The following is a 230,686-nucleotide window of genomic DNA, read 5'->3' as shown; positions in this document are numbered from 1 at the left end:
CTTGCCGTTTAAGCTCAGCTTGTAGCGCTGTCATATCATGACGCAACTGTCTGATTTGTTGGCTTATCCTGGCGTATAGTATGAACACCACGATCAATAAAGCCATAAAAGCCAGCCAGCCCAGCTGATTTATCAATAGATATAACATCCTCGTTACTCAATCCCACTTATAATAGAGTGATGATGACGTTATTTGCTCATAAGCACAAGATTGGTCATGGTAGTTATTGTGTATAATGACGAAAAATAGGGGTCGCTTTCTGAGAAAGTGACCCCTGTTTTTCGTCTTATACTTTGTATTAACACTCGTTATAGTGAGCGTTTATACAACTTGATTGATGATATTTTTAAAATTATTGACCGAGATTGGTTTTCATAAATTCAAGCATGTTGTCCCAGCTTTGCTTAGCAGCGGTTTCGTTGTAGCCAAGGTCAACATCGTTTTTGGCCGCGCGTTCATCGGCATGCGGATTGGTAAAGCCATGCTTAGCACCGTCATAGACATCAATCGTGTAGTCAACATCGGCAGCATCTAGCTCTGATTTTAGACCTTCGATTGCCTCCATTGACACCATCGAATCATCACGGCCGTGAGCGACCAATACTTTGGCTTTGAAGTTTTTATCGGCAGGCTGTTTTGCTGATGGATTACCGTGGAAAGTAGCAACCGCTTTTAATGGCATGCCTTCGCGTGCCATATCGAGCACCACTTTACCGCCAAAACAATAACCAATCGCCGCTAAGTTATCGCGATTAACCGCCAGTTGGTCACCAAAGTCATTGAGTATTAAGTGGCAACGTGCCATTAGCATGTCTTGATCAGCAAGTACTTGCTCCATCCACATATTGGCCATCGACGCGTCGCTGGTCAGCTTGCCTTCACCGTAAACGTCCATCGCCACCGCCGCATAGCCTGCTTTTGCTAAGCGCTCAACGACGGACTTTGGATGATCGACCACGCCCCACCATTCTGGCGCCACCAAAATACCTGCTACTGGATTGTCCTCTGAGGCAGATTCTGGCAGCGCCACATAGCTGATAAGCTCGACGTTGTTTTCGGTAGTGCTGATCAATTCAAAAGTCTTAATTGACATATTATTGTCCTTTTTTTATGTTATGAAGGGGATTTTATAAATGACTGTTTTATAAATAACTACTTTATAAATAACTACTTTATAAATGCTTGTTTTATAAGTGTTAACTGTCCGTATTTTGCTTCATTCTTTTATTTACTTCTCCTACCTTAACGCCCAAGTTCGCCAAAAACAGCTATAATACTGTAACGCTCTTTATCAAAATGCTACGGCGACTTTATGACACTCAATTTGTTCAATCAATCTGAATCTCAATTAGCATCCGCTCTAGATTCCAAAACAACAACTGATTCAGATTCAGCGACGCCATCTGCTGTGCGCTTATTTCCTCACAGCCAAAACAATGCTAATGATCTATTGCGTCCGCAGTTTTGGTCACGTTTTGCGCTGTCAGAGCTAAACCATAGCGAATGGGAAGCGCTATGCGATGGTTGCGGTAGCTGTTGCCTAATCAAGTATATCGACGATGACAATGTCAGCGATGACCATAGTCATGAAGCAGAAATGGTTGAATATACCGATGTCACCTGCCAGCTGATGGATTGCGCGACCGGTTACTGCAAGCATTACGCCACACGCCAAGAGCATGTGCCGGACTGTATTCAGCTAACTATGAAGAATTTGCCGCAGATGATGTGGCTGCCGTCACACTGTGCTTATAAGCGCTTGTATAAAGGACAAGATTTGCCAAGTTGGCATTTGTTATTGACGGGAGATGCGGTGGTAACTCAGCAGCAAATGCGTGCTGCCAATGTTGGCGTAGCAGGGCGCTGTATTTCTGAGATTGGCATGACAGATGAGGAGATGGAGGAGCGGGTGGTAAATTGGGTTCAGCCTTAACCTAAATTTTTTTATAAAGGGTTTAATCTATGTTTATGCTTAATGAACAATGGATTTAACGTCACAATACCGCTTTTGAGAGTAGATGCACCTCTTCGAAAACCTCAGCTATTCTTTAGAATCCTGCGCGGCGGATTTGGCACTTGCTTCCGCATCGGCTTGTGAATCTGCTAGTGGCGGGATAGGAATATCCTGCCGAATTTGCTTGGAGAACTCGCGACTATTGATAGCGCTAGTTCCTGCCAGATTATCAAAACCGCGAACCTTTGGATTGATATGGGTGCGCTCGTACCATGTATCCATTGACCAAGGCTGACCGTCCTTTTCAGGGTTGGCGTCGAGCATGCCAACGTCGTATAAGTAGTTTGGTAGCCAGCCCGATACCCAAATTCGGTAATCCCATGGCAGACGGTCGCCACTGACAATACGTGCCATATAAAAGATAATATTGGTACAGTTGCTAATCAACGTATTGTACCAAGTTGGTTTGGCGTTCAATTCATCGGCGGCAGTTAAGTAAGACTCAAATAACGACTTGACCTCGTGCTGTTGTAAATTGCTGACCGGAAACAGATAAACTTGCTCGCCGCGAGCATTACTGCGAGTATAAATAATATCGCGCTCTTCGGCAGCAATCAGGCTCAGCTCAAAACGCCTAAAAAATCCTGCCAATGCCGAAAACGACTCGCCTTCTTCCTTACGAATCTCAAATGAGAAGGCAAGCGGTCTATCATCTTCAAAGCGGAAACTGACCAAAGTATGCGCAATCAGCGGCCCCATCCAATAGGAGTTGGTCACATCGACGCCAGAGAGTTTTGACGTATCAATGGTGCGCGTGCCCCAGTGTTCGGCTGCTTCTTTATCGGTACGCCAATCAAAATTACGCACATTGGTGAGCGTGACTAAGTCAGGGCTGTTGGCATCGCGGCTATAAGTAACTCTTTCGCTGACTTCCGCCATCCAGTCGCGGTCTTGTTTGGGCTCAATAGAAAAAAACCAGCCCAAACCGATAAACCAAACTGCGCCATATAAACCAATGAGCCATTTAACGGCCACTTTTTTATCCGGCGCTGTTAAATTATTTGATGGCTGATTACCTCGATTTTTTGGAGTTTTTGACCAATGCCTTTTTGTTGCATAAGCGGCATTAGCCAGCGCCGCTAAAATGCCGATTATAACAAGGGTCGTAAGCCAAGTAATCGGTGAGCGTATGCCAAACTGATACCAAATTGCCATTAACAGCCAAATAGCAGATAGGAGCAACGTAGTAACGATTAAAACCTGCGCGAGGTAATAGCGCCAAGTTCGCTTTTGCTGGCGATCATGAGCTGCCCCATGCTCTAAGCGATTGCTGTTTGAAAGCGGCGAGAGCAGGCGAGAAAAAAATGCACGTAGCGACATAGGTTTGACTTTGAGGAATGAAGGCTTTGACCATAGCAAAGTTCACAACACACTGACAATACAATTTGAGTGAATTTGTCGTTGAATGTCCGTAAGCCTTGCGATAAAGTGAAACCTATTAGGCTAGTCTATTTTTATCTATACTTATATAGTTGTCATTTATCGCTATGATAGGATTTGTATGGATAATTTGATCTTTATTTAAATATTTTGACTACTGCCTAAATATAAAGTCGCTGTTTTATTTGCTATTTTAATCCCCATTTAGGTTTAAGATTTTAATTGCTATTCACTATTTTCTTTGATTACTGCTATTAACTAAAGAGGTTAAATCACATCATCATGTCCGAAGACGCTCCAAGCCCGAGTAGTTGGTCGATGCGCGGCTTAAAACGCTGGCTATCGACCGCCCCCGAAACCCGTGATGAACTGATACGTTTGGTGCAAGACTCGCGCCAGTTCTTAGAACCCGATACCGTGGACATGTTGGAAGGCGTCCTTGATTTGCCTGCCACCCAAGTTCGCGAAATTATGACCCCGCGCCCGCAAGTGATTGGGCTGCACGAAAGCGCTAGCTTAGCTGAAGTGATGGATATCATTCTTGAGACCACACACTCGCGCTATCCGGTCTTTGATAGCCAAGACGATGATGCCGTTATCGGTATTCTATTGGCAAAAGACTTGATTCCCATCCTCGTACACATGGTGCGCGATCAAGAAGATAAAATTGACAGTCAACGTTTACGAGACTTGGTGCGTCAGCCGCTTTATATCAGCGAAACGGCACGCTCTGATACTTTGCTACGCTCATTACAGCGCACCCAAGTGCATATGGCGATTGTCGTCGATGAGTTTGGTAACTTCGCTGGTGTGGTAACGATGGAAGATTTGCTCGAGGAAATCGTCGGCGATATCGTCGATGAGCATGATGACTTCGATGAAGACAGTGATATCAATAATATCGTCGCCGACCCTGAAAGACCAAATACGTGGCGCGTGCAAGCATCGACAGTGATTGAAGACTGTAACGATGAGCTTGGCGCCCACTTTGATGATACCGATGTTGATACTATGGGCGGTTTGGTGATGCAAGCGCTCGGTCATGTTGGCGATTTGGAAGGGGAGAGCGTGGTGATAGACGATTGGCAAATTACCATTACCGATGTTGAAGGGCGCTTTATTCAAAATCTTGAGCTGTCTAAAATCAATGCTGACCAGCAAATATTAATAGGTAGCCATTAATTTATTATTGATTGGGGCTCAAAGTCAACATTTAGCAGCCGAACATAAAAAAACACGATTGCGGTCGTGTTTTTTTTGCTTTTAAAATGGGCATTTTGCAACGCAATGTTACCTATTGAGTGATTTAGACTGGTATCATGGGCAGGTTTAATTTTTGAGCGCTGTATTGAGCAGCTAACGATTGGCTATCAATCCAGCGCTCACCGAATAAATCAAAGTTAATATTTAAGCTTTAAACGACTGAAAAATAAGGTTTTGGATAACTGCTATGCGTCTGTCTACTGTTGATTTGCAAAAACGTCTAAACCCCGATAAGCCCAAGGGCTTGCCGATGGTGTTGACCATATTGATTGCGTGGCTGGCAGGCGCAGTGTTTATCTTTGCTCTCGCGCCGTATGGTTTTTGGCCGGTGGCGTTGGTGTCGCCTGCTATTTTGTATGCCTTACTGATGCCTGATATGACGGGCAAGCGTGCTTTTGTTATCGGTCAAGCTTATGGTACTGGGCTTTGGTGCGTCGGGGCATTTTGGCTGTATACCTCAATCCATGTCTATGGCGATACGCCAGTGTGGCTAGCGCTAATTATGATTGCGCTAATGGGTCTTGGGATGGGCTTGTTTCATGGCTTTTTAGCGCTGATTTTTAATCGTGTCGTCGGTAAGCAGCCATTATCTTTTGCCGCGCTTTGGGTATTGCAAGAGTGGATGAAAACGTGGCTATTTACCGGTTTTCCGTGGTTATTTGTCGGTTATGCCTTTACCGAGCAGTATTGGCTATCATCATTAGCGCCCGTTGCTGGCGTATTTGCGGTGTCTTTCGTGGCAGTATTATTGGCGGCAAGTTTGGTTGAGCTATCGCGTCGCCGCGGCGGTTATATGATTCCTACTGCCGCGCTGCTTATTGTCAGCTGCGCATTATGGTTGCTAAATCCGCAATGGACAAAACCAAAGGGCACGCCTGACTTGTCGGTATCATTAATCCAAGGGAATATTCCGCAAGATTTAAAATGGCTGACCGAATATCAGGTAGAAACGCTAAAAATCTATGCCACCCTGTCCAGTACCGAATGGGGCAGCGACATGATCTTGTGGCCAGAGTCTTCCATTCCCATGTTTCAAGATGAAGCGCTAGGTTTTATCAGTGAAGTGGTCAAAGTGGCCAAAGAGACCGACACCACGTGGGTCACTGGTATCCCTTATAAGGATACCGCGGCTTTTGATACCAAAACCGATAAATACCCGCCGTTTTATAATAGTGTCATTGCTTTAGGTGCGGACGCTGAAGGGTTATATAAAAAGCAGCGATTAGTGCCTTTTGGCGAATATATCCCCTTTGAGGGCATGCTAGATATCTTGCCTAACCTTGCTGGCAGTCAAGATATCATGAGCTATAGTCGCGGCAGTGACGATCAATCACCGCTGCGCGTGCGTGGTCATAACTTGGGCGCAGCGGTTTGCTATGAAGTTGCTTATCCTGACACCACGCGCAAAAACGCCATCAATACTGACTTTTTATTGACCATTTCTAACGATGCGTGGTTTGGTAGCTCGGCAGGTCCGCTCCAGCATCTGCAAATGGTCCAGATGCGCGCGCTTGAAAACGGCCGCTGGTTTATGCGTGCGACCAATACTGGCGTTACGGCTATTATTGACCATAAAGGTCATATCGTGAAGCGGGCGCCGCAGTTTGAGCGCACCGTTTTACGCGGAAATGTGCAAGCACGCGTTGGCAATACGCCTTATATGCGCGCGGGTAATTATCCTATTTTAATCATTATTGCGCTTCTGCTATTATTAAGCTATCTTGGCAAGCGTGCGACCCCGCAGAGACGTTTGGTCAAATAAAAAAATACCCATAGGCTTTGGTTGTAAGTTTTTTCGCTAATAAACCCTTTAAATCGTTAAGGGTTTTCACAAATCGATATAAATTGCGATATAATAGGCCAATATTTTAAATATTTTGTGCAAGGTGGATAAGGTATGTCAGAACATATTGTCGAAAACAATCCCAAGAAAGAGTTCCTATTTGCTTTAGGCGGTGTTGCCTTATTTTTAGGTATCGTCTTATTAATCGGCATTTCTGGCTATTTGCGTCCAGCAGGCGAGCATATCACTGCTGAGAGCACCGAAGCGACTGCTGAAACAGAGGCAACTGCTACAGAAGCCGCGCCTGCTGCGACAGCGGAAGCTGCCGATACCAACGCAGCTGCTACTGCAACACCAGCGGATGCTACGGTAACGCCAACCGATACTGATGGTACGGTCGTTGCTGCTGAATCTGGCACCGCAACTGCTGAGGGTACTGTCAATCAAGCCGCAGTCCCTGATAACGCTAACTTGACAGCAGAAGAAGCCGATGCGGATTTGGATGGTGGTGAGGGTGCAGAGTTAACGCATACTTGGAAAACTGAAGAGTAAGCTTGTGACCTCAGTATTTTGTTATAAAAACAAATACTTGTATAAATATAGTTAGATACCCGTAATTAAATACAACTGTTGTGACGATACTTTATTCTAAGAGTGAAAATACTCTAGAAGCTAACATTAAAGACCTGTGCTTGGTTAACTGAGCACAGGTTTTTTTGTAGGTATTTGTGTAATTATTGAATAACTTTTTCTTTACTTGACCATAACCAAGTGAAACAATAATGCGCCTATGTGACCGCTTAGCAAAATAAACAGGAGTTTGGTCGTCATTACAGTGGTCTTTAAAGGAATAAAGTTATGAGCAGAGACTCAAAAGTAAATGTTAGTGAAGCTGAATTGTCAGCATTGGATAATGGGTTTATGGGGCACCCAAAGCCACTACGCCCGCTGTTTTTTACCGAAATGTGGGAACGCTTTTCTTATTATAGTATTCGTCCGTTATTAGTACTGTTTATGGTAGCGACCGTTGGCAGCGGCGGTTTTGGCTTCGATGAAGTCACTGCCTCTGCTATTTATGGTATTTTTGCCGGTTCATTATATCTGGCGGCGGTACCGGGCGGTTGGCTCGCTGATAACTGGCTTGGTCAAGAGCGGGCATTATGGTGGGGCAGCGTGATTATCGCCCTCGGTCATTTATGTATTGCGCTCTCCGCCATATTTGGCATGACGCTGTTTTTTGTTGGTTTGATATGTATTGTATTAGGGTCAGGTTTATTTAAAACCTGTATCTCCGTCATGGTAGGCGCTTTGTATAAAAAAGGCGATGTGCGCCGTGATGGCGGCTTTACCTTGTTTTATATGGGCATTAATATTGGCGCCCTTTTAGCAGCGCTCATCGTTGGGGTGTTTAAAGAAAAAGGTATGTGGCACGCAGGCTTTGGTGTCGGCGGACTTGGAATGCTGGTATCACTTCTGATTTACCGCTTTTCTGCGCAAAAAACCTTGACCCACTATGCCCAAGCCAAAAATATAAAACCTGAGTGGGAACACGCCAATGACCGCTATAAAAACATCGGTCGCTGGGTAATCGGCTTCTTGGTGTTATTGGCAACGGCTGTGGTTTTGGTGGCAAGTGGTATGTTACCGTTTAATCCTGAAATGGTCGCCGAATATATGACTTATATCATCGCAGCAGTGGTGATAGGCTATTTTGCGATTATGTTTGTCTCACCTCGTCTTGATAAAACTGATAAGTTGCGCCTACTGACTTGCTTTATTTTAATCATCGGTTCGACACTATTTTGGTCAAGCTTTGAGCAGCAACCAACCTCGTTTAACCTATTTGCCGATCGCTATACTGACTTGAACGTCTTAGGATTTGAGATACCGAGTATTTGGTTCCAATCATTAAACCCGTTGTTTATTTTATTGCTGGCGCCCATTGTTAGTATTGTTTGGATCAAGCTTGCCAATCGTGGCCTTGAGCCAAATAGTATGGTTAAGTTTGCACTGGGTATGTTGCTGACCGCGGCAGGCTTTTCGTTGATGATATTTGCCTCAAAAAGTATTTTGACCAGTGATGGTGCACTGGCCTCACCTTTATGGTTAGTGGGCAGCTTATTACTGCTAACACTTGGGGAATTGGCGCTCAGCCCTGTCGGGTTGTCTGCGATGACAAAGCTTGCGCCAAAAGGTATGCAGGGGCAAATGATGGGACTTTTCTTTGCTTCTGTCGCCATGGGCAACTTGGTCGCTGCGTTCTTTGGTGGTCATGTTTCTGCGGACAAAATTGAAGGCTTACCGACATTATTTACCACCATGACCGTCTTTTTGGTAGTGACCGCAGTGGTGTTATTGGTACTGGCAAAACCTATCAATAACATGCTGGTAAAAAGTGAGCAAGCCGATAAAGCGGCTCAGTAAATAAAGCGTTAAGTGGATGGTGAAGATTAATTAAGCCTATTTAGCTTATTTATAGTAGCAATCGTCCCTATAAACGCCCAAAGATAAGACGTGTTACCATAATCGGTAGCACGTTTTATTGTTTCAATCAGTGAGTTATTTCTCTGTCGCCGTTGAAAGCCTGCTGTCTGCCCAAACATCTAGAGATGCGCTGCTTTAATACTATTATTAAAATACTATTACTAAGCTGAAATTAATAATAGCTCGGCTAAACGCCTAAACACTCTTACTCATTTATATAACTATCATTCTAAAAATGGTAAACCCTTTATAGGCGAATAAAGGCTTCACGTAATACTGATAAATCTATTTGCCTCAATAAGACGGCTACTCATAGTCGCCTCACAAGCGTTTTTTTAACTCTCATTTTTAAAAGCAATAAGGACACCTTTCATGAATAAACAACACATCCACGAGCGTATTGATAGTCTACGCCAAACGATTGCCGCACAAGATTTAACGGCGATTATCGTACCGTCAGCAGATCCGCATTTGTCTGAGTACTTGCCAGAATATTGGCAAGCGCGTCTATGGTTATCAGGCTTTACAGGTTCGGTTGGTACACTGGTCGTTACCGCTGACTTTGCTGGCCTATGGACGGACAGCCGCTACTGGGTACACGCCGCGCATCAACTAGAAGGCACGGGTATTACTTTGGAAAAACTGGCTCCTGGTCAGCCAAATCATATCGATTGGCTAGCGCAAAACTTAGCGGAAGGCGATAGCGTGGCGGTTGATGGCAATGTATTGTCTATCGCTGAGCAAGACAGATTGCTTGATGCGTTTGATGCCAACGATATTACTTTAATCACTGAGCGCGATGTGTTGACAGACATATGGAGCGAGCGTCCAGCATTGCCATCAGCACAATTATATCAACACGATGCGCAATTTATCGATCAGCCCGCCAGCTCAAAACTTGCTGCCGTGCGCGCAGGTATGGCGAAGGCAGGCGCAAGCCATCACTTGCTATCAAGCTTAGATGATATCGCTTGGTTGACCAACTTACGCGGTGCAGACGTCGATTATAATCCGGTATTTTTAGCGCATATGCTCATTAGCGAAGATAAAGCGACCTTGTTTGTTGATAATAATAAAGTCAGTAGCGAGATTGAAAAAGCGCTAAAAGACAGCGGTATCGCGCTTGCGGATTATGATGCGGTGCAAGAGGCATTAGCTACCTTAACGTCAGAGGATTTATTATTGTTAGACCCAAGCAAAGTGGCGGTCGGTACGTTATCAAAAATGGCCGACGATGTGGGCTTTATCGAGCAGATGGCGCCAAGTACGTTACTCAAATCAGTGAAGTCTGCGGCGGATATCGAGCATGTGCGCGAAGCGATGCGTCAAGATGGCGCAGCGTTAAGTGAGTTTTTTGCGACATTTGAAAAACGCCTAGCAGATGGTGAGCGTTTGAGTGAGTTAGATGTCGATAGTATGCTCATCGAAGTTCGTAGTCAGCAGCCGCATTATGTGTCGCCAAGCTTTCCAACCATCGCAGGCTTTAACGAAAACGGCGCCTTGCCGCATTACCGTGCGACGCCAGAAAAATTCAGCTACCTTGATGTCGCTGAGGGCGAGGGCGGCTTATTGCTCATTGATTCAGGTGCGCAATATCAAAACGGTACCACCGATATCACCCGTGTGGTCGGTATTGGACAAGTAAGCAGCGAGCATAAACGCGACTTCACCACTGTGCTAAAAGCCCATATCGCCTTAGCAAAAGCACATTTCCCTGATGGTATTGCTTCACCGCTCATCGATGCGATTTGCCGTGCACCCTTGTGGCAAGCACAGATGGACTACGGTCATGGTACCGGTCATGGCGTTGGTTATTTCTTAAACGTCCATGAAGGCCCGCAGGTCATTGCTTATAGTGCCAGTACGCCAAAAGAACGTGCCATGAAAGAAGGCATGATTTCCAGTAATGAGCCGGGTTTATACCGCGAGGGTAAATGGGGTATTCGTATCGAAAACTTGGTGGTCAATACGCCGGTTGCGAATCCGACTGAGACTGAGTTTGGCCAATTCCTAAACTTTGAAACCATTACTTACTGCCCAATCGATACACGTTTGATTGAGCCTGCACTATTAACCCAAGTCGAGATTGATTGGCTCAATGATTATCATAGCCAAGTCTATGCCGAGCTAAAAGATCGCGTTAAAGGTGCGGCGCTTGAGTGGTTAACTGAGCGTACTAAAGCTATCTAAGGCAAAAGCTTATATTCTTGCATTGAAGATATTAAAAAGCCCCGTCAATATCGATGGGGCTTTTTAGTATTTACTTATTAGATGAATTTTTTAATTTAAATCAGGTTTTTTTATAGCTAATGAATGTTTTTCTTAGCGATATTCTCATTACTTTTAATAGTAGTGGCGGTATCAGGTTCGGTTAAATGCTGTGCCAATTCGGCCCGTAACCAAGATTTTAAATTCTCAGAAATTTGCATCATTTGCTCGCTTAAATAGTCATCGACATGCATCTCAAGCTCGCGGATTAATTCTGGGTGACTCGCGCCAAGTTTAGTATCTTTTAAAGACAAAGGAATAGCAGCGTCTGAAACGGCTTTATCGATAACGGTTTTCATATTATGATCGTTTGCGCCATTTGTCACATTTGCAATATTAGCAGGTTCTTGAATGGATTTTTTATCAGTGTCAGTAGCAATTTTCGTAGCATCCGTTTTAGTAGCTTCCAGTTTGTCTACTGCGTCAGTGTCATTTTTACTACTAGCATTGTCATCAACACTGGTAGCTTGTTTATGAGCTGGCTGCTCATTGTGCTGTTGCTCTTGTTTCGCCGCTTCTGCTGCCCTTAATGTTTCTTCTTTCTGCTTAGCGTCTACTGCTGCTTTTGCCTGTTTTTCTTTTTCTAAACGTTCTTTTTCTAAACGTTGTTCTTCTTCCAAACGCTCTTTTTCGGCAGCGGCGCGCTCTTTTGCTTGTTTTTCGGCAATGGCTTTGGCAATCGCTTGTTCGGCTTCATGATTTTCATAAAGAGTATCAAGATGGTCGTCTAAGTCATGAGTGCTAAAAACAAAGGTTTCAAATGGCGTGTCGTGTTGTAAGAGGGTAGTGATATCGGTAAGTTCTTGGATGATAGAGGCGCGTACAGGGTCTGGCGCACACGTCCAGCGCTGATAAAACTGATGGGAAAATGAGTAGCTTGACATGGTATCTTCCATAAATGTTGCATAAAATTACCCCTTATCATACGCAAGTACGATAAGGGGCTGCAAGTGGTCAAACGTAGCAAATCTGACACCAAGGTTACAACGGCTAAAATAATAGTTTTTTAACATTTATTTAGCGTTTTTAACGTTGTTTTAGGCGTTTTAGCTTGATGGTTGCACCGGCCAACGGGCAAATATCAATGAGCCGTTGGTGCCACCAAAACCAAAGCTATTGGAGACTGCATATTGCAGATTATCAACTTTACGTGATTGATTGGCCACGTAATCAAGGTTGCAGTTGTCTTCAACATTATCTAAGTTAATGGTCGGCGGTACCTGCTGATGTTGCAGGGCAAGCACAGTAAAGATAGCCTCGATGCCACCAGCGGCACCCAATAAATGACCAGTCATCGATTTGGTCGAGCTGACCAAAATGCTGTCTTTAACGGGCGCAAAAACGGTTTCGATAGCGATAGATTCGGCAACATCACCAGCAGGGGTACTGGTACCGTGGGCATTGACGTAGCCAACGACGGCAGGCTCAATACCGGCATCGTTTAGGGCGCTGCGCATGGCGCGCGCTGCACCGCTACCATCTTCTGGTGGCGCGGTAATGTGACTGGCATCGTCACTCATGCCAAAGCCAACCAGCTCAGCAAGTATCGTTGCGCCGCGCGCTTTGGCGTGGGCAAGGCTTTCAAGTACCACGACACCGGCACCATCACCGAGCACAAAGCCATCACGCTCTTTATCAAACGGACGCGAGGCTTTGGTTGGCTCATCATTACGAGTTGAGAGGGCATGCATCGCCCCAAAACCTGACATTCCAAGCGGGCTTGAGCCTTTTTCACTCCCACCTGCCAGCATCACATCGGCATCGCCATAGGCAATCAAACGCGCAGCAAGCCCGATAGCGTGGGTCGCGGTGGTACAGGCAGTCGAGGTCGCAAGGTTTGGACCTTGTAAAGTGTGTTTAATAGCGACCAAACCTGCAGCCATATTAACGATAGAACCTGGAATGATAAAAGGCGAAACCTTCATAGCGCCTTTGTCACGTAGGGTATCACGGCTGTTTTCAATGGTTTGGATACCGCCAATGCCTGACCCTAAAATCACGCCAAAGCGCTCTTGCTCGACATCTTGTACAGGTGCATCAGCTGCGCTAATTTCATCGATAAAACCCGCGTCTTTTAACGCCATAGCCGAAGCTGCAACGGCATAATGTATAAACTCATCATAGCGGCGCGCGTCTTTAGCATTCATATATTGCTTGGCGTCAAAATCCTTGACCACGCCCGCAATTTGCGCCCGATAGTCGGTTGCATCAAAATGAGTAATGGGCGCGATACCGCTCTCGCCATTAAGTAGACGCGTCCATGAGCTTGCGACATCTAATCCTAAAGGTGTCACCGCACCCATACCGGTGACCACCACACGCATCTCGTCTGGGCGCTCATAATGGGGCGGCTTTTGGCGCGGGTTTTGCTGGATAGGGGCAGCATTAGAGTCGGCGGCTTGCGCGTTTGGTGAACTGCTATGTTGGCTCATGCGATATATCCTGTACGTGCGATCCTAAAAAGAAGGTATTTTAACCGTCATTATAAAACACATTAGTGCACGTATGTAAACTAAAATTTAAACAATTAAAGGCTTATTAAGCAAAACAAACTTGACCCAATACCACGCCTTTACTTGCGCCAGTGACCGCTGGTAAGTTACCAGTTTCCCCCATTAAGGTTTGCCGTGCCAACCATGCAAAGGCGACGGCTTCGACCCAAGCGGGGTTTAGTCCCAAGCTGGCAGTAGTTTCTACTTTGCAGTGAGGTAAATGCGCCTGCAAGCGAGTCATCAAGTAATCATTTAAGGCACCGCCACCGCAGACATAAACCGAGCTATTTTCTTTGGCTTTAATAAACATATTGATTTGCATACTGGCACTCATCGCCGTCAGCTCGGTCAATGTTGCCTGTACATCGGCTGACGAATAGCGAATATGGGCAGAGGCTTGGTCAAATTTTTGCAGCTCGCTTTGTAGCCACGCTAAGTTAAAGTCTTCACGACCTGTGCTTTTCGGATAGGTTCGCGCAAAAAATGGATGTTCTATCAGTTGGTTAAGTAGCGGCTCAACGACTTGTCCTGACTGTGCCCATGCGCCGCCAGCGTCATAATCTTTATCCGTATGCAACGCCGTCCACGCATCGAGTAATAAATTGGCAGGACCGGTATCATAACCAATAACTGGACTATTATTAACAAGAGCATCATTAGCAGGATTAGCGTTAATAAGGTTAGCATTGGCTGGCAAAACGGTAATGTTGGCAATACCGCCCAAATTTAATAACACCCGTGTGCTATCAGGCGTGGCAAACAAGGCTTGATGAAAGGCAGGTACTAAAGGCGCGCCTTGACCACCAACGGCCATATCGCGGCGGCGGAAATCACTTACCACGCTAATACCAGTACGCTCAGCGATGATATTGGCATCGAGCAGTTGCAAACTAAAGCCCATTTGTGGACGATGACGCACGGTTTGACCGTGACAGCCAATTGCCAGCACCGACTCTACATCGGTATTGGACTGCTGCAATAAATTATTGACCACGTCGCTGGCAAATTCAGCGTATTCTTTACTTGCCCAGCCAAACCAATCTAACTCGCTGCTTGGTTCGCCCATTGTTGGCGTTAATTCTTGAACACCATTTGGCTGACAAAGTGCCAATAACACCTCACGCAGGCGTGGCGGAAAATCTTGGCTGATAGAGGCTAACAATCGCAGCGGTTGTTGGATGTTTTCTTCACCATCGAATTGACAAAGCACCGCATCCATACCATCCAAGCTGGTGCCAGACATCATGCCGATATATAAACCATCATCAAAGTTTTCAAACACCGTTTGCTCAAGCGCATCGGTCAAGGTGGCATAATTTAAATCGTCATCTAAAGTTTTGTCCAAAGTGTTATTTAAATTATCGTCATAATTGATAGTTGAATCAGTATTATCATTAGTATCAGCAATCGATGCAGGGTTGGTCATGGCAATTTACCTTAAAAAACGCTAGTATATCTGTCAAATTCTAACATCTTTTACGGGCTACGAAATTCTAATTGGCCCAAACGCGTTACCCTTTAAATAAAGACAATAAAGAGAGCATCATGACCACCCAAACTTACACCCTAGAAGAACAACTTGCCCTGATTCAGCGCGGTACACAAGAAATCCTATCGGAAGACGATTTGGTTAAAAAGTTAAAACTGAATCGCCCGCTGCGTATCAAGGCAGGCTTTGATCCCACAGCGCCTGACCTGCATTTGGGCCATACCGTGTTGATTAATAAGCTGAAGCATTTTCAAGATTTGGGTCATGAGATTTATTTTCTAATCGGCGATTATACCGCCAAGATTGGTGATCCATCTGGCAAAAACAGCACACGCCCGCCGTTGACCGATGAACAAATCAAAGTCAACGCACAGACTTATGCAGAACAAGTTTTTAAAATCTTGGATAAAGAAAAAACCAAGATCGTCTTTAATTCTGAATGGTTTAAAGACATGTCAGCGGGTGATATGATTCAGCTTTCTAGCCAATTGACCGTTTCACGCATGCTAGAGCGTGATGATTTTTCTAAACGCTACGCGGCGCAAACGCCCATTGCTATCCATGAGTTTTTATACCCATTGGTGCAAGGCTATGACTCTATCGCGCTAAAAGCTGACGTCGAGCTGGGCGGTACTGACCAAACCTTTAACATTTTGATGGGACGTACCTTACAAGGTCGTTATGGTCAAGAGCCGCAAGTTTGTATTACCGTGCCAATCTTAGAAGGGCTAGACGGCGTTAATAAAATGTCTAAGTCACTCGGCAATTACGTCGGTATTTACGATGCGCCGGGCACCATGTACCAAAAACTGCTGTCGATGCCAGATACTTTAATCCGTCGCTACTTTGAATTTTTAAGCTTTAAGCCGATGGAGGAAGTTGAGGCGTTAATGGCAGAGATGGAAAACGGTCGTAACCCACAAGAAATCAAACGCATTCTTGCTGAAGAATTAATCGAGCGTTTCCATGATGCGGACGCTGCTGCTAATGCGCACAAGTCAGCGGGTAACGTATTGGCTGATGGTGAACTGCCCGTTGATTTACCAGAAGTGACGTTAGAGTTAGAAGGGCAGGACGCATTATTTATCACGCAAATCCTAAACCAAGCAGAGCTTGCCAAAAACAGCTCATCGGCTAAAGACATGATTAAACGTGGCGCGGTAAAAGTAGATGGCGAAGTCGTCGATGCAGGCTTTAGTTTAACGTCTGGTCAGACAGTCGTTATCCAAGCAGGCAAAAAGGCGTATGCAAAAGTGACGGTAGCTTAAATTGACTAGTTTCAATAATACAGGTAATCATTAAAGATAAGGTCGACATTGATGGTCGACCTTATTTATTTTGCGTTATGAATTTACTGAGACAGTATTTAGCTCGTGTACTTAAGATATAAATGAGGATTCAATCATGACAGAAAAAACGGTCTGCCAAGGCATTTACCGCCATTATAAAGGCAATCTTTATCAGGTATTGCATACCGCGCAGCATTCAGAAACAGAAGAATTGCTAGTGGTTTATCGCTGTCTATATGGCGAGTATGACGTTTGGGTTCGACCATTAACCATGTTTACAGAAACCGTTGAAGTTGATGGTAAGGAAATACCGAGATTTGTGCTGATTAAAGCCTTAGCTGATCAAGGTTTTAAAAATACTTAAAACTCATTGCTCAAATAAAAAGCGTCTTTTAAGGTCGCTTTTTTTATATAAATAAAGCGGACAAATAAATCCAAGCACACAATCTGTGCTGCTATTCGATAGCAAATGACTGTAATAGGAAACGTATATAATAGATACTATATGTACTAAATAATAGTTTCACTGTTTAATAAGGATATTAGCGTATGGGCAAGTTAACTTTAGCATTGCTTGATAGCAGCTTATATCCACAAAGCTGGCAGCAGCAAATATTTACCAATCCGCGCGCGCTATTGCTAGCGATGCTCATGACAGAAAATATGCCAGATGCCGAAGCATTTACAAAGCAATTATTAGCCAATGGTGTTTATCAAGATTGGATAAATAGCAGCGTCTTTGGTCGCTATCTACATCGTAATTTTACGGCCTTTTATCGACAAACAGAAGACAGCTTTAATACCGATATGCCAGCGTTATTTCGCCGCGAGCTTATGCGCCACGCCCAGTGTTTACCAATAGAGCAAGTATTATTATTTGCAGGAGATTTAGCAAAAAGCGTGCGTCAGACAAGGGTGTTAATCACAACGCTCAATCCTGCCACCGCGATTATTGATGCTCAAAAGGTAAGTGCAAAATCTACTATGAATAATCCGACCATGATTATCAATCAGATAGTAATTAAAGGTAAGCAAGTTTTAGGATTTCCGATACGTCACAATAAACGTACCAGCGAGCGCACGCGTAATGAGGTATTGATTTTGGGTTTTCAGGAATTGCGCCTGATCAATGAAGAGAATGTCATAGCCAAAAAACGAAGCAACATAGAGGCGACTATATTGCTTCGATCTTATGAATTACGTTAATAAACCGAATGGTCGGCTAAACCTTTATGAATCTTGCTTAGCAATCGTTAGACCGTTGTAGGTTTGCGCAACCGGCATGACTTCTAAACGGTTGACGTTAATATGGGCAGGCGACTCAATCAGCCATAACAAGATATCGCCAATATCATCACCGGTCATGGTTTTAAAGCCGTCGTAAACTTGAGCGGCTTTATCGTCATCGCCATGATAGCGCACGTTTGAAAATTCGGTGCCCGCGACATTACCCGGTTCAAGATTGGTCACCCGTACTTGCGTACCGATTAAGTCAGCGCGCAGATTTAAGCTAAACTGTTTGACAAAGGCTTTGGTCGCACCATAAACGTTACCACCAAAATAAGGCCAACTGCCCGCAATTGAACCAACATTAATAATATAACCGCTATCGCGTGCGACCATGGCTGGCAAGACAGCATGAGTCAATGCCATCAAACCTTTAATATTGGTATCAATCATACGTATCCAATCATCAAGACTGGCGTTGTGCGCAGGCTCGGTGCCGAGTGCCAGTCCAGCGTTATTCACCAAGACATCGATTTGCTTAAAGTCAGCTGGCAAGTCAGCAATGATGTGCGGTATAGACGCGGTGTCACTGACATCCATGACCACAGGTAAAAATGCCTCGCCCAACGTATCTGCCAACGCATTCAATTTGTCTAAGCGTCTGGCACAGCCAATCACGCGATGACCATTGGCAACCAAACGCTCAGCTAATGCTTTACCGAAACCAGCGCTTGCGCCTGTAATCAATACGTTCATCTTATATCCTTATCATTGATGTTCTGTACATGTGTCATGATTTATAACGCCAGCTTGTCTTGGTTTAAAGGCGTTGTCTTACTTGTTAAATAACTGCTTACCAAAGATTTTATCGCCCGCATCACCTAAACCTGGAATAATATAACCATGCTCATCCAAATGGCTGTCGAGGGCAGCGGTATAGATAGTTACGTCAGGATGTGCTTCATTGACCACACGCACGCCTTCAGGTGCCGCAACCAATACCAAGGCTTTAATATTGGTACAGCCATTTTTCTTTAACATCTCGATGGTTGCAACCATTGAACCGCCAGTCGCCAACATGGGGTCAATAATAAGCGCTGGACGTTTGTCCATGTGGCTGACAAATTTTTCAAAAAACGGCACTGGCTGCAAGGTTTCTTCGTCACGCTGTAAACCGACGACAGAGATTTTCGCCGTTGGGATTAAATCGAGCACACCGTCGAGCATGCCAATACCAGCACGTAAAATCGGTACAATCGTTGCGGTCTTACCGATGATTTGCTCGCCTGTAATTTCGCCACACCAGCCCTGCATTGGGAAGGTTTCAATTTCAAAATCGCGGCTCGCTTCATACGCCATCAAGCGTGCAAGTTCTTTGGTTAATGTACGAAATTTATAGGTACTACAGTCTTTTTCACGCATAAGGCTGAGTTTATGACGGACTAGCGGGTGATCAATAACGGTGATTTTTAAGTCATTCATAAGGTCTCTCTTGATTTTTCGCTGATGCTTGCGCAGTTACTGCGGTTGCTATTAGTAATAAAGATACAAACACTTACTGCACTTCAACCCTATACCTAGACCATCAATAGTAAGCTTAATGCTTTAATAAAAAAGTAAGCCAAAGGCATTTATAACAAGGTTAGTTTTATTTAAGCAAACTATGTTCGACTATAATAACGCCCTAACAAATGAAGTAGTGTTCAGGCTTGCTATGATAACAAAAAAACCGCTTTTCTGATGAAGAATCTTATGACTACACAACCATCCCATACCCATGATAGTACTGATAAATTGGCTACCAACTCGTTATTGTTCGACACTGGCGCCGCAGAAGTAGAAACCCATCCGTTCGGTCCAGTGTTACCGCCGAATGCTACCGTGATGATGATGGGTACTTTTCCACCGACTGCTGATAAATGGGCAATGCGCTTTCACTACCCGAACTTTTATAATGATATGTGGCGTATCTATGGCAGTGTGTTTTTTGATGACGTTGATTATTTCAGAGTAGGCGATGAAAAGCGTTTTGACCCTGAGCGTATTCGTGCCTTTATGTTCGAGCGCGGCATTGCCTCTTGTCCTACCGTCACTCAAGCTATCCGCGAGACTGGTAATGCTTCTGATAAAAACCTCACCGTTGTCACCCCCGTTGATTTAGATATTATCTTGCCACAAGTACCAAAGGTTGAAACCTTATTTACCACGGGCGGCAAAGCCACTGAAGTGCTACTCAATTTATTAGCTGAGCCACCTGCCAAATCAAAATACCCTAAGACCAATCAAAGTATGGATTACCCTTATGAATGGCAAAGTAATAATAAGAAAGTTAATGTAAATAATCTTACCTTATATAGGTTACCTTCAACGTCGCGCGCCTACCCTTTAGCGTTAGATAAAAAAGTCGCTGCTTATAAGGATTTCTTTAAAAAGATAGGTAAACTATAGAAGTGTCATATCCTATATAGAAGATAATTATTAGATAGCCGTTATATAGGAGAGGTAAGCAATTTTAAGCAAAAAAGGTAGTCTATAATGAAGGTGAAATTATTTTTAACCCTAACTGACTGATAAATAAACAGTATTAATGGCAAGGTCAGATAATCGCTAAAATAGCGGATAAACCCCCTTGACCCCCTACTAAAAGCGCGTATAATGCCACCCAGTCGAAAGGGAAGGCGGATTGGAGAAGTGGTTTACCACTTATTATTAATAGCGAAGCTATTAACTAATCATCCAACCTACTAAATTACTTTTAAAATAAAATAATTTACTTCTTGACTAATTAAAATAAGCGTCTATAATACGCACCTCATTAGGGAGAACCGGAGTTACTTATATGTGGATTTACATATAACAAACCTGGCTAACCCATTGAAACAAATTATAAAAAAGCTTGACAAACCAAATCATTATGATATGATAGTCGGCTCGCTAGATAGGATAAGTTCTTAGCTTAAACTGACTAGCAAAGAGAAAAACCCTATATATCAGTTACTGGACGACAGTAACTTGACACTATTTAAAAGCATAACTAAAGAACAACTTGTGTGGATTTTTGCTGATTCAGAATGCTAAAAAATAAAGTTGGTTTTACTCTCTTTTCGGGAGTCATTCTAACTATAAAAATTATCATTTAAGACAGCAAGAAAACTCAAAGTTAATTCATTATATGAAACATACGAGAGCGTAATTGCCAGATTAAATGAGCCAAGTTTCGAAGTCTCTTTAAAGGACTTCATGCAAGATTAAACTGAAGAGTTTGATCATGGCTCAGATTGAACGCTGGCGGCAGGCTTAACACATGCAAGTCGAGCGGTAACAGGAGAAGCTTGCTTCTCGCTGACGAGCGGCGGACGGGTGAGTAATACTTAGGAATCTACCTAGTAGTGGGGGATAGCTCGGGGAAACTCGAATTAATACCGCATACGACCTACGGGAGAAAGGGGGCAACTTGTTGCTCTCGCTATTAGATGAGCCTAAGTCGGATTAGCTAGATGGTGGGGTAAAAGCCTACCATGGCGACGATCTGTAGCTGGTCTGAGAGGATGATCAGCCACACCGGGACTGAGACACGGCCCGGACTCCTACGGGAGGCAGCAGTGGGGAATATTGGACAATGGGGGCAACCCTGATCCAGCCATGCCGCGTGTGTGAAGAAGGCCTTTTGGTTGTAAAGCACTTTAAGCAGTGAAGAAGACTCCATGGTTAATACCCATGGACGATGACATTAGCTGCAGAATAAGCACCGGCTAACTCTGTGCCAGCAGCCGCGGTAATACAGAGGGTGCAAGCGTTAATCGGAATTACTGGGCGTAAAGCGAGCGTAGGTGGCTTGATAAGTCAGATGTGAAAGCCCCGGGCTTAACCTGGGAACGGCATCTGATACTGTTAGGCTAGAGTAGGTGAGAGGAAGGTAGAATTCCAGGTGTAGCGGTGAAATGCGTAGAGATCTGGAGGAATACCGATGGCGAAGGCAGCCTTCTGGCATCATACTGACACTGAGGTTCGAAAGCGTGGGTAGCAAACAGGATTAGATACCCTGGTAGTCCACGCCGTAAACGATGTCTACTAGTCGTTGGGTCCCTTGAGGACTTAGTGACGCAGCTAACGCAATAAGTAGACCGCCTGGGGAGTACGGCCGCAAGGTTAAAACTCAAATGAATTGACGGGGGCCCGCACAAGCGGTGGAGCATGTGGTTTAATTCGATGCAACGCGAAGAACCTTACCTGGTCTTGACATATCTAGAATCCTGCAGAGATGCGGGAGTGCCTTCGGGAATTAGAATACAGGTGCTGCATGGCTGTCGTCAGCTCGTGTCGTGAGATGTTGGGTTAAGTCCCGCAACGAGCGCAACCCTTGTCCTTAGTTACCAGCGGTTTGGCCGGGAACTCTAAGGATACTGCCAGTGACAAACTGGAGGAAGGCGGGGACGACGTCAAGTCATCATGGCCCTTACGACCAGGGCTACACACGTGCTACAATGGTAGGTACAGAGGGCAGCTACACAGCGATGTGATGCGAATCTCAAAAAGCCTATCGTAGTCCAGATTGGAGTCTGCAACTCGACTCCATGAAGTAGGAATCGCTAGTAATCGCGGATCAGAATGCCGCGGTGAATACGTTCCCGGGCCTTGTACACACCGCCCGTCACACCATGGGAGTTGATTGCACCAGAAGTGGTTAGCCTAACCTTTTAGGAAGGCGATCACCACGGTGTGGTTGATGACTGGGGTGAAGTCGTAACAAGGTAGCCGTAGGGGAACCTGCGGCTGGATCACCTCCTTATAGACAGCATTCGGTCAGCAAGAATTCACAACAAGTTGTTCTTTAGTTTAAGCTTACGTTTATACAAGCGTAATTTGGGTCTGTAGCTCAGCTGGTTAGAGCACCGTGTTGATAACGCGGGGGTCAGTGGTTCAAGTCCACTTAGACCCACCATTTATATATGGGGCCATAGCTCAGTTGGTAGAGCGCCTGCCTTGCACGCAGGAGGTCAACGGTTCGACTCCGTTTGGCTCCACCACTATAAACGCAGTAAGCTTTGAATGCTAATAAATGAATAGGTATCAAACAGAAACAAGTGATTCCAATATAGCGATATATTATCTGATTACTTCTTTCTGTTTTATACGGAAACTTACTACTCGACGAGAGAGTAAGAACTATTTAAAAACATAGATATGAGTCTGGGTTAGAGTGGCGTGTTCACGCGACACTCTAACCTTAAGAAATCCTCTTTTAACGACATTGTTTGTTATCCCAAAGAGGATTTCTTAAAAAAGTAAAGAGAACTGAATCAAGCGTAAACATAGGTGATATCGTTATCATAATTAGATTGTATGACACTTAGAAGTCGAAAGACTACTTGGGGTTGTATGGTCAAGTAATGAAGCGCACATGGTGGATGCCTTGGCAGTCAGAGGCGATGAAAGACGTGACAGCCTGCGATAAGCTTCGGGGAGGCGGCAATATCCTGTGATCCGGAGATTTCTGAATGGGGAAACCCACCTAGCATAAGCTAGGTATCTTATATTTATATAAGAGGCGAACGAGGGGAAGTGAAACATCTCAGTACCCTTAGGAATAGACATCAATTGAGATTCCCCTAGTAGCGGCGAGCGAACGGGGAGAAGCCGATTAGTACTAATGTAGAAGAACAGCGTGGGAAAGCTGACCGTAGTAGGTGATAGTCCTGTATTCGAAACATTAGCATTAACATATTAAGTAGAGCGGGGCACGAGAAATCCTGTTTGAAGATGGGGGGACCATCCTCCAAGGCTAAATACTCCTGACTGACCGATAGTGAACCAGTACCGTGAGGGAAAGGCGAAAAGAACCCCTGTGAGGGGAGTGAAATAGAACCTGAAACCGTGTGCGTACAAGCAGTGGGAGCCTTAATTTATTAGGGTGACCGCGTACCTTTTGTATAATGGGTCAGCGACTTATATTCTGTAGCAAGGTTAACCGTTTAGGGGAGCCGTAGGGAAACCGAGTCTTAATAGGGCGATTAGTTGCAGGGTATAGACCCGAAACCGAGTGATCTATCCATGAGCAGGTTGAAAGTGCCGTAACAGGCACCGGAGGACCGAACCCACTGTCGTTGAAAAGCCAGGGGATGACTTGTGGATAGGGGTGAAAGGCTAATCAAACTCGGTGATAGCTGGTTCTCCCCGAAAGCTATTTAGGTAGCGCCTCGGACGAACACCATTGGGGGTAGAGCACTGTTTCGGCTAGGGGGTCATACCGACTTACCAAACCGATGCAAACTCCGAATACCGATGAGTGATATCCGGGAGACACACAGTGGGTGCTAACGTCCATTGTGGAGAGGGAAACAACCCAGACCGCCAGCTAAGGCCCCAAATTCCTAGTTAAGTGGGAAACGAGGTGGGAAGGCATAGACAGCTAGGAGGTTGGCTTAGAAGCAGCCATCCTTTAAAGAAAGCGTAATAGCTCACTAGTCGAGTCGGCCCGCGCGGAAGATGTAACGGGGCTCAAACTAGGAGCCGAAGCTGCGGATTTGAATTTGTTTTCAAGTGGTAGGGGAGCGTTGTGTAAGCCTGTGAAGGTGTGTTGTAAAGCATGCTGGAGGTATCACAAGAGCGAATGCTGACGTGAGTAACGATAATGCGAGTGAAAAGCTCGCACGCCGGAAGATCAAGGGTTCCAGTCCAACGTTAATCGGGGCTGGGTGAGTCGACCCCTAAGGCGAGGCCGAAAGGCGTAGTCGATGGGAAATCGGTTAATATTCCGATACTTGTTTATAATGCGATGGAGGGACGGAGTAGGTTATGTCAGCCTGGCGTTGGTTGTCCAGGTGAAAGGATGTAGGCTTACAGTTTAGGCAAATCCGGACTGTAATACGGCTGAGATCTGATAGCAAGCGGTACTTGTACCGCGAAGTGGCAAATACCATGCTTCCAGGAAAAGCTTCTAAGCAATAGTTATAAACGAATCGTACCCTAAACCGACACAGGTGATCAGGTAGAGAATACCAAGGCGCTTGAGAGAACTCTGCTGAAGGAACTAGGCAAAATGGTACCGTAACTTCGGGAGAAGGTACGCTGCCGATGGTGATAGGACTTGCTCCTTGAGCTGTTGGCAGTCGCAGATACCAGGCTGCTGCAACTGTTTATTAAAAACACAGCACTCTGCAAACACGAAAGTGGACGTATAGGGTGTGATGTCTGCCCGGTGCTGGAAGGTTAATTGATGGGGTTAGCGTATGCGAAGCTCTTGATCGAAGCCCCAGTAAACGGCGGCCGTAACTATAACGGTCCTAAGGTAGCGAAATTCCTTGTCGGGTAAGTTCCGACCTGCACGAATGACATAATGATGGCAGCGCTGTCTCCAGCAGAGACTCAGTGAAATCGAAATCGCAGTGAAGATGCTGTGTACCCGCGGCTAGACGGAAAGACCCCGTGAACCTTTACTACAGCTTTACATTGAACTTTGACCTGACTTGTGCAGGATAGGTGGGAGGCTTTGAAGCCGAGACGCTAGTCTTGGTGGAGCCATCCTTGAAATACCACCCTGGTCATGTCGGGGTTCTAACTCAGGTATAACAATACCGAGGACAATGTATGGTGGGTAGTTTGACTGGGGCGGTCTCCTCCTAAAGAGTAACGGAGGAGTACGAAGGTGCGCTCAGAACGGTCGGAAATCGTTCATAGAGTATAAAGGCAAAAGCGCGCTTAACTGCGAGACCCACAAGTCGAGCAGGTACGAAAGTAGGTCTTAGTGATCCGGTGGTTCTGTATGGAAGGGCCATCGCTCAACGGATAAAAGGTACTCTGGGGATAACAGGCTGATACCGCCCAAGAGTTCATATCGACGGCGGTGTTTGGCACCTCGATGTCGGCTCATCTCATCCTAGGGCTGAAGCAGGTCCTAAGGGTATGGCTGTTCGCCATTTAAAGAGGTACGCGAGCTGGGTTTAGAACGTCGTGAGACAGTTCGGTCCCTATCTACCGTGGGCGTTGGAAATTTGAGAGGATCTGCTCCTAGTACGAGAGGACCAGAGTGGACGAACCACTGGTGTTCGGGTTGTCATGCCAATGGCATTGCCCGGTAGCTACGTTCGGATGGGATAACCGCTGAAAGCATCTAAGCGGGAAGCCCACCTCAAGATTAGATTTCCCTAAAGAGCCGTTCAAGACTAGGACGTTGATAGGCAGGGTGTGGAAGCACAGCGATGTGTGTAGCTAACCTGTACTAATTGCTCGTTTGGCTTGACCATACAACACCCAAGTGGTTTGTATCAAGTCTAATTATTTCGATATCACCTTAATCCTTGATTCAGTTGGATTAAGATGACACTAGTCATTAAACACACAGACTCATATCTAACCCCCTTTGCTGACGACAATAGCATGATGGCACCACCTGATCCCTTCCCGAACTCAGAAGTGAAACATCATCGCGCCAATGGTAGTGTGGCCCCGGCCATGTGAGAGTAGGTCATCGTCAGCTCTCTATTCCGATTACCCCCTTACGTGAATGCGTAAGGGGGTTTTCTTTGTCTAGCGGTTGAGGTTAGAAAACTATTTTACATATCCTAATACATAACTTAACAGCTATGTATTGTTGAGATGACTTATTAAAGCTATGATTATTACAGTTCATGTTATCGATGCAGGATTACTAGAGAAACATGGGCTTTTATAAATGAACTTAATATCATAAAAATTAATAATCACAAGGATGAGATGATTATGACTATTGCAAAGAATATTGAAGTAAGCAGCACCTCAGAAACAAGTTTTGAAGACGCTATTCAAAAAGGCGTGGCGCGTATCGCCAAAACCGTTAACAATGTTCAAGGTGCTTGGGTAAAAGAGCAGAAAGTTGGTATTACCGATGGTAAGATTAATAAGTATCATGTCATTATGATTGTGAGCTTTGTCATTAATGAAGATACTGACCTTAGTTAATCATTATTAATAATATAGAATTACTTATAGACCTGATTTATTAAAAAATAAAAAGCCTGTGTATGCAGGCTTTTTTTATGTCTTTTAATCCGTCATAAAACAAAGGTTTACTCATAGAAATTTCTTAACATTATAGATTGAGGTAGATGTAGTAAACTGGTCGTTTGATATTTTTAACATAATTTTTTTAACAAAGTTTTTATAAATAGAGAAAGCTATGGCAGTTGATTTTACCAATACCTTGATCGTTGCGATATCAGCAACCGCTTTATTTGATTTATCAGAGTCTGAAAATCATCTGATAGCGTTATTGCAACAGCGACCTCACGAAGCGATTAAAGAGTTCCGCGACTATATGGCTGAACGTGAAAACGATCCGCTCAGCATCGGTGCTGGCTATCCGCTTATTAAAGCGTTGCTAAATTTAAATAATTATTGCCATGATTGTGAAGGGCAGAGTTCAGGTATTGATACACCGCTGGTTGAAGTGGTGATTGTTTCAAAAAGTAGCCCTGATACAGGTATTCAAGTGCTCAATGCGATTCGTGAACATGGTTTAACCATTTCTCGCTCGGCGTTTATATCCGGAAGCCCTATAGCGCCTTATATTAAAGATTTTAATGTGGATTTGTTTTTGACCACCAATCGTGATGACGCTCAGCAGGTTGCCGATGCCAATATTTGTGCCTGTGCGATATTAGATGCCACACCAGTAAATACTTATGAGCTCGATACTAAGCAGCTGCGTATCGCATTTGATGGTGATGCGGTATTGTTTGATGACTCAGGTGAGCTGCTTTATAAACAAAAAGGGTTGCGGGCTTTTCATGAGCGTGAAGCCGAAATGCGGGATTTGCCGATAGAAAAAGGACCTTATGCAGAGCTGTTGATTAAGCTGTCAAAAATGCAAGAGCGATTGCCTGCAAGCTTGCATACTTCTCCCATGAAGATAGCGTTAGTCACTGCCCGTAATGCCCCTGCGGACTTACGGGCGATTAAAACGCTACGTGATTGGGGTGTTGATCTCGACATGGCATTTTTTTTGGGCGGACTTGAAAAGACGGCAGTATTAAAAACCTTTGCGCCACATATCTTCTTTGATGATTCGGTTAAACATATTGATGCCGCGCGTAATTTTATGCCAACGGCGTTGGTTCCTTATCATTCGACCTCTTTGCTGCATGCCAAGAGTGTATTAACGGCAGAAGAAGACACCTCATCATTGTCATTTAAGCCTGTAAAAAGCACATTGTCTTCTGTGAGCGAGCAATAGGGTTTTAATAACATTCAAAGGTTTAAAAGATAAGGTTTGTTATGAAGTGGCAGCAATTATTTAGCTTAATAACGCGCAGAATTAAGCAAGTTTTTGGCTTATATGCGTTTGTTCTTATACCGATGTGGGGCATGTTTTTTCTCAATGAAACACTGCTTTTCGGGCTATGGAATATCTTTGGGATTGTGCCACGGGCGTTAGATTTAGGTAGTATGATTGGGGTAGTTGCGTCATGGACGATGCATGGCAACTTTTCTCACTTACTTGGTAATACATTGACGTTATTACAAATTTTATTTCTGTTCGGACTCTTTGAAAATAATGCTTATCGTACGGTAATTAAATTGATCGTGGCGTCAGGATTGGTGACTTGGATTATCGGTTCGCCATTGTCGATTCATATCGGCGCGTCGGGGCTATGTTTTGCGATGCTGGGTTATATGATAGGCGGAGCAGTATTTGCGCGGCGCTGGGGTTATCTGCTTGCTTGTATTGTCATGGGAGCTGGTTACTGGTTGACCATCAAACAAGGTTTGATGCCGCAGCAAGGTATCTCATTTGCGGCGCATTTTGGCGGACTATGCGCCGGCTTATTATTGGGGGCAAACTCAAAACATGCTTATACCAGTATCAACACGCGTTATTAAATTTTATTGATACAAACGTTGATATATAACGGATCATTTTTTTCTAATGACCGCCACTTAGTGGTTTGCTTCACATGCTCATCAATGCTCAGCTTACTATCCTTTTCTTGCAATACGTAATCGGCGCGGGCAGGGGCAGCACAGTCAATAACCTGCAGTACTTGCTGCACACTTCGACGTCGCTCAAACAAATATAAATTCACCAAATAAATATTTGGCGAATCAGCGTTGGCGCGAGCGTGTCCGCTATCAGCGGCGATGAAGCGAAAAGTTTGTGGTTTGATATATGACCAAGGACGAAACCAAGTGCTCTGTTCAACTTTTTTAACCACATGCACGCCGTTAGGTAGTTGCGCAGTTTGCTGCTCGAACCAGCTATATTCTTGGCTGATTTGAAAGCCAAAGATGCCAATCGCACCAAACAATGGAATCAGCCATCTTGGGGCTTTTTTTCCTGCAAGTTTGCTGAGATGAGTTATGATTAGTGCTATCCCAGCCATACCAAATCCGGCAGCTATGGTGGCGATAAACTCAAAAAGCATAAGATTTTTCCTTAACGCCATCAGCGCATTTAAAACCAGTTCATAAAAAGATAAAAAAAACACTCACAAGCAGCTGCTGCCGGTGAGTGACTAGATTACAAATAATAGCACACAATATCGTCTAGATTAGTGATCGATTGCGCCGCCAGCTCCACGTGGAGAACGAACACTTTCAACCAATTCTTGGATATGTGCTGGTGGTGGCGCAGTCGCATAAGAAACGGCGAATGCCACGATAAAGTTCAGTAATGCACCAACCGCACCAAATGATAGTGGTGAGATACCGAACAACCAGTACTCTTCAGTATCAGGGAAGCTGGCTGTACCACTGATAAAGAACCAGCCTTTAAAGATAAAGATATAAACCAAGATACTAACCAAGCCCGTTAACATACCAGCAATAGCGCCAAGGTTGTTAATACGCTTAGAGAAAATACCCATCATCAGTGCAGGGAACAGTGAGGCACCTGCAATACCAAAGGCTAGTGCAACGACCTGTGCGGCAAATCCTGGCGGGTTAATACCAAGCCATGTCGCAACCACAATCGCAATCGCCATCGTGATACGGGCAACTTTTAGCTCGCCTGCATCGGTAATGTTTGGATTTAAGTTACGTTTAATCAAGTCATGACTGATTGCTGATGAGATAGCAAGTAGTAGACCCGCTGCCGTTGAAAGCGCTGCTGCCAAACCACCGGCGGCGATAAGACCAATAACCCAACCTGGTAGCTGTGCAATTTCCGGATTGGCCAATACTAAGATATCAGCGTTGACATCAAGCTCATTACCTTCCCAGCCTCTATCGACAAAGATACCATCACGCTCTAAAGCATGTTCAGCTTTTGCTTCTTCAACCGCCGCCGTCGTTGCCGCAACATCACCGCCGTCAGTAGTGGCAGCCGCTGCTGCGAGCTCAGCTGCACCAAGCCCGCTATCACTATAGAACTGGATACGACCATCGTTATTTAAATCGTTATATTTAATAAGACCCGTGTCTTCCCACGTTCTCATCCAGTCTGGGCGTTGATCGTACTCGATGGCAGGCTCTTCAACACCTTGTGGATAGATAGTATCGATTAGGTTTAGACGCGCCATTGCACCTACCGCAGGGGCAGTGAAGTATAGTAGCGAGATGAAAACCAATGTCCAACCAGCCGTCCAGCGCGCATCCGCAACTTTAGGAACGGTGAAAAAGCGAATGATAACGTGCGGTAAGCCTGCGGTACCAATCATCAGTGATAAAGTGAATAGCACCATGTTTAGCTTGTTTGGCACGTCAGCAGTATAAGCGGTAAAGCCCAAGTCGACGACGATTTGATCAAGCTTAGCTAAGATAGGAATACCGGCTTCCACATGGTTTGAGAACAAACCAAGACCCGGAATCGGATTGCCTGTCAGCTCAAGTGAGATAAATACGGCAGGAATGGTATAAGCAATCATCAGAACAATATACTGCGCAACCTGCGTGTAGGTAATCCCTTTCATACCACCAAGTACGGCGTAGAAGAAAACAACGACCGCGGCAATAATCAGACCGGTGGTATTATCCACTTCTAAGAAGCGTGAGAATGCTACCCCAGCGCCGGTCATCTGACCGATAACGTAAGTGGTTGAGGCAATAATCAAACAAACCACGGCAATCATCGCTGCGGTCTTAGAATAAAAACGGTCGCCAATAAAATCTGGAACCGTGAACTTACCAAATTTACGTAGGTAAGGCGCAAGCAGCATGGCCAGTAGAACGTAACCACCCGTCCAACCCATCAAATAAGTTGAGGCCGCATAGCCGCCAGTAGCAATAATACCTGCCATCGAGATAAATGATGCCGCACTCATCCAGTCAGCAGCCGTTGCCATACCGTTTACTACAGGATGGACGCCGCCGCCAGCGACATAAAACTCACTGGTTGAACCTGCACGTGCCCACCATGCAATACCGAAGTATAAAGCGAAAGATAGACCTACAAAAATAATATTAATCGTAAATTGACTCATAGGGCTATTCCTCGTCTACACCATATTGTTTATCTAACTTATTCATACGCCACGCGTAGAAGAAAATTAAAATGATAAATACGCCAATGGAACCTTGCTGAGCGAACCAAAATCCTAGGTCAGTACCGCCTATTCGAATCCCTGTTAATAATGGTCGAAATAAAATACCGAAACCGTATGAACAGAGGGCCCAAATAATGAGGCAACCTATAATGAGACGGATATTGGCACGCCAATAACCAGATGGATCGTTGTGGTTTTCCATAGGACAACTCCTTTTGTCTTGCCTAAAAACATAATATTTGATTTGAGCTTAATGAGTTATTCTTGTCTATCGCTTTAAGCGAAATTGTGTCTATAAAAAAACCATCCTATAGACGATTCATACAAAATGACTCAACAGCTTAGCTGAAAAAATGCGCACAAATGAAAAATAATAAAAACCAAATACTAAAACGTGAACCAGTCATAAAGCGATTTAATAGACATTTATTTAACATTAAGCTGACTTAATCAAATAAACGACATCATAAATGCTAGGGTTTTTAAGAGTCTCTTGCAGAAAAAAAGGGGATTTATCGAGGAAAAACGATGAAGGTCAACAATCCGCTGTCTTTTTACGATCCCGTCTTCCTGACAAGAGTCTTAAAGTTGTTAATACGTTAGTCATTCATACCAATAAATCAATATCAACCGAATGCTAATATCTATAAAATCCACTCTATCATAGTTAAAAAACGTGGTCGGTAATAAAGTAGACTTCTATAAGTGTTTAGAACATTTAATATTACTGAAATCGTACGATAAATGTCTAACCAATGCTACTGATTTGTTACATTCCCCATTCTATAGGACTTCAATAGTAAGTAACATTTATTTCAGAAATAGTCTTTTTAAATTAATAAAAAAATTTGATAGTAGTAGGCGTCTTAATCTCTATAGAATGCAAACGGCATCTTATTAGTAGAGATGTTTAGCAGAATTATGAGCGGTATAATCAGTTAAATGTGTTTCTATATAAAAATAAGTAACATTTATAAACGTAAGTGAGGAGTAGGTATGAGTGACGGCATAGCAGGCTGGTTTAATAACATCGTGAATTACGGCGTTAGTATTATCTGGGGTAATAACGATTGGTTAATCGCCAGCAATCCTTGGTATGGATTGTTGATGTTTGTGTTGATTGGGGCTGGTCTATATTTCACCGTTGCTACGCGTTTTATTCAGTTTCGTCACTTTGGTCATATGTGGCAGTTATTACGGGTGTCAAACCAAGGCCGTAAAGATGGAGGTATCAGCTCGTTTGAGGCGCTGATGACGTCTTTAGCGGCGCGTGTCGGTACCGGTAATCTGGCAGGGGTAGCGATCGCTATCTATCTTGGTGGACCGGGCGCAGTATTTTGGATGTGGATGACGGCGCTCGTCGGTATGTCGACCAGTTTTATCGAGTCAACCTTAGCCCAAGCCTATAAAGTGCCGCATAATGACAATGTTTACCGCGGTGGACCGGCTTACTATATCGAAAAAGGTTTGGGCAAGCGCTGGCTGGCGATATTTTTCTCGCTTTGTTTGCTGGTTGCGTTTGGTTTGGCGTTTAATGGCGTGCAGTCGAATACGATTGCGCAGGCGACCAATGAAGCGTTTGGTGTTCCAACGTGGATGACAGGGTTAATACTGGTCGCGCTCGTCGCCCCAGTGGTATTTGGCGGACTACGCTCGGTTGCGCGTATCGCAGGTAAAATCGTGCCAGTCATGGCGATTCTTTATATCTTGTTGGCGCTTTATATTATTATCACCAACTTTAGCGAATTCCCAGCAGCCGTTGCCTTGATTGTAAAATCAGCCTTTGGTTTTGAGCAAGCGGCGGGCGGTGTGATTGGTTATGGTATTGCGCAGGCGATGATTAACGGTATCAAGCGTGGTTTGTTTTCGAACGAAGCGGGTATGGGTTCAGCGCCCAATGCCGCAGCGACGGCAAAAAGCCATCCTGACCATCCAGCGGTGCAAGGCTTTATGCAAATGCTCGGTGTCTTTATGGATACGCTGGTTATCTGTACGGCAACCGCGGCGATTATTATACTTTCAGGTGTCGTCGATCCAAATGTCGAACAAGAAGGTATTCAATTAACCCAGTTGGCACTGTCGCAGTATGTGGGCGATATGGGCGTAGTTTTTGTCGCGATTGCAATTTTCTTCTTTTCGTTTACCTCTATCATTGCCAACTACAGCTATGGCGAGTCCAATCTTGAATTTATCTCTGGTGAAAAAAATGCCAAAGTCATGATTATGATTTTCCGTTTTATGGTTTTAGGCATGGTATTTGTTGGTGCTATTGCTAGCTTACCTGCTATTTGGAACTTCGCTGACTTATCAATGGGTCTCATGGCACTCGTCAACTTGATAGCGATTTTAATCTTGTCGCCAGTGGCGCTTAGAATTTTGCGTGATTATGAAAGACAAATCAAAGAAGGCAAAACCGGCGAGCAAATCAAATTTGACCCTGATGATTTTGTGAAACTAAAAGATGAAGCCAACCGTGATGCGTGGACTGATTAGATCTTTTTGGTAAGCTAAAAAGTTATGCTGTCGAAGCTATAAATATAAAAAAACCGCCCTTATATTAAGAGCGGTTTTTTATTAAGCCATAATTATCTCAAACATGATTTACATGTTTGGATAGTTAGGACCGCCGCCGCCTTCTGGCGTTACCCAAGTAATGTTCTGTGACGGGTCTTTGATATCACAGGTCTTACAATGCACACAGTTTTGCGCATTGATAACAAACTTAGCACCTTCGGCATCTTTCACCACCTCGTAAACGCCAGCTGGGCAGTACAGACGCGCAGGCTCAGCATACAGCGGTAAGTTAATTGAAACAGGCACCGTAGGATCGGTGAGTTTCAGATGCGTCGGTTGGTCTTCAGCGTGGTTGGTGTTGGAGATAAAGACTGATGACAGCTTATCAAATATCAGCTTACCATCTGGCTTAGGATAGGTTGGCTGATAAGCATGCGCCGCACGCTCTAGCTGATCATAATCTCTCTTATTATCATGAATGGTCAAAGGCATTTTACCGCCAAGCAAATTTTGCTCGATAAAGGTAAAGGCGCCGCCCATCCATTGACCCATACGGTGCATGGCTGGGGCAAAGTTACGCGCTTCGTAGTTGTCTTGATACAGCCATGATTCTTTATACATGGTGCTATAGGCAACCACGTCGTCATATTCACGGCCTGCTTGTAACGCTTCAAAAATCGCTTCAGCCGCCAACATACCTGACTTCATTGAGGTGTGCGTACCTTTGATTTTGGCAGGGTTTAAGAAGCCTGCATCATCACCGACCAACACGCCACCTGGGAAGGTGAATTTTGGTAAGGAGTTTAAGCCGCCTTTGGTCAACGCACGCGCGCCGTATGACAGGCGTTTGCCGCCTTCTAAGACGTTGCGAATGACTGGATGAAGTTTTAGGCGCTGCATCTCATCAAACGGTGACATATAAGGGTTTGAGTACGATAGGTCGATGACCATACCAAAGCTGACTTGGTTGTTTTCATCGAAGTACAACCACCAACCGCCAGATGAGCCGGTATCCGTTAATGGCCAACCTGAACCATGCATGACCACGCCTTGCTCGTGCTTCTCTGGGCTGACTTCCCATAGCTCTTTTAGACCGATACCATAATGCTGAGGGTCTGAGTCTTTATCAAGCGCGAAACGGCTGATGAGGCGCTTGCCCAAATGTCCGCGGCAACCTTCGGCAAAAATGGTATATTTACCTAGCAGCTCGTAACCTGGCTCAAAGCTTGGCTTGGCTTCACCATTGGCAGCCACGCCCATGTCGCCGGTCAAAACCCCTCTTACCGAACCGTCATCGTTATATAAGATGTCGTCGGCTGCAAAGCCTGGGAACATCATGACTTCAAGCTCTTCTGCTTGCTCAGCCAACCAACGAACGACGTTGCCCAATGAGACAATGTAGTTGCCTTCATTGTGCATGCTGGCAGGCACGATAGAATCAGGAAGCTTGGTTGCTTTGGTCGCAGAACCGAGCATATAAACGCGGTCTTCAATGGCAGGTACGTTTAGTGGCGCGCCTTTTTCTTTCCAATCTGGTATCAGCTCGTCTAAAGCACGCGGCTCAATGACCGCACCAGATAAGGTATGGGCACCAAACTCTGAGCCTTTTTCGACCACACAAACCATAAACTCATCATTGCCCGCTGCAATAGCAAGCTGACGCAGACGAATGGCTGCTGATAAACCCGCAGGGCCGCCGCCAACGATGATGACATCAAATTCCATTGATTCACGTTCGATTTCAGGCTCAGTAGTTTCTGGTTCTACGGCTGGCTCGGGCGTTGCTTCTGTTGCAGTAGTGGCTTCTACTGGCTCAGCGGCAACTTCTGTCGCCTCAGTTGCAGCGCTTTCTTCAGTAGTGGCGACTTCTTCTACGGCTACATCAGTATGTGCGATGTCGCTATTTACAGTGTCGTTACTGACAATGTCATTATTAACAACGTCGTTGCTAACAGTGTCATTATCAACAACAGGCTTTTGATTGTCTTGCTCTTGCATACCTACTCCTAAACTTTTAGTGGCTTATCTCAGGGCATCATTAGCTTAACAATTGAATAATAAAGCTTGCGGCGCTAACGTTACTCAGACATATGGCTGCCCGATAAGAACTGTCTTTGCGGCATCAATTGACGACGTTAAGCGTACAAAGATTGACGTAAAATCTAGCACCCATAACGTAAAATGTGTTGTTAATTCAACACCCACTGAACCATTGCAAATAAATAATCGTTACTCATTATAAAAGAAAAGTCCTACAAACACGATACGCATTTCTGAGTATCAATGTTAAGGTAAGAGGGAAATAATGGGGGTACAATGACGATAGGCTTTCATCATACCCGAAACAAAAATTTATAGTAATAATAGATGCGCCAAACTTTGATTACTACATAAAGGATTTTATGATGAATGACGATAATAAAAACGACAATTCTAATGATAAAGATAGCCTCAAAGTCACGAATGACAAGGTATCTGCGCCAAATGGTATGGATGCTTTGAGTCAGTATTTTAAGTCAGCGCCAAGTATACGCGAAGGGCGCGCTATACCGCCGCTTGAGAACTGGCATCCTGAGCAAGTAACGGACATGGATCTAACCATCAAAGCCAACGGCGAGTGGTGGCACGAAGGCGGGCACATGACCCGTCAGTCATTAGTCAGTTTGTTTGCCACTATTTTGTGGAAAGAAGAAAATAATGGCGCGGTTGAGTATTTTTTAAAGACACCGGTACAAAAACTGCGTATCCACGTAGAAGATGCGCCGTTACTGATTAACGATGTTGGTATCGTTGAAGAACAAGGTGAAAGCTGGCTAGAATTTACGACCACCACCGGTGATGTAGTGCGTTTAGATGATGAACATCCGATTAGTTTGCGTGCTTATACAATGAAAGACTCTGATGACAATAGCCATTCTGACAAAAGTAAGAATAAAGAAGATAATAAAAGTACAGAAAGCTCTACGCAAATTCGTCCTTATATGATGGTACGAAACGGCTTGGAAGCATTGATTGGACGTAACGCTTTTTATCATTTAACAGAAATTGGTGAATTGACAGAGCGTGAAGGTGAGACGATACTAACGCTGCAAAGTGGTGATAACGCTTATACGTTATCAATGCCATCAGATTCATAATAGACTATATTTAACCCCACTCTCAACTTATTTTTCTAAGGTATTGGTTTACTTAGTTTTTAAAATTTCAGTTAAAACAATTAGAATTTTAAATTCTATAAAAATCAAAAGCCTACGATAAGTTGAGATTGGCGTATATTTAATACTTATATAAGAACGGCGGTAAGAGAGCAATGAAGGTTGCCGTAAAAGCAGTGCCTGATAATACAAGCCTTGATATTGTTGATAGCCTTGAGACGCACAAAACGACATTTATTAATGATAGTTTTAAAACGCTTAAAGCAGATGATAGCGTGATAAATAACGCGCTTAAAAAGGAACGCAGTGCGCCAATCGGCTTGTTCGATTCGGGCGTCGGCGGCTTGTCGGTCTATCTACATCTGGCTCAGCAATTACCGCATGAGCGTTACGTTTATTATGCCGATACCTTGCATGTACCGTATGGCAATCGTGATAGTGAAGACATTAAAGCCTTAACGCTCGCTGCAGTGGCATGGCTATACCAACAAGGCTGCAAGCTTATCGTCATCGCCTGTAATAGTGCTTCGGCGTATGCGTTAGAGACTGCCAGACGCTATTATCCGCAGCTGCTTATTGTTGGTCTGGTGCCTGCTTTAAAACCTGCGGTATTGGCCAGCAAAACTCATCACGTGGCAGTATTGGCAACGAAAGCGACGTTAAACGGTGCGCTACTAAATGACGTCATTACGAATGTTGCCATTCCTCATGCCACCAGAGTCTCCAAATACTTTGACCCAAACTTAGTCCCTTGGGTTGAGTCAGGTATGCCTAAAGACAGCAAAACGGCTCAGGATTTACGCCTGCAATTGCAGCAATTTTCGCAAGATGGCGTCGATCAGTTGGTATTAGGCTGTACCCATTATCCATTTTTTAAAGCGTTTTTACGCCAAGAAATTACTCAGCAGCAGTTAGCGCTACATATTGTCGATTCGGGGCATGCAATCGCTGAGCGCGTTAAGCAGCTATTGATAGCAGAACAGTTGTTAGCATTACCCGTTAAGGTATCAGCTAATGAAGCGTTAAATGGCCTAGCGACCGCTATGGATATACCGCCGGCTTTGACTTTTTATGCGACTAAGTATGATAAACAGCTCGGCGCTGTAGTGCGACGTTTATTGGGTAAACAGTCTCGTATACAGTATATTCTTTCGCCTTAAGCCCTTTTGTTTTAGTCTAATAGGGTTTTTTGCCTGTGCAATAGTGAAGTAGCTGTTATAATCCCGCAATATATTAGTGGAATTAGCAATAAATTAAACGTATTCGCGTAATATTATGCTAGGCTAGTATTTGCCAAACAGAATATTAGACAGGCTCTGATGCTATCGCTTTTCGATAACAATCGAGATAACTTTCATTTATATGACTAATAAGTTTAGAGGTGATTGTGTCAAACCGTCGCTATCATATTCACGTCATATGCGCTGACAACGACCAACTGTTGGTTTTAGACAGTGTGGCGATGTTTTTCCAAGGCCGCGCATTTTTAACCTATGACGTTTCTAGCAAATTACCCAAAGCGGCGTTATATGGTCGCCAGTGTATCGATGCTTGTGATTATGCGCTGATGATAATCGGTGATAGCTATGGCACGGCGCAAAATACTGGTGTCAGTCAAATGCATTTGAGCTATCTCAATGCCAAAGCCAAGCTCAAACCCTTGTTAATATTGGTCAAAAGTCATCATAACGAGGTCAATATCAGTCGGCAGCTGCAAGAATTCACCAACATGGTGACCAAAAAAGCCGATAAGATTTATTACTATGAAACAGAAAATGATATCGAGCAGCTACTCATTCAGGCCTTCTATAAAATGGTCGCCAATCATGAAGTAGGGGACGGCTGGGTAAGAGTGAGCGACGAGCTGATGAAAGCCAATAAATCGGCACTGGCCGAAGAAACGGCCACGAGCTTTTCTACCAAGAAAGCCAAACTTACCCAATCTCGCCCTGCTGTTACCGATCATTTAGCAGCCGATAGTGTCAGCAAGCCACTGGTGCTGACAGACACTTTTGAGATTCAGTACAAAGCCCAAGCCTATGAAGGCGGTAATTTAACCGACGTCACCCGCCCTATGACTTTATCGTGGCAAGAAGTGCTCATCGCCTTAATAAAAATACCGGCTACCTTTTCAAGCTATGGTTTACAGAGCGCCATTAATCGCTTAATCGCAGTCAAAGCTGAAACAGATATCAAAAATGACATGCCAAATGTTCACGCGGTGGCACGTTGTCAGATTTATCAAGATGACTTAAACCAATTACAGCGGCAGTTGGTGGCGGCTAACTGGATTCAACTCACCACCTATGGCACGCGCGTGTCACAAGAGCTTTGGAAACTCACCTTTTATGCGAAGAGCTTATTGACAGGCACTGACGCCAACACTCCTAGTGCGCCAACTTTACCGCTTAGCTAGGGCAAGCGCTCTCTGTTCTATTTATAATTCTCATTGATAAAAAATCCATTTATAAAGCCGGCGCTTACCCTTTGTAATACAAAGCATACGTCTCTGTAGTTGTGAAGCTGAGCAATACCCGTAATAATAAGCGTATAAATACATAATAATGCTTAATAATTAGGGAGAACGAACAATGAGTGATGCCAAAAAAAATTTAAATAGTGAACTAACCAGCTTAGAAGAAACCATGCTTGAAGCCGACCAGTTTCGTACGCTCGAAGAACAAGTCGCCGATATGAAGCGCCGCGGCATCGACCCAACCCAAGCCTATAAGGACTTGGATAGAAAGGAAGAAGATGCTGACTGGGGTGATGCGACGTGGAAAGAAAACGGTAAATGGAAACCAAAAACGCCTGCGGATTTAGATGACAAAGCCCGCGAAAATTGGGATGGCGATAATGGCAAACCAAATCCGCCACCTGTTATCTAGTAGGTATTATTTAACAAAATAATAGAATGATGACCGTATTTTTTCCAATTTATTCAATTCATTTAATAAAAAAGCCACGCTCATTTGCGTGGCTTTTTTATTAGTCGCTAATACATGCTTGTAGATACTAAATAAATCATTCCTTAGCTTAGCTAATTATGAACCTTCATCGACACGTACAAGCTTTATCGTACCATCAGGACTGGTAACCCGGCGATAACGCGTATTGCCCGATGAGGTTGATGGTCTAACGGTTGGCTGCACAGACGGCTGTACCGAGTAAGGATTAGAGTTTGAGCTGCCAGTTTGCTGTTGAATCAATTGCCCCATACGATCTGCAGGCGCAGGGTTTAAAGGACGACTGTTTGCTGGTTGTCCGTACGGATTGCCATATTGGGAAGTGCTTGCAGCACTATTACCAACGATGGCGCGATAAAATTTTTGTCCGGCGCGTCCATCGGCTGGAAAGATGCCATGGCTTGATTGATATTGCTGAATCGCCGCACGCGTATTATCACCAATGATACCGTCCACTTCGCCAATATCGTAGCCTGCATTTAATAATGCTTGCTGGATATCTTTAGATTGCTGACGGCTAATACCAGGGTCGTCCGTCGGCCAGGCAGTGACAAAATCGGTTTTGCTGCTGTCTTCACGCGCGATTAAATCTGATAAATGGGCAATCGCTAAAGCATAATTTTCTGAAGCGTTATACGAATAAAACGTGTCGAAGTTTTTACCCACCAAGAATGCTGGGCCATCAGTGCCGGCTGGTAATAATAAACCTGCGCTGCCCAAGGTAGAAGGCAGAGGGCTGCCGTTCGCCAATGTCAGCCCTTGATTGCGCCAATGGCTGATAGATTTTTTGTCTTTACGGTTTGATGCGCCCCAAAAACCACTCGGCAGTTTGACTTCATAACCCCATGGCTCGCCGGTACGGTAACCACGTTTGTCCAAAAAGTTGGCAGTAGAGGCGAGCGCATCAGGGACGCTATTAACCAAGTCGCGGCGGCCATCACCATCGAAATCGACAGCCAGTTCTAAAAAGGTACTTGGCATAAACTGCGTTTGCCCAAATGCACCTGCCCATGAGCCGGTCATATCACTAGGTGCAATATCGCCATTTTGGACGATTTTTAGCGCATTGGCATATTCGCCTTGGAAGTAGCTTTGACGACGATCAAAACATGACAGCGTCGCTAAAGATTCAAACAAGGGCTTTTTACCCAATGTCTGACCAAAGTTTGACTCCACGCCCCATACGCCCAGTACATGCTCAGCTTTGACCCCATAGCGCGATTCAATGCGGCGCAAGGTATCTGCCCATTGGTGCTTTGCGCGAATACCATCTTCGACCCGCTCTTTATCTACCAACGAAGACAAATAATCCCAAACGTCTTTTTGAAATTCAGGCTGGTAATTGAGTGACTGAATCACACTAGGATCAGGCTGGCTTGGACGATAATTATTAAACGTATAGCTATCGACGCCGCGGAATTTACTAGAGTTTTTTAAACCATCTAAGCACTGCTGAAACTGGCTATTAGATAAGTCTGGTGCGGGTGGTTTAGCCGCTTGCGCAGTACTGGCAAGACTGAGGCCAACTGCGATGCTAAGTAGCGATAACGTAGAGGTCGAAGAAAAATGCATGGAAATATCCTATAAACATCGAAATAGTCATTGAAAGAGAACAAAGCTGAATTAAGCAGTATGAACTTAGAGTAACCAATCTCAATAGTAAAGAAAAGGTATCGAAGCACTCGGTTACTATAAATTGACGTGAGCGTGAGGTTAAGAGAGGGTTTGGCTATCATGCTTAAGCAAGCTTTTTTGCCTTTTTGCTGTTTAGCGGCAGTTAATGAGTGAATGAAGGATTTAATAGCCAAACTTGTTCAGTTACGGCTAGCTCAGATGCCGTATTAAGGGTTGATGATTGGTTTTCAAGCTCGATAATTTTATAGTCGGTATCATAATACTGCTGTAACTGCTGCTGACTAATCGAAAAAGGCGGGCCGTCTTTTTTACTTTGGTCATAGTTTAGGGTGATTAATAGTTGTGGCGCATGATTGCTAAGCTTAACTATTTGCGCACTATAATCAGTACGCATCGTTGCTGGCAAGGCTATCAATGCTGCTCTATCATAAACGGCATTAATCTCGCCTATATCTATTGCGCTAATAGCAAAAATATCTGCTGCCCATAAAGTAATGGTTTGCCCAGCTAGCTGACCCTGATAGCGTTTTAAAATGGCGTTAACAGTAGCGCTCGTAAATTCAGTAATAGTTGGAATAACCTTTTGCTCAGCAAAGAACGCTTGCACAGCCGTTTCCACCAGCTCGACGCCAACGACGTCATAGCCTGCGTGCGCAAGCCATACCATATCAACCGATTTACCGCATAAAGGTACCAAGACTTGGCTGCCGATGGGCACTGCCAGTTCAGAAAAATACTCGGTTAGTTGAGGATTGACGTTAGACTTATGAAAGCCAATACGGCCATCTTGCCAGCGCTGTTGCCAAAATTTAGAATCCATACCTTTATTCCTAACCTATATATACTTTAGATGTTTGATATTATCATACCGCTAAATGCAATAAAAAAGCCAAGCGTCTTAACCCTTGGCTTTGATAGCGTATAAAACTTACGTTACTTGTTTAATGCACCATATACTCACTAAATTCTTTGCGTAGTTTGGCAAGTTTTGGCGGAATAGCAAAGTTACAATAGGCTTGACCCGGGTTTCTATTATAGAAATCTTGATGGGCGTCTTCAGCTTTGTAAAATTCCATAGCAGGATGGACTTCTGTCACCACATTAAGGCCCATGTCACGTAATTTGTTAATAGTACGGTCGACCGTTGGTTTTTGCGCCTCATCGGTATAAAAAACCACGCTGCGGTATTGGCTGCCGACATCATTGCCTTGACGATCCATGGTGGTGGGATCATGCGTGGCAAAAAACACATCAAGAACCACTTCTAATGGTACGATAGACTCATCAAATTCAACCTTGATTACTTCAACGTGTCCGGTATCACCACCGCAGACCGCTTCGTAGTTAGCAGAAACGGCATCGCCGCCCATATAGCCTGACACCACAGATTGCACGCCTTTTACGGATAAAAATACTGATTCGGTGCACCAAAAGCAGCCACCGCCTAAGATAATGGTTTGCATAATTGTTCCTATTATTATAGCTGTTGTCATAGAGATGCGCTAAGGTCTTTATTTGGTTGCAATATCTCATCTTTCAATCCTAATTTTATGTCTCAATATTGCCTTTATAAAGAATTAGCGTTACCTATTTAGCTTAGCAAGGCAGTTGCTCGCGATAAGTAACAAACAGTAATGTTATAATGGGCTTTTGCTATCTTTAAAGCACTGAGCAATTCACCATTTAATTAATATTTTATTTTTAAAGAATTAAAGTTTCATTATTAAAAAACGAACCACTATCAAAAAACGACCCACCATCAAAAAAACGAGCAACCCCATGAGCCAAATTAAGCCTACTAACCTGACTAATAACACCGTAAAGCACGATACCTTATTTACCACGCCACTCGATAAAGCGGCGCGTTTTTCTTTTGATGAGCAAGTGGTGGCGTGTTTTCCTGATATGATTCGCCGTAGTGTACCCGGTTATGGTCAAGTGCTGGCGATGTTGCCGATATTCGCTCGTCGCCACTGTAAATACCGCCAGCAAGATGATAGCGGCCAGCGTGTCAGCCGTATCTATGATTTAGGGTGCTCACTGGGTGCGGCAAGTATGGCATTGGCAGGCGAGTTTGAGCCGCAAGATTTACAGATTAAGGCGATTGATATTTCACCCGCGATGACCAATGAGGCGAGCACGTTATTAACGGAGAATTATCCCGCGCATAACATCGAGGTCATCACCGCCGATATTCGTGATGTCGAGCTTGAGCCATGCGATATGGTCATTCTGAATCTGACGCTGCAATTTTTACCCGCTGCCGATAGAGTGGCAGTGCTTGAGAAAATTTATGCCGCATTAAGTGAGGGTGGTATTTTGGTATTGACCGAAAAAACCCATGCTTTTGATGAGCAGTATGATGCGTGGTTGGTTGAGCGTTATTATGATTTTAAACGCGCCAATGGTTATACCGAGATGGAAATCAGCGGCAAACGCAATGCGTTAGAGAACGTTTTGATTACCGATACCTTGGATGAGCATCATACGCGTCTAGCGCAAGTTGGCTTTGAGCGTCATTTGACGTGGTTTCAATTTTTAAACTTTGTCTCTATTGTGGCCTTTAAATAATATTTAAACGCGATAGTAATAACGGCTCGACTTTTAATATAAATTTTTACTCTATCTTTTCCCCATATGGCAATCTGTTTTTATGCTTAACGACACCATCACTCATGCCGAACGCGAATTATATTTAACCTTGCTGTCATTGGCGCAGCAGCAGCCGAGCGCTTATGAGTGGCTAACGCGCTTGCCGACGTGGCTTAATGCTATCAAAGATAAAGCCAATTACGCGCACGCACCTGCTTATCAAGCGTCGGTAGCACGTTTGCCAGAAATAACAGTCAATAATGTCGATTTAGACAATGATGTATTAACGATTGCCGCCAATCTCAGTGACTCTGAGCGCAAACAAACCTTAGCGCTACTAAAGCAGCTAATGCCGTGGCGCAAAGGGCCGTTTCAAATTGGTGGTCAAATTGGCGATGATGAGTCAGGTATTAAGATTGATACCGAATGGCATAGCGATTGGAAATGGCAAAGGGTTGCACCGCATTTAGGCACGTTAAAAGGTCGGCGCGTACTAGATGTAGGCGGTGGCTCAGGTTATCACGGTTGGCGGATGGCAGGTGCGGGCGCAGAGACGGTCATCATTATTGACCCGTCGTGCTTGTTTTATCATCAATTTATGGCTATTCGTCATTTTGTCGGCGCCGCTGATCATTATAAAACGCATTATATTCCCGTACCGCTTGAAGCCTTGCCGGAGCATAGCCAGCTATTTGATACCGTATTTAGTATGGGCGTGCTCTATCATCGCCAGTCGCCGTTTGAGCATTTACAACAGCTAAAAGGGCAGCTAGTCAAAGGTGGTGAGCTGGTGCTTGAAACCTTAGTTATCGATGGCGATGCCAATACTGTCCTTGTACCGCACGACCGCTATGCACAGATGAATAATGTCTATTTTTTGCCATCGGTCGATGCACTTATTGGCTGGCTAGAAAAAGCGGGGTTTAGCGAAGTACGCTGCGTCGATGTAGCGGTTACATCGACTGAGGAGCAGCGCAAAACTGAATGGATGACGTATCATTCATTGGCGGATTTTTTAGACCCTAGTGATGCCAGTAAAACCATCGAAGGGTATCCTGCGCCGAAACGAGCAACCTTAATTGCAAAAAAATAGCGCTGGCGGTTTGTAGCTGGCAAGAGTGGCTGGTTAAATAAACCAGCGTTTAAATGCCATCTCTATCAATACTTTGAGGATAAAACCAATAAAGCCTGCACCTAACGCTAAAAACATCCAAAAAGTACCAGCGCGTCCAGCGTTAGACTGTTTTGATAAATCCCAAATAATAAAGAATAAGAAAGCAATAAAAATGGGCAATAAAATATACATGCCCCAACTGGTGACGGTACTAGAAGCAATAGCAAACATGGTTTTGTCCTGTCAATGAAAGTGTAAAGTGCTGCGTTTTCTATGGTCTGTTTTTATAGATGGTTATAAATGGCATCAGCATTTATAGCAGTAATAGATTAATGTTGCCATTATAACGCGGAATAAGGTTGCTATAAATGTTTCACCAACGTCAAACAACAGTAACGCTACAATCCGCTTAAATAGACTTGTATTGGCAGCCTATAATAGCCGCTGCCTCGTCACTTTTACATATTTAGTATAATAGCGGTGATTTTAATGCTATTTTTGGTTCAAATAGTGCAATAACAGCTAAAGGTTGTTATATTTATAGGTTACTTATTTTTTCTGTTTTATCTTATATTACCCCAATTTTTTGTTCATTTATCTGAGTTTATAGTCCTATGTCACAAGCCCAAATCGATACGCTCGCCTCACTGTTTGACAGTGCCATTGAAGTCCTAAAAACGAACGGCGAACTACCGGCTGATTGGCAAAACAACAGCCAAATTACGCGGACTAAAGATACCAGTCATGGTGACTTTGCGAGCAATATCGCCCTAACGGCTGCCAAAGCTGCGAAAGCCAATCCGCGCCAGCTTGCTGAAAAAATCGTTAATGCCTTGCCTGAAAATCAAAATATTCGTCAAGTAGAAATCGCAGGCCCCGGTTTTATCAACGTCTTTTTAAATACCGAAGCCAAATTTGCGGTGTTAGACGATATCTTTAAATTGCAAGAACGCTTTGGTTTAAGCAAGCAGTTTCAAGGTCAAAAAATCCAAGTCGAATTTGTCTCGGCCAACCCTACGTCTAGCTTACACGTCGGTCATGGACGCGGCGCTGCCTTTGGAATGAGCGTGGCAAATTTGCTTGAAGCCATTGGTTATGACGTCACGCGTGAGTATTATGTCAATGACGCCGGACGCCAAATGGACATTTTAGCGACCAGTACTTATTTGCGTTATCTAGAGGCCAACGGCGAGGCAGTCACCTTCCCAGTCAATGGCTATCAAGGCGATTATGTCAGTGATATCGCGCAAACGCTAAAAACCCAGCATGGCGACAGCTACGTTCATAGTTTTGCTGACATTGCAAAGGACGTAGCAGCAGATGCGCAGTTTGAAATAAATAATGATGGCGAAAAAGTACTGCTATCAGGCGATAAAGAAGCCCATATCGATGGTTTGATTGCCAATAGCAAAGCCTTGCTTGGCGCCGGTTATGAGCTGTTTTTAAATGCAGCATTGAGCAGTATTTTGGCTGATATCAAAGACGACTTAAATGACTTTGGTGTCCGTTATGAGTGCTGGTTTAGCGAAAGATCCATCGATAGCGAGATTGAGCCTGTTTTACAAATCCTTGATGAAAAAGGCTATTTATACGAAAAAGACGGCAATATCTGGTTTAAATCGACTGATTTTGGCGATGAAAAAGATCGCGTTGTGCGCCGTGCCAATGGTCAAAGCACCTATTTCGCCTCTGATATTGCTTATCATAAAAACAAGTTCGATCGCGGTTTTGATAAAGTCATTAATGTTTGGGGCGCTGACCATCATGGTTATGTGCCGCGCGTAAAAGCGGCATTGACGGCGCTTGGTATCGATGCCGACCGCCTTGATGTGGTATTGGTACAGTTTGTTGCCTTATGGCGCGGTAGTGAAAAAGTGCAAATGTCATCGCGCTCGGGCAAATTTGTCACCTTACGTGAGCTGCGCCATGAAGTCGGTAACGATGCTGCGCGTTTTTATTACGTCGCTCGTAAGCCTGAAGTGCACGTCGATTTTGACTTGGAGCTGGCCAAATCGCAAAGTAAAGACAACTTGGTTTACTACATTCAGTATGCGCATGCCCGGGTTTGCCGTGTGTTAGAAAAACTAGAAACCAGTGGTCTGCAAGTAGACGATATTACTGGCGCTGAAAAGCAAGCGTTACTAGTCGCACCAAGTGAAGAAGAATTGATTAAGTTACTTGCCGCTTATCCGTCAACCTTGCTACGCTCAGCGACAGGCTATGAACCGCATATCTTAACCAACTATCTAAAAGAGTTGGCGGCGTTATTTCATGGTTGGTATGATGGCAATCGCATCTTGCCGGTCAGCCTAACTTCAGGTGAAACGCCAAGCCAAGTTGAGATGGATTTGATGCAAGCGCGTTTACGCTTATCTAAAGCCGTGCGTCAAGTATTGGCCAATGGATTGAGCTTATTAGGCTTGTCTGCACCGTCTAGCATGTAGTATAAAGGAAGACGGCTGTAGCCATTATTTGATGATAATTCTTCAATTCTAATCTAATCGACAGTGCTGATTCGATAAAGACAATTCGATTACGATAACTCGACAACGACAGATAATTCAGTAGGGAGAACGAGATCCATGTTAGCCAAAAAACCAAAAGGTGCCACTGAAAAACGCAAAACCAGTAGTGTGTCAGGCTTATTATGGATGTTTGTTGGGGCAGTATTGACGCTCATGATTGGGGTGTTTTTATACCTTTCACCCTTGTTTAACTTCAGTCCTGCGGGCAGCGGTGAGAGCACAGATGCTGATAGACAAGTTCAGCAACGGGTCGATACCGATACCGACAATGGTGATTATGAGTTCTATGATATTTTGCCCAATCAAGAGATGGCGACCATCCCTGATGAAGACTTTGGTGAAGGCAGCAATAGCCAATCCGGTCAAATCACTGACTTTGAGCCAGATGTAGTCGTCAATCAGCCAGAAAACACCACACCAAGTAATAATGATGCGGGTAACTTTGGTATTTCTGAGAGCACCACGATTGAGCCTAGTCGTAGCAACAATACGAATAGTGCAGCAAACAGCAGTAATGACGACGATATTGTCATCGTCGAAGAAGATGCGACTTATGATGGTACACCAGCTGCTAATAATACAGGCGCGAATACAGGGACGGCTGCAAACAGAGCTAATACGGCGAACGCCAGTAATGCTAGCATTCAGCCAGCGAAGCCTGCGGCGACTTATATTTTGCAAATCAACAGCTTTGGTGATGCCGACGAAGCAGACCGTCGCCGTGCTCAAGTACTAATGGCTGGTGTCGATGCTAAAGTGGTGAAAAACACTACCAGTAATGGCCTGCCTATTTATCAGGTGATTTCACGCCCGATGAATAATCGTCAAGCGGTTGCCACTGCTCAGCAGCGCCTGCAAAATAACGGTATTGATTCTATTATCGTTGAGCAGCGCCGTTAAACCTAAAGCATTGATAAAGAAAGCGTCAGAGGACGCTTTTTTTATCCCTTTTTTTTGATATGTTTCTTAGCTCCTTTCCGCAAACTCAATATAAGAGCATCATGATGACTGTGACTCCTTCAGAAACTGCGCCCGTTGGTATGATGAAAGCTTTTTTTCAAAAGTATTTTATCGATGCTTTTACCGGCATGGCGTTAGGGTTGTTTGTGACCCTTATCGCTGGCCTTATCATCTCGCAAATTGGTGGTTGGTTAAGCCTGCCAGCCTTGGTAGCAGTCGGCAAACTGGCGTCAGTATTAATGGGCGCAGGTATCGGTGTTGGTATCGCCTACTACCTAAAAGCACCAACTTTGGTGATGCTAAGCTGCTTGGTTGCAGGGATGCTTGGCGCGCATTCTGAAGCTTTGATGGCGGGCAATTTATTTATCGCGCAAGAGGCAGGTCCGGCAACTTTCGTTGCGTTGCCTGGCAATCCAATTGGTGCTTATTTGGCTTCAGTATTTGCTTATCGTGCTGGTACTTGGATCGCTGGCAAGACCAAGCTCGATATTTTGCTGATACCGTTAGTGGTATGTACGGTGGCACTCATCGTCTGTGCGCTACTTAATCCTCCAGTCGTCGCTGCGGTCAACGCCATTGGTCAGGGTATTCAAGCAGCGACTGAATTACAGCCGCTTCTCATGGGTATCGTGATAGCAGTCGTCGTGGGTATTTTATTGACGCTACCGACCTCAAGCGCGGCTATCTGTATCGCTATTGGACTTGGCGGCTTAGCAGGTGGGGCAGCGGTAGTTGGCTGCGCAGCACATATGATTGGCTTTGCGGTGGCCAGTTTTAAAGACAACGGCGTCAGTGGTGTCATATCCCAAGGGCTGGGCACCAGTATGCTACAGATTCCTAATGTCCTTAAAAAACCGCTCGTACTATTGCCTGCTGTGATTGCCAGCGCCATCGTTGGTCCTATCGCAACCGTTGGCTTTGGGCTAGCTTGCACAGCAACTGGTGCTGGTATGGGCACGGCAGGACTGGTTGGGGTGTTTGGCGTCATTGAAGCATCACAAGAAATCATGAGCAGTGCTCAGTTGTGGACGGCGATTATCTTATTGATGTTTGTATTACCAGCGCTCATTGCTGGTGTGGTCGCTTACGTGATGCGCCGCCTTGGCTGGTTGGTCGATGGCGATATGAAATTGCCCTAAATGAATAGTAAGGCTAAAGCTAAAGCACGCCAATTTTCCTAACTATTTGTCTTAACTATCTATGATAAAAAAGCCCAGCTATTCAATAACTGGGTTTTTTTATGGTCTAACTCATAAGTTTTTCAATTAACGACGCACATCTTTTGGTGCATCGCCATTTGGCCAATCTTTGTCTTTATTGGCTTTGACAGGGCGCGGCAAGTGGGTAAAGTAGGCGGCAATATCGACCGCTTCTTGATCGCTTAGTGTATTGCCCTGACCGAACGGCATTTTACCTTTAATAAAGGCCGCAGCGGTATACGTACGCGCCATGCCTGCGCCATCATTAAAAGACTTGTCGCCTGCGACTGCTGGGTAAAGGTAAGTACCATCATCATTGTATTGACCTTCGCCATCAGCACCGTGGCAAACGCTGCATTTTTCTGCAAACAGCTTTTTGCCGGTTTCAGGATTTGGCTCTAACTCTTTATTCACTTTTACAAAACCGCGACCTTCAGGTGATACCCCAAATGGCATATCTTGCGACAACCAGCTCATATAAGACACCATCGCATTCATATCATCTCAATCAAGATCAAGTGCTTTACCATTCATCGAACGCTCAAAACAACCGTTAATACGCTCTTGAATGGTATTGACGCGACCTGCACGTGAGCTATAAATGGGATAGACGCTGGGCATATTGTTCCAAGGCGCGGCATACACTTCTGAGCCATTGCCTAGGTGACAGCTGGTACAGTTAAGCTGGTTACCAACGTTATTCGGCAGCTCTTTATCAGTATGGTTGGCAAGCTATAGATCGCGCCGTACGGCAGCGCCATACTCATCATCTGGAATGGTCGATTCATCTGGCATCTTAATGGACGGCTTACCGCTTGCAGCATCAGCGCCGCCTACAGTTATATCATTGGCAGCAGGCATGTTACCTTTTAAGGCGTCTGCACGTGCCTCAAGATCCTTGACGCGTGCTAGGGCTGCTGCCTCTTCAACGCGATCAACTGCCTTAGTTTCACTACTATTATCACAACCTGTGAGAACGGTTGCACCAAGAGCAAAGATAGACGCTACTAAAATAGAAGACTTAGTGCGTAAAAACTTTCTCATTGGAATGTCATTATCTTAAAATATAATATATAAAAATCTATCGATGTGTCAATTTAGCAGCAATGATGGCAGCACTTATGCTGTGGTTTAGATAAAAACGACAGCATGACTTTGCGTATACGCGCCACTTTGTTCATCAAAAACTACGGGGTAATCAATCAGTAACATGATGGTATCAAATACAAATACGTAAAGTGATTTTAAATTGAAAATAAAACATAACGTGACAAACCAAGTTAAAGAAAGCTGAAGCGCAAACCAAAGTATCTATAGTGAGTGGGAAGTAATATCGATATATCAGCAATACCGTCGCGTTTTTAGGATATTTTGACTATATGTTGTTTTCTACTAAAAAAGCGCGTGAATAGCGAAGTATTCACGCGCTTTTTGCTAAGAATGTTTCTTTAATAATTTAACTTATCGTCGTGTATTTGCCACTATATTAATGAGTAGATACCGCTTTACGGTTGGCACTTTTCGCGCGTTTTTTGCCTTTTAATTTACGTGATAATTTGTTGATATTATTGAGTACCTGACCATAACGAGACGGGAATACGCGCTGGACGGCATCCATCATTTTGGCATCGTTGCCAATCAAACAGCGTGGCTGGTTGGTGGCGGCGGCATGTAAAATAATCCAAGCCGCTTTACTGGCATCGAATTTTAAGAATTTATTAAAGCTACGAATGGCTTTGCTACCGCTACGCATACCGAGGTCGCTGATACTGTCGTTACCGCGTGCGCTATTGGCAATATTGGTTTTGATACCGCCGGGATGCACAGAAGTTGCCGACACGCCGCAGCGCTGAATGTCTAGCTCTTGGCGCAAGCTTTCGGTAAAGCCGCGCACCGCAAATTTACTGGCGTTATAGGCAGATTGTGACGGCTGCGCGGTCAAACCAAACAGGCTTGAGATATTGATGATATGACCATGTTCGTTAAATTGGCGTGGCTTGCTGTCTTTTTTACCAGTATCAATTTCGCTTTCTTTGACGCTATTTTTAATTAGGGGTAAAAACGCCTTGGTGCCATAAACCACGCCCCAAAAATTGATATCCATTACCCATTCAAGCTCGCCAATACTGCTGCCTTCAACGGAAGAGTAGAGCGCCACGCCTGCATTATTAAAGATAAAATTCACTTTGCTATGTTTCGCCATCACGCTGTCCGCCCACGCTTCGACAGCTTTATTGTCCGAGACGTCGAGTACGGTAGTAGTAACTTTGACATCATAGCCGACCAGTAGCTCCTTGGTCTGCGCTAATTGTTCAGGATTGATATCCGATAACGCCAGATGGCAGCCCATTTTTGCTAAATGCAAGGCAAGCTCGCGCCCCATGCCAGAACCTGCGCCAGTGATAGCGGCGACATGATTAGCATAATAAGGGGTAATATCGTGGTCTTGCTGCGAGGGAAAAGGTAGATATTGGCGCAGTGAATTCGCTATAGTTGAGACATTGCTAGAAACGTGGTTAAGCATGATAAACAGTCCTTTGTATCATTGATTTGAAGAGTTTGTTGGTCGATAAGGATAACGTATAAAAGTCGCTTTACCTTAGCATGAATTTTCCCTTTGGCTGCTATCGATTGATAAACGCAGCTGTCATTTTTAGCCAGCCTATGATGATAAATCACAGACATAAAAAAGCGCCTGAATAACTATCAGACGCTTTTTAAATAAATAGACCATTGAGTACAATGAAGTGCTTTTACCCAATCATCACTTATGCAATTTTAGGGGTTTTGCCTTCGTTAATCACTTGCTCGTCAACGAGTACGGTTTTGGCATTTTTCATCGAAGGCAGCTCGTACATGGTTTCAAGCAGAGCGTTTTCGACGATAGAGCGCAGACCACGGGCACCGGTTTTACGCTCCATGGCTTTTTTGGCAATCGCATCAAGCGCTTCTTTGGTAAACTCAATCTCAGCGCCTTCCATTTCAAACAGATATTTATACTGTTTTACTAAGGCGTTTTTCGGTTCTGTCAAAATCTGTACCAAAGCTTCTTCATCGAGCTCTTGTAGCGCTGCAAGTACAGGCAGACGACCAATCAATTCAGGAATGAGACCAAATTTGATTAAATCTTCTGGCTCGACTTGCTGCAGCAAATCAGAGCTGCGGCGGCTGTCATCTTTTGAGCTGACATCGGCGTTAAAACCAATACCGCCTTTTTCCGTACGCTGCTGAATGACTTTATCAAGGCCGGCAAACGCACCGCCAACGATAATCAAGATATTGCTGGTATCGACTTGGATCAGCTCTTGCTGTGGATGCTTACGACCACCGTGTGGCGGGATAGCGGCAACCGTGCCTTCGATAAGTTTCAGCAACGCTTGCTGTACGCCTTCGCCCGACACGTCGCGAGTGATAGAAGGGTTGTCGCCTTTTTTACTAATTTTATCAATCTCATCAATATAGATGATGCCTTGCTCAGCTTTGCTGACATCATAGTCAGAGGCTTGCAAGAGCTTTTGTACGATGTTTTCAACATCTTCACCGACATAACCCGCTTCGGTCAAGGTCGTCGCATCGGCCATTGCAAACGGCACATCAAGTAAGCGTGCGAGTGTTTGCGCAAGCAAGGTCTTACCAGAACCCGTTGGACCAATCAGCAAGATATTACTTTTTGCCAACTCAACCATGGCGTCATCAGCGCCGATTTTGGCTTTTTTGCTATCTCTAGCCAACGTTTGGCTGACTTTTAGGCGTTTATAATGGTTATAAACTGCGACCGCTAAGGCTTTTTTCGCCGCATCTTGGCCGATGACATATTCATCAAGCTTGGCACGTAGCTCTTTTGGCGTTGGCAGTTTTTTATTGACCCAAGAGGTATCAATGTCACTGTCGTCGTCGCCATCTTCGGCGCTATCAGCAATCAGGTCCGTACATAGCTCGATACATTCATTACAGATATTGGCGTCGTCAGCGGCAATCAGCTGCTTTACTTCACTTTTTTCTTTGCCGCAAAACGAACAATGCGGGGTGTTATCTTCTGCCATATACAGGCACTCCTAAAATTTAATGCTTATCAATGTTTTGATTATGGACATCAGCGACAAAGCGCAGGTCGGTTGATACATTCTCACTTACCGTAGCGCATTTAGGCTACTGATGTTTTACAGTCTTTTAAACGTCTATTATCAAAGCTTATAAAGAAATTAAAGCTTATAAAGAATCGGGGCGACGCTCTAATACTTCATCAACCAAACCGTATTCTTTGGCCTCTTTAGCATCTAACCAGTAGTCACGCTCAACGTCTTTTTCAATTTTCTCTACCGGTTGACCGGTACGCTCAGCCAAAATCTCATTCAAACGAGCACGGGTTTTTAGGATTTCACGCGCATTAATTTCGATATCGGTTGCTTGACCTTGCGCGCCGCCTGAAGGCTGATGAATCATCACGCGCGAGTTGGCGAGGGCATAACGTTTGCCTTTTTCGCCCGCTGCCAGTAAGAATGAGCCCATGCTATACGCGCCGCCCATACAAATGGTTGAGACTTCAGGTTTGATAAAGTTCATAGTATCAAAAATAGCCAAACCTGCGCTGACTGAGCCGCCGGGCGAGTTGATATATAAATGAATGTCTTTATCAGGGTTTTCGGCTTCTAAAAACAATAGCTGGGCGACGATAAGATTGGCCATGTGGTCTTCAACTTGACCGGTCAAAAAGATAACGCGCTCACGTAATAGGCGTGAGAAAATATCAAACGAGCGTTCACCGCGCGCTGATTGCTCAACCACCATAGGAACCAATGCGGCTTGAGTCGTGCTTTGTACATTGTCATGCGCACTCATCAACATATCAAAATGCGGGTTAGCAATGATGCGATCATAATCTGTCATAGAGATGTCCTGTTTATAAGTCCATAAGATAAAAAATAGAAGCTAGCTGTTGGCTACATTGTTATTGATGATTATCATTGTAAACATTATCGCTTGGCAATAAAACCTACTAGAAAATAAAACCTATTCGCGCATACATTTTATTTTATTAAATTAATCCGACACCAAAATATGCTCAATAAAGCAGATTGGCTATGCCTAATAAAATAGTGGCTAATAAATAATGGTCGCCGCTAGAAATAAGTGAGCCAATGGTAACTTTTTTATCAAAGCAATAGTAACGGTTTAATGTGACAAATGATAAACGACTCCCTATTAATAAGGCGTCTGTGTGCACTTATCAAGGGCAGCATGAATAATCTGTTTATAAAAAATGCTATATTCAAAATATCTTAAAAACGCTACGGTATTGCTGACATCAATTTTTTGTAGTCTCTGTCTGCGCAGGCACAGCAAGCAATAAAAATGCCCTAACAAATGTGTCAGGGCATTTTTATTGCTTGGTATTAAACCAGCCAATATCGACTGGCAAAACGCTAAATTACATTATTACATCGCTTGTTGCTGCTGAGCGGCTAGTAGGTCTTGGTAGCTCACTTCTTTGTCCGTTACTTTGCCTTGCTCGATTAAATAATCGACCACTTGGTCTTCTAGCACTACTGACTCAATGTTAGCGCGTTGCTGCTTATCATTGGTGTAGTATTCTATGACTTCTGCTGGGTCTTCGTAGTTTTCAGCGGCTTCTTTGATAAAGCTTTCAACACGCTCTTGGTCGACTTCTAAGCCTTTGGTGTCGATAACGCGAGCAACGATGATGCCAAGACGGGCAGCACGTAGCGCTTGCTCTTCAAACAGCTCATTTGGCAGCATGTCTTTATCGAAGCTATCTGCATTGGCGCCGAACTGCTGAGAAAAACGTTGCATCATCATGTTGCGTTGACGATCGATTTCTTGCTCTAGCATAGCGTTTGGTACGTCAAACTCGTTCTTTTCTAGTAGCGCATCAAAGGTCGCTTGCTTTACTTGGCTACGCGCGGCATTTTTGATTTCGCGTTCCATGTTTTTACGCACGTCTTCTTTTAATTTCTCAACGCCGCCTTCTTTTACGCCGAATAGCTCTAGGAACTCGTCGTCGATTTCAGGAAGTTTTGATTTTTCAACCAATTTCACATTGATTTTAAATTGTGCTTCTTTACCAGCCAAGTTTTCAGCTTGGTAATCTTCTGGGAAAGTCACATCGATGACTTTTTCTTCGCCCGCTTTCATACCTTTGATGCCATCTTCAAAGCCTGGAATCATCTGATTGCTACCGATAACCAATTTGAAATCTTCAGCAGAGCCGCCTTCAAATTTTTCGCCGTCGATTGAACCTTCAAAGTCAAAGGTCACTTGGTTGTCTTTGGCCGCTTTGCCTTTTTTCTCAACGAACTCTTGACGCTGCTTTTGTAGGTTTTCGATCATAGTGTCAACGTCTTCGTCGCTGACGGTCGCTGTGTGACGCTCAACTTCGATTTCATCGATACCTTGGACGTCGATTTCTGGGAAGATTTCAACAGTCGCTTGATAAACTAAGAAATCATCTTCTAGTTTCACGTCGTCGATGTTGGGCATGCCAACAGCACGGATGTCTTCAGATTTGATCGCTTCAAATACGGTATCACGGATCACATCGTTGATGACTTCTTGTTGAATGCCAGCACCGTACTGTGAACGGATATGCGACATCGGTACTTTACCTTTACGGAAACCGTCAATCTTGGCGGTTTTCGCCACTTGGCTGATGCGGCCTTCAACTTTGTTTTGAATTTTTTCAACGGGTACTTTAACCGTTAGCTGAGTTTCTTTGTTAGACAGCTTGTTGGTTGTGACTTGTAAATCTGTAGCCATATTCGTTACACCTTTAGGATTAAATAGAAATAGACAACCAGGCTGCAAAATACGCGTGTGCTACTGGTTGCCGTTGGAATAAATAGGGGATATTGTTAGCGCGCGATTTCGCAATCTGTGAGCGTAGCAATCGCTGACGGCACAAAAATATGAAACGCTTTATTCTAAATAAACGCTCTCAGATATCAATATTAACTGCTAATCGCCCGCATAATAACGCTTTTTGCTCAATTATACAGACAAATAACGGCTTTCAACAAAATTTTAAAAGTAGAACAGTATAATCTATCTGTTTATCAAAGTAAAAATTATCTGTTTAATCGCCTCGTCGAGAATTTATAGGTTTAGCTATCATTGTAATAGTCTACTTATTAAAAAATACGCTTATAGCGGCAATTGCGCCAATAACTGCTCAATGGCTTGACCACGATGACTGATGCTGTTTTTGTCCTCAGCGCTAAGACATGCCGCCGTCGCTTGTAATTCTGGCAACCAAAATAGCGGATCGTAACCAAAACCACCATCACCATGCGGCGCGTCTAAAATCTCGCCGTGCCATAAACCTTGGGCGATAATCGGTAGCGGATCATCGGCATGACGCACCATGGCCAATACGCAAACAAACACGCCTTTAATGAAGGTGTCTGGCTTGGCTGCACGAATAGGCTGCAAGTCAGCGATAAGCTTGGCGTTGTTTTTGGCGTCATTGCCATGCTCGCCGGCATAGCGGGCAGAGTAGATACCGGGCGCATTGCCCAATACTGGCACACAAAGTCCTGAATCATCCGCAATCGCAGGCAGTCCACTTGCTCGGCTGGCATGTCGCGCTTTGATAATAGCGTTCTCAACGAAGCTTAAACCGTCTTCGATGGCATCAGCGATATCAAGCTGACCTTGCGGCACAATCGTCACAGCCAAATCTGCCGCTGCAAATAATCGTTTAAACTCAGCAAGTTTGCCTTTATTATTACTGGCAAGCACCCATTGATTGGCGAGGGTCGTTTGCGTTAAATGCTCTTGTGGAGTAAGGTTTGCGCTGCTGGCTTGCGTCATATTTTTTGTCCGTCATTGATTCGCTAATACTGCTATATTCTAGGCTAGCATGAGCTAAATTACCAATTAGCATAACGAATCGTTGATTCATAACATTTGGTAACTGATATTTGTCACCACTCTTGCTATAATAGGCGACAAGCTACAGTGAATTATATCTTATAGCTTGTGAACTTTTAATTAATAATTCTTATAAATATTTATCATGGTTTTTGCCCATTATATATTTATAAGTTTATTAATGAATAAGTGATGCGCGCTTGAGATAATTTTAGCATGCAAGCCTTTTAGGTTTACCGCAATATGTTTAGCATATTGAGTAATGACTTTCACTAACAATAAACTAAGCCAATTTAGTCCGATAATTTATAGCGTTGATTTAAGCTATACCTAATACTAATGGCTAAACCAGCAAGGATAAAATAACTATGTCAAATATTACTTTACCAGATCTACCTTATGCAAAAGACGCGCTCGAGCCACATATCAGTGCTGAGACGCTAGAATACCATCATGACAAGCACCATGCCGCTTATGTAAACAAGCTAAATGAATTGCTACCGGGTTCTGGTCTAGAAGACAAAACATTGCCAGAAATCATCGTAGCGACTGCGAAAGATGACAGCAAACAGACAATGTTTAACCAAGCAGCGCAAGTATGGAACCATACGTTCTATTGGAACTGCATGACGCCTGATAATGGTGGCGGCGAACCTACTGGTGATTTGAAAGCGAAAATCGAAGAAGATTTTGGTAGCTATGACAAGTTCCGCGAAGAGTTCAAAAACGCAGCTACTTCACAGTTTGGTTCTGGTTGGGCATGGCTAGTGGCTGATAAAGTCGGTGGCAAATTGTCTATCGCCAAAACAGCTAACGCTGATACGCCACTTGCACATGACCAAGTAGCGGTATTGACTTGTGACGTGTGGGAACATGCGTACTACATCGATTATCGTAACCGTCGTCCTGACTATGTGGACACGTTCCTAGACAAGCTAGTGAACTGGGACTACGCAAACGCTAAATATAAAGGTCAAGATGCTGGTGTTGAAGAGTAATCTTTAACCACTTAGTATTTGATTAATAAAAAAGGATGCTGAGAGGCGTCCTTTTTTTTGGTTTAATGACGTTGATATTTCTTCAAACTGCTTTTAGTAGATTATTCATTGTAATATAAAATGCTGAAGATCATGCTTAGAATGTTCGTATTTATCTATCTTTCCTTTCTTAAGGTTTGTAATGGTGCCAGCATTAATATGTTTTATCAGTTCCGCTTCCAAATCAGGTAGCGAGTTTTTTATTCGTCGAACATCTCCACCAAATATACTCATAATCGGCACTTCATCACCTGAATTAAATTGCTCTAATTTTTTGTTCAATATTTTCTCGAATTGTGTGAACTCTGTTATAAGAGTATCAATATTACCCTGTGTTTGTTCTTCGAGAATATAAACGCTTGAAAGCATGTGCTCAACTATTTTCAAAGCAACTGATAGTTGAATTGTATTAGGTTTTTTTATTTTATGCGCAGCGTCATTACCCATAAATCTTATTCCATGCAACCTTTCAGCATCTTTACGAGAAATATAACCTGCTGTTGCTAATTTAGATATTCTAACTTCAAGGTCTCGACCAGTAATCTTCAGATCGTTACAGACAGCTTCAACTGTACCTCTAAGTCCCAATCCTGCAAGGATAAGAGCTTCTTCCTGAAATGCTAGAATAACTTCCTTATATATCTGCCCAACCATAAAAGGGAGATGATATTCACCATCTAAAGACCGGTGATTTCTTATGAATCTAGGATAAACAGTTATTGAAATTGGAACTTCCCATTCGTCTTCAGCAACCTGAAAAGCATGTTCAACTTCATCAATTACGTCTCGAAAAGACTTGGTGTTACATCCCAAGCATTCGATAATTTGATATGTTTGATCATATGCATAATCATCTCTAAAAGACTCTTTTTTCTCTGCGATTATATTATGATTCGTGTATTGTCCACACCTACGACAATAACTTTTAACTTCTTTAATTGTCATTATTCAAGGCCCTTGTTAATTAATATAAAAATTTATAATTTCCTTGCTGGTTTGCAATATTGTTACTTTCTACTCTAATTTTCCTCAAAACAAGCATATAAAAATCTGTAATTAGCAAGTTATGAAATCACAACACCTCAAACCCAAATTTACCCAACGCCTCACGTAACATCGCAATATTATAATAAGCATGCGCATTGACGGTGTTTTGAAAGAAAATATAGAGCGTATCAAAATGCTGGCGCTGATTGGCAATCGCCTGCGCCCAGTCCTGCATTTCAGCCTGACTATAGCGATAATCGTGACGGTCAGCGGCGCTCATCGCATCCCACCAGTTTAGATTATTACCATGCATACGCAGATAGCCTGTGCGCTGAGTGAATATCAGCCGTGACGGCGGTAATCCGCTAACCTTAGGGTAATCGACGCTACACCAAATTAGACCTTGCTCGATAAAGCTATCGACCACTTGCGGCGTGTGCCAGCCATTATGGCGAAACTCAACGGCTAACGGATAGTCTTTGAACCAACTGACCAGATTGGCAAGATAGAGCCGATGCTCGCGAGTACGATCAAACCCATGTGGGAATTGTAGTAGTAATGGCGCGAGAGCATTGGCTTCGATAAGTGGCGTTAGAGCAGTAAGAAATGCTTGCGCATGCTCGCTTGTGCCCTTGCGTGCATGAGTAAAGTCTTGATGCAGCTTGACGGCAAATTTCAATTCACTGTCTGCTTGCACGTAGGCTTTATCAACCATACCAGCAAAGGCTTTTTGTCCGATGGGTGCGTAAAAAGTGCTATTAATCTCGACCGCGCCGTATTGCTTGGCGTATTCGCGTAAGAAGTCGGTTTTTTTGGTGCCAGTTGGGTACAGCGTACCAAGCAGATCGGTATCGCTATAGCCGCCCGTGCCGAGGTAGATACGCTGAGTAAGGGTACTTTCCATGTTGACCACCCTTTAACGTTTTTAATGTTTATTGCTGAGCTTATTTTTTACGTGACCATAGCCATTCAATGAGTGCCAATAAGGCGTTGGTGTCCTTATTAGCGCTTAACTCACGACTATTTAATTCACGATTAAGCGCTGCGCGGCCGTCATTAAATAGCGATTGCGCATAGTGGGTCGCTTGCTCAACGCCCATCAGTTTCACATAGGTAGATTTGTCTAACTTTTCATCGCTGCCCGCAGGTTTGCCGAGGGTATCGGTGCTGGTGGTCACATCTAAGATATCGTCTTGGACTTGAAAAGCCAGACCAATATGCTGGGCGCAATCTTGCAAAGCAATACGCTGCGGCGCCGTCGCACCTGCACAGATGCCGCCCATGAGCATCGCCGCTTCAATCAACGCACCTGTTTTGTCACGGTGGATGGCTTCTAAATCACTTTGCGTGATATCAGTGCTGGCTTCGGCATTGAGGTCGAGCATTTGCCCAGCAACCATGCGTCTGGCACGCGGCGCGAATATCGCGATCAGCTGGCTTGCGATAGCAGAGTCATACGGCGCAAAAGTTGGCAGCTCTGCGGTTAGTACTTCAAAAGCAAGTGTTTGTAGCACGTCACCGGCGAGTAGGGCGGTCGATTCTGCAAAGACGATATGGGCAGTTGGCTGACCACGGCGCAGCTCATCATCGTCCATACAGGGCAAGTCATCATGCACCAGTGAATAGGTATGCAACAGCTCTACCGCCAATGCTGCACGGCGCGCCATATCGTAATCGGAGTCGTTTTCTAGTAGTGATTCTAAATCGCTATTTTGCTGAATTTGCTTAGCTTCTTTATCAGTGCTTTTATCGACATATTCATCAGCCCTATTAACGTCGTCATTCGCATTGCTTCGATTGACACTATCAAAGGCGCTGGCGACCAATAACGGCCGTACCAATTTACCCTGACCGGTCATCACATAACGGCAGGCATCAAGCAGCGGACTTGGCAGCTCAGCGTAAGCAAATAGCATCTCGATATCTTGCGCCAGTTGCGCGCGCACGGCGCTATGAAATTGCTCAGTATTATTATTAAAGCTCGCAAAAGGCACCGTTGTTGAAACAGTGTTTGAAGCCGTTGTTGAAGACATAGGGCTTGGCATAGAAGTAGAAGCAGGGGAAACAGTCATAATCCAACCATTAATCAGGTGAATAATAAAAATAGCGCTAGTGTAGCATGATAGATTATATTCCTTATGCTGCGAGTATTATCAATGACATATTTTTGGCGGTTTAATGTTAAAAACTGGTGTAAAAAAGTCCGTTGAATAGGCGTAATAATGCAACAAACCCTTGTTACCTATTATTGATTTAACTTGGCGGTTAGATGTGTTTTGATAATAGAGGCTAATTCCTATCTTAAATCTCAGTATACAGGCGGACACCTAAAGCACCTTGGCCGCAAGGTAAAGGGTTGGTGTCGACTTAAGAGTGACTTGCGAGTATGGTATTAGCTTGTGACAGTCGGGGGCATAATCCCCTACACTAATTGGCGTGAAAATGGTCTGACACTTAGCGCATAGGTTTTTTACCTGATTTAAGTGACTCATCATCTCAATGTTCAGTCAGTGTTTATAACATCAGTACCGGTAACAAACGTATATAAATGAAGCGCCGTATTCATATTTGCTATTGCCTGATAGCGTTGCAAAAAATGGATACAAACATGAGCGCTGGATAATAAAGACATCTGCACTGCTCATATACTGACTTTTAAAGCAGTATGTTGGCAGTGTTATTACTCGTTTTACTAACAATAACTGACTATGACCTTTAATTTTAAAGCTTTTAATTTTAAAACGTAGCTTTCGTTATATAGCAAGGAGTTTCAAATGGTATACCAAGGAAATCGCATTACGGTGACAATGCTAGAGGATGGCATCGCCAACATGCAATACAACGCCGAAAATGAGAGCGTGAACAAGTTTGATGCTGAAACCAATAAGCAATTTGCTGAAGTTGTGACAGCGCTAGAAAAAGCGGATGACGTGAAAGGCTTAATCGTCACCTCAAGCAAAGGCGTGTTTATCGCTGGGGCGGACATAACAGAATTCGTCGGTTCATTTAAGAATCCAGAAAACGAAATCAAAGATTGGGTCGTTAATATCAATGACGCTTTCAACCGCTTTGAAGACCTGCCATTTCCAAAAGTAGCGGCCATCAATGGCGCAGCGCTTGGCGGTGGTTGTGAGATGACCTTGGTTTGTGAATACCGTGTCATGAGCGACAAAGCCATTATCGGTCTACCAGAAACCCAGCTCGGTATCTTCCCAGGTTTTGGTGGTACGGTGCGTAGTACGCGTGTGATTGGTATCGACAATGCGCTTGAATTGATCGCCACTGGTACGCCAAAAAAACCACTTGATGCGCTAAAATTAGGCCTAGTCGATGCGACTGTTCCTGCCGATGACTTGCAAGATGCCGCCATTGACCTAGTCAAAAAATGTATCTCAGGTGAGCTTGATTGGCAAGCGAAGCGTGAAGAGAAGCTGAATCCTGTAAAGCTAAACCAGCTTGAGCAAGCGATGGCGTTTAACAGTGCCAAAGGTATGATCTTTGCCAAAGCCAATCCTAAGCAGTACCCAGCGCCAGCAATCGCTATCGAAACCATTGAAAAACACGTCAATTTGCCACGTGATAAAGCAATCGAAGTCGAAGCGGCTGGTTTTGCCAAAGCGGCGAAAACCCCACAAGCAGAAAGTTTGGTCGGTCTGTTCTTAAACGATCAATTGGTCAAAAAACTTGCCAAGCAGCACAGCAAAAAAGCACATGAAATTACTGAAGCAGCCGTACTAGGCGCCGGTATCATGGGCGGCGGTATCGCGTATCAGGCAGCGAGCAAAGGCTTGCCAATCATCATGAAAGATATCAAGTCTGAGCAATTAGACCTTGGTATGGGCGAAGCTAGCAAGCTACTTGGTAAAATGGTCGAACGCAAAAAGATGACCCCAGCGAAAATGGGTGAAACCTTAAGCCGTATCCGTCCAACTTTGAACTATGGTGATTTTGCAGAGACTGATATCGTTATCGAAGCAGTCGTAGAAAATCCAAACGTTAAGCGTGCGGTACTTAAAGAAGTTGAAGGTTTGGTTAAAGACGATTGTATCCTAGCGTCAAACACCTCGACGATTTCTATTACTTATTTAGCAGAAGCACTTGAGCGTCCAGAAAACTTCGTCGGTATGCATTTCTTTAACCCAGTACATCGTATGCCACTCGTCGAAGTTATCCGCGGTGAAAAATCATCAGAAGAAGCGATTGCAACTACAGTTGCGCTAGCGTCTAAAATGGGCAAAGTGCCGGTTGTCGTCAATGACTGCCCAGGTTTCTTGGTCAACCGTGTGTTGTTTCCATACTTTGGTGCTTTTGACTTGCTGCTTAAGCAAGGTGCGGATTTTGCTCATGTCGATAAAGTTATGGAAAAATTCGGCTGGCCAATGGGTCCTGCTTATCTAATCGACGTGGTTGGTTTAGATACGGGCGTACACGGCGCAGAAGTGATGGCAGAAGGTTTCCCTGACCGCATGAAGCCTGATTATAAAGGCGCGATTGAGCATTTATATGAAAACAATCGTTTAGGTCAGAAAAACGGCGTTGGTTTCTATAAGTATGAGACTGACAAACGCGGTAAGCCAAAGAAAGTGGCGGATGAAGCGACTTATGAGCTACTAAAAACCACAACGGATAGCAATAAGCAAACCTTTGATGATCAAACCATCATCGACCGCACTATGCTGGCGTTCTGTAATGAAACCGTACGTTGCTTAGAAGACAATATCGTCAGCACACCATCTGAAGCCGATATGGCGATGATTATGGGCGTTGGTTTCCCGCCGTTCCGCGGTGGCCCTTGCCGTTATATCGACCAAATGGGTCTAGATAACTATTTGGCGCTATGCGAAAAATATGCGCACCTTGGTAAAGCCTATGAAGCGCCGCAAAAGATTCGCGATATGGCAGCCGCAGGCGAGACTTTTTACGCCACTGCGTAATGGTCGGTCATTACTAGGATGAAGTGCTGTACCCATGCTTGATAAGGTTGTTGATGGTTTATTTATTATCAATAATCTTTTACATCAAATATGACGAGCATTAAGGTATTGCCACTGACAATAAAAATTGAAAAGGAAGATAGTATGACAACTTTAAGTCCAAAAGACGTGGTCATCGTAGATGGCGTACGCTCAGCAATGGGTAAATCTAAAAACGGTATGTTCCGCCACGTTCGCGCTGATAGCATTTCTGCTGAATTGGTCCGTGCCTTAGTTGAGCGTAACGACTTTGACCCACGTGATGTTGAAGACATCATCTGGGGCTGTGTGAACCAGACTTTAGAGCAAGGTTTAAACATCGGTCGTAATATCGGCTTGCTAGCTGATATTCCAAAGACTGCGGGCGGCCAAACGGTGAACCGTCTATGCGGCTCATCTATGCAGGCGCTTCATACAGCTGCCGCGCAAATTATGACCAACCAAGGTGAGGTTTTCATCATCGGTGGTGTTGAGCATATGGGTCACGTTGGTATGATGCATGGCGTTGACTTAAACCCTGAAGCTTCAAAGCACTATGCAAAAGCGTCAAACATGATGGGCTTGACCGCTGAAATGCTGGGCCGTATGAATAACGTCACTCGTGAAGAGCAAGACGCCTTTGGTCTTGAGTCGCATCGCCGTGCATGGGCTGCCACCACAGAAGGTCGTTTTGACAATGAAATCATCGGTATCGAAGGTCATGATGCCGCCGGTCGTTTACAACTATGTACTGTTGACGAAGTGATTCGCCCAGATGCGACGATGGAGCAAATGCAAAAGCTACGTCCAGCCTTTGATCCAAAAGGCGGTACGGTCACTGCTGCGACCTCATCTGCACTATCTGACGGTGCGTCAGCGATGCTGGTCATGAGCGCGCAAAAAGCCAAAGATTTGGGTCTAAAACCACGTGCGCGTATTCGCAGCATGGCAGTTGCTGGTTGTGATGCGGCTATCATGGGTTATGGCCCAGTTCCTGCGACCCAAAAAGCTCTAAAACGCGCTGGCATGAGCATCGATGATATGCAAACCATCGAGCTTAACGAAGCGTTTGCAGCTCAAGCACTATCGGTACTTAAAGCCTTGAACTTGACCGACAAGCAAGACATCATCAACGTCAATGGTGGTGCAATTGCCCTAGGTCATCCACTCGGTTGTTCTGGTGCTCGTATCACAGTTACTTTGCTAAACGCTATGGAGCAAATGGATACTGAAATCGGTCTTGCCACTATGTGTATCGGTCTAGGTCAAGGTATCGCGACTGTAATTGAGCGTGTTTAAGCGTTTTAATAAATCTTTTTAGTTTTATATCTTTAACAAAAACCCCTAGTCATGAAGACTAGGGGTTTTTGTGTTGGTCAATTAAAAACTGGTTTTATAATATCCTGTTCATAATTGTTAATAAGATTTATCTTCATTGACCCGCTTAGCAAACTATGACTAAATAAGAATAAGAACAATAACGAAAACACCCATGATAAATCTAACATAGCCTTTAATAATAAGGTCAGTCGTACAAGGAGTGTACTATGTCTACCATGATTACCGATCGCACTTATCGTATCGCCCGCGAAAATACCCAAGCGATGATTATCGATATTCAAGAACGCTTGACGCCACATATCTATGACCACGAAAATATTGTCAAAAAAACCGTCACTCTGATTAAGGGTTTGCAAGCGCTCGATATTCCTATCATGCTCAATGAGCAGTATAAAAAGGGACTTGGCGATACCTTGCCTGAAATACGCGATGTATTAGAAGGTGACAATGCCAAAAGCTTTGAGAAAGTGACGTTTAGCGCCTGCGATAACGATGATTCGTGGCATTATTTAGCCCAGCAAAATCGTAGTATCGTTTTATTGTTTGGGGTAGAGGCGCATGTTTGCGTGATGCAAACAGCGCTTGATTTACTCGATAATGGTATGCAGCCCGTGATTATTGGTGATGCGGTCGGCTCACGCTTTCCTTATGATAAAAAGCAAGCGATTCGCCGTATTCGCCGCGCTGGTGGGGTCATTAGCACGGTAGAATCCATTCTGTTTGAATTATGCCGCAGCAGTAAAGACCCAGCGTTTAAAACCATTAGTAATTTGATTAAGTAGCCTAATTAAGCATCATGCTTAAGCAAATTTAATTATTAAAAATAGTTTCTTAATAACTCTCAAAAATAAAATAGCGCTCAATACTATCGGCGCTATTTTTTTATCGAAAAATTATATTGAAGCAAGTTGTTTACGGTTTTTATAACGGCTATCAATGCCGCAGTGCTTAAATATTTACTATAATATCTGCCTTTGCATGAAAAGACAGCGCTCAAATTTATCAGTTATTTAGAGAGAATCATGACGTTACCCTATTCTAATGGTGTCAACCATACACCGTTGACCGACCCTGCGACTGCTGCAAATATTGATATTGACGATGTAACGCATTTTTTATTAGAGTTGGATGCGCTAAAACGCGTCAATCGGCGCAGTTATGTGACGAAAACAAATCGGTTGGAGAATTCTGCCGAGCACTCTTGGCATTTGGCGATGGCTTGTTGGTCAATTGCTGAACAGTTTGAGATTGATGTTAATCATGAAAAATTGCTGAAGATGGCATTAATACATGACTTGGGTGAAGTTGATGCCGGTGATACATTTTTATTTGCCAATAGTAGAGCTGATGCTCACGCTGGAGAGCGCGAGGGCATCGCTCGATTACGAGCTGAGCGCGGCAATGGTATCAAAAACTTAAGTGAGATTTGGGAAGCGCAAGAAACTGGCAGGAGCAAAGAGGCTGAGCTGCTGAGAGTGATTGATCGAATTTTGCCATTTTTGTTAAATTTAAATACGGGCGGGAAAACATGGAGTGATCATGAGGTGACACGCTCGCAAGTGACTGGCGTCATAAGGTTTATTAAAGACAGCTTTCCGAGTATTCATCAATGGCTATTGGAACAGGTTGAGTATGCGACCGAGCAAGGCTGGCTGATTGATAGATAAGTGGTTAAAAGTTTTTTTGCCTGTCAGCTGTTTACAAATTACTCATTATCTTCCTGCACTAGAGCCTTTATATTAGGGACAATCACGCAAAGAGACGGTCACATGAAAATAGCTGGTACTTATAAAACATTCGCGAAATCACTGGTTTTTCTTGGCGTACTAAGTTTGGCGCAATTGGCGCAGGCGACCGAGTCTGTTGGTAAGGGCGATAAATTGGCCTATGATGCCAAAAAACAGATAGGTGTGACCACTAGCTATGACCCTACCTATCGTCAGCTGGATTTTCCGCGTGGCGATGTACCGATAGAAACCGGCGTTTGTACCGATGTTGTCGTACGGGCATACCGTCTGCAAAATATCGATTTACAGCAGTTGGTCAATCAAGATATGAAGTCCAATTGGTCGGCCTATCCAAAGACGTGGGGACTAAAATCAACCGATAAAAATATCGATCACCGCCGTGTGCCGAATCTTGAGGTGTTTTTTAGCCGTCATGGTCAAACATTATCTATCACTGATAAATCTAGCTTTCAAGCCGGTGATATAGTGACGTGGCGGCTGCCGAACGGCAATTTACCGCATATGGGCATCGTTTCTAATAAAGTCGCCGCTGATGGCTCGCCGTTGATTATTCATAATATCGGACGCGGAACGCAAGAAGAAAACATCTTATTTGCGTATCCTATTCACAAGCACTTTCGGTACTAGATTGAATACGTCTAATAAAAAACCTAGCTAAGCTGAGTGGCTTAAATAGGCTTATACGTAGAGGTTTTAGAGCCTTTATACAACTGCTATTTATTCGCAACACCTAATAGCTGTCCCATTTTTACCATACTGTTGGCTTGTAAGCTGTCTTGCCAATCGGCTTTTGCGCCTTTTGGTAGAACCACAATCGCCGTTGAGCCTAAATAAAAGCGTCCAAGCTCATCGCCTTTGGCAAAGCTCATATTGTGAACCATTTCTTGGATATCCTCAGTGCGGCTGATTTTACCCGTCGCGACGGTTTCGATACCAGCGACAATCATCGCTCCAACCATGACCACCGCCGCTTTGCCGTACTCTGTGTCAAATAAACAGACCAAACGCTCATTACGAGCAAATAAATCCGGCACGTTTGCCGCCGTGACATTATTGACAGAAAATAGGGTACCCGGTATATAACGGGTCTTGGTCAAGGTACCAGCAAATGGCATGTGCACGCGGTGATAGTTACTCGGCGCGAGATATACGGTGGCAAAGCTACCATCAGCAAAATAACTGCCATCTTCGCTATCAGCGAGTAGTTGACCGATGTCATAATGACGACCTTTGGCTTGCAGTAATTTATGGTCGCGGATTTGCCCTAATTGCGAGATAACGCCATCGGCAGGACTAACAATTCCATTTGCGCGGCTATCGATGAGACGCGCGTCGTCTTTTAGCTCACGGGTAAAAAAGTCATTAAAGCTTTCATAAGCATTGAAACTTTGGCGCTCGTATTCATCTAAGCTGACATTGTAAGCTTTGGCAAAGCTGCGGATAAACGCACGTTTGACATAAGGGTGGCGGCTGGCGGCCAGACGTCCAGCGAATTTACTCAGCTGCTGCTGCGGTACAAATTGTTGAAGGGTGGCAAATAAATTCATAATGAGGTTACCAAAACAGGGTTCGATGTAATTATTAATAGGCAAGTTAATGGCGGTATTTTATCATGGTCAGGGTATGATTGTATGACCATAAACTGTAAGCGATTTATAAATAAGGAAGGCTGTAAATGAGAGCACTGATACAAAGGGTGCAGCGCGCCAGCGTCACTGTCGATGCGCACTGCGTTGGTGCGATTGAGCATGGAATCTTGGCTTATATTGGCTTGGGTCATGAGGATAACTTGCAAAGTGCGCAGCGTATGATTGATAAAATCCTCACTTATCGCATTTTTGAGAATGACGATGATCCTGCTAAGTTTGGTAAATTGGATAAAAATGTCCAGCAGGTAGGCGGTGGTTTATTATTGGTGTCACAATTTACCTTAATGGCAAAAACCGATAAGGGTCGCCGTCCTGACTTTGGCGGCGCGATGGCACCCGATGCTGCGCAAGCGTTATTTGAGCAACTGGTGAATTATGCCAAAACCCAACATCCCCATGTAGCAACTGGTGAGTTTGGCGCTGATATGCAAGTGTCGAGTGTCAACGATGGGCCGTTAAATTTTATATTGGAAGTTTAAGGTCTTATTTTTAAAAGAGTCAGGTTTTAAAGGCCAAAAATTCAAACGTTAGCTATCAGGCTTTTGCAAAAGTGGATAAGGGTTGACCGCGCTGCCATTGATATAAATCCCATAATGGACGTGCGGCGGCGTGCCTTTGGCATTTCCGCTGTCGCCGACGTAACCGATGATATCGCCGGCATTGACCCAGTCGTTCGGGCTGATATCGGCATAATCCTCTAAATGGGCATAATAATGTCCGGCGCCGCCCGGGCCAATGATGACCACCACGCGCCCGCCTAAGCTGTTTTCGCCAACTTTGCTGACGATACCTTGCGTCGTTGCTTGTATCGGCGTACCTCGTTTGGCAAATATATCGATGCCTTCGTGAGAGCGACCTTGGCTACGCGCCGCGCCCCATGTATCCGTTAAGTGTCGTTCGGGCAGTGGGCTAGGTAAGCTATTTTCTGTCGGTAATTCTTGTTGTAATAAACTAAGCTGTTGCCATTTTGCCAGTACAAACGACTGAGTTTGCTTGCTGATACTCGGTAAGAGCTTGTCAAAGACAAATAACAGCATCAGTAACACCGCCGCCTTGATGAGAACACTTAGTACACGGCGTAAAAGATTTGGCACTTTACTTGGGCTTGGCTGCGGATTACTGCCATCTGCTAACATTGATATCTCTTTTTTAAATTAACGCTTATAGACAGTATAAGAGCTATCACCGCTATTCTTTGTATGCCATTGTTATCTTTAGTTTTTATCCCCATAAATATAACGTAGTTTTTAAAAATCACCTATTTTTTAGGTATATATAGAAAACTGATATTGCTACCTATTTTCAAATAATGATGGCCAAATCTTTATGACCGACACTGCGCTGATTATCGATACCGAAACCGACCAAGGTCGTGATCCGCGTCCGATTCAAGTGGCGACTATTAATGTGGCGACAGGATTTGAGTGGATGAAATACTTTAATAGTGGGCGCCCGATATCACCCGTGGTCATTAGAATTCATGGTATTACCGATGATGATGTCGCCGGTCTTGAGCGCTTTGAGTTGGATGCGTTTGAGTTGCCGCAGTATTTGATTGGCCATAATGTGCGCTTTGATTGGCGGGTGATTGGTAGTCCGACTACTAAGCTGATATGTACGGTGCGGCTGGCGCGCGTGGCCTTTCCAGAATGGAGCGCCTATGGGCAGTCGAAATGTATCGAGCAATTATTAGGTAAAGGCGAGGCAGGTAAAATAACGATTGCTGCTCATGATGCGCTGGGCGATGCGCGCATGTGTTATCTGCTATATCAGGCCTGCTGCGAGCGCCTAGAGATTGCGCCGACAGATTTTGCAGCAGCGCACGCTATCGCCAATAAAGCCAATCCACTGAGCAAAATGCCCTTTGGCAAACATAAGGGTACGTTGATTAAAGACGTGCCAATTAGCTACGTAAAATGGATGCTAGGCAACATTCATAATATGCAGCCGTCGCTGTATTCTGCGTTGACCAAGCGTGTGCAAGCAGAACAAGCAGCAAAAATCACGCAAGACTAAATACAGTTGCGCTTGAATGGCATGCGCTTGAATAGCTGCACTAAACAAAGCTTATTACTGCTTGGCTAGCCAATCGATTGCCATTTGCCAAAGCTGCGGGGCTTTAGCATTGGTTTTGCTACTAAAATAGCGCATATGACCGATACCATTTAAGCCAAATTCTTCGGGGTCAAAATAGCGTTTTTCGACTGGCATTTTGCTAAATACGCGAATCATATCGTCCATATTGTTGCTATTGGCAATCTCATCATCGCTAAAGCCGAGCCACAACGCAGGCATATCAATCTCATCGTAAAAATGGGTGTGAATACTTTTGCCAAACGCGGTTTTAATATAGCCTGCGCCATTGCACCACTCGCGCCATTGACGAGCGACGCCGCGTGGTAGTGGCTCGCCCATGCCGATTTTATCCGCTGGCGTATAGCCTAGCGTTAAGTTGGTGAGCGGAATAAAGACGTCCATAAAACCCATCGCTTTGAGCTTGTAGGGCATGTCCATATTTTTGATTTGCCCTGATGAACAAGCAACATTAAATACTGAAGTAAGCGCCTTATAATTTGGCATCAAACCTATCAGCTGACCGCCGGCGCTATGTCCAATCAAATGATAAGTGGCATCGGCAAATTCGTCTTGTAAGGCATCAAGGACGGCTGGCATGTCATGACGACCCCAACTGATTAAAGAAGCATCACATTTCGTCAAATCAGACGATAGCGATTCACCGATACCTTCATTATCAAAGGTTATGACCCCAAAGCCGCTTGCTGCTAAATAAGTGGCAAAATTATGATAAAACTGGCGTTTGATACCAGTAGCCGGCGCGATCATGACTGCGGCTTTTACTTCGTCTCTAGGGCGATAAACGGTCGCTGCCAATGCTCGATTGCGCTCAGTCATGATGCTTAGGGCATAAATATCTGTTTGATTGTGCGGATTTTCCATGGTTTAACCTTCATGTATTTTTGTCATTTTTATGAGTAAGAGTTTTCTTATAAGTAAAGACTTTGGGTAAATAAAAACGCTTGCTAGGCGTACAACGTTTAATAATCAATATTAAGCGTGCAGTCATTAAGCCGTGATTGGTTGCTTACTTTATAGCTTAGCTAGGTGATCACCGCATGATGACTTTGCAGTAACACTGCTTATGGTAAAATAAATCTTAGTGAGGAAGGCAGGCAAAAATGACTTCTAAGTTCTATGAGCAAGCTCGACGTTGTATATTTTGAGCAATTAACCTACATCAAAAAAACAACATCTATAACTAATCATGTTTTAATAGTTAAGTATTTAATAAGAACAATGTATATAAAATTAAGGAAACTCTATGCAAATGAAAATTAACAATGACATTTATGAAGTCATTACCAGTCAAGACATTACCAATATTGAAAAAGCCGTGGATAAATCAGCGCTCACCATGCCACTGGTAGCGGTTTATTGTGGCTCACGTTTGGGCAATAATGACGTTTATGAGCAGGCGGCGCGTGAGCTTGGCAGTGCGCTTGCTGATAATGGCATGGGTTTGGTCTATGGCGGAGCGAGCATCGGGCTGATGGGCGCAGTCGCTGATGAGGTCATCCGAGGTGGCGCACAAGCGGTCGGCGTGATTCCAACCTTTATGCTCAAGCATGAAATTGCTCATGAGCAGCTGACGCGCCTGCATTTGACCGATACCATGCATACCCGTAAAACGGTGATGGCAGAGTACGCCGATGCCTTTATTACGTTGCCGGGCGGGCTTGGGACGCTAGAGGAAATTATGGAAATTGCCACCTGGCGTCAGCTATATCAGCATGAAAAACCGATGATTATTCTTAATATCAATGGTTTTTATGACTGTATGATTGAACATTTACAATACACCGCTGAGCAAGGCTTTATGAAGCAACAAGACCTTGAGCGTTTGGTCGTTTGTAATACCATTGGCGAAGCGATTGACATGCTAAAGACCGTCGTAAAAATAGATGACGCCGTTGATACTGAGAAAATGGCGGGAAACTAGCAGCGGTTATCTTTATCAATAACTTTAAATAAAAAAGAGAGCAAGGCTAACATTAAGCCTTGCTCTCTTTTTTGCTTTGACTTTATTAACATTTAAATCATTTTAACTCGTTTCACAAATACCATGATTTACGCCCGCCATTGCCATTGGAAAGCCGCGTTCTTGCGCTAAATAACGCGCAATTTTATCAATCGCCACGCTATCATTTTGCGCTAAATACGCCCATTCATGCGCATAACGCTGATGGTTTTCTGGTGTCTCAAAATCAACCAAACCAAGCGTCGTCAATTCATCAACGATTTGATCGGCAGCAATCAGCGTCGATGAGGCTTTGACGTTTTCTGCCCGCGCATAGCGAATATTAGAGTATAAGCTCACATCGGCAACGCGCAGCGTATCGTCTTGCCCAGGTATTTGCTGCCCGCCATAGAGCGCATTGCCAACTGTTCGCGCGCTATGAAAGGTCGGGACGAATTCAGCCACGTAATCAATCGCTTGCTGGCTGCGCGCTTGAAGCGGCGCTTTATCCCAGCCGTCTTCGATATAGTGCAAATATTGCGACGGTAATTTCGGTTGGGCGCTATTTTTGTTAGAAGCAACCAAACCATCATCAAATAGGGTAATAAATTTACTCATGCCATGTATCTGAAAATAACCATCAGGGTAGGGCGTTAGCTGCGCCATGCCTTCCGGTGTGCCGCGCTCACCGTAAACGATAATTTCTGGTATTTGACCGCCAGTATCGCCCCAATGAGTGATATAAGACGATTTAAACTCGACCATACGCGTGACTTTGACACCGACCATATCATCGATGATGCCGGTACGAAAACCACAAGCGTTGATTAAATAATCAACTTCGATAGAATCGGTTTTGGCTTCAGTATCAGAGCTCGCTGCTTGCTGATAATCAATACGCCATTTGGTCACATGATGGTCAGCATTTGAGCAGTTTTCACAATCGACTGGCATCACTTGTTTCACCTGCGTATCGGTAAAGACATGCGCGTGCTCATAGCCTTCTAATGCCAATTGTGCAGACGCTGCCAAACGGAAGATATTCCAGCCATATTCTTGTACGACAATTAGCGGAAATTTAACCTTGTTTAAATCCAAATACTTAGCAACTGGTATCATCCATTCATCAACCGTGCGCGGCACCGCGACTTGCTCGCGCTCAGATAAGGCAATCAGTTGCTCATGGCTGTAGAGCTGATAGTAGTTTTCAGGTTCGCCGAGTACTTTATTATTAGCATCTTCGGCGATAAGCTCTCGATAAGCGTCGGTTAAGATGTCTAAGCGTGGCAATAAATCCTCAGGCAAACCTTCATCGCGTGTTGGCACCGCAAATACCGTCGGGCGTACATCAATGGTATAAGGATAAAGGCGCAGAATATCGATGCATTGTTTGAGCAGGGCAACGCAATCTTCATCAGGTATTTCACGATATAGATTGCCGCCCGCATGCAAATGACACATCGGCGGCCCATCAATCAGCGAGGTATTTTTTTCAAATAAATACGTCTCAAGGCCTAATGCCGCAAGGCGAATCGCGATAGTTGCCCCCGCTGTACCACCACCGAGAATACCAACCCGTTTGCTAGCAGGCGCTTGATTGTTCATAACAGAATGAGTCATTGTCGTTGTTATATCCTTAGTCGCATTCCTATATTCAGTTAGTAGGAATGGCTCGGCGTCTTTGTGAAATAATTCGTTGCTAGGTTTCTTTTCTTAAGTTTTTTATATTCGCCGTGCTTATATGTTAAATAACGTGTTTTTCTAATGCGTGTTTTTTTGATGCAAGGCTACCGATATGCGTACAGCGAACCCTAAGTTCAACAGTCATTTTAAACCGCCATAGTCATGTTTCCCATTGTGTAGTAATTCTTAATATAGGTGTCTTATTCTACGAAAAAATTACTCAAATTAGCATGGCAAAAACGTAAGTAGATGCATAAGTTTTGTCAAAGGACGGCAAACAAGGAGCGACTAAAACACAGCTTTGTAAAAGCATTTTTAAAAAATTGAAGAGCAAACTTTATTTAATTTGTAAACTTTATGTGCTTTTGTAAATTTATATGATGCGAGAAATAACTGATTTTATGTCTGTGCTATAGTAAAAATACTTATGGTCAGCTTTAAGCCGTTTTTTGCTTTAAGGTATAGGATTGCAGACCACAAGAAACCATATAAAAGAAGCAATTTAAAAAACCACTATTAACAAGGACGTTATTATGAAACATATACTTATGTTATCTGTCATTTCTGGTGCATTAGCGCTTAGCGGCTGTTCTACGTTTAACAATATGCTGGGCAAGGATGATTCTGGCATGCATGAGGTGCAAGCGACCACTAAAAATACCGCTCCAGTTGCCAGTAAAAACGGTATGTTGGTCGATGCAACCAATCATATGACCTTATATACCTTTGATAAAGATTCTATGAATAAATCAGAATGTGGCTCAGCTTGTCTGGTTGCTTGGCCAGCGTTTTTGGCACCAAGTAATGCTAAAGCCTCAGGGCAGTTTGCCGCCTTTAAACGTGAAGATGGCAAATATCAATGGGCGATGAATGGTAAGCCGTTATACTTTTATGCCAATGATACCAAGGTTGGCGATAAAGATGGCGACAACAAACTTGGCGTTTGGCATATCGTAAAAACCAAATAACTTTCCATTTTTCCAAAAGTAAGTTTTCCATAAAAAAGGCAGCTAGCGTGGCTGCTTTTTTATGATTATTTATGTGGTTTTTCGACTCAGCATAATGGCGTTAAGTCGAGTTCATGGCATGGTTTTATCACATAAGCGGCTTGCATCGAGTAGCAAAAACCGTTAAAATCGCGGTTTGATTTTCCCGCTGGGGAAAGGCTAAGTGAGCAGCGGTGTGGTGTTGGGTGCTGGAATAAGCCAGTGACGTAATTGCCAGACTGACAGATGTCCTTAGTGCCTCAGTTACGTATGTGAGCGTGCTTAATAGCTAAAGAGGCTATTAATCGAAATGCTTACCATACATCGGACATAGAGAGTTTATTATGCGTAAAGATATCCATCCTAATTACCAAGAAGTTTTGTTCCATGACACCAACGCTGACGTGTTTTTCTTAACTCGCTCAACCGTTAATACCAAAGCCACTCGTGAATACGAAGGTAAAGAATACCCATACTACCCACTTGATATTTCAAGTGCGTCGCATCCATTCTATACTGGCGAACAACGCAAAACGTCTACTGAAGGCCGTGTTGCAAGCTTCAACAAACGCTTTGGTGCGTTTGGTGGCCGTAGCAAGAAAGCTGCTGATTCTGCTGAATAATTTATACTTATGGTATAAATATATGTCGCGAAGCAGTCTTTTGCTAAGCCATAAAAAAACCGCTGATTATTCAGCGGTTTTTTTATCTAAATTTTAATGTTCAGTATTTGCACTACTCAGCTACTTAACTTAGTAGTCGACGAATCTAGCAACTTCACAATCAATTCTGCCACTTGCTGCGCCCAATAACCATACATCAAACTGCTTGGATGAAAGCCGTCGCTGGCAAACATCACTCTGATATCGATCGGCGTGCCGTTAGAGTGTTCTTCTATCATGCGTGCAAAGTTCGTTGCCATGTAAGTGACATTGTCATGAGCGGCACAAATTTGCTGCAAGCTATTATCAAGGATAGCGGCTTTGGCACCAACGAAGTTATTCAATGGCGCAGGTATCGCAGGCATTTGAGCCATCGGCGGTAAGCTTAAAAAAACCAGCTCGCGTACGCCGAATTTACGCTGGGCGATAGCAATGATATTTTCAACCTGCTGTTGCCATTGAGCCGCAGAGACTTTGGAGGTAGTATCATTAACGCCGACACTTAATACCATCACATCAATAGGTTGGCTCGGTGCAGGCAACACATAAAGCCTGCGCAAAATATCAAAGCTGGTATAACCCGTGGTCGCTTGTAACGACCAGTTTAAGGTATCAAAAGCGCTTTGGATAGCAGCCTGCTCAGTCAAAATAGGTATCAAATGACCGATCAGCGCCTCTTGTTGGGTCTGACTACCGACGCCAGCCGCTGCCGAATCACCAACGACCATCAGGTTCAATATATTGTTGCTTTTACCCTTTGAGGTAATAGGCGAGTTATTGAGCTGAACCTGTCCATGACGCTCGCCATTTGGCTCAGGTAGGCGTACAGTATCACGCTTGATTTTGTGCCCTTGATAAAGGTAAACAGGAGCAAGCAGCACGTCCTTGGCAGCAGCGGTTATTTTATTTTGCATTTTTTTAGTAGCTACCATCCTGTACGCTCCCGAATCGTAGTGAGGTTGTCTTCAATAAGTAATTTACCATCGATATATACATCGCGTAGTAGGTTATCTGCAGCTGACGTTAAATTATCCGCTTTAATGGTATCTATGTTGCCTTTGCTATTTTTTATGAGTGCCAAACGGCCTCTTTTTGAGCGTTTTGAGCGACTGGTTACAGGGTCTTTATAGATATCTTTCCATACGCCATCGATAAAGATGGCGCTGGCTTTCATCGCCCAGCTCATGGTATCGCGATTGACTTGCTGCAATAAGCCGCCGCCCATGCCAAAGGTGATGTTGTCGGCACTAAAACCTGCGTTTAAAACCACATCAATGATTTTGCCCAAGCTTTGCGGGCTGATACCGTCGCCTTGGATAATGCGTACATAGTCGGGCAGCACTTTATAACCTTTACTATTAATCGTCGTACCGAATTTTACCGCCAAGCGTTCTAAGGCTTCGCGCACCACTTTTGCCGGATCGCCGCTATCTGGACGGATAACCAAAGTTCCGCCCATATTTTTGACGTCGTCTTTTAGGCTACCGCCCCAAATATTATCAATGGCATTCCATAAATCATAGCTGTCAGATACCACAGAAAAACTTTTACCAGCACCGCCAAACTGTTCAATCATATTGGCAAAGGCGGCGGTTTCTCCGTCGCGTCCCCACGCGGTCATAGTGCTATGCTCAGCAGCAGGGATAGAAAAGGCTGCCATCTCTTTGTCCATGTGATACCAGCGGCTGGCGGCAACCAAGGCCGTCATTGAATCGGTTCCAGCAAAATTCACCAAATGCGCAAGGCTACCAAGGGCGACAGATTCTTGACTAGAAGCACCGCGCGAACCAAAATCATGCAAGCGGAAAATCAGCGACTCAGTATTGTCGGCAGATTTTTCTAGTGCCTGACGAATGATGCCTTTGCAATAGTGCGAGACGCTAGCGACGGTTGAGGGATACCAAATCGCTCGCAGTAATGCCGTTTCGACATAGCTTGGTAGCCAATAGAACTCAGGGTCAGTATTGATAATTTGACAGACCACATTGGATGCTGGAACGACGCTGCCTTCAGGAATGGCCTCGATGCGCAGTGGCAGATAGCCGCCATGCTTATCGACTAACAGCTCCCAGCCAGCACGGTTAAAGGTCAAGCCATGGGCTTGAATCACCGTTTCGGCTTCATCGATATCTTGATGGGTAATCGGCGTGCTTAAGTATTCTTTGATAAAGGCTTGCAAGCCAAAAAACACCACATCGTAGTCACCTTTACGCGCTTCGATATAGCTTGATAGATACTCGCTACCGCTTGGATATTGCACCCAATGGGAGGTTTTATAACTGTCGCTATTTAAGATTAAATTGTTTAAATTGCTGGTGTACATCACAGAACTCCTCTGCTTTGAGATGCCGCAGCTGTTTTTTAATAACCGCTGCAGCGGTGAGCCATTGCCGTCTATCAGCGCTGGCGTGAAAAAAGGTTAATAAAAATTGTATAGGCAAATAGTAACAAGCTATAAGCCAACCATTTTAGCGATAATCGCATAATGGTCTTCAAACATCATGGTGGCATCAAGCTCTGCAAGCGGAAGCCAAAACGCTTTGGCTGCATCGTCGCCACCTTTTACTTTTGGCAACCCTTTTGGGTCATTTTTAAGCTGAAAATAAAAAGCTTGGGTAATCGTACGCCCACGCGCCGAGCGATATGGGTCGTCAAAGGTATGCTGACTATGACAAGAGCCGCGTAGTACCGGTTCAGGCACTTTTAAGCGCGTCTCTTCGCGTAGCTCGCGGATACAGGCATCAAAAAGGGTTTCTTTTGGATTCAAAAATCCACCCGGTAATGCCCACAGCCCGCGTCCTGGCATACTGCGGCGCTCAACCAATAAAATATGCCCTGATTGCACGACGAGCGCATCAGCGGTCATAAAGGTTGGTGGATAAGGCGCAGACTCCCATTGTCTTTTATATTTATCGACGAAATCGGCTTCTTCATGCAGGTTTTGATAAATAACGGTCTTTTTAAAGTCATTGAGAACGTTGCGGGTCGACTCAGGGGTGCGCTCAGGCGTTGGCGTGGCGCCCATTAGGTAGCTGTCACGAATAGGAGTCGCGGATAAATTGTGATAATTGGGCACAGAAACCGACGCCCAATTTGGGAATAAGGATAAATAATACGATGAGCTGTCTTTTGAATGACCAATCAGCCCAATATCGCCTTCTAAATCGCCTGTGACGGATTTGACGCCCGTCTGCACATATTGCAGCCAACGCGTGTCATTGTAGAGCGCATCGTCGAGACCGACGCAATGAATTCGAGCTGCTTCTGCTGGCGAGTAGGCGTTCTTAATCATCGCCGCGCGCTCATCGACACTAAATGGATTACGCAGACTGCGCGGGAGGTTGGCAGAACCAATCAGCATAATGACGTTATCGGCACGTTTTAATGCTTCATCGACCACTGCCTTGTGCCCGCAGTGAAACGGCTGGAAACGCCCAATAAATACCAAATAACGGTAGTTTTTACTGTTATTTTTATCCGAACCTTGCTCTGCTGATTCACTCATAACTGCCAACTCCTAACTTACTGCTATCAATTATCAATTCAAAATGTCTCAAAGAGGCTAATACTGACACAGCCTATATCTGGCTGACAAGTATAAAGATGTTTAGTGCCGTGACTTTATCGCTTTAACGAATTTTAGCGCTTGGTTTTTGCGCCATGAATGTTATTTTAAAGGATAATATTTTTATAGATATAAAAGCAAAAACCCTTCTAAAGGCTAGAAAGGTTAAGGTTAGAAAGGTTTTTGCAAAAGCTTGGAAAATTAAAAATATCAAATCTCAAGTGTTTTGATTTTTTCTAAGCCTTGCTGCTCAATGACGGCAGTCAAACCTTTGTCTTCTTCAATACGTTTGACAAAGGCATCAAGGTTTTTATAGTCAGATAGATCAATCTCAAACTTTTTCGCCCACGTTAGGGTGATATATAAGTAAATATCAGCCGTGGTTTTACTGCCTGTTAGATAATCAGTTTTACCGAGCTGTTCGTTGGGCAGTCTAAGCAAATGAGCGATTTTTTCTTTGGCTTTTTGTTTTAAGCTTTCTTGTGCATCATCGCCTTCAACGAAGCCATCAGGGCCAAAGAGCGGGGCAAAGGCTTTATGCAGATCGGCATTCAAAAATCCTAGCCAATGCATCAGTTCACCTTTACCAGCTGGCGAGGTATCTGAACCAAAGATGTTGGCATCGGGATAGGCGGCATCGATATAGACTTGGGTGGCGATGTTTTGAGTAATGATAGTGTCGCCATCGACGATAGCTGGCACCGCCCCTTGCGGATTGATACGTAGATATTCTTCTGATTTGACCGAATCGTGATCTAAAAGCTTAAGCTCGTAATCTGCACCCGTCCATTCGAGGGCGGTGTGCGGTACAACGGCGCAAGTTCCTGGTATGACATATAACTGCATAAATTACTCCTGTGGATTTATTATGGCGTTCAATCCAGTCTAAACAGCCAGTCTGGCCAAGTCAGTTATGTTATGTGAAGTTAGTTTTAGGAGATGTAGCATTATGCTGTTTGCGTCATTTGACCTATTCTAATCTGCAAGTTTACCCTGCATGTTGCTCAATCCATGCCGCCACCGTTGGCCAAATCTCTTTGGCAGCCGTACGACTGTTTAAAATGCGGCTATGGGTATAATCATCCAAATCGCCACTACTTCGCGCATATTCGCGAAAAACGTTGGCAGAGTTTTTGTTGAGAGCGTTGTTGTTGAGAGCGTTGTTGTTGAGAGCGTTATTATTGAAAGAGTCATTGTTGGAAGACTCATTAAAGTCGTTAAAAAGTGACAGGCAACCTTGAGTTGGCGAGATGAATTTATCACCCTTGGCGCTGATAGCATAAATGGGTACGGTAATATTCGGCATATATTGTCGATAATCAAAAATCGCACCGTCAATAGTATTTTGCTGGCGAGCGCTGCTATCAAAAGCACTTTTCTGAATACCATTCGCATCTATATCATTTTGCTGAATAAAACTGCTGTGAAAGTTTTTATGCAAATTCCACTCATACCATTGATTCATGGTGTGATGGCTTTCATTGATGGGTCCCAGTTTGAGTTTTCTGGCGGGTATATAGCCAAATAGACGGGTAAACATCTTGGCGGCGACTATTTTAAAATAGTTCTTCAGATTGACGATGGCGCCGTACACTTGGCAAGCAAACATGCTGATGCTATTTATTTTATTGATATACTGCGGATTTTGAATGAGAAACATCGTTAAGCAAGCGCCGCCGCCACTATGGGTGACGCAGTGTAAATTGCTGAGCTTTAATTCGTTAAATAAATAATCAAAAGTGGCGGCAAAATCATAGGTGGCGACGGTTTCGAAATTAAATTTGTCATTTGGGTTTGAGCTTGCACCATGAGCGCGCCATTCCATGATATAGCAATGATGGCCAAGTCCAGCTAGGTATTCAGCGATTCTTAAGCAGGTTTTTTTGTCCGAAAAAGTGCCATGGGTTAAGAAGATATTTTGTCCTTGATGCGCATTAACGATAGATAATTGATGGCTTTTTTCATTATCAAAAACTTCCCAAATAGCGATTTGTACGGCATCTTTGGTGGTCACAAAATTTAGATTCTCAGTCAACATACTGCTCTCTCAAAATAGTTAAGATTCTGATATTTATTCTTTTAAAATTTTCATAAGCTCTTTAGTGCATTCTACGCCCGCTAGACTTGATAAGTCTGCACGCCGTCTTTATATACTATGAAGATAAAGGCAGCTTACTATAGGTAAGCCTTATTAAAAATAGCCATCGCTTAAAACCTCAGCGCTTAAAAATCGCTACTGCCAATTCACACTAGCCCAGTCGGAATTATGCGTTAAGTGCGCTATAATAGACACCATAAAGAGCCATAAAGAAGTTTTCATCACGGTCAAAGCATTAAAACGATAAGCCAAAATGATGGTGATTTCATTAGTCCCAACCTCACATAGACGACACAGTAGACGTGGACAATATAACGCTTGTGTCATAACACATAGGAAGCATTATGAGTGAACACAATCCAACTGATACTCAAGTAGATCCTACTGCCGATTACGAGTCAGCATTAGATACTGAGCAAACCGAAGCTAAAAGTAACATTACCATCACTGAAGCGGCGCAAGGGTATTTGGCAGATTTACTGGCGAAGCAAGATACCGATGGTATCGGCGTGCGTATTTTCGTCGAACATCCAGGTACACCGCGTGCCGAATGCTGTATGGCTTATAACCAGCCGGGCGAAGAAGACAGCGCTGATTTAAAACTGACTTATGACGATTTTTCGGCATTTATTGAAGCGGCGTCCGTGCCTTATTTAGAAGATGCGGTGATTGATTATAATAAAGACCGTTTTGGTGGGCAGTTGACGTTCCGTGCGCCAAACTCAAAAGTGCCAAAAGTTGGTGCCGATGCCAGTGTCGAAGAACGTATCAATTATGTCTTACAGTCGGAGATTAATCCAAGCTTGGCCGCTCACGGCGGTGATGTCCAGCTGCTTGAATTGGTTGAAGAAGAAGGCGTTGGTCTGACTGCTATACTGAAATTCGGTGGTGGTTGCCAAGGCTGTTCAGCGGTTGATATGACCTTACGTCAAGGTGTTGAAGTGCAGCTGAAACAACAAATTCCAGAGCTGACCCAAGTCATCGATGAAACCGACCACACACGTACAGAAAACGCTTATTATAAATAGAAAATGACGAGTCGTTATAAAAATAGCGCCGATATTACCTAGGAATATGCTTAATAGTTTCTTTACTTATAAATATTGCTTATGAGTATTTGTCATTAAGAGATGAAAAATTTGCTATTCTTTTAATAAAGAAGCTGGGTTATGATTAACTCAGCTTTTTTTATGACTTTTTGTTATAACTAATTTTGATAAAAAAAATATGGGTTTAATAACCTATTAATACCCCTGTAAATATCCCATAAAATTTTAGGAGCACCTTATGAGTGACGGACAACCAGCCAAGCAGAATACTCAGCGCCTTGAAACCTTAGCCATTCACGCTGGCTATAGCGTCGAGCCAACCACCAAAGCGGTCGCCGTGCCTATTTATCATACCAGCTCGTATGCCTTTGATAATACCCAGCATGGCGCCGATTTATTTGATTTAAAAGTTGCTGGCAACATTTACACCCGTATCATGAATCCGACGACGGCGGTGTTAGAGGAGCGCGTTGCGGCACTTGAAGGCGGTATCGGGGCGTTAGCGGTTGCCTCAGGTATGGCGGCTATTACTTATGCGATTCAAACCATTTGTGAAGCAGGTGATAATATCGTCGCCGTATCAACGCTATATGGCGGCACTTATAATTTATTCGCCCATGCGCTGCCGCGTCAAGGTATCGAAGTCCGTTTTTTTGACCATAAAAACCCTGAAGCGATTCGTGATTTAATTGATGATAAAACCAAAATGGTCTTTGCAGAAAGTATCGGTAATCCATTGGGTAATATCGTCGATATCCAAGCTCTGAGTGACATCGCCCATGAATATGGCGTGCCAGTGGTGATTGATAGTACGGTTGCGACGCCAGCGCTGTGCCGTCCATTTGAGTTTGGCGCTGATATCGTCATTCATTCATTGACCAAATATATGAGCGGTACTGGTACTTCGATTGGTGGCGCGATTGTTGATAGCGGAACTTTTCCTTGGGGCGATTATCCTGAGCGCTTCCCATTATTAAACACCCCAGATGAAAGCTATCACGGCGTAAACTTTGTCAAAGACGTCGGCGCAGCGGCATTTATTGCCCGTGCTCGTGTCGCGCCACTGCGTAATACCGGCGCGGCAATCAGCCCGCTCAATGCCTTCGGTATCATGCAAGGTATGGAGACGTTAAGTTTACGTATGGAGCGTCATGTCCAAAACGCCCAAGCAGTTGCTGAATATCTACGCGACCATGACAAAGTCGCCTGGGTAAAATATGCTGGTTTGCCAGACCATCCTGAGCATGAGCTTGCTAAAAAATATATGAAAGGCACGCCATCCGCTATTTTAACCTTTGGAGTAAAAGGTGGCCTCGAAGCAGGCGCGCGCTTTATTGATGCGCTGCAACTGATTAAGCGCTTGGTCAATATCGGTGATGCTAAGTCGCTCGCTTGTCATCCAGCGACCACGACCCATCGTCAGCTTAACGAGCAAGAGCTAGAGAACGCGGGTGTTAGTGCGGATATGGTGCGTCTGTCAATTGGGATTGAGCACATTGAAGATATCAAAGCTGATTTAGAGCAAGCACTTGCCGCTGTTTAATTGAGCGATTATTTTGTTTTATAAATGAATACTAAAAAGCCCATATCCGATGACATGGGCTTTTGCTTATTAGATGCTAAAGTTTTGTAGGCAATCCTAAATAAAAGCGCGAAAATATTATAAAGTGCTACTGGTACAAATTTTCCTTGCTTGCTGTGCGACTTCGTCGCTCCAGAGGCTGCGCAAAATTTATCCCAGCAGCACTATCTTTTATTAGGAGTAAACTAGAAACGCCATCTCAGACACTTAGATTTTAGCGCTTTAGTAATCAAATAATCCAGCCACTAAACTGTTAAAACGTGGCGCGAGATATCTTGATACTCTTGCGATGATAAACGTGGGCCGAATTGCTGAATCACTTGGGCGGCGATTTCGCTGGCAAGTCGTCCGCATTCTGGCAAGCTATAATGCTGTGATAAAGCATATAAAAACGCGCCAGAATAGTTATCGCCGGCACCATTGGTATCAATAACATTAGTAACAACTGGCGTCGGAATCTCATAAATCTCAATATCAGACTCATCATTTGGCTTATGAGCGATAATAGCGCCATTGGGTCCATCGGTAACCACCGCTGTCTGACAATGCTCAAGTAAGGCACGCGCCGCCGACTTATGCTGTTTTTTATCGGTGAATAATTTTGCTTCTTCACTATTACAAAATATCACCGCGACTTTATTGCCAAGCATGTTGAGTAAGCCTTCTTTGGCAAACTTTACGACCGCAGGATCAGCAAAGCTGACGGCAATTTTGGCACCATGGATACCGGCTTGTTGGCGTAGTTTGGTCATCGCAGGCTGAATCCCTTCGGACATTGCTAAATAACCTTCTAAATATAACCAGCCAGCTCGGGTTAATGCTTCAAAATCGACGTTATCAGCGGTGATATCGCTTGAGGTACCAAGGAAAGTTTGCATGGTACGCTCGCCATCTTCGGTCACTGCTACCACACATGAGCCTGTCACGCCGCCTGCATGAATCGACTGCGCAGAGGTGGCAACGCCCGCTTCGTGCAGGTCTTTTAGGTAAAACTCGCCTTGCTTGTCATCGCCGACGCGGCAAGCATAAAAAGGTTTGCCGCCTAAGCTTGCAAAGGCATACATTGCATTGGCCGCTGAGCCGCCGCCCGCTTGCTTTGATGGTTCAATATCGGCCAATTTAAAATACGCCAATAACTGCTGCTGCTCTTCGAGTCCTGCCAGCGTCATATTGCCTTTGGTCAGGTCAGTTTCTTCTAGCGCTGCATCCGACAGCAGATATTCGTGGTCAACCAAGGCATTACCTATCGCCATCACATCGTACATTATGTCTCTCTCCTCAATGAATTTATCAGTTTTTAACCTATATTTTTTAGCTGAAAATTATTCTGCTTGTAGTTCAAGCAGGCGTTGATAAAGTGCGTTCTTTTTGACGCCTGTAATATCAGCGGCCAAAGCGGCGGCTTTTTTAACCGATAAATCCTCTAATAAACGCTGTAATAATTTATCGTGGATACTGATATCATCATCGTCCTGCGCTGCATTTACCCCGGCGACGACCACGACGATTTCACCGCGTTGCTGATTGTCATCGGCTTTGACAAATTCAACCAATTCGCCAAGCGTGCTTTTATGCACGGTTTCAAAGGTTTTGGTCAATTCACGGCAAAACGTCACTTCGCGCTCTGCCCCAAAGATAGCAGCCATATCTTCTAAGCTAGTGACAATACGATGCGGCGCTTCATAAAATATCAAAGTTTCGCTACGTGAATTGAGCGCTGTTAATTGTTTTTGGCGACCGTGGGTTTTGGCTGGTAAAAAACCAATAAAGCTAAAACGGTCTGAGGGCAATCCTGCAACCGATAGCGCAGCAATAGCAGCAGAGGCACCAATAATAGGGGAGACGCGAACACCAGCAGCATGAGCGGCTTGTACCAATTGATAACCGGGATCGCTAATCAGCGGCGTACCAGCATCACTAATCAGCGCAACCGAATGACCTTGCTGAATCATCTCAATAATTTTGGGCGTTTGAATGGCACTATTGTGTTCATGATAGGCCCAAAGCTTATGATGACCTTTTTGTTTAGCAGCGCCATCAGAGTCGTTTTCGGCAGCGTTTTTATGGTTGTGTACGGTTACTTCATCTGTATCTTTGTCACCTTTGGTGTTAATGCCAAAATGTGACAATAACTTGCCTGAGGTGCGTGTGTCTTCGCAGGCAATGATAGCAACTTGCTTTAAAACGTCAATTGCGTGCGGTGTCATGTCGCTTAAATTACCAATCGGCGTGGCAACGATATAAAGACAAGCTGGCATCGCGGTAGGGCTAGACATGAAAACCTCGGAGTATTAAGAAATTGTCTTAAGAAAGAGCATTAAAAACGCATATGAAAAGCGATTATGAAAACGTGAAAGTGGTTAGTTTAGCATGATGTGCTATGATAATTCTCAAATGTTCCGCTGACCGATAGCCATGATAATAAAAGCCCGAGATGGTAAATAACAAACCTCTAACCCTGACTTCGCCGACCCAGCGTCAAGGCAGCCGTTTTGAGCAGCAAGCGTGTGCGTTTTTACAAGCGCAAGGCTTGATATTGGTGGCGCAAAATTGGCAACAACCAAAAGTGGGTGAGCTCGATCTAATTATGCTAGAAAAAGGGCAGGCATGGTCGATACTGGTATTTATTGAAGTGAGGCAGCGGCAGCGTTCAGGATTTGGTGATGCGGCGCTTAGCGTGACGAAAAGTAAGCAGTATAAAATTATCAAAGCAGCCCGCTATTTTTTGCAGCAGCATCCTGAATATAATGATTATGAGTGCCGGTTTGATGTGATAGCTTATGATACCAATACTAAAAATAACAGCAGGGACGTTAAAGAAACGACGTCAAAAAACACTCAACCAGAATGGCTGCAAGGGGCTTTTATTGCCTCGGCTTGGTAATAGGTTTTTTTAGCGTGAGTATTTTAAAAAATTAAGCCCGATAACTCAGCTAAAAAAGTAAAATAAATAAGCGTATCAAGTTACCGTTACCAAAAGCCTAAACGCCTCGGGTAAATATTCAGTAAAGTAGCGCCATTAAAAAGTTATTAACTACATAAAGCTATCACCATTATTATCAAGCGTCACACTATTAATTACCAGCTACTCACCAGTTAATCACTACATCATGTTCTAAGAGGTAAATCATGACACGGATGCATTTGTGCACTGCTATTTTTGGTTCATCACGCCGTAAGGCGATTGGCGTTATGCTATTGACCAGCATCGTCGCCACAGGTTGTACCACCAACTATCTGACCAATAGCACAGAAGGAACGTATGGCGTACCGATGACCGAGCGCACCATTCCGCAGCGCCTGCTCGACCGCAGTATCGAGCATACCGTCAAGATTAACGTCTATGGTCTGCAAGAAAATTTGCAGCAAATCAGCCGTATGAGCATTGATAGTTTTAATAGTGAGGTGCTGCTCACCGGTGAGGTGCCAACGCAAGAAATTAAGACAGAAATTGAAAAAGTGGTTGGCTCTATGCCAGATGTTCGTCATGTTTATAATGAGCTTAATGTGAGCGCCTCAAGGGGCTATAGCTCAACCGTTCACGATGGTTATATTACCTCCAAACTACTGGCAAAAATAGCCTCTAATAACGGTGTGAAAGCCTCGCAAATAAAGGCGGTCACCAATGATGGCGTGGTTTATATTATGGGTCGCATGACGCCGACGCAGCAAAGCCACCTGATTGATATTGCCAATAATACTGTCGGCATTACAGAGCTGGTGCTGCTGACCACCGTCGTTGACGATAGAGGGGTGAAGATAGGCGAGGACGATATCATGTATGAAGAGAATTTGGCCAATCCTACCAGAGGGCCAGCGTTCAATAGTCGGGCAGTACCTGAGGTTACAAGTGCGGTAGAGCCACCAGCCATCAATGCTACTCCGATTATCGTCGACGAGAATGGCGCGCCCGTTAATTAGCTGTCATTAAGTTGCCATTATCAAGTTGCTATGTTTACCTTTATCAAAAGTCTTGTCTCGCTAATAAACACAAGAAACCTAAACACTCATAACAGGAACAGAACGATAAACCCCCAGTCTGCCAGTAAGATATAAAACGTAAAAAGTAGAAGTGTGGCTTTAGCCAAAAACGCGCTAATTAAAATAATAAAACATGAAAAAGCCGTGACTCTACTATTGAGTTTTAATCAACTATGACCCAACGACAAGCTTATAAACGACAAGCTTATAATAGGAATACTGGCGATGAAGGATTTAAGTAAAGCAACCGTACAGCCTGCACCAAGAAAAAATCGCCTACCTAAATCTATCACCGTCGGTGTGACAGCAGCATTGGCTGTCGGCGGTATTGCGCTTGCGACTCAGCAAGCACAAGCATTATCGGCACTGGCTGTTGTGAATGGTATCACCTTAAATGGCGGCGTTGGTGTCAGTAAAAATATCTTGTATGGCGACAAACCTTTGCAGGATTTAGATATTTATTATCCCAAACCTTTAGCAAAAGCCATGCAGTCAAAAAAAGCGACTGCTGATAACCTCATTAACCACAGTTATCCGATGGTGGTTTTTGTCCATGGCGGTTCGTGGGAAAGCGGAAACAAGGACGAATACGCCTTTGTTGGTCAGAGTTTGGCACAAGCAGGCTATGTCACGGCAGTGATTAATTATCGTAAAGCACCTGAGCACGTTTATCCTGATTACGTGCAAGATGCCGCGCAGGCTATCGCTTGGAGTTATAAGAATGCCGAAAGTTTACATGCTGACCCCAAGCGCTTGGCGGTGATAGGGCATTCTGCTGGCGCATTTAACGCGGTTGCTGCCGTCGCTAATGAAGATTTTTTAGCGCCGTATGGGGTAAAACCAAACGATATTAGCGCTGTGATTGGCATCGCAGGGCCTTATAGTTATGACTTTCGTAAATTCAGTAGTGCCAGCGCTTTTGGGGCAAACGCCACGCCCGATAACATCATGCCAGACCGTAATATTAAAGGCGCACAGCCGCCCTATTTATTATTGACTGCTGAAAAAGACAAAGTCGTCCATATAAGCAATACTGTTAAAATGACACAGGCGTTAAAAGCGGCGGGCGTTAAGGTTGAAACAGGCGAAATCGCTGGCGCCAGTCATGCCACCAGTATTGGGGCGATGGCGCCACCTTTACGCTGGGTCAATAATGTACGTGCGCAAGTGCTCAGCTATTTGGATAAAACGCTGTAATAGTTGAAGGCAGTTGTAGAAGACAGTACTGTAAGATGGTCAAACTCTTGTTATAATGGCTAACTTTATATCCACCTATTAAACCTTTAAGGCAGAATATTCTATGAGCATGAACGCTGACGATTTGATTGCATTTTTACAAACTCACTTTCCTGATGCTTTTATTCAAGCTGCCAATCAAGGTACCAAGTTTGATGTACGGGTGGTTGATGCCAGTTTTGAAGGCAAGCGCGCAGTACAACGCCAGCAGTCCGTTTACGCATTGGTCAATGACAAAATTGCCAGCGGTGATATTCATGCGCTCAATATTCAAGCGTTAACGCCTGCCGAATGGGAAGTTCAATCGCAAGGCTAGGCTTTTTTTATGACTAGAATTTGTCGCACCGGCAATGGATATTGCTGGTTTTATCATTTCTGGTTTTTCATATTTTTTATATTTATCGCTAGGTTGTCACCTTTATGGATCAATTTTTAATCACCGGTAGCAGTCGTATCGCAGGGGAAGTCACTATCTCAGGCGCCAAAAATGCCGCTCTGCCGTTACTCGCTGCTATGATTTTGGCCGAGACCCCAACGACATTGCACAACGTGCCATCGTTACAAGATGTGCGCACCTTGATTGAATTGATCGCTGGCATGGGCATTGATATTCAAAAGCAGGGTGACACTGTCGTTTGCGATACCAAGAATATCGATAATTTCTATGCGCCGTATGATTTGGTCAAAACCATGCGCGCCTCGATTTTGGTTTTAGGTCCTTTGCTGGCGCGTTTTGGCGAAGCCGAAGTGTCTTTACCGGGCGGCTGTGCTATCGGCTCACGTCCTGTCGACCAGCATCTAAAAGCCTTTGAAGCCATGGGTGCTGAGATAAGCGTCGAGAATGGTTATGTCAAAGCCCAAGCGCCAAAAGGCGGCAAGCTTATCGGTTGTAATTTTTCATTTGATATGGTGACGGTTGGCGGTACGGAAAACGTTATTATGGCCGCGGCATTGGCAAAAGGCACGACCGTACTCGGTAACTGTGCGCTTGAGCCAGAAGTGGTCGATTTGGCCAATATGCTGGTAGCGATGGGTGCTAAAATCAGCGGTATTGGTACGGCAACCATGACCATCGAAGGCGTTGAGCGCTTGCATGGCTGTGAATATTCAGTCGTACCCGATCGTATCGAAACCGGCTCCTATCTTGCCGGTGCTTTGATGACGCGCGGTGATGTGCTGACCAAAAACACTTCGGCACTTTTATTGGCGCCTGTGTTAGAAAAATTTGAAGACATGGGAGCGATTATCACTACAGGCGATGATTGGATTCGCGCGCAAATGCAAGGTCGCCCACTACCAGTCAATATTCGTACCCAGCCACATCCAGGTTTTCCAACCGATATGCAAGCGCAGGTCATGGCGATTGCCTGCCTCGCTGACGGTACCAGCACCTTTATCGAAAATATCTTTGAAAATCGCTATATGCATGTGCCAGAACTCAACCGCTTGGGCGCCTCCATTCAAGTAGACGGTCATACAGCTGTGGTTAAAGGCGTCGAGCATTTTACTGCGGCCCCAGTGATGGCAACAGATTTGCGCGCGTCGATGTCACTGGTCATGGCGGCGGCTTCTGCTGAAGGCGAGAGCTTGATTGATCGTATTTACCATATTGATCGTGGCTATGAGCACGTCGAAGAAAAACTGCGCGCGCTTGGGGTCAATATTGAGCGTATTAATACCAACGACTAAATTGGTTCATTAACCATTATTACCGCTATTGATACCTAATAAATTAATAATGCCTGTTAACTAAGGCAGCTAACTGTACACGGACACGAGTCATTATGACTGAAGCAAGCAACAGCTTACCAAATGATGGTTTATTAAACGAAGTAAATGAGGCGTTTTCAGGTTTGACACTGGCGCTATCAAAGGGTCGTATCTTAGAAGAGACGATGCCTTTACTGCGCGCTGCTGGTGTTGAATTGTTAGAAGACCCTGAAGCGTCGCGCAAGCTTATTTTCCCAACTTCTAATCCAAATGTACGCGTGTTAATTTTACGCGCCAGTGACGTACCAACCTATGTTGAACACGGCGCTGCTGATTTTGGCGTGGCGGGTAAAGATGTGCTGCTTGAGCATGGCGCCAATCACGTTTATGAATTGCTCGATTTACAGATTGCCCAGTGTAAGCTGATGACCGCTGGTGTGAAAGGTGCGCCGCTGCCAAATCGTCGTCTGCGTATCGCGACCAAATACGTCAATGTTGCCCGCGCTTACTTTGCCAGCCAAGGACAGCAAGTTGATGTGATTAAGCTGTATGGTTCGATGGAGCTTGCGCCATTGGTTGGTCTGGGCGATTTGATTGTTGACGTCGTCGATACCGGCAATACGCTGCGCGCCAATGGACTGGAAGCGCGCGACCATATTTGTGATGTGTCGTCACGCCTTATTGTTAATCAAGTCAGCTACAAACGTAAATTTGCTCTGCTTGAGCCGATTTTAGACAGTTTTAAAAATAGTATTGCTAGCGCTTCTTAAATGAGCGTTTATTTAATTTTGATAAAACACTGTTATTAAACGCTAGCAATCATTGATAATATCAAGCATGACTATACAAAAATTTAAACCAGTTTGGCGCTCTAGGATAGATATAGCGTGCTAAACTGGTTTTATTGTATTTGCTTGCTAGAAAATAAAAGCTCAGTATAATCTGAGTGAGATAACTAAGAATAAGTACAAATAAGCGGAAATAAGCAGACAGACCAAACTATTTTTATTTGCTCTTTTATCCAAACTATTTTTTTATAGCCGACTTTTATGCTCACCTATAGGATTCAGTCATGCGCCAACTAAGTACCCAAGATGCTGATTTTGACAGTCAATTGACCCAGCTTCTCGCTTTTGAAACCGTCAACGATGTTGAGTTATTAAAAACCGTTGATGATATCATTGCAAAGGTACGTCATGGTGGCGACAGCGTGGTATTGGCGTTGACCCAAGAGTTTGATCAGCATCCCGCGAAGGCGATACAAGAGTTAGAGCTGTCTAAACAAGCGCTTGCTGATGCGTTTGCCAATCTTGATGATGAGGTAAAAAAGGCGTTAATGACAGCAGCGACACGCGTGCAAACATTCCATGAGCGCCAAGTGCAAGAAACTTGGCAATATGAAGATGAGCTTGGCAATCGTTTAGGTCAAAAAGTCACGCCGCTTGATCGTGTCGGTATTTATGTGCCCGGCGGTTTGGCCTCTTATCCATCTTCGGTATTGATGAATGCGATTCCTGCTAAAGTGGCTGGCGTTGCCGAGGTAATCATGGTGGTGCCAGCGCCAAAGGGCGTGCTCAATCCATTAGTGTTGGCAGCGGCGCATTTGGCAAAAGTTGACCGCGTCTTTACCATTGGCGGAGCACAAGCGGTTGCTGCCTTAGCTTATGGTACCGAGACCATACCAGCCGTAGATAAAATCACAGGTCCTGGTAACAAATATGTCGCTGCAGCGAAGCGGGCGGTATTTGGTCAAGTTGGGATTGATATGATTGCCGGTCCTTCTGAAGTATTGGTCTATGCAGAAGGAGAGGCACAAGATCGAGCCGATTGGTTGGCGATGGATTTGTTATCGCAAGCGGAGCATGACTGTATTGCCCAAGCTATCTTTGTCACGACAAGTAGAGAGCAGTTAGAAGAAGTAGCAGAGGAAATTGAAAAAGCCTTAGCAGAATTGCCAAAAGCCGATATCGCCCGTGATTCATTAAAAAACCGCGGCGCGCTGATTTTGGTCAAAGACCGCGCGGAAGGTATGGCGGTGATTAATCGCGTTGCCCCTGAGCATTTAGAGCTGTCTGTAGATAATCCTGATGCACTGCTAAATGAGGTTCGTCATGCGGGCGCTATCTTTATGGGTCGTCATACACCTGAAGCGATTGGCGATTACTGTGCCGGTCCCAACCATGTGTTGCCGACCTCTGGTACCGCGCGCTTTTCTTCTCCGCTCGGTGTTTATGACTTCCAAAAGAAATCCTCGATTATTTATTGTAGTGAGGCGGGTAGTAAACCACTGGCTGCGACGGCGGATATTTTAGCGCAGCGCGAGGACTTAGAAGCCCATGCGCGCTCAGCCCGCTATCGCTACCAAAAAGATAGTTAATAATCCAGTTAGGTAGTTGAGTTTTAATAAGCTAATTTTAATATTTACGTTTAATCATTTATGTGGCTAATGAGTAGGATAACTTATGAGTGAGTTAAAGATAGACACCAGACTTTGGTCATCTAAAGCGCGAAATCTGTCACCTTACGTCCCTGGCGAGCAGCCTCAGCATGAAAATTTGTGCAAATTAAATACCAATGAAAACCCATTTCCGCCGTCACCAAAAGTCGGCGAGGCCATCGCAAAAGTCTTAGCGCAGCAAGCCGATGAGCTGCGTTTATATCCTGCGCCTGAATCGGATGATTTGCGTGCCGCATTAGCAGAGTTATATAACCTTGATATCAATCAAGTGTTTGTCGGTAATGGCTCAGATGAAGTATTGGCATTGGTATTTGCCAGCTTTTTCTTAAAAGAGCGCCCTATTTTAGCGCCTGATATTAGCTATAGTTTTTATCCGGTTTACGCTCATACCTTTGGTATTGAGTTGGTACAAATCGCCCTAGAAGCCGATTTTAGTATCAGCCCTGATGCTTATCGTCAGCCTTGTAGCGGTATCATTATTGCTAACCCAAATGCGCCAACGGGTATGCTGTTATCGCTTGCTGATATTCGTAAACTTGCTGGCGAGCATTCAAACTCAGTGGTTGTGATTGACGAAGCTTATATCGACTTTGCGCAGAAACAAGAAAATGATTCAGATGCAGAAGTGTCGGCGATTAGCCTAATCAATGACTGCGATAACATCCTTGTCACGCAAACTTTTTCAAAATCACGCTCGCTTGCCGGTTTACGGGTCGGTATGGCGTTTGGTAATGCCTCGTTAATCGAAGCACTGACGCGTATGAAAAATAGCTTTAATAGCTATCCGCTCGATAAGTTGGCGCAAGCGGGAGCAACCGCTAGTGTCTTAGATGTCGAGTATTTTACCCAGACCTGCCAGCAAGTCATCGACTTACGCCAAGTGCTCAGCGCCGAGCTGACGGCACTTGATTATGAGGTGTTACCATCGCACGCCAACTTTGTCTTTGCGCGTCCAAAAAACGGCGATGCCAAAGGTGTGGCAGCTGATTTACGCGAGCAAGGTATCATTGTGCGTCATTTTGAGAAACCGCGCATCAATGAGTACTTGCGTATTACTATTGGTACGGCAGCGCAGAATAAGCGTTTGATTGATGCCTTAAAATCGCTACAAACAGAGGCTGAAAGCGTTACTGAGTGATGTTGCTGAGTAATACCTTGTTTAAGATTTACACCTTAATAATATGAAGCCAAAACACCAATTTATATATATAAAAAGCCTGCTCAACATGACGTTAGCAGGCTTTTTATTGGTTTTTAGTTTACCTTTTAGATAAAGCGTAAGTTTATTACTTTATATTGTTTTGAGCTAAAACGCCTAATAAGTTGCCAACTTTATCCAAACATTCTTGATATTCAGCATTGCAATCAGAAGCAACCGTGATACCACCGCCTGCCCATAAGCTGACATGTCTTTCTTGTTCTAATTCATCATTCGATAAGGTATTGGCTTGCAAAGTACGAATTAATACATTCCATTGACCGCTACCATCAAAGTTCATATAGCCCATTGTGCCGCAATACGCACCGCGCGCGGCACCTTCTAAATCTGATATGATTTCAACGGCGCGTTTTTTTGGCGTTCCTGTGATGGAACCGGCGGGCAAACTGCCAAACAATACTTTGAGCGGATGACTATCTGTCTCTAGCTCAGCGGTGATGGTGCTGACCATATGATGTACATTGCTAAAGCTTTCAATCGCAAATAATTGCGGCACTTTGACGCTACCGAACTTGGCATATTTACCCAAATCATTGCGCAATAAATCAACAATCATGACATTTTCGGCACGATCTTTTTCGCTATCGATAAGCTGCTGTTTATAAGCGTTGTCTTGTGCAGTATTTAACCCACGCGGCATCGTCCCTTTAATGGGCTTGGTGCGTATATGGTGTTTGCCACTATTATTGTCTTTGATAAAGGTAAAAAACAGTTCAGGCGAGCAGCTTAACAATTCAAATTGATAATCTTGCGTATCAGCGCTTATTTCACTATCAAAATCATTAACCGCTAAATACCCTGCAAACGGCGCTTGGGTATTACGATTCAAAGCAGGTAAGTAATCAATCAGTTTTGTCACGCTACCATTAGTACTGAGAGTATTAAAAGCGCCTTGCCACGCTTGGGTGAGATTGATTTGATAGCAGTCACCTTGTTGCAGGTAGGTTTGCGTTTTATCAAAGGCTTGCTGATAATCTCGCTTACTCCATTGTGCTTTTAATAATAAAGGCGTGGTTTTATAGGACGTTTCAAGTGCTGGTTTTTCTAAAGCTTGGTTAGATAATTCCTTATCCAATATATCTAAATATGAGATAAGCGTTTTAACCAGTACGCCTTTGTGTTCGTTATCAGTATCAGTGACGCTGTCTTTTATAGTGAGCTGCCAGCTCGTTTGCTCAGCATTTGGCGTTAGATAAATATCATAATGTCCTAAGGCGGCACAAGGCTGCGCTGCTAGCTCTATTCGCGCGTTTGGGCTAAGCTCATAAGCGGCAATATCATAACCAATAAAGCCTATCAAGCCATGCTGATAACTTGGCTGCTGCTCGATTTCTGTAGTCGAGGAGCAATTGTTATCACAAGTATCATCTATGTCATAAGCTTGACTATAAGCAATTAAATCCTCTTGCCAGTCGCTATAACTCATATAGGCGCTAGTAATCGCTTGATCGTTTTTATCATGGCTATCTAAACCACCACGGTAAGTTCTTATAACTTTATAAATAGGCGCTGGCTTATTAGAGTTTGCTGCATCATTAGAAAGAGGATAAACCGACCAGCTCATTTTTGGTAATACACCAATTATGGGTCGGCCATCGTTATTCAGCCAAACCAGTTGCCAGTTTGCGTTAGGATTTTGTACATATAAGTAACGCTGTAGATGGGGCATTAATTCGGCAGCAGTTAGCCCACCAAAACGCCAGCTAGGTTGAGTAGCTGGCGATGGGACAGATGCTGTCTGCTCAGTTTTAACAGGCGGTGCTAGAGGCATAGTTAAGCATCAAACTTTTTAATAATAAGAGTGGCGTTAGTACCACCAAAGCCAAAGCTATTGCTCATAAGCGTTTTAAGCGCAACGTCACGCTTTTCGGTGACAATATCAAAGCCTTCAGCCGCAGGGTCTAATTCGGTAATATTAATACTAGGCGCGATAAAGCCTTCTTGTAGCATCAGTAAGCAATAAATCAATTCTTGCGCGCCGACGGCACCCAAGCTATGACCGGTCATTGATTTGGTTGAGCTGATAGCAGGGACTTGACTGACATCATCACCAAACACTTTGGCAATAGCTTTAAGCTCAGTCACATCTCCTAGCGGCGTACTGGTGCCGTGGCTATTGATGTAGTCAACGCTCTCTAAACCTGCTTCAGCAAGGGCGAGTTGCATACAGCGAACAGCGCCTTCACCGCTTGGTGCAACCATTTCAGCACCATCGGAGCTGGCGCCATAACCGACGATTTCAGCCAAAATATTGGCACCGCGCGCTTGGGCGTGCTCAAGACTTTCAACCACCACCATCGCCCCGCCTGCGGCAATTACAAAGCCATCGCGGTCTTTATCGTAGGCTCTAGAAGCAAGGGTTGGCGTGTCATTATACTGTGTACTGACCGCACCCATCGCATCAAACATACACGACTGCGTCCAATGTTCCGCTTCACTACCGCCAGCAAGTATCACATCGGCTTTGCCAAGCTGGATAAGCTCGGCGGCATGACCGATACAATGCGTCGACGTTGCGCACGCAGAGCTCAATGAATAAGAAATCCCTTGGATTTTTAACCCCGTTGCAAGCGCCGCTGATACCGAGCTGCCCATGGTTTTTGGTACCGCCATCGCACCGACACCGCGCAAACCTTTTTCGCGCATTGCATCGACGGCATTGACGATGTTTTCAGTTGACGCACCGCCCGAGCTTGCGACCACACCCACGCGCGGGTTATTGTTAATAGTCTCAAGGGGCAAGCCTGATTGCTCAATGGCGTTTAACGCGCTGACATAAGCATAAAGGCTGGCATCACTAAAAAAACGCTTCAATTTACGGTCAATGCCCGAGGTATCAAGTTCTGCTTGATCAATACTACCGCTAACCTGTGATTTAAAGTTGTGCTCAGCATACGATTCATTGAACGTAATACCTGAGCGCCCTTGTTTAAGAGCATCGGTGACAGTCGCCAAATCATGTCCGATACAAGAGACAATCCCTGCTCCAGTGATAACAACGCGGCGCATATTCTATTCCTTATGAGTAACGATTTTTTGATAATGACCTTTAACAATCGCTTTTAAATGCTTATTTGACAGTCATTTTAGTGCGCAAAACCTACAATAGGCTGCTTAAATGCTGTTCGATAAATAAAAGTACAACTGTACTTTGAGTGATGGCATATAATAACGTATCAACGGTTTAAAATCTTGGCGTAAGTGTAAAATAACGCCAAAATGGTCTTTATTTTTAAATGAACTTATTATCAAAGCAGATAAAGTTTTTGGCCGTGTTAAAGCAGCAATGGCAGTAGAATTTCCGTTAACATAGTAAAAATTATTTTCAGCTAAGACGCATTTAATATATGCTGACGCCATGTATGGTTTAAGATAAGCGATACTTTTTGATACAAAATTGACGATAGTGATAACATTGTTGGCACTGACATTTATCGTAAGCGTTGGCTAAAATAGCAGTCAATTTGCAAAGTTCTGTTAAATAGCTCTTATAAATAATATTAATAACAAACACTCATCACATTAAGGATATAAAGATGGCAAAGCCTAGCACACTATTTAAAGGCATCAGCAGCGTTGGTTCTTTTACTCGTGGTAATTTGGAACGTATGGGCGCAATGATTGATAGCGTCAATGCCAAAAGCGGCAAACCGCGCCAATTTAAAGCAGTAAATCTCGGCGATGAAGACTATCAGCAGGATTTGTTTCGCGAGCAAACCTTAAAAGCCACCCAGCAGTTATTGGGTACGCGTTTTGCTACTTATGGCAAGTATGCCAAAAAAATAGTGCCAAACAGCTTGTTTGATTCGACGGTCGATGGTGCTTTTGCGCAGATTGCCAAGCTTGCGTCCAATTGGAGTCAGATTGACCTGCCAAATCAGCATCGCTTCGCTAATATTGCAAACTTAGATGACGAAGAGCGTTATGCTCTAGCAACGGATATCGCTAATCAAAACCGTGCTTTGGCGACATTGGGCGGCTTAACAGGATTAGCAGGCCTACCAGGCTTACTTGCTGATACTTTATGGTTGTTACTTGTCTCATTACGTACCGTTTATCAGCTAGGCGCTATTTATAATAAGCCATTGACTGGTAAGCAAGGCGTCAAAATGGCTTATGAATTACTGGCAAGTGCCGATTTGAGCAAAATGCAAGAGAAGCAGGCTTTATTAGCTGGTATCGGTATTGGTAAAGGCTTGCTTGATAATGCGCAAAGCAATGGTTTGCATAATGAGCTTAAAAACCTTGGTCTGAAAAATAAAAACGTCAATTTTTATGCCGAACAAGTAGATAATATTGCCAGCCAAGTTGGCATTAACTTAGATAACATCAACTTATCATGGGTACGCCGCTTTTTACCAGCCACTGCCATCATCGTTGGTATGCGCTACAACAGCCAGCTGATTGATGAGGTGATCGGCGTGGCACAAGCGACATTTGCACCAGAAGCCAAACTTGCTAACCGTGCCATTATTGACGATAGCAGTAGCGAAGCGCAGGTGAAGAAGAACACCGACAGTAAGAATGAGGAGCAAAGCCCTAAATCTGACAATGCAAAAAAAGACACAGATAAGGCTGACGACAATAAGTCTAAAGCTAAAAACAACAAATCTAAGACTGACGACGATAAATCTAAAGCTGACCAAACAGAAAGCGAAGTAAAAGCCGCCTCAGAGCCGGTGTCAAAAACCACTGATGAAGAGTCAGTAGATGAAAACTACAAAAAAGCTCAGGCAAGTAAAAAAGATTAACGTTTTAGTCTATAGTGATGTAACTATAATTTACTGTATGAAGGCAGAAGCTGATATAAATCGGCTTATGCCTTTTTTATGAGTATGTCTTTATTTATGAGAATGTCTTTTTTGTGAAGGGGTTTTAAGGCTAAAAAAGTATCTAAAATTCAAACTTTGCCTTGAAAAATAAACAACCAACTCCATTAATAGGAAACATCGATTTTACCATCTTGCAATGAAACAATTGCTCATCTTAAAATCTGTTGCTTACCGTTAAGTCTGCTACAATCTTTGCTCATGCACATCTATCGAATGTTGTAAAGGACAACCGCTCATAAGTGGTTGAAATAGCAGCAACAACTCTTTATAATACACTGTCCTAAAAATGGGTGTTCCGAAATCTGTCGTTAATGTCAGATTGCTGGCGCATTAGCCCATTTTTTTGTTTTATACCAAACGGGAGAAGGATGCCTTATGGCAACAACTAACCAATTGATTCGTAAAGGTCGCAAAACCATCAAGGAAAAGTCAAAAGTTCCTGCGTTGGAAGCGTGCCCACAACGCCGTGGTGTATGTACTCGCGTATATACTACTACCCCTAAAAAACCTAACTCAGCCATGCGTAAAGTATGTCGTGTACGTTTGACTTCAGGCTATGAAGTATCAAGCTACATCGGTGGTGAAGGTCATAACCTACAAGAGCACAGTGTTGTTCTTATCCGTGGTGGTCGTGTAAAAGATTTACCAGGTGTACGTTATCACACCGTTCGCGGTGCACTTGACTGCGCAGGCGTAAAAGACCGTAAGCAAGGTCGTTCTAAATATGGTGCGAAGAAGCCTAAAGTTTAATAGCTAATTGCTATTAAATAAGCTGATTTGTATCACCCATTAACTGTGCATGGGACTGGTGTTAGCTGTATTTTTAAGTTATTAATTGACGCTATAACATACCGCCATGCAGTAAGGCTGACTGACAACTCGATATAACGCCATCCAATAGTAATTGGTGCGAGATTGTGAATGTCAGACACTCCTGAAGAAAAGGATTATTATTATGCCAAGACGTCGCGTCGTTGCTGCCCGTGAGATCCTACCGGATCCTAAGTTTGGTAGCCAAACTGTTGCAAAATTCATCAACCATGTCATGAGTCATGGTAAAAAATCTACTGCTGAGCGTATCGTTTATGGTGCTCTTGAGACAGTAGGCCAAAAGCGCAACATCGAAGATCCAGTCGCTTTCTTTGAAGAAGTTTTAGAAAATGTCCGCCCAATGGTCGAAGTAAAAGCTCGCCGTGTTGGTGGTGCAACTTATCAAGTACCAATGGAAGTACGCCCCTCCCGTCGTACTGCCTTGGCTATGCGTTGGTTAGCTGAAGCTGCTGCTAAGCGTTCTGAAAAATCAATGGCTTTGCGTCTTGCAGGCGAATTGAATGATGCTGCTGACGGTAAAGGTAATGCTATGAAAAAGCGTGACGAAGTTCACCGCATGGCAGATGCTAACAAAGCATTCTCTCATTACCGCTTCTAAGCTGGTTTTATTTTTAAAACTGGTTTAAATGCTTAGGATTAACGGTTTCGATCAGTTAATCCTGATATTGTTGATTTATTCTATTGATTGCCGCCATCATTATTGGGTTGTTTAATTTTTCCTCAAAAGCTGAGAAGGTATTAAACAGTTTAGATGGCGGACATCTGTCAAGATGCTGTTTTGTAAGGGATGCTTTTTCATAAAGCCTGCAAAAAATATGCACCGCTTAAAAGAAGTCTCCTAAATTTGATGCCGCACTATTCTTAATATTTGCTCTTTTTTTGTCCGTATTTGGCCCAATAAACAGTAAGTAATATGCAAAGTTCATGGTCTCATGGCTTTGTCATAGAGTATGAGGTAGAGACACAACACATTAATATATACACGAATTTCCCTAGGAAAACACTATGGCTCGTAAAACTCCCCTAAAGCGCTATCGCAATATTGGTATCTCAGCGCACATTGATGCTGGTAAGACGACCACTACTGAGCGTGTTTTGTTCTATACCGGTGTTAGCCACAAGCTTGGCGAAACCCATGATGGTGCAGCTACCATGGACTTTATGGAGCAAGAACAAGAGCGCGGTATTACCATTGCTTCTGCGGCGACGACTTGTTTTTGGTCAGGTATGGCAAAGCAGTTCCCTGAACACCGTATCAACATCATTGACACCCCAGGCCACGTTGACTTCACGATTGAAGTTGAGCGTTCTATGCGTGTTCTTGATGGTGCTTGTATGGTTTATTGCGCGGTAGGCGGGGTTCAGCCACAGTCTGAAACCGTATGGCGTCAAGCAAACAAATATAAAGTACCACGCTTAGCGTTCATTAACAAAATGGACCGTGTTGGTGCTGATTTCTACCGTGTGGTAGAACAAATCAAAACTCGTCTAGGTGGCAAGCCAGTGCCGTTGGTTATTCCAATTGGTAAAGAAGACGACTTTGAAGGCGTTGTGGATCTTGTGACCATGAAAGCTATCTATTGGGACGAAGCGTCTCAAGGGATGAAGTACGAAGAGCGCGAAATCCCAACTGAACTACAAGAAAAAGCGGAAGAGTACCGTGAGTATCTAGTAGAAAACGCTGCTGAAGCCTCAGAAGAACTCATGAATGAGTATCTTGAAAATGGCGAATTGACGGTAGAGCAGATCAACGACGCTATTCGTCAATTGACCATCGACAACGAAATCATTCCACTTCTTTGTGGTACTGCCTTTAAAAACAAAGGTGTACAAAAGATGTTGGACGCCGTTATTCAGTATCTACCTGCGCCAATGGATGTACCTGCTATCCGCGGTATCCTTGACGACAAAGATGAAACTGAAGGTACGCGTGAAGCCTCTGATGACGCGCCGTTCGCAGCACTAGCGTTCAAAATCATGAACGACAAGTTCGTTGGTAACTTAACCTTCGTTCGTGTGTATTCAGGTGTTCTAAAACAAGGTAGTAGCGTTTATAACCCTGTTAAAATGAAGCGCGAGCGTGTTGGCCGTATCGTTCAGATGATGGCAGATGCTCAGGTAGAGCTACAAGAAATCAGCACGGGTGATATTGCAGCCTTAGTTGGTATGAAAGACGTCACTACTGGTGATACGCTATGTGACGAAAACAACGTCATCACGCTAGAGCGTATGGAATTCCCAGATCCAGTTATCTCTCTAGCTGTTGAACCTAAGACCAAAGCTGACCAAGAAAAAATGTCTATTGCTTTGGGCCGTTTGGCAAAAGAAGACCCATCATTCCGCGTCCATACTGACGAAGAATCTGGTCAGACCATTATCAGTGGTATGGGTGAGCTGCATCTAGAGATTCTTGTTGACCGTATGAAACGTGAGTTTAACGTTGAAGCGAACATCGGTGCGCCGCAGGTTGCTTATCGTGAAACTATTCGTAACGTGGTTGAGCAAGAAGGTAAATTCGTACGTCAGACTGGTGGTCGCGGTAAATTCGGTCACGTTTGGTTACGTCTTGAGCCTATGGATCCAGCGGGCGATGTTCTATATGAATTCGCTGAAGAAGTTGTTGGTGGTACCGTACCAAAAGAATTCCACGGTGCAGTCGACAAAGGTATCCAAGAGCGCATGAAAAACGGCGTACTTGCAGGTTACCCAGTTGTTGGCGTTAAAGCGACCTTGTATGATGGTTCTTACCATGATGTTGACTCGGATGAGTTGTCATTTAAAATGGCTGGTTCTATTGCATTCCGTAAAGGCTTCATGGCAGCAAACCCAACCCTACTTGAGCCAGTAATGAAAGTAGAAGTTGAAACGCCTGAAGACTATATGGGCGATATCATGGGCGATTTAAACCGCCGCCGTGGTATGGTTCAAGGTATGGAAGACTTACCTGGTGGCACTAAGCAGATTCGTGCAGAAGTACCATTAGCAGAAATGTTTGGTTACGCCACGCAAATGCGTTCTATGTCGCAAGGCCGTGCAACCTATTCAATGGAATTCCAAAAGTACGCTGAGATTCCAAAATCAGTTGCAGAATCTATCATCTCTAAATTCAACTCTAAAGATGAAGACGAGTAAATATTACGTATTAATAGGACAATATTGAGTCAATCTCTCTATTGTCCGTAGAGATTGCGCCAATAATTGGTTAAAAGACTTGTTATTGGTCGCGATTTTCTTATAATATCTGCACATTGTATGTGCAACCTTTTAACAATTATCTTAATGTGGTCGGTATCCCTTAACTTGCGCATGTTTAGCAGTTAACTACTTGACCCCAAATAAAGAGGAAATACCCATGGCAAAGGCCAAGTTTGAACGCAGCAAGCCACACGTCAACGTCGGTACCATCGGACACGTTGACCACGGTAAAACAACCCTAACTGCCGCTATCGCAACCGTAGCCGCAATCACCTCTGGTGGCGAAGCCAAAGACTACGCCGCTATTGATAGCGCACCAGAAGAAAAAGCACGTGGCATCACCATCAACACCTCACACGTAGAATATGACACCCCAACCCGTCACTACGCCCACGTTGATTGCCCAGGTCACGCCGACTATGTTAAAAACATGATCACCGGTGCAGCCCAAATGGACGGCGCAATCCTAGTCGTATCAGCAACTGACGGCCCAATGCCACAAACCCGTGAGCACATCCTGCTATCACGTCAGGTTGGCGTACCGTACATCATCGTCTTCATGAACAAATGTGACCTTGTTGATGACGAAGAATTGCTTGAGCTAGTAGAAATGGAAGTTCGTGAACTTCTTAACGACTACGACTTCCCAGGCGACGACACCCCAATCGTAAAAGGTTCAGCTACCCAAGCCCTTAAAGGCGACGAAGGTCAATACGGCCAACCAGCCGTTGTAGAACTACTAGGCATCCTAGACACCTACATCCCAGAGCCAGAGCGTGACGTTGACAAAGCATTCCTAATGCCAATCGAAGACGTATTCTCAATCTCAGGCCGTGGTACCGTAGTAACCGGTCGTGTTGAATCAGGTATCGTACGTGTTGGTGACGAAATCGAAATCGTCGGTATCCGTGACACCCAAAAAACCACCTGTACTGGTGTAGAGATGTTCCGTAAACTGCTAGACGAAGGTCGTGCAGGCGAAAACTGTGGCGTACTACTACGTGGTACTAAGCGTGAAGACGTACAACGTGGCCAAGTACTAGCCAAGCCAGGTTCAATCACCCCTCATACTAAATTTGACGCCGAAGTATACGTACTGTCAAAAGAAGAGGGTGGTCGTCACACACCATTCCTAAACGGCTATCGTCCACAGTTCTACTTCCGTACCACTGACGTAACTGGCGCAATCCAATTACAAGACGGTACTGAAATGGTTATGCCTGGTGACAACGTTGAGATGGGCGTAGAGCTTATCCACCCAATCGCTATGGACAAAGGTCTTCGCTTCGCAATTCGTGAAGGCGGCCGTACCGTAGGCGCTGGTGTTGTTGCTAACGTCCTTAGCTAAGCATCAAAACCCTAACGCTATAGAGTTATCTAAGCGTTAAGCAGTAAGAAAAAAGCCATCCTGATAAAGGGTGGCTTTTTTTGTGGGATATGAATGAGGATAAGGGGTTAAAAAAACATATAGTCAAGATATACTAAAAAAGCGACGGTATTGCTGATATCAATTTTTTGTAGCCTCTGTCTGCGCAGGCACAGCTAGCAAGAAAAATTGATATCAGCAGTGTGTGATGTATCTATATTACTTTTCACTCACTATAGTAGAAGAGTAGGGCAGACAAAAACCAATCTCACCTTATATGGGTTTATACATGTACCTTAAAAAGCGCTTATTATCTGCTCGGTGTCTATTGTAATTCTTAACCGAGCTTGCTATATTAACGCTGCGATTCATTAGCACCCTTTATGATTAATTTTTATATTTCTCATATAAATGGTTTAAGAATGACGCTTAAGAACAGTCATATTAGCATCGCAGCAGAATTTTATTCCTAAATGCTTGCATTCTATGCTCAATATTGTATAATGCTGTCCTTTACACCCATAGGCGATTGGCTCAATTGGTAGAGCATCGGTCTCCAAAACCGAGGGTTGTAGGTTCGAGTCCTACATCGCCTGCCATCTTCTTATCATATCTTTGTCATACCCCACCATCTCCGAAGTGAGTTCTTTATGAGCAATAATCAAGATAACCTCGAGACTAAGTTATCTGATGCTAAGGCAGTGGCTGGTGGAATGCTGTCCAAAGATAAGCACGTTTCGGCGAATAATCAAACAACCGCTGTTGAAGTTGCTAAAACTGGTTCAGTTAAAGATGTGGTATTGTGGCTACTTGCCGCAGTAATTTTGATAGGAGCAACCTTAGTCAATCAATACTTACCAGGCTATTGGCAACCTGCCAATGATGTTTGGATGCGTATTGGTATCATCGTTGCTCTAGTTATTATTGCCTTGGTCTGCTTAGCGTTAACGCATCAAGGCCGCGCTTTTAAAATATTATTAAAAGATGCCGCCGTTGAGCTACGCCGAGTCACATGGCCTGGCAAAGATGAAACCTTTCAATACACATGGCAAACGATTGTCATGATTGCTATTGTGGGTTTTTTGGTTTGGCTATTAGATAACTTTTTTAACTGGTTCGTTGGTATTTTTATTGGTTAATGACGCGTATTAGTGTCCATTAAACCAAATTTACTTATAACGACTTAACTTTACTGATCAGGAGCGTGATATGCGTTGGTATATTGTCCAAGCGTTTTCAGGATATGAAAAGCAAGTACAACGTTCATTAACTGATCGTATCAATCGTAGTGAATTTGCCGATTCATTCGGCGATGTTTTGGTACCTACCGAAGAAGTCGTTGAAATGAAAGACGGCAAAAAGCGTAAAAGTGAGCGTAAGTTCTTTCCAGGCTATGTATTGATTCAGATGGAAATGAACGACAACACGTGGCATATAGTCAAAGACTGCCCGCGTATTATGGGCTTTGTCGGTGGCACGCCTGAAACGCCAGCACCGATTACGCAAGTAGAAGCCGACCGTATTTTAAACCGTTTAAATCAGACTGAAGCTGACCCACGTCCGAAGACTCTATTTGAGCCAGGCGAAGAGTTGTTGGTTATCGATGGTCCATTTACTGACTTTAAAGGGTTGGTGGAAAAAGTGGATTATGAGAAGTCTAAACTGCATTTAACGGTAAACGTATTTAATCGCCCGACGCAAGTCGAGCTTGAGTTTAGTAAAGTTGAAAAACTAGACTAAACCGGTAAAACATTCATCAACCGGGGAGCTGTTAGTCAATGAGGTGCATACCATATTGATTTGGCGCTATTACCCATTTAGGAGAGTATCATGGCTAAGAAGATTGATGGTTACATCAAACTGCAAGTGCCTGCAGGTAAAGCAAATCCTTCACCACCGATTGGTCCAGCATTGGGTCAAAAAGGCGTGAACATCATGGCGTTCTGTAAAGAATTTAACGCTGCGACCTCAAACCAAGAGCCGGGTCTACCGATTCCTACTGAGATTACCGTATACAGCGATAAATCTTTTACTTTCATCATGAAGTCACCACCAGCGGCATACTTACTACGTAAGGCTGCTGGTATCGCTAAAGGCTCTGGTACACCTAACACCGCTAAAGTCGGTAAAGTTGACCGTGCACAATTAGAAGAAATCGTTAAGACTAAAGATGCAGACTTAACCGCTGCTGGTCTTGATGCTGCTGTCCGTACCATCGCTGGTACTGCACGTTCAATGGGTATTACCGTGGAGGGTGTGTAAATGAGTAAACTTACTAAGCGTCAAAAGCTAATCGCTGAGCGCGTTGAAAACGAAAAATTATACACTCTTGAAGAAGCCGTTCAAATCCTAAACGATTTGCCAGCTCTTAAATTCAAAGAGTCTATCGATATCGCAGTAAACTTGGGCGTTGACCCGCGTAAATCTGATCAAGTCGTTCGTGGTGCTACTAACCTCCCTGCGGGTACTGGTAAAACCAAACGCGTTGCTGTATTTGCTCAAGGCGCTGCTGCTGAAGCCGCTAAAGAAGCTGGTGCTGACATCGTTGGTTTTGAAGACCTAGCTGAGCAAATCAAAGCCGGTAACATGGACTTTGATATCGTTATTGCTGCTCCTGACGCCATGCGTGTGGTTGGTCAATTAGGTACTATCTTAGGTCCACGTGGCCTAATGCCTAACCCAAAAGTTGGTACGGTAACGCCTAACGTTGCTGAAGCTGTGACTAATGCGAAAGCGGGTCAAGCACAGTACCGTGTTGATAAAGCGGGTATTATCCATACCACGATCGGTCAAGTTGGCTTCACTGCTGAGCAAGTTATGCAAAACGCTCAAGCATTGCTATCTGATCTTAAACGCGCTAAACCTGCGACGTCTAAAGGTACTTTCATTAAGAAAATTACCTTGTCTAGCACTATGGGCCCAGGCATCTCAATTGATCCTGTTCCATACCGCGTTGCCAAATAATTTTTTGTATAAAAACTGCTCTTTATTCGACGATTTTGAATAAAGCGCCCATATTGTTTTAAAGAATTAGGTCAGCGTAGCAAACGCTCCGCTGTCTAAGACCGTAGGTAGAAAGCGGTTTATGATTACTTGTGATGGTAAGCTGCTTTTGTTAATCGACGACAGGTGAAAATCTTAGTTGTCCTACGCAGACGGTGACCCACCCAGTTGTTGATAAGAGCCAATAGATTGGTATTTATACCAAATTATTACTCGATGTCAGTCTGATAACGGTGCCGTAATCAGTCGTTATGAATGAACTCTTTATGGGGTTTATAAATAACGTGTCGTATCAAGTCAGTCGTCGTAAGTTATTTACATTGTCCAAAACTTTGGTTTTAGAATATTAAATAATGAGCGGATTGATAAGATTAAAGGAGTCAACTTATGGCATTAACGCTAGAGCAAAAACAACAAGTTGTGGCTGAAGTGTCTGAAGTTGCTGCTAATGCTTACTCAGCAGTAGCTGCCGAATATCACGGTATTGGTGTTGCAAAGCTTACTCAGCTGCGCGAACAAGCTCGTGATAAAGGTGTCGTTTTGAAAGTGGTAAAAAATACCCTAGCAAAACGCGCTTTTGAAGGCACTAAGTTTGAGAGCATGTCAGACCGTATGACTGGTCCACTACTTTTGGCTTTCTCTATGGAAGATTTGGGATCTGCTGCTCGAGTCGTTTTCGACTTCAGCAAAGATAACAAAGCTTTAGAGACCAAATTGGTATCAGTCGGTGGTGAGGTTTATGGTCCAGAAGAGCTAGAGCGCGTATCGAAGCTACCAACTCGCGACGAAGCAATCTCTATCCTAATGGCTACTATGAACGCACCAGTGACCAAGCTTGTCCAGACTATGAACGCAGTTCCTGGCAAGTTCGTTCGCACGGTAGCGGCAATCAAAGACGCAAAAGAAGCTGCTTAATTGCTTGTTTTAACGTAACTTTGACATCGCCGATTGCACTGCATTGCCAACCCTATTTAAACATTTGGCAAGCAATCCAAGCGATATTAAAACCAACTAAATTTTATCAGATAACGGAGAGTTCTCATGGCACTATCTAAAGATGATGTGTTAAACGCAATCGCTGAAATGTCAGTAATGGATATCGTTGAGTTAATCAGCGACATGGAAGAAAAATTCGGCGTAACTGCTGCTGTTGCCGCTGCTGCACCTGCTGCTGCTGGTCCTGCTGCTGCCGCTGCTGAAGAAAAGGACGAGTTTGACGTTGTTCTTGCCAGCTTTGGCGAGAAGAAAGTTGGCGTCATTAAAGCAGTTCGCGAAGCGACTGGCCTTGGCTTGAAAGAAGCGAAAGATTTGGTTGAAAGCGCTCCAGCTCCAATCAAAGAAGGCGTAAACAAAGCTGAAGCTGAAGAGTTGAAAAAGAAACTTGAAGAAGCTGGTGCAACTATTGAACTAAAATAAGTTCAACTGCTGTACAAAAAAAGCTGGTAATGCCTTGCATTATCAGCTTTTTTTTATTATAATCCATAGCTTGACCTTTTGTGTCTGCCAACATACGTATGCAACATCACGGTGGATACCCATCAAAAGGACAGACGATATACATGCAAGCACACTTAGTAGTTATTGAAATCAGTTAACGAGCTAAACGTCGATCGATGTTTGGCGTTTTTTTGTGTCTGCATGCTCTTCATTAACACTATAATTTATACTGATTCCAAAAGTCACTGTTTCAAAATTCATAGTTATCTCAGATTTTTAATCTAAATGCTGTTCATTAAGTCATCTGGTAAGGTTTTACTGTCAGTATATGCACTGGTAGACGGTAGATATCAGCGACGATATTACTTATGATAGCAGATGCTGAGTAGGTTTTTAAAAGAGAAGTAGCAATAGTACTTTAAGTGAATTTACAAAGAGAATCAATAGTATCTAAATGCCAGTTATTGGTCTTAGATACGGTGCAGTGGTTACTCGTAAGTACTACAAAGTTAAAAGGTGCAAAGCATTGAAATTTTTAGTGTTAGCACTCATATAGGCATGCTTAGATGCCGATTTACGCTTAAATAAACTGGATTAATTATGCACTATACGCGTGAATTAATTAGCAGTCATTAAATGAGCATGAATATCCGTTTTATATTATCGTTTACGTTGCCAAGTTTGCATGATATTCATATTAAATAGTATTGATGCAAGTCGGCCGCGCTTTCAATTTGTTTCCACGTTTACTGTAAGGACTCTCGATGGCATATTCTTATACTGAAAAAAAGCGTATTCGCAAAAGTTTTGCTGAATTGCCTACTGTGATGGACATTCCCTATTTGTTGTCTATCCAAGTAGATTCTTATGAGCAATTTTTGCAAGAGCATAAAAAGCCAAAAGCTCGTGAGAATACTGGTTTACAAGCTGCGTTTTCTTCTATTTTTCCAATTGAGAGTCACTCTGGTAACGCAGAGCTACAATTCGTTGAATATTATTTAGGCACGCCTGAGTTTGATGAGCGTGAGTGTATTTTACGTGGTTCGACCTTTGCGGCGCCAATGCGCGTTAAAATCCGCCTGATTATTAAAGATAAAGACAGCAAAGACAAAGACAGCAAAGCGGCGATTAAAGACATCCGTGAGCAAAGTGTCTATATGGGCGAGATGCCACTAATGACGGCTAACGGTACTTTTATTATCAATGGTACTGAGCGTGTGATCGTATCACAGCTACATCGCTCACCAGGTGTGTTCTTTGACCATGATAAAGGTAAGTCGCATTCAAGTGGTAAGGTGCTTTACAACGCCCGTATCATTCCTTACCGTGGTTCTTGGTTAGACTTTGAATTTGATGCCAAAGATTTGGTTTTCGCTCGTATTGACCGTCGCCGTAAATTACTTGCGTCTATTATTCTACGCGCGCTTGGTCTGACTACCTCTGAAATCTTAGATTTGTTCTTTGATAAAGTAAAAGTATATAAAGGCGAAGAGCAGTTTGAGATCGATTTGGTTGCTGATCGTCTGCGTGGCGAGATGGCACAGTTTGATATCGTATCACCAGAAGGTGAGGTGATCGTCGAGCAGGGCAAACGTATCAACGCCCGCCGTATCCGTCAGCTTGAAGAAGCGGGTATGACCAAAATTGCGATTCCTGATGAGTATTTATACGAGCGCATTTTGGCCGAAGACATCGTTGTCAATGATGAAGTGATTGCGCGTGCCAATACGCTTATTGATCATGAATTATTGGTTAAATTAAGCTCGTATGAAGCCAGTGATTCTATCAAAGAATTCAGCATTCTATTTACCAACGATATCGATCAAGGCAGTTATATTGCCGATACGCTACGCGCCGATAGCACCTCAAGCCGTGAAGAAGCCTTGATTGAAATTTATAAGGTCATGCGCCCAGGTGAGCCACCAACGGTTGAAACTGCTGAGAAGCTGTTTGAAAGCATGTTCTTTAACGCCGATCGTTATGACCTATCAAACGTTGGCCGCATGAAGTTTAACCGTCGTTTGGGTCTAGAGTTTGAAGACACTGACGATGCTGATGTACAGCGCGCGCGTAGTGTTTTGACCAATGATGATATCGTTAACGTTCTAAAAGAGTTGATTGAAATTCGTAACGGTCGCGGCGAAGTCGATGATATCGACCATTTAGGTAACCGCCGTATTCGTTCAGTTGGTGAGATGGCTGAAAACCAATTCCGTGTCGGCCTAGTGCGTGTTGAGCGTGCGGTTAAAGAGCGCTTATCATCAGCAGAATCTGACAACTTGTCACCACAAGATTTGATCAACTCAAAGCCTGTAGCGGCAGCAGTGAAAGAATTTTTTGGTTCAAGCCAGTTATCACAGTTTATGGATCAGAACAATCCATTGTCGGAAGTGACGCATAAACGCCGTGTATCAGCGTTAGGACCGGGCGGTTTGACTCGTGAGCGTGCAGGCTTTGAAGTACGTGACGTTCATGATACCCATTATGGCCGCGTCTGTCCGATTGAAACACCTGAAGGTCCAAACATTGGCTTGATTAACTCATTAGCGACTTTTGCTAAAACCAACAGCTTTGGCTTCCTAGAAACACCATATCGCCGTGTGGTTGACGGTAAAGTAACGGATCAAATTGAATACTTGTCAGCTATTGAAGAAGTCGGTACGGTCATTGCTCAGGCGGATTCGCCAGTAACGGCAGAAGGCGCGCTATCTGATGAAATGGTCAGTGTGCGTAGCTATGGTGAGTTTGTACGTATGCCGCCAGAAAAAGTGACGCATATGGATGTGTCACCAAGTCAGGTGGTATCGGTTGCCGCCGGTTTGATTCCGTTCCTAGAGCATGATGATGCTAACCGAGCACTTATGGGCTCGAACATGCAACGTCAGGCCGTTCCTACGTTACGTGCTGATAAGCCGTTAGTTGGTACTGGCATGGAGCGTCACGTTGCTCGTGACTCTGGTGTTTGTGTGATCGCGAAGCGTGGCGGTGTGATCGAGGACGTTGATGCGTCGCGTATCGTCGTGCGTGTCAATGAAGATGAAATGGTCGCCGGTGAAGCAGGTATTGATATCTACAACTTGATTAAATACACGCGCTCAAACCAAAACACTTGTATCAACCAACGCATCATTGTAAACCAAGGTGATGAAATTGCCTTTGGTGATATTTTAGCTGATGGTCCATCAACGGATCTTGGTGAATTGGCGTTAGGTCAGAACATTCGTATTGCCTTTATGCCTTGGAACGGTTACAACTTCGAAGATTCGATTTTGTTATCTGAAAAAGTGGTCAAAGAAGATCGTTTCACCACCATTCATATCCAAGAATTAACTTGTGTAGCGCGTGATACTAAGCTTGGTACCGAAGAGATTACTGCCGATATTCCAAACGTTGGTGAAGCGGCGTTATCAAGCCTTGATGAAGCAGGTATTGTTTATATCGGTGCTGAAGTTGACGCTGGTGATATCTTAGTTGGTAAAGTCACGCCAAAAGGTGAGACGCAACTGACCCCAGAAGAAAAACTGCTCAGAGCGATCTTTGGTGAAAAAGCAGCTGATGTGAAAGACACCTCATTGCGTGTTCCAACATCAAGCAAAGGTACGGTCATTGACGTCCAAGTCTTTACCCGTGATGGCGTTGAAAAAGATGCGCGTGCCAAAGCGATTGAAAAATCACAGCTTGATAGCTACCGTAAAGATTTAAAAGAAGAGCTACGCATCTTTGAAGAAGCGGCTCGTGGCCGTATCGCAAGCCTGCTTGACGGTCAAAAAGTCAGTGGCGGTTCTGGTCTAAAAGCCGGTACAGTCATGGCATTGGCTGACATGAAAGAGATGAGCCTTGAAACCTTGCTTGATATCCAGCCGGTTGAAGAAGAAATCTCTGAGCGTCTGACCCAAATCGCTGATTACTTGGTCGATAAGCAAAAAGATATTGATGTGAAATTTGCTGAGAAAAAACGCAAATTGACCGCTGGTGATGACTTACAGCATGGCGTACAAAAGATCGTTAAAGTATATCTAGCCGTTAAACGCCGTATCCAGCCTGGTGATAAAATGGCCGGTCGTCATGGTAACAAAGGTGTGGTATCGCGCATTATGCCGGTTGAAGACATGCCTTATGATGAACATGGTAATACCGTTGACATCGTCTTGAACCCACTTGGTGTACCATCGCGTATGAACATCGGTCAGGTACTAGAGACGCATTTGGGTATGGCAGCGAAAGGCCTCGGCGAAAAGATTGACGGTATGCTCAAAGCCCAAGCCGCGATTAAAGATTTGCGTGATTTCTTAGATAAAATCTATAACAAAGTAGGCGGTGAGAGCGTTGATCTTGATAGCTTAAGTGATGATGACATCATGGCGCTGGCGGACAACTTACGCGACGGTGTACCAATGGGTACCGCAGTATTTGATGGTGCTCATGAGTATCAAGTCAAAGAATTGCTTGAGCTTGCGGGAATGGATCGCGATGGTCAGCAGACCTTGTATGATGGTCGTACGGGTCAGAAGTTTGACCGTAAAGTAACCGTTGGCTATATGTATATGCTCAAACTTAACCACTTGGTTGATGACAAGATGCATGCGCGTTCTACCGGTTCTTACTCGCTTGTGACGCAGCAGCCACTTGGCGGTAAAGCGCAGTTCGGTGGTCAGCGCTTCGGTGAGATGGAAGTTTGGGCCCTAGAAGCCTATGGCGCGACTTATACCTTGCAAGAGATGCTAACGGTGAAGTCGGATGACGTTGAAGGCCGTACACGTATGTACAAAAACATCGTCGATGGTGAACAATATATGGATCCAGGTATGCCTGAATCATTTAACGTATTGACCAAAGAAATCAAATCACTGGGTATTAATATTGAGTTAAAACAAAGCAACTAAAACCAACGCAGGCAAAATTGCTGTTTAACTTAGTTGTCCACTAAAGGCAGTCTGCTTTATTGCTGCTGCTTTTAGTGATTTGTCTCAACCCTATTCATTGCCTTCATTCATCTTAGCCGCGCTCATAGTACGCTGTCAGATGATTATAAAGATAACGGAGAAGCAACTTGAAAGATTTACTCGATATCATGCAAAGCCCTACCGGCAACGGTAACCATGAATTTGACAGTATTCAAATTACGTTGGCCTCACCTGATGTGATCAAATCATGGTCACATGGTGAAGTTAAAAAACCCGAAACGATTAACTATCGTACCTTTAAGCCTGAGCGTGATGGTCTGTTCTGTGCCAAAATCTTTGGCCCCGTAAAAGACTTTGAATGTTTATGCGGTAAATACAAGCGCCGTAAGTTCCAAGGCGTTATCTGTGAAAAATGTGGCGTTGAAGTCACTACTGCGAAAGTACGTCGCGACCGTATGGGTCATATCGACCTAGCGAGTCCTGTTGCCCATATTTGGTTCTTAAAATCATTACCAAGCCGCATTGGTCTTTTGCTAGATATGACGCTTCGTGATATCGAACGCGTCCTATATTTTGAAAGCTATATCGTCACCGAGCCTGGTCTGACTTCTTTAGAGAAGTATCAGCTGCTTGATGATGAAGATTATTATAAAGCGCTTGAAGAGTTTGGCGATGAGTTCACGGCCAAAATGGGTGCTGAAGCGGTTCAAGATTTATTAAAAGACATCGATTTAGATATCGAGATTGATGAGCTGCGTGAAGCCATTCCGCAAACGGGTTCTGAAACCAAGCTTAAAAAGATGTCTAAGCGTCTTAAATTATTAGAAGCATTCCGTGATTCTAATAACAAGCCTGAGTGGATGGTAATGAATATCTTACCAGTACTACCACCAGATTTACGCCCGCTAGTACCGCTAGAAGGCGGCCGTTTTGCGACATCAGATCTAAACGACTTATATCGTCGCGTGATCAACCGTAACAACCGTCTAAAGCGTCTATTAGAGCTAAGCGCCCCTGATATCATCGTACGTAACGAAAAACGTATGTTGCAAGAGTCAGTCGATGCCTTGCTTGATAACGGTCGCCGTGGTCGTGCGATTACCGGTAGTAATAAGCGCCCATTGAAATCTTTGGCAGATATGATCAAAGGTAAGCAAGGTCGTTTCCGTCAGAACTTACTTGGTAAGCGTGTTGACTACTCTGGTCGTTCGGTCATCGTTGTAGGTCCAACGCTGCGTCTACATCAGTGTGGTCTACCAAAGAAAATGGCACTTGAGCTATTCAAGCCATTTACTTATAACAAACTATTGTCTCATGGTTTAGCGACAACGATTAAAGCCGCTAAAAAGATGGTCGAGCGTGAAGAGCCACAAGTGTGGGATATGCTGGCCATGGTTATCCGTGAGCATCCAGTACTACTGAACCGTGCGCCGACGCTTCACCGTTTGGGTCTACAAGCATTTGAGCCAGTATTGATTGAAGGTAAAGCGATTCAGCTGCACCCTCTCGTTTGTACCGCGTTCAACGCTGACTTTGACGGTGACCAAATGGCGGTACACGTGCCATTGACCCTAGAAGCACAGCTTGAATCACGTGCGCTTATGATGTCGACCAACAATATCTTGTCGCCTGCCAACGGTGATCCAATCATCGTACCGTCACAAGACGTTGTACTTGGTTTGTATTACATCAGCCGTTCATCAATCAATGCCAAAGGCGAGGGCATGATCTTTGCCACCGTTAATGAAGCATTGCGTGCGATTGGCTCAAACGATTTGCATGTTAACGCTAAGATTAAAGTGCGTGTAACGGAAACTCATGTCGACGACGAAGGTAATGAGACCAAAGAAGTCAAGATGCAAGATACCGTTGCTGGCCGTCTACTTATCTGGAATATCATGCCTAAAGGTATGACGTTTGATGAGTGTAACCAAGAGATGACCAAGAAAAATATCTCTAAGTTGATCAACTCTTGCTACCGTAAAGTTGGCGTGAAAGAAAGTGTCATGTTCGCTGACCAATTGATGTATCTTGGTTTTGCACAAGCAACCTTATCTGGCGTGTCTATCGGTATCGATGACATGGTCATTCCACCGCTGAAAAAACAAATCATCGAAACCGCTGAAGCAGAAGTTCGCGAAATTGAAGATCAATTCGAGCAAGGTTTTGTGACCGCGGGTGAGCGTTATAATAAAGTCGTCGATATCTGGTCGCGTACCAATGATAAAGTCGCTAAAGCGATGATGGATAACTTGGCAACTGATAAAGTTATCAATGCCAAAGGTGAAGAAGACGAGCAGAAATCGTTCAACTCTATCTTTATCATGTCGGATTCTGGTGCTCGTGGTAGTGCCGCTCAGATTCGTCAGTTGGCAGGTATGCGTGGTTTGATGGCAAAACCGGATGGCTCAATTATTGAGACGCCGATTAAAGCCAACTTCCGCGAAGGTCTGACCGTACTGCAGTACTTTATTTCAACGCACGGTGCGCGTAAAGGTCTTGCCGATACCGCTCTAAAAACTGCGAACTCAGGTTACTTGACGCGCCGTTTGGTTGACGTAGCGCAAGATTTGGTTATCACTAGCGAAGATTGTGGTACTGAGGAAGGCTTGCTCATGAAGCCGCACATTCAAGGTGGCGAAATCATCGAGAAGCTCGGTGAGCTAGTCCTTGGTCGTGTGACCGCGCGTGATGTTACTTACAACGATGATGCGTCAAAAGTCTTGATTCCAGCAGGTACCTTGATCGATGAGTATTGGGTAAATGTTCTTGATAACAACGCGATTGATGATATCTGGGTACGTTCGGTCATCACGTGTGATATTGAGCATGGTGTTTGTTCACAGTGTTACGGTCGTGACCTTGCTCGTGGACACAAAGTCAATATCGGCGAGTCAGTCGGTGTTATGGCAGCGCAGTCTATCGGTGAACCAGGTACTCAGTTAACCATGCGTACGTTCCACGTTGGTGGGGCCGCAAGTTCTGCATCTGTAGACAATAGCATCTCGGCACGTAATGCGGGTCAAGTGCACTTTGAGAACATGAAAACGGTACAACATACCGATGGCCATTTGGTTATCGTATCGCGTTCAGCAGAATTGGCATTGACCGATGAGCTTGGCCGTGAGCGTGAGCGCTATAAAGTACCTTATGGTTCTAGCGTTCTTGTGAAAAACGAAGAGCAGGTCGAAGGTGGTCAAACCATCGCTAAATGGGATCCGCACACGCACCCAATTATCACAGAGTTCGCCGGTACCGCACGCTTTAGTGATATTGTTGATGGTTCGACAGCAACGGTTAAAGTTGATGATGCCACTGGTATGAGCTCGTTTGAAATCCTAGCGACTCGTGACCGTTCAAGCTCAGCCAAAGACTTACGTCCGGCGATTATCTTGAACACTGACGAAGGTAAAGAAGTGGTTTACTTCTTACCAGCTGAAACGATTATTCGTGTTAGCGACGGTGAGAAAGTAGCAGCCGGTTCGATTCTAGGCCGTGTACCACAAGCGTCTTCAGGAACCAAAGATATTACCGGTGGTCTACCACGCGTTGCTGACTTATTTGAAGCGCGTCGTCCGAAAGATCATGCCATCATGGCAGAAATGACCGGTGTCGTCAGCTTCGGTAAAGAGACCAAAGGTAAAAATCGCTTCATTATTACCAATGAAGATGGTGAAGTCCATGAAGAGCTAATCCCGAAATGGCGTCAGATCAACGTTTTCGAAAACGAGACGGTTGCTCGTGGTGAGATTATCGCTGATGGTCCACAAAACCCGCACGATATCTTACGTCTAAAAGGACAAACTGCGCTTGCTGATTATATCGTAAACGAAGTTCAGGACGTTTATCGCTTACAGGGCGTGAAAATCAACGACAAGCATATCGAAGTTATCATTCGTCAGATGCTGCGTAAAGTTGAAGTCACGGACGGTGGTGATTCAAGCTACTTTAAAGGTGACCAGGTTGAGTACGCTGACGTCAAAGCGCTGAATGCGAAACTGGAAGCGGAAGATAAGTTCCCAGTTAAGTATGAGCGTCAATTGCTTGGTATTACCAAAGCAAGCTTGGCAACAGAAAGCTTTATCTCAGCGGCATCGTTCCAGGAGACAACCCGTGTCCTAACGGCGGCAGCTGTGACAGGTAAAGTTGATGAGCTACGCGGTCTAAAAGAGAACGTGGTGGTTGGTCGCTTGATTCCTGCTGGTACTGGTCTTGCTTATCATAAAGCCCGCAAAGAAAAAGCGGAGCAAAAACTGCAAGATAATGATTTGAATGCAGCGTTTGATATGTCTGCTAGTACCGATAGTACAGACTTTGCAAGCTTTGATGAAGCCTTTGCTCAAGAGCTTAACCAAGGTAATCATTAATCTAGATAACCTTTAGTTATTTTTCTCAATAAAAAAGCCAGCCTCAGTCGCTGGCTTTTTTATGGCCTAGAGAAAATAGAGTTTATAAATTATTTTTGTATACCATCACTTTTTTATAATAACTTAAGCAAAACGTACATTGCTATACAGAGGCTTTTTAAATTACTATTAATAGATTTTGAGCGCGTTATAGAATGATATGACATTTTCAATGACGGTAGCCAATTAAACGATTCACTTCATTCAATTAACTCATAAACACATAGGGATAAGCGCATGGCAGGCAAGACTCGCGTTGCTAAATACCAAGCTGACCGTACTAATCAAAAATTATATTTTTGTCGTTTGGCCTGTCAAGCAGCTGCTAATACGAGCGATAAACAACTATACCAAGCGCACTGTGAAACCGCTATTTTTCATTTATACGGCGCCTATCTTGCTTTTATACAAGAGCTTGGAAATTTTTATGGTTTAACGATGACCGCGCCAACCTTAGCAGACATTGAAGAAGCATTAGGCGCCCGCACGCAAGTATCGCCTGAAGTACAGCGCTTAGAGCAACTTTTACAGCAAGGTTTTTTGGCTGATATAGAGCGCGCCTATCAGCGTTGTTTATATCCAGTGTTATCTGAGAATGTAATAGATGATAAGGTAATAGATGACAGGGCAGGTCGCGGCACAGCAGCACCCGATCTGATTGTTAATGTCGTTACCTTATCAAATCAGTGGCTGCCAGATGAGGCGACCGTACGCGAATGGCGTCAGCAATTATTAGAGCTGATCGAACAACTGCGCGCGGGTATGGTTGAGTTTTAAATAACCTCTAGGCTTTTATACTCTGTTTAAGTAATAGGCTTTATTTTTATAAACAAGTGTTAATAAAAAAGGTCTGGCACAGTGAAATTGTGCCAGACCTTTTCTTTACATCTACACTAAAACTGCCACTTATTTATTCGGGCATCGGTGGCATACGCTCAACCGGCGTGGCTGATAAAGGTTTGTTTTGGGAATTACCGTTATCTGTACGTCTTGGTTTTGGTTTTTCAGGAGCGGGTCGATTTTGAATCTGCTCTTCAACTGGCTCAGGAGTAGGTGGCTTACGTTGTTGGGTGGTGGTTTTGACTGGCTTTGCCGATTTGCCATCGTCGGTATCTTCATCTTCAAGCTCAGCTGCGCCTTCGTCCATCATTTCTATGATAGTCTGCTTCTGCTTTTTAGATTTGGCACGGTTATTGATAGCCACCCATTGATGAGGGGTGTTCTTTAACTGGGCTTTCATAAAGTCCATCCAAACAGGCAGCGCTGCCACGCCGCCATATTCACGGCGTCCAAGCGTTGATGGCTGATCAAAGCCCATCCAAACGACAGTAGCATTGGTAGGATGGAACCCTGCAAACCATGCATCTTTTGCTTCATTCGTCGTTCCGGTTTTACCACCAATGTCATCGCGTCCCAACGCTTTCGCCCGCACCGCCGTACCGCGCTGGATAACGTCGCGTAGAATATCTGCCATCTCAAAAGCCACTCGCGGTTTTAAAATACGCGGCGCTTGTTCAGCACGTACATACTGCAAAACTGGCGCTTTTAGGCGATCTGAATCTGGACTTGCATCATAAACTTCTACATCAAATGCTTTGCTATCTTTTACTGGACTGTCTTCTGTAGCATCAGAATCTGCACTATTTTCAGCTTTAATATCGCTCTCTGATTTTTTTGACGCCTTATTTTCTTCTTCTACTTTTGCTTCATAATCTTCGATAAGTTTTTTGTTGAGGTCGTCGAGCTGTTCATTAAAACATAACGCGCATGCTTGTTGCGGGTTGGCTTGAAACAGCAGCTTATTATTATAATTATAAATTTGGTCGATAAAATAAGGCTGAATACGATGACCGCCATTGGCAAAGGTCGCATAAGCCGTCGCCATTTGTAATGGGGTAGCTTGACCTGTGCCCAATGCTAACGACAAAGTGGTAGGCAGCTTTTCTTTATCGAGTCCAAACTCATCTAATAAATTACGTGCATCGGAGATACCAATGGCTTGTAGCAAGCGAATAGACACTAAGTTACGTGATAAATAAAGTCCACGGCGCAAGGTAATATCGCCTAAAAAACGTTGGTCAGAGTTTTTAGGTTTCCAGTCGCCTACTTGAATCGGACGGTCTGAAACAATACTATCTGGGCGGTAGCCTTTTTCTAGGGCCGCGGTATAAACCAGTGGTTTAATCGTTGAGCCGGGCTGGCGCCAGCCTTGTAGGGCACGGTTAAATTTACTGTGATTGAAATCAAAACCGCCAACCAAGGCTCGTACCGCGCCTGTTTCAGGGTTTAAGGAAACCAAACTGCCTTGTACGTCTGGTATTTGACTCAATTGCCAACTGCCATTAGCGGCTGGTATCAAGCGCACGATGTCATTTTTACTAACAATCTGGCTGGCATTACTCGGAAAATAGCCAATACGGTCGGCAGAAATATATTTACGTGCCCAGCTCATGCCAGTCCAATTGACGGTGACGCTTTCACCGGACTGCAGGATTGCTTCAAAACTGCGTGAGTTAACCTTAGTGACTTTCGCCGGCGACATATTGCTATAACGACGGAATTTTTCCAGAGGTTCACCGTTTGCTTCTGGTCCGCGCCAGCCATGACGATGCTCGTAGGCCACAAGCCCCGTCAATATTGCTTTTTCTGCAGCTTTCTGCGCTTCACTATCAACGGTCAAACGCACGCGCCAACCGCCATTCATGACTTGTTCGCCATAGCGCTCGACCAAGGCAGAACGTGTCATCTCTGCCAAATACGGCATGTTCATATCAAGCTTTTCTTGATACAGGTTGATACCGATAGGGGCGTTGATGGCTTCGTCGTGCTGCGCCTTAGTGATATAACCAAGCTCATGCATACGGCCAATAATCCAGTTGCGGCGGGTAAGGGCGCGACTAGGATTGGCGACAGGATTGTATTTAGAAGGGGCTTTTGGCAAACCTGCAAGCATAGCCATCTCGGCCACCGTCAGGTTATCAAGTGATTTACTATAGTATTTCTTGGCAGCAGCACGGATACCGTAAGCGCCTTCGCCTAGATAGATTTTATTGACATATAAAGTAAGAATGTCGTTTTTACTGAGCTCATCTTCTATTTTACGGGCCAAAAACAGCTCTGTTAATTTACGATTTAATGTACGTTCCGGGCTTAAGAAATAGTTTTTAGCGACCTGCATAGTGATGGTAGAGCCGCCGGTTTGACTTTCATCGTCGGTTACCACTTCGGTCACAGCGCGACCAAGTCCTTTAATGCTGATACCGCTATGCTGAAAAAATGTTGCATCTTCTGCCGCCAAAAAGGCATGGGTTAAGCCTTCAGGGATTTCGTCAAACGTAACCGGCAACGATAGACGATTGCCATACTGGCCAATTAGCTTATCGTCACTACTATAAATCTGTAAAGGCATCTCAAGATTGGCGGTTTTAATCTCTTGGGTACTGGGCAAGGTTGGCGCTAAATACATCGCCATACCATAAAAACCAATCGGTACAGCAAGCGCTAAAATAAGCGCTAACGCTAAGCAGGCAATGAAAAGCCCCACCAAAAAGTGAATGAGACGAGCGGTAGCATTTTTTTTGGTCATAATCAGGCTTATCAATTAAAATTTGCAACAGGTAGGAGATTATACCTTGAACAAAATAGGCAAGTAATAATAAATGTGTAATTGTGCCTTAATAGGTAATTTAAATGCTTGAATCTATCTATTAAGTAAAGTATTGTACTAAATTATTACAAATAACTATCAGAATGTACACTTAATATAAGGTATAGAGTTCGTGAGGCTATTTACTTCTAAAAGTCGGCATTTGATTGGCGTGGATATTTGCGCCACGTCAGTAAAGCTGGTCGACATTCAGCGCCAACAAGGTATCTTTCATTTAAAGTCTTACGGTATCGAAGCGCTACCAGAAGGCGTAGTCGTCGACAAACTCATCGTAGACACTGAAGCAGTGGGTAGTACTATAACAAGCCTAGCAAGGCGTTGCCAAGCTGCGGGCAGTAGTGCGGCAACTGCTGTATCAGGTTCTGCTGTGATTACCAAAATTATTGATATGGATATGGTGCTTAACGATGTGGAGCGTGAAGCACAGATTCGTTTGGATGCCGATCAATATATTCCTTATCCATTAGAAGATGTAAATTTAGATTTTGAAGTACTAGGGCCGTCACTGATAAACGATGATATGGTGCAAGTGCTCCTAGCGGCGTCGCGTTCAGAAAACGTCGACCAAAGAGTCGATGCGCTTACTTTTGGCGGTTTACAAACCAAAGTGATGGATATCGAATCGCATGCCATTGAGCGTGCTTTTGGATTAATGGCAGATAACTTGCCAAATGTACCAGACTTGGTCGCTTTAGTCGATATTGGTCATAATCAAACTACATTATATATTGCTAAAAATGGTGAGTTTATATATAGTCGTGAACAATTATTTGGTGGTGCTCAGCTCACTGATGCGATTCAAAACCGTTATGGACTATCTGCTGAAGAAGCAACCATTAGCAAACGTGAACGCACTTTACCTGATGATTACTATCCTGAGGTTTTGACACCGTTTATCGAAAATACCATCCAGCAAATTACGCGCTCATTACAGTTTTACTTCTCATCTAGCCAATACAGCAGTATTGATCATGTCGTGCTAGCGGGTGGTAGCAGCTCTATTGCAGGGCTTGCCGGTATGGCGCAGCAACGATTGGGTGTCCCTGTCACTATCGCAAATCCGTTCATCAACATGACCATCGCTCCGCACATTGACAATGAGCAACTGGCGATTGATGCACCAAGCTTAATGGCCGCGTGCGGTCTTGCGTTAAGGAGCTTCGACTAATGGCTCGTATTAACTTATTGCCCTGGCGGCAAGAAGAGCGCGAACGCCGCAATAAAGAATTTATCACTTTGGTTGCCGCAGTAACTTTGTTAACTCTATTAGCGGCATTCGCCTCATGGAGCTATTTTAACAATGAACTCGATGAGCAATTGGATGCCAATGCGCTGATTGAGCAAGAAAACGTTCGCTTAGACAAAGCCTTGGTCGAGATTGATAGCTTAGAGCAGCGCCGTGAAGACATCATCTCACGCATGCAGGTTATCCAAGATTTACAAGGTCGACGTCCGGTTCCGGTCCGTATATGGGATGATCTTGCCAAAGCAATACCGCCTGCTCTGTATTTAACCAATTTAAAACGCGAAGGCGATGTACTGACGTTAACAGGCCTTGCTGACAATCCAAATATCGTCTCTAGCTTGATTCGTAATCTTGATAGCAGTAAGTGGATGGGTAATTCAGCTGTCAGCAACATCCAACAAAATATCAGCGCTTATCAAGCTACGCCCGCCTTAGAAAATACGGTAACCACTGGAGAGCAGTCGCGCCCGGTTTATCCTGAAGACAGCTATGTTCAGTTTGTTGTCACGACTAAAGTACAGTCAGAAACAGCAGAAGAGATTGAAGCTAACGCTGCGTCTGGAGGTGAGTTATGAAACTGATTCGAAAAAAGAGCTTGGTTAAAACCAAGAAAGAGGCGCTAAGTACAAAAAAGCAGTTTGACTTAAATGAGTTTCGCCGCAGTTTCGAATCATTAGACAGCGAAAACTACGGCAGCTGGCCGCTTCCTGTCAAAGTCACCGTGATTGGATTTATTATTGCTTTGATTGCAGCACTATCTTGGGCGCTGCCAATCAGCAGCAAAATTGATGAAATTAATGCGGCTGAAAGTCAGCAGCAAACTTTACTTGATAGCTACCGCGAAAAAGAATCGCGTGCACGTCATTTAAAAGCCTATCAAGCGCAAGTGATTCAAATGGAAACTGAGTTTAATACTTTACTCGATCAACTCCCAAAAGATACCCGCGTATCAGAGCTGGTCGAAGGTATCAATATGACGGGCGTTGGCAGTAACATTCGTTTTCAAGATATCTCTGTTGAGCCTGAAATTGAAAATGAGTTTTTTATTGAGCAGCCTATTCGTATCGCTGCCTTAGGAGAATACCATCAGTTTGGTAGCTTTATCAGTGGTCTTGCTGCCTTGCCGCGTATTATTACCATGCATGATTTTGAAGTCAGTAATCCACAGCCAACTCTAGATGTATTGCCTGAGCTCAATCTTGTGCTACAAACCAAAACCTATCGCTCAAAAGAAGCCGCTCCTGAAGGTGAAGAAACCACTGCACCAGATGCTGCTACTACTGATGCTGCAGGAGGCAACTAATGCGTATCCAAAAACTGCCCATGCTGCTGATTTTAAGCGCGACTGTTTTGTCAATGACCGGTTGTACTGACCGTATTGGCATGGCAGAGCAGGCGATGACTGATATTCGTAATCAGCCAGCACAGCCGATTGAGCCGCCGCCCAAGGCTGAGCTGGTAGAAGATTTTGTTTATAGTGCCAGTACGCAACGCAGCCCATTTTTGCCGCCAAGCTTAGTAAATGTCCAAGGCCCTGCCACCTCTATTGATGGTGTGCGCCCTGATATAACCCGAGTGAAAGAACCACTTGAACAATATGAGCTATCGCAACTCGTCTTTCGCGGCGTCGTTATTTCACCTGAAGGTCAGCAATATGCTTTAGTACAGCGTCCTGACGGTTCGGTTGCGAGCGTAAGAGTCGGTAATTATCTTGGCTTAAATGACGGCCGTATTGTTGAAATCACGCCGACCCAGATTAACTTGATCGAAATTGTGCCAGACAGCCGCGCTGGGTTTGTTGAAAAACCCCAGTCGCTGGTCTCCCCTATAAGCTAAGTCGGCAGATTTTTTGAGGAATATATAATGACAGTACGCAACAACAAGGTAATGACGATGAGCGACCGCGTATCTTCTAGTTTTGCCATCTCTGTATTGGCAATGAGTATGGTAGCAATAAGTAGCAGTGCTCATGCTGAGCAGCGTATCAATAACGTCTCTGTGGTACAAACAGCGCCAGCGGTTACCCAAATGCGCTTAGGGTTTGCCGGTAAGCCAGTATTACCTGCTGCCTATCAGCTTGATAATCCAAGCCGTTTGGTATTAGATTTTGAACAAGTGCAAAATGGGCTTGCCAGCCGTTTTAGTGAATATAATGTTGGTATGATCAACGATGTCACCACTCTAAATAGTGACAATACCACGCGTCTGATCGTCGGTCTTAAACAAGCGGGCAATTATACTACCGCTATTGAGGGCAATAATTTGCTGCTAACCATCAGCGACCCTAGTCGTCCGGTGGTTAATCAAGTAGTTACCAATGACCCAGTCCAAGACGTATTAAATGGCAACGCAGCTATCACCACTACTGCGGTAGTGACGCCAATTGTTGAAAGCAGTAGCGTTGCCGTTGCGCCAATTAAAACCAAAGTAGTGAAAACTCAAGCAGTTGCAACACAGACACCTGCTGACACCATGGTAGTGCGCGTCAATCCTTTATTAAGCCCACAGCTTGCGGCCTCACAAGTGAGTAAGCAATATAGTTATGATGGTTTAACGGCGGTTAATTTCACCAAAGGCAATGACGGCGGCGGTAATGTCAGTATTGCGCTTGCCAATGAAGCTATTCCAGTAGACGTGCAGCGCCAAGGTAATAAGTTGGTGGTGCGTTTAACGGGTAGCACGGTACCGAGAAACTTGCTGCGCCGCTTGAATGTGAATAGCGGTCTGGTTGATAGTATTGATACCAAAAACCAAGGGCAAAATGGTGTGATCACTATTAATGTCAAAGAAGATTTTGAATATCAGGCTTACCAGTCAGGCAATCAATTAAACATCAATATCAGAAAGCCTGAGCTACTACGCGAGCCGACATTAGAAGAAAAAGTCTATACCGGCGAAGCATTATCGATGGAGTTTCAAGACGTCGAAATCCGTAGTGTTTTAGATATATTGGCCCAGTTTACAGAAATGAATATTGTGGCGAGTGACTCGGTGGCAGGCAACATCACTTTGCGCTTGATTAATGTTCCTTGGGATCAAGCACTAGATATCATTCTAAAAAGTAAGAATCTTGGCAAACGTGAAAACGGTAATGTGATTTTGGTCGCACCTTCGACTGAGCTGGCAGAACAAGAAGCGCGTGAGCTTGAAGCGCAGCAGGCGGTTGAGTCTTATGCGCCGCTACGCACGGAATACATTCGCTTAAGCTATGCTAAGGCAGCAGATGTATTGACGCTGATTTCTCAAGGCAGTGGTTCAACAGGTAGCAGCGGTACTGGCAACGCAAACTCTGTTGATAACAATACCTTGTTGTCTAACCGTGGTACGGTAACGGTCGATGAGCGTACCAATACCTTGATTATCAAAGACGTTGCTGAAAGCATCGAAAATATTCATAAATTGATTGGTAAAATTGATATTCCAGTCCGTCAGGTCATGATTGAAGCGCGTATCGTTAGCGCAACCGATAGCTTTAGTAAAGAGATTGGTGTGCGTTGGGGGATTTTATCAAACGGCGCTGCCAATAACCGTAACTTGCTGGTCGGTGGTAGCAATCAGACGCTATGGGACTTGAAAGATTTTGACGTAGAGACGACGACCGTCAATGGTCAAACAGTTTCTTATCCTAAGTATGATATCAGCCGTCCTGATAACTTAAACGTTGATTTAGGGGTTGCCAACCCAGCGGGTAGGATTGCTTTTGGACTGCTTAGCATGTCAGATGTGATGCTCGATCTTGAGTTATCAGCCCTACAAGCGGATAACCGTGGTGAAGTGATTTCGACGCCAAAGATTTTAACTGCTGATAAACAAACGGCAAAAGTATCTTCTGGTACGCAAATTCCTTATCAAGAAGCCTCGGCCAGTGGCGCGACTACCACCAGCTTTAAAGAAGCGGCATTGAGCTTGGAAGCCACGCCAAACATTACCCCAGACGGTAAAATTGGTTTGCAGCTGCTTATTACCAATGGCACACCGACTATTATTAACAATCAGGTCGCGATTGCTGAAGATTCTATTTCAACCAATGTGATTGTGGAAGATGGGCAAACCGTTGTACTGGGCGGGGTATTTAAAAACCGTAAAAGCAATGGGGTCGATAAAGTACCTTTCTTAGGCGACTTACCTTATGTTGGTCGTGCGTTCCGCAAGGATGTACGTAACAATGCCAAAGAAGAGCTATTGATCTTTGTCACGCCAAAATTGATTAATGATGGTACCAGTCGCCTAAATTAATACAGGTTTCATCATTTCATAATAAAAAAAAGCAAGCAGCAACGCTTGCTTTTTTTATAGGTAAGTTTTGTGCCTGACTAGATTTTACTGACAATAATCAATACACGTTACTAGCCAGAATATCCATGACGTTGTATCATACCTAATTTAGCTGAGTGCGTATTATGGTTGAGGAATTACCGTCGGTATTTCTAGTGGGGCCGATGGGAGCGGGGAAGACCACCATTGGCAGATTGCTTGCTAAGCAGTTAGGACGCTCGTTTGTAGACAGTGATTGGTATATTGAATCGCAAACTGGGGCTGATATTGCTTGGATATTCGCCAAAGAAGGCGAAGCGGGCTTTCGCGAACGCGAGACGCGTGCCATTGATGAGCTGACGCAGCAAACACAAATTGTCTTAGCAACCGGTGGCGGCGCAGTGATGGCGGCTGAAAACCGAGCGTTTCTTCATGAACGCGGTATCGTCGTCTATCTTAATGCGCCAGTAGACGTGCAAATGGCGCGTACGGCCAAAGATAAGTCGCGACCTTTATTACAACAGCCCAATCCTAGAAAAATATTGCAAGATTTATACAGCGCCCGCGACCCCTTATATCGGCAAGTGGCGCATATTATTATGCCGACCGGCCATACCTATCCTCGCCATATGGTCAATCAGTTATTGCAGCAACTAGACGCATTTTGTGCCTCAACTTCTATTAGCTCAGCACATCAAGAAGATCAATAAGAAAAAGTTTAATAAACAACGCCGCTCAATTTAATTCAATCCTCATACTTAAGGAGATTTTCATGGCAACGCCACTGTTTCATGCCAACTTAACAGTACAGACGAAAAGTCATGATTACCCTATTATTATTACTGAAGATAGTAATGCCATTAGCCCTAAAAAAAGCAGCATGGCAAGTCAAATCGCGCCTTATATTACCGGTCATCAAGTCCTTATCGTCACCAATGGGACGGTTGCGCCTTTATATTTAAAGGCTCTACAGGATGAGCTTGAAGCGCAGTTTACGGTCAAGGTTTGTGTGCTGCCAGATGGTGAGCAGTATAAAAACCAGACCAGTATTAACCAGATTTATGATGCGCTGATGGCAGAGCATTTTAACCGTGATGTGACCTTAATCGCGCTTGGTGGCGGCGTGGTCGGCGATATGACAGGATTTGCCGCGGCAAGCTTTATGCGTGGGGTCAATTTTATTCAAATCCCAACCACTCTGTTATCACAGGTGGATTCGAGCGTCGGCGGCAAGACCGGCATCAATCATCCGCAAGGTAAAAACATGATAGGCGCATTTTGGCAGCCGCAAATGGTGCTTGCTGATATGAGTACGCTAAAAACCTTACCCGCGCGTGAGCTATCGGCAGGCTTGGCAGAAGTCATCAAGTACGCGCTGATTATGGATGCAGAGTTTTTGACGTGGCTTGAGCACAATCTACCAGCGATGATGGCGTTAGATTTAGCCGTACTTGGCGAGGCAGTGAAGCGCTGCTGTCAATATAAAGCCGATATCGTCGCACAAGACGAAAGAGAGTCCGGCGTACGCGCTTTGTTAAACTTCGGTCATACTTTTGGCCATGTGATTGAAACCCATCAAGGCTACGGCAATTGGCTACATGGCGAGGCGGTCGCCGCTGGCATGGTACAAGCGGCTGAGCTGTCGCAAAAAATTGGCTGGTTAACAACTGCGGACGTTGAGCGAATTAAACGCGTACTCACCTTGGCAGATTTACCTATCATGCCACCCGCTATTGACGTACAAACGGCTTTAGGTTTGATGGGTCATGATAAAAAAGTCAAACACGGACAAATCCGCCTTATTTTGTTAAAATCATTAGGTAAAGCGGTATTGACCAATGATTTTGATGCCAAGCTTTTGACCGAAGTTTTGTCGCAGCATCAATAGTACAAGCTCGTGAAGTATTCAGTAGGTAAGTAGCACGTTTAATTTATCAGTTAATATATAATCGTTAAACGCTTAAAATAATCATTTTAACCATTATTTTTTTAAGACCATTATTATATAAAACTCTTTTATAAACCCCACTCTCAACTTATTTTTCTAAGGTATTGGTTTACTTAGTTTTTAAAATTTCAGTTAAAACAATTAGAATTTTAAATTCTATAAAAATCAAAAGCCTACGATAAGTTGGGATTAGCGTTTTATAAGTATCTTTTTATAAGTACCCTTTTCCAAGGACCTCTCCATGGCAGCATCACGCTCGACGACTCGCACAGCTGGGCAGAAATATCGCCGTCAAGCACTGATCTGGCTGATAGCAACCCTGCTATTGGGCGTGTTTACCGCCTTAGTTTGGATGTTTAGCCAAACGCCAGCGATGGGTGCTAAGATTGAGAATGAGCCAATTTCAGCGCCACAAACCTCAACCGCTGAGCTTGAGCAGCCGCTAAAGATAGAGTCTTTGCATGAGCTCGATACAGACGTGCAGCCGATTAGTTTTGATACCACGGTTAAAGACTTACGCAGCTATCCTGATGAGTTTAAAGACAAGCGTTATCTGCTCGCTAATAAAGGCAAGTGGACCGTGCAGGTGATGAATGTCGCTGAAAATGATGTGATTGTAAGCTATTTAGAAAGCCGAGAAGATCGCGATAAGTTCGCTTATTTCCGCTACCTTGATGAAAATGAGCAGGTGCGTTATATGCTGACTTATGGGCTGATGAGCAGTCCACAAGAGGCGGTCGGTGCCGCGAAGTTGATAGATTTTAAACTGCCTGCAAATGTACGCGTCTTACCTGAAGAGATCAATCGTTACGTCAGTATCATCGATAATTATGAACGTCCGGATCCGGTTAAGGATTTGAGCACCAAGCGCACGCGCAATGTAAACTTGCGCCCAACCAAACGCGAAGTACCAGTACGTCAACAGACACAAACGTCTGATGACAGTAATGGCCAAATGGCAAATAATAATGCCAATCGCGGCGCACAAGATGGCGCTAATGAAAGCATACGTCAGTCAGCTGATACTTCTGACACTTTGATTGTCAATGAAGAGCGGACGGTCGAGATCGAAGGACAACCAACGACCACGCACTCCTCTACAGATACTAACCGTAAGCCTGAAGCAACCACTGGCAATGCAACAAATAATGGCTCAAGCAATAATAATGCACCGAAAAAACCGCCGGTGGTTGAAGCGCCTAAACCACCGAGCGCCAATGCAAATAGTAACGCCGCCAATAAAAATACCAACGCAGCTGGTAAAAACCCCAATGCTAATGCTAACGCTTCAAAAGGCAATAATGACAGCATCAAAGAGCTTATTGAGGAAAAAAGTAACTAACTTCACCGAGCATACCGTTTTATAAACGCTCCTGTCGTATTTTATGGCAGGGGCTTTTTTGTGAACGATTTATTTACTATTAAAAAAGCTTAGTAACGCTTATAAAAGCGGCTTTGAATAAGTAATTGTTCTCAATAGTTAGTAATTCATACGCTATTAATAATATATTTTTTTACAAAAACTAGAGTATGAGTTGATAGAAAAGACTAGATTTTTTAGTCATCATTAACTAAGATAACTAAGGGCGACGTTCTGTATAGTTATCGTAAATTGTTATTTCATACCTCGATATGGTCGTTTCAAGCGCTGCTACTTGCTACCTATTTAAGCTTATCGCAAGTGGCGCAACTCCTCATTTTATCCCGATTGGGATTGTTAAGGCGCTTGAATGTAGAGCGTCTGATATTCATATTTGACGGCGGTTTAACCTATCCATCGCCAATTTATCCATAACTTTCTTATCAGCTGCTTTGCTTATTGTCCATTGGAGGGGTTAAGGCGTCACCGTTTTTATTAACGTTTACGCCGCTCATATTGAGTTTTTAACCGTTAAAACAGACATAAAAGTAAGTAGAGTCCGATAAGAATTTAGGTATAGATGTCTTAGCGGTAACGTTAAATCAATCGCTGTGATGGTCATAAAATAAAGAGAGTCGTGATAAGTATTTTTATCACCCTCAAAACGCTTGCACTATTTTCTCCGCTTGCGCTTTATTAATCCGCTTATGTGAATATATTTAGCCCGTTCTGCCCGCGGAGTTTGGTTGCTACTTCATATTGAAAGTATAGGCCGTCCGCTCACTCAAAAGGACAAGCTATGTCAATGATTTCCTCCTCTACGCATTTGGCGACCCCAGATGACTTCTCTGATAACTGCGGCTTTGGTTTGATAGCTCATATCGAGGGCCAAGCCAGTCACGATTTGGTAAAAACAGCCATTCATAGTCTAAGCTGTATGACCCATCGCGGCGGCGTTGCCGCTGATGGTAAGACTGGCGATGGCTGCGGTTTATTGCTGGCAACGCCGACGGTATTTTTTAGCGATATCGCCGCTGAGCAAGGCTTTACCCTGACAGCCGATTTTGCCGTTGGCATGGTGTTTGTCAGTTTGGATGAGACAAAAGCGCAGTATAGTCAGCAGGTGCTTAATGAAGAGATTGCCGCCCAAGGGTTAGCAGTGGCGGGCTGGCGCGATGTGCCGCTTGATTTAAGTATCGTTGGTGAGATTGGGCGTCAGACATTACCTGGTTTTCAGCAGATATTTGTCAATGCACCAGACGAGATAGCGGCAGATGACTTTAACCGCAAATTATTTGTCGCCCGTAAAAAAGCCGAGCAGCGTCTGCTTGATGATGAGCTATTTTATGTTTGTTCATTAAACTGTCAGACCATTATCTATAAAGGTTTGGTCATGCCATCAGACCTGCCAGCGTTCTTTTTAGACTTACAAGATACGCGTTTGGCCTCGCATATCGTGGTCTTCCATCAGCGTTTTTCAACCAATACCTTGCCGCGTTGGCCCCTAGCACAGCCTTTTCGCTATCTGGCGCACAATGGTGAGCTTAATACCATCACCGGCAACCGTAGCTGGTCTGAAGCGCGCACGCCAAAATTAAAATCTGATAAATTGCCCAATTTAAGTGAATTGACGCCACTGGTGAATAGTACGGGTTCGGATTCATCGAGCTTAGATAATATGCTAGAGGTGCTGATGTCGGGCGGTATGAGTTTATTCCATTCGATGTCAATTCTGGTACCGCCAGCTTGGCAAAATGTCGACAGCATGGATATGGACTTGCGCGCGTTTTATGAGTTTTACTCGCAGCATATGGAGGCGTGGGACGGCCCAGCAGGGCTAGTGATTCAAGACGGTCGCTATGCGGTCTGTATGCTTGACCGTAATGGTCTGCGGCCGTCGCGTTGGGTGACCACCAAGAACGGCTATATCACGGTGGCCTCAGAAGTCGGCGTTTGGGATTATGCGCCAAAAGATGTGCTTGCTAAAGGGCGCGTTGGGCCCGGTCAGATGTTAGTTATCGATACCATGACTGGTCAAATTATGGATACCAAAGCGATTGCGACGTTACTGAAAAAAGCACATCCGTATCGTAAATGGCTGCGCGAAGAAGCGACGCGTATTCGTGATGATGAGCGCTTAGAAGAAATGCTTGCCGCCCAAGCCTGCCGCGGTGAGCCGCTAAAAGCTTTGCAAAAAATGTATCACATCACCAATGAAGAGCGTACAGAAATCATCCGTCCTAATGCCGAAAACGCGCAAGAGCCAGTTGGTTCGATGGGTGATGATACGCCAATGGCTGTGCTGTCGCAGCAAATTCGCCATGTTGGTGATTTCTTCCGTCAACAGTTTGCACAGGTGACCAATCCACCGATTGATCCGCTGCGTGAAGCTATTGTGATGTCGTTACAGACTTGCCTTGGTGCTGAGACCAATGTGTTTGCACCATCAGCACGTGACGCGCATCGTATTATCTTATCGTCGCCGGTTTTATCAGCCAGTAAAATGCAGCAGCTTGAAAACTTGGCTGATCCGGCGTTTCAAATGGCGCGTATCGACTTAAACTGCGATGCCAATCTTGAGCTAGCAGCCGCCATCAAAGCCATCTGTGAGCAAGTGGCAAGCAGCATTCGTGCGGGTTTTACTTTGATTGTGTTGTCTGATAAGAATATCGCAGCTGACAAAGTACCGGCCAACGCGATTATGGTTACCGGTGCGGTACATCATTACTTAATTGCCCAAGGTATTCGTACCGATGCCAATTTAATCATTGAGACTGGTCTGGCACGCGATTCACATCAAGTGGCGGTATTGATTGGCTTTGGTGCGACTTGTGTCTATCCGTATTTGGCTTACGATGTTATTGATGACTTGGTAGCAACGGGTGAGCTGCTTGGCGATCCAATTCAAGCGCGGGTCAATTTCCGTAAAGGCTTGGATAAAGGGCTGCTAAAAATCTTATCAAAAATGGGTATCTCTACCATTGTCTCTTACCGCGGCGCGCAATTATTTGAAGCGGTGGGGCTTTCTGAAGAAGTGGTAAACCTGTGTTTCAAAGGCGTACAAAGTCGTATTAAGGGCGCTACTTTTGCTGATTTGGCTGCCGACCAAGCGCAATTGGCGGCCAATGCCTTTAAACGCCGTGCGCCACTTGATCAAGGTGGCTTATTAAAATTTGTCTTTAATAAAGAATACCATGCCTTTAATCCTGACGTGATTAACAGCCTACATACTGCCGTACGAACTGGTAATTATGACAATTACCGTCAGTATGCAGAAATCGTCAATAGCCGTCCGGTCGCCACTTTGCGAGATTTATTACAGCTTAAAACCGACAATCCGCTTGAAGTAGACGAGGTTGAAGATATCTCAGCAATTTTATCCCGCTTTGATTCTGCTGGCATGTCTTTAGGGGCATTGTCACCCGAAGCGCATGAAGCCATCGCTATTGCTATGAATACCATTGGCGGTCGCTCAAACTCAGGTGAGGGCGGTGAAGACCCTGTCCGTTACGGCACCTTGCGCAACTCAAAAATCAAGCAAATCGCTTCTGGTCGTTTTGGGGTCACACCTGCCTATTTGCGCTCAGCAGAGGTTATGCAGATCAAGGTTGCTCAAGGGGCAAAACCGGGTGAAGGTGGTCAGCTGCCAGGCGGTAAGGTCAATGCTTTGATTGCGCGACTGCGTTATTCAGTGCCGGGTGTGACGCTCATATCACCGCCGCCGCATCATGATATTTATTCGATTGAGGATCTGGCGCAGCTTATTTTTGATCTCAAGCAAGTCAATCCTGATGCCTTAGTTTCGGTCAAGTTAGTCTCGCGTCCAGGCGTTGGTACGATTGCGACGGGTGTGGCAAAAGCCTACGCTGACCTAATTACCATCTCAGGTTATGACGGCGGTACGGCAGCATCGCCACTTTCGTCCATCCATCATGCTGGCTCGCCGTGGGAGCTGGGGCTTGCTGAAACGCATCAATCGCTACGGGTCAACGGCTTGCGTGATAAAGTTCGTATTCAAACCGATGGCGGTCTAAAAACGGGTCTTGATGTGGTCAAAGCCGCAATTCTTGGGGCAGAAAGCTTTGGTTTTGGCACCACGCCGATGATTGCCGTTGGCTGTAAATACTTGCGCATTTGTCATCTTAATAACTGTCCAACCGGTGTTGCCACTCAAAAAGCCCAGCTACGTGATGAGCATTTCATTGGTGAAGCGGAAATGCTGATTAACTTCTTTAAATTTGTCGCAACCGAAACGCGTGAATGGCTTGCCGCTCTCGGTGTACGCAGTATGGAAGAGCTGGTCGGACGCACTGATTTGCTTGACGTATTAGAAGGCAATACCGATAAGCAGCGTCATTTGGATTTAACGCCGTTATTGTTTAGTCATCCAGCGAGTAGTGGCAAAGCGCAAACTTGTCAGGTGGCGCGCAATGAGCCGTTTGACAAAGGCTTGCTTGCTGAGCAAATGATTAACGATATGCTGCTGAGTATCCGTCAAGGGAACGGCGGCGATTTCAGCTATGCCGTCGGCAACTGTGATCGCTCTATCGGCGCGCGTATCTCTGGCGAGATTGCGCAGGTCTGGGGCAACCTTGGTATGAGTGATAGGCCCATTAAACTGCACCTAAACGGTACCGCAGGTCAGAGTTTAGGGGTCTGGAATGCAGGCGGTTTGCATATTGAGCTAGAAGGCGATGCCAATGACTATGTTGGTAAAGGCATGGCGGGCGGTGAGATTGTCATTTATCCGCCGCAAGATTCAAGTTTCACCACGCATGAAACCGCCATTATCGGCAACACTTGTCTGTACGGCGCTACCGGTGGCAAGTTGTATGCGGCGGGTACAGCAGGCGAGCGTTTCGGCGTACGTAATTCGGGCGCTCATGCGGTCATCGAAGGTACGGGCGACCATTGCTGCGAGTATATGACCGGCGGCATCATTACCGTCCTTGGGCGTACGGGGTTGAATTTCGGCGCAGGCATGACCGGCGGCTTTGCTTATGTCCTCGATATGGATGGTGACTTTTTCGATCGCTGTAATCATGAACTGATTGATTTAAACCGTATCTCAAGCGAGCAAATGGAAGGTCATCGTATTTACTTGCAACAAGTGATTGAAACCCATGTTGACAAAACGGGCAGTGCGTGGGGGCAAACCATCTTAGCGGATTTTGAGCATTACGCGCGTAAGTTCTATTTGGTAAAACCCAAAGCGGCAAACGTTGCGACCCTGCTTAAAACCACGACGGCTGACCCACAATAAATTGGCTTGGTCAATAATAGGTTTACAAGCAGTTTAATTCATAGGTTTTAAGCAGGTAAATGACAACCTCTATCCGTAAATTTGCCTCATTTAGGCTGCAGATATTGGCTGTCGTTACCCACTATAGAAGAGACAATACCATGGCAAAACGCTTAGAAAATAGTTTTCAGTTTTTAGATGTACCGCGCCTTGAGCCGATCAAAAAAGACATCGTTACGCGCTCAACAGAGTTTGTAGAAATTTATCAGCCGTTCGATAGCGAATCAGTAGCGCAGCAATCGCACCGCTGTCTTGAGTGCGGCAATCCATACTGCGAGTGGAAATGTCCGGTACATAATTACATTCCCAACTGGCTTAAATTAGCGGCAGAAGGACAAATATTTCAGGCAGCAGAATTGTGTCATCAAACCAATACTTTGCCTGAAGTTTGTGGCCGTGTCTGCCCGCAAGACCGCTTGTGTGAAGGCGCTTGTACGCTAAACGATGGCTTTGGCGCGGTCACCATCGGCAATGTTGAGAAATATATCAATGACACCGCTTTTGCCCTTGGCTGGCGTCCTGATATGTCCGAGGTGGTTTGGACGGATAAAAAAGTCGCTATTATTGGCGCAGGGCCTGCAGGACTGGGCTGCGCCGATATCTTAGTCAGAAACGGGGTCAAACCTGTTATCTTTGATAAGCGTCCTGAGATTGGCGGTTTATTAACCTTTGGTATTCCAGAGTTTAAAATGGAAAAAGATGTCATGCGCAATCGCCGTGTCATTTTTGAAGGTATGGGCATGGAGTTCCGTTTAGAGACTGAAATCGGTAGCGACGTCAGTATTGATGAGTTGTTAAGCGAGTACGATGCGGTATTTATGGGCATGGGCACTTATACTTATATGCGCGGCGGCTTTGCAGGCGAAGAGCTAGAAGGCGTCTACGATGCGCTAGATTATCTGATAGCTAACGTCAATCGCTGCAATAACTGGGAAAAAAATCCAGCAGACTATATCGATTTAAAAGGTAAAAAAGTGGTGGTGCTAGGCGGCGGTGATACCGCGATGGACTGTAACCGTAGCAGTGTGCGTCAAGGCGCGCAGCAAGTGGTTTGCGCTTATCGCCGTGACGAAGAAAATATGCCCGGCTCTCGCCGTGAGGTGGTCAATGCGCGCGAAGAAGGCGTTGAGTTTTTATTCAATCGTCAACCGACCGAAATCATTGGCTTAAATGGCAAGGTAAACGCGGTTAAGGTGATTACCACGCATCTGGGCGCGCCTGACAGTCATGGTCGCCGCCACCCTGAGTCTATTCCTAACTCAGAAGAAATCATCCCGTGTGATGCGGTTATTCTGGCTTTTGGTTTCCGTCCTAGCCCGGCCGATTGGTTTGCCAGTCAGCAAGTGACAATGGACGGCTCGGGTCGAGTGGTCGCCACCGAAAAACAAACCTTTAAATTCCAAACCAGTAACCCAAAAATATTTGCCGGTGGCGATATGGTGCGCGGCTCTGATTTGGTGGTGACGGCGATTTGGGAAGGTCGTGAAGCGGCAGAAGGTATTTTGGATTTCTTAGAAGTTTAGCTTTTAGAAGTATAGTATTTGGCTATTGGTAGTTATCAATAGCCAAATCCAAATATGCTTTTTCATCATTTTTAAAATGAGGACACGCCTTTGTATGTTTATAACGTTGACGTCTTTTATCTTTACGGGATAAAAGGCGTTATTTTTTTGATAATTGCTTTATGAATGGTTAAGCTAGCAGTTATCATTTAAGCCACTTTTTATGTATTCATTATAAGAGACGCCCTGCGTGAAACCGACTTTTTGGCAACGATTTACCGCGCCGTTTGTAGAGCCTTACGCCCGCTATCAGCATGCCGATGTTTTGCATGCCATACGTTTGGGCGTGGCCGTGCTTATTGCCCTGTTGTTAAATGAGTTTACCCACTTGCCACATGGCGAGTGGACGACCATCACCGTGTTTGTGATATTGGGATTATTGCAATATCAAGGAGCGATTTATACCAAGGCCAAAGAGCGCATACTCGGCACTTTGCTCGGCGTGGTGGTCGGGCTGAGCTTTTTATGGTTGATTCAAGATACGGGCGGCTGGCTATGGTTATACTATGGGCTGATTGGTATTATCAGCGGTATTATTGGCTACGTGGCGGTTAAGCAGTTGGGCTATATCGGGCTGCTAACGGGTATTACCATGCTGATGATTGTCTCAAGCCCCGACCATAGTGATATCACCCAAGACGGTCTGTATCGCGCCATTAATATTTTACTTGGCGCAGGGGTTGCGGTCGCTGCGACCTTGATTTTACCGCTGAAATCAACGCTAATGTGGCGGTTTTTATTGGCCAGTAACCTTGAAACCTGCGGTAATTTATACACTGGAGTGGGCAATCATATTGATGCCGAGATTTTAGTACCAAAACCCTTTAAATATAGTAAGGCGACCAGTTCAGCCAGTATTATTTACCCAAAAAATCCGGCTGTACCAGATACGCCAGTCAATAAGGCCCTGGTCAAAGCGCTGCAAAAAATCAATAAGCGCCTGCTTGCCGTACGCCCGCATATCGCCGCCACAGCGAGCGAATCTGGCATTGATAAAGAAACGCTAGAGACCATTCAGCGTACCCATCGCAATATTATTGGTACGATTGATTTATTATTAAGTGCGGCGCCGCGCTTGGCAAATATCGAAATTGACGATGAAAACCATATTTTACTGATTCATTATCAGCACGAATTAACCCAAGCGATGCAGCATATGGCGGCAGTATTACGTAGCCCAAATGATGAAGTGTTTCGCCCGATTACGCGCATTGCGGTATCAGAATATCCAAGTGTGGAAAACTTAGGCTTTGAGTGGCAAGGCTATTTTTGGCTCACCCAAACGCTGCAAGTGCAGTTACAGCGTCTTAGTGAATTATTGCAAACCACCAAACCGCAATGGTTTGCTGCCTCTGGCTTGCGCTATCAGCGCCGCGAGCAGCGCCGTATCCAGCATAAAGGCAGCGAAACCGATTTGCACTTATGAATAAAAGCCAAATAAAAAATAGCAACCAAATAAAAGACAAATAAAAAACGCTGACTCTATAAAGTCAGCGTTTTTTGGATAGATAATAGGCATCTAAAACAGCAATCAATAAATGTGTATTAGTTTACAGAATTAACGCCCCGTTTTAAGCTTATCCCAATACTGCTGATAAACCTGCAAAGCTTCATCGCCAACATCTTCTTGAAACTCCGCTTTTGCCAATACTTCTTTGCTTGGATAAATGGTTGGATTGTTGCGCACCTCTTCTGGCATTAGCTCACGGGCGGCCATATTCGGTGATGCGTAACCAATCTCTTCGCTGACGATTTTAGAGTTTTCAGGACGCAGCAAGTAGTCGATAAATTTGTGCGCCGCGTCGACTTGTTTGGCGTTTTTTGGAATAACAAAGTTATCCATCCAAAGAATAGCCCCTTCAGTTGGGTATTTATACACTAGGCTAGTCAAGCCTTCGTTATTGGCGATGATGGCTTCACCATTCCAGCTCATACCAACCGTGGTTTCGCCTTCCATATAGGGCATGCGCGAGGCGTCCGAGTTGAAGGTTTTTACATTTGGCATCAAGGTCGTTAGCTTCTCGTAAGCGGCTTTGATTTCCTCAGGATTTTTACTATTACCTGAATAGCCAAGGGTCAATAGCGCCATGCCAAACACTTCGCGCATGTCATTCATTAGCATCACTTGACCTTTATACTCAGGACGCCATAAGTCATTCCAGCTATTTACGGTGGCAGGATCGACCGCTTCGCCATTGATGGCAAGGCCGGTGCTGCCCCACATATAAGGAATCGAGTATTTATTTTCTGGGTCAACCTTGGTATTGGTAAAGGAGGTATCAAGATTTTTAAAGTTGCTTAATTTGGATTTATCAAGCTCTTGTAGCAGTCCTTCTTTGGCCATTTTTTCCACATAATACGTCGATGGAATCGCTAAATCGTATTGGCTGGAATCATCAAGCAATTTAAGCTTAGCGTACATCGCTTCGTTCGAGTCAAAAGTGGTGTAATTGACCCGAATGCCGGTCTCTTTGGTAAAACCATCGAGGATTTCTTGCGGCATATATTCCGACCAGTTATACAGGTTTAACGTTTCTGCACTGGGCGCAGCGCCATCGGTAGCGGCATTATCTGATTTACTACAGCTCACAAGTACGAGCCCAACTGCCACGGCTAATAAGGCTTTTGGAAGCATGTGAGCGCTACGAGCGGCAGCACGCGACGATGATAAATGAGTCAAAATATCTCTCCTAAAATAAGAATGGTGCAAAGCAAGAAAACCCGTAAAACAGGCACGATGCTAAATTTACAGCTATGTAAACCATTATGGCTATGATTGCGCATAATTTAAAGGGCAATCGTACTTAGCGTTTTCGCTAGTATCGTTACAGCTCAGGCGATTAAAAATAATATGCCAAATGATCATAAATGATGACAAATGCCGCTTTGTATTATGCTTGATTTAACAATAGCGTTTTATAGAATAAACAGATTTACCCTAGCATCGTGATCAAAAAGGCGACATGATAGGCGCGTTTTATGCCCCTATAGTTGCTGTATAAGACTTTAAACAATAAAAATAAGACAATTTTACCCAATTTGAGTGAATTAAAAGAGGAAGACAGTGAATAATCGTGTACGCGCTGGGATAGTGATGGCTTTGATTGGCATCATAGGTTTTATGATGGTATTTAATTCGGGCTCGCCAACCCCAATCGTGAATTGGCCAGTTGAAACCTATCTGGGTTTGGCATTTACCATTGGCTGGTTAAGCCACGTACCAAATTGGCTGGCTTATGTGCTCGCAGCGTTGGTAATTATTTTAATCATCGTCGGATTTTATAAAGTCGGTAGCTGGCTTTATGGTTTAATGGCTAAGCGTCGTTAAATAGCGTCGTTAAACTTTGTTAGGACGTGCTCTTCTTTTAAAAAGGAGGACACGTCTTAGATAAATAGCGGTTTTTATAAACTATTTATCAAGACGCTATATGAAATTGCTCGAGTACCGACTGGATGCCGCGCTCTTCAATCGTACCCGTCACAAAATCTGCGCGCTCAATCAACGCAGGCTGGGCATCGCCCATCGCTACTGCATAGCCGACCAAATCAAACATCTCTAAGTCATTCATGCCATCGCCAAACGCCATGCATTCAGTTGCATCTACGCCATAATAGCGACAGACGTCTTTGATACCACGCGCTTTAGAGGCATTGGCGGGCAGGATGTCTGCGCCGATATGATGCCAATGTACCAGTTTTAAATCGTCCTGTGCAAAGTCGATATCTTGCATTTTATCGAATTGATTGTTAAAAAACACTGAGCATTGATAAACGGGGTTTGATTGATAATAGAGTGGATCCACGATAGAGTTGGGCGTTTTGGCATTAAAATCACGCAAACGCTCATTTTCGTCTGACCAAGCAATGTGCGTCGCCGAGTCAAACTTATGAATCAGCTGACTGGTTTGGCATAACTGCACGATTTTGTCTGCTTGCTCAGCAGACAATGGATAATGGCTAATCAAGCCTTTATTATCAAAACTATATTGTCCATTCATACAAATAATGGCATCTAAGACATCCGCTTCGAGCAAGGCTAAAATATCCGCTGGCAATATCGCTTTAGAGCGTCCGGTCGAAATCACCAGTTTAATATCAGTTTTGGCCAGCGCCTCAAGCGTCGCTTGGTTGTGCGTAGCGATGATGCCATTACGGCTGAGCGTGTCATCAATGTCAAAAAATATCACTTTCGGCACTGGTAACGCCTGATTGATACTGGCTGGCGCCTTATCTACAATAAACATGAGTATCCTTTATATTTAAAAAACGACTATTTAGGTATTTAAAGCTAGTATAAAAAGTCGTTGAGATTTGCTGAATAGTCTCAAGGGTTATGACTGATAATATAATTTGAATTTATGGATAAGTATGCATTTTACAGGGCTGAAAATACAGTAATAGAGTGATTATGGCTAATTTATGTATCATCTTTACTGCGTTGTTTGCCTTTGATATTTAAGATGCGCTTGCTAGCAAACAGTTGATTTTCTAATTTTTGGCTTTGTAACTGCATCAGACTTTGGTGGATGCAACCGACTTACTCTCGCAACATTTGACTGATGAAGAAGACTTTGTTATTCCGATTTTGGAGTTAAGGCAGGGTTAGGGAGTAGCTTATAACTTTTTTCATTATAAGTCTTGTTTTGGGTCGTCTTTGTGATTAATAAACCAAGAGTGTATCTACGGTAGCTATAAGCCAAGAAATAACGATAGGTGATAGAAAATTGGTCAGAATGCAAAAACCTTATTGATTATTTTTTATAATAAAGTGTATCTTAGCTTAAATAAGCTTTTGTAAATAAGGTTCCTTATGGACACAACAACAAGTCATACCCTTGAAGGGAAAAAAAGAAATGGCGAGCATATTCTTATTAACATGACATATGTCGCCAAAAATATTGACTTAGATTCGGGAATCGAGCTGACTCGTGCATTTGAGTATTGGCGAAGATATTTTGAGGAAAACAATATCGTTTCCGCTTTGGTCATTAGCGAAGGTTATTTCGTTCAAAGTTTTCAAGGGACAAGGCCTGCTATCAATATTGCCTTAGCAAAAATACTGGACAAGCATTCAACCATTTCCCCTAATATTGTTAATATAGAGGAAATTGAATCGCGGCAATGGAATGGGTTTTTAGTTAAATATCTAACATCAAGCGCTGAAGATGAAGAATATACCCTAAAAAGCTTCTCAGCAGGTTCTGACTATAATCCCTATCTAATGACAAGTACTCAGATTGAAAGCTTTTTGACAGCAGTTTTTAAAGATATCGAATCTAGCAATTTTTAGATGAGTAATGTCTTTTGACAATAATTGTCATCTGTTTTAGCCTGCCTAAAAAAGCCGCTTATACCTTGTGTATAAGAGGCTTTTTGTTAAAAGTATTGTAAGCTTTAAATGTTAAAGACTAGAATGCTAAGCATAGCTATTATTAACCAACCTCAACACTCGTCACATTCTGAAAGCCTCTTGGCAACTGACCGCCGCGATTACCACGAGTGCCCGTATAATTGGCCAAATCATTAGGCTTTAGCGTCACGTGGCGTTTGCCAGCAGTGATGATTAAGCTGTCTTGCTGACTGAGTGGCGTGATGGCAAGTACTTCTTCACCGTCTTTTAATTTGATCAGCTTATTACCCTTACCACGTGCCTGTTCAGGCAAATCATCAAGAGCAAATATCAATAGATAGCCCGCATTGGTCACGACAGCAAGATGGTCAGGTGTGGCTGTTACCGCTTCACTATTATCGCCATTAGCTTCTGCATTAGCATCGATCCGCGCAACAGGTAGCAAGCGGCTATCAGTTGCTAGGTTGATGATGTTTTTACCCGCTTTTTGATTGCTATCGAGATTGCCAACGGTGTTGATAAAACCGTAACCTGCTGAACTTGCGAGGATGATACGTTGGTTATTATCGCCCGTTAATAACTGCTCAAAGCTGGCGCCTGCTGGCGGTTTGAGTACGCTGGTCAGCGGATCGCCTTGACCACGAGCAGAGGCGAGGCTATGGGCGTCGATACTGTAGCTGCGTCCAGTGCTGTCGAGTACGTAAATTCTTTCATTGGATTTAGCACGTACATGCGCTTGATAGCTATCACCTGAGCGGTAAGTCATGCCAGCAGCATCGACGTCGTGACCTTTGGCAGCGCGAATCCAGCCCGCTTTCGATAGGATGGCAGTGACAGGCTCGCTTGGTACGAGGTCAGACTCTTTTAACGCTTGCGCTTCTTCACGTTCTGCCAATTGCGATACGCGCTCGTTGCCGTGTTCCTTCATGTCGGCGCTAAGCTCGTCAATCATCAGATTGGTCAGGCTGTCTGGATTGTTCAAGTATTCTTGAATGATGGCACGTTCGGCAGCCAGTTCATCTTGCTCGCGGCGCAGCTCAATCTCTTCTAGTCTTGCCAGCTGGCGCAGTCGAATATCCAAGATAGCATTGGCTTGGATTTCAGTCAGATCATAGCCTTGCATCAATGATAATTTTGGGTCGTCTTCTTCACGAATAATACGAATGACTTCATCGATATTCAGATAAGCAATCAGCAAGCCGGCGAGGATATGTAAGCGTTTATCAATTTTGTCGAGGCGATATTGCAGACGGCGCGTGACTACTGAGCGGCGACAGACGAGCCATTCTTCAAGGATTTCTTTGAGGTTTTTGACCTGCGGCTTACCATTTAAGCCAATCATATTCATGTTGACGCGGTAATTACTCTCAAGGTCAGTACTGGCAAATAAATGACTCATGACACGCTCGACATCGACGCGCGATGAACGTAGTTCAAGTACGATACGGCAAGCGTTTTCGTGGTCTGATTCGTCATGGATATCCGTTACCCATGGCAGCTTTTTATCCATCATGAGTTTAGCGATTTGCTCTTGAATCTTATTGCCTGACACTTGATAAGGAAGCGCGTCGATGATAACGAGGTTTTTTTCTTTTGGGTCGATATGGAAAGTGGCGCGCATTTTATAACTGCCACGACCGCTTTCATACATCGCCTGCAAGTCTTTTTTACTGGTAATGATTTCAGCAGGGGTTGGCAAATCCGGTGCGGGTATCGATTGGGTCAATTGCTTCACGGATAAATCAGGGTTTTTTAGCAAGCGAATTGCCGCCCGTACCACTTCATTAAGGTTATGCGGCGGAATATCGGTCGCCATACCGACGGCGATACCCGTTGTACCATTCAATAAAATATTGGGTAGGCGCGCGGGCAGGGTGACCGGCTCTTGCATGGTGCCATCAAAGTTATCTTGCCAATCGACCGTGCCTTGACCAAGCTCGACAAGCAAGGTATTGGCATAAGCCGACATCTTAGCTTCGGTATAACGCATGGCAGCAAAGGATTTGGGATCATCGGGACTACCCCAGTTACCTTGACCTGTAATCAGCGGATAGCGATAACTAAACGGCTGTGCCATCAGTACCATCGCCTCATAACAGGCGCTATCGCCATGCGGATGATATTTACCCAGTACGTCACCGACCGTACGCGCGGATTTTTTGGCTTTGGCAGACGATTTTAGCCCAAGCTCGCTCATTGCATAAACGATACGGCGCTGCACAGGTTTTAGACCGTCAGCGATATTGGGCAATGCCCGATCCATGATGACGTACATGGCGTAGTTGAGATAGGCTTGTTCGGTGAATTCCGCCACGGAGCGGGTATCCATCGGTTCATTAGGAATAATAGGGTCAATGGTATCAATAACATCGGACATAAAATAGGGTTCGCTTTTGATTCTTAAAAGAGGTTTTTAATCAGTCTATATAGGCAGCCCACTATAAAATAAGCACAGAGCTACTGGTATTAATTTTGCGCAGCCTCTGTCTGCGTAGGCACAGCAAGCAAGGAAAATGAATACCAGTAGCGCGTTATAATACTTGTACTAAGTTGATTTAGGACTGACTGTATCGATAAAATAGGGAAAAATAAGATAGTGCTATCGTAAAGGATATTGGCAAAATTAAAAAGGGATAAGTCAGAATAGACGACAGGACGTGACGCGCTTGATATAACAGCTTTAATATCAAATATTGAGAATGAAGTATTGAGCAAAATAGAAATTTGACGGTTTCATAATTTTAGAAATGGTGGAAAATAGTGAAAAAACTGATAAACTTTTTAATAACAAATAAAAGTTTATTATATAAATAGTCGTAATTATAACCAATTTTAGTATTTAAGTCACTGATATTAATAAAGATAGATATCGTCAAGTAAGTTTAAGAACTCAAGTTTCAATCTTTTGTATTGAGTAGTTTGTATAAAGTGTGTATGTTAATCAACAAAGGGCTATTTACCGCTATATTGTTGATCCTTCACCATATTCCATATCATTAGCCGCCAACCATTACTTACGTTATATCAATGGTTGGTTGTACGGCGATGTTAGATATGTTTGACCTTTTCGATTATGGATGGATTGATACCAGCACACTATTATTAGGAGCAGTAAGATTATGGAAAATCAAGGTAACGTAATTCGTCGCGATGACAAACCGTGGGTAAAAACTTACGAAAAACTTGGCATCCAATACGATATTGATATGCCGCCCGCCAACACTTCTTTGATCGATATCCTCGAACAGAATTTCGTTACCCATGCAGGTCGTACCGCTTTTGTGTGCATGGATGTGACACTTTCTTATGAAGATTTAGACCGTTATAGCAAACAAATTGCTGCGTATCTACAGTCGCTTGGTTTACAAAAAGGCGATAAAGTAGCGGTTATGATGCCCAATATCTTGCAGCTACCGGTTGCTGTATTAGGGGTGTTACGCGCTGGCATGACCTTGGTCAATGTTAATCCACTTTATACCACCAAAGAGCTTGAGCATCAGTTAAAAGACTCTGATACCAAAGTGCTATTCATCCTAGAAAACTTTGCCAAAACCTATCAAGACATCGGTAAAGACTTGGTTGATCACGTCGTCATTACCTCGATGGGCGATTTGATGAGCCCGTTAAAAGGCTTTATCGTGAATGCAGTCGTGCGCCATGTCAAAAAACTGGTGCCTGATTATAAGGTTAACGGTAGCGTAAACTTTAAAAAAGCACTCAATAAATTGTCTGTCAAAAACTATAAACGCCCAACCAATATCGGTCTTGATGACGTGGCGGTCCTACAATATACAGGTGGAACCACAGGTGTTGCCAAGGGCGCGATGCTGACGCACGGCAACTTGGTCGCCAACCTTATTCAATGTGATACTTATCTTGGCGATGCGTTTGATAAGTTCCAAGAGCGTAACGAGCAGCCGGTTATTATGACCGCCTTGCCGCTGTATCATATTTTCTCATTTACCGTTTGCGGTATGTACGGTTTATATAGAGGTTGTATCGGCTTATTGGTACCAAATCCACGTGATGGCGCAAGCTTAATCAAGGCTTATAAGGACTATCCACCGGCGTTTTTCCCAGCGGTCAACACGCTGTTTAACGCGCTTGCCAACAGCGAAGCCTTTCAAGCATTGGACCATAGCAAGCTTGAGATGTCGATGGGCGGCGGCATGGCAGTATTAAAAGACACCGCGGCTAAGTGGGAAAAAATAACCGGCAATATTATCGTCCAAGGTTATGGCTTATCAGAGACATCTCCTGTCGCGTCGGCAAACCCGCAAGGTACCGGCGAGTTCTCAGGAAATATCGGTCTACCGATGCCAGCGACTGACATGGCCATTTTGGACGAAGAAGGTAATGAGTTGCCAATTGGTGAGCGCGGCGAAATCTGTGTTCGTGGTCCGCAGGTTATGAAGGGCTACTGGAAACGCGAAGACGCGACGGCTGAGGTCATGACGGCGGATGGCTATTTCCGTACCGGCGATATCGGCGTGATGAATGAAGAAGGTTACTTTAAGATTGTCGATCGCAAAAAGAATATGATTTTGGTCTCAGGCTTTAACGTTTATCCAAACGAAGTAGAAGATGTGATGTCTGGTCATCCAAAGATTTTGGAATGCGGCGTTATCGGTATCGACGATGAAAAAAGCGGCGAAGTGCCGAAGATTTTTGTTGTGCGTAGTGATAGTAGCCTGACCGAAGAGGAAGTGCTTGCTTATGCCAAAGAAAACCTCACCGGTTATAAGCGTCCTCGTTATGTTGAATTTATCGACGAGCTGCCAAAGTCTAACGTCGGTAAGATTTTACATAAAGACTTACGCGCCCTAGAAGAAAAGAAACACGCTTAAACCGTTTCATATAATAAATAACCTAATACCAAATTTAGCGGGCTTTTTATAGCGCTTTATCAATACTGAGCATTGATAAAAATATCTTGATATTTGATAGGCGAATGGTGAAAGATGATAAGGTCTTATGCAAATGACCTTATCATCTTTTTTGTTTTTCTATAAGGGTTTGCTAGTATTCATAGAGAACTGGGCGCAAAACTGCTATAGTTCTTGCCCATAAATACTCTATTTAACAGGTGTATTTGACGATAAATGTAGAATATTATCGTCATAAATACCCTTAGACATGCTCTATATGTCTCGAGATTTTTAACTTAAAAGTTTGTGAATGACAAATTCTCTTGAATAAGCAGTTTCTTATGTCATAAGACTTCTTATTCACAAGTTTTTGCTTTTATAACTCAGTGATTGTAAACCACGGTGATTCTATTTAATAAATTTTGATAGCAACTTACTAACAGTAATATTTAGGGAAGATTATGACGGACAGTACCAATAAAGAAGCCAAAAACCATAACGCTGCGGCAGATAGTCAATCAATGGTTGAAAATACCTTTCCTACCATGCCGACGATAGATAGCGACAGTCCGTGGTTAGGCGCGTATGAGCGCTATGGCATCAATGCAACCATCGATATGCCAGAAGACAATACGTCTTTACTGGAAGTGTTCGAACGTAATTTTAGCCGTTATGGGCAAAAACCTGCTTATATTTGTATGGGTTCATCAATCACCTTTAAGCAATTAGATTTATACAGCCGCCAAATCGCCAGTTATTTGCAGTCGTTAGGATTGGTCAAAGGTGACAAAGTTGCCGTTATGATGCCCAACATCTTGCAGTATCCTATTGTGATGCTCGGTATCATCCGCGCTGGCATGATTTTGGTCAACGTCAACCCGCTATATACCAGTCGCGAGTTGTCGCATCAGCTAAACGACAGCGGCGCCAAAGCGTTATTTATCGTTGAAAACTTTGCCAAAACTTACCAAGAAGCCGAAGACAAAGGTCAAGTACAGCACGTTATCGTCTGTAAATTGGGCGATATGCTTGGTTTGGTCAAAGGCACCGTCGTCAATCTTGTTGCGCGCCACGTGAAAAAGATGATTCCGGCCTACCGCTTGCCCGGTAGCACGAGCTTCAAACACGCGTTAAATGCTGTCTCTGCGAGTAAATATAAGCGTCCTGATTTAAACTTAAGCGATGTCGCCTTGTTGCAATATACCGGCGGTACCACCGGTGTTGCCAAAGGTGCGATGCTGTCACACGGCAACTTAGTCGCCAACATGCTCCAAATCAGTGTCTTAATGAATAGCGCCTTCGACGACGATGTCGATGCCGATGACGTGATTTTGACCGCGCTGCCGCTATACCATGTGTTCTCGTTTATGGTTTGCGGTATGTACGGCATGTATCAAGGTTATGCTGGCTTGCTGATTCCAAATCCGCGTGATTTGGATGGATTGATTAAAGAGATGGCGAAGTATAAACCGGCATTTATTCCGGCGGTAAATACTTTGTTTAACGGTTTGGTGCATAAAGAAGGTTTTGCCGGTTTAGATTTCTCTAATCTAAAAGCCTCGATTGGCGGTGGCATGTCGGTCTTGCCAAGCGTGGCAAAAGAGTGGCATAAAATCACTGGCTTGCCCATCGTTGAAGGGTACGGTTTGTCGGAAACCTCACCAGTAGTGGCCTTTAACCCGATGACCATCTCTGAATTTACCGGTAAAATTGGTATTCCTGCTTCTAGCACCGACATTATTTTAATCGACGATGATGAAAATGAAGTTGCACTCGGCGATCGCGGCGAAATCTGTGTCAAAGGGCCACAGGTGATGATTGGTTATCAAAACCGCCCACAAGAAACGGCTGAAACCTTTACTGCCAAAGGTTTCTTGAAAACGGGCGATATCGGTATCATGGACGAAAAAGGCTTTATCAAAATCGTTGATCGCAAAAAAGATATGATTTTGGTGTCAGGCTTTAACGTCTATCCAAATGAAATCGAAGAAGCCATGAGCGAGCATCCGAATGTGGTAGAATGCGGCGCTATCGGCATTCCTAATGACGAGCGCGGCGAAGATCCTAAGCTGTTCGTGGTCAAAAAAGGCGAGGTAACCGAGCAAGAGCTGATTGACTTTGGCAAAAAACAATTAACCGGTTATAAGCGTCCGCGTCATATTCAGTTCGTAGATGAATTACCAAAATCAAACGTCGGTAAAATCCTGCGTAAAGAATTGCGTAAGATGGAAGGGTTAGAATAAGGTTGGCAGCAGACCTTTAACACTAAACGTTTAGCATCAAACTTTTAGCACTAAATCTTGCGAAAGTAGCGGCGTAATAGCTTGGTGATTCTTGCTATTGCGCCGCTGCCACGTTAGGATAACGTCATCTTTTCGCTTGCTAACATAGCTGTTGACGTCGCGACGACCCTATTGTTTTATAACGCTTTATCACTTTGATTTTATAACATCGTACTAGGAAATTTTATGCGTATTGATAACCGTGAGCTTAACCAACTTCGCTCAATCAGCTTTGAGCGCCATTATACGAAGCATGCTGAAGGTTCAGTATTGGTCAGCTTTGGCGATACCAAAGTACTATGCACCGCAAGCGTGGAGGCAGGCGTACCACGCTGGCTCAAAGGTAAAGGCAAAGGCTGGGTTACCGCCGAATACGGCATGTTGCCGCGTGCGACCAATACCCGTAACCAGCGCGAAGCAGCTCGCGGCAAACAGTCAGGGCGTACGCAAGAAATTCAGCGTTTGATCGGTCGTAGCTTACGAGCAATGATTGATTTGGGTAAACTTGGCGAAAATACCATCTATCTTGATTGTGATGTCTTGCAAGCGGACGGTGGCACGCGTACTGCGAGCGTGACGGGTGCAGCCATTGCCCTTATCGATGCATTAGAGAGTCTACAAAAAGCCAAAAAACTAAAAGCTGATCCATTGATTGGTTTGGTCGCTGCGGTATCGGTTGGTATGAAAGACGGCGAAGCGTATTTGGACTTAAACTACGAAGAAGACGCCAGCTGTGATACCGATTTAAACGTGGTGATGACCCAAAAAGGCGAGTTTATCGAACTACAGGGTACAGCAGAAGAAAAACCTTTTACCCGCGCTCAAGCAGACGCTATGCTTATCCTTGCTGAAAAAGGTATAGCTGAACTTATCGATATGCAAAAAACAGCATTGGGTTGGTAAGTTTCCAACCCATCCTTTATAACTGCTTATTTCAGTTTTTAACCATCCACTGCTCTTAAACAGGTATTCATGCATGCTAAAGCTGACCGATGACGGCGCCAAAATCACCTTGCAAGGACAGTCGCCCGCAGCCGATAACGGGCTGTTTTGGTTCGGCACCGCATTACTGGTTGGGGCAGTGGCGGTCGCTTTGGCAATGAGCTTACTACCTGAGCGCTTAGCAATTGGCGCCTTGGCGCTATTGATTATTGGCAGTTTTATTTTTAATAGGCAGCGCCAACAGCGTAAAAAAACCATGAGCGGCGTTATTAGTAGCGGCGTCTTGTGGGTGCGCGATGGCGAGTTGGTACATGACCATCAAGGTAAACGTGCGCATATCCATCTGACCGATGGCGACAAAATTAACTTAATTGGCGAGCAGCTACAAATTGTCGACTGTGATGACATTCGTAAATATCTAATCAGTGGCTTTGATAATATCCAAGAAGCAACCGCGACCAAAGCCATCTTACAAGGTCAGGCTTTGAGCAAACGCCATGCCAATATAAAAATGAGCGATGAGTAAATTATTGATTAGCTTTTATCCTTTGGTCTGTTTTTCTATAAATAGTCTACAATCTGATAATAGCTAATTATTCTTTCTGAATCTCCGTTCATATTTCTAAAGCCGATGTCTTTCTAAAAACCATATTTTTATAAAAACCAAGCCTCGTTTTACCACTTATCCTTAAAATTATACCTTTTATCGCTTACCTCAAAGCAATAGTACTTGCAGATTCCTGTACAAATGGTTTATAAGTAGGATTGAAAAATTTATCTTATTTATCGTTAATATGCTTATTGATACCAGCTTATAAAGACCAAACTTTGTGAATGGTCAAAGCTCAAACTAAGTCATCAATAATATGTTGCCAAGGAGTTGGTCATGTCGCGTTTGTCCTTTTGGTCAATCACAACGTCGAGCAGTGCATTATTACTTACCTTTGCTGCAATTTTTCCGGTCAGCCAAGCTAACGCTGATAGTATGAGCGCCTTAATTGCACAAAAATCAGCCCAACCTGATTATAGCGCCCGATATACCCCAGCGTACTCAGCGGTTCCTCCTGCCAAAATCAGCACACGCTCTACCATTCAACGTGCTGGCAATGCTGCTAGCTATCGCTCAGATACGAGCAGTGTAGAGCCAAGTTATTCTACTAATCGCGCTTCTAATAACAGCTACTCGAATAATTCGTATTCTAACCAAAATGCTTATATCGGTAACGCCCAAAGCAATTACCGCTATCCGGCAGTTCAACGCCAAGCGCCAACCGTTCTGCCGGCATTTCTATCGGGCAGTTATGACAATGTCGATAGCGAATATTTGCCGCTACTCAGTAATGCTGAAACCCAAAGTAGTCGGGCGGCGCGGGAAGTCATCAGCACCGCGCGCAAGATGGCGCTCAATGAGCGGACGATTATTAAAGGTGGCTGCTGGGATTATCTCAATGCGGTATTTAATCGAGCAGGGGTGAGCCGTAATACCATTCATAAAGGCACCTACGGACAAGGCCCTTATGCAAATAGCAGTGAGATAGAAGTCGGTGACTGGCTCTACTATATCAATCACGGCTACAATGGCGTCGAGCATAGCGGGCTGTTTGTTGGCTGGGTCGATGAGAATGCCAAGCAAGCATTGATACTTAGCTATGCTGGTGAAAACCGCCGTGAACCTGCGCGCTATCGTGTTTACGACTTAAGTAATGTCTATCAAATCATGCGGCCAAATGTTTAATTTTTAAGGGTGTTTATTCAGCTTACTTGAGAGATAAAAAAAGCGTCCGTCACTTAGTAGAGTAACGGACGCTTTTTTGTGAGTTTCAGACTCAAGATAAAAATACTTTTAAGGTAAGTCAGCTTTACTTTCCATTATTTTAAAAAGGTTTTACCACCACTAAAATGACGATAAAAATTAATGCAAATACGGGAATTTCATTAAACCAGCGCCAAAATTTATGTGATTTATAATGCGGATTATCAATCAGCTTTTTACGATAAAATCCGCAAGCGCCATGATAGCCTGATAGCAGTACTACCAATAATAATTTAACGTGTAGCCAGCCCTGAGTTTTATAAATATCCCAGCCCATTCCCAACATCCATAAACCAAACAACCAAGTGGCTATCATCGATGGCGTCATGATACCGCGATAGAGCTTGCGCTCCATAATGGCAAAGCGCTCGTGGCTGATGCTATCGTCGCTCATCGCATGATAAACGAATAGGCGCGGCAGATAAAATATCGCCGCAAACCAGCACACCATAGAGATAATGTGAGCCGCTTTAATCCAATTAAAATAGTCTGCCATCACTTTCTCTCTTACGTTTTAATATTTTGTGCGCAATGTCGTGCGCAATTTCTTAATTAATAATGTCGGCAAGCTTAGCGCAGATGACGCGATAATGGTAGCGGCACGCATGGCATTTACTCTGCTAAGACAACTTGCGACTGATGACCGCTCATGGCATCCATGACAGGCACTTGCTTTGGCGCTCGTGGTGCGGCAAATTGCTTGGTTAAGCCAAGCTCGCGCATCAGCCTATCGTCACCTGATTGGCTAGCATTGCCGGTGGTCAAAAGCTTATCACCATAAAAGAATGAATTTGCCCCTGCCATAAATGCCAGTGCTTGCTCAGCATCAGATAAACTTTCGCGTCCAGCAGATAAGCGTACATAGCTGGTTGGACAGCAAATACGCGTCACCGCAATCGTCCGTATCCATTCAAGGACAGATAGCTGACCTTCTGCTAAGACTTTATCACCGATGGGCGTCCCTTGAATAGGCACCAATAAATTGACTGGAATAGACTCGGGTGCTTTGGGCATTTTCAGCAGCTCATGAACCCAGTCGATGCGATCATCACGGCTTTCACCTATGCCGACGATATTGCCGCTACAAACATTGATACCTGAATTGCGTACATTCGCAATGGTATCTAAGCGCTCATCATAGCTGCGCGTACTGACCACTTGCTCGTAGTAACTTCTCGAGGTATCGAGATTATGATTGTAATAATCTAAACCTGCATCTGCCAACTGTGCCGCTTGGTCTGTATCTAGCATGCCAAGAGTCATACAGGTTTCAAGTCCCAATGCTTTGACTTCTTTGACCAGTTCGACCACATAAGGCATGTCTTTGGCACTTGGATGCTTCCATGCTGCACCCATACAAAAACGCGATGAGCCCGTGGCTTTGGCGCGTTTGGCAGCGGCAATGACTTTATCGACTTCGATACGTTTTTCCGCCTGTAGCTTAGTGGTATCGCGGTGGTGACCGGACTGCGAGCAGTAACCGCAATCTTCAGGGCAGTTACCGGTCTTGATAGACAGCAAAGTACTGATTTGTACTTCATTAGCGCTAAAGTGTTGGCGGTGTATGGTCTGTGCTTGCAGTAATAAATCCATCAACGGCAAGTCAAACAACTGAGCGATTTGTTCACGGCTGTATTTTTTCTCGCGCTTTTTAGTCGCATCTGTCGCTAAGCTTGCTAAAAAGTCATGGGACGCATTTTTATTATTAAGTATTGAATCAGTATTATTATGACTATGGTTATTGGCATTTGGTTCTGAGATATTAAGCAATCCTGCCATGAGATAAATCCTTTTATAACAGTATTTAAAGGTATTGGTTAAATTAATAGCGATTAGTTAAATTAAGAAAAATTGAGTAACCTTGGGTTTATGCCTTTGTTAAAGTGTAGACAAAATAATTTAGGCAATAAAAAAAGGTTGCCGTATAGTATACCGCAACCTTTTTAGAAAATCAGAATAGTGCTAAGTAGTGAAACGTATCTAGGTTATTTTTACACTAGACTGTTTTTACACTAAATTGTTTTTACGCTAGATTATATGGACGTTAGCCAGCTACTATCTGCTTATTTTCATTCGTGACATTATTTATTCGATTGAGTTATTATTTACCCAATTTATGCTTAGCAACGCCGATCCAATGATTGGCAAACTGCTGCGCTTTATAGGCGTAAGGCTTGGCTTGTTGAATATAAGGTTTGTACTGTTCTGGCACCGCTGGCACGATATGTTTGGCAAGCTTATTGAACCACATCATTAGGCTATAGTCGCCCTCGATGCTCAAATTGCCTTCTTGCACGGCAGTCATAAAAGCAGGCAGGCTGCCTTTGGTCAATAGCTTAACGCCAGTCATCGAGTCTTTAAAATTAATCGTCAAATCAGCGTCTTTGGCATGACCGCTATGTTGACTAAATTGACCATTATCAAAGCTATAGTAACGCGCAATATCAGCGTCAGTGCTGGCAAGCTCGATAGTGACTTTGCGATCAGCAAACAGCGTTTTAACGTCTTCATCTTCGCTATCAGCGAGCATCGATAAACGATAACCAATCACCGCTAATAACACATCTAATGGGTCAGACTTAATATCTAATACAGGAACAGTAAACATAATCGAACTCCTAAACAACCTAAAGAATGAGAAATGAAACGCAAAATAATGCGTACTTTATAACAATTTTTATGACAAATATATAATTAGATTATAAACGATTGAACAGATAATAAGTTTCCATTCTTTAGGGTTTACGTAGAGTGCCTTAAGTATCTTGTAACATTCGATGACAGCCGTATGATAGGGACAAGCTTAGTAAATGACTGAATTAGTGAAAGCGCGGTTGATAGTCATCATCATAAACGGGCGTGTGTTCAATATAGCGGGCGGCTTGTAGCTCGCGCTGCTGATGCACAGTGCGGCTGACGTCTTCGTAGCGTAATGCCCGATAGAGTACCCAACCTATCAAAGGCAACCAGCTAATACCCATCGCGATCACATAATTGTGCCATTCTGATAGTACCGACCAATAACTTAACAAGCTATGAATGGCTTCAACCGCCAACCAATACGCCATGCCACCAAACAGATACCATAGTAACCAACGCTGCGACGATAAAGCCAGCGCAAACACCAAGCCCATTAGCAGTCCAGTACCCAATATGGCACCTACGCCCCATGTCTCACTGGCAAAAGTAGAAAATATGGTTAATAACATTGTTCATCTCGCTCTTTATCAGGTGAATTCCAACAGGGTCATTATGGAAGTTTGCGAGCTAAAGCTAAAGAGGCTAGCGACGACTTTGCGACAACAGCTGACGTTTGATTTTTTTAAACAGTTTTAAGGAAATTGCTCGCAAATATCGCCGTTAATAGCAACAAAAAAGCGCCTCAATCGTGGGCGCTTTTTTGGACTTAACATACTCTTTAACGTAGATTTGGCTTTAAGGGCGAACGCCGCGGCGCCCCCACCACGATAAGGCAGTGACCAAAACAGCGCCTAACAGCATCAAGCCCAAAGTCGTCAGCCAATGCGCGCCCGTAGGGTATTGCCATGGCATGACGTTACTGATAGCAGCGCTATTTAATGTACCGAGCGCATCGGTTTTCCATGGCCAAACTTTCACCAGCGAGCCTGCAATAAAACCTGTCAACAAGGCAAGGGTTGCTTGATAATAGCGTGATAGCAACCATTTGAGCATACGCGTAAATAATAATAACCCCGTTGCCATGCCAGCTATGACGGTAAAAATAATACTAAAGTTTAGCGTATGCACCGCTTCGAGTACGGTGTCATAAGCGCCCATTAATAATAGAATAAATGAGCCTGAGATACCGGGTAATATCATCGCACAGATGGCAATCGCACCTGCAAGGAACAAATACGGCAAACTTGGCGCGGTGGTCAATAAGGGCAAGCTACTGATAACAACCGCGCTACCAACGCCCAGCAAAAACAATACCACCCGTCCTATATTCCAGCGTGTAATCTCAGTCAATAAGATAAAGACTGTTGCCACCACCAAACCAAAAAAGAACGACCAAATCAGTAAAGGCTGATGGTCGAGTAAATGCTTAATAAATCCAGCTAACGTAGCAAAACTGGTGGCGATACCAAGTAGCAAGCACACCAAAAAAGTGGCATCGACTTGCTTCCATACGGCGACCAAGCCTTTAAGCCCGCCTTGTTGGCGAAAGATTTGCCAAAGATGAGGGCCGACGCTACTCAAAGCATTAATCAAGCGCTCGTAAATCCCTGCAATTAGGGCAATCGTGCCGCCAGAAACACCGGGTACAATGTCTGCTGCACCCATCGCAATGCCTTTGGCATAGACGCCAAATAGCTGCTTTGGACTGTCATTATAAATAGGGGTGCTTTCTTGGGATAAAGACGCATTATCTATAGGAGTGGAAGATGACGGCGCATCTGGCCGCGGTGATTGTGATGCCGTCATGGACAGTCCTTTTTTATTTAATAAGATAAAAGTAAGATGAATAGGGTAAAAGAGATGTAGATATAAAAAAGCTTCAACCATAAAAGCTAGGCTAAAGACAAATCCTTAACCTAGCTAATTTTTTAGAATGGTTAAGCGTTATTTAGTACGAGCAAAGGCTGGATAGCCAAGCGCATAAAGCACGCCTTCAAGCCCTGTAACATTGACCGCAGCGTCCGCACGCGCTTGAACGATGGGTTTGGCATTAAACGCCACGCCCAAATCCGCTAGCGCCATCATCGGTAAATCATTGGCACCATCGCCGACGCAAACCACTTGCGACATATCAATACCCAAGCGCTCGGCAGTATGTTCAGCAATCGCCGCTTTTTTGGCGCCATTAATAATCGGCAGTTGCACATGACCGGTCACTTCGCCGTCTTCGATATCTAGCGCATTGGCGTGCACTTCATCGATGCCTAGTTGCTCAGCGATATAACGGGCAAAATAGGTAAAGCCGCCTGAAACCAAGACTGTATGATAACCCAGAGCTTTAAGGGCGCTAATAGTGGTCAGCGCGCCTGTTGATAAGGTTAAACGGCTACAAATATCATCGAGCACATCGGTCGATATGCCTTTTAATAACGCCACGCGCTGTGCAAAGGATTCATCAAAATCCATCTCACCGCGCATCGCCGCTTCGGTAATGGCTGCAACTTGCTCGCCAATCCCTGCAGTTTTTGCCAGCTCAACGATAACTTCTTGTTCAATCAACGTCGAATCCATATCAAAACAGGCCAGCTTATGGGTACGTAGCATATGACCGACCGACAAGATATGACAGTCGACCACATTTAAATGCTCGCTACCTATGGCAGTTTGCGAGTTTTTATAGTCTTCAATTAATTCGTGGCGCAGACGGGTGGTCAATTGGTCATCGATAATGTGCGCCGCTGCTGTCTTTTTAGCAGGGTGCATGAGAGTATCGGTGACGGGCACCAGCAGATAGCGGAACACTTGCACATCAATAAACGAGCGCTTGGCAAATGGCTGTGTGGTATCTATATCAGCAATCTCAATATCGACAAAATTGGCGTCGGCGTCTTCTGCGACAGTGACCAAGTGCCAGTTTGGCTGCTCATCGACCCAAGACTGCACATATTGATGAATATCGAGCGAAGATACATGCGTCGGCAATACCACAATTAAGGCAAACACAGGCAAGGATTGTAGCGCATCAAAATCATGTAGATTTGTGCCTTTAGGCAATAATGAGGCTACAGAATCGACCGCTTGTTGCCAAGCTTTGCTGTCTTTTGGTAACGAGTAAGATGTATTTTTTTGCATCGCTCAATTGTCCCTTGTATGCTGATATAAGATTGGGAATAATAGCAGCTTTACTGGGCAGCGCCTATAGATGAGGTACAAAGTCTCACAGTCTGATAAAAACGCTTAGCATACCCAATTAACAGGCCTAAAAAGCGCCGCCGCATAGAAGAAAATTCTTACAATAAATTTATGCGATTCGCTAACGCCATAACCCTTACTATGATGATATAGTAGAGAAAATAAGCGCTCGATTTGTCGGTAAATGTATGAACCAAACATAATTGCACAACAAAACTGCTGTACGATGGCAAGGTCTTATCAATAGCATTGGTTTCAGTGTCATCTGTTTAGGTGCTATTTGTTTAGGTGCGATGCGTTTAAATACTGCAATACTATTGATTGAGTGGCGGCGCTAGTGAATTAAGCAAAAAACAAATAGACAAATTAAGAGCGGCATACACTTCTAAAAAATGAGCCTTAGCCTCGTTTTTTTTACTTCCATTTATCCAAAAAAGTTTACCATATCATGACGTATTTAGCGCCGCGGCAAGGGTTGTTTGCCATTATTCTTCTGGTTAGTTTTTGTTTGCAGACCCTATTATTGGTCATCAGTACCGATCAGCAGCTGAGCAATAGCCGTGCCCAAAAGGGCGAGCAAATGGTCGCTCAGCTTATTGATGAAGCGCGCTTATCTTTAGAAAATAAAGACCGCGTCAGCCTTAGCGTCATAGCCAATCGTTATACCAGCGAGCAGGATGTCACGCGCATTTTGATTAAAGACAATAATGGCGATGTCTTGGTGCCAGTCGGTAATGCACCGATGCAGCAAGGCGATACCATTAGCCAAATCGCCACCAAAGGCGATGCAGTCATCGGTAGCGTGGCCTTGACCCTCAAAGACATTAGCAAGGGTGAGATTATTGCCATGCAGTGGCCGTTTGTGATTGGTTCGATGCTGCTGCATTTATTGCTATGGCTGATTTATGGTTATATTGCGCGCCCAACCAAAGAGCAAATCAATGCCCTAAGCCGCGCTATTCAAGATTTACATCGCGAGCAGTACAGGCAGATCGATCAGCGCGAATTTGCGCGCGGTTATGAGCGCAACCTTGAGCGTGGCGATGAAAAAGAAGATGTGTCAACAGAATCCGCTAGTGCCGCCAATGCCGCGGCTACCAGCCGCAATCCAAATGTTGATAAATCAGACCTACCGCGTAAGCTGGATATTCATAGTGCGGTCAATCAATACGTTAGAGGGCAGCAAGGTCAAAATCTTGAGCTTGATGCGACGCATGACACCACTGCACATGCTATGAGTAACGATGGGGCGGACAATCTAAAAGACCAAGTGACTGCTGGCAAAGATAACAATCATGACAGCCATAAGTCTAATGGCTCTAATGGTATGGCTCGGCTGTCTGCCAACCGTCCATTTGATAGTGTCAGCGTCCAGATAGTCTTTCATGATGAGTTCAATATGCTCGAGCGCTTAGCGCCGTCGCAGCGCCTGCCTTATTTGGCATTATGTACGCAGTTATTAAATCAAGCGGTGACCGAATTACTGAAGCAGCCATTATTGCTTGGGGTCAGCGCGATTAATGAGCCACACTTTGATGAAAGCGGCGCTTATGTAATGCTAAAGGCAGATAATAGCCATGCCAAAGTAGCATTGGCAGGGGTGATGCTGGCTAAACTGTATCTCATGCTCAATAAAATTATCCACGATAAGCATATCGAGCTGTCAAGATTTGCCTTACCAGCGAAAGCGGGTGTCAGTGACAATGCGCAAGTTGAAGCGATGAGCCATTTATTAGAGAGCGTCGGTAAAAAAGAGCAGATGCTTATTTTGCTACCAAATGCGGGTATTAAACAAATCAATCATCATGTGCAGCTCCAAAGCGTCATGCGCCCAACGACCGTTTATGAGCGCGAATGTGCGATATTCGATGGCGGTAATGATGCCATGATTCAGCGGCTGGCTGATGTACGTAATGCAGTATTGATGATTGAAGAGACAGAAGAGCAGGGGTAAATTTGTCACTTTAGACGTCAGTGAATCTATACAATTGCCTGTAAGATAAATGCTTGTGCGCTTATTAGCTTTGAGCATAACGTTGTCATAGTGATAAAAAGGATTGACAACGCTTGGGAGAGACTTTATAAGGCATATATATATTTATGTATTTTTAATACCTTTGCCGAAAAACGATAGGAGTTTGTCATGAGTGACGCTGATATTGATGACGATTTTGATGACGATTTTGTCGATGATGACGACGCCAAGATGGTGGAAGAGGCCGAAACCAGTGTGCGTACGCGCTTAAGCAGCCTTGAGAAACGCCGTTTGATTGATAACCTACTAGAAGAAAAACGTCTAGAAAAAGAGCTCAAAGACGATCTTGATGACATCGATAATTTTGATGAAGATGGCGATGACTGGGATGATGACGATATTTAACCCGTTATTTCTGTTTTAAGTTTGCCGCTTGATAATCAGGAAAAGTAGAGATAATGGCTATGTGTTAGCCGAAAGTTGTTAACTGGTTACACAGATAAGCAATCATCATGTTAAGTATATTGTGCTAAGCTGATTGTCAGAGGTTTTTAATAATATTAAATTGTTAAAAATGATGCTGCAATCAGCTCTTTTTATGTTGCCATACTCATGTATGGCGTACGCCGTAATCTAGCCGCCAAGGACTCCCTGCTATGAATAACCCACTCAGTTTCGATGAATTATTAGACTATTTGGACAATGATGAGAGCCAGTTCGTATTGGATAGTGTTGCCACCCATGGTTTTTTGACCGCGACAGTTATTGGTCGTCCGTTGCCAAATTGGCTAGATGCGCTATTTGAAGGTCACGTCAGTGACATTCCTGCCAATGTGATTGACGGTATTCAGCGCTGGCGCGACTCAATCATGGCTGAGCTAAAAAACGAGACGCCGATCGAGCTACCCTTTGGTGAAGATGCGGGTGATGAAGAAGTGGCGGTCGATTTTTCAGAAGAGTCTGACATCGTTGCTTGGTCGATTGGTTTTGTCGATGCGATGTATGGCGATGAAGCCAGCGATTGGTTTGAAGATGAAGAAACGGCAGAAGATGTGGCGGTCTTAACCTTACCGATGATTGTGCTAAGCGGTATCGATGATGAAGATCCTGAGCTTGCCGAAATGCGCGCTGATGAAGATAAAATGGCGCAAATGGCCAATAGCATCGAAGGCAATTTGACCGAGCTGTTTTTATTGTTTCATACCAATGACTAGCAGGGTTTGTTTCAACAATATTGATTGTTTATTATGCACTGACACCATCAATCTTCATTAAATTCATATAAGTCACCAATAAGGCTGTAGCATGACTGTGCAACTTTCTAACCTTGAGCACTTACCCAACTATCAGATTACTGAGCGCTTAGATGTCGTCTACGGCAGTACTGTGCGCTCAAAGCATGTGGGCAAAGACTTGTTTGCTGGGCTAAAAAATATCGTTGGTGGTGAGCTGACGGCCTATACCGAGCTGTTAGAAGAGTCACGCCAAGAAGCGATCGATCGTATGGTCATCAAGGCAGAAGCCTTAGGCGCCGATGCCGTGGTAGGTCTGCGGTTTTCGACCTCTAGCATTGCCCAAGGCGCTTCTGAGCTGTTTGTCTATGGTACCGCGGTTAAAGCCGTGCCCATGCCGCAGCAGTCCATCTCTTCGCCGTCATCTCATCAACCGCCGAGCAATCCTTCTGGTCCTACAGGTTTGCAAAATCACGACCAAGCAGCACCGAAAAACCCAACCGCCGCTGCTGATGATTTGCCACGTTTCAATCCTTTTGGTTAATTAACCAGCAAAAAAAGCAGCAACGCTTTTTGACGCTCGAGACGGTTCATGAATAATTCTCTCACCCAAATGCTCATCAACTATGCGCCGCTTCTGGTGTTGTTTGTAGTCGGCTGGTTTTTTGGCTCACGGCATGAGCGTCAGCATTTGGCACAATTAAAAATCGCTGAAAAAGAGCTTGGCCATATTGTCGTCTCGACCGAGCGCTTTTATGTACCCAAATTGGATGCTCATACTGAGGGTGAATTGGTACTTGGCAGCGTGGTGATTGCGCAAGATTATTTTAAAATGGTCATTGCTCGCGTTTTAAGTATCTTTGGTAAAAATCTTACCACTTATGAAACTTTGCTTGATCGCGCGCGCCGTGAAGCCGCCGTACGTATGCGTAGCCAAGCGCAGGCGAAAGGCTATAATCATATTTATGGCCTGCGTTTTGAAGTCAGTAATGTCAATCAGTTGGGCAGTATGGTCGAAGCCATTGCCTATGGTACCGCCGTCCATAGTTGTGAGAATTCTGATAAAGCCTCGATCCTTTAAAGCCATTTAACCCTAACCATGTTAAACCTTCTGGTAAATTCCCTTATTTACTCTGACTAAAACCCTTTCTATTTCTACTCTATTCCCACATTTCACACTTGTCTGATGAGTCGCTGAATAAAGCAAATATGTATGACATTTGCGCTATATACTCGCTATATGTTTTGCTGACTTTTATGCTATAAGCACTCTCATGAAAGCTATAGTGAGTGAAAAGTAATATCGATATATCAGCAATACCGTCTCGTTTTTAGGATATTTTGACTATATAACAGCAATTCAGTATAACAATGAGTGATGGCCGTTGATGCTAAGCGTTAGCCGCTATTAACCAGCCTTAGCAAGGAATGCTAAGCCGTTATCACTCAATCATTAGCAGTTGATCTAGGAATAGGTCACATTTACAGGGATGTCATTATGGAAAGTTTGGCGCTAGTCACTTTAGTAAACTCAGTTATTATTCCTATTTGCTTGTTTTTAATCATGATGGGCATGGGCTTGACCCTCGTCACCAATGATTTTAAACGGGTGCTAAAATACCCCAAGGCTGTGGGTATAGGCTTGACCAATCAGCTGATACTACTGCCAATCATCGGCTTTGCCTTAGCCAATATCATGCCATTACGCCCAGAGTATGCCGTTGGCGTTATGCTGCTTGTGCTGTGTCCGGGCGGCACTACCTCAAACTTATTTACTTATTTGGCCAAAGGTGATGTGGCGCTGTCGGTAACGATGACCGCGATTGCCAGCGTTATCACGGTATTTACCATTCCAATTGTACTGAGCTTTTCTTTGATTTATTTTATGGGCAGCGGTAGCGCGTTTGAATTGCCCGTATTAAAAACGGTGCTTACTTTGGTGCTGCTAACGATTGTGCCTATTAGTATCGGCATGCTGATTAAGCGTTACGCGCCAAAAGTCGCCGATCGCTCACAAATCTATGTGTCTCGCTTTGGCGTGCTGTTTTTAACATTTTTAGTGCTATTTTTGGGCTATGTGCAACGCGATATCATCGTCGATGCCTTTATCGCGACCGGTCCTGTGTCGATAATATTGAACCTTTTAACCATGGCGCTTGGTTATTATAGTAGCAAATGGTTCGGTCTAAATTTGGCGCAAAGAACGTCAATCACGCTAGAAGTCGGGCTCCAAAACAGTACTTTATCGATATTTATGGCGTTGACGTTATTATCGAACTACGATATGTCGATGATGCCAGCCATCTATACCTTGGTAATGTTCTTGACGGCAGGGATTTTGGTGCGCATATTTAGCGCACGGCACAATAAACTGAGAAAGTCTGAAATAGAAAGCAGTGTGTTAGCCGCGCGCATGCTTTAACGCTAATGATTTAGACAGACGCTAAGCATCTATAGCCAATTCAATATAAAAGTGGTTCATTTAAAATAGCGCTCTGCTGGAATAAATCTTCCTCGCTTGCTGTGTGCTTCGCACTCCAGAGGCTTCGAAAAATTTATTCTAGCAGTCCTATAACATTTCTAAATGGAATTTACTATATATCACTCGTTCATAAAATCCCACAACAGGTTTAAATGCTTAAAATCTGTTATGGGAAATTAGCTTAAGGATTTTACTACTAATTATTGTTAATAAGGTCGGCGGGTATTTATACGGCTGTTTATATTGTTGCCTTCATTTGGTTTATCTTTGGCAGTTTCTTCCTTTACTTTGGCTAATTCAAATAGGAAGGTACGGTTTTTAAGTATCGCGACAAATACCACGCCGCCAACGGTATTGCCTATCAACACCACGGCTAAAAATAGCAAATAGCGCGCTAAGCTGACGGTATTGCCATAAAGCAAAGCAGAAAATATCTCGATATTACCGACGATACTGTGATGCAAACCTAAAAAGCCAATACTGCCAGTAATTAAGGTCACCAAAACAATGCGACTAAGGGTATCGCGCGCCGAGGTCACAAGCCAGGCGGTAACGCCCATCATCCAGCCTGCCAAGATGGCGCTACCAAATATTACCCACCATCTAAACCCCAAGATATGCTCAGCATAGGCATCAATGTCGCTGACGCTAAACAGCTGCATATTTAAACCTAGGCCTATCATCAAAGCGGCAAATAAACAGCCACCAACGACGTTACCAGCGATGACAATGCCCCAAAGGCGTAGCAATTTGTGTAAGGGCTCGATTTTATTGAGTACCGGTAAGCTTAAAAGCGAGGTTTGTTCGGTAAATAATAGTGACTGACCGATGACGACAATAATAAAGCCAATCGGATAAAGTAGAGAAGCGAGGACGATCGCGTAATGACTGGGGAGCACGCCACTCAAAAGCGCAAAAGCAGATAAAATCATAAAGAAGCTGATACCAATCTCAAGCCCTGCGGTAAAAGCGCTAGTAAATAACGAGCCAAGCGAGCGTTCAAAGGTTTCTCTAGCATCCATCACCTGCTCAACCAAGATACTGGCATAGCTTTTTGCTTGGCTGAAATTGTCATCGTTGGCAACTTTTTTGATGGTCTCTTTGTCTTCTTCGCTAATATCCTCAGAAAAGTCTTCGTCCTCTAAGTTTTCTGTGGTATCAGAGTCGCTCTGCGCCTCAGTATCGCCTTCTACTTTGTCTTTAGCACTGTTTCCTTTAGCCGCTATAGAGCGTTCATCCTCTCTATTTTCAGTATTAGAGCGGCTGCTATTGCTACTATTATTGTTATCGTTGTGCTCGCTATCTTTAGACACGGTCGGCTCGCTGTTTATCTGATGATAATTTAGGTTTCTCTTTATTCTAGCGTATGCGCAGCGTTTATTGTGTTGAGTGTTCAGCCGATTACTGTTGTAAATTGGCCCCTGCCGCTATTGAAGACTGATAAATGTCCTTAGCATCTAACAAAATCTGCCCATCTGCGTTAAAATCACTCTATTAATTAATTTCTCTATTTTTCGATAACTTTGTTTGACCACCTTCATTTTTAATAAAAGACCATTCTATTATGAGTACTTCTAATACCCCTGATAATACCAAGAGCAACACCAAGAGCAACCTGACACAATCGATTCAGGCCGCCTTAAGTCAATTAGAGAACGCCTATAATCCAAGCGATGTCGAAGCAGGCATGTATCAAGGTTGGGAAGAAAACGGTTATTTTAAGCCAAGCTTTGATAAAGACGAGTCGTTCTCTATCGCCTTGCCGCCACCAAACGTCACCGGTTCACTGCATATGGGTCATGGCTTTAACAATGCCATCATGGACGCACTAACCCGTTATCACCGTATGGATGGTGACAACACGCTTTGGCAACCGGGCACCGACCATGCGGGTATTGCCACCCAAATGGTCGTTGAGCGTCGTTTGGAGGCGCAAGGTTTGAAGCGCCGTGATATGACGCGCGAAGATTTCATCGATAAAGTCTGGGAATGGAAAGAAGAGTCGGGCGACAATATCACCCGTCAAATTCGTCGTTTGGGCAGCTCAGTCGACTGGTCACGTGAGCGCTTTACCATGGACGATGGTTTGTCGAATGCGGTAAAAGAAGTATTTGTACGCCTATTCGATGATGGCTTGATTTATCGTGGTAAGCGTCTGGTCAACTGGGATCCTAAGTTCCAAACGGCGCTATCGGATTTAGAAGTAGAAAACGTCGATGAAAAGGGTAGCTTATGGCATTTCCGCTATCATTTCACCGATAAAGACTTAACGACCCAAGAGGGTAAAAACTATCTGGTCGTTGCCACCACGCGCCCTGAAACCTTGCTTGGCGATACCGCCGTTGCCGTCAATCCAAAGGACGAGCGTTACGCGCACTTGATTGGCAAAACCATTACCTTGCCGATTACTGGTCGCATTGTTCCTATCGTTGCCGATGATTATGTTGATATCGAATTTGGTACTGGCTGCGTAAAAATCACCCCAGCCCATGACTTTAATGACTATGAGCTTGGTCGTCGTCATAACTTGCCATTGATTAATATCTTAGATGAGCGCGCCAATATCTTACCAGCCATGGAAGTTTATCCTGACCTACAAACACGTGAGCCGACATTAGAAACCACGCCAAGTGAATATGCAGGACTTGAGCGTTTTGCGGCGCGTAAATTCTTGGTTGAGCAAGCGGGCGAGCAAGGTTGGCTAGAGGATATCGAAGACTACGCACTCAAAGCCCCACGTGCTGAGCGTGGTGGTACGATCGTTGAGCCGTGGTTGACCGATCAATGGTACGTGGCCGTCAGTAAGCTTGCCAAACCTGCGATTGATGCCGTAGAAGATGGCCGAATTGAGTTCGTTCCTGCGCAATATAAAAATATGTATATGGCGTGGATGACGGACTTGCAGGACTGGTGTATCAGCCGTCAGCTATGGTGGGGACATCGTATCCCTGCATGGTATGACGATGCGACTGGTGAGATTTATGTCGCCCGTGATGAAGCCGAAGTTCGTACCAAATATAATCTAAGTAACGACGTCAAATTGCGCCAAGACGATGATGTGCTCGATACCTGGTTTAGCTCGGGTTTGTGGACGTTTAGTACGCTTGACTGGGCAGACCCGAACGCTGATCCGCGCGTACTAAAAACCTTTCACCCAACCAGCGTGTTGGTGACTGGCTTTGACATTATCTTCTTTTGGGTCGCACGCATGATCATGATGACTATGCATTTTGTGAAAAACGAAGACGGCACGCCGCAAGTACCGTTTAAGACTGTTTATGTGCATGGTCTGGTTCGTGATGGTAACGGTCAGAAAATGTCCAAATCTAAAGGTAACGTCTTAGATCCTATCGACTTGATTGATGGTATTGATCTGGAAGCGCTGGTAGAAAAACGTACCAGCAATATGATGAATCCAAAAGACGCGGCAAAAATTGAAAAGCAAACGCGTAAAGAGTTCCCAGAAGGTATCCCAGCTTACGGTACCGATGCGCTGCGCTTCACCTTTACCTCCCTTGCGAGCACTGGCCGCGATATCAACTTTGATCTCAAGCGTGTCGAGGGTTATCGTAATTTTTGTAATAAAATCTGGAACGCCAGCCGCTTTGTACTGATGAATTGTGTCGATAAACAAGGCAACGCCCAAGCGATTGACCAGACCGCCAATGCAGATGTTTGGGAATTACCAGAAAAATGGATCATGAGTCGCCTTAACTCGACCATTAGCAATATCCATCAGCATTTTGCCCAGTATCGCCTCGATATGGTCAGCCATGATATTTATGAGTTTATCTGGAATGAATACTGTGACTGGTATGTTGAGCTTGCTAAAGCCAGCCTAAATGATGACTCGGTATCAAGCGAGCGTAAAGCGCAAATCCGCTATGTGCTGCTGCATGTGCTTGAGACCGCGCTACGCTTTAGCCATCCAATCATGCCGTATTTGACCGAGCAAATCTGGCAGACGGTGGCACCGCTATTGGGTCGTAAAAACACCGACAGCATCGTCGTTGCTGACTATCCACAAACCGATACTGCCCAAATCAGTGAGCAAACTGAGGCGGATATGGCGTGGCTACAAGAGCTAATCGCTAGCGTGCGTAATATCCGTGGTGAGATGAAACTGGGTAATGCCGTACGTCTGCCAGTATTGCTACAAAATATCTCTAGCGACGAAGATGCGCGTCTGTCACGTATCAAAAACCAGTTTAAAGCGCTTGCCAAAGTTGAGAGCCTAGAGATACTGAAAGAAGGCGATGAGGTGCCATTGTCGTCATCAAGTATGATTGGGCAGCTACGTGTACTTGTGCCAATGAAAGGGTTGATTGACCCAACGGCTGAGCTGGCGCGTTTAGGTAAATCCTATGATAAGCTGAAAGGTCAAGCCGAAGGTATCTCACGTAAGCTGGGTAATGAAGGCTTTGTCAGTAAAGCACCTGCGGAAGTGGTCGATGCCGAAAAAGCGAAACTAGCTGAGTTAGAAGGGCAGTTGACGGCGATGACAGCGCAGATGGAAGAGTTAAAAGCGTTGTAGTTGCAAAGTAGGTGTAGGTATCTATATCAATTAAGAGCGCTGTCACAACTGTGATAGCGTTTATGACGTGCCTACTGATGCCGCTTGTGACAGTATCGGCGTCGTGAGCAAATCCATATTAGTCCCATTCGCTATTGGTGTTAAAGCAAAAGAATACTGTTTTCCACAGGCCATCGCTGAGTACTGGGAAAGCTATCCTGCCAAATCGTAGAGAAGAACGATTTATATTTACCTAATCGCTAAATAAGCTACGTACCGGTAGCAAAACCGTGCAAAATCAGTCTTGTACTCAGTTATTAATTTCTTTATCTTTGATAGCTTATGTAAGTAGAGCAAATCTAATAACTTAATATTTAACACTGACTGACAAACTCCCATGACCCAACCAAAAAAAGCCTTTTATTATCGACCAAAGACCAATCAGCACAATAGTCCCGCGGTGCGTTGGGCATTTTTGATATTTGGCTGGATATTTTTTGTCTTGGGAGTTATCGGTGCATTATTACCGGTGATGCCGACCGCGCCTTTTATATTACTGGCAGCAGGTTGCTGGGCACGTAGCTCACGACGTTTTCATTTTTGGCTCATTAATCACAAGTATTTTGGTAAGTTCGTTCGTGATTGGGAAGAGCGCCGTGCCGTACCGCTGTATGCCAAGTGGTTGGCGACGATTATGATGACACTATCAACGGCGATGTTATTTTATCGTTTGCCAGCCGATACGCTATGGGTAGCATGGCTCGTTACAGTGGTATGTAGTAGCGTCGCAATATATTTATTCCGTTTGCCAAATGCCTAAATATATTGAGTAAATGCTTAAAATCTTTGCCAAATACCTAAAAATAAAGCAAATAAGGTCAAAAAATAGCCAATAATTGCGCTTTGTTACACTAAAGATAAGATAAGGCTTGCGATACTGCGCTAGGCCACCTATAATACCTCCAAGCTTAAGAGCAGTTCTGCACCAAATCATTACCTCGTAGTATTAGTTATAATCCTTCGTTTTAATATTTATCGTTCAGTAGCTATTTGCAAGCGTTATCGGCCAATTAGGCCAAAAATAAATTAAATATCAGGGTTATGACTATGTCAGACGTTCAAAAAGGTACAGTTAAGTGGTTCAACGAAGCTAAAGGCTTTGGTTTCATCGCTCCAGAAAATGGCGCAGACGTTTTTGCTCATTACAGCGAAATCACTGGTTCAGGTTTCAAAACTTTGGCTGAAGGCCAAGAAGTTGAGTTCACTGTAACTCAAGGCCAAAAAGGCCCACAAGCACATAACATCGTTGCTATCTAATTTGTCTTTATAGACAATTAGAGCTAGATGAATAAAAAAACGAGCCTTAGGGTTCGTTTTTTTTCACCTATTATTTATGTTTATTGCTTTTGATAAATAAATAGTAAAGTCTTAGAACAACAATGCCGACGATTATAGTGATAATCGTCGGCATTTTTAGTTTTATTGGTGCGTAAATAGCTTTTTTACAGTGAAGCGATGCCAATATTGATCAAGCCGCCACCAACGATTAACCAAGTAAACATAATCGCCCCAAGTATCAATGGTTTGACGCCAGCTTGTTTAATGGCACTCATATGGGTGGTCAAACCAAGGGCAAACATTGCCATCGTCAATAAGACATCATCAAGCATGACCATGCTCTGCTCAAAGCTTGCCGTCATCGGTACCCAAGTATGCAATACCACCACCAAAATAAAGATAAAGGCAAACCAAGGGACTTTCACTTGTTGCACACGATTTATGAAAGACGGCTTTTCGCCATTATCACTACTGGTTTTGGTTAAGGCAAACGATAAAATCAATAAGAAAGGCGCGAGCATCATCACTCGTATCATTTTTGTGACGACCGCGGTATTGCCAACCTCGGTGCTGACGGCGTTACCAGCGACCACTACTTGTGCCACTTCATGAATGGTTGAACCGGTATATATGCCGTATTGCTGAGCGTTTAGCCAAGGTTGTAGCCAGCCAAGTTGATATAAAAATGGATAGAGCAGCATGGCAATCGTGCCAAAGACCACCACGGTGGCAACGGCAATGGTGACTTTATGCGCTTCGGCTTTGACCACGGGTTCTGCGGCAATTACCGCTGCAGCGCCACAAATACTTGCCCCTGAGCCGATCAATAAGGTCGTTTGCTTATCGACTTTAAGCCACTTTGTACCGAGCCAATAGGTAAGTAAAAACGTTGAGGTTAATACCAATGCATCAGTCATTACGGCGGGCATACCAACGCTTGCGACTTGGGTTAAAGTCAGTTTAAAACCGTAAAATATAATGGCTAGGCGCAGTATTTGACCTTTAGCAAAACCAACACCCGCACTTAATTGATCAGAAAAATTTGGATAAATCGTATTGCCAAGTACCATGCCAAGTAAAATTGCTAGCGTCAACGATGACAGACCAACAATGCGTCCATTTGACCATGTGTCTAGGCTGACATTTAACCACAAACAAAACAAGCTCCCAATCAGCACGACGATAAGTCCCATCGCATGACGATTATGCGGGAAGTAATTATTCATGGTTTGTGCCACTGCGTTCATTTCGTACGCATCCTATTTTTTATCATCTATAATCGAAATAAGCATAAGCTTATGAATAGACAGTATAAGATAAACCGATTTATAATAAAAACAGATTAATAAGATATAAACTATCGATTTTTTAGGTTAGTAAGTTGTTGTAGGCTAGATCATGTCCTAATTAGTTAAAGATAAAAGGCCGGTGAAAGAGGTGATCCAATCATGAAAAAAGTTATGCAGCTGCTACCGAGGATTACCCTTAAGCAGCTATCGGTGTTTGTCAGTATTTATCAAACTGGCAGTACCAGCCGTGCCAGTGAAGAGCTGCATTTATCGCAGTCAGCGGTCAGCAGTGCACTCACTGAGCTGGAGGCGCGGTTACAAATGCCGCTATTTGAGCGCGTCGGGCGCAGGCTTAATCAGCATCCAAACGCCCATCCTATCTATATACAGGCGCAAGCGATTTTGGGACAAGCTTTAACGCTTGAGCATTATCATAAGCATCAAGCAGGGCAGATTCATATTGGTGCTAGCACGACTATCGGTAATTATGTATTGCCGCCGCTGCTTGCCAAATTGTACGAAGCGCTACCCGATGCCCATATCGATATGTATATTGCCAATACCCAAGAAGTGGTCGGCGAGGTTGAGCAATTAAATATCGATATTGCGCTTGTAGAAGGTATGCCGCGCCCGACAGATATGAAAGTGATTGAGCAGCGCGCTTGGCGGACCGATACCTTGATGGTATTTGCTAAATCTCATAGTAAATGGCTGGCAAACATGGACTATAACCATAAAGAAAAATGCTATGAGCTCAGCGCTGAACGATTGGCAAGGCTGCCACTACTGGTACGAGAGGCGGGTTCGGGGACGCGGCAGATTATCGATGAGCAGTTATTGCAGCATCTACCGCATGCCGAGATTGTCATGGCAATTCAGCAGTCAGAAGCCATTAAGCATATGGTCAGCGCCGATATCGGTCTCGGCTGTTTATCGCAGTATGTCATTGAAGCAGAACTAGCAGCAGGGAAGTTGGTGCAGGTGAAAGTAGCAGGTATTGATCTATCGCGAACGTGGTGGCTAGTTTGGCACAAAGCGCGTCATCAAAGCCCCATTTGGCAGAGTTTTATTGATATTTTGACAGAAGATTGATTTTAGTAGTAAACATAGAGGTATTGGATAGAGTCTCTACTATTTTGATGGATAATAAAAAAGCGCACTGTCATACAGTGCGCTTTTGTTAATGAGATTTTTTAATAATTTTAAATAACTTCGGAACGATGCTTAGTCTGTTCTTAGGCTTATTTATTAACGGGTTTATCGAGTCGCACCACTAAGCTGTCGCATGGGACGTTTGGCAAGATATTATCTGCCGTCGCGCCACTAAGCCAAGCCGAGATACCGTGGCGCTCATGCCGACCGATGACCAATAAATCAACGTCATGCTTATGGCAATAATTGACGATACCCTCACTGTTAGAGATAGCGGTTGTTACTTCAGAGTTGACCGCGTGCAAGTCATTACGCTCCAAAAACTGAGCCAGTTTGGCGCGCGCTTCTTGGCAGCGTTCATCATCGATTTCATCGTATAAGCTTGAGGCAGGCACCAGCTCATAGCCAAAGCCGACCATGGTATCTTTGACGATATGTAATACCGATAATTTGGCGTTCGGACGATTCTCGACGATACGTTTGGCCTTTTGGGCGACCACATCAGCGTCGGACATCAAGTCGGTGACCAATAAAATATGTTCGTAACTCATGAGCTGCTCCTTTTGACAGATGATTTCAACTATAGCACTACTACTGACTGCTGTTAAGTAGGCTTTGTTAAATCCACACTATCTTTATGATTTATTGTTGAAGCGTTATTATTTTTCTCCTAGCGCTATCTTGACTTATCAAGCCCTAAGCCCCATCTAGTTTCGTTAGGCAAATCCTTTTTAGCTGATAACTGCCATTCTATTTAAAGATTACCTATATTTTTATAACACTACTATTTTTATAACTTTTACAACGCTATTAATTTTAGACCAATCAATTTTATAAATATAAACCTTTCCATTTTTGATTGTTTATCCTGAGATGCTTTATCAGTTAACGGCCACATGAGCGCTTAACGAAGAAGCTATCAGGTTACTCTATAAGGACAACTATGACTGACACGCCATTTACCGCTGATTTAACCCTACATCCAGCGTTTGAGCTGCTTGAGCACCGTCATATCGATGCATTGTCGATGGACGTATTGATAAGCCAGCACGTCAAGACAGGCGCCATGCATTACCATTTGGCGCATCCAAGCGATGAGAATGCCTTTTTGGTCGGCTTTCGTACTCAGCCGATGGACTCAAAAGGTGAGGCGCATATTTTAGAGCACGTGGCTTTGTGTGGCTCTGAAAAGTTCCCTGTCCGCGACCCGTTCTTTTCGATGATTAAACGTTCATTAAACACCTTTATGAATGCCATGACCGCCGCCGATTGGACGGCGTATCCGTACGCGACCCAAAATAAAAACGATTATTTTAACTTGCTAGCCGTTTATCTTGATGCGTCGTTTTTCCCCAATATTCATCCGCTGGATTTTGCCCAAGAAGGCATCCGCGTTGAGTTAGACGAAAACGATAAACCGCAGTTTAAAGGTATCGTCTTTAATGAGATGAAAGGCGCAATGAGCGGCGAGATTGACCAGCTTTATCATACGGTCGCCCATCATTTGTTCCCAACGACGACCTATCATTATAATTCGGGCGGCGATCCTGCTGATATTCCTGATTTGACCCATCATGAGCTGGTTGAATTTCATCAGAGCCATTATCATCCGTCAAACAGCGTGATCATGAGCTTTGGTAATATTCCGGTTGCCCAAACGCAAGCAAAAATTCATGACGATGCCTTGATTCAGTTTGAAGCGGGTAAAAAACACGTTTCGCGTCCAGAAAAACGTCTGTCTGCACCGATTAGCGCGGTTGATACTTATACTGCTGATGAAGCTGGTCCAGACCAAACGCATCATGTGGTGGCGTGGTTATTGCCATCGATTACCGATCCCAAGCAGCGTTTGGCACTGCGTCTATTAGAAGGCGTGTTGGTTGAGCATGCAGGCTCGCCACTGCGCGCGTATTTGGACAGCCATCCACTCGGTAAAGCGCCGAGTCCGCTATTGGGTCTCGATGACAGTCATTATGAAATGGTATTCTATACCGGTCTACGCGGTTCAAACCCTGAGCATGCCGAAGCGGTAGAGCAGGGCATTCTTGATTTACTTAAAGAGGTGGCGAGCAATCCGATTGATGATGAAACCATCGAAACCATTTTGCACCAAATCGAGATTGATCAGCGCCATATCGGCGGTGATAGCATGCCGTATGGTTTAAACCTTATGTTAGAGGGCTTTAGCACGGCGATTCATGATGGCAACCCTATCGATGTGTGGGAAGTTGATGAGCACTTGCAATGGCTACGTGAGCAAGTAAAAGATGCACAGTGGTTACCGAATTTAATAAAGACCCATTTGCTCGATAATCAGCATCGTGTCCGTGTCACGTTGACGCCTGATAGCGAAAAAACTGCCCGTTTGGCAGCCGCTGAGCAAACCCGTCTTGATACCATTGCGATGGATTTGACCGCTGATGATAAAGCTATCCTAAAACAGCAAGCGCTTGATTTGGCAGCGCGCCAAGCTGCGCCTGATGATTTAAGCTTATTGCCAAAAGTTGGTCTAGAAGACGTGCCAACCGATATCAGCTTTAAACAAGGCACGCAAAAACAAGTAAATTTAAGCGGGCAAGACAGCACCTTATTTGAATATGAAGCCGGTAGCAATGGCTTGTATTATTACCAAGTGATAGTGCCATTGACCGATGCGATTGGTAATCAAGATACCAGCGAGCTACCGGTTAATGAAGTCATCAATCATCCGCTATTGCCGATCTATTTAAGCTTATTGTCAGAACTGGGCACGGACTCGCTAAGCGCTCATGAAATGCAGGCCAAGCAAGCGGCGCATTCATCAGGAGTGACGGCGCGTATCAGCCAGCGTACCAATATCGATGATAGCCAAGCGATTAGCAGCTACTTCGTCGTCGCTACACGCGCGCTAAATCGTAAGCCTGAAGCCATTGATTTGCTTAAAGAAGTCATGGAGCACAGCGTCTTTAGCGAGCATAACCGTATTAAAGAGATTTTGCAGCAGCGCGCAGCTGGTTGGCAATCAAACCTTGCCGGTTCTGGGCATTCGTATGCTATGCAAACCGCCAGTCGCGGCATGAGCCGTCAAGCGCAGTTAGAATATGTGCGTAGCGGGCTGCCAGCATTGAACGCGCTAAAAGACTTCTTAACCCACGCCAGTAGTGACGATAGGCAGTGGGATAAATTGGCAAGCAGTTTGATGGATTTACATCAGCGTATAATAAGTTTGCCGAAACACGCCGTCATTATCTGTGAAGCCGAGCAAACTGAACGTTTAAGTAATTTAATTGTTGAGAGCTGGAAAAACAGTAAAGCGTCACAAATTGCGGAAAAATTAAGCAATACTGAAACGGCTATTGAAGCGAGCATTCCAAGTGAGTTTGCAGATTTACAATTAGACTCGGCGCTCAATGGTAAGAATGATGGCGCTCAATTAGAAGAGGTTACTGCTGACGATTTGGCGTGGCTAGTGCCGACCAACGTTTATCATAATGCCAGCGCTTATACTGTACCAGCCGCCGACCATCCTGATACGGCAGCCTTAATGGTGTTAGCGCCGTATCTGCGCAATGGTTACTTGCATAGTGCCATTCGTGAGCGCGGCGGTGCTTATGGCGGCGGTGCAGGTTACGATGCCAATGCTTGTGCCTTTAAGTTCTTTAGCTATCGCGATCCGCAGTGTGCTGAAACTTTTGCCCATTTTGATGCCAGTATCGAATGGCTATTAAACGAGCCGCAAACCGATGAGCAATTAGAAGAAGCTATCTTGGGTATTATCTCAGGCATGGATAAACCAGGCTCTCCAGCAGGGGAGGCGGTAAAAGCCTGCTTTGCCAATCTGCATCATCGCGGCGTCGACTGGCAGCGTAAAATGCGCGCGGCGATATTATCTGTGACGGTTGCTGACTTGCAGCGCGTCGCTAAGCAATATCTGCAAGGACAAAAACACGTGCGTGCCGTATTAGCACCCTATGATAAAGAAGAAGCCGTAAAAGAGTTAGGTTTTAACGTTTGTAAAATTAAAAGCTAGTTGTTAATTTAGCGCAAAAACAGTCATCGCAAATCATTGACTGTATAAAAAACCGCCGCTCTCAGTGTTTGTATTGAAAGCGGCGGTTTTTATTGCCAGTAAGTATTTTAAAAAGCTGTATTAATAACGCTTAATCGCTTGGTCTTTGCCAATCAAATCTTGATGAATAGGAAAGTCGTTATGGTCGTCAAACTCCTTGCGGTCGGCAAAGTAGCTTTTTAAGGTACGGCGTACGGCTTCAAAGGCAAGCTTATCCCACGGGATGTCTTCTTCAGCAAATAACGCGCAGTCCAGACTTTCAGAGCCAATACCGTAAGCGCCGTCTTTTAACTCGGTGATATAAATGCTATAGATTTGCCCGATATCGGGGATATCATATAAGCAATATAAATGCGGGTTGATAACCACTGCTTCCGCCTCTTCAAAGCTTTCACGCGCCGCGCCTTCTGCCATGGTTTCGCCGTTTTCCATAAAGCCTGCAGGCAGCGTCCATAAGCCATATTGCGGCTCAATTGCACGGCGGCATAGCAGCACTCTGTTTTTGTGCACGACCAGTGAGCCACAAATCACTTTTGGATTTTCGTAGTGAATATAATTGCAGTTTGGACATACCAAACGCGGCATATTATCGGTGGCTGGTATTTTGCGTTCTGCTTCATGGCCGCATTGTAGACAATAGCGCATATCAACTGCCTTATATAAGATAAACGAAAGATGGAAAAAAGGTTATCGATGTTGTAAGAATTGTAATTCTTATGTTATGACGTTCGCTTGTCAGCTGGCATCATAGCTATGATGCCTAAGATAACACAAATTTCCATCGCACTGGCCGTGATAATAAAAAGCACACATTTTTGCTAAACTGATGGTAGCTAGGCTTACGTTTATGAAATAAGGCTTTTGAAGCGTCATTGTCAGCGCTGCGATTACGCATCAGTCCAGTCACATAAAGTATATGCAGCCGCTTTTAGATTGCGTTAGTCTAGACTAGACTGATGTTAAATAATAAATGATGGCTGTATATTGAAGGGTGGATTCACCAATAACGCGGATAATGGCGGCCGCGACCGATATTGTTATAAATCAGCGCCACTGCGACCAAGGCAAGCGCACCGATTAGCGTAGGGGTGACTAAAAAATGCCAGTTGACGCCGCCGAGCATGACGATTAGTGGATTAGAGCCTGCGGGTGGATGCGGCACGCGCAGCAATAGCATCAGCGCAATCGCTGTACCGACCGCCAGCGACAAGCTCCACCACTCGATACCAAACAAGGTCAAGAACGATAGACCCGTAAAAGTGGTGATAAGATGACCGCCAACGATGTTTCTAGGCTGAGCAAATGGACTCTCTGGATACGCAAAAATAAGCAAACAGCTGGCACCAAATGAGCCCAAAATCATGGCGACATTTTGCCAGCTGCCCAGTAGCGCCAGTATGGCGGTGGCGAAAGTACCGCCAACCCAAGCAAGGGCAATGATAATTAATGGCAATCTTTGCGGGCAATCATCGGTTTTGCCCTGCATTTTATTTAATGAAAAAATCTTATCCACAAATATTTCCTAAAAACATGTAATCTTAAAGTGCTTACTTGCGTAATCAGCATCTTATTTAATGGCTATTTAATGGTTATTTATGTTTAACGGCATTGATGCTTGATACTGATAAAAACATAGGGCAATAATAATGTTACTCCCCCCGCAGTCTGTCCATTTCGATGAATTTTCCGTCGCTGTGCCAGACTTTATTCGTTATCCCACTATTAGAAAACTTGCGGAACGCGTGCAGCATGAGACCTTAAATGCGGTCACCAATCCTGCGTTATACCACAGCTCTCATACTTCTCTTAGCGAGCGTATTTTAGAGAGCCTGTATCAGACACCGATTGCTGATGCCTCGGTGTTGGTTGCCATTACTCATGAGCGCCATCCCAAGCTGCTACTGACGCGCCGCGCTGCTCATATGAACAGTCATGCCGGCGAAGTCTCTTGCGTAGGCGGTAAACATGACGCCAGCGATGGTAATAATGTCATCACCGCATTGCGTGAAGCCTGCGAAGAGACCGCGCTGCCACCCAATAAAGTCCAGCTACTTGGTCAATTACCGATTCAAACCTCTAAAAGTGGCATGAGTGTGCGTCCCATTGTGGCGCTAATTGCGCCAGATTTACTGTTAGTGCCGGAGCTTGATGAAATCTCGCGTATCTTTTGGGCAGATTTTGAAACCTTGTTGACGCAGCCTACCGTTGAGTATGCGATAGAGTATACGATGCAAGATCAGACCGCGACCATCCTCACGCCAAGCTGGCAAGTGGATGGCGAAACAATATGGGGTCTGACAGGACGCGTCATCGCCAGCTTGCTAGAGACGGGGTTTGATCGGCAGCTTGAGTGGTATTACCGCATTCAAGATACGCGTAATTAATACGTCAGTCGCTTGCGGTGATTTATTGAATCGTCTACAGTAAAACCATTTTCTAATCAAACCAAGCGCGTCTTTTGCGGATTTATTATAGTTATTGTAGAGGCGGTTGATAATGGCTTGATATATTCTATTTACTACTAATAATATTCGACTTATGCCCTCTGGTTATGGTTATAGATTTGCATAATATTATTCGTTATTGGTTTTATCTAATACTGAGTGATTATTCTTCTTAGAGTATCTGTAATTAGCACAAGTTATTTATAATAATCGTCATTTTTCTTTAACCACCAATTCATATTATCTTGGCGTTTAGAACGGAAGGCTTCTAATTTTTCAGCCACACTTTGATTGTGTTGGCGTGCCGTATCGAGCGCAAAGAGAATCGGCACTGACGATAAGACGCCAAAGCGGATTTTTGATTTTGGCAAATCCAGCCCATCGCCGATATCATCGCCGACCAAAGTACGGGTCACGCTAGCATTGACCATCTCAACGAAACGCCCCCGTCGATTGTCTTCGCCCATCAGCTGACGCGGTAAATCGTGCAGGGCTTTTGCCAGTGGCTGACCCATTTTAAAATCAAGTTGCTGAACTGATAAATAGGTATAAAGCCATTCCCAACAAGCGGCTTCGTCCTTCGGTAAGCGCTGTAAATCAACGCCCATCCAATAGCTGGCAAGATTCCATAGATGTAAGATACCTTCGGCTTCCTCGCCGCTGATACGGGCACCAAGCAGCCGTAGCCCACGCATAATCAATAATGAAAACTGCAAATGGGTAGCAATCATATCGGTTTGATTGATAGGAATACCCCAATAGTCGGTGTTCCAGCTGCCATCTACATTGTGGTGTTGGTCGGCATCGGGTATGACACCTTTAGCGGCATTGCCTTTACCTCTGAGCAAGTTTTGCCGCACCGTCGTGTGAATTTGCCGCACCTTGATAGACTGCCGCCAGCCTTCTGAGCCAATTGCCAATACCTGCTTAATCGGTTGACGGTTATTATAAGAGCTAGAATTTAGTTGTGGGTGTTCAGAGACGGCTAGAATATAGGCATAAGTACGCATCAAGCGCGGTAGGGCGTCGTGCATTAAGGCGCCCGTTTGAATGAGCGGCAGGGAGAGGGCGGGAATACTATAGCCGGCCATTAGCGCGACATTGCGCAATAGCCAAATGAGCATCAGCGGATAACGTCGATAAGCAACTGCGCCGATTTGTGCAAGCTTGGGGTCAAACCAAGCAGGATGGCTGCTAAATTGCTCGGTTAAGGTATTAAATGCAGGGTTGCTTAGAAGGGTAGCATCGAAGCTGCTGCCATTTCTATCGCTACTATTACTATCGCCACCATTACTATCGCTTAAGATAAATTGCTGTAAAGGCTTGGTAAAACGAATACCGTCAGCGGCCAACGCATCGGCTAGTGGATCGCCAATATCGTAGCCGGCAACCATTTCCTGCAATAACTCTTGCGAGATAACAAAGTCTTTTGGCAATAAATAACGCTTAATGCGCTTTAAGACTTGTAGGTCGCTATGGTCGTCAATCGCCGTCGTGCGTCCATGGCGCTGGTAAGCATGAATTGCCGGGTTAGGGTCAGCTTTTTGCCGAGCGCTGGCGCTATTGGCTTTGGCATTTTCTTTAGCGATATCGATGGGACCCATATGATTAGCTACTTTATATCGTCTGCTTTTATCCACTCATCTTAAGCGCATTAAGCGACTTATTTAGCGTGATAGCTATAAGTCGCTCACGCTTAATGAGTGCTTAAGAATGATGGGTTAAGTCCACCGAGGTATTGCTGACCTCTTCTTTTAAGGTGGCTTTTAACATCAAGTAACCTGCGATACCAGATACGATTGAACCCATAATGATACCTAAGCGCTCGTCAAATAATGGTGTCGCGCCGCCAAAGGCCAGACCACCGATAAATAAACTCATGGTAAAGCCAACGCCGCAAAGTAACGCTGCGCCGTAAATTTGCTTAAAGTTCATGCCCTTTGGCATAGTAGAAATACCCAGTTTGAAAATCAACCAGCACATCAGCATGACGCCTACTTGCTTACCGATAAACAGTCCGGCGGCAATACCCAATGGCACGGAATGAAATAGCTCTGCAAAGCCTGCGCCCTTGAGCGATATACCTGAGTTGGCAAAGGCAAATAATGGCAGAATCCCGTAAGATACTGTGTTTTGTAAGTCGTGCTCAAGCTCTTCAAGTGGAGAGTGTTCAGGGTCAGTACGGTCAAATAACGGAATGAATAACGCGAGTACCACCCCAGCTAAGGTCGCGTGAACGCCAGACTTGAGCACGGCAATCCACATAATCACCCCGATTAATATGTAAGGGGTAATGCTGGTGACGTTACGGCGATTGAGTAGATATAAGAACGGTAAACACAAAGCGGCGATAGCCAATGAACCAAGTGATAAGTCGCTGGTATAAAATAAAGCGATGATTAAAATAGCACCAATATCATCAAAAATAGCGATGGATACCAAAAAGACTTTGAGTGAGTTTGGTACACGATTGCCAAGTAGGCTTAAAATACCAAGGGCAAAGGCAATGTCGGTCGCCGCCGGAATTGCCCAACCTTTCCAAAACTCAGGCTCATTATAGTTAAAAAGCAAGTAGACAATAGCAGGCATAATCATGCCGCCCAATGCCGCGCCAGCTGGTAAGATAATTTGTTTGACGTTAGAGAGCTCGCCGATGAGTACTTCACGCTTGAGCTCAAGACCGACTAAGAAAAAGAACACTGCCATCAGACCATCGTTGATCCAATGATGGGCGTCTTTTGCAATCTCAAAGCCACCGATTTGAATGGCAACGGGCGCGTGAATAAAAGACTCATACCAAGTGCTAAGAGAGGTGTTGGCAATAATCATTGCCGCGATAGCTGCCAGCGCTAAGACAATGCCGCCTGACGCTTCGAGGTTGAAAAATGCTCTGATTCTTTGTATTGCCATATTATCCTCATTGACTCAATAAAACGTGCTAAATCATTCAAAAACTTCAAATTTCTAAATTGTTCTGGCCTGCTTTCTTGCTTTGGCTTGCTCAAATCCATTTCGCCTAAACATAAACCCTCATCATTCATGCTGCCCTTATCATTAAAAATGACGCAGCAGACCGATGGCTCTAGTTTCTCACAATCTTATTCATATAAACAATTAAATACGTTAACGGTTTTATGCGGTTTTTTTAAACAGGCGAAGCCTACCAAAAGGCGTACTGATCAAGCCGAGAATATAACAAATCTAGCAGACTTTGCTAGGTTTTTGGTTTTTTTTACGGTTTTATCTTTATAATGAGCGCCTTTACACAAATTTTAACGTTGCGTTTGCTTTTTTATACCCCAAATTTTCAAGGTTAGTGTCATGGACATATCACTCTCTATCGAGATTATTTTAATGCTGGCGGCGGTTGCGGCGCTGGCAGGTTTTATCGATGCTATCGCGGGCGGTGGCGGTTTATTGACCATTCCTGCCATGCTGCTTGCCAATATCCCGCCCGTGCTAACCTTGGGCACCAATAAGTTGCAAGCGGCATCAGGTGCGCTCGCGGCGTCTATTACCATGATTAAAAAAGGTGTTATCAAGCCTAAAAGTATCAAATTTGCGATCATCGCCGCTTTTCTTGGTTCTGTGCTTGGTACGATTGCCGTGCAGTTATCGCCGCCTGATTTGTTAGAAAAACTGATTCCGTTTTTGATTGGGGCGATTGGTATTTATACTTTATTTGCCCCGAGGTTGGGTGAAGTGGAAGCCGCACCGCGCATCTCAGAAAGCACGTGGCAAAAGGTAGTGGCGCCTTTGATAGGGTTTTATGATGGTTATATCGGACCGGGTACGGGGATGTTTTTTGCTTTAGGAAATGTGGCGCTGCGTGGTCGCCAAATTATTGAAGCAACGGGCGCAGCAAAGGTGCTAAATTTATCTACCAATATTGGCTCGCTTATTTTCTTTATCTTGGGCGGTAATGTGCTGTGGAAAGTGGGACTGGCAATGATGGTTGGGCAGACGATTGGCGCTTATTTTGGCTCGCATATGGTCGTTAAAGGCGGCAGTAAACTTATTCGTCCGATGATTGTGTTGGTTTGTTTGGCAATGCTAACCAAATATGTGCTTGGTTAACGATAGTTATTTTGAGGTTAAGATAGTCTTTATAAGTTAAAAAAGCTTTATTCCAGCAGTATCGTCACGGTCTTAAGTTATTTCGTCTATATATCAATTTCCAAACCCTTACTCAAGACAGAAAAAAACCTCAGTCCACATTTGGCTGAGGTTTTTATTATGCATTTTTATAAGTGACTAATTGATATTACCCGCCAGCCATGCTTGACCTAACCACGTTTAATATCGTCGTATTCACTGCCCATAATGCCATCGCTAAAGACTTCAGAGAATTCGCGCTCGCTGTTTTCATCGATATGACCATCGAATACGTCTTTTGTACCCGCATCAGGGTCGTTATAAATTGCCAAATCCATCTTGCCTTCTGACTTTGCGACGATAGCGGTCACAGCGGCATCGCCACTGACGTTGACGGCGGTACGTAACATATCAAGGATACGGTCAACCCCTAAGATAAGACCAATGCCTTCAATCGGTAAGCCTACTTGCGCAAATACCATCGATAGCATGATTAAACCAACGCCAGGAACGCCTGCCGTACCGACAGAGGCGAGCACGGACATCAGAATAACGACTAGATAGTCGGTCACACCCAAATCAATACCGTAAATATTGGCAATAAAAATGGTCGCGGTTCCCTGCATGATGGCGGTGCCATCCATGTTGATGGTCGCACCAAATGGTACCGTGAACGAGGCAACAGAGTTATTGACCCCCATGCGTTTGGTAACGGTACGCAAGGTAATCGGAATCGTCGCATTTGAGCTTGAGGTACTAAACGCAAAAATCTGTACTTCGCGCATTTTTGTTAAAAAGGTTCGCACCGAGAGGCCTGAAGCCAGCTTCAGAACAATCATCATGGTCACAAAGAAATGAAAAGCAAGCGAGCCAATCAATACCGCAACGTAACCAAGCAGCGACCAGATAAGGTCTAAGCCAAGCTCTGACATGGCTTTTGCTAATAGCGCAAACACACCATAAGGGGCGAGGTTCATAATGATGGTCACCATTTTTAAGATGACTTCGTTAATAAGCTCCAAGCTTTGCACCAAGCCTTTGGCAGGCTTACCAACCATCAAGATACTGATACCGATTAAGATAGCAAAGAAAATAATCGATAACATATCGCCATTTGCCATCGCGCTGATGGGGTTAGATGGGATAATATTGGAGAATACATCGAGCAGAGGCGGTGCTGACTGCGCTTCAAATGCCGCTTCCGTCTCGATATCCATGCCTTTACCGATGCCAAACAGCACGCCAAGACCAATCGCCGTCGCAATAGCCAGCGCTGTTGTCATCATATAGATAAAAAAGGTCTTGGTGCCGATACGACCAAGCAAGCGAATATCACCGATGCCGCAAACCCCACAAATAAGCGAAATCAGTACCAAAGGCACAACCAGCATTTTTAGCGAGTTAACAAACAACTTACCGATAATGGCAAATAAGCCATTGGTCACATAGTCACTAACAAAGCTGCCTTCGGTATTTAATCCTGAGTAGTTGATAAATAAACCCAGTATGATACCCAGCACCATGGCAACAATAATCTTGCCCGTTAATCCCATATTCTTCCACATAACTACTGTCCTTGGTTGCCGTAACGCGCAGCCATAAATACGCTACCTAGTATATAAGTATCGTTTTTATGCCTATTTTCGTTACGTCTAAAAGTTTGTTATCTGTCTCTGAAGTCAGATTTTGGGGACAATATAAAAGAATTGTTGGGGTAACTGCAAGAAATATTTATGACTAAAACAGGGTAAGAGAATAAACGCACGGTATTTTAATTTTATTTATCAGCAAAAATTTTTAGATTAAATTGAATGATATAAGCAATTTTTGAGTCAATTTATTGGTAGTAGTTGGGGTATAAACAAAAAAGCGAGACCATTCATATTGAATAATCTCACTTAAGAACGAACCGATTATGAGCAAAGGTTGGTCTTAGCAGTTTTATATCGTGACCGTTTAAAACCGCAATGACTTCACACCTTTTTATATCTTGTCATTTTCGTCACGACGTAGACCATCTTGCCATTCAGCATGATTGTCAGATTTTTCTACGCCGTTTTCTATCTCATTCTGTGTTTTGTCAGCATGCGAGTCCGTTTTATGCAGGCTATGGTTATAGCTCATACGCTCGCTCAGATGGGTTTCTGCATCACGGCGCCGCGGATCAAGCGCTTCTGCATCAGGATTTGTATCCTTAAAGTCGGCTTGTTCTTGCACTTCTTCGACCGTGTCTTGCTCACTGACCATTTTGACATCACCATCGCTTTCATAGCCGTGGTCAGGGTTGTCATCGCCCGTTGATTCTTGCTTATCGGCTATGACCGCATCAGCTGTCTGCGCAGAATCATCTGTCGCAACGCCGTTACTTGCTTGTGCTTGGTTTTTTAACTGCGCATAGTCGGTGAGTTTATGTACCGCATTATCTAAACTGTGCGGATTATCGCGAGGTTGCGCTTCAGCTAAATGCTTATCAAAGACATCGGTTAATAAGGAATCAAAACGTATGGCATTATAGCGAATCAGCTGCTCCGCCTCTGCTTCGGTAATATCGCCATTTTGGCTGGCATAAACCACATGATCCTCAAAAGTCAGACCCTCGAAATGGTCTTTATGCTCCGCCTTTTTAAATTTCTGCCATAAAGGCTCTACTTCGAGCAAGGTTTGATAGGCGTTTTCCATACGCCCCATGACATCATCAGGTTCGGTGTTGTAATACACCATGGTTTTAAGGTAATCACGGAATGGATTGGCTTCAAAGTCATCCATAAAGGTATCGCCCAATTTGCGTTTGAGCTCATCACTCACTGGGGCAAAGATACGCCCACTTGGGAAGGTGACAAAGCTGACCAAGCTTGCTGCCATGCGATTTGGGAAGTTGGCAAACAAAGACAAGAACGCTTCTTGAATAGTATAAAGGCTATTTTTTAGCGCCACTTCTGCATGTAAGCGCTCGGCTTCTGACTTAGAACCGTATTCGTAAAATTGCAAAATAGCTGTACAGATAAATAGATGGGCGTGAATATCTGCTAAGCGGCCAGAGAGCATCTCTTTACGTTTTAAATCACCAGCGAGTAGACCTAACGCCATATCAGCGGTCAGGGCAAATCCTGCGCTCAAACGATTGATGTCTTTATAATAAGGGCGGGTAAAGCTATCGGCAAAGTTTGGCGCATGACTGCTACCACCGACATAACCTGCGACAAAGGCTTTGGCGCCGCGATTAAAGGTATAGCCCAAATGTTTAAAGAATAAGTTATCGAACTCTTTAAGCGCGTTTTCTTTATCGTCACTTTGCAGCAGTTGTAGCTCATCAAATAGATAAGGGTGGCAACGCATCGCCCCTTGACCAAAAATCATCAACGAGCGCGTTAAAATATTGGCGCCTTCAACGGTGATAGAAACAGGGATGGCTTGATAAGGAATTGCTAAAAAGTTGCGCGGGCCCATTTGTACGGCGCGACCACCGACGACATCCATGCCGTCGTTAATGACGTCACGCATGGTTTCAGTCGCATAGTATTTTGCCATTGCCGTCATGACCGATGGCGTGCCACCTTGGTTTAGACCACAGGTAACCAGATGACGAAACGCTTCAAGCATGTAAGTGTTACTTGCCATGCTGCTGGTCACGTCCTGAATGCCTTCAAATTTACCAATCGAGATTTTGAATTGCTCGCGAACTTTTGCAAACGCCCCAACGGTCAAATAGGCAACTTCACTGGCCGACGTTGACAGCGCTGGCAAGGAAATGCCGCGGCCAACGCCCAAGCATTCCATCAGCATCCGCCAGCCGCGACCAGCATTTTCGACGCCGCCGATAATATAATCGAGCGGAATAAAGACGTCAGTGCCATCTACCGTACCATTCATAAATGGCGAGCCAACTGGATTATGTCGCGGTCCGGTGATGACGCCTTCGTGACTGGCAGGCACCAATGCACAGGTAATACCGTAATCGGTCTTTTTAGGGTCACCAAGCAGACCTTCTGGGTCATACATTTTAAAGGCTAAGCCAACGACGGTAGCAATAGGTGCTAAGGTAATCCAACGCTTAGAAAAATTCATGCGCAGACCAAGCACTTGCTCGCCTTTATGCATACCATAGCAAACCACGCCCGTATCAGGAATTGCGCCAGCGTCAGAACCCGCCTCAGGGCCGGTCAAACCAAAACAGGGGATTTCATCGCCTTTGGCAAGGCCCGGTAGCCAGCGTTGCTTTTGCGCATCGGTGCCATAATGCATCAAAAGCTCACCAGGGCCAAGTGAGTTTGGCACCATACAGCTGACAGCAGCGGTCGGTGAGCGCGAGGCAATCTTACTCATCACGCGGCTTTGCGCATACGAGCTAAACTCCAGTCCGCCATATTCTTTTGGAATGATTAAGCCCAAAAAGCCATTGTCTTTGATAAAGCGCCACGCTTCTGGTGACAACTCTTTATCTTCATGGTGAATTTTCCACTCATCAAGCATCGCGCACAGCACTTCGACTTCATTATCGATAAAGCTTTGTTCTTCTTCTGACAATTCAGGGTACGGGTATTTAGCGAAGGTATCCCAATTCGGCGCGCCCATAAATAGCTCTTTTTCCCACCAACTGGTACCAGCATCGAGCGCTTCACGTTCGGTATCACTCATGCTTGGCATGGCGCCGCCTAAAGCTTTATAAACGGGCTTAGTAATCAATGACTGACGCAGCGGAGTGAGCAGCAGCACTAAGCACAGTAATGCAATCGGTATGCCTAAGATGAGCGACCATGGACTGATAAAGGCGGTGACGAGGACGGTAACAAGGGCGACGATACTACCGGTGACACGCGATAAGGATAATAAAAAGATGGCCAAGACCATGGCTAACTGAATGAGGATTGCCAAAATAAAAAAGCCAATGGCCATGACTGTCTCCTTGCTAACGCCGCATACACCAGCGTAAAATTTAAGTGAATAAAAAAATGCAATAATGTGACTTATTATTTTAATTTTTCATTATAGCTGGGCTTAGAACAAGCTCATTTATGCTACAAATTGAATATCTGTGTTGGACTTTATTTAAAACTTAAGCTTGTTGATATCTACTATATAAAAGCTCACAGAGCAAAAATAAAGTAAGCTACCAATATGAAACAGTTGTTTATAACTATCAAGAGCCAAAATGCTACGCTATGTCGAAAATATGTATCAAGCGTCAGACAGAAGTTGCTAGCTAAAAGGTCTCAGGCAAAAGGCGCTAGGCTTTTCTCAGCGTACGAGAGCGTTTCATTGCGCCCGACGATGATATGGTCAATTAAAGACAAATCTATTAAGTCGCAGGCTTTTTTTAGCTCATAAGTGAGTAGGTTATCGGCTGTTGAGGGGGTAGCGTCAGTATGTGGATGATTATGAGCAACGATAAGCTGGCTGGCAGCGTGGCTCAACGCATGGCGTAACACATGTTTGATGCAAACCGAACAAGAGGAAATCCCGCCAGTAAATAGTATCTCAAAATTGATGAGGTTTAATGCATTATCCAAACACAGCACGGCGAAAACTTCACGAGACTCACCGCGCAGTTGGGTGCTGATATAGTCTTTGACCATTTGCGAGCGCCCAAGTGCATGACCAGTTTTAAGCTGACTGTCCAAATAGCGCCTGCCCATCTCAAGCGATGCTAGAATCTGCGCGTACTTAGCGGGACCGATACCGTGACAAGCAAGCACCGTCTCTTTTGGGGCAGCCAACAGCTCAGCTAGGCTGCCAAACTGCTCTATCAAGTGACGGGCAAGCTCAATGGCCGATTGCGACTGGGTGCCTGTGCGCAAAAATATCGCTAATATCTCGGCATCAGATAAGTGAGCGGCGCCAAATTTCAGCAGTTTTTCCCGCGGTCTATCATCTTCGTGCCAGTCTTTAATTGCCATTGTTACTCCTTAATAAAGGATGGATGCCAGATAACTGAGATAAATCTACAAAACTTCCCCTAACTTATCGCATAATTGTTACTATAAGCGCAATTTTTATCTTTCATTTTTTTATTGATGCCATGCTTATGTCAAATATTGTGCTTGCTATCACTGGCGGTATCGCCGCCTATAAATCTGCTATTTTTGCCCGTCTTTTAGTCAAGGCGGGCTTTGATGTGCGCGTCATTATGACCACAGGCGCGCAAGCCTTTATCACGCCGCTGACCTTGCAGGCTTTGACGGGTAATGAGGTGCATATTTCATTACTTGATGAGCAAGCAGAAGCGGGTATGGGTCATATTGAGCTTGCTAAATGGGCAGACTTGATTGTCATTGCGCCTGCTTCTGCCAATACCTTAGCGCGGCTGGCGATGGGTATGGCAGATGATTTATTGACTACGGTCTGCTTGGCAACGACTGCGCCGGTTATCATTGCGCCAGCGATGAATCAGCAAATGTGGGCGCACCCAGCGGTGAATCTCAATGTGCAAACCCTGCGTGATATGAATTATCAAATTATTGCACCTGCCAGCGGCGAGCAGGCATGCGGTGACGTCGGAGCAGGGCGCTTGCCTGAGCCTGAGGATTTATTAGCGGAAGTGCAATTATTTACGGCTATGCAAACCACGCCACAGTTATTGGCAGGTAAACGCGTGGTAATTACCGCAGGGCCGACCGTAGAAGGTATCGATCCGGTGCGCTATTTGTCCAATCACTCTACTGGCAAAATGGGTTTTGCTTTAGCCCGTGCTTGCGTGGCCGCTGGCGCCGACGTGATTTTGATTGCTGGTGGCAAAGTTGCCTTGCCAACACCACTTAATGTCACGCGCATCGATGTGTTATCAGCGCAAGATATGTTGAAAGCCGCACAGCAATGCGTTGATGGCACGCATAGTGCGCTACAGTATTTGCCTGAAGACGCTGATGAGCATCCTCATGAACATAGCCATGACCATTCTCATCATCACGATGACTGTAATTGCGGTGAAGAGCATCAACATGAACATGCTGAAAATGAGAGTGCGGGTATAAAGGTTGCTGATATTTTTATCGCCACTGCTGCCGTCGCCGATTATCGTACCCTCGAGGCCGCACCGCAAAAAATTAAAAAAACCCAAGATGCCATGACGCTAAACTTGGTTAAAAACCCTGATATTTTAGCGACGATTTCTCTTGCCCATCCGGAGCTGTTTGTCGTTGGTTTTGCGGCAGAAACACAAGATGTGGAGCACTATGCACGTGGCAAGCTAGTATCTAAAGATTTGGATTTGATCGCTTGTAATGACGTCTCACGTGCAGATATTGGTTTTGCCAGTGACGATAATGCCATGCAAGTGTTTTTCTCCGAGCGTTATGAACACGATAATGTGATTCTTGAAAAGGCAAGTAAAGATGAGATTGCTGAGCAGTTGGCGACCATTATTGGTGAGACGATTTGGCAACGTCATCAAGCATAATTAATCATAAGAAACGGTCTAGTAATGCTGGTTGCGCTGTTGTCAATGTCAGTCGCCGATATCTATCATCACTATCGTTATTAGGTTATAAGTTTCTATGACTCATATGACGAATATGATGGATAGCGATAGTACCCAGACGTTATTGCTACTGGCAATTTTTGCCTTAGCGTCATTGCTGCACGGTATTAGTGGACTGGGTGTGACGTTAGTAACCACCACCGCGCTTGCCAGTATTTATCCGTTACCCCATGCGATTGTCTTGGTAATTTTTCCGTCGTTATTGCTCAATGCCATGACTTGGCTGGCAGGTGGCGAGCGCAGTATTTGGCAAAATTTCATCCATTACGGTAGGCGCTATTGGTTATTGGCATTGACCAGTCTGCTCGGTAGTATGCTTGGTGCCAAGCTACTGCTGTGGGTCGATAGCGCATATATTCTATTGGTATTAGCTGCGGTGATTGGCTTTTATGTCAGCAGTAACTTGCTCGGTAAGCAAATCCGTCTGCCCAATACCAAGCCTATGTTGATTATCGTCGGGTTTAGCGCTGGTATTATTGGCGGTGCGACCAATGCCATGTCCACCATACTCATGATGTATTTATTGTCCGCGAGTGACGATAAAAACACCATCGCCAAAGTCGGCAACATGTGCTATTTCTTGGGTAAAATTGCCCAAATCATTGTTCTGCGTGAACCTATCATGGCGCTAAGTGCTAATGAGTGGCAGCTGATTGCGTTACTGAGTATATTGTCTATCGCTGCGTTGTTGGTTGGGATTCGCTTGCGTCGCTATTTACCGCAAGCCCGCTTTCGTCAGCTTATCTTATTGATTCTTACTGCTCTCGGTATTCGAGTTGGTTGGCAAGGCATAACAGCGTTGCTATAAACTTAACGCTTAAACAAGTTTAGCGATTAAACAAATTTAATATTATGGTGGCGACGACACTGATGATTATCATGGTGACCACTGGAAAGTAAACTCGCGTATTGCCTGAGGTATGTTTGATATCGCCTGGCATATTGCCTATCCATGAAAAGGCATTTGGAAACAGCAGCCAAATAATGCCGATAATAACCAGCAAAATTCCTACACCAATCAATATTTTTGCCATTTATCACCTCACTAACTTTACTACTTTTGTTGCGTTATTTTTCTTATCTTTCCTTGCGCTGAACGCTACCCACTACTCAATCAATTCTGCAAAAAACAGCTGCTGTGCCAAACGAAACGTATTACAGTGCGCCTCAACCACGTCTTCAATATCTTCTGAATAGCCGCCGCCCATGACGATAGCCACGGGAATATTGGCCGCTTTAGCTTGTTGTAGGACAAACGCATCACGCGCCTTACAACCCTCTAGCGTCAGACTAAGCTTGCCCAATTTATCGGTTGCCAACACATCGACTGCAGATTGATAAAACATCATATCCGGTGCAAATTCATTAATTAAGCGTGGCAGCGTATCCTCTAATATCTGTAAGTATTCTGCATCAGCTGTATCATTATCCAGCTCGATATCTAAGTCTGATACTTGTTTGCGAAAGGGGTAGTTTTTTGCGCCATGCATACTAAAGACAAAAACGCGCGGCTCATCCGCCATGATACTGGCGTTGCCATTACCTTGATGCACGTCCAAATCAACGATTAAGATTCGTTGTGCCTGTCCACGATTTAATAATAAATTGCTGGCGATACAAACATCATTAAAAACGCAAAATCCTTCGCCATGATCGGCAAAGGCATGATGAGTGCCGCCCGCAACATTCATTGCCACGCCGTATTGCTGCGCATATAACGCACATTCATAGGTGGCATGGGCAATATAACGACCACGCTCTACCAACTCTGGCGTCATCTCAAAACCAATGGCGCGCGCTTCTTTACGTGGTAAGGTTTGGGTTTTAAGCTGCTGCCAATAATCCGCAGTATGCGTGGTTAAAATTTCCTCTTCGCTTAGACGTTTTGGGGCAAAGAAATTATCGCTAGTGATGGTTCCTTCGGCCAGTAAGCGCTCAGGAATCATGGTATATTTTTGCATGGGGAAGCGGTGTTTTTCGGGTACGGAATAACGAAAAATGTCCGAGTAAGCAATTTTTAGCATAGTATTAACGTATGTCTTTTAAAAAGTAATTTAAGAATAGAAGGTAAAAGGATAGAGAGGTTTAAGCGTTTTGAAAGTAGGGGATTGGTGAGTAATTGTAAGAGCGACAAATATATAGCTTGCGCAGTGGATTACTGAACAAATTGCGTGGGTAAGAAAAAGGTGCGCGCATCCTCTTGTCGATATATCGCCATCAATAGCTCTTGCAACTCTGTAGCAGGATTTTGATTGTTGACCAATTCACTAAATATCTCATAAGTCACCGTGGTCATCGCGATGACGCTTTGTAATAAGTGCTCAATGGTACTTTCATCCATACCGACCGCTTCGACATCGATGGCGTTTTTGTAGCGTATTTCGCCATCATTGATATCCATTTCGAGGTTGCCAATCAGCATGTCGTAATTGATTTGGGTGATCAGTAACATCGCAGCACTTTGATGGCTTTCGGGTATCAAAAACGGCAAAATACCATAGACGGCCAATAGGTTGTTATGCTCTTGCACGCGAAACAGGTAGCCGCAATCAAGCTTTTTATTGCGCATTCTAAAAGACAAATAGTGTGATTGCTGGCTGTCGTTATTGTCGCTGCCACTGCTTTTGGGTCGATAATGGTTATAATGCCATTGTTGATCGTCGAAATACTGCTTAAGATAATTGACAATAGGGGTGTCATTCAGCGCATTTTGCTGTGTCATGCTGTCGATGCCATTATCAAAATCAAAATAAGCGTCAGTATCAGTATCAGTGCTGCTATCTAAGCGACTATCAAGATTGCTACTAAGGCTGCTATAAATAACCTCATCGAAGTGATTATCAACGTGGTTATCAACGCTGTGGTTTGCGCTACGGTTCACATTATGGTTTAAGTCAGAGCTAGAGCCGCTAACATCCGTATCATCATTGTCATTATTATCACTGTCTTTAGGATAAGTTTGAATACTATCACCCTCATTTTCTAAAAGATAAGCGTTGTTTTTATCCTGTTTTGTCAGACTTGAATCTGAACACAAGTCCGAGTCCAAGTCGTTATCAATCTTCGTATCATCAATAGCAGTCGGTTCAGCTGATACACTAAGCAGCTGTTTGATTCTTTGCCATAAGTTGAGTTTAGAAGATTGGCTCATAGATAATAGCTGACTAATAAAGGGTGAATAATAAAAGTTTAAAGAAAACCGTACGCTAAAACAGCAGATTAATTGCTGCCAAATACCAGTCCTGCTTTGATACTAGGCTGGGCGTAAAACGCTTGCAGCATCTCTGTTATATGCGCCGTAAACCATGAGCTTTCAAGAGCGTCCGTGACGACAGGGAGCAGGGCGGTACTCAATTGCGTTATTGCCTGCTCATCGATGTGTAAACTTGCCGCGATAGTAGCCATGCTATCATCCTGATGGTTGCTATACCAAGTATCGACGCTCGCTGCCACAAGGCTGTGCAAATAAGGCGATAGGCGCAGACGGTTGTAGCTTTGTTGGATGCTGTTTTCAATATGCGCGATACTGCTATCGTTTGGCTCATCGCGCAAATAGGTTTGGATTTCGCTAATTGGTTTTTCCTTGATACGCTCCCAACCAGTGACCAATAAGCGCGCAACCTCTTCGTTGGATAAATGCGCTTGGGCGTTGGCTTCTGCTCGGCGTGTTAAATCTTTAATATTGCGATGCAGGTAGGACTGCAGTTTTTCATCAAGATTGCGATTGGTGGCTTTTTCAAACGAGCTGCGCCCAAGTTTCATCAGTTTACCGGCAGGACCCGCTTTATCCAGCGTAGATTCCATAAAATCGTTGATAGCGTGATACAGCGTTTGTGTCAATAAATCAGCAAAGGTTTCATTGCCAACCAGCGTATGCACCAAGATATTACGCTGCTCTTCATGACTGCCGACATAGCTGGCTAGAATCTCAACTTGGCTGTCATCGACCAATTCTGATAAAGGCACATTATTATTAACCGGATGATAGATAATAGTATGCAAAATATCACGAATATCGCGTCGTACTACCTCGCTTAGCGGCTGCTTGAGAAACCAGTCATTAATAAGATGCTGAAAATCATCGCTACTGATATATTTACTTAATGGCTGCTCGCCAAACCACTGCCAAGCCTGTGTTGCTAAAGGCTGGGCTTGCGCATGCAGCCATTGCTGCATAAAGGCAACTTGCGCCTCGATTAAGCGGTCGAGCGTTAGGCTGGTGCTCGTAGCACTTTGAGTGTCTAAATTTTGGCTATCTTTTGAAGTCTGCATAGGTTTTGAGGTCATAGTAATCGACAATTTGTTATACTGTGGGGTTGAAGTAAGCATAAAGTATTATGCCACGAACATCAGCGGTGTTTGTGATGAATATTGCCTGCTGCTTAATAAATAAATGAGAGGTTTGGATGACGGCTCTGAATACAGCTTTACTTGCGCTTGATAAGCTAACGGTTCAGCGCGGTGAAATTCCTTTATGTGAAGGCGTGACGCTCAATCTGGCTGCGGGCAGCATTTGTCACTTGGTCGGTGCTAATGGCACGGGTAAAACGACGCTTCTTATGCAATTAGCTGGGTTATTGCCAGTGCTAAGCGGTGAGGTTATTTATCAAGGGATAGCAAACTTGCCCGTGCAGCCTTTATACGTGTCGCATCAATTGGGTATTCATCCAAACTTGACAGTCTCCCAAAACCTCACTTTTTTGCTTAATTTATATGGCATTAGCCCTAGTAGCGCCGATATTGATGACGCCCTTACGTGGGTAGGATTACAAGGGTTTGAGACCATCAGCTCAAGCCATTTATCTGCAGGGCAAACACGGCGCATTACCCTGGCGCGCTTGTATTTATTAACGCCTGAGGTCACGCCTTTATGGCTACTCGATGAGCCATTTACCGCGCTTGACGTCGATATGGTAGCACGCATGGAAGGTAGGTTGCGCGAATTTGCTACGGCTGGCGGTGCGATACTAATGACCAGTCACCAAGCCGTCGGCGTTGCCAATCAAGTGCTCGATTTGTCCGATTATATGGTGTAAATGCTATCAATATAACTGCAACAAGCGTCAATGTAAGTGCGACAAGCGTCAATATAAGTGCGACAAGCATGAGTGGAAGAGCCAATAAATGATAGACACAGACAGTGCAGTAAAAACAGTGAATACAAGCTCGAATGCTAACATCTCAAATGCTAATACAGCTGCTGCACGCGCTATCAGTTTTATGCAGCTTTGGCGGCGCGAATGGCAGGTGAAGCAGCAAGGAGCGGTACAGTGGTTATATCCTTTGGTACTGTTTTTAGTGATCATCACCTTGTTTCCGCTAGCGGTTGGCAGCGAACCTGCTTTACTGCAGCGCCTTGGGGTGTCCGCAGTTTGGATTGCCGCTTTGTTATCACTGGTAATGGGTGTCGATGGCTTGTTTAAGCCTGCGCTTGATAATGGTACGCTTGCGCAATTAGTCGTCGCTAAAGCGTCGCTGCCATTATGGGTGCTGATTCGTTTAGTTATTCATTGGATTTTTAGTAGCGGTATTGTGGCGGCATTAAGTTTGCTTGCTGTGCCTTTATTTCAGCTGAGCTGGTTTGAGGCATGGATATTGATGGCGTCTATTATTACTGGCAGTCCAATGCTGCTTATGCTGTCAGCAGTCGCCAGTAGTTTGACGTTATCACTAAAAAACGGCGCGGTGCTGGTGCCTTTGATTGCCTTACCGATGCAATTACCGGTATTGATTTTTGCTACTGGTGCGGTTGATTTATTTGCCACAGGTCTCAACGGCTTGCCGATTTTAGCGTTATTATTAGCAGGTAGCATCATTTCGATACTGGTGATGCCATGGGTGATTGCCCTGACCTTAAAAATGGCATGGTTAAATTAACAATTAATGTTGGCATGTTATATTCAGGTCAATATTAAAAAGAGGCAGCGGAGCAGGGATAAATTTTTCGTCGCCTCTGTCGGCGTAGGCACAGCAAGCAAGAAAAATTTGTACCAGTCACGCGGCATAGTATTGTCTATCCATTTCATTTAGTATCGACTATATACCTTTTCTGATGAAAGCCCTTTATCTTAACAGCATGATGAAAACTGGCAACTTTGCTATAATAGGCTATTCAACAAATAATCACGTGTAGATTCTATCCAGCGTTTAACGTCAGCAAGTTAGCGGGTAGGCGTATGAATCATGCGTTTTACTCGATAATCACCAGCTGCGCAATAGGTTTATTCCCATGCCCAACCTGAATAATGTCTCATCTCCTAGCCTGTGGCAACGCATTTGGCAGGTCTTTTTGACCACTGTGGGTACCAAGCAGTTTTTTCGTATCTTTGCGCCTTGGGTTAAGTGGCTCGCGATATTAGCCGGTCTCTGTCTGCTCATCGGTAGCGTTTGGGGCTTGGCATTTGCGCCGCCGGATTATCTGCAAGGTAATAGCTATCGCATTATTTTTATCCATGTACCCGCTGCCAGTCTCGCTATCTCTATTTATTTTGCCTTAGCGGTACTGGGTGTTATTTATCTGGTATGGAAAATTAAGACCGCAAGCCTTGTAGCTCAGGCACTGGCTCCGATGGGGTTTTTGCTTTGTGTGATTAGTTTACTCACCGGTTCTATTTGGGCAAAACCGACGTGGGGGACGTATTGGGTTTGGGATGCACGCTTGACGTCTATGCTCATTTTGGCGTTTTTATATGCTGGGGTAATGGCGTTGTTTGCCGCCTTTGAACATACCGCCAATCGCGGTAAAGCGGCGGCTATTTTGTCTATCGTTGGCGCGGTGAATTTGCCTATTATTAAGTACTCGGTGCAGTGGTGGAATACTTTGCACCAAGGTTCAACCTTTACCCTGACGGCGGCACCAAAAATGTCGGCAGATATGTGGCTGCCTTTACTACTGATGATTATTGGTAGTTATTTACTGGTCGCCTCATTGGCCATTTATCGGACCAATACCCTGATATTATATCGCGACCAAGGCAAAGCGTGGGTCAAAGAATACGTTCGTAGCCAAAATAAATAATCCTAAAATACAACCATGAACCAAGCAAATAACGGCTAGGGAAATAAAATGCAGCCTTACTTTTATAGCGTCTCTGAGTTTATTGCCATGGGTGAGCATGGCGTTTTTGTCTGGTCATGCTGGGCAATTACGGTTGGCATGATGCTGATTTTTATTATTTATAGTCGCCGTCAACGCCAAGCGCTTATCAAGCAGCTATCCATTCAGCAAGCGCGTCAAGCACAGCGCGCAGCTAAAACACCCAATCCTAAAACCAAACAACCATCCTAAACAATTCTTCTTAAAAAATTCTTTTTAATATCAAATTTTTAGCCTATCAAATAATAATGCCTTACTGGTAAATATATGACCGCATCGGTTGCTAGGGGGCTTATTGATTTGGGCAAAAAATGCTACCATATAGGTATTAGAAAAGTACGGTTGGACGGGCTTATTGTCAAGTCAGTCCAATAAGCATTTCTTTAATATTTTCTGTTTTGCAGACGAGTAGTTTGTAGAACAGCGACTCATCAATGAGGTAGTGGTATGAACGCAGTTCGTCGCAAAAAACTGATGTGGGTTATGTTTACGCTTGCAGGGGCGGCGATTGCCGTGGTATTGGTGATTTATGCCATTGGGCAACAGACCGATTACTACTTTGACGCCACCGCCATTGCGCAAGGTGAAGCGCCTCAGGATAAGCGTATCCGCGCTGGCGGCATGGTCGTTGCCGGTAGTGTTCAACGTGCGCCAGATGACCCGTTAAGCGTGGAGTTTGCGATCACCGACTTTGAATCAACCGTGCCGGTGACTTATCAAGGTATTTTGCCAGATTTGTTCGCTGAAAACTCAGGCGTGGTAGCAACGGGTAAAATGCAAGGCGATACCTTTGTCGCAGGCGAAGTATTGGCCAAGCATGATGAAAACTATATGCCGCCAGAAGTCGCCAAATCGATGAAAGAAAATAATCGCAGTGGAGCAGTGCCTTCTTCTGAACAATATAATCCTGCCGAAAAAGTCCATAAGACCGATACTTTGCAGCAGTAATGGTTATTATAAAAAGTATTCAATATAAAAAAGCCAGTGACCTTTATCACTGGCTTTTTTTGTGCTTATTCTCATTTTTACATTACTATGGCTTACTAATCATCCCATTCTGGTGAATAATCTGGATGCTTTATTTTACGCCCATCGCTACGCGCTAAGCTACCGATTTTCTCAAGTTCATCCGCACTGAGCGTTACCTTGACGGCATCTAAGTTGCCTTGTAAGTGTTCAGGATTGGACGTTTTTGGAATCGCAATACGCTGCTTATCAGATAAAATCCACGCTAGTGAAACTTGCGCTGGTGTAATCCCATGCTTATCAGCAATGTCTTTAATGATTTCATTATCAAACACATCACCACGAGCAAGCGGCGAGTAAGCTTCTAATAAAATATGGTGATTGTTTAAAAAAGTCTGCAGGGTGTTTTGCTTAATAAAGGGGTGAAACTCAACCTGATTAACCGCAATCGGCACATCAGCATATTTTTTAGCCTCGATAATATTGGCGATATTAAAGTTAGATACCCCAATATTACGAGTCAGCCCTTGTTTTTGTAGCTCGCAAAGCGCTGGCATCGTTTCAGATAAAGGTACCCGATCATCAGGCCAATGCAGCAGCAGTAAATCAACATAATCAGTATCTAAGTTTTCTAGCGAGCGCTTGGCCGCAGCGATAAGTTTTTCTGGTTCAAACTTCATGTCATCAGGAAATATTTTCGTCGTTAAAAAGAACTTATCACGCGCGACGCCTGATTGCTTAATGCCTCTTCCCACCTCGACTTCATTATCATAAGCTTGGGCAGTATCAATATGCTCATAGCCCATTTGTAGCCCTTGGCTGACCACATCGATACAGTCTTGTCCCGTTGATTGCCATGTACCCAGTCCGAGTACCGGAATGTTCGCTTGTCCAGCGGTGCGAATATTATAAGTTTTAGCACGCATATTATTATCCTTGTTTTTTTGTGATTTATTAATGGTTCTTATCGTTATTAATAGAGAATTTGAGCAGACATATAAATTTCTTAGATTTTATTAAGCGTCGATTTCTATTAAATCAAAGCTTATATTAAGGCACATTCTCTATTAAGCTTAGCCACTATAAAAAGAAAATAGGCTAAGTGAAAGAGTAAGTGACGCTTTCCTACAAACCACAAACAGGCTGTAACGTCATTGCGAGTCGTTGATTGTACCCATTCAATAAAATTTAAGAGCAAAAAAGCCCACTATTCAAAATAATGGGCTTTTTCAAATCAAGGCAATTTTAACTGTAAAAACGTTTTATTTATCCGAATTAATCGTTTTTACAATGGTGAATATTAACTATTGAGCAGCAGCTTCGGTAACTGGTGCAGTATCTGTTGTAGGAGCAGCGGTTGCAGGGGCTGCAGCAGCAGTAGCTGTGTTCTCACCCCAGATTTTTGGGTATTTGTAGCCTGGGAAGCTATCGTGAGCATACTTTTTAAAGGCCTCTGAGTTATAAGCGTTGGTCACGTCTTTGACCCATTTCTTATCTTTATCCGCAGTTTTGATGGCAGACCAGTTGACATAAGCAAAGCTTGGCTCTTGGAATAGCGCTTCAGTCAGCTTAATACCCGCATCGGTTGCGTAGTTACCATTGATAACAGCAAAGTCTACTTCATCACGCGCACGTGGCAGCTGGGCTGCTTCTAGCTCAACGATTTTGATGTCGTATTTGCTATTATCAGCGATATCGGCTTTTGAGGCGGTCAGAGGATCGATATTGTCTTTTAGGGTAATCCAGCCAAGCTCATCCATCATGACCAACGCGCGGGCGAAGTTACTTGGGTCATTAGGCGCAGAAACGCTCATGCCTTTGTAGGCTTCGTCAAGCTTGGTCTTTTTGCCAGTATAGATGCCAAGTGGCGCAGTTGGCACTTGGAAGACTTCGACCAAATCAAGATTGTTCTCTTTTTTAAAGGTATCAAGATAAGGCTTATGTTGGAAGATATTGATGTCTAAATCGCCATCAGCCAAAGCAATGTTTGGACGTACATAATCAGTAAAGGTGACCAGCTCAACTTCATAGCCTTGCGCTTCTAACGAGCTTTTTACTTGGTTGCGAACCATATCAGCAAAATCGCCTTCAGTGGTACCGATCACAATCTTGCTATGTTCAGGATCGATATCGTTGCCCGCTGCCGTTTCTGTGCCCACTGTTTCAGTAGCACCTTCAGTGACGGGCTCTTTGCTAGCTTCTGGCGCTGATGAGTTATTACAACCGACCAATACAAGGCCTGATACGCCAACGGTGGCCAATGCGGTCGCCAGTTGACGGCTGATATCTGTTAATTTCATGAAACTTCCTTAATAAGGGGGAGGGAATAGGGATTAAATGTCAACAGTAAAAATCCGCATTAAAAAAGCAACATTATGAATAGTAATGCTGCTAAGTTAAAGGCTGTTAAGATAGTATCAAAATTAAAGGGAATCAGTTACAAAGTCAAGCATTTGCTTAGGATGAATCGGCATTAAACCTTGAGTATTATTCATATTAAACAGTCTTTGCCTCTCAAAATAAAAGGTGAAATCACCATAATAGAGAGGGTAAAGACTAAATTTTTGGCTTAACGTTTATCCAAACGGGTGGCAATCCAATTACCAGACGCCTGAATACCGATAACCATAATCGATAGCATCACAACGATAAAGACCATCACCTCAGTTTGATAGCGATAATAACCGTAACGAATGGCCAAATCACCCAAACCCCCACCACCAATCATACCCGCCGCCGCCGAAAACGACAGTAAGCTGATACATAAAATGGTCACGGACAATACCAAACCTGAGCGCGCTTCATTGAGCAATACTTTGATGATGGTCAAGGGGCGGGCACCCATAGATTCCGTTGCTTCGATAATGCCGCGTGGTACTTCACGCAGATTTTGCTCGACCAAACGTGCAAAGTAAAAGGAACCGGCAATCGCCAGTACTAGTGACGCGGCAATCGGTCCAATACCCGTACCAACGATGGCTTTGGTAAAAGGACTCATGGCAATCATCAAAATCACAAACGGGAAAGCGCGCATAAAGTTGGTGATCGCACCAAGGACACCATACAAGGTTTTATTTTGCAAAAACTGCCGATCACTGGATAAAAATAAGAATACCCCAAACAGACCGCCGATGACGATGGCGACCGTTGTCGAAATACCCAGCATAATAAAGGTATCGACGAACGCTTGCATAATTTCTTTACGTAGCGCGAGCAGCTTGTCCAATGAGGCGGATAATTCAGCACCAGTTAACATGTCTATTCTCCTGCCTCTTAATCTTCATGAACCAAGCCTTTGCCAATCGGGGTCGTGGCCTGAATCAGGCCGTCGCGGATATCGGCAACCTCGAGCAACTGCCCTTGATGTAACAATGCAGCGCGGTCGCATAGCCTACGAATGACGCTCATCTCATGGGTGACGATGACAATGGTGACGCCAAGCTGCTCATTAATATCACGCAGACAAGTCAATAAGCTGCGTGTGGTTGAAGGATCAAGCGCACTGGTTGGCTCATCAGCCAATAATACTTTTGGGCTAGGCGCGATCGCACGGGCGATACCAACACGCTGTTTTTGTCCGCCTGATAGCTGCGCAGGATAGTGCCCAGCACGGTCAGTCAAATCAACAATTTCTAAACAGTCCATCACCCGCTTATAAATATCGGCGCGCGGATAACCTGCCACCGTTAAGTTAAAGGCGACATTATCATAGACAGTACGGTTGGACATCAGGTTAAACTGCTGAAAAATCATACCGATATTGTGGCGGGCGATACGTAAATCACTGGCCGATAAGGTGGTCAAGTCGGTACCATCTATGATGACTTGACCGGAATCTGGGCGCTCAAGTAAATTAATCAGACGCAGCAAGGTAGATTTGCCCGCGCCCGAATAACCCATTAAACCAAAGATTTCGCCTTGTTTTACCGTTAAAGACGTCGGCTCAACCGCAGTAAACCAATGTGGCTTGCCGTCTTTATCTTTTATAGACCGGTCGCTTAAAAAGCTTTTGGTCACATCGTTTAAGACAATCATGTCACTCATGGAATGCTCAAAATTTAATAAATATTTTAATGGTTATGAAGCGGTTGCAGGCTCTTTTGCCATTTGTGCGCAAATTAAAATCAACCTTCAATAACCCTATAATAAGGGGCGCTAATATAGCATATTATGCAGCGTTTTGGATATGGACATCCATGATTAACGGATAATCTTGGCTGTAGTCTGGTTAGCTGATGAGATTAGTGACGGCTGTCATGCTGATAATGAGGGTCGTGCTTGACGGGTAATACCACTAAAAATCGCGTATGACCATTGATGGTATCTGTAATGATACGGCCTTGGTGCGCCGTCACTATCTGGGCAACCAACGATAAACCAAGCCCTGAGCCTTTGTTTTTTTGCTGTAAGCGTACAAAGGGGCTAAAGACTTCTTCGCGTTTATTCTCAGGGATACCTTCGCCTTCATCAATCACCGCCAGCACCGCAAATTTTGGTAGCGGGCGTGTTGGCTCAGCTTTCGGCTTTTTGAGATGCTTACTAAATATGCCTTCTTTGCGGGTAGCGTTTGCCGTGTCGCCGTTTTCTTTATTACCGTTTTCTCTATTAGGGTCTTTGGTGGCACTTTTGGCGTCATCCTTCTCAGTACTAACGTTTTTATCCGCTTCTTCTATCTGTTTATTGATAGTCTTGTCATCGATGTCGTTGATGGAAGTTTCTTGTTGTTCAGGAACCGCACGCCAAATAACTTTTTTAATTTTTTCTGTCAGATCAGTGGTAAAGCGCTGATAGGTAAGTAATAACGACGGCTCAACAAAGGTTTCGATCTCAGTGGTGCTACTTAGGTCATTGTTTCGCTCATTAGATGAGTCAATAGTTTTTGCAGTCGATGATTTATCAGTATCTGTGCTGTTATCACTATCAATATTGCCATTAATCTCAGCATCCACAGTGATGCTTTCACCATTTTTATAAATCACTGGCGCTGGTAATAACGTTGCGGTCGACGCTTCTTCTGTCGACGTTAAGGTTGAGGTGGCTTTATTGTCGCTAAGAACAACATTATCGTTAGGAACAGTGGCGTCATCATTTGGTTGGGCGTTTTGATCAATTTCAAGCGCATGGTTACTATCAGGCGCTTCTTCGTCATAAGAATCAAAGTCTGAGCTGTTGTAATCGACAAAGCTGCTGCACAGTATGGTTTGCAAAAGGTAATCGGGAATAGCGTCAGCTTCATCTAGAGTTTGCACACCGTAAAGTAATACCGTAACTGGCGGCTTGCCGTGCAGCATAGCATTGGTCAAGAGATTACGTATTAAATGGGTCAGCATCGACGATTGACCATCGATGACGATATGCTCGCCAATCAAGGTTGCTTCAGGATAATGCTGGCGCTCTTGGTTTACTAAGTCATATAAGTCTAAATGCTCAACTTGTTGTAGCGCATGTCCAGCATCTAAACGACTGACCAGCAAAATACTCTCGACCAAATCATTTAATCCAGACAAATCGCGATTGATGGCTTGGGCGCGCTTATCAAATTTTTCTTTGGTATCACTCGGCAAGGCCCCTGCCAGCATATCCATCATCTCAATCTGTAAGCGAATACGGGTGATGGGCGTACGCAGCTCGTGCGAGGCGTGCGCCAATAGCAGATTATTGGCATTGATTAGGTGTTCAATTTTTTGTGCTGCTTGGTTAAAGCCGCGCGCAAGCGATGCAATCTCATCATTACCGCGGGCATTGACTCGCACCGTAAAGTCGCCATCGCCCAATTGCGCCATTTGTTGGCTCATCTGATTGATACGCCAAGTAATGGTACGCGCAATCCACCAAAGTACCCCTGCCATGATAAGCAGCAGCAATAGCGTACCAGTAAATAAGTTTAGGGCGGCAGAGAGGACAGGTTTTTTAGGCGGCAAGCGTGATTCGTATAATAGCGTATAACCGGTGCTACTATAAACTTGGGCTTGCTTGGTTGGGGAGGTTTCGGCAAATGAGGGAAAGACGCGCGCTAATAGTGAGGGCGGCGCAGGCAATTCTAACGGCAAATCACTGTTGTCGCTTTGCATGAGCAAATGACCTTCATTGTCATATAGCCCCATTTTTGCTTGCAGTGATTCATCAAAAATATCAAAGCTTTTCTTGACCACCGCTAGCATAAAGCGCGCTTGTAAGCGGTTGTCTTTACTGACAGCAATATTTAGTTCATGCAAAAATGGGTCGACTTGACCCAAAATTTGCGTGGCTAAGATTTCTGAACGAATACCAGCGTCTTTGTCATGTACCAACTGGGTCAATAAAACCATCGCTACCGCAAATAAAATAAGTGCCAGCATGACACTGGCAAATAGTTTGGCAAATACGGAACGAAAACCCAGTTGTTGCATTAAATCATCTCTATTATCAAACGCTTATAACCATTTTATTCATTTTATTTTAATAAGTTTATCGCAATACGGGCTTAATTTAATAGCGTTTGATTGCATGTGCTAACTATACCTGATCGGTAGCGAATTGATAACCCACACCGCGTACGGTAATGATACGTTTTGGCTGGCGCGGATTGTCTTCGATTAACGCACGCAAGCGCGAAATATGCACGTCAATGGCGCGATCAATGTTATCCGAGCTATCATCGTTTGGCATCGCTTGCCATAATTGCTCACGGTTTAATACTTTGCCCGAGTGGGTAGCAAAGTAATGCAGCAGCTGAAATTGATGCGTCGTCAAGCGGACTGGTTGATCATCGATAGTGACTTCATGACTGTCAGGGAAAACGCTTAAACGCCCAAAGGTTAAACTATCAGACTCACTGTCAGCTTGGTTTGGCTGTTCATGACGACGAATGACGGCACGAATACGCGCGAGCAGTTCGCGCGGCTCAAAGGGTTTGGCAATATAATCATCGGCGCCCATCTCTAAACCTAATACACGGTCTGTGGTGTCGCCTTTTGCCGTTAGCATAATAATCGGCACTTTATTGGTCATGTTGTTTTTGTTGCCACGTATCTTTTGGCAAACTTGCATGCCATCCATATCAGGCAGCATCAAATCTAATACCACCAAATCGATGTCACGCTCTTTAGCGTCTAACAAGTCCAAACCTTCTTGACCCAGCCCTGCATGATGTACATCATAATAGTTCATGGTCAGATAATCGCTGATTAATTCGGCTAAATCTGGATCGTCTTCAATTAATAAAATTTGCTTACTCATAATTTTTCCTCTAGTTGTTGTTATAGTTTGTTTAAAATGGTGTTTAAAAATACTGCTTTAAAAGTGCCTATCTACCAATGCTGTCTTTATAAAACTGTTTTTGTAAATAAGCACGCCCTAAATTTTCAATGCCCTTAATTCTCAATTAATTCTCACTAAAAGCGTAATCTCTATTAGTTTACGCTATATTGCCTAAACAGAATGTTATTAAACAAGATAGGCTTTGTTAATGTTTCTACACAATGTAACTACGAGCTTTGGCGCTTATGAAACCACCGCCTTTTTACCTTCAGATTCCACCGGTAAATTCGCCAAACAAATCAAACTGTCATTGGTAATACCGGCAATTAAATACTGTTTGGTCAGCGGGTCATACTCGATGACTTCGACGGGCTGGCGCGTCAAACGCTGGTCTTGTTTGATAATCCAAACGTTAGCATGCAAAGGACGCAGCGGCTTATAAGGCGGTTTGTGCAGCACGGTTAGGTCAACATTGTGCAGGGCGCGCTTAGGAACAATGGTTCCAACTTCTATTTGTCCGTAGTCAACGCGCCCAGTCACCTGCATATCAGGTCGTATTTGGTTGCGACTGACTTCATTATCAACCACATTGACATAAACCAATAGCTGCTTTGGTAACTCAGTGACTGTCAGCTTACTGACCTGACCGGTAAATTTATCTATCAAGCTTTCCGCCGTGAAGTTAACCGTTTGTCCAACGGAGATTTGAGATTTGGCTTCAATTGGTAAGCTTGCGCTAAAATGCAGCTCCGTCCCGTCGCTAAGCTTTAGAAGAGGTTGACGCGGTGCTACTTGTTGGCCGCTTTCGACGTATAGCTTTTCGATATGACCTGCGAAGCTTGCCCGTACCGTTATCAAATTATTCGCCGTTTCTGTATGCTTAGAAGCTTGATTATTGTCTAAGTCGTGACGGCTTGCATTAGCAGAATTTTCTTTATCATCCTCACTATTTTTTTCTGTACTGGGTTTTATATTATCTGAATTCTTAGCAGTGGAGTCTTTTGGCGCCGCTTGAGTACTGTTGATGGCAGACGGTTTTGGTTCAGTGGCCTCACCTTTATTATCTGCTACTTCATCTTCTACTTCTAAGGAAGTTGCTACTTCATCATCGGCTTGTTCAGATGACTCTGTTGAGTCAATAGGCGCTGCTTGCCGTCGAACGGTGAATAATGGTGCGCCTTTTTCGACCCGTTGATTTATTTTCACCCACACCTGCTCTACCGTCAGTGCTTGGGCAGCAATTAGGTTTACCTGTTTGATAGGCTCAATCTCACCTTCTAAGCCAAGGCTAGGCTGATAACGGGTTGGTTTGACGCTTAGGATATGATCAGGGGTCATAGTAATGCTATCAGCACGTATGAGCAGGGGCGTGTCAAAGGCCTCGCTATTTTCAGCTGTAACAGGTTCTGACGTAGGCGGCGAGGGCTGGCAGGCGATAAGCAGCATCGCGCCCAAAAGATACGCACCCTTTTTCAATGGGCTAAAAGCTAAAAGTATGGTGCTTGAAAATTTAGCCTTCAAACTCCTTAAATCTATAAAACCTGTCATAGCGATTACCCTTGTCAACGAATTTTTATTATATAGGGAATTATGAGGCGGTGAAATGATTACTCTTATTTACTGATTTTGAATGACGAATTTCAGCGTACTAGGTATCACTCGTTAGATCACACGTAAAAATAAATAGTTGAGGATAAGCGTAGTTAATGAGGAGAATTTGGCTAGAGTGATGAATTTACAGTTATTTATTTGAACATAAATTTATTAAATGACTGGAAAAGCGCTCATAACTGTGCTAAAACGAACATAATAAAATATATTGATACATTTTTATGACAAAAGAAAATTATTCGGTAAGGTGTGCCCTAATTCTATATAATGTCCAAAATATAACCGTATTAACGATTGTGCAGGTTCCCATTCAAAAGGGCTTATTTTAAAAGAGTTTATATTGAAAGTGCTGTTTTAAAGGAATTATTTCCTGCTTAATTATTCTACGTTGCTTTTAACGCCATTTTAACAACGATTATAAGGGCAATTGGGAAGCGGAAGAATTGGAAAATAAGCATTTGCAGTTATGACTGGATGGTACGTTTGCGCAAGCTAGTATTACTATCATAAAGCATCAAAAAACTTAAAATGCCGTGCAAATTGCTAAGATAATTCGCCGCAAAGTGCGTATAGTGACGGATGATAGTGCGCTATTAACCATGCTTAGTGAACAAGCAGATACTTAGCGTAAAAACTTAGCTATTTATTTTTATACGAAATATACCAATGGTCTAATTAAGATGACGGCTTATTTCCTTGTATTCGTCACCCAGCTTGACTTAGTATCTTAGTGTGATCGTTCATATTGATAAATAGTACCCCGAATAAATAGTCGTTTATAGGACAGAGATAATGGAAAATAACTTTGATGGTTTAAAAGTAATGGTAATCGATGACTCAAAAACCATTCGCCGTACCGCAGAAACTTTATTGCAAAAAGCGGGTTGTGAAGTCGTCACCGCCATTGACGGTTTTGATGCCTTAGCGAAGATTGTTGATAACAATCCAGATATCATTTTTGTAGATATCATGATGCCACGTTTAGATGGTTATCAGACTTGTGCTTTGATAAAAAATAATCCAGATTATGCGAGCAAACCGGTGATTATGTTGTCATCGAAAGATGGCTTGTTTGATAAAGCCCGCGGCCGCATTGTTGGTTCTGATGAGTATTTGACCAAACCATTTAGTAAAGATGAGCTTTTTGAGGCGATTAACCAGTATCGTTAAATAATCAGTAACGTTAATAGTAGCGCGTCAAAAACCTGCTATAAAAAATAGATTATAAGCTCGGTTATTTAGGTTAACAGTGAGTGCTTGCTGCTTAATTTTTATCTTGATGTAAATCATATTGGCATTCAATCAATGCGATTTATTTTTTAATCGGTTTGTTTTAACAATATATCCTAATGGATATCATCGAAAATAAAGGAAACACCTATGACTACTGTTTTAGTCATTGACGACTCGCCATCTGAGATGGCGAAATTTCGCGACATGCTTTCTAAAAATAACTTTCAAGTATTAGAAGCGAGCAATGGAGAGCAGGGCTGTCAGATGGCCGTTGACCATCTACCAGACGTCATCTTGATGGACGTGGTGATGCCTGAGATGAATGGTTTTCAGGCAACCCGCAAAATTACGCGCGGTAAAACGACTGCTCATATCCCTATTATTATGATCAGTACTAAAAATCAAGAAACAGATCGAGTATGGGGCAAGCGTCAAGGCGCTAAAGAATATATCACCAAACCGATTGATGAAAGTGGTTTGGTCCAGATAATTCGTAAAGTAATGGGGTAGCTTGTGGCATCCAGAGGATTTATTGAGCTGCTGCGTATAGCAGACTTAGCACGCGCGCGCAAAAGTGGTCGCCGCGGCGGCAAGGAGTTTGATTGGCAAGGCGTGGTATTTGAAATTGGCGGTCAGCGTTTGGTGGCACCAATGGGTCAAGTATCAGAAGTATTGTCCATGCCAGAATATACCAGCTTACCTTTAGTAAAGCCTTGGATGCTCGGCATCGCCAACATCCGCGGGCGCTTGTTGCCGTTAACCGATTTGTCGCGGTTTTTACAAGTACCTAGCCGATTGACGCAAATGAGCCAGCGTAAGGTCATTGTCATAGATCACGATAATGTGTTTTCAGGACTGCTGGTCGATCAGGTGCTGGGTATTGAACAGTTTACCCAAGACCAATATCGAGCAGAAGCGCTTGAACCGAGCTCGCCATTTGCGCCTTATAACCACGGTAAGTTTGTCAAAGATGAGCAAGATTGGTATGTATTTATGCCAAGCTTACTGGCACAGGACTTGCAATATACCGATGCTGCCATCTAGTGGCTGTGAGTAACTAGTAATTAGCTGTTTTTTCTAAATATTGATTTTTGGTAAATACATCAACCTTAATAAACACATCGATTATTAACGGGGTGTTTATTAAAGCAAGAAAAGAACAAAGGCTGACATGGTTTGATGAGATGTCAGCATTCATACAGGCTTTGTGAATCACTGTTGTTTTGATGGCAATATGATTTCAGAGTCAGTCACGATACGACTTTGACGATTGTTTGAAAGGAATAGGCACGATGAGTGATGTTATAAACAACCCTGTAGCTGGTACGAATAAAACAACGACAGATGCTAATAGTAAATGGAAGCTGTTATTAGGGCTTTGTGCTTTAGTGAGCGTGGCTTGTCTGTTTTGGCTGGTCAATTCATTGTCGTCGGTCAGTCAATATTTAAGCAATTTTAATCAATCAGTCATCTTGCCGGTGATTGTTTTTGTGGTAGGTGTACTGGGCGTTTTATTCGCTTTATACCAATTACTCAAACAACGCGGCGGCTCAGAGCGTTTATTGATTGAAAAAGAAACCTTACGCCGTCGTCAAGAAGCAGAAGCGGAGTCTGAGCGCGCGCGCCAAATTCAAGAAGAGAACGAGCGTAACCAGATTGCAATTTTGCGTCTACTAGATGAGTTGGGCGATTTGGCAGATGGTGACTTAACGGTAAACGCGACGGTATCGGAAGATTTTACCGGTGCGATTGCTGACTCTGTGAACTTCGCAATTGACCAATTACGCCAATTGGTACTGGTTATTAACAGTACTGCTGAGCGTGTCTCGCAGTCCTCAGAGCAAACGCAGATGAATGCGGTTGAGCTAGCTGAAGCCTCAGAGCACCAAGCACAAGAAATTGCTGGCGTATCAGCGGCGATTAATGAGATGACAGTCTCGATTGACCAAGTGTCAAATAACGCTTCAGAGTCAGCGACGGTTGCACAGCGTTCGGTTGCCATTGCTTATAACGGTGCGGAAGTTGTACAGCGCTCGATAGAAGGTATGAACGTTATTCGCGATCAGATTCAAGAAACCTCAAAACGTATCAAGCGTCTCGGTGAGTCTTCGCAAGAGATTGGTGATATCGTTGGTCTAATTAACGATATTGCTGACCAAACCAACGTCTTGGCATTGAATGCTGCGATTCAGGCATCGATGGCAGGAGAAGCAGGTCGAGGCTTTGCGGTTGTTGCCGATGAGGTTCAGCGTCTCGCTGAGCGTTCAGCAAACGCAACCAAACAGATTGAAACGCTGGTAAAAACCATTCAGGCCGATACCAGTGAAGCGGTGATGTCGATGGAATCAACAACTTCTGAAGTAGTACGTGGTGCCCGTTTGGCAAAAGATGCGGGTGAAGCACTAGAAGAGGTGCAAACGGTTTCTAATACCTTGGCGGACCTGATTCAAAACATCTCTAACGCCGCGCTACAACAGGCCGAGTCTGCAGGTCATATTTCGCATACCATGAATATTATTCAAGATATTACTTCGCAAACCTCGTCTGGTTCGATGGCAACAGCGCGCTCTATTGGCGAGCTGAGCGAAATGGCGGCGGCACTGCAAGAGTCGGTCACCGGCTTTAAGATCTCTAATGATGACGAGCAGTTGGAGCAAGAGCTTAGCGAAGATGAGTATTTAGAAGTTGATGAAAGTGTTTCGGCGAGCATGTAATCTCTAGTTATCAGCTTATGATTGTGATATTGAAATATTAACCAAGCAGTTGCCCTACTCGTTTTTTCTGTTGAGCAACACTATTAATAGCAGGTCACGTGAATAATCATACTCAAAAAGACAGTCTGATGATTAATAAAGCCGACGCTTTGGTAGCCGAGGCTTTGTGGGATGATGTTGCTTTTGATACTGAGCAATGGCAACGCTATATAGAACAAGAGATTGGTTTTATATTGCCAAATGTTCAACGTAAATGGTTGGTCAACGCCGTCAGCCAAACGGCACTGGGCTATGGTTTGAGCATCATACAATTATGGCATCAGTTGCCGATTAATCATGAGCTGCGCCAGCAATTGTTAGATAGAGTGCTCATTCATGAAAGTCGCTTTTTTCGCCATTTGCCCTCTATAGAGTTTATCACTGATTACGCCTTGCGGTGGCAACGAGAGCAGCTAATAGCTGCTAGTACGAGCTGCAATGCTAATGATAGCAGCGCTAGTATTGATGCCAGCAATCCTGATGATTCATTCCGTATCTGGAGCGTCGGCTGTGCCAGTGGGCAAGAAACTTGGTCGCTAGCCATGAGTTTGGCCGCAAAGCAGCTGACCAATTACCGTATATTAGGGACTGATGTCAGTCAGCAAGCTTTAAAAAAAGCACGTTTAGGTCAGTATGACAATAAGCAACTGGCTTTGATTCCGCAAGATTGCCAGCAATTTATTCAACCATTGCGGCCAGCAAGTATCGTTGAACAATTACGTTTTCTACCTGTGTCTACGCAAAAAAATACAGATAAAAACGCTCGCGTGCATTGGCAGGTGATGCCAACTTTAAAACAGCATGTACGCTTTGCTTTACACAACATTATCGACAAAAAACCGCCAACGCCGCATTTACAACAAGTCATTGTCTGCCAAAACATGCTGCTTTATTTTCGTAAGTTTGATCAGCGCGATATATTAGCGCGGCTATCAGAGCAGTGCGCAGTAGGCGGTTATATTATATTGGCTCCAGGTGAGGCGTTATTTTGGCGTCCTTCAAACATGCGCCGTATTGCGCACCCACAGATTAACGCCTGGCAAAAAACCAGTGCCTAAATTAGCGCCTAGACGAGTTAGGATACATCTATGAAAAACCAGCCCAACGACATGGTGACACTTGAGTGGTTACTGCCACTGTTTGATCAGCAATTATCACAGATAGCTGATGGCTGGCAATTGGGTGAAAAAAACGCTGATTATGAGCAGATGGCACAAAGCTATCATCAGATTGGTGGCGCTTTGACCATGATTAACTTGCCGATATTGGCAAATTTGGCTACTAAGCTCAGCTTACTTGCAGGGGCAGAAATAGACAATTTCGGTGCTGATGCCAGCCGTATTGGTCAAGTAGGGCATCGACTGCTTACACGTGAGCTGCTTTACTACGCACGTACGAGCAATTTTCATAGCGCTTTAATAAATAAAACATCAGCTGAGCTTACCCAAGTTTTAGCACGTTATGATATAGTGACTGATCACCTTGTAGATGCTTCTTTAGACTCTAAAGGGGGCAGTCTTGCTAGCATTGCCACTAACGATATTGTTTATATTGCGGTACCTGCTAGTACAGCAGTGGTCAGTTTAGACCAAGCGCAGTCTCAGCAGTTGCTATTGGTTTGGCGTCAACAAGCGCAAGCGTTACTTGCTGCTGATACCAATGACGCTTCTATACTGGCGACTTTAGAAAAAGTTGCTCAATACTTATGGCAAACCGCAGCAGATGCCGATTTGCAGCGTCTTTGGTATTTGACTGAAGCTTGGCTACATGACCTTGCCCATAACGAAACGCCGCGACCTAAGTATTACGCCGCGCTATTGAGTCAATTAGATGCGTTAATAGAGTCGAACACCCATCAAAAAGCGCTATCGCCGAGTGTTATCAGCGAGCTAATAGCGAATGTTTATATCGAAATCAACAGCCTTGCCAAACAGGGCGATATCACGCAAGCTATGCTGCAAAGGGTAGCGCCGCAAGAGGTCGAAACACGCTTTTTACCGCGTATCTTAAGTGATATTGATACGCTTGTTTTTAGCCTTGATAAGCCGCAAACCCTAATTAAACCACTACAACAAATCAGCAATCAGCTAGAAAGTCGTGGTTGGACATTGTTTGCCTCGCAAGCAACATCTATCCTAGCAGATATAGAACGTGACTTAATTGCCCAAACTGGAGTGGTAGAAGAGCAATCACAACAGCAGTGGCAAATTGAGCAGCGTCTCCAAGAATTATACAACGCTATCTACAATACCGAACAAATTATCTTAAGTAAAATAGGAAGCGCGGCTTCTTTTATACCTGCGGCTGACGTCATTACTCATGATGAAGTGGATGGCTTAGAGATAGAAAGTAGCCACCAAATTAAGACAGACGTTAAAGAGCTGCGCGAGCTGCGTATTGCGGTTGAAGACGTTAAGCAAGGCTTTAGTGATTATATTCAGCGCCAAGACCTAGCACTATTACCAGACACTGCAGATTTTTCTAACATTGGCGAAGCTTTTGACAGTATGAGCCTGTCATCTATCCGTCAAGCGACCGATAAAATAGCAAATATATTCGATCAGTTAACCACTCATGATGTTGCCGTACTGAGCTGGGATGTCACCGAGGCCTTAGCCGAAGGTTTAACCTCTATCGAATTGCTGCTCGACTATCTTGCGCAGCAGGTCTTCGATCAGCCTTTATTGACCAAAGCTCATGAATATATCGACAAAGCGGCGACACTACTTAGTGGCTATATAGCTGCGCCTGAAACCGTTAATGATACCTTTTTAACGCAAAAGCAAGCGACAAGTGATGTACTGCGCTACGATGATAGTGGCGAGATTGCGCCTGTTACGGTTGCTAATGAAGACATTGATTCAACCGATAACACAAACCATAGCGATAAAAAAGAAAGCGCCGCTTTATTAAATGCTCGCAGTGAGCTTAAGCCTGATAACTTTGATGTTGATGAAGATATTCGCGAGATCTTTATTGAAGAGGTGGAAGAGGTCGTCGCTGATTTAGAGGATTTCTTACCTATTTGGCAGCAAGATGCGCAAGATTTAACGCCATTAACTGAAATACGCAGAGGCTTTCATACCTTGAAAGGGTCAGGGCGTATGGTTGGTGCTTTTAGTATCAGTGAGATGGCGTGGTCTATTGAAAACTTACTCAACCGTCTGTTGGACAAAACCCTACCAGTGACCGATGAGGTCGTGGCACTCGTCACAGAAACCACTAAGCATCTACTAGCGATGTTGGCTGATTTTGCAGCACAGAACCCACCAAGTTTTGATCCAGCCATTACCATTTTGCAAAGCAATAACTTAATAAGCCAGCAGCCTATCAATACAGGTTTAGAGGCATTTGATGGTAATTTCTCTACAGGTAAGGTTGAAAAAAATAATGCGGTACTAGATGAGGGTACGCAATCGACAGATGAGACATTCTTAAATACCGAACAAGTTGATACTCTAGACATAAATGACTCTGTTAGCAACTTTGACGAAGTTTTTGAAGTAGAAACAGACTTTTCAGCCTCATTAACGGATTTAGAGATACCAGACGTATTAACCCCATTTATGACAGCGGCGCAGTCGCTACCGACAGATGCTAACGATGCTGATCCTGATATCAAAGAGATATTTATAGAAGAGGCCAATGAAGTTCTAGAAGAAATTGTGCCCTTATATGAGCATTGGCAGCTTACTCCTGATAACTTAAGCCAGTTAACTGATATTCGTCGCGGTTTCCATACTTTAAAAGGCTCGGGTCGTATGGTTGGTGCTAATTATAGCGCTGAGCTAGCCTGGTCGATAGAAAATATGCTCAACCGTATTTTGGATAATACAATTGTAGCGTCTGCAGACATACAGCAGCTTATCGGTGATGTGTTAGCTGCTTATCCAACGCTATTAATTACCTTTGAAAATGACAGTCAAGATTATCCTGCACTTGTACCGTTATGGGTGGCTTGTGCTCAGGCTTTTAGTAAGCAATTAGGTGATGAATTCAGCTACCGCGCGCTACATAAACAACTATTTGATGGTTCTGAGCAGCAGCAGGACATAAGCACAGCGCAATATTCTGATGTTAAAAATACAGATCAAGAACTTGCTGATGACACTGCTTATGACATTGCCGAAAGTAACAGTAGCATTGATAGCACGCTGCAAACCATTCATTCGGTAAATGAAAAAATGGCCGAAGCGCCCATCATCTTGACGCCTCAAAGCGAAGAAGAGCAAATCTTTTTCGATATCTTTGTTGAAGAGGCTGAAAAGCTGTTAGAAAGCATTAAAGACTTTGTTTTTGATCACCAAGACGAGCCTTATGTCGCTGTAAGTGATGAAATTGTTCGCGCTTTTCATACGCTAAGAGCAGCATCTGGCGCTAGTGCTTTGACGGCAATCAGTGAGGTTGGCACGACGATAGAGCAAAGTTTGGAGCTTTTGCAGCAGCAGGACACGCCAATGAATGCTCAGCATTTAAAAGCGCTCGCTCAGTCTGTGATGCTGATTGAAGGCTATCTAGACAATTATAAAAGCGATGTGCAGGAGCGAGAAGCTTCGTCAGAAGAGGCGCAAAGTCAGCAAGATATTGCTTCTTTACAAGCCATGCTTGGTGAGCAATACACTATTAACGATGATGAAGACTCAGCCGATGATAGACCAACGATAAGCCAATTATTAGATGATGATATTAATGAGTTACTAGATGCAGAATGGCAGCTAGAAGTGGTCTTTAATAATGCAGAGCAAGAACAGATTCAAAGTTATATAGCAAAGCAAATCTCACAAATAAAACATCTAGCTAACAAAGCACAAGATGTACCAAAGTTTGCTTTAATTCTTAGCGAATTGGAAAATGCTTATACTTATTTAAGTCATCACCCTGAAAAATCTCGCGATACTGATATTCAAGCCGCTTTACTTGCAGGTCATTGTCAGCTAGTCGGTTTATTTGATGCTTTAGCGGGTAGCACCTCGTTGAAAATTGACGAGCAGGTTATCGAACGCCTACAAAGCATTGCTCAAAGTGATGACAGCACTAGCAATGATAAAAAAGCTGCTGATAATAAAGAAATTAATATTGATGCAGAAGCAAGTGTTGAGTCGAACATCGGTATTCATGAAGAAATAAATACTGCTAAAGTGCAAAGTATTGCTGCCCCTGAGCTTGCGCTTGAAACTATCGATACCGATATTGAGCTATTAGAAATCTTCTTAGAAGAAGCGCAGGAGCTTGATGATGCGCTCAATGATAGCTTTAGTAAATGGCGTGCTGATATCAGCAATATCAATACCTTAAAAGTTTTACAGCGCCACCTGCATACCATCAAAGGTGGTGCACGTATGGCAGGCATACGCAGTATTGGCGATTTGACCCATGAGGCGGAGAGTATTTATGAGGCGTTCGTTGAAGCAAGACGTACGCCAACGGCGCAGTGGCTTGAAATTATGCAAGTCGTGCAAGATACTTTGTCATTGCAAGTGGCGCATATTGTCCGCTATCAGCAATCATTTTTTACGCCTGAACTGATTGAGCAACTGCAGCAGTTTGAAAAAGCAGCAGCGTTACCAAAAGACGTTGAGCTTATTGTACCAATGCCACAACATCAGGCTGCTGCTGAACCGCAAATCAGCGCCGATGAATACACCCATCGTATCGAAAAGACGGCAGACTTCTTAAGTTTAGATAGAATTATAAAACAATCTTGGGCGAACGGCTTACCTGACCCAGATATTTTAGAGGTGTTTTTAGAAGAAGCAGAGGCGCTGACCAACCGCAATGAATATCTCCAAGCATTCTTAAGTGATGCCGGTGATACAGTTGCATTGCAGGCCCTACAGCGCGACTTACATACCTTAAAAGGTGGTGCGCGTATGGTGACCGCAAGTGGTATCGCTGACCTTGCCCATGAAATGGAATCGGTTTATACCGATTTTATTGATCGTCGCCGACCTGCTACCAAAAAAGTCTTGGAGCTACTGGTAGCCTGTCACGATTGGCTGGCAGATGCGGTATTTATTCTCTCGCAACAGGTGAACCCACCAACGCCAGACTTATTAATTGAGGCGCTGCAGCAATTTAGTAAAAACCCCGATAGCTTAAAACATATACCAAAAGAGTCGTTGCAACCGCAGCGCGATGCTATTTTGCTGGCGAAAGAAAAGCAAGAATCTACCTATATCCAAAAAGATATCAGTGAGATGCCGCCGATGGTGGCTGATACGACTGAGCAAGAACAGAACGCCAGTAACAATGAGATGATTCGTATTTCAGGTGGCCTCATTGAGCATATGATTAACCTATCAGGTGAATCAGCGATCAACCGTGCGCGTATCGATATGGGTATGAGTAGCTTGACCACTAGTATTGAAGAGATGGGAACGACGGTACAACGTCTAGCGGATCAGTTGCGCCGGATGGAGATTGAGCTTGAAGCGCAGATTTTATCGCAGATTGATGATGAGTTGGTCAATCATGAAGGCTTTGATCCTCTAGAGATGGATCAGTATTCTTCGCTAAACCAACTGTCGAAATCTTTAACCGAGTCGGCCTCGGATTTGGTTGATATTAATCATACCTTACTTGAAAAGATGCGCGACAGCGAAAGTCTATTGCTACAATTATCGCGGACGCAAACTGAGCTGCAAGATGGCTTGATGAATTCGCGGATGGTACCCTTTACCCGCCTAACGCCACGGCTTGAGCGTATCGTGCGCCAAACGGCCAATGAGCTAAACAAGTCGGTTGATTTAAAGATTATCAATGCTGATGACGAAATGGATAGAACCATTTTGGAGCGCATTACCTCACCGCTTGAGCATATGTTACGCAACGCGGTCGATCACGGAATTGAAACGGTTGCAACGCGCTTAGAAGCAGGTAAAGAACGTAATGGACAAATTACTTTAGAAGTCCTGCGTGAAGGTAGTGAAATCATTATCCAGCTAACTGATGATGGACGCGGCATTGATGTAGAAGCAGTACGCAATAAAGCCATTTCTCAAGGTTTAATTGACGCTGAAGATACTAGTTTAAGCGACCTTGATATTATGCAGTATATCTTTAATGCTGGTTTAAGTACCAGTAAGCAAGTGACGCAAATATCAGGTCGCGGTGTTGGTATGGACGTGGTGATTAGTGAAATTCGTCAACTAGGGGGGGCAGTATCGGTGGTGTCAGAGCTTGGTAAAGGCTCACGCTTTACCATGCGTGTGCCGCTCACGGTTGCGGTGTCTGATGCGTTGGTGGTTCGCGCCGCAGACCGCTATTATGCGATACCGCTAGCGCAGATCGAGCGTGTCGTACGTATCAGTCCAGAAAGAATTTATGACTATTATCAATCCGGTGCCGCTACGCTTAACTTTGAAGATAATGATTATCGCGTGCGTTATTTGAATGAGATTTTATCAGGTAATAAACTCAATGAGCTGGTCGTCAATACTAACACCAGTGTGCCACTAATTATTATCAAAAACCGTAGTGGACAAAACATGGCCCTACAGGTTGATCAAATCGCAGGGTCACGTATTGAGGTCGTGGTAAAACCTTTAGGCCAGCAATTCTCGAATCTATCGGGTATCTCAGCGGCAACCATCATGGGTGATGGCTCGGTCATGCTTATTCTGGATCTGATTGCACTGATGCGAAATGCTGCTTTAGGCAGAGAAGTCGCAAAACCTGCTATCAGTGTTCGTAGCAGTACAGAATCTAAAACCACCATTTTGGTTGTCGATGACTCAGTCACGGTACGGAAAGTGACCTCACGTTTCTTAGAGCGTCAAGGTTTCAATGTGGTCCTTGCCAAAGATGGTATCGATGCGCTTGAGATTTTACAAGAAACCACGCCAGACTTGATGTTACTTGATATTGAAATGCCGCGTATGGACGGCTTTGAAGTCGCGTCGCAAGTACGTCATAACCGCCGCCTGCAAAAGCTGCCTATTATTATGATTACCTCACGTACCGGTGAAAAGCATCGCGAGCGCGCTTTTGAGATTGGGGTCAATGACTACATGGGCAAACCTTTCCAAGAAAACCAGCTTCTTAATAAAATCCAAGGTTTATTGGGTATAGAGGCTAGCTTAGTCAATGAAGGATAATGTACCTGCCTTAATACTAAGGGATAAGCATAAAAACGATATCAGGGTACTGGTGGTGGCAGAAGACCACCATCAGCGCATGGCTTTTTCTGATACCGTGCGTAGTTGTGGTTTGCAGCTGGTTGACTGCGTATCAAGGGCACAATTACAAAATAGGTTGAGCCGCTATACAGCGCCGATTGATATTTGGCTCATAGATGGTGATTACGATGAGCATATGGCAGTAGCGACTACTACCGCTCAACCTGCTACCGTTCTAGTCGGATTTAGCCAGGCGCCATATCTTAATGAAGCTGAGCAGTATGCCAAATGGCAGCGCAAACTCAAGCGCAAACTTGCCCAAATGCTGGCGTTGCCGTTATTGAGTAATGCAATAGATAGCCCTGCTTATAAGAATACGGCTTACCAAAATGAGCCTAACGATTGGCATTATGTGGTATTTTTAGGTGCTTCGATGGGCGGGCCTAGTGCGGTCAAAGAATTTCTAGATCATCTGTCACCCACCTTGCCTGTGAGTATTTTACTGGCCCATCATTTTAACCAAGCGATGATAGGCACGCTACCACGCATACTCAATCGCCATAATGACTGGCGCTGTCAGCTGATAACTTCCTCACAGCGTTTGCGCGGCGGGCAATGCCTCATTGTACCCATTGATAAACAAATTGTTTGCGATTCAACTGGTCGTATCATCTTAATGGATCAGGCGTGGGAAGGCGATTATAAGCCAGCTATCGGTCAAATCTTGAAAAATACCAGTGATGTTTATGGCAGTGAGCTTATCAATATTATCTTCTCTGGGATGGGAAATGATGGTTCGCAGTATTTAAGCTTAATCCAAGATAATGACAGTCAATTGTGGGCGCAAGACCCAAGCTCAAGCGCTTGTCCGAGTCAGCCGCAAGCTATTATTGATTCAGGTTATTGTCAGTTTGTCGGTAGTCCCAAAGCCTTAGCAGAAAAACTTACCCATTATATTGCTGAAAGGGCGATGCCCGCCTCTTCGTAGTCATTTATTGTGAGCGACATATGAAACAGATTCTAAAGCACTCATTTGAAGCCGTGAGCTTATTGACCACCAACAATGGTATGCTCGACGTAACGATTGTCCCAGCCACCGACCAACCGGATTGGCTTATCCCTAGTAGTTTGATTTTAAGTGTCGATGAGTATAGTGAACATACATGGACTTATGAGTGGCAACAACAAGAAGTCGCTGTGTTCCATCTACTACCGCGCCATCAAACGCCGGACAAGATGATTATTTTAGAAGGCAATACTACTGCGCATCGTATCGCGCTACAGACAGCAGGCGAGCTCCGCCAACTACAGGCGCGTATCTCCGACGTCAAAGATATCGACTTGCCTGAGCATTTTATCAAAACCGACAGCAAAACTGATACCGTTCAGCAGCGCGTCCAAGAAGATGTTGTGCTATCCTACCTTTTCCAAGCGGTGATGATCGATGATACGGTTTACGTAGTGCCAGATTTGGATAAAATCGCCCATCAATTGGTTGACTTAGATAGCTAATTTGCTCATGGTGACGCTTTTTATCATGGGCTTTAGTGTTAGCTCTAAAGAAAGTTATTAGCCTTGAGCTGGGATAAATAGTTATTGTATTAATTTGCCAGCTAGTAGGTTTTTAACACTGTCATTTGATCCGTATCAGTCAGCGCCTATAAGTATCGATGAATAGGAAGCGATAAAATATACTATGAATAACATCCATTCAAATCTGACAAAGTGGTCGGTTGCTAGTCGAATCTTTCATTGGGTTAGCGCCTTATTATTACTGGTCACTTGGATCATGATACTGTTATATGACAATCTTGATAGTAAGGTCTATATCGGATTACACAAGGCATTTGGGATCAGTTTGTTATTTTGGATGATAGCCCGCGTGATCAGCCGGCTGTTTACTAAAGCACCACCAGCTCTGGCAATGCCAAAGTGGCAAATGCTGCTTGCACAATTATCCCACTTTGCTTTATATGCGTTGTTAATTGCGATGCCTGCCGCAGGGCTGCTGATGTCGGTATATGGCGGCCGAGCCGTTGATATTTTTGGCTTATTTCAAATCCCTGTCTTTGTCACCCCCGATAGAGGATTGGCACGGCTTTTTAATGACTGGCATACCGATATTCTGTGGCCGATGATTATCGTTTTTACTTTGATTCATATTGGCGCCGCGTTATATCATCAATTCATTAAAAAAGACAATATTATGGCGCGTATGAAATAAAGACTTAAAAATGGGAAGAGCGCGTATAAAAAAGCCCTAAGTATGAAACTTAAGGCTTTTTTTGTGCCAGCTATACTAGCAAACGCTATAAATATAAAGTTATGCCGTTTACTTTTTATGTTCAGGTAAACTGATATTCATCTCAAGCACATCGAGGCTGTCTTCAGAGCGATGGTTGATATTAACATCATCAATCTGTACGCCGTTGACGTATTTATTGACCACTTCTAGTATCTCACGTTTCATTTTTTCAATACGATCAGCGGTCAAACGGTTATTCAAGCGATTTTCGCTTGCAACAATAACTTTTAAGCGCTCAGTTGCCATATTAGCACTGCCAGCACTGCTGCTGTCATCCGTACCAAATAAGCTACTCCAAAATCCTTTTTTCTTACTCATCATTAACCCCCAAACCAGCGCTGTAGTAGACTCTTTTTCTTCACATCAATATGACGTAATGGACGCTCTTCTCCTAAGAAACGGGCGACGATATCGTCATAACATTGACCAGCCACTGAATCGGTATAATGAATCACCGGCTCGCCATGGTTAGACGCTTCAAGCACTGAATGGCTTTCAGGAACCACACCAAGTAACGGCACCTTTAAAATATCGTTAGAGATGGTATCGATATCCATCATCTCGTTAGCGGCAGCACGGTCGGCGTTGTAGCGGGTGATGATTAAATGCTCGCGTACCGTGCCCTGATTTTCAATGACCTTTTTGGTTTGGCTTTGCAAGATACCAATGATACGGTCCGAGTCACGTACCGAAGAGATTTCAGGGTTGGTGACGATGATGGCTTCATCTGCATGATACATTGCCAGCTGCGCACCTCGCTCAATACCAGCAGGCGAGTCGCAGATAATATAGTCAAACTGCTTTGACAACTCATCCATGACTTCTGTAACGCCGTCGTCTGTCAACGCATCTTTATCACGCGTTTGACTGGCAGGCAGGATATATAAATTTTCTAGTTGCTTGTCTTTTACCAGCGCTTGTGACAGGCGGGCATTGCCATTGATAACATCGACAAAGTCATAAACAATTCGATTTTCGCAGCCCATAATCAAGTCTAGATTACGTAAGCCTACATCAAAATCGATAACAACTGTCTTATAGCCACGTAATGCTAAACCGGCGGCAAAAGAAGCGCTGGTCGTGGTTTTGCCCACACCGCCTTTACCCGAAGTGATTACAACAATCTTCGCCACAATGGCACACTCCTATGAATTGATGGGATATTTATTAGTTAAAACATTTTAGATGAAACAGTATAGATGTAAAGTAGCACAATTGCTCGGCGTTTACCTAGCCAAGATGTGCTATCTGCGAGCGTAAGCCTAGCATAAATATACAAAAACTTATAGCCGGTGCATATTTAAGCACAAAAGCTGCTTAAAGATAATGGTTATATAAGCTAAATAGGGAGCCAAAGCACCCTCTATTATCTGCGCTCAACGTCCGCGCCTATAGTCTAGCGTAAATAGTGGCAGAGCTAACAATCCATCATAGCGCAGTTTTGTTAAGTAAACTTACTATAATATTAATCGTACTATTTAGACGTCAATTTATCATCTATCATCAAATATATTCAAACTGATAATGATGAAATGACGCCTTTGAGTCGTCTAAAGAGCAAATAAAACCTAAGCGTTATCCATGACCGTAAAAACTAAACCCTGACCTTCTAAATAACGCACTTCAACCGATTTATCAATCACGTGCTCGGGTAGGTTATCGCGCAGGCAATAAGTACCAGCGACCGATACCAGTGAAGGATTAAATACTTGGCAAAAAATACGCGCGTCTTTATCGCCAGTTGCGCCTGCGACCAAACGACCTTGGGCGCGACCATAGACGTGTAGGTTGTTGTCGGTAATGGCTTCAGCGCCACTATTGACACTATTGGTCAAAATCAAATCGCCACCAACGTGATTGAGGCTTTGACCCGAGCGCAGCATTTGATCATAGATCAAACTGGTAATATGCTCGGCACTGATAAGCGTCTCTGCTGTCAAGGTGGTTTCAGTCGTTGCATTTACCTCGGTAGTGGCAGCAGCTTGGCTATTTACAGCTGAGCCAGCATTATCCGTAGTAGAGCTGACAGAATCGTTCGCAGGTGTTGTTTGTGCGCCGTCTTTAGAAACTGCTACTTGACTTAACTGTGTAGTGGCTTTTTTACTGGGCAAAATACGCTCGATACGTTTGCCATCCGCTGGGAATATCGCCAAGCGTAGCTGACGTGCTTGCTCATCAAGCAAACCTGTGACCACGCCGATAGGCTGCAAACCCCACGACCAAAGCAGCTCTACTAACGCTGCTAAATCCTGCTCGACTTCACTGTCAATCAATACAGGGATATTGCTATTTTTATTACTCAGTGTGGTTTCAAGTTGGCTGCCAATCGCCGCAAAATCATCGGTGCTAAACTGCAGCCGTGAAAAGGTCAGCATTTTGCCATAAAATGCCAAAGCTGGCGTGTCAGGTGAGTCAAGCGCCTGCTGATTGTTGTCTGAAATCGTCATAATATACATCCTCAAAAATGGTCGTGTTGCGGTGTTCAATGTGCCGTTTTTGCCTCGGCATATAGCATCAAAGTCTGATTATTAAAAGTGTGGCTTTCAAAAATGTGTATATCAAAAGTATGATTGTCAAAAAATCTGGTTTTCATTCAAAACACTACAAATTAAGCATGTCTTGATGCTTCCATTGCTGCACTTTTATTTGGGCTTCAAATTCGTCTAAACCATCGGCGATGATGCTTGATATTAATGTATCAAGGGCGCTGTTGTCGGTATCGATTTGAGCAACGCCGCTGGCAATAGCAACCATTAACGCGTCAATACGTTCGGCGTCAAGCAGGCGCTCATTCAGCGCATATACCACGTTTTCGCCGATATTATGCCCGACATGCTGTAGCTGCGACTCAATTAACGTCCCAGCAATGGGTATCATACGCAGATAGCGGCGTAATTCAGGCGTATTGGCCAGTCCTTCTTTAATAGCGTTACCCATTTCGGTGGCGACAATAGTGCCGCCGCCCGATGACTCGGTCAGTGCCTGAAGTTTTGGCGCCAGCTCTTTACGCAGTAGCGATAATATCGCCGCTTCAATCTCATTGCGATTGCGGACAATGGTAGATTCGATAAAGGATTTATGTGTTGTGGGATCGGTCAGCTGCTGACGAAACGTCTGAATGGTCGTTAAGATGACGCGGTCAGACAGCTCTTCTAACAGCAAATTAATATAAAAATTAATGCGATTAATCCACGGCTGCGGCAATACTTGATAACCTAGCTGATACAAGCGGCGCCCGATAATCACGGCGCGAAATAGGCGCAGCGCGCGCAACTGCGGAAAACAGCCTAACACTTCATACCAATGCACAAAAGGGAAAAAGAACCAGCGGTAATACACCTTTTCTTTAATAGCAACTGCCCAGCGCAATAGCAACTCGGCAATCAAGAATAGGGTAAAAAAACCGCCCGCTGTCCGTAGCGAGTCATGAATATGGTTTTGATACCAGTTTAATGCCTCGCTCATACTCAACCACTGCGCGGCATTACTACTAAAATTACTCATCAAAATAGCGTCAGTACTGATTAAAAATAAATCAATACTGATGGCGATGAGCATCACGATGTCATAGGTCAGCTTCAAGCGATTGGGCTTGGGACGGTTCGGTCTTGGCGGCGGGCTGCTGGGTAGGTCTGAGGACTGAAGAGGCGCTGGTGTTATCGGCGCACGGGTAGAAGAGGCGGGCACAGTCATACCTTATTTAGTAGTAAATGGCATTGGTAGTGAGTAATCTTTTGCCAATCACTACCAAATAAGCGGCAAGTTTTAATGGTTATTCACATTATCAATGAATCATGCCAAAAAACAAGCCATCAACCATTATAATTTGGTATTTTAGCCGTTATCTTTTTATATAAAAAGCCATAATTTTTAATGGCTTTTTTTAATCAGTTTTTTTAATGTCCTTTTTTATTCACTTTGATGCGCCGCTTGCGGATGACTCTCAAATTCTGCCAGCATTTTTGTAATACGCTGATCTTTTTGGCGCCAAATTTGCTCGACCCATTCAAACATTTGCGCTTTAACGGCCTCATCGTTTTCGTAGCCGCCGTCTTGAATACCGGCAAACAGCGCATCGGGTATGGCAATATGGCGGACATCGACGCCTAAGCGTTTGATATTGCCTTTCCACAAATCGCCATAGGTTGGCACGCCGTCAGGGTAGACGATGGTCATATCTAAGATACCATCGATATCAGCGCCCAAGGCATTAATGGCTAGCGACAGACCGCCAGCGCGCGGCTTTAATAGATGGGTATAGGGCGAGTTTTGTTTATCGTGTTTTTCTTGGGTAAAGCGTGTGCCTTCCAAATAATTCAACAAGGTAAACGGCTTGTCTTTTAATAATGCACAAGCGCGCTTGGCTTCTTCGATATCTTTACCTTTAAGGGCTGGGTTTTTAGCAACTGCTTCTTTAGAATGGCGCCGCATCATTGGAAAATCTAAAAAGTAAAATGCCTGCCCAACGATAGGAATATAGATGAGCTCAAACTTGGTGAAAAACCGGGTCAGTGGTAAGCGTTTTTCACTAATATATTGCACGATGCTGGTATCTACCCAAGACTGATGATTGCTGACCAGCAGATATTTACCGTCCATATGTACATCATCCGGCAATTGAATGCGCCAATCCTTACGCGGCAATATGGTATCAATCAAAGCATTATTGCTACCAATCCAGTGCTCGGCAATCTTTATTACCGTCTTATCAGCAATAGGAGCGCCCGTGATAATTTTGCCAACGCCCATAAGCCATAATGGAATACTACCGCCAAAACTATTGGCAGCGATGACTCCGGCCGCTGTGGTAAGCGACATTGCTTTGCCAAGTTTTGGCGCGCGTTCGTGTATTTTTTGCATCGCAGCGTTCAAGCGCATGTCTTATTCCTTACTATTTGCTCGTTAATCGTTTCATTATTATGGTTAAACCGGTGTTTTATATCATCTCAAAAATACAGCTAATTTTTCTAACAAGTTTTAGCAAATTATAATCGCATTTTATCTAATAAATTTTAGTACTAATATTAGGTAAGACCTCATCTTAGTCCAGTAATTTTTCGGCTTTTTAATTCGTAAAATGTTTCTACCAAAGTTTTTATAAGATAATGTTAGCAGAAAATAATTAGAGTGTACGACTGTAAACGTGACTTGCGGTAACAAACAACGCGCTTTTATAAACACTAGACTATAGATACTTATGCACTTTCCATACATAGATGTGACAAAATATTACACACAAATAGACGGTAATTGCCATAATAATAGTAAGTGTGAATAAACAAATAAACAGGTTTGTTGACGCATATTCGTGACAAGCAATATCTATAAAAACACCGTTTATTTATCGATACCCTATATTGATAGCCCATTTTTTCAACTTAAGAGGACATATTATGCGTAATACATTAATGGTTGCAGCATTGGCATCAGGCTTAGCATTGAGTGGCTGTACGACTGATCCAAACACTGGACAGCAACGTTTAAATAAAACTGCTATCGGTACGCTAGCGGGTGCAGCTGGCGGCGCTGCTATCTCAAAAGCAACAGGCGGTGATAAGACTGGTCGTGATGCGGCTATCGGTGCTGCATTGGGTGCAGGCGTAGGCTACTACATGGAGCGTCAAGCGAAGCAGCTAGAGCAGCAAATGGCGGGTACTGGCGTTACGGTTACCCCAAATCCAAACGGTAACATTGATCTGGTTATGCCAGGTAATATCACTTTTGCCTTTGACAGTGCTTCGTTGAACCCATCGTTTAGACCAACGCTTGATAAGCTTGCGGCAACGATGAATGAATATAACCAAAATACGGTTACGATTGCTGGTCATACAGATAGCGTAGGTAACCCATCTTACAACATGAACTTGTCACGTGATCGTGCCAATTCTGTGAGAAATTATTTAGTTAATCGCGGTGTAGCTTCTAACCGTATCAACGTAGTTGCTTATGGTCAGACTCGTCCAATCGCTGACAACAATAGCGATTATGGTCGTCAGCAGAACCGCCGCGTTGAGCTAACGGTAAACGCGCCAAGCAGCGTTCGTTAATCGCTACTGATATTTAAAATATAATATAAATTAAAAAAGACCAACGAAAAGTTGGTCTTTTTTTTTGCTTGAAATTCGTCTAATATTCAAAAAATTATATTTGATAATAGTTATCAATAACATTATAATTTGCAGGGGTTAAATTTTGTCAGCCTTTAGCGGGCGTTTAAATTTAACTAGGGTTTAAATGGATTTTATCTTATTGAAATTATAAGTCTTTAAGCTTTCCTTTTATCACTTTATTACTTTATCTTTTGTCATTTTATCTAATGTATCTCATCGAGGACGTGTATGAATATCAGCCCAGCGACAAGCCGTAAAATTTTACCGACTACTTTAGCTGCTGCATTGGCAGGGATACTGCTAGTATCAGGATGTACCAAACAGTCTGATGAGACCACAGCGTCAGAGGCACAAACCGACGTCCAAGCAACCCAAAAAAGCGACAATAAAACGTCTTCCGCTGCTGATCAGGCGCATATCGATCGATTGTTGATTAGCTATGCTGATATGGCGCACGCCGCCTATAAAGATTCTTTAGAAACGGCCAAACTTTTACAAACAGCAGTGAATACTTATGTGGACACGCCGACCCAAGCCAATCTTGACGCTGCAAAGGCTGCCTATAAAGCCGCGCGTCAGCCATATTCACAGACTGAAGTGTTTCGCTTCGACGAAGGCTTTGTGACCGCTGATGATAAACGCGCGCTTGGTAGCGTTGATGGCTGGGAAGGACAGGTAAATGCTTGGCCGCTAGATGAAGCTTTGATTGACTATGTCAGTGACAGTTATGAGGGTGAATATAACAGTCAGGACAATATTATCAATAGCAAGAGCATCACGGTTGGTAGCATCAAGCAAGATACCAGCACCATTACGCCTGACTTGTTGGCTGAGATGAATGAGATTGGTGGTAGTGAGGCCAATGTCACCACCGGTTATCATGCGATTGAGTTTCTGCTGTGGGGGCAGGATACCAATGGCGTTGGTGAAGGTGCAGGTAATCGTCCGGTGAGCGACTATATAACGACCGAGGGCGAATGTACCAGCGGCGATACGACAAACCCAGATGCGAGTATTTGCGAGCGCCGTGGACAGTATCTAAAAGCGGTTACCCAGTTATTGATCGATGATTTGACCGCGATGGAAGCCCAGTGGCAGCCTGATAGCGAAAACACCTTACGTAGCGATATGATTGCCCGTA

183 protein-coding genes, 3 tRNA genes, 3 rRNA genes and 1 pseudogene (2 of these 190 only partly in view) are annotated in these 230,686 nt (G+C 44.2%); 114 read left to right on the top strand and 76 right to left on the bottom strand.

Annotated features, from left to right (window positions below):
- Positions 1-34: the start of a DUF2339 domain-containing protein gene (locus ACPEGP_RS07980; protein ID WP_423813099.1), read on the bottom strand. It extends 2,885 nt beyond the left edge of the window; only the first 34 of its 2,919 coding nucleotides appear in the window; the start codon lies at positions 32-34; its stop codon lies beyond the left edge, outside the window.
- Positions 35-353: 319 nt separating this feature from the next.
- Positions 354-1,094, bottom strand: coding sequence for a dienelactone hydrolase family protein (locus ACPEGP_RS07975; RefSeq protein WP_423813098.1), 741 nt, complete (start codon positions 1,092-1,094; stop codon positions 354-356).
- Between the two features lie 219 nt (positions 1,095-1,313).
- Between ACPEGP_RS07975 and ACPEGP_RS07970 the strand changes: the two genes are divergently transcribed.
- Positions 1,314-1,934 carry a YcgN family cysteine cluster protein gene (locus ACPEGP_RS07970; RefSeq protein ID WP_423813097.1) on the top strand — a complete coding sequence of 207 codons (621 nt, stop codon included), beginning with the start codon at positions 1,314-1,316 and terminating at the stop codon, positions 1,932-1,934.
- Positions 1,935-2,042: 108 nt separating this feature from the next.
- On the opposite strand, the gene ACPEGP_RS07965 is transcribed toward ACPEGP_RS07970, so the two are convergent.
- Positions 2,043-3,335, bottom strand: coding sequence for a DUF4105 domain-containing protein (locus ACPEGP_RS07965; protein ID WP_423813096.1), 1,293 nt, complete (start codon positions 3,333-3,335; stop codon positions 2,043-2,045).
- Positions 3,336-3,677: 342 nt separating this feature from the next.
- Here ACPEGP_RS07965 and ACPEGP_RS07960 point away from each other — a divergent pair, with 342 nt between their 5' ends.
- The 5 genes from ACPEGP_RS07960 to ACPEGP_RS07940 all read left to right on the top strand — a co-directional run bounded on the left by ACPEGP_RS07960 (position 3,678) and on the right by ACPEGP_RS07940 (position 11,115).
- A complete protein-coding gene (locus tag ACPEGP_RS07960; protein ID WP_200662310.1) occupies positions 3,678-4,577 on the top strand; it encodes an HlyC/CorC family transporter in 900 nt (299 codons plus the stop codon).
- A gap of 268 nt (positions 4,578-4,845) precedes the next feature.
- On the top strand, positions 4,846-6,420 hold the full coding sequence (lnt, locus tag ACPEGP_RS07955; protein ID WP_423813095.1) for an apolipoprotein N-acyltransferase: 1,575 nt from the start codon (positions 4,846-4,848) through the stop codon (positions 6,418-6,420).
- 135 nt (positions 6,421-6,555) lie between these two features.
- The gene (locus ACPEGP_RS07950) at positions 6,556-6,993 is read left to right on the top strand and encodes a hypothetical protein (protein WP_423813094.1); all 438 of its coding nucleotides are present in this window, start codon (positions 6,556-6,558) and stop codon (positions 6,991-6,993) included.
- A 306-nt stretch (positions 6,994-7,299) separates the two neighbouring features.
- Positions 7,300-8,865 (top strand): peptide MFS transporter, encoded by a 1,566-nt coding sequence (locus ACPEGP_RS07945; RefSeq protein WP_423813093.1) that lies wholly within the window; start codon positions 7,300-7,302, stop codon positions 8,863-8,865.
- Positions 8,866-9,297: 432 nt separating this feature from the next.
- Positions 9,298-11,115, top strand: a complete 1,818-nt coding sequence (locus tag ACPEGP_RS07940; RefSeq protein WP_423813092.1) for an aminopeptidase P family protein — start codon at positions 9,298-9,300, stop codon at positions 11,113-11,115.
- A gap of 116 nt (positions 11,116-11,231) precedes the next feature.
- Here ACPEGP_RS07940 and ACPEGP_RS07935 read toward each other — a convergent pair whose 3' ends face one another.
- The 3 genes from ACPEGP_RS07935 to ACPEGP_RS07925 all read right to left on the bottom strand — a co-directional run bounded on the left by ACPEGP_RS07935 (position 11,232) and on the right by ACPEGP_RS07925 (position 15,111).
- Positions 11,232-12,089, bottom strand: a complete 858-nt coding sequence (locus tag ACPEGP_RS07935; protein WP_423813091.1) for a hypothetical protein — start codon at positions 12,087-12,089, stop codon at positions 11,232-11,234.
- 150 nt (positions 12,090-12,239) lie between these two features.
- On the bottom strand, positions 12,240-13,517 hold the full coding sequence (gene fabF / locus ACPEGP_RS07930) for a beta-ketoacyl-ACP synthase II (RefSeq protein WP_423814267.1): 1,278 nt from the start codon (positions 13,515-13,517) through the stop codon (positions 12,240-12,242).
- Positions 13,518-13,731: 214 nt separating this feature from the next.
- Positions 13,732-15,111 (bottom strand): anhydro-N-acetylmuramic acid kinase, encoded by a 1,380-nt coding sequence (locus ACPEGP_RS07925; RefSeq protein WP_423813090.1) that lies wholly within the window; start codon positions 15,109-15,111, stop codon positions 13,732-13,734.
- Positions 15,112-15,230: 119 nt separating this feature from the next.
- On the opposite strand from ACPEGP_RS07925, the gene tyrS reads away from it, so the two are divergent.
- The 3 genes from tyrS (at position 15,231) to ACPEGP_RS07910 (ending at position 17,669) form a co-directional block, all read left to right on the top strand.
- The gene (gene tyrS, locus ACPEGP_RS07920) at positions 15,231-16,442 is read left to right on the top strand and encodes a tyrosine--tRNA ligase (RefSeq protein WP_068403761.1); all 1,212 of its coding nucleotides are present in this window, start codon (positions 15,231-15,233) and stop codon (positions 16,440-16,442) included.
- A 136-nt stretch (positions 16,443-16,578) separates the two neighbouring features.
- The gene (locus ACPEGP_RS07915) at positions 16,579-16,827 is read left to right on the top strand and encodes a DUF1653 domain-containing protein (RefSeq protein WP_423813089.1); all 249 of its coding nucleotides are present in this window, start codon (positions 16,579-16,581) and stop codon (positions 16,825-16,827) included.
- Positions 16,828-17,012: 185 nt separating this feature from the next.
- On the top strand, positions 17,013-17,669 hold the full coding sequence (locus ACPEGP_RS07910; RefSeq protein WP_201592093.1) for a hypothetical protein: 657 nt from the start codon (positions 17,013-17,015) through the stop codon (positions 17,667-17,669).
- Between the two features lie 24 nt (positions 17,670-17,693).
- Here ACPEGP_RS07910 and ACPEGP_RS07905 read toward each other — a convergent pair whose 3' ends face one another.
- Both ACPEGP_RS07905 and upp read right to left on the bottom strand, forming a co-directional pair.
- Complete coding sequence (locus ACPEGP_RS07905; RefSeq protein ID WP_423813088.1) at positions 17,694-18,446, bottom strand: SDR family NAD(P)-dependent oxidoreductase; 753 nt, start codon at positions 18,444-18,446, stop codon at positions 17,694-17,696.
- A 78-nt stretch (positions 18,447-18,524) separates the two neighbouring features.
- The gene (gene upp / locus ACPEGP_RS07900; RefSeq protein WP_191692246.1) at positions 18,525-19,172 is read right to left on the bottom strand and encodes a uracil phosphoribosyltransferase; all 648 of its coding nucleotides are present in this window, start codon (positions 19,170-19,172) and stop codon (positions 18,525-18,527) included.
- 402 nt (positions 19,173-19,574) lie between these two features.
- On the opposite strand from upp, the gene ACPEGP_RS07895 reads away from it, so the two are divergent.
- The 9 genes from ACPEGP_RS07895 to ACPEGP_RS07855 all read left to right on the top strand — a co-directional run bounded on the left by ACPEGP_RS07895 (position 19,575) and on the right by ACPEGP_RS07855 (position 28,547).
- Positions 19,575-20,138 (top strand): DNA glycosylase, encoded by a 564-nt coding sequence (locus ACPEGP_RS07895; protein WP_423814266.1) that lies wholly within the window; start codon positions 19,575-19,577, stop codon positions 20,136-20,138.
- 802 nt (positions 20,139-20,940) lie between these two features.
- Positions 20,941-22,479 (top strand): 16S ribosomal RNA (locus ACPEGP_RS07890).
- Positions 22,480-22,555: 76 nt separating this feature from the next.
- Positions 22,556-22,632 (top strand) — tRNA-Ile (locus ACPEGP_RS07885).
- Between the two features lie 9 nt (positions 22,633-22,641).
- Positions 22,642-22,717: transfer RNA gene (locus ACPEGP_RS07880), tRNA-Ala, on the top strand.
- A gap of 354 nt (positions 22,718-23,071) precedes the next feature.
- Positions 23,072-25,933 (top strand): 23S ribosomal RNA (locus tag ACPEGP_RS07875).
- 118 nt (positions 25,934-26,051) lie between these two features.
- A 5S ribosomal RNA gene (gene rrf, locus ACPEGP_RS07870) occupies positions 26,052-26,166 on the top strand.
- The 16S, 23S and 5S rRNA genes sit together here with 2 tRNA genes alongside, the layout of an rRNA operon.
- Positions 26,167-26,408: 242 nt before the next feature.
- Positions 26,409-26,627: a dodecin family protein gene (locus ACPEGP_RS07865; protein ID WP_105246437.1), complete on the top strand. Its 219-nt coding sequence runs from the start codon at positions 26,409-26,411 to the stop codon at positions 26,625-26,627.
- A gap of 217 nt (positions 26,628-26,844) precedes the next feature.
- The gene (locus ACPEGP_RS07860; RefSeq protein WP_423813087.1) at positions 26,845-27,900 is read left to right on the top strand and encodes a 5'-nucleotidase; all 1,056 of its coding nucleotides are present in this window, start codon (positions 26,845-26,847) and stop codon (positions 27,898-27,900) included.
- A 41-nt stretch (positions 27,901-27,941) separates the two neighbouring features.
- Positions 27,942-28,547 (top strand): rhomboid family intramembrane serine protease, encoded by a 606-nt coding sequence (locus ACPEGP_RS07855; RefSeq protein ID WP_423813086.1) that lies wholly within the window; start codon positions 27,942-27,944, stop codon positions 28,545-28,547.
- Here ACPEGP_RS07855 and ACPEGP_RS07850 read toward each other — a convergent pair.
- The 3 genes from ACPEGP_RS07850 to ACPEGP_RS07840 form a co-directional block, all read right to left on the bottom strand.
- Positions 28,544-29,089: a hypothetical protein gene (locus ACPEGP_RS07850; RefSeq protein ID WP_423813085.1), complete on the bottom strand. Its 546-nt coding sequence runs from the start codon at positions 29,087-29,089 to the stop codon at positions 28,544-28,546. The genes ACPEGP_RS07855 and ACPEGP_RS07850 overlap by 4 nt on opposite strands.
- A 126-nt stretch (positions 29,090-29,215) precedes the next feature.
- Positions 29,216-31,084, bottom strand: coding sequence for a sodium:solute symporter family protein (locus ACPEGP_RS07845; RefSeq protein WP_102076655.1), 1,869 nt, complete (start codon positions 31,082-31,084; stop codon positions 29,216-29,218).
- 4 nt (positions 31,085-31,088) lie between these two features.
- Positions 31,089-31,349 (bottom strand): DUF4212 domain-containing protein, encoded by a 261-nt coding sequence (locus ACPEGP_RS07840; RefSeq protein ID WP_144298090.1) that lies wholly within the window; start codon positions 31,347-31,349, stop codon positions 31,089-31,091.
- Positions 31,350-32,143: 794 nt separating this feature from the next.
- Here ACPEGP_RS07840 and ACPEGP_RS07835 point away from each other — a divergent pair.
- On the top strand, positions 32,144-33,640 hold the full coding sequence (locus tag ACPEGP_RS07835; RefSeq protein ID WP_200663456.1) for an alanine/glycine:cation symporter family protein: 1,497 nt from the start codon (positions 32,144-32,146) through the stop codon (positions 33,638-33,640).
- A gap of 108 nt (positions 33,641-33,748) precedes the next feature.
- Here the strand turns inward: ACPEGP_RS07835 and ACPEGP_RS07830 are convergent, their stop codons facing one another.
- The gene (locus ACPEGP_RS07830) at positions 33,749-35,386 is read right to left on the bottom strand and encodes an electron transfer flavoprotein-ubiquinone oxidoreductase (RefSeq protein ID WP_423814265.1); all 1,638 of its coding nucleotides are present in this window, start codon (positions 35,384-35,386) and stop codon (positions 33,749-33,751) included.
- A 677-nt stretch (positions 35,387-36,063) separates the two neighbouring features.
- Between ACPEGP_RS07830 and ACPEGP_RS07825 the strand changes: the two genes are divergently transcribed.
- The 4 genes from ACPEGP_RS07825 to ACPEGP_RS07810 all read left to right on the top strand — a co-directional run bounded on the left by ACPEGP_RS07825 (position 36,064) and on the right by ACPEGP_RS07810 (position 39,704).
- Positions 36,064-36,798 (top strand): DUF1285 domain-containing protein, encoded by a 735-nt coding sequence (locus ACPEGP_RS07825; protein WP_406947881.1) that lies wholly within the window; start codon positions 36,064-36,066, stop codon positions 36,796-36,798.
- 173 nt (positions 36,799-36,971) lie between these two features.
- Complete coding sequence (gene murI / locus ACPEGP_RS07820) at positions 36,972-37,976, top strand: glutamate racemase (RefSeq protein ID WP_423813084.1); 1,005 nt, start codon at positions 36,972-36,974, stop codon at positions 37,974-37,976.
- Positions 37,977-38,203: 227 nt separating this feature from the next.
- The gene (locus ACPEGP_RS07815; RefSeq protein ID WP_227514977.1) at positions 38,204-39,232 is read left to right on the top strand and encodes a DUF4062 domain-containing protein; all 1,029 of its coding nucleotides are present in this window, start codon (positions 38,204-38,206) and stop codon (positions 39,230-39,232) included.
- Positions 39,233-39,407: 175 nt separating this feature from the next.
- Complete coding sequence (locus ACPEGP_RS07810; RefSeq protein ID WP_068406968.1) at positions 39,408-39,704, top strand: hypothetical protein; 297 nt, start codon at positions 39,408-39,410, stop codon at positions 39,702-39,704.
- A 156-nt stretch (positions 39,705-39,860) separates the two neighbouring features.
- Here ACPEGP_RS07810 and ACPEGP_RS07805 read toward each other — a convergent pair whose 3' ends face one another.
- From ACPEGP_RS07805 to msrA, 3 genes are all read right to left on the bottom strand, one after another.
- Complete coding sequence (locus tag ACPEGP_RS07805; protein ID WP_288726297.1) at positions 39,861-41,354, bottom strand: lytic murein transglycosylase; 1,494 nt, start codon at positions 41,352-41,354, stop codon at positions 39,861-39,863.
- 205 nt (positions 41,355-41,559) lie between these two features.
- Positions 41,560-42,237 (bottom strand): thiopurine S-methyltransferase, encoded by a 678-nt coding sequence (gene tmpT / locus ACPEGP_RS07800; RefSeq protein WP_423813083.1) that lies wholly within the window; start codon positions 42,235-42,237, stop codon positions 41,560-41,562.
- Positions 42,238-42,358: 121 nt separating this feature from the next.
- Positions 42,359-42,880 carry a peptide-methionine (S)-S-oxide reductase MsrA gene (msrA, locus tag ACPEGP_RS07795; protein ID WP_144298101.1) on the bottom strand — a complete coding sequence of 174 codons (522 nt, stop codon included), beginning with the start codon at positions 42,878-42,880 and terminating at the stop codon, positions 42,359-42,361.
- Between the two features lie 316 nt (positions 42,881-43,196).
- On the opposite strand from msrA, the gene cmoA reads away from it, so the two are divergent.
- Positions 43,197-43,988, top strand: coding sequence for a carboxy-S-adenosyl-L-methionine synthase CmoA (gene cmoA / locus ACPEGP_RS07790; protein ID WP_423813082.1), 792 nt, complete (start codon positions 43,197-43,199; stop codon positions 43,986-43,988).
- An 82-nt stretch (positions 43,989-44,070) separates the two neighbouring features.
- Positions 44,071-45,102 carry a tRNA 5-methoxyuridine(34)/uridine 5-oxyacetic acid(34) synthase CmoB gene (gene cmoB / locus ACPEGP_RS07785; RefSeq protein WP_423813081.1) on the top strand — a complete coding sequence of 344 codons (1,032 nt, stop codon included), beginning with the start codon at positions 44,071-44,073 and terminating at the stop codon, positions 45,100-45,102.
- A gap of 33 nt (positions 45,103-45,135) precedes the next feature.
- Here the strand turns inward: cmoB and ACPEGP_RS07780 are convergent, their stop codons facing one another.
- Complete coding sequence (locus ACPEGP_RS07780) at positions 45,136-45,354, bottom strand: DUF2788 domain-containing protein (protein ID WP_068406984.1); 219 nt, start codon at positions 45,352-45,354, stop codon at positions 45,136-45,138.
- A 383-nt stretch (positions 45,355-45,737) separates the two neighbouring features.
- On the opposite strand from ACPEGP_RS07780, the gene argS reads away from it, so the two are divergent.
- The 3 genes from argS (at position 45,738) to ACPEGP_RS07765 (ending at position 49,747) form a co-directional block, all read left to right on the top strand.
- Complete coding sequence (gene argS / locus ACPEGP_RS07775; RefSeq protein ID WP_423813080.1) at positions 45,738-47,567, top strand: arginine--tRNA ligase; 1,830 nt, start codon at positions 45,738-45,740, stop codon at positions 47,565-47,567.
- 138 nt (positions 47,568-47,705) lie between these two features.
- Complete coding sequence (locus ACPEGP_RS07770) at positions 47,706-48,548, top strand: SPOR domain-containing protein (protein ID WP_423813079.1); 843 nt, start codon at positions 47,706-47,708, stop codon at positions 48,546-48,548.
- Positions 48,549-48,649: 101 nt separating this feature from the next.
- Positions 48,650-49,747 (top strand): PTS transporter subunit IIC, encoded by a 1,098-nt coding sequence (locus ACPEGP_RS07765; protein ID WP_223808633.1) that lies wholly within the window; start codon positions 48,650-48,652, stop codon positions 49,745-49,747.
- Positions 49,748-49,873: 126 nt separating this feature from the next.
- Here ACPEGP_RS07765 and ACPEGP_RS07760 read toward each other — a convergent pair whose 3' ends face one another.
- The 8 genes from ACPEGP_RS07760 to rdgB all read right to left on the bottom strand — a co-directional run bounded on the left by ACPEGP_RS07760 (position 49,874) and on the right by rdgB (position 57,634).
- Positions 49,874-50,284, bottom strand: coding sequence for a c-type cytochrome (locus ACPEGP_RS07760; protein WP_423813078.1), 411 nt, complete (start codon positions 50,282-50,284; stop codon positions 49,874-49,876).
- Positions 50,285-50,311: 27 nt separating this feature from the next.
- A complete protein-coding gene (locus tag ACPEGP_RS07755) occupies positions 50,312-50,515 on the bottom strand; it encodes a c-type cytochrome (protein WP_423814264.1) in 204 nt (67 codons plus the stop codon).
- Positions 50,516-50,539: 24 nt separating this feature from the next.
- Complete coding sequence (locus ACPEGP_RS07750; RefSeq protein ID WP_423813077.1) at positions 50,540-50,851, bottom strand: hypothetical protein; 312 nt, start codon at positions 50,849-50,851, stop codon at positions 50,540-50,542.
- 442 nt (positions 50,852-51,293) lie between these two features.
- Entirely contained in the window at positions 51,294-52,331 is a 1,038-nt protein-coding gene (locus ACPEGP_RS07745) for an SDR family NAD(P)-dependent oxidoreductase (RefSeq protein WP_423813076.1), read from the bottom strand.
- Between the two features lie 244 nt (positions 52,332-52,575).
- Positions 52,576-53,850, bottom strand: coding sequence for an ATP-dependent protease ATP-binding subunit ClpX (gene clpX, locus ACPEGP_RS07740; RefSeq protein WP_068407781.1), 1,275 nt, complete (start codon positions 53,848-53,850; stop codon positions 52,576-52,578).
- Between the two features lie 166 nt (positions 53,851-54,016).
- On the bottom strand, positions 54,017-54,694 hold the full coding sequence (clpP, locus tag ACPEGP_RS07735; RefSeq protein WP_102076664.1) for an ATP-dependent Clp endopeptidase proteolytic subunit ClpP: 678 nt from the start codon (positions 54,692-54,694) through the stop codon (positions 54,017-54,019).
- Between the two features lie 549 nt (positions 54,695-55,243).
- Positions 55,244-56,581 (bottom strand): trigger factor, encoded by a 1,338-nt coding sequence (gene tig, locus ACPEGP_RS07730; protein ID WP_144297796.1) that lies wholly within the window; start codon positions 56,579-56,581, stop codon positions 55,244-55,246.
- Between the two features lie 384 nt (positions 56,582-56,965).
- Positions 56,966-57,634 carry an RdgB/HAM1 family non-canonical purine NTP pyrophosphatase gene (rdgB, locus tag ACPEGP_RS07725; RefSeq protein WP_423813075.1) on the bottom strand — a complete coding sequence of 223 codons (669 nt, stop codon included), beginning with the start codon at positions 57,632-57,634 and terminating at the stop codon, positions 56,966-56,968.
- Between the two features lie 428 nt (positions 57,635-58,062).
- Between rdgB and ACPEGP_RS07720 the strand changes: the two genes are divergently transcribed.
- Positions 58,063-58,692, top strand: a complete 630-nt coding sequence (locus ACPEGP_RS07720) for a superoxide dismutase (protein WP_423813074.1) — start codon at positions 58,063-58,065, stop codon at positions 58,690-58,692.
- Between the two features lie 105 nt (positions 58,693-58,797).
- Here ACPEGP_RS07720 and ACPEGP_RS07715 read toward each other — a convergent pair whose 3' ends face one another.
- From ACPEGP_RS07715 to ACPEGP_RS07705, 3 genes are all read right to left on the bottom strand, one after another.
- Positions 58,798-59,676, bottom strand: a complete 879-nt coding sequence (locus ACPEGP_RS07715) for a DUF4145 domain-containing protein (protein ID WP_423813073.1) — start codon at positions 59,674-59,676, stop codon at positions 58,798-58,800.
- Positions 59,677-59,803: 127 nt separating this feature from the next.
- Positions 59,804-60,622 (bottom strand): DUF72 domain-containing protein, encoded by an 819-nt coding sequence (locus ACPEGP_RS07710; protein ID WP_423813072.1) that lies wholly within the window; start codon positions 60,620-60,622, stop codon positions 59,804-59,806.
- A gap of 40 nt (positions 60,623-60,662) precedes the next feature.
- Complete coding sequence (locus tag ACPEGP_RS07705; RefSeq protein ID WP_373429169.1) at positions 60,663-61,790, bottom strand: polyprenyl synthetase family protein; 1,128 nt, start codon at positions 61,788-61,790, stop codon at positions 60,663-60,665.
- A gap of 702 nt (positions 61,791-62,492) precedes the next feature.
- Here ACPEGP_RS07705 and fadB point away from each other — a divergent pair.
- From fadB to ACPEGP_RS07680, 5 genes are all read left to right on the top strand, one after another.
- The gene (gene fadB / locus ACPEGP_RS07700) at positions 62,493-64,652 is read left to right on the top strand and encodes a fatty acid oxidation complex subunit alpha FadB (RefSeq protein ID WP_288727825.1); all 2,160 of its coding nucleotides are present in this window, start codon (positions 62,493-62,495) and stop codon (positions 64,650-64,652) included.
- A gap of 144 nt (positions 64,653-64,796) precedes the next feature.
- The gene (gene fadA, locus ACPEGP_RS07695) at positions 64,797-65,969 is read left to right on the top strand and encodes an acetyl-CoA C-acyltransferase FadA (protein WP_191691964.1); all 1,173 of its coding nucleotides are present in this window, start codon (positions 64,797-64,799) and stop codon (positions 65,967-65,969) included.
- A gap of 248 nt (positions 65,970-66,217) precedes the next feature.
- Entirely contained in the window at positions 66,218-66,793 is a 576-nt protein-coding gene (locus tag ACPEGP_RS07690; protein WP_191691966.1) for an isochorismatase family protein, read from the top strand.
- Between the two features lie 240 nt (positions 66,794-67,033).
- The gene (locus ACPEGP_RS07685; protein WP_191691968.1) at positions 67,034-67,678 is read left to right on the top strand and encodes an HD domain-containing protein; all 645 of its coding nucleotides are present in this window, start codon (positions 67,034-67,036) and stop codon (positions 67,676-67,678) included.
- A 102-nt stretch (positions 67,679-67,780) separates the two neighbouring features.
- On the top strand, positions 67,781-68,386 hold the full coding sequence (locus ACPEGP_RS07680) for a DUF1287 domain-containing protein (RefSeq protein ID WP_423813071.1): 606 nt from the start codon (positions 67,781-67,783) through the stop codon (positions 68,384-68,386).
- 86 nt (positions 68,387-68,472) lie between these two features.
- On the opposite strand, the gene asd is transcribed toward ACPEGP_RS07680, so the two are convergent.
- On the bottom strand, positions 68,473-69,306 hold the full coding sequence (asd, locus tag ACPEGP_RS07675; protein ID WP_423813070.1) for an archaetidylserine decarboxylase: 834 nt from the start codon (positions 69,304-69,306) through the stop codon (positions 68,473-68,475).
- A gap of 128 nt (positions 69,307-69,434) precedes the next feature.
- Between asd and dtd the strand changes: the two genes are divergently transcribed.
- Entirely contained in the window at positions 69,435-69,887 is a 453-nt protein-coding gene (dtd, locus tag ACPEGP_RS07670; protein WP_423813069.1) for a D-aminoacyl-tRNA deacylase, read from the top strand.
- A 48-nt stretch (positions 69,888-69,935) separates the two neighbouring features.
- Here dtd and ACPEGP_RS07665 read toward each other — a convergent pair whose 3' ends face one another.
- Positions 69,936-70,544 carry a M23 family metallopeptidase gene (locus tag ACPEGP_RS07665; protein ID WP_423813068.1) on the bottom strand — a complete coding sequence of 203 codons (609 nt, stop codon included), beginning with the start codon at positions 70,542-70,544 and terminating at the stop codon, positions 69,936-69,938.
- 190 nt (positions 70,545-70,734) lie between these two features.
- Between ACPEGP_RS07665 and ACPEGP_RS07660 the strand changes: the two genes are divergently transcribed.
- Positions 70,735-71,424: a putative quorum-sensing-regulated virulence factor gene (locus ACPEGP_RS07660; protein WP_423813067.1), complete on the top strand. Its 690-nt coding sequence runs from the start codon at positions 70,735-70,737 to the stop codon at positions 71,422-71,424.
- 54 nt (positions 71,425-71,478) lie between these two features.
- Here the strand turns inward: ACPEGP_RS07660 and ACPEGP_RS07655 are convergent, their stop codons facing one another.
- On the bottom strand, positions 71,479-72,366 hold the full coding sequence (locus tag ACPEGP_RS07655) for an alpha/beta fold hydrolase (protein ID WP_423813066.1): 888 nt from the start codon (positions 72,364-72,366) through the stop codon (positions 71,479-71,481).
- A 382-nt stretch (positions 72,367-72,748) separates the two neighbouring features.
- Between ACPEGP_RS07655 and ACPEGP_RS07650 the strand changes: the two genes are divergently transcribed.
- Positions 72,749-73,426 carry a TIGR00730 family Rossman fold protein gene (locus ACPEGP_RS07650; RefSeq protein WP_423813065.1) on the top strand — a complete coding sequence of 226 codons (678 nt, stop codon included), beginning with the start codon at positions 72,749-72,751 and terminating at the stop codon, positions 73,424-73,426.
- A 102-nt stretch (positions 73,427-73,528) separates the two neighbouring features.
- On the opposite strand, the gene ACPEGP_RS07645 is transcribed toward ACPEGP_RS07650, so the two are convergent.
- Entirely contained in the window at positions 73,529-75,064 is a 1,536-nt protein-coding gene (locus ACPEGP_RS07645) for an FAD-dependent oxidoreductase (RefSeq protein WP_423813064.1), read from the bottom strand.
- A gap of 596 nt (positions 75,065-75,660) precedes the next feature.
- On the opposite strand from ACPEGP_RS07645, the gene ACPEGP_RS07640 reads away from it, so the two are divergent.
- Positions 75,661-76,095 carry a COG4315 family predicted lipoprotein gene (locus ACPEGP_RS07640; RefSeq protein WP_068405150.1) on the top strand — a complete coding sequence of 145 codons (435 nt, stop codon included), beginning with the start codon at positions 75,661-75,663 and terminating at the stop codon, positions 76,093-76,095.
- A gap of 362 nt (positions 76,096-76,457) precedes the next feature.
- Positions 76,458-76,736, top strand: coding sequence for a type B 50S ribosomal protein L31 (locus tag ACPEGP_RS07635; RefSeq protein WP_068405148.1), 279 nt, complete (start codon positions 76,458-76,460; stop codon positions 76,734-76,736).
- Between the two features lie 116 nt (positions 76,737-76,852).
- On the opposite strand, the gene ACPEGP_RS07630 is transcribed toward ACPEGP_RS07635, so the two are convergent.
- From ACPEGP_RS07630 to ACPEGP_RS07610, 5 genes are all read right to left on the bottom strand, one after another.
- Positions 76,853-77,707 carry an SGNH/GDSL hydrolase family protein gene (locus ACPEGP_RS07630; RefSeq protein ID WP_423813063.1) on the bottom strand — a complete coding sequence of 285 codons (855 nt, stop codon included), beginning with the start codon at positions 77,705-77,707 and terminating at the stop codon, positions 76,853-76,855.
- Entirely contained in the window at positions 77,701-79,098 is a 1,398-nt protein-coding gene (locus ACPEGP_RS07625) for a nicotinate phosphoribosyltransferase (protein ID WP_423813062.1), read from the bottom strand. Before ACPEGP_RS07625 ends, ACPEGP_RS07630 begins: the two co-directional genes overlap by 7 nt.
- A 129-nt stretch (positions 79,099-79,227) precedes the next feature.
- Complete coding sequence (locus ACPEGP_RS07620) at positions 79,228-80,280, bottom strand: bifunctional nicotinamide-nucleotide adenylyltransferase/Nudix hydroxylase (RefSeq protein ID WP_305935761.1); 1,053 nt, start codon at positions 80,278-80,280, stop codon at positions 79,228-79,230.
- A 270-nt stretch (positions 80,281-80,550) separates the two neighbouring features.
- Positions 80,551-81,186 carry a glutathione S-transferase family protein gene (locus tag ACPEGP_RS07615; RefSeq protein ID WP_305935760.1) on the bottom strand — a complete coding sequence of 212 codons (636 nt, stop codon included), beginning with the start codon at positions 81,184-81,186 and terminating at the stop codon, positions 80,551-80,553.
- 142 nt (positions 81,187-81,328) lie between these two features.
- Positions 81,329-82,378, bottom strand: a complete 1,050-nt coding sequence (locus ACPEGP_RS07610; RefSeq protein WP_423813061.1) for an alpha/beta fold hydrolase — start codon at positions 82,376-82,378, stop codon at positions 81,329-81,331.
- Positions 82,379-82,782: 404 nt separating this feature from the next.
- Here ACPEGP_RS07610 and nfuA point away from each other — a divergent pair, with 404 nt between their 5' ends.
- Entirely contained in the window at positions 82,783-83,466 is a 684-nt protein-coding gene (gene nfuA, locus ACPEGP_RS07605) for a Fe-S biogenesis protein NfuA (protein WP_068405139.1), read from the top strand.
- Positions 83,467-83,725: 259 nt separating this feature from the next.
- Complete coding sequence (locus ACPEGP_RS07600) at positions 83,726-85,030, top strand: O-acetylhomoserine aminocarboxypropyltransferase/cysteine synthase family protein (protein ID WP_191692411.1); 1,305 nt, start codon at positions 83,726-83,728, stop codon at positions 85,028-85,030.
- A 284-nt stretch (positions 85,031-85,314) separates the two neighbouring features.
- On the opposite strand, the gene ACPEGP_RS07595 is transcribed toward ACPEGP_RS07600, so the two are convergent.
- Both ACPEGP_RS07595 and rsmI read right to left on the bottom strand, forming a co-directional pair.
- The gene (locus ACPEGP_RS07595) at positions 85,315-86,334 is read right to left on the bottom strand and encodes an adenosine kinase (protein WP_423813060.1); all 1,020 of its coding nucleotides are present in this window, start codon (positions 86,332-86,334) and stop codon (positions 85,315-85,317) included.
- Positions 86,335-86,391: 57 nt separating this feature from the next.
- A complete protein-coding gene (rsmI, locus tag ACPEGP_RS07590; RefSeq protein ID WP_423813059.1) occupies positions 86,392-87,345 on the bottom strand; it encodes a 16S rRNA (cytidine(1402)-2'-O)-methyltransferase in 954 nt (317 codons plus the stop codon).
- Between the two features lie 158 nt (positions 87,346-87,503).
- Here rsmI and ACPEGP_RS07585 point away from each other — a divergent pair, with 158 nt between their 5' ends.
- The 8 genes from ACPEGP_RS07585 (at position 87,504) to hisC (ending at position 95,592) form a co-directional block, all read left to right on the top strand.
- Positions 87,504-87,953 carry a YraN family protein gene (locus ACPEGP_RS07585; protein WP_423813058.1) on the top strand — a complete coding sequence of 150 codons (450 nt, stop codon included), beginning with the start codon at positions 87,504-87,506 and terminating at the stop codon, positions 87,951-87,953.
- Positions 87,954-88,198: 245 nt separating this feature from the next.
- The gene (locus ACPEGP_RS07580) at positions 88,199-88,990 is read left to right on the top strand and encodes a BON domain-containing protein (protein ID WP_423813057.1); all 792 of its coding nucleotides are present in this window, start codon (positions 88,199-88,201) and stop codon (positions 88,988-88,990) included.
- 285 nt (positions 88,991-89,275) lie between these two features.
- A complete protein-coding gene (locus ACPEGP_RS07575) occupies positions 89,276-90,247 on the top strand; it encodes an alpha/beta hydrolase (protein WP_423813056.1) in 972 nt (323 codons plus the stop codon).
- A gap of 103 nt (positions 90,248-90,350) precedes the next feature.
- The gene (locus ACPEGP_RS07570) at positions 90,351-90,602 is read left to right on the top strand and encodes a BolA family protein (protein ID WP_082894293.1); all 252 of its coding nucleotides are present in this window, start codon (positions 90,351-90,353) and stop codon (positions 90,600-90,602) included.
- 104 nt (positions 90,603-90,706) lie between these two features.
- Positions 90,707-91,975, top strand: coding sequence for a UDP-N-acetylglucosamine 1-carboxyvinyltransferase (gene murA / locus ACPEGP_RS07565; RefSeq protein ID WP_144297769.1), 1,269 nt, complete (start codon positions 90,707-90,709; stop codon positions 91,973-91,975).
- 95 nt (positions 91,976-92,070) lie between these two features.
- On the top strand, positions 92,071-92,766 hold the full coding sequence (hisG, locus tag ACPEGP_RS07560; protein WP_102077686.1) for an ATP phosphoribosyltransferase: 696 nt from the start codon (positions 92,071-92,073) through the stop codon (positions 92,764-92,766).
- A 302-nt stretch (positions 92,767-93,068) separates the two neighbouring features.
- Positions 93,069-94,373, top strand: a complete 1,305-nt coding sequence (gene hisD, locus ACPEGP_RS07555; RefSeq protein WP_068405127.1) for a histidinol dehydrogenase — start codon at positions 93,069-93,071, stop codon at positions 94,371-94,373.
- Positions 94,374-94,458: 85 nt separating this feature from the next.
- A complete protein-coding gene (gene hisC / locus ACPEGP_RS07550; RefSeq protein ID WP_423813055.1) occupies positions 94,459-95,592 on the top strand; it encodes a histidinol-phosphate transaminase in 1,134 nt (377 codons plus the stop codon).
- Between the two features lie 148 nt (positions 95,593-95,740).
- On the opposite strand, the gene ACPEGP_RS07545 is transcribed toward hisC, so the two are convergent.
- Both ACPEGP_RS07545 and ACPEGP_RS07540 read right to left on the bottom strand, forming a co-directional pair.
- Entirely contained in the window at positions 95,741-97,444 is a 1,704-nt protein-coding gene (locus ACPEGP_RS07545) for an anthranilate synthase component I family protein (protein ID WP_423813054.1), read from the bottom strand.
- A gap of 2 nt (positions 97,445-97,446) precedes the next feature.
- Positions 97,447-98,682: a beta-ketoacyl-ACP synthase II gene (locus ACPEGP_RS07540; RefSeq protein ID WP_423813053.1), complete on the bottom strand. Its 1,236-nt coding sequence runs from the start codon at positions 98,680-98,682 to the stop codon at positions 97,447-97,449.
- A gap of 527 nt (positions 98,683-99,209) precedes the next feature.
- On the opposite strand from ACPEGP_RS07540, the gene ACPEGP_RS07535 reads away from it, so the two are divergent.
- The 15 genes from ACPEGP_RS07535 (at position 99,210) to ACPEGP_RS07465 (ending at position 120,424) form a co-directional block, all read left to right on the top strand.
- A complete protein-coding gene (locus ACPEGP_RS07535) occupies positions 99,210-100,424 on the top strand; it encodes an EcsC family protein (RefSeq protein WP_423813052.1) in 1,215 nt (404 codons plus the stop codon).
- A 456-nt stretch (positions 100,425-100,880) separates the two neighbouring features.
- On the top strand, positions 100,881-101,255 hold the full coding sequence (gene rpsL / locus ACPEGP_RS07530) for a 30S ribosomal protein S12 (RefSeq protein ID WP_011281154.1): 375 nt from the start codon (positions 100,881-100,883) through the stop codon (positions 101,253-101,255).
- Positions 101,256-101,460: 205 nt separating this feature from the next.
- Positions 101,461-101,934 carry a 30S ribosomal protein S7 gene (gene rpsG / locus ACPEGP_RS07525; RefSeq protein WP_068405119.1) on the top strand — a complete coding sequence of 158 codons (474 nt, stop codon included), beginning with the start codon at positions 101,461-101,463 and terminating at the stop codon, positions 101,932-101,934.
- Between the two features lie 407 nt (positions 101,935-102,341).
- Complete coding sequence (gene fusA, locus ACPEGP_RS07520) at positions 102,342-104,468, top strand: elongation factor G (RefSeq protein WP_191692399.1); 2,127 nt, start codon at positions 102,342-102,344, stop codon at positions 104,466-104,468.
- A gap of 220 nt (positions 104,469-104,688) precedes the next feature.
- Positions 104,689-105,879 (top strand): elongation factor Tu, encoded by a 1,191-nt coding sequence (gene tuf / locus ACPEGP_RS07515; protein WP_068404023.1) that lies wholly within the window; start codon positions 104,689-104,691, stop codon positions 105,877-105,879.
- Between the two features lie 541 nt (positions 105,880-106,420).
- Positions 106,421-106,496: transfer RNA gene (locus ACPEGP_RS07510), tRNA-Trp, on the top strand.
- Between the two features lie 51 nt (positions 106,497-106,547).
- On the top strand, positions 106,548-107,036 hold the full coding sequence (secE, locus tag ACPEGP_RS07505; RefSeq protein ID WP_068405077.1) for a preprotein translocase subunit SecE: 489 nt from the start codon (positions 106,548-106,550) through the stop codon (positions 107,034-107,036).
- A gap of 70 nt (positions 107,037-107,106) precedes the next feature.
- Positions 107,107-107,637, top strand: coding sequence for a transcription termination/antitermination protein NusG (gene nusG / locus ACPEGP_RS07500; RefSeq protein WP_068405079.1), 531 nt, complete (start codon positions 107,107-107,109; stop codon positions 107,635-107,637).
- Positions 107,638-107,727: 90 nt separating this feature from the next.
- Positions 107,728-108,159 (top strand): 50S ribosomal protein L11, encoded by a 432-nt coding sequence (gene rplK / locus ACPEGP_RS07495; protein WP_068405081.1) that lies wholly within the window; start codon positions 107,728-107,730, stop codon positions 108,157-108,159.
- Positions 108,160-108,861 (top strand): 50S ribosomal protein L1, encoded by a 702-nt coding sequence (rplA, locus tag ACPEGP_RS07490; RefSeq protein WP_068405082.1) that lies wholly within the window; start codon positions 108,160-108,162, stop codon positions 108,859-108,861.
- A 426-nt stretch (positions 108,862-109,287) separates the two neighbouring features.
- Positions 109,288-109,815 carry a 50S ribosomal protein L10 gene (gene rplJ, locus ACPEGP_RS07485; RefSeq protein WP_025652244.1) on the top strand — a complete coding sequence of 176 codons (528 nt, stop codon included), beginning with the start codon at positions 109,288-109,290 and terminating at the stop codon, positions 109,813-109,815.
- 126 nt (positions 109,816-109,941) lie between these two features.
- Positions 109,942-110,316, top strand: a complete 375-nt coding sequence (gene rplL / locus ACPEGP_RS07480) for a 50S ribosomal protein L7/L12 (RefSeq protein ID WP_068405083.1) — start codon at positions 109,942-109,944, stop codon at positions 110,314-110,316.
- 785 nt (positions 110,317-111,101) lie between these two features.
- Positions 111,102-115,220: a DNA-directed RNA polymerase subunit beta gene (rpoB, locus tag ACPEGP_RS07475; protein ID WP_068405086.1), complete on the top strand. Its 4,119-nt coding sequence runs from the start codon at positions 111,102-111,104 to the stop codon at positions 115,218-115,220.
- A 167-nt stretch (positions 115,221-115,387) separates the two neighbouring features.
- Complete coding sequence (rpoC, locus tag ACPEGP_RS07470) at positions 115,388-119,608, top strand: DNA-directed RNA polymerase subunit beta' (RefSeq protein WP_102077692.1); 4,221 nt, start codon at positions 115,388-115,390, stop codon at positions 119,606-119,608.
- Between the two features lie 276 nt (positions 119,609-119,884).
- Positions 119,885-120,424, top strand: a complete 540-nt coding sequence (locus ACPEGP_RS07465) for a DUF6586 family protein (RefSeq protein ID WP_423813051.1) — start codon at positions 119,885-119,887, stop codon at positions 120,422-120,424.
- Between the two features lie 133 nt (positions 120,425-120,557).
- Here the strand turns inward: ACPEGP_RS07465 and ACPEGP_RS07460 are convergent, their stop codons facing one another.
- The gene (locus ACPEGP_RS07460) at positions 120,558-123,233 is read right to left on the bottom strand and encodes a penicillin-binding protein 1A (protein ID WP_423813050.1); all 2,676 of its coding nucleotides are present in this window, start codon (positions 123,231-123,233) and stop codon (positions 120,558-120,560) included.
- A gap of 193 nt (positions 123,234-123,426) precedes the next feature.
- Here ACPEGP_RS07460 and ACPEGP_RS07455 point away from each other — a divergent pair, with 193 nt between their 5' ends.
- The 11 genes from ACPEGP_RS07455 (at position 123,427) to ACPEGP_RS07405 (ending at position 140,412) form a co-directional block, all read left to right on the top strand.
- The gene (locus ACPEGP_RS07455; RefSeq protein WP_201589594.1) at positions 123,427-124,482 is read left to right on the top strand and encodes a pilus assembly protein PilM; all 1,056 of its coding nucleotides are present in this window, start codon (positions 123,427-123,429) and stop codon (positions 124,480-124,482) included.
- Positions 124,482-125,135 (top strand): PilN domain-containing protein, encoded by a 654-nt coding sequence (locus ACPEGP_RS07450; protein WP_423813049.1) that lies wholly within the window; start codon positions 124,482-124,484, stop codon positions 125,133-125,135. Before ACPEGP_RS07455 ends, ACPEGP_RS07450 begins: the two co-directional genes overlap by 1 nt.
- The gene (locus ACPEGP_RS07445) at positions 125,132-125,863 is read left to right on the top strand and encodes a type 4a pilus biogenesis protein PilO (protein WP_201589590.1); all 732 of its coding nucleotides are present in this window, start codon (positions 125,132-125,134) and stop codon (positions 125,861-125,863) included. The genes ACPEGP_RS07450 and ACPEGP_RS07445 overlap by 4 nt, the downstream gene beginning before the upstream one ends.
- Positions 125,863-126,396: a pilus assembly protein PilP gene (locus ACPEGP_RS07440; protein WP_068405097.1), complete on the top strand. Its 534-nt coding sequence runs from the start codon at positions 125,863-125,865 to the stop codon at positions 126,394-126,396. Before ACPEGP_RS07445 ends, ACPEGP_RS07440 begins: the two co-directional genes overlap by 1 nt.
- 27 nt (positions 126,397-126,423) lie before the next feature.
- Positions 126,424-128,796, top strand: coding sequence for a type IV pilus secretin PilQ (pilQ, locus tag ACPEGP_RS07435; RefSeq protein ID WP_423813048.1), 2,373 nt, complete (start codon positions 126,424-126,426; stop codon positions 128,794-128,796).
- Positions 128,797-128,960: 164 nt separating this feature from the next.
- Positions 128,961-129,524, top strand: coding sequence for a shikimate kinase AroK (gene aroK / locus ACPEGP_RS07430; protein WP_144297929.1), 564 nt, complete (start codon positions 128,961-128,963; stop codon positions 129,522-129,524).
- Between the two features lie 62 nt (positions 129,525-129,586).
- Positions 129,587-130,702 (top strand): 3-dehydroquinate synthase, encoded by a 1,116-nt coding sequence (gene aroB, locus ACPEGP_RS07425; RefSeq protein ID WP_423813047.1) that lies wholly within the window; start codon positions 129,587-129,589, stop codon positions 130,700-130,702.
- 301 nt (positions 130,703-131,003) lie between these two features.
- A complete protein-coding gene (locus ACPEGP_RS07420; RefSeq protein WP_423813046.1) occupies positions 131,004-132,104 on the top strand; it encodes a hypothetical protein in 1,101 nt (366 codons plus the stop codon).
- A gap of 817 nt (positions 132,105-132,921) precedes the next feature.
- Positions 132,922-137,385, top strand: coding sequence for a glutamate synthase large subunit (gene gltB / locus ACPEGP_RS07415; RefSeq protein WP_423813045.1), 4,464 nt, complete (start codon positions 132,922-132,924; stop codon positions 137,383-137,385).
- 140 nt (positions 137,386-137,525) lie between these two features.
- A complete protein-coding gene (locus ACPEGP_RS07410; RefSeq protein WP_423814263.1) occupies positions 137,526-138,947 on the top strand; it encodes an FAD-dependent oxidoreductase in 1,422 nt (473 codons plus the stop codon).
- Between the two features lie 229 nt (positions 138,948-139,176).
- A complete protein-coding gene (locus ACPEGP_RS07405; protein WP_423813044.1) occupies positions 139,177-140,412 on the top strand; it encodes an FUSC family protein in 1,236 nt (411 codons plus the stop codon).
- A 132-nt stretch (positions 140,413-140,544) separates the two neighbouring features.
- Here ACPEGP_RS07405 and ACPEGP_RS07400 read toward each other — a convergent pair whose 3' ends face one another.
- Positions 140,545-141,666, bottom strand: coding sequence for an ABC transporter substrate-binding protein (locus ACPEGP_RS07400; protein ID WP_144298086.1), 1,122 nt, complete (start codon positions 141,664-141,666; stop codon positions 140,545-140,547).
- Positions 141,667-142,050: 384 nt separating this feature from the next.
- Between ACPEGP_RS07400 and ACPEGP_RS07395 the strand changes: the two genes are divergently transcribed.
- Positions 142,051-142,314, top strand: coding sequence for a hypothetical protein (locus tag ACPEGP_RS07395; protein WP_191690240.1), 264 nt, complete (start codon positions 142,051-142,053; stop codon positions 142,312-142,314).
- A gap of 88 nt (positions 142,315-142,402) precedes the next feature.
- Here ACPEGP_RS07395 and ACPEGP_RS07390 read toward each other — a convergent pair whose 3' ends face one another.
- Positions 142,403-143,230, bottom strand: a complete 828-nt coding sequence (locus tag ACPEGP_RS07390) for a Cof-type HAD-IIB family hydrolase (protein ID WP_200663839.1) — start codon at positions 143,228-143,230, stop codon at positions 142,403-142,405.
- A gap of 566 nt (positions 143,231-143,796) precedes the next feature.
- Between ACPEGP_RS07390 and ACPEGP_RS07385 the strand changes: the two genes are divergently transcribed.
- Positions 143,797-144,276, top strand: coding sequence for a BLUF domain-containing protein (locus ACPEGP_RS07385; RefSeq protein ID WP_289047367.1), 480 nt, complete (start codon positions 143,797-143,799; stop codon positions 144,274-144,276).
- 142 nt (positions 144,277-144,418) lie between these two features.
- Here ACPEGP_RS07385 and parC read toward each other — a convergent pair whose 3' ends face one another.
- The gene (parC, locus tag ACPEGP_RS07380) at positions 144,419-146,713 is read right to left on the bottom strand and encodes a DNA topoisomerase IV subunit A (RefSeq protein WP_423813043.1); all 2,295 of its coding nucleotides are present in this window, start codon (positions 146,711-146,713) and stop codon (positions 144,419-144,421) included.
- A gap of 742 nt (positions 146,714-147,455) precedes the next feature.
- Between parC and ACPEGP_RS07375 the strand changes: the two genes are divergently transcribed.
- The 5 genes from ACPEGP_RS07375 (at position 147,456) to ACPEGP_RS07355 (ending at position 154,163) form a co-directional block, all read left to right on the top strand.
- Positions 147,456-149,183: an AMP-binding protein gene (locus ACPEGP_RS07375; RefSeq protein ID WP_191690247.1), complete on the top strand. Its 1,728-nt coding sequence runs from the start codon at positions 147,456-147,458 to the stop codon at positions 149,181-149,183.
- Positions 149,184-149,725: 542 nt separating this feature from the next.
- On the top strand, positions 149,726-151,447 hold the full coding sequence (locus tag ACPEGP_RS07370; protein WP_404814949.1) for an AMP-binding protein: 1,722 nt from the start codon (positions 149,726-149,728) through the stop codon (positions 151,445-151,447).
- Positions 151,448-151,672: 225 nt separating this feature from the next.
- On the top strand, positions 151,673-152,389 hold the full coding sequence (gene rph, locus ACPEGP_RS07365) for a ribonuclease PH (protein ID WP_068403634.1): 717 nt from the start codon (positions 151,673-151,675) through the stop codon (positions 152,387-152,389).
- Between the two features lie 73 nt (positions 152,390-152,462).
- Complete coding sequence (locus ACPEGP_RS07360; RefSeq protein WP_191690253.1) at positions 152,463-152,954, top strand: hypothetical protein; 492 nt, start codon at positions 152,463-152,465, stop codon at positions 152,952-152,954.
- Positions 152,955-153,314: 360 nt separating this feature from the next.
- Positions 153,315-154,163 carry a hypothetical protein gene (locus ACPEGP_RS07355; RefSeq protein ID WP_423813042.1) on the top strand — a complete coding sequence of 283 codons (849 nt, stop codon included), beginning with the start codon at positions 153,315-153,317 and terminating at the stop codon, positions 154,161-154,163.
- A 139-nt stretch (positions 154,164-154,302) separates the two neighbouring features.
- On the opposite strand, the gene hemJ is transcribed toward ACPEGP_RS07355, so the two are convergent.
- The 6 genes from hemJ to serB form a co-directional block, all read right to left on the bottom strand.
- A complete protein-coding gene (gene hemJ, locus ACPEGP_RS07350) occupies positions 154,303-154,737 on the bottom strand; it encodes a protoporphyrinogen oxidase HemJ (RefSeq protein WP_289047361.1) in 435 nt (144 codons plus the stop codon).
- A 116-nt stretch (positions 154,738-154,853) separates the two neighbouring features.
- Entirely contained in the window at positions 154,854-156,020 is a 1,167-nt protein-coding gene (gene bioB / locus ACPEGP_RS07345) for a biotin synthase BioB (protein WP_423813041.1), read from the bottom strand.
- A 322-nt stretch (positions 156,021-156,342) separates the two neighbouring features.
- Entirely contained in the window at positions 156,343-156,849 is a 507-nt protein-coding gene (locus tag ACPEGP_RS07340; RefSeq protein ID WP_423813040.1) for a hypothetical protein, read from the bottom strand.
- Between the two features lie 211 nt (positions 156,850-157,060).
- Positions 157,061-157,450 (bottom strand): AciT family ciprofloxacin tolerance protein, encoded by a 390-nt coding sequence (aciT, locus tag ACPEGP_RS07335; RefSeq protein ID WP_423813039.1) that lies wholly within the window; start codon positions 157,448-157,450, stop codon positions 157,061-157,063.
- A gap of 226 nt (positions 157,451-157,676) precedes the next feature.
- Complete coding sequence (locus ACPEGP_RS07330; protein ID WP_423813038.1) at positions 157,677-158,687, bottom strand: DUF368 domain-containing protein; 1,011 nt, start codon at positions 158,685-158,687, stop codon at positions 157,677-157,679.
- A 138-nt stretch (positions 158,688-158,825) separates the two neighbouring features.
- Positions 158,826-160,013: a phosphoserine phosphatase SerB gene (gene serB / locus ACPEGP_RS07325; protein ID WP_423813037.1), complete on the bottom strand. Its 1,188-nt coding sequence runs from the start codon at positions 160,011-160,013 to the stop codon at positions 158,826-158,828.
- A gap of 508 nt (positions 160,014-160,521) precedes the next feature.
- On the opposite strand from serB, the gene ACPEGP_RS07320 reads away from it, so the two are divergent.
- From ACPEGP_RS07320 to ACPEGP_RS07295, 6 genes are all read left to right on the top strand, one after another.
- A complete protein-coding gene (locus tag ACPEGP_RS07320) occupies positions 160,522-162,027 on the top strand; it encodes a hypothetical protein (RefSeq protein WP_423813036.1) in 1,506 nt (501 codons plus the stop codon).
- Positions 162,028-162,216: 189 nt separating this feature from the next.
- Positions 162,217-162,453 (top strand): PA3496 family putative envelope integrity protein, encoded by a 237-nt coding sequence (locus ACPEGP_RS07315; protein ID WP_068403618.1) that lies wholly within the window; start codon positions 162,217-162,219, stop codon positions 162,451-162,453.
- A 251-nt stretch (positions 162,454-162,704) separates the two neighbouring features.
- Positions 162,705-163,262, top strand: a complete 558-nt coding sequence (locus tag ACPEGP_RS07310; protein ID WP_068403615.1) for a UPF0149 family protein — start codon at positions 162,705-162,707, stop codon at positions 163,260-163,262.
- Positions 163,263-163,353: 91 nt separating this feature from the next.
- Positions 163,354-163,824, top strand: a complete 471-nt coding sequence (locus ACPEGP_RS07305) for a YbjQ family protein (protein WP_423813035.1) — start codon at positions 163,354-163,356, stop codon at positions 163,822-163,824.
- Positions 163,825-163,872: 48 nt separating this feature from the next.
- Positions 163,873-164,361 (top strand): YbjQ family protein, encoded by a 489-nt coding sequence (locus ACPEGP_RS07300; protein WP_102077720.1) that lies wholly within the window; start codon positions 163,873-163,875, stop codon positions 164,359-164,361.
- A 417-nt stretch (positions 164,362-164,778) separates the two neighbouring features.
- Positions 164,779-165,702 (top strand): bile acid:sodium symporter family protein, encoded by a 924-nt coding sequence (locus ACPEGP_RS07295; RefSeq protein WP_423813034.1) that lies wholly within the window; start codon positions 164,779-164,781, stop codon positions 165,700-165,702.
- Between the two features lie 266 nt (positions 165,703-165,968).
- On the opposite strand, the gene ACPEGP_RS07290 is transcribed toward ACPEGP_RS07295, so the two are convergent.
- Positions 165,969-167,075, bottom strand: coding sequence for a formate/nitrite transporter family protein (locus tag ACPEGP_RS07290; RefSeq protein ID WP_423813033.1), 1,107 nt, complete (start codon positions 167,073-167,075; stop codon positions 165,969-165,971).
- A gap of 251 nt (positions 167,076-167,326) precedes the next feature.
- Between ACPEGP_RS07290 and ACPEGP_RS07285 the strand changes: the two genes are divergently transcribed.
- The 4 genes from ACPEGP_RS07285 to cspE all read left to right on the top strand — a co-directional run bounded on the left by ACPEGP_RS07285 (position 167,327) and on the right by cspE (position 171,592).
- Positions 167,327-170,296 carry a valine--tRNA ligase gene (locus tag ACPEGP_RS07285; protein ID WP_423813032.1) on the top strand — a complete coding sequence of 990 codons (2,970 nt, stop codon included), beginning with the start codon at positions 167,327-167,329 and terminating at the stop codon, positions 170,294-170,296.
- 67 nt (positions 170,297-170,363) lie between these two features.
- On the top strand, positions 170,364-170,507 hold the full coding sequence (locus ACPEGP_RS07280; protein ID WP_423813031.1) for a hypothetical protein: 144 nt from the start codon (positions 170,364-170,366) through the stop codon (positions 170,505-170,507).
- A 165-nt stretch (positions 170,508-170,672) separates the two neighbouring features.
- Positions 170,673-171,095: a YbaN family protein gene (locus ACPEGP_RS07275; RefSeq protein WP_423813030.1), complete on the top strand. Its 423-nt coding sequence runs from the start codon at positions 170,673-170,675 to the stop codon at positions 171,093-171,095.
- 287 nt (positions 171,096-171,382) lie between these two features.
- Complete coding sequence (gene cspE / locus ACPEGP_RS07270; RefSeq protein WP_068403593.1) at positions 171,383-171,592, top strand: transcription antiterminator/RNA stability regulator CspE; 210 nt, start codon at positions 171,383-171,385, stop codon at positions 171,590-171,592.
- Positions 171,593-171,777: 185 nt separating this feature from the next.
- Here the strand turns inward: cspE and ACPEGP_RS07265 are convergent, their stop codons facing one another.
- Positions 171,778-172,860: a YeiH family protein gene (locus tag ACPEGP_RS07265; protein WP_423813029.1), complete on the bottom strand. Its 1,083-nt coding sequence runs from the start codon at positions 172,858-172,860 to the stop codon at positions 171,778-171,780.
- A gap of 201 nt (positions 172,861-173,061) precedes the next feature.
- Between ACPEGP_RS07265 and ACPEGP_RS07260 the strand changes: the two genes are divergently transcribed.
- The gene (locus ACPEGP_RS07260; RefSeq protein ID WP_423813028.1) at positions 173,062-173,994 is read left to right on the top strand and encodes a LysR substrate-binding domain-containing protein; all 933 of its coding nucleotides are present in this window, start codon (positions 173,062-173,064) and stop codon (positions 173,992-173,994) included.
- Positions 173,995-174,143: 149 nt separating this feature from the next.
- On the opposite strand, the gene ACPEGP_RS07255 is transcribed toward ACPEGP_RS07260, so the two are convergent.
- Complete coding sequence (locus ACPEGP_RS07255) at positions 174,144-174,605, bottom strand: universal stress protein (RefSeq protein ID WP_068403584.1); 462 nt, start codon at positions 174,603-174,605, stop codon at positions 174,144-174,146.
- Positions 174,606-174,997: 392 nt separating this feature from the next.
- On the opposite strand from ACPEGP_RS07255, the gene ACPEGP_RS07250 reads away from it, so the two are divergent.
- A complete protein-coding gene (locus ACPEGP_RS07250; RefSeq protein ID WP_423813027.1) occupies positions 174,998-178,063 on the top strand; it encodes an insulinase family protein in 3,066 nt (1,021 codons plus the stop codon).
- A 120-nt stretch (positions 178,064-178,183) separates the two neighbouring features.
- Here ACPEGP_RS07250 and ACPEGP_RS07245 read toward each other — a convergent pair whose 3' ends face one another.
- Together ACPEGP_RS07245 and ACPEGP_RS07240 are read right to left on the bottom strand one after the other, a co-directional pair.
- Positions 178,184-178,747: an NUDIX hydrolase gene (locus ACPEGP_RS07245; RefSeq protein ID WP_144297815.1), complete on the bottom strand. Its 564-nt coding sequence runs from the start codon at positions 178,745-178,747 to the stop codon at positions 178,184-178,186.
- A gap of 352 nt (positions 178,748-179,099) precedes the next feature.
- Positions 179,100-179,615, bottom strand: a complete 516-nt coding sequence (locus ACPEGP_RS07240; protein WP_227514902.1) for an HPP family protein — start codon at positions 179,613-179,615, stop codon at positions 179,100-179,102.
- A 133-nt stretch (positions 179,616-179,748) separates the two neighbouring features.
- Here ACPEGP_RS07240 and ACPEGP_RS07235 point away from each other — a divergent pair, with 133 nt between their 5' ends.
- Entirely contained in the window at positions 179,749-180,486 is a 738-nt protein-coding gene (locus tag ACPEGP_RS07235) for an NUDIX hydrolase (protein WP_144297816.1), read from the top strand.
- A gap of 257 nt (positions 180,487-180,743) precedes the next feature.
- Here the strand turns inward: ACPEGP_RS07235 and ACPEGP_RS07230 are convergent, their stop codons facing one another.
- A complete protein-coding gene (locus tag ACPEGP_RS07230; protein WP_423813026.1) occupies positions 180,744-182,150 on the bottom strand; it encodes an oxygenase MpaB family protein in 1,407 nt (468 codons plus the stop codon).
- Between the two features lie 103 nt (positions 182,151-182,253).
- Positions 182,254-183,456 carry a Na+/H+ antiporter NhaA gene (nhaA, locus tag ACPEGP_RS07225; protein WP_423813025.1) on the bottom strand — a complete coding sequence of 401 codons (1,203 nt, stop codon included), beginning with the start codon at positions 183,454-183,456 and terminating at the stop codon, positions 182,254-182,256.
- 411 nt (positions 183,457-183,867) lie between these two features.
- Here nhaA and ACPEGP_RS07220 point away from each other — a divergent pair, with 411 nt between their 5' ends.
- Entirely contained in the window at positions 183,868-184,623 is a 756-nt protein-coding gene (locus ACPEGP_RS07220) for a TSUP family transporter (protein WP_423813024.1), read from the top strand.
- Between the two features lie 209 nt (positions 184,624-184,832).
- On the opposite strand, the gene ACPEGP_RS07215 is transcribed toward ACPEGP_RS07220, so the two are convergent.
- The 3 genes from ACPEGP_RS07215 to radC all read right to left on the bottom strand — a co-directional run bounded on the left by ACPEGP_RS07215 (position 184,833) and on the right by radC (position 190,535).
- Positions 184,833-186,206 (bottom strand): dicarboxylate/amino acid:cation symporter, encoded by a 1,374-nt coding sequence (locus ACPEGP_RS07215; protein WP_286796817.1) that lies wholly within the window; start codon positions 186,204-186,206, stop codon positions 184,833-184,835.
- A 418-nt stretch (positions 186,207-186,624) separates the two neighbouring features.
- Entirely contained in the window at positions 186,625-189,534 is a 2,910-nt protein-coding gene (locus ACPEGP_RS07210) for an acyl-CoA dehydrogenase (RefSeq protein WP_423813023.1), read from the bottom strand.
- Positions 189,535-189,851: 317 nt separating this feature from the next.
- Positions 189,852-190,535: a RadC family protein gene (gene radC / locus ACPEGP_RS07205; protein WP_423813022.1), complete on the bottom strand. Its 684-nt coding sequence runs from the start codon at positions 190,533-190,535 to the stop codon at positions 189,852-189,854.
- 128 nt (positions 190,536-190,663) lie between these two features.
- Between radC and coaBC the strand changes: the two genes are divergently transcribed.
- Together coaBC and ACPEGP_RS07195 are read left to right on the top strand one after the other, a co-directional pair.
- Positions 190,664-192,034: a bifunctional phosphopantothenoylcysteine decarboxylase/phosphopantothenate--cysteine ligase CoaBC gene (coaBC, locus tag ACPEGP_RS07200; protein WP_423813021.1), complete on the top strand. Its 1,371-nt coding sequence runs from the start codon at positions 190,664-190,666 to the stop codon at positions 192,032-192,034.
- 106 nt (positions 192,035-192,140) lie between these two features.
- Entirely contained in the window at positions 192,141-192,923 is a 783-nt protein-coding gene (locus ACPEGP_RS07195; protein WP_423814262.1) for a sulfite exporter TauE/SafE family protein, read from the top strand.
- Positions 192,924-192,942: 19 nt separating this feature from the next.
- Here ACPEGP_RS07195 and ACPEGP_RS07190 read toward each other — a convergent pair whose 3' ends face one another.
- From ACPEGP_RS07190 to ACPEGP_RS07175, 4 genes are all read right to left on the bottom strand, one after another.
- Complete coding sequence (locus ACPEGP_RS07190; RefSeq protein WP_423813020.1) at positions 192,943-193,149, bottom strand: DUF2905 domain-containing protein; 207 nt, start codon at positions 193,147-193,149, stop codon at positions 192,943-192,945.
- Positions 193,150-193,221: 72 nt separating this feature from the next.
- Positions 193,222-194,139, bottom strand: coding sequence for a histone deacetylase family protein (locus tag ACPEGP_RS07185; protein ID WP_423813019.1), 918 nt, complete (start codon positions 194,137-194,139; stop codon positions 193,222-193,224).
- Positions 194,140-194,270: 131 nt separating this feature from the next.
- Positions 194,271-195,266 (bottom strand): YbjN domain-containing protein, encoded by a 996-nt coding sequence (locus tag ACPEGP_RS07180; protein ID WP_423813018.1) that lies wholly within the window; start codon positions 195,264-195,266, stop codon positions 194,271-194,273.
- 68 nt (positions 195,267-195,334) lie between these two features.
- Entirely contained in the window at positions 195,335-196,387 is a 1,053-nt protein-coding gene (locus tag ACPEGP_RS07175; protein WP_423813017.1) for a hypothetical protein, read from the bottom strand.
- A 134-nt stretch (positions 196,388-196,521) separates the two neighbouring features.
- Between ACPEGP_RS07175 and ccmA the strand changes: the two genes are divergently transcribed.
- The 5 genes from ccmA (at position 196,522) to ccmE (ending at position 200,159) form a co-directional block, all read left to right on the top strand.
- Positions 196,522-197,151, top strand: coding sequence for a heme ABC exporter ATP-binding protein CcmA (gene ccmA, locus ACPEGP_RS07170; protein ID WP_423813016.1), 630 nt, complete (start codon positions 196,522-196,524; stop codon positions 197,149-197,151).
- A 184-nt stretch (positions 197,152-197,335) separates the two neighbouring features.
- Positions 197,336-197,992, top strand: coding sequence for a heme exporter protein CcmB (locus ACPEGP_RS07165; RefSeq protein ID WP_423814261.1), 657 nt, complete (start codon positions 197,336-197,338; stop codon positions 197,990-197,992).
- Between the two features lie 352 nt (positions 197,993-198,344).
- Positions 198,345-199,133, top strand: a complete 789-nt coding sequence (gene ccmC, locus ACPEGP_RS07160) for a heme ABC transporter permease CcmC (protein ID WP_144297829.1) — start codon at positions 198,345-198,347, stop codon at positions 199,131-199,133.
- Between the two features lie 48 nt (positions 199,134-199,181).
- The gene (gene ccmD / locus ACPEGP_RS07155) at positions 199,182-199,403 is read left to right on the top strand and encodes a heme exporter protein CcmD (RefSeq protein ID WP_423813015.1); all 222 of its coding nucleotides are present in this window, start codon (positions 199,182-199,184) and stop codon (positions 199,401-199,403) included.
- 255 nt (positions 199,404-199,658) lie between these two features.
- Entirely contained in the window at positions 199,659-200,159 is a 501-nt protein-coding gene (ccmE, locus tag ACPEGP_RS07150) for a cytochrome c maturation protein CcmE (protein WP_423813014.1), read from the top strand.
- A gap of 95 nt (positions 200,160-200,254) precedes the next feature.
- Here ccmE and ACPEGP_RS07145 read toward each other — a convergent pair whose 3' ends face one another.
- From ACPEGP_RS07145 to ACPEGP_RS07115, 7 genes are all read right to left on the bottom strand, one after another.
- Entirely contained in the window at positions 200,255-201,103 is an 849-nt protein-coding gene (locus tag ACPEGP_RS07145; RefSeq protein WP_423813013.1) for an aldo/keto reductase, read from the bottom strand.
- Between the two features lie 378 nt (positions 201,104-201,481).
- The gene (locus ACPEGP_RS07140) at positions 201,482-202,477 is read right to left on the bottom strand and encodes a MetQ/NlpA family ABC transporter substrate-binding protein (RefSeq protein WP_423813012.1); all 996 of its coding nucleotides are present in this window, start codon (positions 202,475-202,477) and stop codon (positions 201,482-201,484) included.
- A 269-nt stretch (positions 202,478-202,746) separates the two neighbouring features.
- Entirely contained in the window at positions 202,747-203,433 is a 687-nt protein-coding gene (locus ACPEGP_RS07135) for a methionine ABC transporter permease (protein WP_201589498.1), read from the bottom strand.
- Positions 203,434-203,450: 17 nt separating this feature from the next.
- The gene (locus ACPEGP_RS07130; protein WP_068403535.1) at positions 203,451-204,221 is read right to left on the bottom strand and encodes a methionine ABC transporter ATP-binding protein; all 771 of its coding nucleotides are present in this window, start codon (positions 204,219-204,221) and stop codon (positions 203,451-203,453) included.
- Between the two features lie 197 nt (positions 204,222-204,418).
- A complete protein-coding gene (locus ACPEGP_RS07125; protein WP_423813011.1) occupies positions 204,419-206,566 on the bottom strand; it encodes an ATP-binding protein in 2,148 nt (715 codons plus the stop codon).
- A gap of 106 nt (positions 206,567-206,672) precedes the next feature.
- Positions 206,673-207,395, bottom strand: coding sequence for a response regulator transcription factor (locus ACPEGP_RS07120; protein WP_144296730.1), 723 nt, complete (start codon positions 207,393-207,395; stop codon positions 206,673-206,675).
- Between the two features lie 264 nt (positions 207,396-207,659).
- Entirely contained in the window at positions 207,660-208,964 is a 1,305-nt protein-coding gene (locus ACPEGP_RS07115; protein ID WP_423813010.1) for an efflux RND transporter periplasmic adaptor subunit, read from the bottom strand.
- 855 nt (positions 208,965-209,819) lie between these two features.
- On the opposite strand from ACPEGP_RS07115, the gene pilG reads away from it, so the two are divergent.
- From pilG to ACPEGP_RS07070, 9 genes and pseudogenes are all read left to right on the top strand, one after another.
- On the top strand, positions 209,820-210,197 hold the full coding sequence (gene pilG, locus ACPEGP_RS07110; RefSeq protein ID WP_045453505.1) for a twitching motility response regulator PilG: 378 nt from the start codon (positions 209,820-209,822) through the stop codon (positions 210,195-210,197).
- Positions 210,198-210,407: 210 nt separating this feature from the next.
- On the top strand, positions 210,408-210,770 hold the full coding sequence (locus ACPEGP_RS07105; protein ID WP_068403521.1) for a response regulator: 363 nt from the start codon (positions 210,408-210,410) through the stop codon (positions 210,768-210,770).
- Between the two features lie 3 nt (positions 210,771-210,773).
- Positions 210,774-211,304: a chemotaxis protein CheW gene (locus ACPEGP_RS07100; protein ID WP_201589492.1), complete on the top strand. Its 531-nt coding sequence runs from the start codon at positions 210,774-210,776 to the stop codon at positions 211,302-211,304.
- 581 nt (positions 211,305-211,885) lie between these two features.
- A pseudogene (locus ACPEGP_RS07095) lies at positions 211,886-212,890 on the top strand (methyl-accepting chemotaxis protein); the annotation flags it as partial.
- Positions 212,891-213,072: 182 nt separating this feature from the next.
- Entirely contained in the window at positions 213,073-214,071 is a 999-nt protein-coding gene (locus ACPEGP_RS07090) for a CheR family methyltransferase (RefSeq protein WP_423813009.1), read from the top strand.
- Between the two features lie 30 nt (positions 214,072-214,101).
- Positions 214,102-221,109: an Hpt domain-containing protein gene (locus ACPEGP_RS07085; RefSeq protein ID WP_423813008.1), complete on the top strand. Its 7,008-nt coding sequence runs from the start codon at positions 214,102-214,104 to the stop codon at positions 221,107-221,109.
- A complete protein-coding gene (locus ACPEGP_RS07080; RefSeq protein WP_201589483.1) occupies positions 221,099-222,118 on the top strand; it encodes a chemotaxis protein CheB in 1,020 nt (339 codons plus the stop codon). The genes ACPEGP_RS07085 and ACPEGP_RS07080 overlap by 11 nt, the downstream gene beginning before the upstream one ends.
- 20 nt (positions 222,119-222,138) lie before the next feature.
- Complete coding sequence (locus tag ACPEGP_RS07075) at positions 222,139-222,642, top strand: hypothetical protein (protein WP_200661787.1); 504 nt, start codon at positions 222,139-222,141, stop codon at positions 222,640-222,642.
- 184 nt (positions 222,643-222,826) lie between these two features.
- The gene (locus tag ACPEGP_RS07070; protein ID WP_144296721.1) at positions 222,827-223,354 is read left to right on the top strand and encodes a cytochrome b; all 528 of its coding nucleotides are present in this window, start codon (positions 222,827-222,829) and stop codon (positions 223,352-223,354) included.
- Between the two features lie 108 nt (positions 223,355-223,462).
- Here the strand turns inward: ACPEGP_RS07070 and minE are convergent, their stop codons facing one another.
- The 5 genes from minE to ACPEGP_RS07045 all read right to left on the bottom strand — a co-directional run bounded on the left by minE (position 223,463) and on the right by ACPEGP_RS07045 (position 228,313).
- Positions 223,463-223,753 (bottom strand): cell division topological specificity factor MinE, encoded by a 291-nt coding sequence (gene minE, locus ACPEGP_RS07065; RefSeq protein ID WP_200661789.1) that lies wholly within the window; start codon positions 223,751-223,753, stop codon positions 223,463-223,465.
- 2 nt (positions 223,754-223,755) lie between these two features.
- Positions 223,756-224,568 (bottom strand): septum site-determining protein MinD, encoded by an 813-nt coding sequence (minD, locus tag ACPEGP_RS07060; protein WP_068408121.1) that lies wholly within the window; start codon positions 224,566-224,568, stop codon positions 223,756-223,758.
- A gap of 435 nt (positions 224,569-225,003) precedes the next feature.
- Positions 225,004-225,882 carry a septum site-determining protein MinC gene (gene minC, locus ACPEGP_RS07055; RefSeq protein WP_423813007.1) on the bottom strand — a complete coding sequence of 293 codons (879 nt, stop codon included), beginning with the start codon at positions 225,880-225,882 and terminating at the stop codon, positions 225,004-225,006.
- Positions 225,883-226,036: 154 nt separating this feature from the next.
- Positions 226,037-227,122, bottom strand: coding sequence for a hypothetical protein (locus tag ACPEGP_RS07050; RefSeq protein WP_423813006.1), 1,086 nt, complete (start codon positions 227,120-227,122; stop codon positions 226,037-226,039).
- A 222-nt stretch (positions 227,123-227,344) separates the two neighbouring features.
- On the bottom strand, positions 227,345-228,313 hold the full coding sequence (locus ACPEGP_RS07045) for an acyltransferase (RefSeq protein ID WP_201589471.1): 969 nt from the start codon (positions 228,311-228,313) through the stop codon (positions 227,345-227,347).
- A 515-nt stretch (positions 228,314-228,828) separates the two neighbouring features.
- On the opposite strand from ACPEGP_RS07045, the gene ACPEGP_RS07040 reads away from it, so the two are divergent.
- Entirely contained in the window at positions 228,829-229,482 is a 654-nt protein-coding gene (locus ACPEGP_RS07040; protein ID WP_423813005.1) for an OmpA family protein, read from the top strand.
- Positions 229,483-229,773: 291 nt separating this feature from the next.
- On the top strand, positions 229,774-230,686 hold the 5' portion of the coding sequence (locus tag ACPEGP_RS07035) for an imelysin family protein (protein ID WP_423813004.1). The gene runs 542 nt beyond the window's last position; only the first 913 of its 1,455 coding nucleotides appear in the window; the start codon lies at positions 229,774-229,776; the stop codon falls past the right edge of the window.

The organism is Psychrobacter sp. 219-2-C, from assembly GCF_049560815.1.
Lineage (GTDB): Bacteria > Pseudomonadota > Gammaproteobacteria > Pseudomonadales > Moraxellaceae > Psychrobacter > Psychrobacter faecalis.
This window is presented reverse-complemented; position numbering and strand designations above follow the sequence as displayed.

What these genes read in the sequence shown, in the direction of transcription:
- ccmE (WP_423813014.1), top strand. Translation starts at nt 199,659, where the DNA reads ATGAACGCAGTTCGTCGCAAAAAACTGATGTGGGTTATGTTTACGCTT.
- ACPEGP_RS07715 (WP_423813073.1), bottom strand. Translation starts at nt 59,676, where the DNA reads ATGACAATTAAAGAAGTTAAAAGTTATTGTCGTAGGTGTGGACAATAC.
- ACPEGP_RS07445 (WP_201589590.1), top strand. Translation starts at nt 125,132, where the DNA reads ATGAAACTGATTCGAAAAAAGAGCTTGGTTAAAACCAAGAAAGAGGCG.
- ACPEGP_RS07340 (WP_423813040.1), bottom strand. Translation starts at nt 156,849, where the DNA reads ATGTTTACTGTTCCTGTATTAGATATTAAGTCTGACCCATTAGATGTG.
- ACPEGP_RS07140 (WP_423813012.1), bottom strand. Translation starts at nt 202,477, where the DNA reads ATGAAATTAACAGATATCAGCCGTCAACTGGCGACCGCATTGGCCACC.
- ACPEGP_RS07390 (WP_200663839.1), bottom strand. Translation starts at nt 143,230, where the DNA reads ATGTTTATTGTAGATAAGGCGCCAGCCAGTATCAATCAGGCGTTACCA.
- cmoB (WP_423813081.1), top strand. Translation starts at nt 44,071, where the DNA reads ATGCTTAACGACACCATCACTCATGCCGAACGCGAATTATATTTAACC.
- rph (WP_068403634.1), top strand. Translation starts at nt 151,673, where the DNA reads ATGCGTATTGATAACCGTGAGCTTAACCAACTTCGCTCAATCAGCTTT.
- ACPEGP_RS07840 (WP_144298090.1), bottom strand. Translation starts at nt 31,349, where the DNA reads ATGGAAAACCACAACGATCCATCTGGTTATTGGCGTGCCAATATCCGT.
- argS (WP_423813080.1), top strand. Translation starts at nt 45,738, where the DNA reads ATGTCACAAGCCCAAATCGATACGCTCGCCTCACTGTTTGACAGTGCC.
- ACPEGP_RS07680 (WP_423813071.1), top strand. Translation starts at nt 67,781, where the DNA reads ATGAAAATAGCTGGTACTTATAAAACATTCGCGAAATCACTGGTTTTT.
- ACPEGP_RS07685 (WP_191691968.1), top strand. Translation starts at nt 67,034, where the DNA reads ATGACGTTACCCTATTCTAATGGTGTCAACCATACACCGTTGACCGAC.
- aroK (WP_144297929.1), top strand. Translation starts at nt 128,961, where the DNA reads ATGGTTGAGGAATTACCGTCGGTATTTCTAGTGGGGCCGATGGGAGCG.
- ACPEGP_RS07610 (WP_423813061.1), bottom strand. Translation starts at nt 82,378, where the DNA reads ATGTTGACTGAGAATCTAAATTTTGTGACCACCAAAGATGCCGTACAA.
- nfuA (WP_068405139.1), top strand. Translation starts at nt 82,783, where the DNA reads ATGAGTGAACACAATCCAACTGATACTCAAGTAGATCCTACTGCCGAT.
- ACPEGP_RS07145 (WP_423813013.1), bottom strand. Translation starts at nt 201,103, where the DNA reads ATGCGTGCTAAAACTTATAATATTCGCACCGCTGGACAAGCGAACATT.
- ACPEGP_RS07045 (WP_201589471.1), bottom strand. Translation starts at nt 228,313, where the DNA reads ATGCGCTTGAACGCTGCGATGCAAAAAATACACGAACGCGCGCCAAAA.
- ACPEGP_RS07120 (WP_144296730.1), bottom strand. Translation starts at nt 207,395, where the DNA reads ATGAGTAAGCAAATTTTATTAATTGAAGACGATCCAGATTTAGCCGAA.
- fadB (WP_288727825.1), top strand. Translation starts at nt 62,493, where the DNA reads ATGGTATACCAAGGAAATCGCATTACGGTGACAATGCTAGAGGATGGC.
- ACPEGP_RS07185 (WP_423813019.1), bottom strand. Translation starts at nt 194,139, where the DNA reads ATGCTAAAAATTGCTTACTCGGACATTTTTCGTTATTCCGTACCCGAA.
- minE (WP_200661789.1), bottom strand. Translation starts at nt 223,753, where the DNA reads ATGAGTAAGAAAAAAGGATTTTGGAGTAGCTTATTTGGTACGGATGAC.
- ACPEGP_RS07540 (WP_423813053.1), bottom strand. Translation starts at nt 98,682, where the DNA reads ATGCGCCGCGTTGTTATCACTGGAGCAGGGATTGTCTCTTGTATCGGA.
- hisG (WP_102077686.1), top strand. Translation starts at nt 92,071, where the DNA reads ATGACTGAAGCAAGCAACAGCTTACCAAATGATGGTTTATTAAACGAA.
- ACPEGP_RS07115 (WP_423813010.1), bottom strand. Translation starts at nt 208,964, where the DNA reads ATGACAGGTTTTATAGATTTAAGGAGTTTGAAGGCTAAATTTTCAAGC.
- ACPEGP_RS07655 (WP_423813066.1), bottom strand. Translation starts at nt 72,366, where the DNA reads ATGGAAAATCCGCACAATCAAACAGATATTTATGCCCTAAGCATCATG.
- ACPEGP_RS07080 (WP_201589483.1), top strand. Translation starts at nt 221,099, where the DNA reads ATGAAGGATAATGTACCTGCCTTAATACTAAGGGATAAGCATAAAAAC.
- ACPEGP_RS07650 (WP_423813065.1), top strand. Translation starts at nt 72,749, where the DNA reads ATGCAAATGAAAATTAACAATGACATTTATGAAGTCATTACCAGTCAA.
- ACPEGP_RS07040 (WP_423813005.1), top strand. Translation starts at nt 228,829, where the DNA reads ATGCGTAATACATTAATGGTTGCAGCATTGGCATCAGGCTTAGCATTG.
- clpP (WP_102076664.1), bottom strand. Translation starts at nt 54,694, where the DNA reads ATGACAGATTATGATCGCATCATTGCTAACCCGCATTTTGATATGTTG.
- ACPEGP_RS07180 (WP_423813018.1), bottom strand. Translation starts at nt 195,266, where the DNA reads ATGAGCCAATCTTCTAAACTCAACTTATGGCAAAGAATCAAACAGCTG.
- ACPEGP_RS07370 (WP_404814949.1), top strand. Translation starts at nt 149,726, where the DNA reads ATGGTTGAAAATACCTTTCCTACCATGCCGACGATAGATAGCGACAGT.
- tyrS (WP_068403761.1), top strand. Translation starts at nt 15,231, where the DNA reads ATGACCACCCAAACTTACACCCTAGAAGAACAACTTGCCCTGATTCAG.
- coaBC (WP_423813021.1), top strand. Translation starts at nt 190,664, where the DNA reads ATGTCAAATATTGTGCTTGCTATCACTGGCGGTATCGCCGCCTATAAA.
- ACPEGP_RS07915 (WP_423813089.1), top strand. Translation starts at nt 16,579, where the DNA reads ATGACAGAAAAAACGGTCTGCCAAGGCATTTACCGCCATTATAAAGGC.
- ACPEGP_RS07105 (WP_068403521.1), top strand. Translation starts at nt 210,408, where the DNA reads ATGACTACTGTTTTAGTCATTGACGACTCGCCATCTGAGATGGCGAAA.
- gltB (WP_423813045.1), top strand. Translation starts at nt 132,922, where the DNA reads ATGTCAATGATTTCCTCCTCTACGCATTTGGCGACCCCAGATGACTTC.
- ACPEGP_RS07255 (WP_068403584.1), bottom strand. Translation starts at nt 174,605, where the DNA reads ATGAGTTACGAACATATTTTATTGGTCACCGACTTGATGTCCGACGCT.
- ACPEGP_RS07385 (WP_289047367.1), top strand. Translation starts at nt 143,797, where the DNA reads ATGGACACAACAACAAGTCATACCCTTGAAGGGAAAAAAAGAAATGGC.
- ACPEGP_RS07265 (WP_423813029.1), bottom strand. Translation starts at nt 172,860, where the DNA reads ATGAACGCAGTGGCACAAACCATGAATAATTACTTCCCGCATAATCGT.
- ACPEGP_RS07130 (WP_068403535.1), bottom strand. Translation starts at nt 204,221, where the DNA reads ATGAGTGACATGATTGTCTTAAACGATGTGACCAAAAGCTTTTTAAGC.
- rplA (WP_068405082.1), top strand. Translation starts at nt 108,160, where the DNA reads ATGAGTAAACTTACTAAGCGTCAAAAGCTAATCGCTGAGCGCGTTGAA.
- ACPEGP_RS07765 (WP_223808633.1), top strand. Translation starts at nt 48,650, where the DNA reads ATGATGACTGTGACTCCTTCAGAAACTGCGCCCGTTGGTATGATGAAA.
- ACPEGP_RS07450 (WP_423813049.1), top strand. Translation starts at nt 124,482, where the DNA reads ATGGCTCGTATTAACTTATTGCCCTGGCGGCAAGAAGAGCGCGAACGC.
- ACPEGP_RS07780 (WP_068406984.1), bottom strand. Translation starts at nt 45,354, where the DNA reads ATGTTTGCTATTGCTTCTAGTACCGTCACCAGTTGGGGCATGTATATT.
- ACPEGP_RS07125 (WP_423813011.1), bottom strand. Translation starts at nt 206,566, where the DNA reads ATGCAACAACTGGGTTTTCGTTCCGTATTTGCCAAACTATTTGCCAGT.
- cmoA (WP_423813082.1), top strand. Translation starts at nt 43,197, where the DNA reads ATGAGCCAAATTAAGCCTACTAACCTGACTAATAACACCGTAAAGCAC.
- ACPEGP_RS07925 (WP_423813090.1), bottom strand. Translation starts at nt 15,111, where the DNA reads ATGACCAACCCTGCATCGATTGCTGATACTAATGATAATACTGATTCA.
- ACPEGP_RS07825 (WP_406947881.1), top strand. Translation starts at nt 36,064, where the DNA reads ATGATGAATGACGATAATAAAAACGACAATTCTAATGATAAAGATAGC.
- ACPEGP_RS07460 (WP_423813050.1), bottom strand. Translation starts at nt 123,233, where the DNA reads ATGACCAAAAAAAATGCTACCGCTCGTCTCATTCACTTTTTGGTGGGG.
- clpX (WP_068407781.1), bottom strand. Translation starts at nt 53,850, where the DNA reads ATGGCAGAAGATAACACCCCGCATTGTTCGTTTTGCGGCAAAGAAAAA.
- ACPEGP_RS07320 (WP_423813036.1), top strand. Translation starts at nt 160,522, where the DNA reads ATGACGTATTTAGCGCCGCGGCAAGGGTTGTTTGCCATTATTCTTCTG.
- ACPEGP_RS07535 (WP_423813052.1), top strand. Translation starts at nt 99,210, where the DNA reads ATGGCAAAGCCTAGCACACTATTTAAAGGCATCAGCAGCGTTGGTTCT.
- ACPEGP_RS07295 (WP_423813034.1), top strand. Translation starts at nt 164,779, where the DNA reads ATGGAAAGTTTGGCGCTAGTCACTTTAGTAAACTCAGTTATTATTCCT.
- ACPEGP_RS07845 (WP_102076655.1), bottom strand. Translation starts at nt 31,084, where the DNA reads ATGAGTCAATTTACGATTAATATTATTTTTGTAGGTCTATCTTTCGCT.
- ACPEGP_RS07690 (WP_191691966.1), top strand. Translation starts at nt 66,218, where the DNA reads ATGTCTACCATGATTACCGATCGCACTTATCGTATCGCCCGCGAAAAT.
- ccmC (WP_144297829.1), top strand. Translation starts at nt 198,345, where the DNA reads ATGCCCAACCTGAATAATGTCTCATCTCCTAGCCTGTGGCAACGCATT.
- rplL (WP_068405083.1), top strand. Translation starts at nt 109,942, where the DNA reads ATGGCACTATCTAAAGATGATGTGTTAAACGCAATCGCTGAAATGTCA.
- nusG (WP_068405079.1), top strand. Translation starts at nt 107,107, where the DNA reads ATGCGTTGGTATATTGTCCAAGCGTTTTCAGGATATGAAAAGCAAGTA.
- serB (WP_423813037.1), bottom strand. Translation starts at nt 160,013, where the DNA reads ATGCAAAAAAATACATCTTACTCGTTACCAAAAGACAGCAAAGCTTGG.
- tmpT (WP_423813083.1), bottom strand. Translation starts at nt 42,237, where the DNA reads ATGGATTCTAAATTTTGGCAACAGCGCTGGCAAGATGGCCGTATTGGC.
- ACPEGP_RS07375 (WP_191690247.1), top strand. Translation starts at nt 147,456, where the DNA reads ATGGAAAATCAAGGTAACGTAATTCGTCGCGATGACAAACCGTGGGTA.
- ACPEGP_RS07195 (WP_423814262.1), top strand. Translation starts at nt 192,141, where the DNA reads ATGACGAATATGATGGATAGCGATAGTACCCAGACGTTATTGCTACTG.
- ACPEGP_RS07260 (WP_423813028.1), top strand. Translation starts at nt 173,062, where the DNA reads ATGAAAAAAGTTATGCAGCTGCTACCGAGGATTACCCTTAAGCAGCTA.
- ACPEGP_RS07705 (WP_373429169.1), bottom strand. Translation starts at nt 61,790, where the DNA reads ATGACTGTTTCCCCTGCTTCTACTTCTATGCCAAGCCCTATGTCTTCA.
- ccmA (WP_423813016.1), top strand. Translation starts at nt 196,522, where the DNA reads ATGACGGCTCTGAATACAGCTTTACTTGCGCTTGATAAGCTAACGGTT.
- ACPEGP_RS07960 (WP_200662310.1), top strand. Translation starts at nt 3,678, where the DNA reads ATGTCCGAAGACGCTCCAAGCCCGAGTAGTTGGTCGATGCGCGGCTTA.
- rplJ (WP_025652244.1), top strand. Translation starts at nt 109,288, where the DNA reads ATGGCATTAACGCTAGAGCAAAAACAACAAGTTGTGGCTGAAGTGTCT.
- ACPEGP_RS07660 (WP_423813067.1), top strand. Translation starts at nt 70,735, where the DNA reads ATGACCGACACTGCGCTGATTATCGATACCGAAACCGACCAAGGTCGT.
- ACPEGP_RS07310 (WP_068403615.1), top strand. Translation starts at nt 162,705, where the DNA reads ATGAATAACCCACTCAGTTTCGATGAATTATTAGACTATTTGGACAAT.
- ACPEGP_RS07630 (WP_423813063.1), bottom strand. Translation starts at nt 77,707, where the DNA reads ATGGTAGCTACTAAAAAAATGCAAAATAAAATAACCGCTGCTGCCAAG.
- ACPEGP_RS07860 (WP_423813087.1), top strand. Translation starts at nt 26,845, where the DNA reads ATGGCAGTTGATTTTACCAATACCTTGATCGTTGCGATATCAGCAACC.
- tig (WP_144297796.1), bottom strand. Translation starts at nt 56,581, where the DNA reads ATGGCTACAGATTTACAAGTCACAACCAACAAGCTGTCTAACAAAGAA.
- lnt (WP_423813095.1), top strand. Translation starts at nt 4,846, where the DNA reads ATGCGTCTGTCTACTGTTGATTTGCAAAAACGTCTAAACCCCGATAAG.
- ACPEGP_RS07410 (WP_423814263.1), top strand. Translation starts at nt 137,526, where the DNA reads ATGGCAAAACGCTTAGAAAATAGTTTTCAGTTTTTAGATGTACCGCGC.
- parC (WP_423813043.1), bottom strand. Translation starts at nt 146,713, where the DNA reads ATGTCCGATGTTATTGATACCATTGACCCTATTATTCCTAATGAACCG.
- aroB (WP_423813047.1), top strand. Translation starts at nt 129,587, where the DNA reads ATGGCAACGCCACTGTTTCATGCCAACTTAACAGTACAGACGAAAAGT.
- ACPEGP_RS07750 (WP_423813077.1), bottom strand. Translation starts at nt 50,851, where the DNA reads ATGAGAAAGTTTTTACGCACTAAGTCTTCTATTTTAGTAGCGTCTATC.
- ACPEGP_RS07275 (WP_423813030.1), top strand. Translation starts at nt 170,673, where the DNA reads ATGACCCAACCAAAAAAAGCCTTTTATTATCGACCAAAGACCAATCAG.
- ACPEGP_RS07210 (WP_423813023.1), bottom strand. Translation starts at nt 189,534, where the DNA reads ATGGCCATTGGCTTTTTTATTTTGGCAATCCTCATTCAGTTAGCCATG.
- ACPEGP_RS07830 (WP_423814265.1), bottom strand. Translation starts at nt 35,386, where the DNA reads ATGGAATTTGATGTCATCATCGTTGGCGGCGGCCCTGCGGGTTTATCA.
- ACPEGP_RS07970 (WP_423813097.1), top strand. Translation starts at nt 1,314, where the DNA reads ATGACACTCAATTTGTTCAATCAATCTGAATCTCAATTAGCATCCGCT.
- ACPEGP_RS07190 (WP_423813020.1), bottom strand. Translation starts at nt 193,149, where the DNA reads ATGGCAAAAATATTGATTGGTGTAGGAATTTTGCTGGTTATTATCGGC.
- ACPEGP_RS07665 (WP_423813068.1), bottom strand. Translation starts at nt 70,544, where the DNA reads ATGTTAGCAGATGGCAGTAATCCGCAGCCAAGCCCAAGTAAAGTGCCA.
- rpsL (WP_011281154.1), top strand. Translation starts at nt 100,881, where the DNA reads ATGGCAACAACTAACCAATTGATTCGTAAAGGTCGCAAAACCATCAAG.
- ACPEGP_RS07330 (WP_423813038.1), bottom strand. Translation starts at nt 158,687, where the DNA reads ATGACGGCATCACAATCACCGCGGCCAGATGCGCCGTCATCTTCCACT.
- dtd (WP_423813069.1), top strand. Translation starts at nt 69,435, where the DNA reads ATGAGAGCACTGATACAAAGGGTGCAGCGCGCCAGCGTCACTGTCGAT.
- ACPEGP_RS07070 (WP_144296721.1), top strand. Translation starts at nt 222,827, where the DNA reads ATGAATAACATCCATTCAAATCTGACAAAGTGGTCGGTTGCTAGTCGA.
- ACPEGP_RS07865 (WP_105246437.1), top strand. Translation starts at nt 26,409, where the DNA reads ATGACTATTGCAAAGAATATTGAAGTAAGCAGCACCTCAGAAACAAGT.
- ACPEGP_RS07285 (WP_423813032.1), top strand. Translation starts at nt 167,327, where the DNA reads ATGAGTACTTCTAATACCCCTGATAATACCAAGAGCAACACCAAGAGC.
- ACPEGP_RS07135 (WP_201589498.1), bottom strand. Translation starts at nt 203,433, where the DNA reads ATGTTAACTGGTGCTGAATTATCCGCCTCATTGGACAAGCTGCTCGCG.
- ACPEGP_RS07600 (WP_191692411.1), top strand. Translation starts at nt 83,726, where the DNA reads ATGAGTGACGGACAACCAGCCAAGCAGAATACTCAGCGCCTTGAAACC.
- nhaA (WP_423813025.1), bottom strand. Translation starts at nt 183,456, where the DNA reads ATGGCAATACAAAGAATCAGAGCATTTTTCAACCTCGAAGCGTCAGGC.
- ACPEGP_RS07905 (WP_423813088.1), bottom strand. Translation starts at nt 18,446, where the DNA reads ATGAACGTATTGATTACAGGCGCAAGCGCTGGTTTCGGTAAAGCATTA.
- rpsG (WP_068405119.1), top strand. Translation starts at nt 101,461, where the DNA reads ATGCCAAGACGTCGCGTCGTTGCTGCCCGTGAGATCCTACCGGATCCT.
- minC (WP_423813007.1), bottom strand. Translation starts at nt 225,882, where the DNA reads ATGACGATTTCAGACAACAATCAGCAGGCGCTTGACTCACCTGACACG.
- ACPEGP_RS07250 (WP_423813027.1), top strand. Translation starts at nt 174,998, where the DNA reads ATGACTGACACGCCATTTACCGCTGATTTAACCCTACATCCAGCGTTT.
- ACPEGP_RS07620 (WP_305935761.1), bottom strand. Translation starts at nt 80,280, where the DNA reads ATGAGTGAATCAGCAGAGCAAGGTTCGGATAAAAATAACAGTAAAAAC.
- ACPEGP_RS07235 (WP_144297816.1), top strand. Translation starts at nt 179,749, where the DNA reads ATGTTACTCCCCCCGCAGTCTGTCCATTTCGATGAATTTTCCGTCGCT.
- ACPEGP_RS07300 (WP_102077720.1), top strand. Translation starts at nt 163,873, where the DNA reads ATGAATAATTCTCTCACCCAAATGCTCATCAACTATGCGCCGCTTCTG.
- rdgB (WP_423813075.1), bottom strand. Translation starts at nt 57,634, where the DNA reads ATGACGCAAGCCAGCAGCGCAAACCTTACTCCACAAGAGCATTTAACG.
- ACPEGP_RS07810 (WP_068406968.1), top strand. Translation starts at nt 39,408, where the DNA reads ATGAGTGATGCCAAAAAAAATTTAAATAGTGAACTAACCAGCTTAGAA.
- ACPEGP_RS07545 (WP_423813054.1), bottom strand. Translation starts at nt 97,444, where the DNA reads ATGCCTCTAGCACCGCCTGTTAAAACTGAGCAGACAGCATCTGTCCCA.
- aciT (WP_423813039.1), bottom strand. Translation starts at nt 157,450, where the DNA reads ATGTTATTAACCATATTTTCTACTTTTGCCAGTGAGACATGGGGCGTA.
- ACPEGP_RS07580 (WP_423813057.1), top strand. Translation starts at nt 88,199, where the DNA reads ATGACACGGATGCATTTGTGCACTGCTATTTTTGGTTCATCACGCCGT.
- radC (WP_423813022.1), bottom strand. Translation starts at nt 190,535, where the DNA reads ATGGCAATTAAAGACTGGCACGAAGATGATAGACCGCGGGAAAAACTG.
- ACPEGP_RS07720 (WP_423813074.1), top strand. Translation starts at nt 58,063, where the DNA reads ATGTCAAATATTACTTTACCAGATCTACCTTATGCAAAAGACGCGCTC.
- ACPEGP_RS07855 (WP_423813086.1), top strand. Translation starts at nt 27,942, where the DNA reads ATGAAGTGGCAGCAATTATTTAGCTTAATAACGCGCAGAATTAAGCAA.
- ACPEGP_RS07570 (WP_082894293.1), top strand. Translation starts at nt 90,351, where the DNA reads ATGAGCATGAACGCTGACGATTTGATTGCATTTTTACAAACTCACTTT.
- ACPEGP_RS07975 (WP_423813098.1), bottom strand. Translation starts at nt 1,094, where the DNA reads ATGTCAATTAAGACTTTTGAATTGATCAGCACTACCGAAAACAACGTC.
- ACPEGP_RS07835 (WP_200663456.1), top strand. Translation starts at nt 32,144, where the DNA reads ATGAGTGACGGCATAGCAGGCTGGTTTAATAACATCGTGAATTACGGC.
- ACPEGP_RS07805 (WP_288726297.1), bottom strand. Translation starts at nt 41,354, where the DNA reads ATGCATTTTTCTTCGACCTCTACGTTATCGCTACTTAGCATCGCAGTT.
- upp (WP_191692246.1), bottom strand. Translation starts at nt 19,172, where the DNA reads ATGAATGACTTAAAAATCACCGTTATTGATCACCCGCTAGTCCGTCAT.
- ACPEGP_RS07770 (WP_423813079.1), top strand. Translation starts at nt 47,706, where the DNA reads ATGTTAGCCAAAAAACCAAAAGGTGCCACTGAAAAACGCAAAACCAGT.
- ACPEGP_RS07075 (WP_200661787.1), top strand. Translation starts at nt 222,139, where the DNA reads ATGAAACAGATTCTAAAGCACTCATTTGAAGCCGTGAGCTTATTGACC.
- ACPEGP_RS07895 (WP_423814266.1), top strand. Translation starts at nt 19,575, where the DNA reads ATGATGATGGGTACTTTTCCACCGACTGCTGATAAATGGGCAATGCGC.
- tuf (WP_068404023.1), top strand. Translation starts at nt 104,689, where the DNA reads ATGGCAAAGGCCAAGTTTGAACGCAGCAAGCCACACGTCAACGTCGGT.
- ACPEGP_RS07175 (WP_423813017.1), bottom strand. Translation starts at nt 196,387, where the DNA reads ATGCAGACTTCAAAAGATAGCCAAAATTTAGACACTCAAAGTGCTACG.
- secE (WP_068405077.1), top strand. Translation starts at nt 106,548, where the DNA reads ATGAGCAATAATCAAGATAACCTCGAGACTAAGTTATCTGATGCTAAG.
- ACPEGP_RS07965 (WP_423813096.1), bottom strand. Translation starts at nt 3,335, where the DNA reads ATGTCGCTACGTGCATTTTTTTCTCGCCTGCTCTCGCCGCTTTCAAAC.
- rsmI (WP_423813059.1), bottom strand. Translation starts at nt 87,345, where the DNA reads ATGTCTAGCCCTACCGCGATGCCAGCTTGTCTTTATATCGTTGCCACG.
- ACPEGP_RS07645 (WP_423813064.1), bottom strand. Translation starts at nt 75,064, where the DNA reads ATGACTCATTCTGTTATGAACAATCAAGCGCCTGCTAGCAAACGGGTT.
- pilQ (WP_423813048.1), top strand. Translation starts at nt 126,424, where the DNA reads ATGACAGTACGCAACAACAAGGTAATGACGATGAGCGACCGCGTATCT.
- ACPEGP_RS07355 (WP_423813042.1), top strand. Translation starts at nt 153,315, where the DNA reads ATGTCGCGTTTGTCCTTTTGGTCAATCACAACGTCGAGCAGTGCATTA.
- bioB (WP_423813041.1), bottom strand. Translation starts at nt 156,020, where the DNA reads ATGGCAGGATTGCTTAATATCTCAGAACCAAATGCCAATAACCATAGT.
- ACPEGP_RS07165 (WP_423814261.1), top strand. Translation starts at nt 197,336, where the DNA reads ATGCAGCTTTGGCGGCGCGAATGGCAGGTGAAGCAGCAAGGAGCGGTA.
- ACPEGP_RS07945 (WP_423813093.1), top strand. Translation starts at nt 7,300, where the DNA reads ATGAGCAGAGACTCAAAAGTAAATGTTAGTGAAGCTGAATTGTCAGCA.
- ACPEGP_RS07625 (WP_423813062.1), bottom strand. Translation starts at nt 79,098, where the DNA reads ATGTACACCAGCAATTTAAACAATTTAATCTTAAATAGCGACAGTTAT.
- fadA (WP_191691964.1), top strand. Translation starts at nt 64,797, where the DNA reads ATGACAACTTTAAGTCCAAAAGACGTGGTCATCGTAGATGGCGTACGC.
- ACPEGP_RS07640 (WP_068405150.1), top strand. Translation starts at nt 75,661, where the DNA reads ATGAAACATATACTTATGTTATCTGTCATTTCTGGTGCATTAGCGCTT.
- ACPEGP_RS07315 (WP_068403618.1), top strand. Translation starts at nt 162,217, where the DNA reads ATGAGTGACGCTGATATTGATGACGATTTTGATGACGATTTTGTCGAT.
- ACPEGP_RS07710 (WP_423813072.1), bottom strand. Translation starts at nt 60,622, where the DNA reads ATGGAAAGTACCCTTACTCAGCGTATCTACCTCGGCACGGGCGGCTAT.
- pilG (WP_045453505.1), top strand. Translation starts at nt 209,820, where the DNA reads ATGGAAAATAACTTTGATGGTTTAAAAGTAATGGTAATCGATGACTCA.
- ACPEGP_RS07085 (WP_423813008.1), top strand. Translation starts at nt 214,102, where the DNA reads ATGAAAAACCAGCCCAACGACATGGTGACACTTGAGTGGTTACTGCCA.
- hisC (WP_423813055.1), top strand. Translation starts at nt 94,459, where the DNA reads ATGAGTGAGTTAAAGATAGACACCAGACTTTGGTCATCTAAAGCGCGA.
- ACPEGP_RS07595 (WP_423813060.1), bottom strand. Translation starts at nt 86,334, where the DNA reads ATGTACGATGTGATGGCGATAGGTAATGCCTTGGTTGACCACGAATAT.
- ACPEGP_RS07465 (WP_423813051.1), top strand. Translation starts at nt 119,885, where the DNA reads ATGGCAGGCAAGACTCGCGTTGCTAAATACCAAGCTGACCGTACTAAT.
- ACPEGP_RS07745 (WP_423813076.1), bottom strand. Translation starts at nt 52,331, where the DNA reads ATGCTTAACCACGTTTCTAGCAATGTCTCAACTATAGCGAATTCACTG.
- ACPEGP_RS07245 (WP_144297815.1), bottom strand. Translation starts at nt 178,747, where the DNA reads ATGCGCTATTGTCTACAATGCGGCCATGAAGCAGAACGCAAAATACCA.
- fusA (WP_191692399.1), top strand. Translation starts at nt 102,342, where the DNA reads ATGGCTCGTAAAACTCCCCTAAAGCGCTATCGCAATATTGGTATCTCA.
- hisD (WP_068405127.1), top strand. Translation starts at nt 93,069, where the DNA reads ATGCGCCAACTAAGTACCCAAGATGCTGATTTTGACAGTCAATTGACC.
- ACPEGP_RS07440 (WP_068405097.1), top strand. Translation starts at nt 125,863, where the DNA reads ATGCGTATCCAAAAACTGCCCATGCTGCTGATTTTAAGCGCGACTGTT.
- msrA (WP_144298101.1), bottom strand. Translation starts at nt 42,880, where the DNA reads ATGCAAACCATTATCTTAGGCGGTGGCTGCTTTTGGTGCACCGAATCA.
- ccmD (WP_423813015.1), top strand. Translation starts at nt 199,182, where the DNA reads ATGCAGCCTTACTTTTATAGCGTCTCTGAGTTTATTGCCATGGGTGAG.
- hemJ (WP_289047361.1), bottom strand. Translation starts at nt 154,737, where the DNA reads ATGGCAGACTATTTTAATTGGATTAAAGCGGCTCACATTATCTCTATG.
- ACPEGP_RS07305 (WP_423813035.1), top strand. Translation starts at nt 163,354, where the DNA reads ATGACTGTGCAACTTTCTAACCTTGAGCACTTACCCAACTATCAGATT.
- asd (WP_423813070.1), bottom strand. Translation starts at nt 69,306, where the DNA reads ATGAATTTATTTGCCACCCTTCAACAATTTGTACCGCAGCAGCAGCTG.
- ACPEGP_RS07575 (WP_423813056.1), top strand. Translation starts at nt 89,276, where the DNA reads ATGAAGGATTTAAGTAAAGCAACCGTACAGCCTGCACCAAGAAAAAAT.
- ACPEGP_RS07230 (WP_423813026.1), bottom strand. Translation starts at nt 182,150, where the DNA reads ATGGGTCCCATCGATATCGCTAAAGAAAATGCCAAAGCCAATAGCGCC.
- ACPEGP_RS07760 (WP_423813078.1), bottom strand. Translation starts at nt 50,284, where the DNA reads ATGAGCTGGTTGTCGCAAGATATGCCATTTGGGGTATCACCTGAAGGT.
- ACPEGP_RS07935 (WP_423813091.1), bottom strand. Translation starts at nt 12,089, where the DNA reads ATGGAAGATACCATGTCAAGCTACTCATTTTCCCATCAGTTTTATCAG.
- rplK (WP_068405081.1), top strand. Translation starts at nt 107,728, where the DNA reads ATGGCTAAGAAGATTGATGGTTACATCAAACTGCAAGTGCCTGCAGGT.
- fabF (WP_423814267.1), bottom strand. Translation starts at nt 13,517, where the DNA reads ATGCGTGTGGTGGTCACCGGTATGGGTGCGGTGACACCTTTAGGATTA.
- ACPEGP_RS07940 (WP_423813092.1), top strand. Translation starts at nt 9,298, where the DNA reads ATGAATAAACAACACATCCACGAGCGTATTGATAGTCTACGCCAAACG.
- ACPEGP_RS07215 (WP_286796817.1), bottom strand. Translation starts at nt 186,206, where the DNA reads ATGTGGAAGAATATGGGATTAACGGGCAAGATTATTGTTGCCATGGTG.
- ACPEGP_RS07910 (WP_201592093.1), top strand. Translation starts at nt 17,013, where the DNA reads ATGGGCAAGTTAACTTTAGCATTGCTTGATAGCAGCTTATATCCACAA.
- ACPEGP_RS07360 (WP_191690253.1), top strand. Translation starts at nt 152,463, where the DNA reads ATGCTAAAGCTGACCGATGACGGCGCCAAAATCACCTTGCAAGGACAG.
- ACPEGP_RS07420 (WP_423813046.1), top strand. Translation starts at nt 131,004, where the DNA reads ATGGCAGCATCACGCTCGACGACTCGCACAGCTGGGCAGAAATATCGC.
- murA (WP_144297769.1), top strand. Translation starts at nt 90,707, where the DNA reads ATGGATCAATTTTTAATCACCGGTAGCAGTCGTATCGCAGGGGAAGTC.
- cspE (WP_068403593.1), top strand. Translation starts at nt 171,383, where the DNA reads ATGTCAGACGTTCAAAAAGGTACAGTTAAGTGGTTCAACGAAGCTAAA.
- murI (WP_423813084.1), top strand. Translation starts at nt 36,972, where the DNA reads ATGAAGGTTGCCGTAAAAGCAGTGCCTGATAATACAAGCCTTGATATT.
- ACPEGP_RS07850 (WP_423813085.1), bottom strand. Translation starts at nt 29,089, where the DNA reads ATGCTTTTTGAGTTTATCGCCACCATAGCTGCCGGATTTGGTATGGCT.
- rpoB (WP_068405086.1), top strand. Translation starts at nt 111,102, where the DNA reads ATGGCATATTCTTATACTGAAAAAAAGCGTATTCGCAAAAGTTTTGCT.
- ACPEGP_RS07635 (WP_068405148.1), top strand. Translation starts at nt 76,458, where the DNA reads ATGCGTAAAGATATCCATCCTAATTACCAAGAAGTTTTGTTCCATGAC.
- ACPEGP_RS07950 (WP_423813094.1), top strand. Translation starts at nt 6,556, where the DNA reads ATGTCAGAACATATTGTCGAAAACAATCCCAAGAAAGAGTTCCTATTT.
- ACPEGP_RS07220 (WP_423813024.1), top strand. Translation starts at nt 183,868, where the DNA reads ATGGACATATCACTCTCTATCGAGATTATTTTAATGCTGGCGGCGGTT.
- ACPEGP_RS07585 (WP_423813058.1), top strand. Translation starts at nt 87,504, where the DNA reads ATGGTAAATAACAAACCTCTAACCCTGACTTCGCCGACCCAGCGTCAA.
- ACPEGP_RS07615 (WP_305935760.1), bottom strand. Translation starts at nt 81,186, where the DNA reads ATGCAGTTATATGTCATACCAGGAACTTGCGCCGTTGTACCGCACACC.